The sequence below is a fragment of the Terrabacter sp. GCM10028922 genome (genome assembly GCF_042666095.1).
Taxonomy (GTDB): Bacteria; Actinomycetota; Actinomycetes; order Actinomycetales; family Dermatophilaceae; genus Terrabacter.
The window spans coordinates 224439-454110 of record NZ_JBHTFG010000002.1; the positions used below are offsets into that span (position 1 = coordinate 224439).

Below are 229672 nucleotides of genomic sequence, written 5' to 3' on the forward strand. Positions count from 1 at the left end.
TCCCTTCGATTCGCGCGACCTTTGACTTCAAGTACTTGAAGTTCCTACCGTCGATGACGTGAGTGCACCGACGACCCAGCACACGTACACGATCAAGGAAGCTGCAGCGCTGACCGGGCTGCCGGCGAGCACGTTGCGCTACTACGAGTCCATCGGGGTCATCGCGCCGATCAGCCGTGGCGCGAGCAGCAAGCACCGCGTTTACCACCAGGACGACCTCGACCAGCTCATGTGGGTCGCCTGCCTCGCCGCGACCGGCATGTCGATCAGTGACATGCGGCAGTACGTGGCGAACGGGCAGCTCGGTCCCGCTGCCGCGGGCGAGCAGATCGAGCTTCTCGCCGAGCAGGAGCGGCGGCTGGTAGTCGAGGCAGAGCACGTCGCCGTGCGTCAGCGGTACGTCCGGCTGAAGATCGACTACTGGCAGGCGGTCGAGGCGGGCGACAGCGCACGCGCCGAGCTCGTGTCCGACGAAGCCCGCACTCTCGCAGACCGGCTCAAGCGAACCACGCCCCAGTAGACGGCTGCACACTCACGGCGGACCAGCCCTGGTCCGCAGGACCAGGGCGCCTTGTCCCCGCCACCGCAAACGCTCTCCCGAGCATCCCTGCCCACACCACCCAGAGATGAAGGAACACCACATGCGCGTCAACGCGTACGCCGCCCCCGCCGCGGGTCAGCCGCTGGCACCGACCACCATCGAGCGCCGCGACGTCGGACCCAACGACGTCCTCATCCAGATCCAGTACGCCGGCATCTGCCACTCCGACATCCACACCGTCAACGGGGACTGGGGTCCCCAGCCGTTCCCGGTCGTGCCCGGCCACGAGATCGTCGGCGTCGTCACCGAGGTCGGCTCCGGGGTCACCAAGCACCACATCGGCGATCGGGTAGGCGTCGGGTGCATGGTCAACTCCTGCGGCGAGTGCACCAACTGCCGCAACGGTGACGAGCAGTACTGCCTCGACGGCATGGTCCCCACCTACGCCGGCACCGACCGTGATGGCAGCACCACCCAAGGTGGCTACTCGACGCACGTCGTCGTCGATGCCGACTACGTCCTCTCCGTCCCCGCCGGACTCGACGCCTCAGCAGCGGCGCCGCTGCTGTGCGCGGGCATCACCACGTATGCACCGCTGGTCCGCTGGGGCGCCGGGCCCGGCAAGAAGGTCGCGGTCGTCGGGCTCGGGGGACTGGGACACATGGCCGTCAAGATCGCCCACGCGCTGGGCGCCGAGGTCACGGTGCTTTCCCAGTCCCTGAAGAAGCAGGAGGACGGGCTGCGCCTCGGCGCCGACGAGTACTACGCCACGTCCGACCCTGACACGTTCGAGCAGCTCACCGGCCGGTTCGACCTCATCGTCAACACCGTCAGCGCCAGCATCGACGTCGACGCCTACCTCGGACTGTTGGCAGTCGACGGCACGCTCGTCAATGTCGGTGCGCCCGCGGAGCCACTCAGCCTCAACGTGTTCTCCCTCATCGGAGCCCGCCGCTCTTTCGCAGGATCGATGATCGGCGGCATCGGACTCACGCAGGAGATGCTCGAGTTCTGTGCCGAGCACGACATCGGGGCCGAGGTCGAGGTGATCCCGGTCGACCAGGTCAACGAGGCGTACGAGCGCGTCCTCGCCTCCGACGTCCGCTACCGATTCGTCATCGACACCAGCACCCTCGCCTGACCAGCTCGTCAGGAGCGCCCGTCCGACGCATCCGCCGGGCGGGCGCTTCCTCGTGTGGTTCGACCGCGCGCACACCTGCTTCGTATGCCCTGACGCCCCGGCGGGAAGGCCGCAAAGCACGACTCGGGGACGGGTTGCACAGACGACCGTCAATCGGTCGAGGACCGGGACTACTCGGTGCCGTCCGCCGGCAGGCGCTCCGGCAGCCCGAGCCGCGGAAACTGGTCGTCGTGGAACGTGATGATCTCGGTGATCGCCCCGCCGGCGACGCGCAGGACGTCGATGGTCAGGGGTAGATACGCGCCCTCTCGCTTCCGCCAGAGGTAGAAGGCGACGGCGGGCTGGCGGTTCACGGAGGTGAGGACGGCGCGCAGGCGCCCCATGTCCTCGAAGCCGCTCTCGACCCAGTCGTTCACCACCGTGTCGCGACCGACGTAGAGACCCGGCGTCGGCGGCATCGAGCAGCGGACGTCGTCCCGCAGCAGCGCGGCGAGCCCGTCGATGTCCTTGGCCACGCTGGCATCGGTATAGCGGCGCACCAGCTCACGCGTCCCGGCGTCCTGCTCCCTGCCGGTCCAGTCCTGCCGCTCGGTGGCCAGGTGTTCCCGCATCCCTGCGCGGGCCCGCTGCAACGCGCTGTTCACGGAGTTGACGGAGTCCCCGAGAAGCTCCGCAACGTCCTTCGCCGGCCAGCCCAGCACGTCCCGCAGGATCAGCACGGCCCGCGGGCGCGGCGCGAGGTGCTGGACTGCGACCACGTACGCCAGCTCGATCGTCTCCCGCGCGACGGCGACGGTCTCCGGCCCGTCCGCGTCGTCCGCGGGGAGCTCGTCGAGCAGCCGGTCCGGGTAGGGCTGCATCCAGAGCACCTCGCCGCCAGTGGCCGGCTCGGGGCGGCGCCTGGCGAGCAGGTCCAGGCAGGCGTTGGTGGCGATCCGATACAGCCAGGCCCGGAACGTTGACCGCCCCTCGAAGGTCTCCCGTCGCCGCCAAGCACGCAGGAACGTCTCCTGCACGGTGTCCTCGGCGTCCTCGAACGACCCGAGCATCCGGTAGCAGTGCACGTGCAGCTCCCGCCGATGCCGCTCCGCCAGCCGAGAGAACGCCGGCTCGTCGACCTCCCGCAGAGCGCTCTCGTCAAGACCTCTCACGCCCAGCTCCTCCAGTCGCGTGTCCGCACTCATCACGTCATCCTTCCGTCTCGTCGTGTCCCGTCGTAGGTGTGACGGATGCGGGCATGACAACTCATCACTCGGCTCGGCCGACATGGCTGATGCGGCCCACCCGGGCCGGCCACTGCACGACCCCCATCCGCGCGCGGCGGAGACGAACCCCGACCCGGGTCGCGTGGTCCACGCGGGGAGAACGCGGTCGACGCCGAGTGGCACCTCGCGCCACGAGCAGACCACCCCCGCGGTCCCATAGACCGTGTGGGAGGGGCGAGCCGTCGTGTCACAGATTGTGTGGGCGTCACGCTTGGGCAGGCGAGAACCGCTCCCGGTACGACGTCGGAGTAGTTGAGTACGCGGCGACGAAGTTCTGCCGAAACGTCACGACGCTCCTGAAGCCGCAGGCCTCCGCGATGCGGGCCACGGGCCAGGTCGTCGTCTCGAGGAGACGACGCGCTTCGTCGAGACGCCGGGCCAAGACCCAGCGTGCAGGGGTGGTCCCAGTGACCTCGGCGAATCGGCGGGTGAAGTTGCGTCGGCTCATCCGCGCGTGGGCCGCAAGGTCGTCGACCGAGAGCAGCTGGTCGACGTTTCCCAGGGCCCAGTCGAGGGTGGGGCCGAGATGCCCCACCCCGCCGACCTCGGGCATGGGCCGGTCGATGTACTGGGCTTGGTTGCCGTCACGGTGCGGCGCTACGACCAGGTGCCGGGCGACCGCGGCGGCGGCCGTTGAGCCTAGCCGCGTGCGAACGATGTACAGGCAGGCGTCGATCGCGGACGCTGTGCCGGCTGAGGTGAGGATGTCGCCGTGGTCGAGGTAGAGGGCGGCGGGGTTGACTTTCACGGCGGGGCGACGACGTGCGAGTTCGTCGACGACGCTCCAGTGGGTGACGGCGTCGCGGCCGTCGAGCAGCCCGCTGTCCACCACCGGGAAAGCGCCCAGGCACAGACCGGCGACCCGGCCCCCGCGGGCTTGTGCCGCACGGATCTTGCTGCCGAGCGCCTCGTCCGTGGCTGGTAGGTCGGTCGGCCACGAGGGCAGGATCAGGAGGTCAGCGTCATCAACCGCGTCGGGTCCTGCGACGTCCTCGACGCGTGGACCTTCGGCAGTCCGGATGCCGCACCCGTCCTTGGTCCAGACGATCGGGTCCCAGCCGGTGGCGAGGCCCAGCCGGCCGACCTCGCCGAAGACGAGGAGGGGCGCGGCGAGGTGGAACATCGTGATGCCGTCGAAGGCGTACACCGCAATCCGCACGTTTGGCCCGATCTCATCGAAAGTCGTCGTTTGCGCCACTCACGATAGTGCCATCCTCCGGCAAAGGTGGTTTCGAACCGTTCATCCACCCAAGGGAGTAAGCATGACCGCGCCTCGCCGGGCACTCATCGTCGTCGACGTCCAGCAGGAGTACTTCAACGGGGTCCTGGAGATCCAGGCCCCGTCGCGTGAGAGGACGCTCGCCAACATCGTGGCCACCCTGGAAGTGGCCCGGCAGCAGGACCTGCCGGTCGTGGTCGTGCAGCACCAGTTGCCGGAGGGTGCTCCTGTCTTCGCCGTCGGCAGCGACAGCTGGTCGCTGCACCCTGAGGTCGAGCAGCGGGTAGAGCCGTCGTGGAAGCGCGTCACCAAGGACAAGAGCAGTGTCTTCGCTGGTACCGATGTCGCCGCGTGGCTGGCCGAGCAGAACGTCGACACAGTCACGATCGTCGGCTACATGACCAACAACTGTGACCTCGCCACCGCCGTGGGTGCCGAGGAGCTCGGCCTCGCCGCCGAGGTCCTCTCCGACGCCAGTGGCGCCATCCACCTCGCCAACGAAGCGGGCAAGGTCTCGGCCGACCAGCTGCACGAGATCCTCCTCGTTCTGCTGCACTCCAACTTCGCCGCCGTTGCGACTACCGACGCTTGGACTGCGGCCGTTTCTGCTGGCGAAGCCCTCCCCAAGAGCGATCTCGGCACCTCAGCCACGCAGGGTCGCGCCGCCTTCGGTGGCTGACCGAGAAGAGGAGGGAATCCCCCGGGTATGCGGTGACACAGCCCGGAATCCTTCCGTGCTCCACCGCGCCCATCCAACGCCGCGAGACTCTGGTCCAGCAGGCCGGTCGCTCATCGGCACGACCTCACCCAGGAGTCCCAGCTGGAGCCTGCCTGGCGCACACCCCGAGACGGGTTGAGACCCGCTGCTCGAGAGGCCGGCCCGCACTGGCCGGCGTCGACTCAGCATTCGCTGACAATTCAGTGGGCAGCGCACGCTCCGCGGCAGGGGCGCGCGTCGAGCTGCTCGAGTACGGTCTGGCCTGCCAAGGTCACGCGCGCGGGAACCGGGGCCACCGACGACACGGCGTCGTCACGCCGATTGAAGGGCCGAGGTCAATTGCGATCACCCTGTCGGTAGCGGGTGTTGCGGCCTTGTCACCGTTGTGGGGTAGAGGCGCGGGCAGCTGCCTGTTGGCGCCCGATCCTCATGACCGGCGACGCGGTGTCTGGCTGTCGTGGCTCAACCGGCGAGCAGTCATTCGCTCGGATCATCGACTCTTCCCAGAAACAGCGGCGTGCCGTGCTTGAGGTCATGAACGAGGAACAGGAACGGCCGGTCGACGTGGAACGGCTCGGTGACGGGGGCCGAGGTCGAGGAGATCACCACTGCTGTCGCGGCCGCGGCCTCCGTGCCATCCTCGTCGACTGCGACGAAGCCCTCGTGCAGGACTGCGCTGACATACAGGTCCAGGTCCTCCTCGGTCATGGGGCGGAAGTCGGCGGCCTCGGGGTCGAAGGCCGTCCGCATCCCCAGCTGCTGCAGGGCGTCGTTCAGTGCCGATTGGCTCCGGAACGTCCATCTCGGCAATCGAACGTCGAGGATCACGTCCCGTCCGACGGCCGGCACCTCGGCCAAGCCACCCGAGGTCACCTGTTGCTCCACCTGGCGCAGCCGCCCCGGGTCCGGCAGGACCAGCGTCATGGCGACCGAGCGACCGGCGTAGGGCAGCTGTGCGGCCCGCCACCCCTTGCCCCGGGTCATCGCGGTCGCCAGCAGAGGCTGCTGCATCGTGTCGACCTTGATCGTGCTGCCGTCTGAGCGGTGGAACGGCATAGAGCTGGTCGATGACTTCTCGAACGGGTGCTCCCAGGGCGCCTTGAGGTAGAGCGCGTCGACCAGGACGAGGCGAGTCAGCGTGTCCAGAACCCCGGCCGGAATCAGCTCCGGGATTCGGTCGTGCGTGCGGTCTGCAACCCAGGCGTTGATCACCGCTCGGGCCTTCTCCGGCGCGTCCTGGTAGTCGACGGTCCGCAGGCCCGCCCCGTACTCGCGCGCAAGAAGGTCGAGGAAGTCCCGCTCCCACGCGACGCCCTGCTGTCCGTAGAGCTGGTTCGCGCCCTCCAGTGCCAGCTCGGCGCCGGTTTCCGTCGGCGCGGTGCTGGGTCCCGGCCAACCCTTCGAGGTATGCCGTCAAGGCGTTGAGACCGCTGTGGAACAGGGCATCGTCTCGTACACCGAGCACGTGGCGGATCTCGCTGGCCGTACGGCCGGCCGCGCCCGGCAGCGTCATGCCGAGAGCCACCGCGACCGAGTACGGCGACAGAACCAGGTTGCCCTGCTTCGTCGCGAGCTGGCCGTACAGGCCGCCGGCGAGGCCATGTAGCGCGTCGACGACCTGTGGGATGGCGTCCGGTCTCCCCGTCGACCGGGCGAGGTCGGACTTGACCAGCTCGACGTCGCCCGGGTCTCGAGCACGGCCGCCGTCACCACACGCCGCCAGCGACGAGGCGATGGCGGTCAGGACGGCCAGGCGCAGGACGGCCCGTCGTGCGACGACGCTCGTCGGACGCGCACAGGGGCCGTTCTCGGCAGCCACGAAGGCTGGTGGGGCATCGCCGCTCATGCCCTATGAGACACGACAGCCACGCCGAGCGTTGCACGATGATGGGCTTGCGAGTCCTCAGGTGACACTGATCGGCCGGTGACAGGATCGCCACGCACCTCAGAGGATGTAGCCGCTGGAGGCGCTCCAGATCGCGTGGGTGCGGCAGTTGGAGTCGGCGTACTCCTTCGACGTCGACTCGAAGACGGAGTAGAGACGGTTGACCGACGACCCCGCCGAGCTCGGCGCCCACACGATCCCCTCCATCATCGGAAGGGTGTTGTGGCTGGAGCGCGCGCCCGTGGAACGCACCTGCGCCGTCACCTTGCTCAGCTGGTCCCGACCCCACGAGCGGCTGAAGACGAAGTGGCTTCCGGTGACCTGCACGCCCTGGACGATCGTCGGGGTGCTGTAGGACGCATTCGGCGTCAGCGTCACGTAACCGGCGCTGGTGGTGGGGTATCGGCGCATGACGTTGGAGTAGAAGTCGCCGACGAAGAGGCTTCCGCCGTAGTAGTCGACGTAGGAGGCCCGCGTCAGGTTGTTCAGGGTGTAGCGGGCCGCATAGCTCACGGGTCGACGAGTGCCCGCGGGAACGGCTCGAACCCGATCGATCGGAATGCGGTAGATCCGCGCACCGCCGGTGCTGTCGGCGACGTAGAGGTTGCCCCGACCGATGGTGAGACCACCGACGTGCCCGGTCTTGGGAACGCCGCTCAGCTCGATCGTCTTGACCCAGGCTGAGTTCGAACGCCGGTAGACGACGACGCGCGGCACCTCGAGCGCGTCCCGGTGGTACATCGAGACGTAGAGGTAGTCGCCGGTCGCGTCATACGTCATGCCTTGGGGCACCCAGTTGGTGTCCTTGTATGCGCCCAGCGTGTGGCCCGTCCAGTTGTCGAACGGGTCGAGCTTCGGGTCAGCGCAACTGGTGACCTCGGCGAACCCGACCGGATCGGCCGCCGTGGCCGGGGTTGCGGCGACGACGCCGAGCGTCGAGGCGAGTGTCAGTGCGATCGAAGCGGCGGTGGTGCGCAGTCGTGTCCTCACGAGGTTCCCCTGTCGTCGTCGGGAGACCTCTTCCCCCGTGCTCGGAGCCTACCCGCGGAGGTCGACAGCGGGCCGGCAGCATCATCCCGACGTGCTCCAAGCGCTCACGCGGCGTTCGGACTCGATGGACGACGGCTCAGGTCCAACCGCGCCACGTCGCTTCGGTAGCGTGCAACGCATGCCCATCAAACTCGAGAACGTCGGCATCGCCGTGCACGACCTCGAAGCCACGATCGCCTTCTTCACCGATCTCGGGCTGACCCTCCTCGGTCGAGACACTGTGAGTGGCGAGTGGACCGACACCGCCGTGGGCCTCGACGGCAACCACGCCAACATCGCCATGCTCCAGACGCCGGACGGCCACGGTCGCCTCGAGCTCTTCGAGTACATCCACCCCAGCGCCATCGAAACGACGCCCACCCGGCCCAACGAGATCGGCATGCACCGAGTCGCCTTCTCGGTCGACGACATCGACGAAGCCCTCGAGATCGCCGCGAGGCACGGATGCCACCCGCTGCGCGGGGTGGCCACGTACAGGGACGTCTACAAGCTGACGTATGTCCGCGGTCCCAGCGGCATCATCGTGATGCTCGCCCAGGAGCTCAAAGCGAGCTGAGCCGGGCGGCATACCGGGTCTGAACCTGCCGATCGACAGGTCACGGCAGGCTTCGCCGCCGCCCGCTGGCACGGCCTCGCCGACGTCCCAGACGTCAGATGGCGAGGCGGCATCGACCTGAATCCCCTCGACGCCGCTGACCCCGAGACGTGCCGCTGGCTTCTGGCGCTGGTCTGGCCCGAGCACGAGGACCGCCGGGCGCGGCTCGAGGAGGCCTTGGACATCGCGCGCCGCGAGCCGCCCGAGCTCCGGCGGGGCGACCTGCTGCAGGAGCTGCCCGGCCTGGCGGCCGAGGCGCTGACCGCATTGCCCGACGATGGCAGGCTGCTCGTGTTCCTCTCCGCCGTGATCGCCTACCTCGACGTGCCCGGGCGTGAACTGTTCGCCGCCCTGATGCGAGACCTGCTGACTGATCCGCGCCTGCACTGGGTCACCGATGAGCGTCCGCGCGCGCTCCCGGCGGTTACGGCGACCGGACCCGATCGGCGTAGCCGGCCCGTCTCCAAAGACGTGGGCTGTTTGCTCCGCCAGATCCGCGCGGACAGCCGACCCGAGATCGGCATGGGATTTCTGCACATCCGTCCTTTCGACCTCGCCAGGCCTTAGGCTGCGCTCGTTTTGTAGATCCGACAGGGGGGCTTGTGTTTTCGCACGCCAAGGCTCGCATCCGGTTGGCAGCGCTCACTGCCGTGGGAATCGCGGCCACCACCACCGCGGCAACGGCGCCGGCCGCGTGGGCCGTCGACGAGGTCTCGCCTCGGCTCGACTCCATCTCATTCACCTCGCCGGCCAGCGTCACGCCCGGCGATCCCGTCACGATCTCGTACTCGGCCACGGACACCTCATCGAGCGTGTCGATCGTCGCGTCCTTCGTCGACGGGGCGGGCCGCCGGACGGAGTGGGACTTCGGTGACCAGCTGCCGTTGACCGGCGCCGCGTCGACGACCGTTCCCGACGGGCTGGCCAACGTGTCCACCAGGCTCTACTACCTGACCGTCACCGACGAGTCCGGCAATCGCACCCTGTACCGAGCCAACGGGATGTCGTGCACTCCCGACTGCCCCGACGCGACGCACTCGCTCTCGTTCGCCGTCACGCTGGTCGTGACGGGCTCGACGCCCGACGCGGACGCGCCGCTCGTGACATCCGTCTCGCTCGCCGCACCGACCGTCCCCGTCGGGCAGGTCGCGCGCCTCGACCTCGGGCTCGACGAGGCGCATCCGCCGGTGGCGTCAGTGGGGTCGGTGACCCATGCCGTCTTCACCAACGGGAGCTACGCCTTCCGCCTCACCGGCGACGCGGCGGCATACGGCTCCGTGGTTGGGGTGGTCCCGACGTCGGTGCCGAACGGGCCGTACTGGCTCGACTCGATCTACGCCCTGGACCTGCCCGGCAACTTCGCGACGTACCGGGCCTCCGGCGCCGTCGAGGTGGGGCCCCAGGGAAGTGCTGCCGGCCCCGCGTCGCACACGCTTCCGTTCAAGGCGACGACCATCACGGTGACGGGCTCCGCCGTCGACGTCGAGTCGCCCGTGCTCGCCGGCATCGCCTATGCGCAGCGGCCCTCGACGAGCGGTTCGACCGGGACGATCATGTACACGGCTACCGACGAGGCACTCGACACCGTCACCATCCAGTACCGCTGGACGAACGTCGCACAGAGTCCCTACTGGTGGGAACTCGCGGCCACGGCGACGGGCACCGGGGTCGCGTCGGTCCGCGTCCCGAGCGTGAGCACCGGTACGTGGTACGTCGATGCGGTCGTGCTGCGCGACAAGGCGGACAACTACAGCGAATACCGCCGCGACGGTGTGCTGACGTGCAGCCGCTCATGCCCGGCAACGCACACCCTCGACATCGCGGCACTCGATCTCACCATCATCGCTGCACCGACGGCCCCTTCATGGATCGGGGCGACGCCCCTCGACAGGTCGGCTCGTGTGCACTGGGACTCTCCTGGCGACGACGGCAACAGCGCGGTCACCGGGTACACCATCACCGTGTCGCCGGGACGCAAGACGTACACGGTCGGCGGGACAACCCACACCCTCACCGTGCCCGGTCTGACGAACAACACCGCATACAGCTTCGCCGTGCGCGCACGGAACGCCGCCGGCCTCGGCCCGGCGCGTGTCGCCAAGGCAACACCACGTCCGCGGCAGCGGCTCTTCATCACCGGTGACGTCAGCAACGACGGCCGCGCCGACATCATCGGTGTGACCCGGGGCAATGTCGCCTACATCTACCGCGGCAACGGCATCGGTGGCATCAGCGGCGGCACCAAGGTCCGCTCCGGCCTCGGTGACGTGCGCGCGCTGCTGCCCGTCATGGCGAAGCCGGCCGAGAACTTCTTCGGCGGCAACGTCCTCTCGGTCGCCTACACCGGCGAGGACGAGTCGTGGTGGGCCTACAACGGCAACCGGCTCGTCCCGCTCAACTCGATCTCTGCCTCGACGTTCACGACGTACCGGCAGATCGTGACGCCGGGTGACTTCAACGGCAACGCCAAGGCGGATGTGCTGACCGTCGCCGACAACGGCGACATGTACCTCTGGGCCAACAGGGACTGGGCGCGCTTCTGGGGGCCGAAGAAGATCGGCAGCGGGTGGCAGTCCTCCACCGCCGTCGTCGGGGCCGGGGACCTCGACGGCGACCGCCGCAACGACCTCGTGGCCCGCCGGAGCGACGGGACCCTCTGGCTCTATGCCGGCAACGGGTTGGGAGGATTCCGCTACCGGAAGCAGATCGGCACCAGCAAGGGCTGGAATGCGTTCGCCCAGCTCGCCGGCATGGGGGACTTCACGGGCGACGGCCGCAAGGACCTGCTGGCATTGGCCACGAACGGCTACCTCTACGTCTTCAAGGGCACCGGCAAGGGCGGACTCTCGAGCCGGATCCTGGTCTCCACGGGCTTCGGCAGCTTCGTCTGAGGCCAGCCCTCAGACTCCCTGCGCTGCAGTTGGTGATGGCCGGTGAGCGATGGATTTCTGAGCGCTGGCTCGCGAGCGTCGCCTGACCCAGTCCGCGCTCATCGACACGACCGCTCGCGCAGGGGCAAAGTCGGACGCGCCGCCGCCCCTCAACGCGCAGCAGCGGACATTTTGACTTGGCGCTCCCGGCGGACGGCAAGCAGAAGCATGATGGGCTGATGAGCGACGTTGGGCTCGACGGCGATCCGGGATGAAGCGATCGCGTGGGCGCTGGAGCAGCCGGCGACACGGCACTGGGTCTGCGAAGGTCGCAACCGCGAGGAGCTCCACCGACCCTCGCTCTGAACGTCGCGCCTCCCTGAGCAGGCGCCGGGTCGAGGGCACGAGCCCGACGACGAGGACGCGCTCGGCCCCCAGCGCGGCACGTCGGGTTCAGTCGTCTTCCGAGCGAGCGAAACCGAGTGCACCCCAGACCATCAGCACCAGTCCGGCGAGTCCAGCGATGGCGGCGGTCATCACGGCGCCACCGGCCAACGCGTACAGGCCCGCCAGGAGAAGGCCGCCGCCCACGAATGCCATGCCCACGGCATGACGATAGACGCCGGCGCGGAATCCTTCCGGTCTTGGGTGAGCTGTACGTACTGGCGCCGTAGCTGCGGGCACCTCAGCCAGTGGGCCGAAGACGACTGCGCCAAAGATGGCGACCGGCGCGATCAACAGGGCTGGGGCAAGCAGGGCCAGCGTGAACAGTTGAACGACGAGGGCCAGGCCACGAATCGTCGCGTGCCCATTCGATCCAAAGCGCTGAGGTTACTCCGGTGTGATCACGCGGGACGCTGTCCGCTCCGTTGGGTCATTGGCACGCTGCATACGCGCGATGCGGCTTTTCCGGACGTGGCTGCCGCCCCCGCCTCTATGTCGTCCCGGCGTCGAGAATCGCCTGCGCGCTCCGGATGCCCTCCTCGAGGACGGCGTTCGACAGCTTCTTGTCGGACAGCGCCCGGGCCAGCTGCATCGACCCGACAAGCATCGTGAACAGCATGAGTGCAGTGCCGCGTGCCGACTCCGGATCCTCCGGAGCCAGCCGCGTGCCGATCTCGTCCAGGATCGCCTTGGCGCCGGCGGTGTACGCCTTCTTGGTCGCTCCCGTGCACCGCCCCACCTCGTCGAGCAGTGCTGCCGACGGGCAGCCGACGTCGGGGTGGTCCCGGTGTGCGGGGGACAGGTACTCGCGCACGAAGACCTCGAGTCCGGCTCGGCCGCCCGGCAGCGTGCCGAACTCCGACGCCTGTCGGCGGAGCTGGTCCCCGACGACCGTCGCGACGAGATCGTCCTTGGAGTCGAAGTGGGCGTAGAAGGCTCCGTTGGTGAGGCCGGCGTCGGCCATCAAGGTCGCGACGCCGGACCTGTCGAGCCCGTCCTTCTTGAAGCGCCGGCCGGCGGTCTCGATGATCCGCTGCCGCGTCGCCTCCTTGTGCTCCTTGCCGTACCTGGCCACGTGGCACCTCCGGGTTGCCGGCAGTCCCAGCGCCTGCCGCGGACGATTGTATGGCGATCGACATAGAACGGCGTCCACCGCTCCGGGCGTACTCAGACCGCTTCGGGCAGGTACGCCGCGTAGCGCGCACCCACCGGCTGGCTGAGACTGGCGCGCACGTCGCGAGCCAGGTCGTCGGCCAGGATCTCGGAGGCACCGGACTCGATGCCGTCGAGCACCTGACGGACGACGTCCGCGGGACTGGTCTTGGCAGCCTCGACGCCGGCGGCCATGTCCGTGTCGACGTACCCCATGTAGACACCGACGACCTGTACTCCGCGCGGGCGGAGCTGGAGCCGCATCGAGTCGGTGGCACTCCACAACGCAGCCTTCGAGACGCTGTAGCTGCCGCCGAGCGCGATCCAGGAGAGCGCGGACGCGACGTTGACGACCACACCGGAGCGCTCGGTCACACTGTCGGCGAAGGCGGAGGTGACTGCGAGCGGACCGAAGAGGTTCACCTCGAGCTCGCGGCGCAGCTGTGAGGTGTCGTCACCCACGACGGATGCAGCCGTCAAGATGCCGGCATTGTTCACCACGACGCTGACGCCGTCGGCGAGCTCCGCCGCTCGCGCCACCGAGTCGGGGTCTGTGACGTCGAGCTGGAGCGGTACGACGCGCGGGTCGGTCGCGTCGATGGTCTTCGGGTCCCGGGCGGCGGCGTACACCGTGGTCACGCCTCGCTCGAGGAGCTGGTGGACGAACTCGCGTCCGAGACCCCGGTTGGCTCCGGTGACGACTACGGTCCGTGCGGCTAGCTGGGTCATCTGATCTCCTGTTGGGTTGCTGCGTCGGGGGTAGGGGTGTGCAGGTCGGTTGAGGTGGTCGGCGAGGACGCCGAGGGCGTTGCCGAGGCCTTGCTCTAGCAGCTCGTCAGAGAGCTCATGGTCGGCGACGGCGCGGGACAGCTCTCCACTTGCTGGGCGGCTCCACTTGTTCTTCGACTCACCGTACCCTATGGTCTGACGAACGTAATATTATGACCAGCAGGCAAAACGGTTCAAGGAGCTCACCATGACAACGCAGCAGCCAGTGGCACTCGTGACCGGCGCCTCGTCGGGCATCGGCAAGGAGGTCGCCCTCCGCCTCGTCGACGCCGGCTACCAGGTGGTCGGCACGAGCCGCGACGCATCGAAGCTCACTGGGAGCGATGGCCTGACCTTCGTGGACCTCGACGTCTCGAGTGACGCCTCCGTGGCCGCGGCGGTCGAGCACGTGCTGGGGCAGTTCGGCCGGCTGGACGTTCTGGTCAACAACGCCGGCATCGGCTCCGCAGGTGCCGCCGAGGAGCTCACGGTCGCACAGGACCAGAAGGTGATCGACGTCAACGTCCTCGGGGTGGTCCGGATGATGAAGGCCGTCCTGCCGCACATGCGCGCCCGGGGTCGGGGGCGCATCGTGAACGTCTCGTCCATCGCCGGGCTCGTCCCGCAGCCGCACATGGCGACGTACGTCGCGTCCAAGCACGCGCTCGAGGGCTACTCGGAGTCGGTGGACCACGAGGTGCGCGAGCACGGCGTACGCGTGGTGCTCGTCGAGCCCGGGCCGACCTCGACCTCGTTCGACGGCGCCATGGTGCGTCCCGCCGTGCTTCTGCCGGCGTACGCACAGCAGCGGCAGACGTTCGCCGAGGTGATGGCGGACTCGATCAAGGACGGTGACGACCCGGTCACCGTGGCGAAGGTCATCGTGGCGGCGGTCATGGACACCAAGCCGAAGCTCCGATATCCCGCCGGCGTCACGGCCGGTCGCGTGAGCGTCCTGCGCCGCTTCGCCCCAGCACGTGTCTTCGACAAGCAGATCCGCAAGATCAACCGGCTCGCCGGCTGACCCCGGTCCCGCACACCACACCCAGAACGCGATCCGTGTGCTCCGGGGCCCACGGGCCGGGCGTTCGGGGGTGACCATGGGGCGCTACGGTGGCCCACGGCGAGCACCGCAGCCATCTGGGAAGCGGTTGAGCGAGCCTGCTGGGGCGGGCATCGCGCCCTTCGTGCAGGCAGAGCCGCTCGGCCCTCAGTGAAGGTGTCGCCACGTCCCGGGCGGCGCCCCGAGCCATCAGGAGCCCCGTGTCCCGTCGCGCCCCCACCGCCGTCCTCCTCGTCGCCCTGAGCGCCGTCCTCGGCGCCGGCGCGTGCGGCCCGGGCGGTGTCATCCAGCCGGGCACGCGGGTCATCACGTCGGTGGACGCCGCCCGCACGAACAGCACCGACGTCAAGGCCGGGACCGAACGCACGGGTCCCGCTCTTTCAGCGCTGGCGAGCCTGCCGGTGAAGGGCCGCGCCCCGAAGACGCGCTACGCCCGCAGCCAGTTCGGCCCGGCGTGGAGCGACGACGTGACGCTCGACGGCGGGCACAACGGCTGCGACACCCGCTCGGACGTGCTGCGCCGGGACCTGCAGCGCGTGGTGCTCAAGCCGCGGACCCGCGGCTGCGTCCCTGCCTCAGGTGTGCTCGCCGACCCGTACACCGGAACCCGAATCCTGTTCGTGCGCGGGCTTCGCACCTCGAGCGCCGTGCAGGTCGACCACGTCGTCGCGCTCTCCGACGCCTGGCAGAAGGGCGCGCAGAAGCTGACCGCCACCCGGCGCCGGGAGCTCGCCAACGACCCCCTCAACCTCCTGGCGGCAGCCGGGCGCGCCAACATGTCCAAGGGCGACGGTGACGCCGCGACGTGGTTGCCGCCGAACAGGACGTTCCGGTGCGCGTACGTCGCCCGACAGGTCGCAGTGAAGGCCAAGTACGACCTGTGGATGACGGCCGCCGAGAAGGTCGCGGTCGCCAACGTCCTCGCCTCCTGCCCGGGCCAGTCCCTGCCGACGGCGACCGGCAGCGCCGTCCCCGCCCCGCTGCTCTGAGCCGCGCCGTCCGTGGAGGTCCTGACCCGGTGCTTGGCCATGGCCGAACCTGCAGCGCGTGGTGTCAGCGCGGTCCGCCGCTGGTTGGTCCGGGGAGGAAGCCTCGGGTGCGGCGGGTCACCTCGCGGACGAACCAGGGGGCGAGGTCGCGGACACGGCGTGCGATCCAGGGGGCAACATCCGCGACCAGGGTGCGCACCACGTCTCTGCGGCTCGGTGGGTCGCCGGTGCAGGTCAACGACGGAGGGCTGAACGTGAGGCCCTCCTGGATGAGCAGCTCACCGACGAGCCGTGCGAGCCGCCGGTGGCCCAGCTCGGATGGGTGCTGCCGGTCGGTGGCCCAGACCGCACGGGAGTAGATCGCCGGGTGGGCGGCCAGGTCGAGCCGCAGCACGCCGTACGTCTCGTGCACCTCGTCGTAGATCTCGTTGAGGACCTGGATCCGGCGCCGCACCGGGCGGGCCAGCAGCTCTGGCAGGCCCAGGACACGGGTGTGGTCGTGGAACCGCACGGTGATCACAAGAGCGCCCTGGCGGGCCAGCTCACCCGCACAGTGCAGCAGGTCCCGGCGGATCTGCTCGGGGTCCCACGCGGATCGAAACGTGTCGTTGAGGCCGACGACCAGCGAGGCCAGAACAGGGCGGTGGTCAAGCGCGTGGGGGAGCTGCACGCGCCGGACATCGGCCACCGTGGCCCCGGGGACAGCGAGCTTGCAGAAGGAGACGTAGTGGTCAGACGCGATCGCGTCAGCGAGGATCCGGGCCCAGCCGCGCCACCCGTCGGGCGCCGGGTCTCCCACGCCGCACGAGGCCGAGTCGCCCAGCGCGGCGAACCGGATGTAGTCGCGGGCACCGTGCTGCGGCGTCGGTGGCGACCCGTCGCCGGGCCGCACTGCCTGGTACTCGTCCATGCGTTCACCTCGTCGCTGCCGGATCTCTGGTACCAGAGTCGTCGGGCGGCGGCATCGCAACATCGTGGAAGGTACGTAGATCGGTACGTAATTCAGCCGTCGGGGGTAGCACAGCATCGACGTGCCCTGGCCGTCGATGGAGGGTCAGCGTTCGTAGAGCGTCACGACGGCGGCTCCACCGAGGCCGATGTTGTGCTGGAGCGCGACGCGCGCGCCCTCGACCTGACGGCGGCCGGCCTGCCCCCGCAGCTGCCACACCAGCTCGGCGCACTGCGCGAGTCCGGTCGCTCCGAGCGGGTGGCCCTTGGACAGCAGGCCGCCGGAGGGGTTGGTGACGACGCGGCCACCGTACGTGTTGTCACCCTGGACGACGAACCGCTCCGCCGTGCCCTCCGGGGTGAGCCCGAGCGCCTCGTAGGTGATCAGCTCGTTGGCGGTGAAGCAGTCGTGCAGCTCGACGACGGGCACGTCGAGGGGGTCGACACCCGACTGTTCGTAGACGCTCGTGGCCGCGCGTGCGGTCATGTCGTAGCCGACGAGGCGCGTGAGGTCGCTCGGGTCGAAGGAGGACTCCGAATCAGTCGTCATCGCCTGGGCTCGGATGCCCACGGCCGGGCCGCCGCTCCGTCCGGCGTGCCGGGCAGCGAACGGGCGGGAGGCGACGACGACCGCCGCCGCGCCGCAGCTCGGGGGACAGCACTGCAGGCGAGTCAACGGCCCGAAGACGTCACCGGAGCCGAGTACCTGCTCGACCGTGACCGGTTCGCGAAAGACGGCATACGGGTCGTCGGCGGCGTGGCGTCGCGACTTCACCGAGATCGCGGCGAACGTCTCGGGCGACGTCCCGTAACGATCGGCGTAGTGCCGACCGGCGCCGCCGAAGTACTGTGCCGCGACGGGTACGCCCTCATGAGCCCCCTGCGCCTCGTGCGCCACGGCGGCGAAGCGACCGAGCGGGTCGGGACGGTCGTCCCACTGTGAGCGCAGCGCCCCACGCTGCATCTGCTCGAAGCCGAACGCCAGCACGCACTCAGCCGCGCCACTCGAAACTGCCTGTCGTGCAAGGAAAAGCGCCGAGGAGCCTGACGAGCAGTTGTTGTTGACGTTGATGATCGGGATCCCGGTGACCCCCACGCGGTACAGAGCCCGTTGCCCGGACGTCGAGTCGCCGTAGACATAGCTGGCGTACGCCTGCTGCACGTCCTCCAGGACGATCCCCGCGTCGGCGAGCGCGGCGCGTACGGCGCCTTCCGCCATGACGTCGTAGGGCTCGCTCAGGCGCGGCGTCGTGAAGGGCACCATCCCGACTCCTGCGACGACGGCGTCCACGTCAGCCCATCAGCCGGGGCAGCAGCCAGGCCGACTCGGTTCGCAGCCGATCAGCCGCCCCGGCGTCGCCGGCGAGGTGACGCATCAGGCAGTTCTCGAAGAGGCCGTCGAAGACGCTGTATGCCGTGGCCTGGAGCACCGCGGGCGTGGTGTCCGCGAGCTCCGCGTGCCGTGCGACGACCCGCCAGATCATCTCCTCGAGCTGGCGGTCGAGATCGTTGACCGTCGGCTGCAGCGGCTGCTCGAACATCGCCTGGGCACGCAGGTCGTACCAGAGACGGTGCATCGCCGTGTCCTCGAGCATCGTGGCCACGAGGGTGTCGGCGAACTGCTCCGTGAGGGCCGGTGCGTCGAGGGCGGTGGCCACGATCTCGTCGTAGCGGGTGACGCAGTGCTCCTTGTAGCGACGCACGCAGTAGGTGATCAGCTCGTTCTTGTCGCGGAAGTAGTAGTGCAGGACGCCGTGCGAGAAGTCGGTCTTCTGCGCGATCTCCCGCAGGCTGGTGCGGGCGTAGCCGAGCTCACCGAGGGTCGCGAGTGCGGCGTCGGCGAGCTGCGCACGACGGGTCTCGAACTTGTCGACGCCGGCACGGTCGAAGCGGTCGAGCTCCGGTCGGCCGGCTCGCGAGCCGGCCTGCTTGGTGGCGCCCTGGGTCATGAGGTCCTCCTTCGCGCGGTCGGGGAGCGGATCCCTCGGAGCCTAACGACCACCAGCCCGAGGACATGGGACGTCGCACCGAGGTCGCTCTGGACGAGTGTCAAGGATTTTCCGGACAGATGTCAAGAAGAGTCTTGACAAGTGTCAAGACGCGGGTCGACGCTGAGCCACACCTCGACCCGCTCACGCCGGGTCGCCCCTGCTGGCAAAGGAGCCCGCCATGACCTCGATCGACCTCACCGGCCGAACGGCCCTCGTCACCGGAGGAGCCCAGGGGCTCGGAGAGGGCATGGCGGCGGCGCTTGCCGCGGCCGGAGCCCGGGTCATGATCGGTGACGTGCAGGAGTCGGGCTCCGACACCGCCGCCGCGCTCGGCGACGGTCACGGCTTCGTCCGGCTCGACGTGACCGACGACGCGAGCTGGGAGGGCGCAGTCACGCAGACCGTCGAGCAGCTCGGCGGCCTGGACATCCTCGTCAACAACGCCGGCATCGAGATCACCAGCCTCCTCACCGAGGTGAGCGCGGACGACGTACGCCGCATGCTCGAGGTGAACCTCCTCGGAACCACTCTCGGCCTCAAGCACGGCCTGCGCACCATGCGTCCCGGAGGTGCGGCCGGCAAGGGCGGCAGCATCACCAACGTCGCCTCCGTCGCCGCGACCATCGCCTTTCCGGGCATCGCCGTCTACTCGGCCACGAAGTCCGGCGTCGACCGCCTCACCCGGGTCGCCGCCATGGAGTCGGGCAAGCTCGGCTACGGCGTCCGCGTCAACTGCATCTATCCCGGGCTCGTCCCGACCGCCATGGGCGCCGGCCTGGCCAACGACGTCGCGCAGCTCGGCCTCTTCCCGTCGCCCGAGGCCGCCGTCGAGGCCGTCGTCGGCCTGACCCCGTCGGGCCGGCTCGGCCAGGTCGACGACATGGCCGACGCCGTCGTCTTCCTCTCCTCCGACGCCGCGAAGTTCATCACCGGCGCCGGCCTGCCCGTCGACGGCGGGATGGGGATGTGAGCCGGGCAGCGCGACGACGCACGCGGCATACCTCATCGACGACACGCACCTCCACCTCCAGCCACACCCCGCCCCAGCGAAAGGCCCTGTCATGAGCGACAAGCCCGTCATCGTCTACGGCGCCTCCGGTTACACCGGTCGCCTCGTCTGCGAGTACCTCCGCGAGTTCAACGTCCCCTTCCTCGCCGCCGGCCGCGACGAGGAAAGGCTCGGGTCCGCGATGGAGCGCAACGTCGCCGGCATCGAGACGGCACAGTACGAGGTCGCGACGACCGAGCACACGGTCGACGCACTGGCCAAGCTCTTCTCCGGCGCGTCGGCCGTGTGCAACACGGTCGGCCCGTTCGCGCGCTACGGCCCCGAGGTCGTCGAGGCCTGCCTCGCCGCGGGCGTGCACTACCTCGACACCACCGGCGAGCAGGACTGGATGATCACCTGCGACGAGAAGTACGGCGCCGACTTCGCCGCGGCCGGGCTGCTGCTCGCACCGGGTGTCGCTCAGATGTACACGACCGGGGAGATCGCCGCCCAGGTCTGCCTCGAACAGCCGGGTCTCGACACGCTCGACATCGCCGTCTTCTGGGGCGGGAGCCCGACGATCGCCTCGACCCAGACGATCCTCGTCAACGCGGCGATGTCGACCGCTCACTACCTCGAGCAGAACACCTACCAGCCGTGGGACCCCGAGGCCGGCCTCTACCAGCTGTCCATCCCGGGCCAGCACGAGCTCGCCCTGGCGTTGCCGTGGGGCGGCACGTCGCACCCGGTCTGGTTCCGGAACGACCCCCGCGTCGCCAACGTCCGCGCCCTCGGCGGCGTCTTCAACAAGCCGCTCATGCTGGGCGTGCCACAGATCGTCGCGGCGGCGCTCGAGGCGACCAAGGACATGGACACCGACGCGAAGTACGCGGCGCTCGACGCCACCGCCGCGCAGGTCATGAACCAGATGCCGCCGCGCGAGAACCCCCGCCTCAACAAGTCCCTCGACTCGGTGCACGCGTCGGGCCCCCTCGGCAGGGCGCACTGCGTCATCCACGGCAACAGCAACTACAAGCAGACCGGACTCCTCCAGGCGTATGCCGCGTACTCCCTTCTGCAGCAACCGCCCCGGCGCGTCGGCTTCGCCTCCGGCTGCCAGGCGTTCGGCCACCGGGAGCTCCTGGGCGTCCTCCGATCGTTCGGCCTCGTCATGGAGCCGGTCCTCACCGTCGAGCGCTGAGCAGTGCGCATCGTCGACTTTCTCGACAAGGGCGCGTCGCTCCGACCCGACGCGCCGTGCCTGACGACCGACGGCGAGACGATGACGTATGCCGCCGTGCAGCGTCTGTCCGTCGACGTCGCCGCCGCTCTGGCCGGCAGCGGCGTCGGCCCGGGCGACAAGGTGGCGGTCCTGTCGGCCAACGACCCGATCGCGTTCACCTGTGTCTTCGGGATCAGCCGCGCCGGTGCGATCTGGTGTCCGATCAACCCGCGCAACGAGGCGAGCGAGAACGCCGAGCTGCTCGAGCTGTTCGACTGCTCCGTCCTCATCTACCAGGCGTCGTTCGAGCCACTGGTGCAGCGGATCAGGCCTGTTCTCAGCAAGATCCACACGTGGGTGTGCCTCGACGGCGGTGGTGACAGTGACCTTGCGATCGGCTGGGAGCAGTTCCTGGCCCGGGGTGCGCGGCTCGACGTCGAGCGTGACCCGGTCGACGACCTCGCCATGATCGTGGGCACCGGGGGCACGACCGGGCGGCCGAAGGGCGTCATGCTCACGGGGACGAACCTCGAGACGATGACCGCGCTGACGCTGATGGGGTATCCGTTCGACGGCCGGCCGGTCTACCTCGCCCTTGCGCCGCTCACGCACGCAGCCGGAGTGCTGTGCTTCCCGATCCTCTGCCTCGGCGGCGAGATCGTCATCATGCGAGCCCCCGACGTCGGAGGCTTCCTGCGGCACGTCGAGCGGCACGCCGTGACGCACACGTTCCTGCCACCCACCCTGATCTACATGGTCCTTGGGCACGAGGCGCTCGACGCGACGGATCTCTCCTCGCTGCAGTGCCTGTGGTACGGCGCGGCCCCGATGTCGGCTGCGCGGCTCGACGAGGCGCTGACGCGGATCGGACCTGTCATGGCGCAGCTCTTCGGGCAGACCGAGGCGCCCATGATGATCTCGATGCTGCCGCCGAAGGACCACTTCAGGGCCGACGGGTCCGTGGCGACCGAGCGACTGTCGTCAGCGGGCCGCCCGGCACCGCTCGTCACGGTCGGCATCATGGACCTCGACGGCAGGCTCCTGGGGAGAGGGGAGCGGGGCGAGATAGTCGTCCGCTCGTCACTGGTCACTCCGGGCTACTACAAGAACCCTGCTGCGACACAAGAGGTCTCGTTGCACGGCTGGCACCACACCGGTGACGTCGGCTACCTCGACGAGCACGGCTACCTGTTCGTCGTCGACCGGGCCAAGGACATGATCATCACCGGTGGCTACAACGTCTACTCGACGGAGGTCGAGCAGGCCCTGATGCAGCACCCGGACATCCAGGACTGTGCCGTCATCGGCATCGCCGACGAGAAGTGGGGCGAACGGGTCGAGGCCGTCGTGCAGCCGCTGCCCGGGCGCACGGTCGACCCGGACGGCCTGATCGGGTTCGTCAAGGAACGGGTCGGGTCGGTCAAGGCCCCCAAGGCGGTGCATGTGTGGACCGACCTGCCCAGGTCGAAGGTCGGCAAGGTCCTCAAGGCCGACATCCGCACCTGCCTGGCCGAGACCGACTGACCGCGGGCCTTGTTCCCTGGCCGCCGGCGCTGTCCGCCGCCCACGCGGCTCCGCGCCCGGAAGGCGCCAGGCGTCGCGTCAGACCCTCGGGGAGCCGGCAGGCAGCGCGAGCACGAGCGCTCGCACGAGTGCTGGGTCGCTGAGGCTGTCGCCGAAGAGCTCACGCAGCTGGCCCATCCGGTACCGCACGGTCTGGGCGTGGATGTGCAGGTCGGCGGCTACCTCGTTCCGGCGCCCCTGGTGCAGCAGCCACGACAGCAGCGTCGCGGCGAGCCGTTCCCGGGTGGCCGGCGACAGGTCATCCAGGGGCGCGAGGACCTCGGCCCGAAGATCGGCCAGCGCATCAGGGTCGGCCGTCAGCACGAGGTCGGCAAGGTGTTGCTCGCTGTCCACCGGGGTGCCACTGGCTGAGGGACCCTTCAGCGCCAGCGTGCGCACCGCCCGGTCGTAGGACGCCCGGGCCTCGACCCACGGACGGGATGGGCCGACCACGGCATGGCGGCCGCCGAGCACGCGCAGGAGGTGGCGCCGCCCGGGTCCGTCGGCGTCCGGCACCAGCAGGAGGGTGAGCGGGTGGTCGGGGTCGGCGTCCGGGATCCCCTGCAGGTCCTCGCCGACCTGCAGCGTGTCTGCCCCGAGCGATGCCAGCGCGCGACGTGCCTGGGCGGCGGGGAGCAGCACGGCGGTCAACGTGGTCGGTGGAATCCACTCGGAGCGGGCTGCGGCCGCGGTCAGCACGTCGGCGCCTGCCCTGGCGAGCAGGTGCTGCCCGAGACGTTCGCGGTAGCGGTCGCGCACCCGGCCGCTCGTCGTCAGCTCGTCGGTGTGGCCGGCCACGCTGGCCGCGGACAGCTCGTCGATGTATGCGAAGAGCAGCTCGGCGAACTTCGCCATCGTCGTGGCGGGCAGTCCGGCCTCAGCGGCAGCCTGGGCCAGCTCGCGCCACGCCACACGGGCGCCCACCCGGTATGCCGCGAGCAGGCTGTCCATGGACCGCCCGCCGCGCGCCTCGCCGCGGCCAAGGGCGTAGGCCCCTTCGCGGGTGGGCCCCAGAGGGGTGCTCGGGTCGACGTCGCTGCCCCCGCCGGCGAGCTTGAGGAAGCCGGCGATGGCCATCTGCACGGCCCGTTCGATCGTGCCGCCCGCCGACCCACCCAACGCGCCCCGGTAGTCGGGAACCTCGTCGACGACGGCCGCGACCGTGGTCGTCGCGATGGCGGGGAGCCGCTCGCGCAGGACCCGCAGCACCGAGTGGTCCAGCTGCAGGGCGGCGGCCCGGAACGCGGGACTGCCGGCCACTCCGGCCATGGACTGTCTCCTCCGAACAAAAGTTTCCGGACATTTCACGCCCAGCGGTCAGGATACTACTCCCTCCCCTCAGTCATGCTGGAGACATGAGCCTGACCGCACCCTCGACCCGAGCCGCCCGCCCGTCGTTGCGTCGACGTCTGGTCCAGCTGGCCGAGCGCGCGACCTCGCCGCTGCTGCCGGCCGACTACCTCGACCTCTTCGACCCGCTGCGTCCCGGGGCCGACCTGCGCGGCCGCATCCTCGAGGTCCACGCCGAGACCGCCGACGCCGCGACCATCGTCATCCGTCCCGGCGCCGACTGGGCCGGTCACGTGCCCGGACAGTACGTGCGCATCGGCGTCGACGTCGACGGTGTCCGTCAGTGGCGGGCCTACTCCCTGACCCACGGCCCGCGCGCCGACGGCCACATCTCGATCACCGTCAAGGCCGTGCCCGACGGCCTCGTGAGCACGCACCTCGTCCGCGAGTCCCGGCCCGGCACCCTCGTGCACCTCGAGCAGGCCCAGGGCGAGTTCGTGCTGCCGACCGACGGCGGCAAGTTCCTGTTCGTCACGGCCGGATCGGGCGTGACACCGGTCATCGGCATGCTGCGCAACCTCTTCCCGGTCGCCGACGGCGGCGTCGTCCGCCTACCGCGCTCGGCGGCATACGACATCGTGGTCGTGCACGTGGCCCCCAGCGAGCCGCACTCGATCTTCATCGACAACCTCCGCGCGCTGGACGCGGCCGGCCTCATCCGGCTCGTCGCGCGCTACGACGACGAGCACGGCGTGCTCGACGTCGAGCACCTCGAGAAGCTCGTCCCCGACCTGCACGAGCGCCAGACGCTCGCGTGTGGGCCGGGCGGCCTGCTCGATGCGCTCCAGAGCCACCACCAGGCGCGAGGGCTGCCGCTGCTGACCGAGCAGTTCCGCGCCACCACCCTGGTGGTGGGCGAGGGGGGCACGGTCGACTTCTCCGGCTCAGGCACCACCGTCGCGGCCGACGGTGGCACGCCCATCCTCGACGCCGCCGAGGCTGCCGGCGTGCTCATGCCCTCGGGGTGCCGCATGGGCATCTGCTTCGGGTGCGTGCTGCCGCTGCGCGAAGGGGCCGTGCGCGACCTGCGCACCGGAGCCGTCACGACGGCCACCCCCGGCGAGACCGAAGGACGCGGCGTGCCCATCCAGACCTGCGTCTCGGCAGCTGCCGGCGCCTGCGTCATCGACCACTGACCTCCATGACCCACGGACCCCGCGACCAGAGGAGTCACCATGACCGTCCTGCAGAAGAAGACCCACAACCCCATCGGCCACCTCACGCCCGAGGACATCGAGCAGATCGGCATCGAGCTCGACGCCATCCGCCAGTCGGTCCTCGACACGCGCGGCGCCGACGATGCGGCCTACATCCGCAAGGTCATCGCCGCACAGCGCAAGCTCGAGCTCGCCAGCCGAGCCGTCCTGCTCGTCTCGATGTTCCCGCCCGCGTGGATCGTCGGCACCGCCGGGCTCGCGGTCGCCAAGATCATCGAGAACATGGAGATCGGTCACAACGTCATGCACGGCCAGTGGGACTGGATGCGTGACCCGAAGATCCACTCGACCACGTGGGAGTGGGACAACGCGAGCCCCTCCGAGCAGTGGAAGCACTCGCACAACGAGCTGCACCACACGTACACGAACGTCATCGGCAAGGACAACGACCTCGGCTACGGCATCATGCGCGTCGACGAGGACCAGCGCTGGGTCCCGCTCTACGCCGCGCAGCCACTGTGGAACTTCGTCAACGCCTGCTTCTTCGAGTACGGCATCGCGGCCTACGACCTCGAGCTCGGCAAGAACCTCGCGACCAAGGAGCGCCGTCAGGACCCCGACTTCCGCGCTCGCGCCAAGGTCACCCTGAAGAAGATCCGCAACCAGATGACGAAGGACTACGTCATCCACCCGCTGCTGTCCGGCCCGTCCTTCCTCAGCACGCTTGGCGCCAACGCGACGGCCAACCTCATCCGCAACCTCTGGACCCACTCGGTCATCATGTGCGGCCACTTCCCCGAAGGCGTCGAGACCTTCGAGCGGAAGTCCATCGTGGGGGAGACCCGCGGCGAGTGGTACCTGCGCCAGATGCTCGGCTCGGCCAACATCAGCGGCAGCAAGGCCATGCACTTCATGACCGGCAACCTCAGCTTCCAGATCGAGCACCACCTCTTCCCCGACCTGCCGAGCAACCGCTACCAGCAGATCGCTCCGCAGGTGCAGGCGCTCTTCGAGAAGTACGGCCTCACGTACACGACGGGCTCGCTACCGCGCCAGGTCGCCTCGGCGTGGAAGAAGGTCTTCCGCCTCTCGCTGCCCAACGACTTCCCGCGTCGCGGCAAGGTGGCCCTTGCGCCCGACGCCGCTGAGCCGGTCGCCGAGCGCATCGCCGCCTGACGTCTGGCCCTCCGGACGTTCGTCCTGAGGGCTGCCGGTGGCGTGTCAGCGACCGACGCGGGCAGGCGTGCGCGCCTGCCCGCTCGGGTGCTCGAGTAGGCCCTGACCGGCAGGGGAGAGCTGCGGACCCTGGACGGCCCGGAGCGAGGTGCTGAGCATTCGTCGCAACGCCAGGTCGGCCACGGCCTCCGGACGTCCCAGGACGGCGAGGACCGCGAGATCGACGCTCCGGAACGCCGTGCCGTGGACGTAGAGCGTGTGTCGCCTCCTGTCGTCCGACCCGGCCCTGCGGACTGCGGCGGCGTGCAGGGCACCGAGCAGGGCCGACGGGTCGTCCTCCATGGCGACCTGGGTGCACGAGGCCGCGACACGGGCGAAGGCGAGGGGGTCGTCGGAGCTCGCCCGGGTCAGCGCCGGGATGAAGCGCGCCAAGTCCGCTCGCCGATGATCCGAGGTCGCATCGTTGACGCGGCGGGCAACATGCGACAGCAGCGGGTGGGTGCACGCCGGATGGTCGCACCACGGCTCCCCGGCGGCCACGGACACCAGCTCCATGAGGCATGCGCCGTCGTCGGACGTCAGGTGTCTCCCGACCCCCAGGGAAGACCGATCTGCTTGATGCGCCATGGCTACCTCGCAGGTGCGCGGGTGGCTGTCTCGCGCCGGACGGCCCCGGCCGGCGCGGTGGACGGCCCTTACCGCAACGCTAGACCCGGGAAAGGAACAGTCGGCGAACCGGTGGTGAAGAACGTGTGTCGCCGACCGCGTCTTTCGCTGCGCAACCAGAACGCACCCTCACCTGCGACGGTGGGCTGCCTGCTTCGTCCCGCCGTCGTCGGCCCACCGGTCACCGGCCCCGCGCGCCTCCGACCGGAGCAGCTCGGCGTCTGCCCCCGCGCCGGCGGAGTCGAGCATCCCGCGCGCGGAGTCCTCGTCCAGGTCAGGCGGGATGAGGGTGAGCACGAGCCGGACATAGCTGCTCATCGAGAGCAGGACATGGTGCGGGCGGCGGCTGTTGTCGAACCAGCCCAGGTGCGTGATGCCGAGCGGGGTGCGGACCTTGCGGGGCGCGGCTTCCCAGGTGGAGCGTTCGTAGCTGAGGCGCGCGATGCGGGCTCGGGTGAGCTCGTGCACCGCCGCGTCGAGCAGGGGCACCTCCACGAGCAGGTCGAGCGTGCGCGGCCACCATGCGCCGTCGGATGCGGCGACGCCCGGACGTGGCGAGAGAACGAGACGAGTGCCGAGGTCCGACGGCAGGGACGGGACGTCGCGGTCGGGAGCGGTGTCGTCGCCGGACCGGGTGGGGTCGGTCAGTTCGGTCAGGGTAGGGGACAGAGGCATGGCGTTCACAGCGGCTCCTCGGGAGCGCAGGGCGATGGGTGGACCGCGGCTCGCTCGTCACTTCCCGCCTGTGAGGTCGACGCCGCGCAAGGGTCGGATCCTCTGCCTCTGCCGACGTGAGCTTCCGAGGTCGGATGGTCGCGTCTCGATTTCAGCGTACGCCTCCATTCCGCCGTCCGGCGCTGGGCCCGGGTCTCGCGTGGTGAGAGTCCGCTGAGTCCTGGGTCACATGCGGGGCACGACGGGATCGAGTATCCCAGGCGGGTGTGCCAGAGTGCGTGTCGTGGCATCAACGACGACGCCTGCGAGCGCACCCTCGCCGACGCCCACCTTCTTCCTCGCGGGTGGCACCGGCATCTCCGCCGAGACGCTCGGCAACATGATGCTGCAGCAGTTCCCGACGGTGACGTTCACGCGCCGCAAGATCCCGTTCATCACGACGGTGGAGCGGGCCCGAGAGGTCGTGGTCGCGCTCGACGCGGCGATGACCGAGACCGTCACCCCTCTCGTCTTCTCGACCGTGTCGGACGAGGAGGTGCGCGCCGAGCTGCAGCGCACGAGATGTGCCTTCATCGACCTCTTCGGCTCGCACCTGGCGACGGTGGAGCACGTCCTGCACGTCAACGCCTCCCACCACGTCGGTGCGCTGCACGGCGTCGGTGACGTCGGCCGTTACGAGGCGCGCATGCGCGCGGTCGAGTACGCGATGGAGCACGATGACGGCCAGAGCATGCGCAACCTCGAGCAGGCGCAGCTGATCCTCATCGCCCCGTCGAGGTGCGGCAAGACGCCGACGTCGATCTACCTCGCCCTCCAGCACGGGATCAAGGTCGCCAACTACCCGCTCGTCGAGGAGGACTTCGACACGAGCGACCTGCCGCGTCCCGTCCGTCCGTATGCCGCCAAGTGCTTCGGCCTGCTGTCGACGGCGGCCCGGCTCAGCCAGGTGCGCGGCGAGCGGCGGCCGGGGTCGCGGTACGCCAGCCTGGCCCAGTGCTCCTACGAGCTGCGGCGGGCCGAGGCGATGTACCGGACGCACGGCGTACCGGTGGTCAACTCCTCCGCGATGTCCGTCGAGGAGATCGCCGCCGTGATCATGCAGAGCCGACCCCTCAACGATGTCGGCTGACAGCGCCCGCCCGCCCCGCCTCCCGGAGCAGGATTTCGAATGACGATGAAAGGACCTCTAGTGAGCGAGAACGTGGCGAGGTTCGCCGAGCTTGGACTGGCTGATGTCGAGACGGTCGGGGGCAAGAACGCCTCACTCGGCGAGATGGTCCAGCATCTGTCCGCCGCCGGCGTCTCGGTGCCCGATGGGTTCGCGACGACGGCGGAGGCGTACCGCCGCTTCCTCGCCGAGGACGGACTCGCTGACCGCATCAACGGGCTCCTCGCGGACCTCGACGTCGAGGACACCCGCCGCCTTGCCGACGTCGGGGCGAGCATCCGCGAGGCGGTCGAGCAGCAGTCGTTCCCCGAGGACCTCGAGCGCGACATCCGTGACGCGTACGACCGGCTCGTGAGCGAGCAGGGCGGGGGAGAGGGCGCCGAGCAGGTGAGCTTCGCCGTGCGGTCGAGCGCGACCGCCGAGGACCTGCCGGACGCCTCGTTCGCCGGTCAGCAGGAGACGTTCCTCAACGTGCGCGGCATCGACAACGTGCTCCACGCGATCAAGCTCGTCTTCGCCTCCCTCTACAACGACCGCGCCATCGCCTACCGCGTGCACAGCGACTTCGACCACTCCGTCGTCGCACTCTCGGCCGGTATTCAGCGCATGGTCCGCTCCGACATCGGCTCGTCCGGGGTCATGTTCACCATGGACACCGAGTCGGGCTTCCGGGACGCCGTCTTCATCACGAGCAGCTACGGGCTCGGCGAGGCCGTCGTCCAGGGCGCCGTCAACCCCGACGAGTTCTACGTCTACAAGCCGTCGCTACGGGCCGGCCGCCCCGCGATCCTCAAGCGCGGCGTCGGCGGCAAGGCCACGAAGATGGTCTACACGGCCGACGCGAGCGTCGGGCGCACGATCGAGTTCGTGCCGGTGCCCGAGGCCGACCGCCCGCGCCTGTCGATCACCGACGAGGACGTCACCGAGCTGGCGCTGCAGGCCCTGCGGATCGAGGAGCACTACGGCCGCCCGATGGACATCGAGTGGGGCAAGGACGGTGTCGACGGCCGCATCTACATCCTGCAGGCGCGCCCCGAGACCGTGCAGTCGCGTCAGACCGGCTCGACGCTGCGGCGCTTCCGCATGGACGAGCGTGGGCCGGTCGTCGTCGAGGGCCGCGCGATCGGCCAGAAGATCGGTGCCGGCGGGGTGCGGGTGCTCGACTCGATCGACGCCATGCACGACTTCGTGGCCGGTGAGGTGCTCGTCGCCGACATGACCGACCCTGACTGGGAGCCGATCATGAAGCGCGCGAGCGCGATCGTGACGAACCGTGGCGGCCGCACGTGCCACGCCGCGATCATCGCGCGCGAGCTGGGCATCCCCGCCGTCGTGGGGACGGGCTCGGCCACCCGGGTCCTGTCGGACGGGCAGGAGGTGACGGTGTCCTGCGCGGAGGGCGACACCGGGTTCGTCTACGAAGGGCTGCGCGAGTTCACCGTCACGGAGACGGCGCTCGACGAGATGCCCGAGCTCCCGGTCAAGGTCATGATGAACGTCGGCACGCCCGAGCAGGCGTTCGAGTTCTCGCGCCTGCCGAACAAGGGCGTCGGGCTCGCCCGGCTCGAGTTCATCATCAACCGCCAAATCGGGATCCACCCGAGGGCGCTGCTCGAGCTCGAGGACCAGGAGCCGGGCGTCAAGGCGGAGATCTCGGCGCAGATCCAGGCGTATGCCGGCCCGCGGGAGTTCTTCGTGCAGCGCGTCGCCGAGGGGGTGGCCACGATCGCGGCGGCGTTCGCGCCCGAGCCCGTCATCGTGCGCATGTCGGACTTCAAGTCCAACGAGTATGCCGGCCTGCTCGGCGGCGAGCGGTACGAGCCGCACGAGGAGAACCCGATGATCGGCTACCGCGGCGCGGCGCGGTACCTGTCGGCCGACTTCGCCGAGTGCTTCGCGATGGAGTGCGAGGCGCTGAAGTACGTGCGCGACGAGATGGGGCTGACCAACGTCAAGATCATGATCCCGTTCGTGCGCACCGTCGCCGAGGCGAAGGGCGTCATCGACCTGCTCGGGCAGCACGGGCTGCGCCGCGGTGAGAACGACCTGCAGGTGGTCATGATGTGCGAGGTGCCGTCGAACGCGGTCAACGCCGACGAGTTCCTCGACCACTTCGACGGCTTCTCGATCGGCTCCAACGACATGACGCAGCTGACGCTCGGGCTCGACCGCGACTCCGCGCTCGTGGCCGGGGCCTTCGACGAGCGCGACCCGGCGGTCAAGAAGATGCTGGCCATGGCGATCAGTGCGTGCCGCGAGCGGGGCAAGTACGTCGGCATCTGTGGGCAGGGACCCAGCGACCACCCCGACCTCGCCGAGTGGCTCCTCGAGCAGGGCATCGAGTCGATGTCGCTCAACCCCGACACGGTCGTCGAGACCTGGCTGCGCCTCGCCAAGCATGCCCCGCAGTCGGTCGGCACCGTCTAGCACGACAGAAGGCGGGGACCGTACCCCTGAGCCGGTCCCCGACGACCCCTCTGCAAGATCTCCAGACGATTGCTTGCACAGTTCTTGAAACTTCCTTGCACAAAACCGGGCATTAGGGATGTATTTCGCGAACGGGACTGGTACACCTACACCTGTGGGGCACGGCGACATCGGAGCGCCAGCCGGACCGGACAGGGAGAACGACCATGAGCACAGCGGTTCTGGGCGACGACGACACCACCATGACGGTGATGACCGGCAGCGAGCGGGCCGCGATGCTCGAGCGGCTGGCCGAGGTCTGCACGACGAGCGTCACCGCGCCGATCGGCGCCCCGCGGAACCGAGAGCGCCACGCCGGACGTTCATCCCTCATGTGGCGCTGCCAGTGACGGGTCTCCCCGTCACCGACTGAACCCATCCCGAGCACCCGCCCGCACGGCGCCCCGCCCGCGAACTGGGCACGGCCACCCGAACGTGGCCGGGCGGGGCTCGGTGGGCTCGGGCTCGGGGGCTCGTGAGGTCGGCCGGCACCGGGCGTCAGAGCTGTCGGCTGCTCAGCACCGACGACCGATCGATCTTGAGCACGCCACCGTCGTCGACGAGCCCGAACGCGGTCCGTTCCTCGAAGCGACGTCCGTCCTCGAAGGCGTATCTGATCGTCGCCGTGGCCTGGTCGGGTGCGCTGCCCTCGGCGCCGCGCACCTCCACCGACTCGACGGAGCCCCAGAACGCCTCGTACGTCTCGCGGTTGCCGGCGGTCGTCGACTGGTATCGGGCGGTCAGCCGTTCCCAACCCGCATCGATGTCGCCGGGCAGCAAGGCGTAGTAGTCGCGGACCGCGCCGGCGAGCGCGGCCGGTCGGGTACCCCTGGAAGCAGTGCTCGGCGCGGACGTCGCCACGGGCCGGGACGTGCTCGGCGACGGCTCCCCAACGCTCGAGGTCCTCACCGGGGAGCTGCTCGGGCTCGGTGTCTCGCGCGGCTGGCTCGACGAGGGGCTCGATGAGGGGCTGGCCGAGGGGCTGGCCGAGGCGCTGGCCGAGGGAGCGCCCTTCGCGACGCCGCTCGGGCGGTCGCCGTCGCCCTGCAGAGCCCACACGATGACCCCGAGCCCCGCGAGCAGCAGGATCGCCAGGGCGGCGAGCACCGTCCGGGACCGGCGGCGGACGACCGTCGTCGCGCCGTGGTCCGGTGGTTCGGCGGCCACGAGGGCTGCCCCTGCCGTGCCGTGTGCCTCCTCCTCGGTCTCGTCCGGCCCGTCTCGCTCGGGGGCCGCAGCTCCCGCGACCGCAGCCTCTGGCCGGGGCTCGGCGGCCGTCGACCCAGGGGGTGCGGCCTCGTCGGAGCCCACGACCGGCAGCACACGCGTACGCACCGGGTCGGGCGCGCGCTCGCCCGGAGCCAACCCTTCGTGCGCGACCGGGCCCGCCGCGACGAGGGCGAGGTCGCGAGAGACGTCGGCCATGGTGGGCCGGTCCTCAGGCGCCCGCGCAAGCATCCTCGCGAGGAGCGGAGCGACGGGGCTGTCGGCCGGCGGCCTGATCACGCCGGACGCGACTCGGTGGAGCAGCGCCATGGCATTGTCGGCCGTCCCGAAGGGAGGCGCACCCTCGGCCGCGGTGTACAGGGTGGCGCCGAGCGAGAACACGTCGGAGGCCGGGCTCGATGCCTCGCCTCGTGCCACCTCGGGCGCGAGGTAGGCCGGAGTGCCGGTCACCATGCCGGTGGAGGTCAGGGTCGCATCTCCGAGGGCGCGCGAGATGCCGAAGTCGGTGATCCGCGCCGAGCCGTCCTCGGTGAGCAGGATGTTGCCGGGCTTGACGTCGCGGTGGACGATGCCCGCCTCGTGGGCGGCCGCCAGGGCCGAGGCCACCTCGCTGCCCACGCGGGCGACCTCGCGCGCCGGCAGCATGCCTCGGTCGGAGATGACGTCGTGCAGGCTGCGCGACGGCAGGTACTGCATCACGAGGCACGGCCGGCCGTCGTCGTCCACCACGTCGAAGACGGGCACGGCGTTCGGGTGGTGCAGGCGCGCGGTGATGCGCGCCTCACGCATCGCGCGAGCATGCGCTGAACGGGCCTCATCGTCGGGCAGGCCCACGGGCGCGTGCAGCTGCTTGAGCGCCACGGCACGGCTGAGCCGCTCGTCCCACGCCAGCCAGACCTGGCCCATTCCTCCTGACCCGATGCGGTTCATGAGGCGATAGCGTCCGCCCACGAGATCCGGCTGGTCGACGACCATCGTCAGCAATCCTCCTGTGACATCATCCGGCCACATACCCACCGCGGCCCCGCGGGGCCGGCCAGCCTGCCGCCGTTGCCGGCTCGACTTCCTGCGGCAGCACCGCGCGCTCCTGCGGTGGGATCGGGCGTACGGGGTATGCGACAGCCATGGCACACAAACATCCCGACCCCTCACGGGACGACGACGCCAACCGCCGCGAGAGCCCCGACCGTCATGACGCCAGCCGCCGCGACCGTCCCGACCGTCCCGACCGTCCCGACCGTCCCGACCGTCCCGACCGTCCCGAGAGTCCCACCGACCTGCCGCGCTCGTCACTGTTCGCTGTCGTGAAGCGGGCTCGCACCGAGTTCAAGCGCGACAACCTCACCGACCTTGCTGCGTCCCTGACCTACTACGGCCTCCTGTCGCTGGCCCCGGCCCTCGTCGTGCTCGTGGCCCTGCTCGGGTTGCTCGGGCCGGACCTGACGGCCCAGGTGGTCGACCAGGTGCGGGCCATCGCTCCGGGCTCGAGTGCGGAGTTCGTACGCACCCTCATCGCCCAGGCACAGGCCAACCGCACGACCGCCGGACTGGGCGCCGTGTTCGGTCTCCTCGTGGCCCTGTGGTCGGCGTCAGGGTACGTCTCCGCCTTCATGCGCGCCTCCAACGTCATCTACGACATCCCGGAGGGGCGGCCCCTGTGGAAGACCGTGCCGATCCGCCTCGGCGTCACCGTCCTGGCGGTTCTCGTCATGGTCCTGAGCGCGGTCATCGTCATCGTGAGCGGACCCGTCGCCCAGCAGATCGGTGACCTCGTGGGCGCTGGTGACGCCGCGTTGCGCACGTGGGGGATCGCCAAGTGGCCCGTGCTGCTCATCATCGTCTCGGTGCTCTTCGCGGTGTTCTACTGGGCGAGCCCCAACGCGCGCCAGGGCGGGATCAAGTGGGTCAGCCCGGGTGGGATCATCGCCGTGGTCCTGTGGCTCATCGTCTCCGCTCTCTTCGCCCTCTACGTGGCCTTCTTCTCGTCGTACGACAAGACGTACGGATCGCTCGCGGGTGTCGTCGTCTTCCTCGTGTGGCTGTGGCTGACGAACATCGCGATCCTGCTGGGCGCCGAGGTCAACGCCGAGCTGGACCGCAGTCGTGCCATCGCCGAGGGGGTGCCGGAGGACCTCGAGCCGTTCGCCGAGCCCCGTGACACTCGGGCCATGGACGAGGCGGACCAGCGGGCCGTCGCCGAGGCTGCGAAGCGGCGCTCGGGCTGATGGCCGTCGACGATGTTCCGGCGCCGCCCCCCGTGGCATGCCGGATCAACCCTCAACTGCACGCGGGTCACGCAAGACCCACCTCGAGCAGCCGGCCGTGAGCAGGTGGCGCGAGGACACGGCGACCCGGCTGCGTGCCCTGCGTACGGCGCTGCGCGAGCCCGGGCCGGAGCGGGATGCGCTGCTGCTCCTCGTCAAGGCCGCCGCCGCGACCGTGATCGCCTGGCAGTTCGCCGTCCAGGCCCTCGACAGCCCGGTCCCGTTCTACGCGCCCATGGCGGCCCTGCTCGTCGTCGACCGGACGATGGTGCGGTCGTTATGGGCGAGCGCGCAGCGCATCGCCGCCGTCGTGCTCGGCCTGGGCGTCGCGTGGGCCGTGGCGACCGTCGTCGGGGTCACGTGGTGGACCATGTTCGGAGTCGTGCTCGTCGCACTCGTCATCGGACGGTGGTCGAGACTCGGTGAACACGGGATCCAGGTGCCGGCGATGGTGCTGCTCTCGCTCATCACCGCGAAGGGCACGAACGAGGAGTTCACCTACCTGACGATCGTCGAGACGATCGCCGGCGGCGTCATCGGGGTTGCGACGAACGCGATCGTCCTGGCGCCGCTGCACCTCACCCGGCCACGGCAACGGGTCGCAGCACTCGCCCGTCAGGTCCACGACCTGCTCGAGGAGATGGCACACGGCCTGCCGGACGAGTGGGACCACGACGTGGCACGAGCGTGGTACCGCCGGGGGACCGAGGTGGCCGACAAGGCGCCGTTCGTCATCGACGACATCCACACGGGTCGCGAGAGCACCCGCTTCAACCCGCGCGAGAACCTCCGCCCCGCGGACATCGACTGGGAGGGGTACGAGCACACGGTCACGGCGCTGCGCCGCACCCTCTGGCAGGTCACCGGCATCGCGCGGACGCTGGTCGACGCCGGCGACGCGGAGCGCCCCGAACCGGCCCCCTCGACCACCTTCCTCTCCCGGTACGCCGAGGCACTGAGCTCGATGGCGGTGGCCGTGGAGCAGTTCGGTCTTCACGAGGAGGCGGCGAGCGCCGCGTTCACGCAGGCCACCGACAGCGCGCTGGACGTCCTCACCGAGCTGCGTGAGGAGGTGCGGACCACGCCGCTGCAGGATCCGGACAGCTGGCCGGTCTACGGCGCACTCATCAGTGAGTCGATGCGCGCCGTCCACGACCTGCAGGCGTCTCGGCATGCCGCGGTCGTCCCGACCGACACGGATCCGCTGCGACCACCGCCGTCATCACGGATGTGGCAGGGCCTGCGTCGCCTGGGCGGCGACCGTCGTGGCCAAACCCCCACAAAGGGCTCGGGGGGCGCGCTACCGTGACCTCAGGGCGCGAGCTGTCGTTGTCCGGGTACGCGGCCGCCTGGTCGCGTCCAGCAGCGGGTGTTCCGGGACGTGAGTACAGCGAGGTCTCACGGCCGCCGGTCACCCCGGCGAGAGGAGAAGTCACCGTGCCCACCCCAGCACCTCGGCACCGCCCGCTCCACCGCCCGCTCGCGGCCTCTCGTGACCGGCGTCGCGCGTGACCCCCGACGCCTGCACGCGGCTGCAGACCGCTGGCCAGTGGACCTGCTGGACCTGGCCGGCCGCACAGCACCGGCGGCTGCATCCCGCCGAACGGTGCGGCCTGGGGCGACGTCGGCAGCGGTACCTGCGGACATCCGTCTGCCGGAGCGTCGGCGACGGCCGCCAGCACGGAAGCCTTCCACCTGCGTGACGTGGCCCGACTCCGCTTGACTTCGAGCGCACTCGAAGGGCAACCATGGCCCGGTGACCGTCATCGCGCCCACCGCGGGCCTGTCCATCGCCGAGGCCGCCGAGCGCACCGGCCTGACCACTCACACCCTGCGCTACTACGAGCGCGACGGCCTGATGCTCCACGACGTCGGCCGCACGAGCTCGGGGCACCGGGTCTACACCGAGCGTGACCTCACGTGGGTCGCGATGCTGACGCGTCTGCGTGCCACCGGCATGCCGATCCGTGAGGTCAAGGCGTATGCCGCCCTGTGCCGTCGCGGCGACGGCAACGAGCTCGCGCGCCTGGAGCTGCTGCAGACGCACCGGGCCCGTGTGCTCGCCCAGCTCGCCGAAGTCACCGAGCACCTCGGCGCCATCGACAACAAGATCGGCATCTACCAGTCGAAACTGGAGGCCGCCGTTCCGGAGACCTTCGGCGCACCGGTTGACTTCGAGCGCGCTCGAAGGTCTTGACTCGAGACATGACCACGAACGAAACGACCACCAGTATCGGACGCCGCACGCTCGGTGTCGCCTCCCCCCTCACGGTGTCGAGCATCGGGCTCGGCTGCATGGGGATGTCCGAGTTCTACGGCACCGGCGACGAGGCGCAGGGGATCGCCACCATCCACCGGGCCCTCGACCTCGGCGTCGCCTTCCTCGACACGGCCGACATGTACGGCCCCTTCACCAACGAGAAGCTGGTGGGGAAGGCTGTCGCCGACCGACGCGACCGCGTGGTCCTGGCCACGAAGTTCGGCAACGAGCGCGCGGCCGACGGCACGCGTCTGGGCATCAACGGCCGGCCCGAGTACGTGCGGTCTGCCGCCGAGGCCTCGCTCCAGCGGCTGGGCGTCGACCACATCGACCTCTACTACCAGCACCGCGTCGACAAGACGGTGCCCATCGAGGAGACCGTCGGCGCCATGGCCGAGCTCGTCGAGGCGGGCAAGGTGCTCCACCTGGGGCTCTCCGAGGCCTCGCCCGAGACCATCCGCCGCGCCCACGCCGTCCACCCGGTCACCGCCGTCCAGACGGAGTACTCGCTCTTCACGCGCGACGTCGAGGACCAGATCCTGCCGACCCTGCGCGAGCTCGGCATCGGCCTCGTGCCGTACTCGCCACTCGGCCGCGGCATCCTCACGGGCGCCATCACCCGGACCGACGACCTCGAGCCGGCCGACTCGCGCCGGACCGCGTACTTCCCGCGGTTCCAGGGCGAGGCCCTCGAGTCCAACCTCGCCCTCGTCGCTCGGCTGCGCGAGATCGCGCAGGGCAAGGGCGCAACCGTCGGGCAGCTCGCCCTCGCCTGGGTGCTCGCCCAGGGCGACGACGTCGCCCCCATCCCCGGCACGAAGCGGGTGCGCTACCTCGAGGAGAACGTCGGCGCCGTCTCGCTCGAGCTGACGGCCGACGACCTGGCCGCCATCGAGGCAGCCGTGCCGCGTGGAGCGGTCGCGGGGGAGCGGTACGGCGACATGTCGAGCATCGACGCCTGACCCCCACCCTGGGTACGTGCGTGACGCCGGCCCGTGTGCTGTTCTGAGCGCATGGACCTCACGCGTCGCAGCCGCCTGGCGGCAGTCCTCGGCGTGTGGACGGTCGCGCTCCTGGTCGGCCTCGTCCCGGGGCAGCTCTCGCCGGCCCACGCGGCCGACGGGGACGAGGCCGACCGGACGCTCGCAGAGCGGTACGCGCCCGTCGTCGTCGTGCGTCAGCACGCGGCGCCCTGCGGTGACGGGGAGCCGTACCTTCCCAGCTCGGTCGACCGGGTCCTGGGCCGCAGCGACGTCGTGCTCCGGACGCCGACGCGGGACATCCGGGCGCCGCGCGCCGCAGACCTCTTCGCGGCGCCGGCCGGCTCGAACCTCGACCTGCCCGGGCAGGTCCTCGACCCACGGTGCGAGTACGAGTCGTGGGCGGGACGGATCGGCGCCGGGGACCAGCCGACCGTGTACGCGCGCGTCGTCACCGAGCCCGGCCACGAGGGAGTCGTGGCCCTGCAGTACTGGTTCTGGTGGGTCTACAACGACTGGAACGACCGCCACGAAGGCGACTGGGAGATGGTGCAGCTCGTCTTCGACGCCGACGACGCGGCAGGCGCGCTCCGCGTGGGGCCACGGCAGACGGCATACGCGCAGCACGAGGGGGCGGAGCTCGCGAACTGGGCCGACACCGGCAAGCTCGCGGTCGTCGACGGGCACCCCGTGGTCTACCCCGGCCAGGGCTCGCACGCCGCGTACTACACCCAGGCGGTGTGGTTCGGCCGCAGCGCAGCGACCGGCTTCGGGTGCGACGACACCTCGGCACCCGGCACGGCCGTCCGCCCGGCGGTCGCGCTGCTGCCCACGGCGACGCCGACGTCGGCTGGTGACCCGTATGCATGGCTGGCCTACGCCGGTCGGTGGGGACAGCGCGCGCCGACCTTCAACAACGGGCCCACGGGACCGGCCACGAAGCAGCAGTGGAGCGCGCCCCTCACCTGGGTCGAGGAGAAGGGGCGTCCCGGTTCGGTGGCGCTCCCACTGGTGCCCGGCATCGCCGCCGACGGCTTCTGCGGGATGGTGGGGGGTGGGTCGAAGCTGTTCCTCGAGGCACTCGAGCGGCCCCTCGTGGTGGCCGCCTTCGCCGGCGCCGCGGTGATCCTCGTCGGGGCTGCCGCGCGTCGCACGCGTTGGCGCGCCGGTGACCGTGAGGACCCGGATGCCGTGGACCGGGAGCGACACACCGGGCAGATCCTCGTCGACCAGGTCAGGGTCGCGACCCGCCTGCGGCGCCAGCTCCTCCCCGTCAGCCTCACCCTCTTCGTGGCCGTGGTGCTCGCGACGTATGCCAGGCAGTGGGCGGTCCGACCGGGCGAGGACTCCAGCATCACCGAGGTGAACGGGAGCGCCGACTCGCTGCTGCCTGTCGTGGCGGGGGTCGCGGCGTGGCTGATCCTCTTCGTCGTCCAGGCCTGCTGCGTGTCGGTCGTGCTCCACATGCTCGATGCAACGGCGCAGGGGCGGTCTGTCTCCGCCTTCGAGGGCGCCCGGCGTGTGGCCTGGCGTCCCACCACCGCTGCGGTCTACGTCCTGGGCTCGGCGACGCTGTCGCTGCTCTTCAGCAGCTTCTGGCTGGCCCCCGTCGGCCTCGTGCTGCTGTCCCTCTGGTGTGTCTCGTTCGTCGCCGCGTCGCAGGAGGAGCTCGGCGTGCGCGACTCCTTCGCGCGCAGCCAGGCACTGACCCGCACCCGTCGACTCAAGTCGACGCTGCTCGCCCTCGTCCTGCTCTACTCCGCCACCCTCTGCGGGCCGTTCGTCGGTGGGCTGCTCCTGCTCGTCACGGGTTGGCCGGTGGCGCTGTGCAACGCCGTTGCGGCGGCGTTCACCGCGCTGCTCGTGCCGGTCCCGACCATCGGCATCGGCCTGCTCTTCTACGACCTGCGCCACGAGTCCGGAGCGACGGCGTCGGTCGATCCCCAGCGGGGAGCCGGACGGATCCGCGTCTCCGGGATGCGTCCTCGTCGCGCGTGATTAGGTGGGGACATGCGTGTGACTCATCTCGGACATGCCTGTCTCCTCGTCGAGCTCGCGGACCGCCGCATCCTCATCGACCCGGGCGGCTTCTCGTCCGGCTTCGAGGACCTGACCGGCCTCGATGCCGTCCTCGTGACCCACAACCATGCCGACCACTTCGATGCGGAGCGCGTACCCGCGCTGCTGCGTGCCAACCCGGGAGCGACCGTCCACACCGACCCGTTGACGGCCGAGAAGCTGCGCGGCGAAGGGCTCGATGCGGTGCCGTCGCGACACGGTGAGGACTTCGCCGTCGGCGACGTCACGGTCTCGCCCGTCGGCGAGCTGCACGCGTTCAACCATCCGGCGATGCCACGCATACCCAACGTCGGGGTCGTGCTGCGTGCGGACGGCGAGCCGTCGATCTTCCATCCCGGCGACGCGTACGACGGCGAGCCCGGGCAGGTCGACGTGCTGGCGCATCCGCTCAACGCCCCGTGGGCGGCGAGCCGCGACTCGATCGACTTCGTGGGCCGCATCGCCCCGAAGGTCTTCATCCCGATCCATGACGCGTTGCTCAGCGACGTCGGACACACGATGTACTCCAGCCACATCGAGCAGTTCTCCGGTGTCGAGGGCCTGACGTACACCGCGCTGCGCGACGCCGAGTCGGCGACGTTCTGAGGTCGGGGACTCCGGGAGCGACGTGAGCGGTATCGCCGATCTGCCTGCACCACAGGGCGATCCGAACGAAGGTCCGGCCATCGCCGTTCGCGGGCTGGGCAAGCGCTTCGGTGAGCTCATCGCCGTGAAGGGCATCGACCTCGATGTACCCCGTGGGTCCTTCTTCGGGCTCGTCGGCCCCAACGGCGCAGGCAAGACGACGACGCTGTCGATGGTCACCGGTCTGCTGCGACCCGACGCCGGGCAGGCGTTCGTGCTCGGCCGTGACGTGTGGTCCGACCCCGTCGCCGCCAAGCGGCTCATCGGGGTGCTGCCCGACGGACTCAAGCTCTTCGACCGCCTCACCGGTCTCCAGCTCATCACGTATGCCGGCCTGCTGCGCGGGATGCCCCGCGACCTCGCGTCGGAGCGGGCAGCCGAGCTGGTCGCCGCACTCGGGCTCGCCGAGGCCCAGGGCAAGCTCGTCGTCGACTACTCCGCCGGCATGACGAAGAAGGTCACGCTGGCCTCTGCCCTCGTCCATGCCCCGCGCGTGCTCGTGCTCGACGAGCCGTTCGAGGCCGTCGACCCCGTCTCGGCCGCGACGATCCGTCGCATCCTCGCGGACTACGTCGGCGCCGGCGGCACCGTCGTGCTCTCGAGCCACGTCATGGAGCTCGTCGAGCGCATCTGCTCGCACGTCGCCGTCATCTCCGACGGTCAGGTCCTCGCCACCGGCGAGCTCGACGTGGTGCGCGAGGGCCGTTCTCTCGAGGAGCGGTTCGTCGACCTCGTCGGGGGCACGACCGAGGTGGTGGGGCTGTCGTGGTTGCGCACCTCGTCCGACTGAAGCTCGCGCTGCTGCGCAACATCTTCCGCCGCAGCCGGGCGCAGGCGATCGGCGCCGTGATCGGCATCGTCTACTTCGCCGTCCTCGTCGTGGGGCTCACCGTCATCCTCGCCTCCTTCCGCACCTCGCTCGACGCCGCCCTCGTCGTCATCCCGCTCGCCGGCGCGGCCGGGACCGTGCTGTGGACGGTGGTCCCGCTCTTCTCGTTCGGGTCCGACCCGACCCTCGACCCGGGTCGGTTCGCGACGTTCGCCGTGCCGCACCGACAGCTCGCCACGGGGCTCATCGTCGCGGCGCTCGTGGGTCTGCCCGCGGTCGCGTCGATCGTTCTCTGTGTCGGTGTCGTCGTCGCGTGGTCGCACTCCCTGGCGTCGACGGCTGTCGGCGTCGTCGCGACGGCGCTCGGGCTGCTGACGGCGATCACGACGAGCCGTTGGGTCTCCGCGCTCCTGACGGACGCGATCTCGAGCCGGCGCGGTCGCGACGTCGTGGCTGTGCTCGGGCTCCTCCTGCTCGTCGTGATCGGCCCCGTCGTCTCGCTCGTCGCGAACCTCGACCACGACCTGCGCGACGTGGCCACCTCAGTGGCGCAGGTCGTGGCGTGGACACCGCTCGGGTGGGCCTGGGCCGCTCCGGGTGACGTCGCCGCCGGTGCCACGGTCACCGGCCTGGTCCGGCTCGCCCTCGCTGTCGCGCTCCTCGCGCTCGTGGGCCGGCTCTGGTCGAATGCCCTGCGTGGCCAGGTGGACAACCCACGAGCCGTCTCGCGTTCCGACTCAGGCGCCTCCGTCGGCGACGACCTCGGGCTCCTCGCCCGACTGCCCGGCACCCCGGTGGGAGCCGTCGCGGCCCGCGTCCTCACGTACTGGCGTCGTGACCCCCGCTACCAGATCAGCTTGGTCATGACGCCGCTGGTGCCGCTGGCCCTGCTCGTCCCGTACTACACGGGCGACCTGCGGTGGACGCCCCTGCTCATGGGCCCGCTCATCGCGTTCCTGCTCGGGTGGAGCGAGCACAACGCCGTCGCCTACGAGGCTGAGGCGCTGTGGCTGCACGTCGTTGCAGGCACGTCGGGGCGCGACGACCGGCGTGGCCGCCTCGTGCCCGGCGCGGTCCTCGCGGTCGCGCTCGTGCCGGTGTATGGCGTCGTGGGAGTCGCCGTCGCCGGGCGCTGGGATCTCCTCGTGCCCGTCGTCGGCGTGTGCCTGGGCCTGCTCGGCGCCGGGTATGCCGTCTCGAGCGTCATGAGCGTCGTCCTGCCCTACCCGGTGCCGGCGTCGGGCGAGAGCCCCTTCAACACGCCTCCCGGTGCGGCCGGCATCACGATCGCCGCGCAGTCGCTGGCGAGCGTCGGCACCGTCGCCCTCGCGTCACCGGTCCTGGTGCCGGCGTGGTTCGCCTGGCAGGGCTCGGTGGTCGCCGCGTGGGCCACGGGCGTCGTAGGCGTCGGGACAGGTACCGTCGTCGCGCTCGCGGGCATCCGGGTCGGGGCCGCGCTCTACGATCGGCGCGCGCCCGAGCTCCTGGTGGCGCTGCGTCGTTCCTGAGCCCTGGGGGAGGTCGGGCGAGGTCGGGCGAGACGGAGGCGGAGCCAGGTCAGGCGAGGTCGACCGCGAGGTGGGCCGCCCCGATGATGCCCGCCTGGTTGCGCAGCTGCGCCGGCACGATCGGGCACCGCAGCTTCAGCTTCGGCAGGAACTCGTCGCTGTCCTTCGAGATGCCGCCGCCCACGACGATGAGGTCGGGCGAGAAGAGCTTCTCGATCGTGTCGTAGTACCTCTGGAGCCGCTCGATGTACTCGTCCCAGGAGAGGTTCTCGATGTCCTTGATGGACGACGCGGCGCGGTCCTCGGCGTCGTAACCGTCGATCTCGAGGTGGCCGAGCTCCGAGTTGGGCACGAGGCGGCCGTCGTGGATGAGGGCAGTGCCGATGCCGGTCCCGAGGGTCGTGAGGATGACCAGGCCGTTCACACCCTTGGCGGCGCCGTAGTAGAGCTCGGCGAGCCCGGCCGCGTCGGCGTCGTTGAGCACTGTCACGGCGCGGCCGGTGTGCTCCTGGATCAGGGCCTCGGCGTCGGTGTCGATCCACGTCGGGTCGATGTTGGCGGCGGAGAGCACGGTGCCGCGGATGACGACGGCCGGGATCGTCACGCCGATGGGGGAGTCGCCCGTCACGTCGGCGAAGTGGTCGACGATCTCGTCGACGACCTCCGCCACGGCATCGGGGGTGGCCGGCTTCGGGGTGTCGATGCGCATCCGCTTGCCGGCCAGCTCGCCCGCCTTGAGGTCGACGGGGGCTCCCTTGATGCCGCTGCCGCCGATGTCGATGCCGAGGGGCGTGCCCTTCTTGCCCATGGTCCCTGCTTCCTTGTCGAGGACGTCGTGGAGTCGTGCGAGGTCGTGCGAGGTCGTTGTCTGTCGGTCCCCTGCGCTACGGCCGCTCGGCGCCGTCGGGGAGCGTCAGGATCTCGTTGCCGTCGTCGGTGATGACGATGGTGTGCTCGAACTGTGCCGAACGGGAGCCGTCGCGCGTCACGACCGTCCACCGGTCGTCCCACATGTCCCACTCGTGGGTGCCCAGGTTGAGCATCGGCTCGATCGTGAAGGTCATGCCGGGCTCGATGAGGGTGTCGTAGTGGGGCGCGGCGTCGTAGTGCGGCACGATCAGGCCGGAGTGGAACTCGAGACCGATGCCGTGTCCGGTGAAGTCGCGGACGACGCCGTAGCCGAAGCGCTTGGCGTAGCTCTCGATGACACGGCCGATGACGTTGATCTCGCGACCCGGCCGGGCGGCGCGGATGCCGCGCATCATCGCCTCGTGGGTGCGCTCGACGAGCAGTCGCGACTCCTCGTCGACCTCGCCGACGAGGTAGGTGGCATCGGTGTCTCCGTGCACGCCGTGGATGTAGGCGGTGACGTCGATGTTGACGATGTCGCCGTCCTCGAGCGGACGCGCGTCGGGGATGCCGTGGCAGATGACCTCGTTGACGCTCGTGCACACCGACTTGGGGAAGGCCTTGTAGCCGAGGGGCGAGGGGTAGGCGCCGTGGTCGAGCATGTACTCGTGGGCGACGGCGTCGAGCTCGTCGGTCGTGACCCCGGGGGCGATCCGCCTCGACGCCTCGACCATGGCACTGGCGGCGATCCGGCCCGCGATGCGCATCTTCTCGACCGTCTCGGCGTCCTTGACGCGGACGTCGCCGTCCTCGCGGGGGTTGGGCGCGTCGACGTAGTGCGGCCGTTCGATGGAGGCGGGCACCGGACGTCGAGGGCTGATGGGGTGGGCAGACACCCGCGGCTGGAGCAACGGCATACGGTGGAGTCTAGGTCGTCAGCGCGTGCCGTCCACGAGGGGCGCTCACGAGGCGGACCCGCTCGATTCGGAAGAGAAGGAGTGTGCTCGTGAGCTTCTGGTACAACGTCGACACCGGTCAGGTCGAGACCGACGAGAACCGCAGCCGGGGCGAGCAGGTGCTCGGTCCGTACGCCACCGAGGCCGAGGCTCGGGCGGCCCTCGACACGGCGCACGCGAAGACGGAGAAGTGGGACGCCGAGGACCGCGCCTGGAACGAGCGCGGCTCCACGCGAAGCGACGGGGACGTCGAGGACTGAGCGTCAGCACCCCGACGTGCGTCGGGGGACCTGCAGCCGACCGGGCGGGCCGGGTCAGGAGTCGAAGGAGTGCTCGGCGTCGGGGAAGGCACCCGACTCGACGTCGGCGGCATACGTGCGGGCGGCGTCGAGCAGCGTGCCGCGCAGGTCGGCGTACTTCTTGACGAAGCGCGGGGTCTTGCCGCTGCGCAGTCCGGCGAAGTCGCTCCACACGAGCACCTGGGCGTCCGTGCCGTTGCCGGCGCCGATGCCGATGGTGGGGATGGTGAGGACCTCGGTGACGCGCGCGGCGACCGGGGCCGGAACCATCTCGAGGACGACCGCGAACGCGCCGGCGTCCTGCAGGGCCCGGGCCTCGTCGACGAGGGCGTCGGCCGCGTCGCCCCGACCCTGGACCCGGTAGCCGCCGAGCTGGTGCTCGCTCTGCGGCGTGAAGCCGACGTGGGCCATGACCGGGATGCCCGCGTCCGTCAAGGTCTTGACGAGCGGCACCATCGCGGTGCCACCCTCGAGCTTCACGGCGTGCGCGAGCCCCTCCTTCATGAGTCGCACGGCGTTCGCGAAGCCCTGCTCGATCGACGCCCCGTAGGAGCCGAAGGGCATGTCGGCGACGACGAGGGCTCGACGCGCGGCCGACGACACGGCCCGCACGAGCGGGATCATCTCGTCGAGCGTGACGGGGACGGTCGTCTCGTAGCCGTACACGTTGTTGCCGGCCGAGTCGCCGACGAGCAGGACGGGGATGCCGGCCTCGTCGAAGATCTGGGCGGCGTACATGTCGTATGCCGTCAGCATCGCCCAGCGCCGACCCTCCGCCTTCATGGCGTGCAGGTGGGGGATGCGCACCTTGCGCGGAGCCGGCGCGGCGCCGGGAGTCTGGGCACCTGAGCCCGTGGGGGGTTCCTGGGTCCGGCTGCCGGAACCGTAGGGACTCTGCTCCTCGGGGGCGCCAGTGCTCATTGCGGGAGCATATCCGGGGCTCGGCGGCGGTCGTCACTCCGCGTTGCGGGGGCTGACGTGGGAGTGCTGTGACGCGTGTGACCCGTATCGGAGAACGGTCCGTCCTGCCAAGCCCGAACGCGGCGTTCTTTACGAAGATTTTACGTTCTTTGCGCTGAACTGCCTTGTGGCACAAGTTTTTCCGGATCCGGGGCTGCTAGGCGACACATTGTCGCTCATCTGTGCTCTCATACCCAAGGCGCCGGATGGACGGCGTCCGTGACCAGGAGGACAGATCTTGAACAAGCGCCAGTGGAGTGCTGTATCGGGCTTGGCCGTGGGGGCGCTCGTCGTCACCGGCCTGACGGCCCCGATGCAGGCTCAGGCAACTCCCGTTGCCAAGGCCCCGGTCAGCGGTGATCCCGCGGCCGCGCAGGCTTCTCAGCCGGACAACCTTCCCAACCCGCTCGCCGAGGCCAAGGCCGCCGAGCGCAAGGACGCCGTCACCAAGCTCATCAGCGGTGAGGCGACGACGAAGACCATCGGTGGCAACCGCGTCATCGAGGTCAAGGGCAAGGCCACGGCCGGCAAGGCCGGCACGTCGAGGTACATCGACTACCCGGTGGACCGTGAGGAGGACATCTTCACCATCCTCACCGACTTCGGCACGCAGACGAAGACGGGCTTCGACGCCACGGCCGGGCCGGCGCACAACCAGATCCCTGCGCCCGACCGCACCTGGGACGGCAACAGCACCGACGACAACTCGACGTACTGGACCGCCGACTTCAACCGCGGCCACTACCTGGACATGATGTTCGGCGAGGGGGAGTCGTTCAAGGACTTCTACCTCAAGCTGTCCAACGGCCGCTTCCTCGCCAAGGGCGACGTCTCCGACTGGGTCACAGTGCCCTACAACGAGGCCCGCTACGGCGCCAAGAACGACGCCGACGGCTACTGGAACTACATCAAGGACACGGCGACCGCCTGGTACACCGACCAGAAGGCCGAGGGCAAGACCGACGCCGACATCGCGGCGTACCTCGCCCAGTTCGACAAGGTCGACCGCTACGACTACGACGGCGACGGCGACTTCACCGAGCCCGACGGCTACATCGACCACTTCCAGGCCATCCACGCCGGTGAGGGCGAGGAGGCCGGCGGTGGCGCCCAGGGCGTCAACGCCATCTGGTCGCACCGCTGGTACGCCTTCTCCAACGGCCAGGGCAGGACCGGCCCCGACTTCAACAAGCTCGGCGGCGTGCCGCTCGGCGACTCCGGCATCTGGATCGGTGACTACACGACCGAGCCGGAGAACGGCGGCCTCGGCGTCTTCACGCACGAGTTCGGGCACGACCTCGGTCTGCCCGACCTCTACGACACCAACGGCGGCGACAACGGCACCGGCTTCTGGTCGCTCATGAGCGGTGGCTCGTGGCTCAACCACGGCACCGACTCGATCGGCACGACCCCCGGCTACATGGGCCCGTGGGAGAAGCTCCAGCTCGGCTGGCTCGACTACAAGGTCGTCCCGTACGGCACCGACATGACCGTGAAGCTGGGTCCGGCCGACCGAGCGAGCGCCACGAGCTACCAGGCGATCGTCGTCCCGCTGCCGGAGCGCACCGTCACGACCAAGCGCAACACCCCGCACTCCGGCGCGGCCGAGTGGTGGAGCGGCTTCGGTGACAACCTCAACTCGACGCTGACCCGCACGATCGACCTGACCTCCGCGACGACGTCCGCGTCGGTGGGCGCATGGGTCCAGGGCAACCTCGAGGAGGGCTACGACTACCTCTACGGCGAGGTCTCCACCGACAACGGTGCGACCTGGAAGGATGCGGGCGCCCCGATCGACGGCGTCTTCGCCTGGGCTCAGAAGTCCTGGGACCTGTCGGCGTACAAGGGCCAGAGCGTCCAGTTCCGGCTTCGCGTCGCCACCGATGGCGGCGTCGCGAGCGAGGCCTTCGTCGACGATCTCGCCGTGACGGTCGACGGAGTGGCCGGAGCGGTCGACGACGTCGAGTCCGGCGCCGGTGCGTGGACGGCCAAGGGCTTCTCCATCAGCAGCGGCACCACCTCGAAGCAGGTCCAGGACGTCTACTACGCCGAGAACCGCGTGTACAGCGGCTACGACGACACGCTCAGGACCGGCCCGTACAACTTCGGCTGGGCCAACACGCGGCCTGACTGGGTGGAGCGCTTCCCGTACCAGAACGGCATGCTCGTGTGGTTCGCCAACGGTGAGTACGCCGACAACAACACGAAGGACCACCCGGGTGGCGGCGAGGTGCTCCCGGTCGACGCCCGCCCGGCGCCCGTCACCTTCCCCGACGGCGTCAAGCTCGGCAACCGTCGCCAGCCGTTCGACGCGACGTTCGGCCAGGAGGCCACCGACGCGGTGACCTTCCACCGCAACGGCGCCGCCAGCGCGGTCCCGTCGCAGCCGGCCATCCCGACGTTCGACGACTCCGACGTCAACCGCTACTGGTCCTCGGCGAACCCGTGGTCGTCCACCAGGGTGGCCGGGTCCGGTACGCGGATGACCGTGAGCAAGACCGCTGACGGTGGCAACGAGCTGCAGGTCAAGGTCACGTTCCAGTGACCTCAGGGTCATGAGCGCGAGGGCCCCCGGGGACGTCTCCCCGGGGGCCCTCCGCATCCCACCCGGCGGCATACGCAGAGGGGCGATCCCACAAAACGTGTGTCGTCACATTCGTGAAACAGCGATGCGGCAGGATCGACACATGAACCGTCAGGAAGAGTTCGTGCTCCGCACGATCGAAGAGCGTGACATCCGGTTCGTCCGTCTGTGGTTCACGGACGTCCTCGGCACCCTCAAGTCGGTGGCCGTCGCGCCGGCCGAGCTCGAGGGCGCCTTCGCCGAGGGCATCGGGTTCGACGGTTCGGCCATCGAGGGCTTCGCCCGCGTCTACGAGGCCGACATGCTCGCCAAGCCCGACCCGTCGACGTTCCAGATCCTGCCCTGGCGCGGCGACCCGCCCGGAACGGCGCGCATGTTCTGCGACCTCCAGCTGCCCGACGGCACCCCGAGCTTCGCCGACCCGCGTCACGTCCTCCAACGCTCGCTCACCAAGGCGGCCGACCTCGGGTTCACGTTCTACACCCATCCCGAGATCGAGTTCTTCCTGCTCGAGCAGGGCCGTGACGCCAACGGGCGGCCCATCCCGGTCGACGACGCCGGCTACTTCGACCACGTACCGCACGGCACCGGACACGACTTCCGGCGCGCCGCCATCACGATGCTCGAGAACATGGGCATCTCGGTCGAGTTCAGCCACCACGAGGGCGCGCCGGGCCAGAACGAGATCGACCTGCGCTACGCCGACGCGCTGAGCACCGCCGACAACATCCAGACCTTCCGCACGGTCGTCAAGGAGGTCGCCCTGACCCAGGGCATCTACGCGACGTTCATGCCGAAGCCGTTCACCGAGCACCCGGGCTCGGGCATGCACACGCACCTCTCGCTGTTCGAGGGCGACGCGAACGCGTTCTACGAAGCGGGCGCGCCCTACCAGCTGAGCAAGGTCGGCCGGCAGTTCATCGCCGGGCTGCTGCGGCACGGCGCCGAGATCGCGGCCGTCACGAACCAGTGGGTCAACTCCTACAAGCGCCTCTGGGGTGGCGGGGAGGCCCCGGCCCACCTCACGTGGGGACACAACAACCGCTCGGCCCTCGTGCGCGTGCCCATGCACAAGCCGAACAAGGGCCAGTCGACGCGCGTCGAGGTGCGCTCCCTCGACGCCGCGTGCAACCCCTACCTCGCCTTCGCGGTGCTCCTCGGGGCGGGCCTCAAGGGCATCGAGGAGGGCTACGAGCTGCCGCCGGAGACCGAGGACGACGTCTGGAGCCTCACCGACTCGGAGCGCCGAGCCATGGGCATCAAGCCGCTTCCGGCGTCGCTCGGGCGGGCGCTCGAGGTCATGGAGGAGAGCGAGCTCGTCGCCGACATCCTCGGCGAGCACGTCTTCGACTTCTTCCTGCGCAACAAGCGCCAGGAGTGGCTCGACTACCGTCACGAGGTCAGCCGCTTCGAGCTCGAGCGCTACCTGCCGAGGCTGTGACCGTGGCGTCGCGGCCGGTCGAGGTCGCGCCGCCCGCCGACCCAGCCCCACGCGTACGCCGGTCGCACGACCCGGCGGCTCGCACCCTCTGACACCGAACGGCTCGACCGATGTCATCTCGCACCAGCACCACCGAGGGAGCCCTGGCCCGGCTCGGCTTCGCCGACCCCAACCGGGCTGCGGGTCTCCTCGAGGACCGGGCGTTGCTGCCGCTGCGCGCAGCCGTGGCCGACGGCCACCTCGACGACCTCGTCGCGGTCATCGGCGACACCGCCGACCCCGACCAGGGGCTGCTCGGTCTCGTCCGGGTCGCGGAGTCCCTGGCGCAGCGCGGCGACCCACCACAGTGGGGCATCTCCACGTTCGCCCGTGAGCTGGCCGCGGAGGGCGTCGGCCGCGACCGGGTGATGGGGGTCCTCGGCGCCTCGACAGCCCTCGTCGACGAGCTCGTCCGCCACCCCGAGCACTGGCTCGACACGGCGCGAGCCGAACGTCGCACGGGCGAGCAGGTGCGCCACGAGGTCGTCCGGGCGGTCACCGAGGACCGCGGCGACGTGCCTCCGCTCGACGCGTTGCGCATCGCCTACCGACGCGGGCTGCTGCGCATCGCGGCACTCGACGTGACCTCCCCCGACCCGTTGGCGGAGATGCCCGCCGTCGGTGAGGCCCTCGCCGAGCTGGCCGAGGCGGCCCTGGAGGCGGCACTGGCGATCGCGCGCGAAGAGTACGGCGAGGGACACGAGGCGTGCCGCCTGGCGATCATCGGCATGGGCAAGACCGGTGGTGGTGAGCTCAACTACGTCAGCGACGTCGACGTCATCTTCGTGGCCGAGCCGGCCGACGGCGTCGACGAGGACACGGCGCTGCGCGTCGGCACGGCCCTCGCGACCGCCACCATGCGCGCGTGCTCGACGCCGACGCCCGAAGGCAGCCTGTGGCCCGTCGACGCCGCGCTGCGTCCCGAGGGCAAGCAGGGGCCGCTCGTGCGCACCATCAGCAGCCACAAGGCCTACTACGAGCGCTGGGCCAAGACGTGGGAGTTCCAGGCGCTGCTCAAGGCCTGGGTCTCGGCGGGTGACCGGGAGATCGGGCTGCGCTACAAGGCCGAGATCTCACCGATGGTGTGGGAGGCCGCCAGCCGCGACAGGTTCGTCGAGGACGTCCAGGCGATGCGACGCCGGGTGGAGCAGAACGTTCCGGCAAACGAGGCTGCCCGCCAGCTCAAGCTCGGCCCGGGCGGGCTGCGCGACGTCGAGTTCAGCGTGCAGCTGCTCCAGCTCGTCCATGGCCGAACCGACCCGAGCCTGCGGTCGGCGACGACCCTCGAGGCCCTCGCGGCGCTGGCACGTGGCGGCTACGTCGGCCGCGACGACGCGGCCACCCTCGACCGCGCCTACCGCCACCTCAGGTGCCTCGAGCACCGCATCCAGCTGCATCGTCTGCGCCGGACCCACCTCATGCCCGTGACCGAACCGGACCTTCGCCGTCTCGGCCGGGCCATGGGGCACCGCACCCATCCCGAGCAGGCCGTCGTCGCCGACCGGCAGGCGGCGGCCCGTGAGGTGCGGCGCCTGCACGAGCGTCTCTTCTACCGACCGCTGCTCGCGGCCGCCGCCAAGCTGAGCCCCACCGAGTCGCGGCTCAGCGCCGAGGCCGCCCGCCAGCGGCTGCTCGCCCTCGGCTTCCGCGACCCCGCCGGCGCGCTGCGTCACATCGAGGCCCTGACGACCGGTGTCAGCCGGCGCGCGGCGATCCAGCGCACCCTGCTCCCGGTCATGCTCGGCTGGTTCGCCGACGAGGCCGACCCGGACGCCGGCCTCCTGTCGTTCCGTCGGGTGTCCGACGAGCTCGGGACGACGCACTGGTACCTCAAGATGCTTCGCGACGAGGGCCGGGCCGCCGACCGGCTCGCGCACTGCCTCGCCCGCAGCCGCTACGCGGCCGACCTGCTCGTGCGCTCGCCCGAGAGCGTCTCGATCCTGGGCGACGACAACGGCCTGACGCCGCGCACCCGCGAGGCCCTGACGGCGACGATGCAGTCGGCGGCCGGGCGGCGCGAGTCCGCGGCCGACGCCGTCGCGGCGGTGCGCGCCATCCGGCGTCACGAGCTGCTGCGCATCGTCATGTCCGACCTCGTCGGAGTCATCGACCTGGCGGCAGTGGGGGCCGCCCTGACCGACCTGACGGGCGCGACGATCCAGGTCGCCCTCGACGCCGTCATCCAGGAGGTCGAGGCCCGCGAGGGGGCGCCGATCGGCGGCGACGTGCTGGTCGTGGGCATGGGCAGCCTCGGGGGCCGCGAGCTCGGCTACGCCTCCGACGCGGACGTCATGTTCGTCCACCAGCCGCACCCCGGGTCGACGGAGAAGGACGTCCAGGCGCGGGCGACGCTCGTGGTGCAGGAGCTGCGTCGGCTGCTGGCCGGCTCGGGGGCCGACCCCGCGCTCGGTCTCGACCCGGACCTTCGTCCCGAGGGCAAGAACGGGCCGCTCGTGCGCAGCCTCGACTCGTACCGCACCTACTACGACCGCTGGGCCCTGACGTGGGAGTTCCAAGCCCTGCTCCGTGCCACACCGATCGCCGGACCGCAACCCCTGGCGGACGCCTTCACCGAGCTCATCGACCCGCTCCGGTGGCCCGAGGGCGGTCTCGACGAGAGCCAGGTCCGCGACATCCGCACCCTCAAGGCACGCGTCGAGAGTGAACGGCTGCCGCGCGGGGCCGACCCGAGCACGCACATCAAGCTGGGTCGCGGTGGCCTGACCGACGTCGAGTGGGTGGTCCAGCTGCACCAGCTCGAGCACGCCCACGCGCACCCCGCGCTGAGGGTGGCCGGCACCATGGCGGGGCTCGATGCGCTCGGTGCCGAGGGGCTCCTGTCCACCGAGGACGTCGCGGCACTGCGGGAGGCCTGGCGCCTCGGCGCGCTCATGCGCAACGCCGGAGTCCTGTGGCGCGGAAGGCCCATCGACAGCGTCCCCTCCGACGTGCGCGACCTCGACGGGATCGGCCGGATCATGGGCCGTCCGGCGGGGGAGGGCGCGGCTCTCGCCGAGCTGTGGCGCCGGGTCGCCCGACGCTCGCGCCATGCAACTGATTTCAACTTTTACGACTCCCCACCTCGGGGTAGCGTCATCACGTGAATCCGAGCCAGGGGCAGGGCGCCAGCGTGCCGACGTACGCCGCCGTCCTCCGCGTTCCGCGGTACCTGCCGATCTTCCTGGCCAACGCCCTGTCCATGTGGGGCGACTTCATCGCGCGCGTCACGATCGCGGCGGTCGTCTACGACGTGACCGAGTCGCCGCTCGCAACGGCCACGACCCTTGCCGTCAGCCTCGTGCCGTCGTTCTTCGGGCGCAGCCTCGTCGGGCCGGTCGTGGACCGGTTCCCCTACAAGTGGGTCCTCATCTGGTCCCACCTGCTGCGCGCGACGTGCGTGCTCGGGCTGATGTGGCTCGTCCTCGCCGGCGCGTCGCTGTGGCCGATGTTCCTCGTGCTCTTCGTCCTCGAGCTGATCGGCGGCGCGTCCACCGCGTCCAACATGGTGCTGCTCACCGACCTCTTCGAGGACCGGCACCTGTATGCCCGCGCCGTCGGGCTCGGCGCGATGTCCGAGCAGTTCAACCAGGCGATCGGTCTCGCGGTGGGTGGTGCACTCGTCGCGCTCGTCGGCCCTGAGACCGGGCTCCTGTTCGACCTCATCACGTTCGTCGTCGCGGCCCTCGTCATCCTCTTCGTCGTCGAGCTGCGGCCGATCACAGGTGAACGCGGTCGCGGACTGCGCGGCTTCACCCGTGACCTCACGACGGCCGCGACAGACCTCGCCCGACACCCGGTGCTCGCCCGGCTCGTGACCCTGAGCGCCGTGGCCTGCCTCGCCATCGCGGCGCCCGAGGCGCTCGCGATCCCGATCGCCGGCCCGACCAGCTGGGGCGGCGTGCTCATGGCCTCGCCGATCGTCGGTGCGGTCGTCGGCATCCTGGTCATCGGCCGCCGCGACGTGCACCAGCAGAACCGTTCGATCGTGCCGCTGGCCCTGGCGATGCCGCTGCCTCTGCTGCTGACTGCGCTGCAACCGCCCTTGATCGTGGTTGCCGTGATCTTCTTCGCCTCCGGCATGCTCCAGGCGTTCATGGTGCCGCTGCAGGCCACCTTTGCGCTCGTCACCGAGCCGCAGCTGCGTGGGCGCATCTTCAGTCTCGCGGGGTCTGTCTCGATCGCGGCAGCGGGCGTGTCCTACCTCGCGGCCGGCTGGATCGGCCAGCACACCAACGCCTACCTCGGCGTCACGATCTGCGCGGCCGTGTGCCTCGGCCTCATCGCGGCCGTCGCGGCGACGTGGCCGCACCGACACGTACGCAGCGCCGTCGACCGCGCCTACGCGCCGACGTCCTCCTCCCACGCCGCCTGAGGGGCGCGGGGGAGGACGTCGACCGGCATCAGCTCGGCTCGGCTCGGGTCAGCGCGGCATGCCCTTCGCTGCGAGCATGGCCCGCCACGTCGTCGGCCAGGTGATGCCGGTGCCCTCGAGACCGTGGGCCCGCTGCCATGACATGAGGCGGTCCTTCGTCGTCGAGCCGAAGGTGCCCGTCGCGGTCACGCCGATGACCTTCTGCACGGTCTTGACGGCCGGCCCGGCCATGCCCGGACGCAGGACCATGCCGGACCGCGGGACCATCTCCTTGAGCAGCGCGCTGGCGCCTGCGGGAGCCTTGACGACGGCGTAGCGGGCGCACGGCCGCGGGTTGTAGGCGGCCTGTCCTGCTGACCAGTTGAGGTCGGCCGGGCGGCACGGGCCCCAGTCGACCGGGGCGACCGTCTTGGTCCAGAACGACGTCCGGCCGTGGGCGCCCTCCCACGAGAGGCTGAAGTGGATGTGGTTGCGGTGGCAGGCCGTGTCGTACGCCGACGAGGTGGTCTCGGCGCAGTTGCTGTACGGGCGCCAGCCCTCGCCCGCGCGGTACGAGCTCCACATCTTGTCGTTCCAGATGATGTACATGACGCCGAGGCGGCGGGCGTTGGCGTAGCGGTTGCCGGCGGCGTCGTACTTCAGCAGCCAGGTCAGCAGGGCGCTGGCCTCGGCGCGCTCGGTCGTGTTGCGGACGTTGAAGAAGGAGTCGACGGCTCGGCCGTCGAAGTGCTCCGACGACGGTGTCGTGGCCGACGTGCACGTGCGCGACAGTCCGTAGCTCGACCCGTAGGTCGCCTGGATGAGCTGGGCGAACTTGAGCGAGCCCGTGCGCGTACGCAGGTCGCAGCCGGTCGGCGCGACGTACGGGGACAGGCCTTCGATGGCGGCAGGCAGGCCCGTGGGCGTCGGGGGAGCGGGGGGACCGCCACCTGCCGTGGCGGCGGGCGCGACGGACGAGACGATGGCGACAGAGGCGATGGCCGACAACAAGAGGCCGACCACCCGGAAGCGTCGAGGATTGAGGACGTCGTTCATGCAGGTTCTCCGAGACGGAAGGGGACGGAATCCGCCCCCGCGCGAGCGCAGGCGGCGGGCGCGAGGGGTGTGGTGTTGTGATCCCGGGCGCGTGGAGAGAGGCCGTCAGAGGACCTGCGAACGCGGGTGCGGCACTTTAACCCATTTGTTCGCTTGATGCACATTCCCGAGCCCAGACGTGGGAACGACACGCGTGTAGTTCGTCACCTTCACGCCTTGCCGGACGGCCGGCGTCAGGAGCCGAGGATCCCGGCGGTCGCGTCGTCGCGGCGGCCCCCGAAGAAGTGGTCGAGCACCCGCGCGAACGGCTCCGCCTCCGTGGCGTCGGCCGCCGCCCTCTCGAAGAGGGTCATGGACGAACACAGCTTGGTCGCGTCGATGCCGCCGAGCACCGCGACGGGGTCGGTCGTGTCCAGCGCGTCGAGGGCGTCGGCGCACTCACGCAGCCGCGGGCCGAGGACCGGGTGGTGCAGGAAGGCACGGGCCTCCGCGAGGCCCGACACGGCATAGCGCTGGGCCGTCTCGCTGCGACCGAGGCCGGCGACCTGGGGCAGGACGAACCACATCCAGTGGCCCCGTTTCCGCCCTGCCTGCAGCTCGGCCAGGGCCGCGGCGTACGTGCCGCCCGAGTCCTGCGCGCGGACGAAACGGTCGAGGTCGTACGGATCGTCGGTCATGGACGGGACGTACCCCGCGAGGCGCGCTCAGACCGTGGGGCTCCAGCCGCGGCGGGTCGCGACGACCCAGAACACGAGGAACATGACGATCTCGTAGTACTCGGTGGCCAGGACCGAGTAGCTGACGTTCTTCGCGATGGCGAGGCCGCCGACGAGCAGACCGAGCCACATCATGGCGACGACGACCCGGTAGAACACCTGCGTCGAGTGCGGTTCGGGGGCGTCGTCCAACGCGGTCCGCAGCTTGTCGGGGAACGCGTGGCTGGCCACCGCGAAGGACAGGTTGGCGATGAGCAGCCCCGCGGCGGCGAAGTGGACGATGCCGAAGATCGACGCGCCGAACAGCGTCTGCCTGCCCGTGAGCACTCCACCGATGACGACGATGAACACTGCCTCGGCGAGCCACGAGACGACGACGAGAACGTTCGAGACGGGCTGCTGGTTCTGCCACCGGATCGCGCTCCACTGCATGAGCCTCGCGTCGAGGACCACGAACGCCACCGCCACCAGCAGGAATGCCGCGAGAACCAGCCGGAGGTTCGTCAGCATCTGCTCGCGCGTGACCGCACTTGTGGCGCCGAGGGACTCGGTCGGCGCGTCGTTGAGAACCTGGGTGAAGTTGTTCGGCACCAGAGCGACGAAGAACGCGTTGAAGCCGGCGAAGTTCAGTGAGTAGTCCTCGAGCTTCGACTGGCCCTTGTACGCGATCATGCACACGCCCGAGGCCATCAGCGCGCCGACGAAGACGTCACGCACCGGCCCCTGGTAGGAGTCGCTGATGGACTGGCGGAACGTGCCTTGGTTCCACGCCTCGAGCAGCGTCGCGACGATGAGGAACACGGCCGGCAGGGCGAGCGTCAGCCGGAGGTAGCGGTACGTCTGAAGGGCCGGTCCAGGACTGGTCTCGGGCGGTGCAACGACTCCTGCTGCCATGACAAATGACGCTACTCGCCCATCGGGCCCAGCGGCGGCCATTTCGCCCGCTCGTGAAACGACGCCAGGCGCGGACCCTCTTCGGGTCCGCGCCTGGCGACTGCGCTGCGCTTGTTCAGATGCCGATCAGATGTCGTTGAGCTCGTCGTTCGGCATCTGACTCCGCTTCGCGCCGTCAGATGTCGCTGAGCCTGTCGTTCGACATCCGACTCCGCTTCGCTCCGTCAGATGTCGAAGTACATCTCGAACTCGTGCGGGTGCGGGCGGAAGCGGATCGGGTCCACCTCGTTCTTGCGCTTGTACTCGATCCAGGCCTCGATGAGGTCCTTGGTGAACACGTCGCCCTCGAGGAGGTACTCGTGGTCGGCCTCGAGCGCGTTGAGCACCTCGGGCAGCGAGCCCGGGACCTGCTCGATCGCCGCGTGCTCCTCGGGCGGCAGCTCGTAGAGGTCCTTGTCCACGGGCTCCGGCGGCTCGATGCGGTTCTTGATGCCGTCGAGGCCGGCCATGAGCTGGGCCGCGAACGAGAGGTACGGGTTGGCCGACGGGTCCGGCACGCGGAACTCGATGCGCTTGGCCTTCGGCGAGGTGCCCGTGATCGGGATGCGCACACAGGCCGAGCGGTTGCGGGCCGAGTACACGAGGTTCACCGGAGCCTCGTAGCCCGGGACCAGACGGTGGTAGCTGTTGATCGTCGGGTTCGTGAACGCGAGCAGCGACGGGGCGTGCTTGAGCAGGCCGCCGATGTACCACCGTGCGAGGTCCGACAGGCCACCGTAGCCGCGCTCGTCGTAGAACAGCGGCTCGCCGTCCTTCCAGAGCGACTGGTGCGTGTGCATGCCCGAGCCGTTGTCACCGAAGAGCGGCTTCGGCATGAAGGTGGCCGTGCGGCCGGCCGCCCATGCCTGGTTCTTGACGACGTACTTGAACTTCATGATGTCGTCGCCGGAGTGCAGCAGCGTGTTGAACCGGTAGTTGATCTCCATCTGGCCGGCGGTGCCGACCTCGTGGTGGCTGCGCTCGACGTTGAGACCGACCTCCTTGAGCTGGAGGCAGACCTGGTCGCGGAAGTCCGCGAAGTGGTCGACGGGGGAGACGGGGAAGTAGCCACCCTTGTACCGGGTCTTGTAGCCCTTGTTGCCGCCCTCCTCCTCGCGACCGGTGTTCCACGCCGCCTCGATGGAGTCGATGTAGTAGTAGCCGGCGTTCTGCCTCGTCTCGAAGCGCACGTCGTCGAAGACGTAGAACTCGGCCTCGGCGCCGAAGTAGGCGGTGTCGGCGATGCCCGTCGACTTGAGGTACTCCTCGGCCTTGCTCGCGATGTTGCGCGGGTCGCGGCTGTAACGCTCGTCGGTGAACGGGTCGAGGATCGAGAAGTTCATGACCAGCGTCTTCTCGACGCGGTACGGGTCGACGAACCCCGTCGCGGGGTCCGGCACGAGCTTCATGTCGGACTCGTGGATCGCCTGGAACCCGCGGATCGAGGACCCGTCGAACATCTGACCGACGGTGAAGAAGTCCTTGTCGACCGACTCAGCCGGCACGTTGAAGTGCTGCATGACACCGGGCAGATCGCAGAACCGAATGTCGACGAACTTGACGTCCTCGTCCTTGATGAACTTGAGGACCTCGTCAGCTGAGCTGAACATTCAACCTCCTGATGTGGGGCGAGGTCGCCCGTGATCGCGGGCCCGAAGGGCATCGCAGATCGAGGACGGCCTCGTGCTGTCGGTGACGACACTATCGACAACCCATTACTCGGCAGTGACCCCAATGTTTCGCGGGTGTTACGGGACGGGCAGCCCCGGGCAAAGCACCGCGTTCGTGTCTCGTTACGCTGGTGCCGTGGTGGACCGCAAGGACTTCAGCTCGTGGCTCGAGGGCCCGCGCGCACGCACGAGCGCCCAGGAGGAGTACCGCGGCCGTGACCTCGGTCTGCCGCCCAGCGGCCCGGGCTCGATCGCCGGCTTCGGCATCCGCCTCGTGGGCGTGCTGATCGACTGGGGGATCGCGGCGCTCATCGCGCGTGGGATCTTCTCGGTGCCGCTGCCGTTCGCGCAGCCGCCGGCGACGGGGGGTCAGAACTTCGTGGTGCTCGGCGTCTTCTCCGTCATGCACCTGCTGCTCGTGGGCACGATCGGCTACACCATCGGCCACCGCATCGTGGGCCTGCAGGTGCAGTCCCTCGGCGGCGCTCGCGTCATGCCCGTCCAGGCCGTCGTGCGCACGATCCTGCTGTGCCTCTTCATCCCCGCCGTCGTCTGGGACCGCGACGGCCGCGGCCTGCACGACAAGGTGCCCGGCACCGTCATCGTGCGCACCCGCTGACGCCGACACCAGCGACGAGCGACCTCGCCGTATGCGGAAGGGCGGGCTCCCCGGGGAGCCCGCCCTTCCGCATACGCCTGGATCACATGCAGATCACTTGCCGCGCAAGGCCTTCCGGTCCATGCGGGCACGCATCGGGTCGACGCCGGGCGGCAGGGGGGCGCGCAGCCCACCGAGGGCCTTGAGGCGCTTGTTGACCAAGGCCATCTCGTCCTTGGTGATCTGCGGCTTGAGGCGCTGCACCTTGCTGGCGAGCTTCGGCAGGGGCACCTCGTCGTCGCCGCTGCCGACCCGCAGGGTGGTGATGGGCACGCCCGGAGCGACGCGCTCGACGCGCTTCCTCTCGGCCGCCAGCAGCTTCTGGACACGGCCCGTCGGGCCCTCGCCGACGAGCACGACGCCCGGACGGCCGAGGGCGCGGTAGACCATCGCGGCAGAGCTGATGTCACCCGCGCGGGCGACATCGGCGGCGACGGGCTCGCGGTCGGTGTACCAGCCGCGGCGGATCGAGGTCAGGGCGGCGCCGGCCGCACCCGCCTGGCCCTCGATCTGGCTGTACGCGGCGCGCTCCGCCCGACGGCTCATGACGATCGTCGCGGCGAGGATGCCGAAGAGCACCCCGAAGGCACCGAGGATCCACGGGAGCTTGACGAGGAAGCCGACGACGAGCAGCACCCCGAAGACGACGAGGAACGACAGCAGCATGTACCAGCCGATGAGCCGGTCAGCCCGCCTGGAGACCCGGTAGACCTCGAGGATCTGGGAAAGCCGGCCCTGCTTCTTCTCCTGTGGCGTGCTTGTCGCGTCGCCGTCCTTGTTGCGTGCCATGGTGCTCAGGATACGGCGCTCTGCGCACGCGCCACCAACGACGCCGCCTCTTGGCGGGCGGGCGACTCGGCCGCCTCGGCGAGGTGGGACAGGTGGGCGGGGATCTCGCGGCCCCACTTGCGCATGGCCGTCGCCCAGAGGCGCCCGGCGCGGTACGACGAGCGCACGAGCGGACCGGCCATGACGCCCTTGAAGCCGATCCCCTCGGCGACCTCGGACCAGTGGACGAACTCCTCCGGCTTGACCCACCGGTCGATCGGGTGGTGCAGCTTGGAAGGCCGGAGGTACTGGGTGATCGTGAGGATGTCGCAGCCGGCGTCGTGGAGGTCGCGGATGGCCTCCTCGATCTCGGTGCCGGTCTCGCCCATGCCGAGGATGAGGTTCGACTTGGTCACGAGCTGAGCCTCGCGGGCCATCGAGATGACCCTGAGCGACTTCTCGTAGGTGAACGCGGGACGGATGCGGCGGAAGATGCGCGGCACCGTCTCGAGGTTGTGCGCGAACACCTCGGGGCGCGCGTCGAAGACCTGCCCGACGAGCTCGGGCTTGGCGCCGAAGTCGGGCGGCAGGATCTCGACGCCCGTGTTGGGGTTGAGCAGGTGGATCTGGCGGATCGTCTCGGCGTACAGCCCGGCGGCGCCGTCGGGCTGGTCGTCGCGCGCGACGCCCGTGACGGTGGAGTAGCGCAGGGCCATCTGACGCACCGACTCGGCCACGCGGCGCGGCTCGTCGAGGTCGAGGTCGGTGGGGCGGCCCGTCGCGATGTCGCAGAAGTCGCAACGGCGGGTGCACACGTCACCGCCGATGAGGAACGTGGCCTCCTTGTCCTCCCAGCACTCGAAGATGTTGGGGCAGCCGGCCTCCTGGCACACCGTGTGCAGGCCCTCGGACTTCACCATGGAGTGGAGGGCGGTGTACTCGGGGCCCATCTTCGCGGTCGTCCGGATCCAGGACGGCTTGCGTTCGATGGGGGTCTCGGCGTTGCGCGCCTCGACGCGCAGCAGACGACGGCCGTCGGGAACGACAGACACACGGGCTCCTTGGTCGGGATTTGCTGCTCCGGACAGGTTACGCCTCCCTGACAACGCCCCCGACCACGCGCGTATGCCGTCCGGTGGCCTCGCGCTACCGCGCCAGGTGCGCGCGGACCTGGTCCGGTGGCCTCGCGCTACCGCGCCAGGTGCGCGCGGACCTGCTCGAGACGGCCGAGCAGGAAGGCACGCTCGACCTCGTTGCCGGCCAGGGCGGACGCCTCCTCGTACGCGAGGGCCGCGTCGTCCCAGGCCTCGAGCCGGCGGAGGAGGTCGGCGCGGGTCGCGCTGACGTAGGGGTAGGTGGCGACGGCTGGGTCGGTCAGGAGCGGCTCGAGCGCGACCAGCCCGGCCTCGGGCCCGTCGCGCAGCCCGACGGCCACGGCGCGGCCGAGCGCGACGACCGGCGATGGCCAGAGGCGCAGGAGCACGTCGTAGAGGCCGACCACCTCACCCCAGTCGGTTCGCTCCCACGTGGGTGCCTCCGCGTGCACGGCGGCGATCGCGGCCTCCACGGCGAAGCGGTCGGGCGGCGCCTGCACCAGGGCTTGTGCGACGAGGCCGGTGCCCTCGGCGATGAGCTCGCGGTCCCACCGGGCACGGTCCTGGTCGGCGAGGAGCACGAGACTGCCGTGTTCGACCCGGGTGTCACGTCGCGCCTGCGCAAGCAGCATCAGGGCCAGCAAGCCGGTCACACTCGCCTCGTCAGGGAGCAGACGGTGCAGCATCCTGCCCATGTCGACGGCGACGTCGACGAGGTGCTCGCGCACGAGCTCGGGCCCGCTGGGTGCGGTGTGCCCGGTCGTGAAGACGAGGTGCACGACATCGGTGACCGGTCCCAGACGGGCCGGCAGCTCGTCACGGGACGGGACCCGGTACGGGATACGCGCCGCGGCGATCTTCCTCTTCGCCCGCGTGATGCGCGCCGCCATCGTCGACTCCTGCACGAGGAAGGCGCGCGCGACGTCGGCCGTGGACAGTCCGCACACGAGCCGCAGGGTGAGCGCCACCTGGGCCTCGGGCGAGAGCGCCGGGTGGCAGCAGGTGAAGACGAGGCGCAGGCGGTCGTCGGGGACCGGTCCGGGCGTGACGGCATACGGGCTCGGCGGTTCCTCGTCGATGACGAGCTGGGGGAGGAGTCGCCGGCCGTGTGCCTCGCGGCGCACGACGTCGCGGGCTCGGTTGCCGGCGACCGTCGTGAGCCATGCGCCGGGTCGCCGGGGAATGCCGTCGACGGGCCACGTCTCGAGGGCGCGTGCGAAAGCGTCCTGCGTGCACTCCTCGGCGAGGTCGAGGTCGCGGGTGACCCTTGCGGTGGCGGCGAGGACGCGCGCCCACTCCTCGCGGTGGACGCGCGCGAGCGCCGTGGCGACCTCGGATGGCGGTGCGGCGGCCACGGCCACGCCTCAACCGTGGTCCACGATCGGGCGCACCTCGATCGCGCCGTGCTGCTCGCGCAGCTCGGGGAGCAGCCGGGCGGCCGCCACGGCTGCGTCGAGATCGGGCGCGTCGACGAGGTAGAAGCCGCCGAGCGCCTCCTTCGTCTCCATGAATGGGCCGTCGGTCACGGCGGGGGCGTCGCTGCCAGTGGCCCGGAGCGTCGTCGCCGTCGTCACCGACTCCAGCTCGGCGCCGAGGCGGTAGCCGTCGCCGACCGCGGCCCTGAACGCGGCGTGTCCCGCGCCCTTGACGTCGAGCTCGGCCGGCGTCTGCGCGTCCCACTCCTGCTCGCTGCCATAGATGAGGATGAGGTACTTGGCCATGTGCGGGTCTCCTTCGTCCGGCGCCGGGCTCTCCGGCTACCTGTACGACGAACGGCTCCGGCCCGGATCGACAGGACGGCGAAAACGCCTCAGGTGACGTCGCGCCGGCGGAACGCCACGACCGCCGCCGCGAGGACGAGTGAGCCGAGGACGAGCAGGTAGACCCAGCCGTGGGTGTACGACAGAGTCTGCTCCGCATAGGTGCAGCGGTCGGCGGTGCAGGTCTCCGCGGGGTAGATGTAGCCCTTCTCGAGGAACGCGTTCAGGTTGGGGACGACGGCCCACGGGACGAGGTTGCCCTGGAACAGCGTGTGGACGGCGACGCCCTCGACGAGCACGAGGTAGCCGAGGAGAGTCCCGATGACGGCCGCCGTGTGGCGGATCAGGAGACCCAGGGCGGCGCCCACGACTCCGGCGAACAGGGCGACGAGGACCGCGCGCACCGCGAGCTGCCCGAGCGGCTCGCCCGGTGACGGCGGCTCGGGCAGCTGCAGGTCGGAGCCCGGACGGTTGATCGTCGCGACCATGCGTGCGCCGACGACGAGCAACCCGACGGCGACCGAGGCGATCGCCACGGCACCGATGCCTGCCGCGACGACCTTGCTGGCCGCGACCTGCATCCGTCGCGGCTTGAACGTCAGCCAGTTGCCCATCGAACCGGTCGTGAACTCGGCCGCGACGAAGCTGCCCATGAGGAGAAGCAGCAGGAAGGTCAGGACGGAGGCGAGCGGGGGCATGGCCGACACGGTGATGGTCTCGGCCACGGGCACGACGATGCCCATGTCCTCCATCGTGGGCGTGTGCACCTCGCCCATGGTCGAGCACCCGAAGTCGAGCGACTGGTCGCCGCTGCGGTCACGCTCCTGCTGCTGCGCGTCCTGGCAGTCCTTGATCATCTGGGGGAGCTGGTCCTTCGTCTGCTCCGCCTGGCGCTTCGAGTCCTCGAGCATGATCTTGTAGTTGTCGAGCTGCTGGGCGAGCCGCTCGGGCGTGGAGGAGTTGTACGCGTTGTAGACCATCGCGACGACGAAGAGCACCACGCCGGCGAGGACCGCCTTCGTGAGACGGCGCCACCACAGACGGCGCAGCTCCACGCCGACGAGGCCGGCGAAGGACGTGCCGGAGGGCCGCAGCTCGCTGCGCGGCCGGGAGTCGGTGCTGACGAGCGTGTCGCTCATGCCGCGCCCCCTGTCGCCTGGCCGCCGGCGGCCCGGTCGGCATCGCTCCCGAGGCCCTGGTCGGCCGTCAGCGCGAGGAACGCCGACTCGAGGTCCGGGCGGATCGGGACGAGCTCGCTCACGTAGAGGCCGTGGCCGGCGAGCGCCCGGGTCACGGCGGACGGGTCCTCCACGCCCACGACGAGGTACTGGCCGTCGCGGGTCGGGGTGAAGCCCTCGTCGCGGAGCACCTGCTCGGCGCGGTCCGGTGCCGCGACCCCGACGCGAACCTGCGCCACTCCGGACCCGCCGAGGATGTCGCCCACGGCGCCCTCGGCCAGCAGCGCCCCGTGCCCGATGATCGACACCGTGTCGGCGACCTGCTCGACCTCGGCAAGGATGTGGGAGCTGACGAGCACCGTCTTGCCTTGCGCGCCAAGCGATCTCATCGTGTCACGCACCTCGCGGATGCCTGCCGGGTCGAGACCGTTGGTGGGCTCGTCGAAGATCAGCAGCTCCGGGTCCTTGAGAAGCGTGGCCGCGATCGCCAGGCGCTGCTTCATGCCGAGCGAGAACCCGGCATACCGGTCACGGCCGCGGTCCGCGAGGTGGGTGGCCTCGAGCACCTCGTCGACGCGGTGGCGCGGGGCGCCGATGGCTCCGGCGAGCAGCACGAGGTTCTGGCGCGCGGAGAAGGCCGGGAAGAACTTCGGGGACTCGACGATGGCCCCGACGCGGTCGATGACCTGCGGGAGGCGGCGGGGTACCGCCTCGCCGAAGAGCTCGGCGGTGCCGGAGTCGGGGCGGACGAGACCCAACAGCATCCGGATCGTCGTCGTCTTGCCCGAGCCGTTCGGCCCCAGGAACGCGTGGACCCCGCCGTGGGGCACGGCCATCGACAGGCCCTGGACGGCGACCCGGCGTGAGCCCCGGCTCACGTACGTCTTGCGTAGGTTGGTGGTGCGGACGGCGACGTCCATCGATCCCCCTGGTTCGACCGGTGTGTGATCGACACCCTAGGGGGTGGAGCAGGCTCAGGCGAGGACGCGCCGGTTGGGTTGCAACGTCGGCAGGATGTCGGCCAGGTGCTTCTCGATGTGGGGGAGCACCTCGGTGACGGGGACGTCGCGGCCCAGCTCGAACGAGAGCGAGGTGACGCCGGCGTCGAGGATCCCGCAGGGGATGATGACGTCGCCCCAGGAGAGGTCCGGGTTGGCGTTGAACGCGAAGCCGTGCATCGCGACCTGCCGGCTGACGCGGATGCCGATGGCCCCGATCTTGCGTCGGGGCCCGCGGTCGTCGGCGGCGATCCACGTGCCGCTCTCGCCCTCGACGCGCCCGGCCTCGACCCCGAAGTCGGCGCACACGCGGATCATCATCTCCTCGATGTGGCGCACGTAGCCGACGACGTCGATCGGGGCTGGGAGCCGGACGATCGGGTAGCCCGTGATCTGGCCCGGCCCGTGCCACGTGATCTTGCCACCGCGGTCGACGTCGATGACCGGCGTGCCGTCGTTCGGCCGCTCCTGCGGCTCGGTGCGCTTGCCCGCCGTGTAGACGGCTCGGTGCTCGAGCAGGTAGACGGTGTCGGGCTCCTCGCCCGCGACCACCTTCGCGTGGGTCTCGCGCTGGACCTGCCAAGCCTGCTCGTAGTCGACGAAGTCGGGGTCGAGGCCGAGGTGCACGAAGCGCATGCGGCCACCCTACGCCGGGCGGCATACGATGCCGGAATGCCGTCTGCCGAGCCGTCCACGTCCACCTCCCTGCGCGTCGGCCTCGTCGGCTACGGCTCCGCCGGCCGTGGCATCCACGCGCCGCTCCTCGTGCGCGCCGGGCTGACCGTGGCCGTCGTCTCCACGTCGAACGCGACTCGCGCAGAGGAGGTACGCGCCGACCTGCCCGGCACCGAGGTCGTGCCCGACCTCGAGGCACTGCTCGCAGTCGACGGCCTCGACCTCGTCGTGCTGGCATCGCCGAGCGGCGTGCACGCCGAACAGGCCGAGCAGGTCATCGAGGCCGGCCTTCCGCTCGTCGTCGACAAGCCGCTGGCCGTCGACGCGAGCCGGGCGCTCGACGTCGTCGACCTGGCAGCCCACCACGGCGTGCCGCTCACCGTGTTCAACAACCGCCGCTTCGACCCCGAGCTCGCTGCGCTGCGCACGGTGCGCGACGAAGGGCTCGTCGGGCAGATCTGGCGGGCCGAGTACCGGTGGGACCGTTGGCGTCCCGAGCCGCGGCGGCGCTGGCGTGAGCAGGCGCTCGCTGAGGAGGGGGGCGGCCTTCTGCTCGACCTGCAGAGCCACCTCGTCGACCAGGCCGTGCTGCTCCACGGCGAGGTCGAGTCGGTCTACGCCGAGGTGGACGCCCGCACGACCGTCGCCGAGGACGACACCTTCCTGGCCTGCCGTCACACCTCCGGCGTCGTCAGCCACGTCATGTCGAGCTCGGTCAACGGCGCTCCCGGGCCACGGGCACGGGTCAACGGGTCCACCGGGTCGTTCGTCATCGGACGGCAGTTCGATGCGGTCAGCTCGTTCACCGAGTTCGAGAACGACGGCGACGCCGTCGGCTGGATCGTGCGCGGTGACGAGCGAGTGCCCGGGCCCGTCGTCACCGACGCCGACCAGGCCGACTTCTACCGGGGCGTCGCCGCGGCCTTGGCGGGCTCGGACCCGCAGGCGATGATGCCCGTCGACCCGCGTGACGCCGTGCACGTGCTCGCCGTCATCGACGCGGCGCGGACCAGCGCGCGTGGCGGCCGCGTCGTCGAGGTGGTGACGCCAGGCCAGACCCCCTGAGCCGGCACATCAGGGCCTGTGGATGATGCGCCCGCGACCGGACCGGCCCTTGGTTGCATGGGCGGGTGATCGACGACCAGCAGCACGTGCCCGGCCGTGACGGCGCGGACGACAGCCGCACCTCGGTGGCCGAGCGTCCCGACGTGCCGGGCCACCGACTCGACGCCGTCCTCGGAACGGGCGGCTCTGCCGTCGTGTGGTCCGGGGTGGATGCCACCGGGCGCCGGGTGGCGATCAAGATCCCGCACCGGTGCCGCGACGAGGTCGACGCCCGTCAGGCGCTCGTCGAGCAGCAGGTGCTGATGGCCGTCCGGCACGACCATCTCGTCCCCCTGCGCGCCGTCGTGCCCCTCGGCGACGGACGCGATGCCCTCGTCTTCGACCTCGTCCGTGGCGCCGTGCTCCGCGGCATGGTCGGCAGCCGCGGGCACCTGCGCCCCGGTGAGGTGGTCACGGTGCTCACGCCGATCTGCGAGGCCGTCGCTCACCTGCACTCGGCCGGTGGCCTGCACGGCGACATCTCGCCGTCCAACATCACGGTGACGGCCGAGGGCCTGCCGCTCCTGCTCGACCTCGGGGCGGCGCGGGTCGCCGGTCACGAGCTGGGCGAGGTCCACGGCACACCGGGATTCGTCGCACCCGAGGTGCGGCTGGGGTCAGAACCGGGGGAGGCCGCGGACGTGTACGCGCTCGGCGCCGTCGCATGGTTCTGCGCGACGGGCAACGGGGCACCCGACACGATGATGCGGCTCGACCCCGAGACCGTGCTCAGCCATGTCGGGCCCGAGCTCGCCGACGTCGTCGGCGCGTGCATCGACCCGGAGCCGGAGAGGCGGCCGAGCGCGGCCGAGCTCGCGCGGCGCTTCTACGACGCGGTCACCGCCGAGCCCATCGAGGTCGTCGTGGGCGCCGACGAGGCTTCGGCCCTGACGCATCGCCTGCGCGCCCAGGCGGGTCGCCAGGCACCGGACCCGGCATCCGTGTCGCGCCAGGGATGGCGGCGTCGGTTCGGCAGCTGGATGCGCGGCCGGGCCCGTCGATGGCCCCGCCGCATCGCTACCGCAGCGCTCGTCGCCATCCCCGTGCTCGCGGCCGCAGGCTGGGCCCTGGCGGCACGGGTCTCCCACGTGCCGCCGACGGGCCCGGACCAGCACTCGACGAGCCGGCCCGCCGCAGCCGCCTCACCGACGTCGCCCCGCCCGACACCCACATCGACATCCGGGCCGTTGTCGGTGGACCGGCTGCTCCGCGACCCGGCCAGCCCCTCGGCCCACCCAGAGGACCTTCTCCAGGTGCTCAGCGACCGGCGCTGCTCGGCTCTGCTCGCTCGCGACACCACGGCGCTCGAGGCCGTTCACTCCACGCGGTCGCCGAGCGCGGCCAGCGACCGCGCGCTCGTCGCGAGACTCCTGGAGTCACAGGTGCGCTGGACCGGTCTCCGGCTCGAGGTGGCCGAGTCGGCCTTCGTGTCGGGCAGCCCCACGAAGGCCGTGCTGCGCGCCCGCGTCGACTGGACGGCATACGTGGTCGTGTCGAGCGACGGCACCAGGACCGGGCGGCCGCCCGACGCGGGGCGCCCGCTCGACTTCTCCCTGACGCGCACCGTCAGGGGGTGGCGCATCACGTCGATCAGCGACGCACCAGCCACCTGACGGCACCCTCGAGGTCGGGGTGCTCGAACGTGAAGCCCGAGGCCACCAGCCCGGCCGGCTCGACCCGCTGGCTCGCGAGCACGTAGTCGGCGAACTCCCCGATGACCGCGCGCAGCGCCACGCGCGGTGCGGGCACGACAGCTGGGCGCGACAGCGCGCGGCCGATCATGGCGGCGATCTCCATCTGCCGTGAGGCTTCCGGTGCGGCGAGGTTGAACGGCCCGACGAGCTCGCTGTGGTCGAGCAGGTGGGTGATCGCGCGGGTTTCGTCGACGAGCGTGATCCACGGCCACCACTCGCGGCCCGTGCCCATCGGCCCGCCGAGCCCGAGCCGGCCGAGCCGGAGGATCGGCTGGAACGCGCCGCCCTCCAGGGCCATGACGAGGCCGCTGCGGGTGAACGCCACCGGGACACCGGCGTCGATCGCGGGCTGCGCCGCCCCCTCCCAGCGCGCGACGACGCCGGCGAGGAAGTCCTGGCCGGGAGCGCTGGCCTCGGTGAGGACCTCGTCCCCGCGGTCGCCGTAGTAGCCGACCGCCGAGGCGTTCACGAGACGGATGGCGGCACCGGTGCGCGTGTGGTGCGCGGTCAGAGCCTGGGCGATCGTGCCCGTGGCGTCGGTGCGCGAGCGCTCCACCTCGCGTTTGTGCTCGGCGTTCCAGCGGCGGTCGCCGATACCGATGCCGGCGAGGTTGACGACCGCGTCGACGCCGTCGAGCGCCCCCAGGGCGAGCCGGCCTCGCGAGGGATCCCACTGGATCTCGTCCGGAGCCGATGATGGACGGCGCACGAGGCGCACCACCTCGTCACCGCGCTCGAGCAGGTGACGACGAAGCGCGCCGCCGATCAGGCCGGACGAGCCGGTGATGGCGACGCGCTTCGTCATGGTCTGCTCCTGACGCCCGTGCGACGTCAGGCCTCGAAGCGACCCTCTTCGAGCCGGGCCTTCATCGTGCCGAGGAACCGAGCGGCGTCGGCCCCGTCGACGATGCGGTGGTCGTACGACAGCGCGAGGTACATCATCGAGCGGACCGCGATGGTCTCGCCGCCGTCGGCGTCGGTGACGACGACCGGACGCTTGACGATCGCGCCGGTGCCGAGGATGGCGACCTGCGGCTGGTTGATGATCGGGGTGTCGAAGAGCGCCCCGCGGCTGCCGGTGTTGGTGATCGTGAAGGTGCCACCGGCCAGGTCGTCGGGCGTGATCTTGTTGCTGCGCGTGCGCGCCGCGACGTCGGCGATCGCGCGGGCGAGCCCGGCGATGTTGAGGCCGCCGGCGTTCTTCACGACCGGGACGAGCAGGCCCCTCTCGGTGTCCACGGCGATCGAGAGGTTCTCGCTGCCGTGGTAGACGATCTCGTCACCCTCGACGCTCGCGTTGACCATCGGGTGCGCCTTGAGGGCCTCCGTCGCGGCGAGTGCGATGAACGGCAGGAAGCTGAGCTTCGTGCCCTCGCGGGCCTCGAAGTCGCCCTTGACCCTGGCGCGCAGGCGGGCGACCTTCGTCAGGTCGACCTCCACGACGGTCGTCAGCTGCGCCGACACCTGGAGCGACTCGACCATGCGCGTGGCGATGACCTTGCGCAGGCGGCTCATCTTCTCCCGCGTGCCGCGCTTGGGAGAGACCTCCGCGGTGGCGGAGGCGCTGGGCGCGCTGGCGGCCGGGGCCGCGGCTGCGGGCTGAGCCGGAGCCGGAGGCTCGGCCGGGGCCTTGGCGGCCTCGGCAGCGTCGAGGACGTCCTGCTTGCGGATGCGGCCGCCGACCCCGGTGCCCGTGACCGAGCCGAGCTCGACGCCGTGCTGGGATGCGAGCTTGCGCACGAGCGGCGTGACGTACGCGGCTGCGTCGTCGCGCGAAGGCTCGGACACGGGCGCCGGCTGGGCCGGCTTCGCAGCCTCGGGCGACTGCTGGGCGGGCGGACGCTCGGCGTCGGCGGGCTTGCCGGCGGGCTGCGGGGTCGCCTCCTGGGCCTGCTGCTGCGCGGGCGCCTCGGCCTGTGTCTGCTGGGGCGCCGGTGCGGCCTCGGGAGCCTTCTCCGGCTCCGGGGCCTTCTCCGGCTCGGCGGCGGGTGCCGGCTCCGGGGCCTTCTCCGGCTGGGTCGCCGGGGCGCTGCCACCGACGATGGCGAGGTCGGCCCCGACCGGGACGGTGTCGTCCTCCTGGACGAGGATCTTCGTCAGCGTGCCGGCGACCGGCGACGGGATCTCGGTGTCGACCTTGTCGGTCGAGACCTCGAGCAGCGGCTCGTCGACGGCGACCTCGTCGCCCTCGGCCTTGAGCCACCGTGTGATCGTGCCCTCGGTGACGGACTCGCCGAGCGCCGGCATCGTGACCGTCTGGCCCTCGCCGCCACCGGACGGCGACGCGGCCGCCTGCGGCGCCTCTGCCTGTGCGGCCTCGGGCTCGCTCGTCGCGGGCTGCGGCTCCTGCTCGGTGCTCGGCGCCTCGGGCGCCGGCGCCGCTGCCTGCTGGTCCTGCTGCGGCGCCTGTGGCGGCTGGGCCTGGGCGGCAGGGGCCTCGCCCCCGCCGGCGGGAGCGGCGCCGTCACCGATGACGGCGAGGTCGGCGCCGACCGGCACCGTGTCGTCCTCCTGGGCGAGGATCTCCTGCAGCGTGCCCGCCACGGGTGAGGGGATCTCGGTGTCGACCTTGTCGGTCGAGACCTCGAGCAGTGGCTCATCGATCTCGACCCGGTCACCGACGTTCTTCAGCCAGCGGGTGACGGTCCCCTCGGTGACTGACTCACCCAGGGCCGGCATGGTCACGCGTTCTGACATGACGTGTTTTCTCCTCTTCCCAGTGTCTGGCTCAAGCGTGTGCGTGCAGCGGCTTGCCCGCCAAGGCCAAGTGTGCCTCGCCGAGAGCCTCGTTCTGTGTGGGGTGTGCGTGGATGAGACTGGCGACGTCCTCGGGGTGTGCTTCCCAGTTCACGACGAGCTGTGCCCCGCCGATCTGTTCGCCCATCCGGGCGCCGATCATGTGGACCCCCACGATGGGACCATCGACCCGGCGCACGAGCTTGACGAAGCCCTGCGTGCCGAGGATCTGCGACTTGCCGTTGCCACCGAGGTTGTACTCGTAGGTCGCGACGTCACCGTACTTCTCCCGGGCCTGCGGCTCGGTGAGCCCTACGCTCGCGATCTCCGGTTCGCAGTAGGTGACGCGGGGGATGCCCGTCTCCTCGATCACAGCCGGCGCGAGGCCCGCGATCTCCTCGGCGACGAAGATGCCCTGGGCGAACCCGCGGTGCGCGAGCTGCAGTCCGGGCACGATGTCGCCGACGGCGTACACGCCCTCGACGTTGGTGCGAAGTCGCTCGTCGGTCGGCACGAAGCCCCGGTCGACGGTGACGCCGGCCGCCTCGTAGCCCAGGCCCTCGGTGACGGGGCCCCGGCCGACGGCGACGAGGAGCAGGTCTGCGTCGATGGTCTCGCCGGACTCGAGCGACACCGTCACGACGTCACCCCGCTGGGTCGCACCTGCGAAACGCACACCGGTCTTGAACGCGATCTTGCGCTTGCGGAACGAGCGCTCGAGCTGCTTGCTGATGGCCTCGTCCTCGCCCGCGACGAGCCGTGGCAGCGCCTCGACGATCGTGACCTCCGAGCCGAAGCTCTTGAACACCGAGGCGAACTCGACGCCGATGACGCCACCGCCGAGGACGACGACGCGAGCCGGCACGTCATCGATACCGAGGGCCTGCTCGCTCGTCATGATGCGGCCGCCGATCTCGAGCCCGGGCAGCGACTTCGCGTAGCTGCCCGTCGCGAGCACGACGTTGCGACCGGTGATCCGGCGGTCGCCGACGACAACAGTGTGCGGCCCGTCGAGGACACCAGAGCCCTCGACGTACTCGATCTCGGCAGCCTTCACCAGACCCTGCAGGCCCTTGTAGAGACGGCTGACCACGCCGTCCTTGTACGCGTTGACACCCGTCATGTCGACCGACTCGAAGGTGGTCTTCACACCGAACGACGCGCCCTCACGGGCGACGTCGGCGACCTCGGCCGCGTGGAGCAACGCCTTCGTCGGGATGCAGCCCTGGTGGAGGCACGTGCCGCCGAGGCGTCCCTTCTCGACGAGGGCCACGGACAGGCCCAGATCCGCCGACCGGAGGGCACAGGCGTAGCCGCCCGACCCCCCACCGAGGATGACGACGTCGTAGTCGCCTGCGGCACCAGCCGACATAAGTGAGTGCTCCTTCGGGTGGGTCGCCTGCTCCGGCCGTCGTGCAGCGGAGTCCAGGGACGTGCAGGGTGAACGTCGGTGGACGCTCGGGTGGACGTGCAAGAGCATCTTGTCATTGATCGACGGAGACGTCACAGGCAGGTCACGTCGCGCGGCGTGCTGCGGTGGCGGGCACGGGTCGACCCCGTACAGTGCCGCCATGGGCTGGTTCTCACGGCGTGGCGGCCGCAAGGGCGACAGCCGCCCCGGGCGCTCCGACGGACCTCAGATGCAGATCGACCGCAAGGCGGTCGAGCAGCACCTTCGTGCGTTCGTCGACTCCCGTCGAGGCGTCGAGGCCTATGTCGAGCCGGCCACGAGCGTCACGACGACGACGATCGTGCTCATCGCCTGGGACGGCGAGTGGACGCGGCGCGCGGTCGGATCGGCCAAGGACGGCTTCGAGATGAGCCAGAAGCTCGGCATCCCCGTCTACGACGTCAACCAGACCGGCTACCCCAACCGCATGCGCGAGTGGAGCAAGCGGCGCCGGCGGGGCGACGCCTGAGCCGGCACCCGGCACACCACACGAGGCACCGCGACGATATGGGCTGGACCGCGCAGCGGTTGGCTGACAGGGTGAAAAGGCGTTCAGTCCGTGCCGGATTCGGCGCCACAGCACACAGGAGGTACTCGAATGTCGAAGCAGGATGGCGCAGCGGGCGGTCCCAGCGAGGAGATGAAGGCCAAGTTCCGGGCCGCCCTCGACAAGAAGCACGCGCACGGCGGCAAGGACGTCTCCGACGACCACGACCGCTCCAAGGTGCACGGGGCGCACGGCCCGGCCAAGGCCCAGCAGATGTTCCGCCGCAAGTCCGGCGGCTGACCCGCACCCCCAACCGTCGAGAGGCCACTTCTCGTGGCCCACTCACCGTCGAAAGGCCAGAACGTGCGACACGTTCTGGCCTTTCGACTGTCCTCACCCGACGAGAGATGGCCTCTCGACGGGCCGGGCCCGTCAGGCGTACGACTCGGCGAGGCCGACGAGCGTACGGACGCCGAAGCCCGTGCCGCCCTTGGGCCAGTAGCCCGCCGGCGCCTTGTCGTTGAAGGCAGGGCCGGCGATGTCGAGGTGGCCCCACGGGATGCCCTCACCGACGAACTCTCCGAGGAAGAGGCCAGCCGTGAGCATGCCGCCCTCGGCGCCGCCCTTGTGCGCGAGGTCGGCGTTGATCGACTCGAGGCCCGGGCGCAGCTCGTTGGGCAAGGGCATCGGCCACATCGACTCGCCCACCGACTGCGCTGCCTCGAGCAGGCGGGTGCGGAAGTCCTCGTCGTTGCCCATGACCGCAGCGGTGTTCGCGAGCGCGATGACCTGGGCCCCGGTCAGCGTCGCGATGTCGACGATCGCGTCGGGCTTGCTCTCCGACGCGAGCGCGATGCAGTCGCCGAGCACCATGCGACCCTCGGCATCGGTGTTGAGCACCTCGACGGTCTTGCCGCCGCGCATCGTCACGACGTCGCTCGGGCGCTGCGCGGTGGAGCTCGGCATGTTCTCGGCGAGGCCGAGGTAGCCGGTGACGGTGATGGGCAGGCCCAGCTCGGCGATCGCCAGGACCGCGCCCGCGACGGCGGCGGCACCGGCCATGTCGCACTTCATCGTCAGCATGCCGTTCGCCGGCTTGATGCACAGGCCGCCGGAGTCGAAGGTGATGCCCTTGCCGACGAACGCGATGGACGCCTTGGACCGCGAGGGCGTGTAGCTGAGGACGGCGATGCGCGGCTCGTTGGCCGAACCCTGCCCGACGCCGACCGTGCCGCCGAAGCCGCCGGCTCGCAGCGCCTTCATGTCGTACGACTTGAGCTTGACCTTCGTGCCCTTGATGCGGTCCGCGAGGGAGTCGACGAACGTCGCCGGGTAGAGCAGGTTCGGCGGGAGGTTCACGAGGTCGCGCGTGTAGGCGACGGCCTCACCGATCGCCGCGGCCCGCTTGACGGCCCTGCGAGATGCCGCATCGGCCGGACCGACGAGGGCGACCGCGTCGACGGCATCGGTGCTCGTCGTGCCGGCCTTCGACACGGCATATGCGCCGAGGGCGACACCCTCGGCGACGGCCGCCACGAGCTCGACCGACGTCCCGGGGACGACGACGGCGACCTTCTTCTTCTTGGTCAGCGTCCGGATCGCGGCGCCGAAACCCTTGCGGACCTCCTCGAGGGCAACAGGGTCGGTCCCGAGCTCCCCGACGCCGGCGAGCACGAGAAGCTTGGCGGTCACCTCGGGCACGGCGGCGATGGTTGTCACCTCACCGACCTTCCCGGCCAGCTCGAGGTCGGCGACGACGGACTTGAGGTGCGAGACCGTCTTGCGCGGCAGGCCGTGACCCGGCGCCAGGGCGGCTGCGCCGTTTCCGGAGCCGAGCGCGACGACGAGCGCGTCGCCAGGGGTGTCGGCGGCCGAGCGGTTCGAGATGGTCAGGTTGGCCACGAAGGACTCCTTTGTCGAGGTGCTTGTGGGCGCACGAGTCACAGCGCGTCCTGAGGGGCGTCGGGTCGGTGGTGGTGCACGTGGTGGTGCGGACGACGCTGCCGCTGGTGGCGGCGCTCGATGATAACGAGCAGAAGCGGCATACCCGCTGGGCGGTAGGTTGGCGCCCATGACGACAGCGACGTCGGGGACGACCTCCCCGCTCACCTCCCCGCTCCACGACCGCCACGTCGCCCTCGGAGCCAAGATGGCCGACTTCGGCGGTTGGGACATGCCGATCGAGTACCCGGGCGGAGGTGTCGTCGCCGAGCACACCGCGGTGCGCGAGCGCGTCGGGATCTTCGACGTGAGCCACCTCGGCAAGGCGTCCGTGACGGGACCGGGCGCTGCCGACTTCGTCAACGCGTGCCTCACCAACGACGTCCGGCGCATCCAGCCGGGCTCGGCCCAGTACACCCTGTGCTGCGACGACGCGGGCGGGGTGGTCGACGACCTCATCGTGTACCTCAAGTCAGACGACGACGTCTTCCTCATCCCCAACGCCGCGAACACAGCAGAGGTCGTGCGCCGCCTCGAGGCCGCCGCGCCCGAGGGCATCACGGTGACGAACCTGCACCGCGACTACGGCGTCATCGCCGTGCAGGGCACGAAGAGCGACGAGGTGCTCGACTCGCTCGGCCTGCCGACCGGTCACGACTACATGTCGTTCGTCGAGGCCGACTGGCAGGGGCAGCCGGTCATCGTCTGCCGCACGGGTTACACCGGCGAGCGCGGCTACGAGCTCGTGCCGCGCCGGGACGACACGCCGGCCCTGTGGGATGCGCTCGTCGCCGCGCTCGAGCCCTTCGGGGGTATGCCGTGTGGCCTGGGCGCGCGCGACACGCTGCGCACCGAGATGGGCTACCCGTTGCACGGGCAGGACCTCTCGCTCGAGATCTCACCCGTCCAGGCGCGGGCCGGCTGGGCGGTCGGATGGAAGAAGGAGACCTTCTGGGGCAAGTCCGCGCTCGAGGCCGAGCGGGCCAACCCGACCCGGCTCATGCGCGGTCTGCTCGTGACGGGTCGCGGCATACCCCGCCCGCACTGCACGGTGTCGTGGAACGGCTCGGCCGCCGGTGAGGTCACGTCGGGCACGTTCTCGCCGACTCTCAAGCAGGGCATCGCACTGGCCCTGCTCACACCGGAGATCGCCGACGGCGAGACCGTCACGGTCGACGTGCGCGGGCGCGCGGTGGAGGCGACGGTCGTCAAGCCGCCGTTCGTGCAGGTGCAGGTCCGCGAGTCCTGACCGGCGCCGCAAGCCCACGGGCCGGCTAGTGCAGGGCGAAGCGGCGGCGGCCGTGGCGGTCGAGGATCGCGGCCAGCTGCTCGCCGTCGAGGGCGTGGACCGTGAGGCCGTCGCGCCCGGTCATCGTCTCGGCCTGGAGCATCGCGTTGAGGATCGCCTCGGCGGTTGCCTCGATGACCGCGCCGAACAGGGCGTCGAAGTACTCGAGCGCGAGCATCTCGACCTGCATGCCGATCTCCGTGCGGGCGCCGGGCCCCTGGTCCGGCATGCCGTGCGCGGCGGTGGAGAACGCGATCATGAGGTCGCCGGAGTAGTTGTCGCCACGAGCGCCGAACTTCGCGATGCCGAGGCCGGCGCGCTGGGCGAGCCGGTTGAGCTGATGGGGGAGCAGCGGGGCGTCCGTCGCGACGACGGCGAGCACCGAGCCCGTGCCCGGTGGCGGCACGCGGGTGATCTCGGACATGCGCGGGAACGGCACGGCCTTCTTCGTCAGGACGTGCCCGACGGGCACCCCGTTGACCTCGAAGTGCTTGCGGTCGCCGTGGTTGGCCTGCACGAGCACGCCGATCGTGAAGTGCCGGTGTCCGAGGTCGACGACACGGGACGCCGTGCCGGTGCCGCCCTTGAAGCCGTAGCACTGTGTGCCGGTGCCGCCGCCGACGTTGCCCTCGGCGACGGGGCCCGTGCGCGCGTCGTCGAAGGCGGCGTACACGTGCTCGCGGGTCACGTGCTGGCCGCTGATGTCGTTGAGGATGCCGTCCCACGTCTCGCCGACGACGGGGAGCATGATCGGCATCCGGCCCGGGAGCTGGGTCTCGCGGGCGATGAGCGAGTCGCGCACGACACCGACGCTGTCGGTGTTGGTCAGCGCGATGGGGCTCGAGAGCATGCCCGACTCGTGCAGCCACTCGAGACCGGTCAGCTCGCCGAAGCCGTTGAGCCGGTGGTAGCCGGCGAAGACGGGCTCGGTCGACGCGCGTCCGCCGTGGGGCCGGACGACGGTGACGCCGGTGCGCACGGGGCCCTGCCCCACGAGGAGGTCACCCTCGCCGTGGACGATCGTGCTGTACCCGACGCGAACCCCCTCGACGTCGGTGATCGCGTTGAGGGGACCCGAGCAGCCGGTCCCGATCTCGATCCCGACATCGGCGGCTCGCACGCGGTCTCCTCCTCGTCCCCCGCGGGCCGGCGGGGCCGGTGCTGCGGATAGCATCTGGCTCATCGATCTGGCATGTCACCGAGTGGTCGCCCGACGCAGGCGGGCTCGGCCCGCCCACGATGTCGAGAAGGGTAACCCGTTTTGACTGAAGCACGCGATCCGCTCCGTGCCCGCCTGGCGCTGGCCACGGGACGGTTGGCGGGACGGCTCTCGCAAGCCCTCGGCAAGGGTTCGGGTTCGATGATCGGAGGCCGTCTGGCACTGCGCGTCGACCCCCAGGTGCTGCACGCCGTGAGCGGTGACCGGTGCAGCGTCCTCGTCACCGGCACGAACGGCAAGAGCACCGTGACGGCCCTTGTCGCTGCGGCGATCTCGCCCGGTGGCGCGGTCGTCAGCAACACGACGGGGGCCAACATGACCGACGGCATCGTCACCGCACTCTCCGGCGACCGCCTGTCGCCGCTCGCCGCTCTCGAGGTCGACGAGGTCTACCTCGAGCCGGTGGCACGGGGCACGCGCCCCAAGGCCGTCGTCGTGCTCAACAGCTCGCGCGAGTACACGCGAGGGGTCTCCCTCAAGAGCACCCTCGAGCACTGGCGGCGCACCGCCGCCGGCCTGCCCGAGGACTGCGTGGCCATCGTCAACGTGGACGACCCGCTCGTCAGCTGGGCGTTCGAGACGGCACCCCGTCGCATCGGCGTCAGCGGCGGCCTCTACTGGCGCGGCGACGCCCTCGTCTGCCCGGCGTGCGGTGCCCTGCAGGACTTCACGGACGACTCCTGGAGCTGCCCGGGGTGCCAGCGGTCCCGCCCCGAGCCCGACTGGAAGGTCGTCCCCGACGGTGACGGCTGGGCCGTCGAGCACGCCGGAGCACGCACGCGCATCGAGGTCACCGTCCCGGGGCGCACGGGTCCGGTCGGGGGAGCCTTCGCCCTGGCGGCGGCGGACGCCCTCGGAGTCGACGTCGACACCGCGGCGCAGCGCGTCAGCGCCGTCGCCGACGTCGACGGCCGGTATGCGCCGTACCGGGTCGGCGAGCACGACGCGCGCCTGCTCATGTTGAAGAACCCCGCGGGGTGGGCGGAGGCGATCGACGTCGTCGTCACGACCGGCCGGCCGCTCGTCGTCGCCGTCGACCCGTTCGGACCCAAGGACACGGCGACGATGTGGGAGGCACCGTTCCAGCGCCTCGCTGGCCACCGGGTCGCCGTCACTGGCGGCCGCACGGCTGATGCCGTCGCGGTCCTCGAGGCCGCGGGTGTCGACGTCGTCGAGGCGGCGGACCTCGAGTCGGCGCTGCGCCGGCATGCGCCCGGCGAGGTGATCGTCGCGTGCAACTACCCCGCCTTCCGACGCATCTCCAAGCACCTCCGAGGAGGCACCCATTGAGCCCGGCACTCACCGTCGCGACGCTCTTTCCCTTGGCGACGGTCGCGGCGGCCGACGAGGCGAACGCCGCTGCGCTCGTGCGTCGAGGGGCCGCGCGTGACCTCACGGTCGAGACCGTCACCGTCGACCGCGCCGACTCCTTCGTCGACGCCGACGTCTACCTCGTCGGCGGCACCGGGCGCGGGGGCGTCGGAGCGCTCGTCGAGGCCCTGGGCTCGACCGACCTCCTCGCTCGTGTCGCGGACGGGGCGGTGCTCTTCGCCGTCGACGCCGGCCTCGACGCCGTCGCGCGCTCGTGGGTCGACGCGTCTGGCGGGCGGCACAAGGGACTCGGCCTCGCTCCCGTCACCGTGCACGCCGCATCCGAGTCGACGGGCACCGTCGTGACGCAGCCTGATCCCTCGCTCGACCTGCCGGCCCTGGTCGGCTGGGAGGCCAACGACCTGCGAACGGTGCGCGAGGACGGCGCCCGCCCCCTGTTCACGCTCGAGATCGGAGCCGGCAACCGGACCGACGAGCCCGACGGTGCCGCAGCCGAGGGCGTTCTCGCCGGCTCGGTCATGGGCACGCGGCTGCATGGTCCGCTCCTCGCGCTGAACCCCGAGCTCGCCGACCTCGTGCTGGCCCGCGCCACCGGCCGTGACGAGCCGTGGACGACCCTCCAGTCCGGGTCGGTGGAGCGGGCCCGCCGCGAACGCATCGCCGAGACGCGTCGGGGGGCCCGGCGCACCGACTGGCGACGCCGGCTGCCGAAGTCGCTGGCCGCTCGCCTGCGCGGCTGACGCGAACCCGCCCCACCGCCGTCGAGAGGTCAGTATCTGGCGGCTGACCGCCGTCGAGAGGCCAGTTCCCGCGTCGAGCGTGGCCACTCGACGGGACCGGCGGCGGGTCAGCTCGAGGACGAGATGACCGACGCGGCGACGAGGGCTACGGCGAGCGAGATCTCGATGGCGGCACCGATGACGTCGCCCGTGACACCTCCCAGGCGGCGCACCGCGTGCCGCCGCACGACGACCGCCGCGGCAACTGCAGCCACGACGACGCCCGGGAGGGCCAGGGCGGCATTCGAGGGGCCGGGGACGAGGAGCCCGAGGGCGCCGGCCGCGACGACGACCCCCGCGACGAGACCCAGGAGATGCGACCTCGACACCGTGCCGGCGACTCCCTGACCCAGGCCTTCGGTGCGCGCAGGGGGTATGCCGTCCCGCGCGCACAGCGCGCACGCCAGTCGGCTCGCGACCAGGGCGGCGACCGCGAGTGCGATGCCAGTCGGCGACCCGAGCAGGGAGGCGAGGCACGCGACGTCGAGCAGCAGAACCAGCATGACCGCGGCCACCCCGGCCGGCCCGGTGTCGCCACGACGCATGACCTCGAGCGACCGGGTCGGGTCATGGCTGGACGTCAGCCCGTCGGCAAGGTCCGCCAGTCCGTCGAGGTGCAGGGCGCGTGACACGAGCGCCGTGGTGAGCACGGCCAGCACCGAGGCGACGAGCGGTGGCACGAGACCGGTGCCCACGAGGACTCCGAGCAGGACCCAGACGAGAGCGGCCGGTACAGCGGTGACGGGTGCGAGCAGCATGGCGCGCCCGAGGACACGGTCGTCCACGTGCCGAGGGGGAGCGGTGCGAAGCGCCGTGAAGGTCCCTACCGCGAGCCGCCACGCGTCACGCATCGAGCGTCCTCGGCCGCGGCTCGTGCGGCACGACGGGGGCGCTGCTCAGGTCGAGGACCCGACCCGCGACGACGAGATGGACGCGGGCAGACACGCCCGCCACGGCGGCGTTGAGGCGGCCCAGCTCATCCTGAAAGAACCGCCCGGATGCTGTCGTCGGGACGAGCGACCAGCCGACCTCGTTGGTCACGACGACGACGGGAACGCTTGTGGCACAGAGGGACTCAATGAGCCGTGCGCCCGCGTCACGAACCGTCGTGGCGGCCGTGACGAGGTCGTCCCACCCGGTCTCGTCGACGACAGCCGTGAGCCACGTGCCGAGGCAGTCGACGAGCACCGGGCCCGTGGCAGCGTCGATGACCCCAGCCACGTCGACGGTCTCGACCGTGCCCCACGACTCTGGTCGGCGAACCCGGTGGCTCGCCACGCGGCGACTCCACTCGGGGTCGCTCGGGTCTGCCCGGCGCCCTGTTGCGACGTACGTGACCGAGGCGCTGTCCCACAGGAGGTCCTCGGCGTGACGACTCTTGCCGCTGCGCACGGGGCCTGTCACCAGGGTTGTCGTGCGTGCGGCGGCGGTCATCGCCGGCCCCCCGTGTCCTGGAGCGCGGCGGGAGCCCCGGGCGGCGCGAAGACCACCGGTACGCCGAACGCCGCCCGCCGTGCCGCCCGGCGGAAGACCCGCAGCAGGGCTGGGCCGGCGAGCAGCACGAGGACGGCGTTGAGAAGACCGCGCGGAAGGTCCCAGCCAAGTGAGGTCGACAGGTAGAAGAGGCCGTAGTGGCCGAGGTTCTCGAGGAGTGGTGCGCCCGGCACGAAGCCCATCCCGGTCGGGGCGTTCACGCCGAGGAACGGCCAGAACCACAGGTTCATGAAGAGGCCGTACGCGAGTCCCGTGACGAGGGCGTACGCGGCGAGCACCCATCGCTCCACCCAGCCACCCGATCGCACCGGCAGGAGCCCTGCGCCCAGCCCGATTCCGCCTGCGCAGATCATCTGGAACGGCAACCACGGTCCCACTCCGCCGGTGAGCAGGGCACCCGTCGTGACCGCCAGCGCTCCCGAGACGAAGCCGACGCCCGGCCCCAGTACGCGCCCGGCGACGATGACGACGAAGAACATCGGCTCCAGACCTGCCGTGCCCGCGCTGAGCAGACGCAGTGCGCCTCCGGCGGCCGCCGCGACGCCGAGGACGGCGATGGTCTTGGCGTCGAGGCGCCCGGCGGTCACCTCCGCGAGGCACACGACGGCGAGCAGGCCGAGCAGGAGGGCGAAGAGCCACGGGGCGTCGTTGCCGTGGTCGCGGGCGAAGTCCCCGGTGACGAAGAACGGCCAGGTGAAGGCGACCAGCCCGACGACCCCGACCACGGTGACCGCGACGACGGCCGGCCAGCGCAGCGGGATGACGCGCGCGCCGGTCACGCCGGCCTCCCCAGGGCGGCCGCCACCTCGGCGACCGTGAGCCAGGTCTGGGGGAGCAGGACCTTCGTCACCTGGGGGGCGAAGGCCGGCGAGGAGGCGAGGACGTCACGGGCGGGTCCGTCCGTGACGACCTCGCCGTCAGCGAGGATGACGACCCGGTCCGCGACCTCGGCCGCGAGCTCGACGTCGTGCGTGGCGAGCAGGACGGTCGTGCCGTGCGCCGCGAGGCCGGTGAGGACCTCACCGAGCCGCTTCTTCGCCCCGTAGTCGAGGCCGCGCGTGGGCTCGTCGAGCAGGAGCACCTCGGGCGAGCCGGCCAGGATGACGGCGAGGGCGAGCTCGAGCCGCTGTCCCTCGGACAGGTCGCGCGGGTGTGCCGCCGGTGCGATGCCACCGGAGATGCGGTCGAGGAGAGCGCGGGCCGTGCCGGGAGCGGCGCCGAAGTCCGCGTCGGCTGCCGCGCACTCGCCCGCGACGGACTCGGCGTAGAGGAGCAGCTCGGGCTGTTGCGGCACGAGGCCCACCGTACGCACGCGCTCGCGCGGCGGCGTCGTGTGCGGGTCGACGGCACGCGCGCCGAGCGTGACCCGGCCCGAGGCCAGCCGGTGCTGTGCCGCGATCGCCCCGAGAAGGGTGGACTTGCCGGCTCCGTTGCGGCCCATGAGCGTCGTGATGGACCCGCGCGCCACGGACAGGTCGAGCGCGTCGAGGACGACCCGGCCCCCGCGCGAGACGCGGATGCCGGAGACCGTGACGGCGTCCGCGGTCCCGATGGCACGCAGGGCGGCGACGGGGGAGGGCGTCCGCGAACCGAGCTCGTCGCGCAGGGCAGCGGCCCGGCGACGCGCATCGCGAATCGACAACGGTGTCGGTGACCAGCCGGCGAGCCGGGACAGCCCCACGACGGGCGGATAGATCTGTGACTGACGCATCGCCTCGGCCGGGTCGAGCAGCTCGGAGACGTGGCCGTCGTCGACGAGCACGACCCGGTCGGCGTGGTGGACCACGCGCTCGAGACGGTGCTCGGCCAGCACCACCGTGACCCCGAGGTCGTGGACGATGCGGTGCAGCGAGGCCAGGACGTCTTCGGCCGCAACCGGATCCAGCGCCGAGGTGGGCTCGTCGAGCACGAGGACGCGTGGTCCAGCCGCGAAGAGGGCGGCGATGGCGACGCGCTGCTGCTGCCCGCCGGAGAGGGTCGTCAGCGAGCGCGCCCGCAGCGGCGTCAGACCGAAGAGGTCGAGTGTCTCCTCGACGCGACGCCGGATCGTCGTCGAGTCGAGCCCCATCGTCTCCATGCCGTAGGCCACCTCGTCCTCGACGACGTCGGTGACGAACGTCGACGACGGGTCCTGCTCGACGAGGCCGACGACCGTCGCGAGGTCGCGCGGCCGGTGGTCGGACGTGGACAGGCCGTCGACCGTGACCCGTCCCGTCAGGGTGCCGCCGCTGAAGTGCGGGACCAGTCCGTTGATGGTGCGCAGCAACGTCGACTTGCCGCTGCCCGTCGGCCCGACCACGAGGACCAGCTCGCCCTCTGGGACCTCGAGCGTGACGTCGCGCAGGCTCGGGGTCGGGGCGTCGGCATACTGCACCGACACGTGCTCGAAGGTGATCACGCCGCCACCTCCCGGGGACGCGGCGTGAACCACGCCGGGGCGGCGGCCACGAGCACGGCGACGACCGCGAGGAGCGGCACCGCCGGGAGCGTGGCCCGTTGGCTGGGCACGAGGCCAACCCAGCCGAGAACGGACGCGACGACGAGGACCACGCCAGGCGCGGAGCCGGCGACGACGGTCATGGACTCCGTCCACGACCACCGGTCCCGGCGATGACCCGATCTCGGGTCGCGCGAGGCGCCGACGACGAGGCTCGAGGCCGCGATCAGCGCGCCCAGGACCAGGACGGGCAGGCCGAGGACGCCCCCGGCCGACGCGTCGAGCAGGCCGTAGAGACCGGCGAGCACGCCGACGAGACCGGTGAGGGCCAGCGCGGTGGCCGTTCGCCGGGTGCCGACCGTCGACCGGACCACGCGGCCGTAGCCCCTCGACTCCATCGATGCGGCGAGCCCGAGCGAGCGCTCGAAGGCCGTCTCGAGGACGGGCACGGTCAGGCGAGCCATCTCGCGGACTCCGCGGCCGTCGCGGCCGCGGAGGGTGCGTGCCGCACGGACCTGCCGGGCGTCGGTGAGCAGCTGGGGGGCGAAGGTCAGGCCGACGACGACGGCGGTGCCCACGTCGTAGAGCGTGGCCGGCAGGTAGCGGAGCAGGCGCCGTGGGCTCGCGAGCGCGTTGGCGGCACCGAGGCACGTGAGGACGGCGGCGAGACGCAGCGCGTCGTAGACGGCATACAGCAGGGACTCGAGCATGACCGGCCCGCCGAGGCGGACACTGGCCGCCCACTCGGGCAGCGGCACGCGCGGGAGCGTCACGAGCACGGTCTGGCCCGCGATGCCGTTGCCGAGCAGGGCCGTCATGACGACGCGGAAGGCCACGATGACCGCGCCGATGACGAGGAACGCCGGCAGCGGGTTGACTGTCGCGGGGTCGCGCCGCTCCGTGACGACGAGGACGCAGACCCCGATGACAAGGAGCAGGAGCACGGGGTTCGTCGTGCGCGACGCGGCCGTGGCCAGTCCGAGCCCCCACAGCCACCAGGCCGCGGGGTGCTGGAGCCTCGCACGTTGCTGCATCACGCCGGTCGTGGCTCCGTGGTCTCAGCCGTCCTGACGGGCCCGCGAGCGCGAGCGGGCGACGAGGTAGCCGAGCAGTGCGAGCAGCGCGAGCGCTGCGATGACGTATGCCGCGACGTTCGTGCCGGAGTCGGCCGTGAGCGCGGTGCCCCGCGAGCTCGTGTCGGTGCCGCCCGCACTCGGGGTCGTGGCGGTCGGCGTTGCGGTCGGGGCCGCGATGGTGACCGGCTGGTCAGGGGCCTTCGCTGCTGCGCTGACCTCCTTGACGGCGCCGCCGCAGTCGGTGGTGGGGTAGCCGGCGACAGCGCAGACGAGGCCCTTCTCCGCCCGGACCTCACCCGCGGTGGCGAGCACGGCGGTGCTCGTCGCGTCCTTGTCGACGACGGCACAGGCCGCCTTGGGCTCAGGCGGCGTGGCGCCGTCGGCGGAGTCGGCTGGCCGGCCGAAGTCGACGACGAGGCCGACCCGCTTCTTGCCGTCCTGGACCGGGGTCGAGCCGCAGATCTGCTCGAACGTGAGCAGGCCGCGCGGAAAACGCGTCGAGGCCTCGTCGGCGACCGCGAACCGCCAGCCATCGACCGAGCCGTCGGCCGGGACGGTCTGGTCGGGGCCCTTCTGAGCGAAGGTCCACGCGCCGTCGGTGAGCTGGTAGAAGCCCCAGAAGCGGTAGGCGGCGGCGTGGGCCGGAGCGACCGTCAGGGCCGAGAGGCACGCTGCGACGAGCGCGGCGAGCACGACCCGGAGCGGAGCTCGACGGGCACGAGTGGCAAGGGACACGGTTTCCTCCTCGCGGTCGGACACCGTGTCGGGTCTGGAGCCGGCCCGGCTGGTGACTCCGGTCCGCATTCCACGACAGACTGACTAGGGAGCCGGGAGGGCGCGGGTTTTCCGGCTCGTCACCCCGGGCCGCACGGCGGCGGGGGGCGGCATCACGGTTGCGGGTCAGCGCCGGAGTCGCACCGGCTTGCCCCGTCGTCCTTCGGTTAAGCGAACCGTGGCACGCAGGCGGGTCAGCCGTCAAACGCGCGGCGCGGACCGGCCAACTAGGGTGACGGCATGAGCGCTGACTGGTCCTGGCTGTTCCTCGACGCCCACGGAGACACGATGGAGGGGGAGGGCCTGACGACGACGGGCTTCCCGACCCAGAGCGACGCCGAGAGCTATCTCGGCGAGTCCTGGCGCGACCTGCTCGCCGCCGGCGTCGAAGCCGTCACGCTCCGCGAGAACGGGAGTGTCGTCTACGGGCCGATGAGCCTGCGGGCCGCGGAGTGAGCAGCGCGGCCCACACGGCATCCGGCGAGGGGGACGGGCGGTCCGCCGCGCTCTCCGCGGGGCTCGAGCGGGACCTGACGGGCCGCGTGGTCTCAGCCCAGCGCAGCTGGCGCTCACCCGGCGTCAGCGTCGGTGTGGTGCGCGGCGACGCCCTCGTCTGGTCGGCCCACGTCGGGGCTGCCCGCCTCGCCCCCGAGCCGGTGCCGGCCAGCGACGACACGCAGTACATGATCGGCTCGGTCACGAAGACGTTCACGGCACTGGCGGTCATGACACTGCGCGACGAGGGCAGGCTCTCGCTCGACGACACGCTCGAGGCGTACCTCCCCGGCACCAGGCATGCACGGGTTCCTTTGCGGCAGATGCTCGCCCACGCCTCAGGCCTGCAACGTGAGCCGGTCGGCAACATCTGGGAGACCTTGGAGGCCCCGGACCGGGCGGCGTTCCTGACCGGCGTCGAGCAGGCCGAGCAGGTGCTGCCGGCGCACCACGCGTTCCACTACTCCAACCTCGCCTACGGCCTGCTCGGGCAGGTCGTCGAGCGGGTCACCGGGCAGGGGTGGGAGGACGTCGTGCGTGAGCGCGTGCTCGAGCCCCTCGGGATGACGCGCACCGGGCTGACGCCGGCGAGCGACCGCGCCGTCGGCTACCAGGTCGACCCGTATGCCGGGACGGCGCGAGAGGAGCCGCTCTTCACGCTCAACGCGACCGCGCCGCTCGGTGGCCTCTGGTCGACCGTCGCGGACATGGCGCGCTACGCCGCGTACGTCGCGAACCCTGACGACCGCGTCGTGCGGCCCGAGACGGTCGACGAGATGTGCCGGCCGCTCATCATGACCGACGTCGACGGGTGGAGCGGCGCCTACGGCCTCGGGTTCGGGATGGGCCGGCGCGGCGACCGGGTCTACGTCGGCCACGGCGGCGCGATGCCCGGCTTCCTCACCGGGCTGCGCGTGCGCCGCAAGGACGGGGTCGGCGCCATCGTCTTCGCCAACGCCACCTCGGGTGCCCTGACGCTCGCGCTCGCGACCGACCTCGTCGAGGCAGTCGTGGACGCCGAGCCGTCGCTGGCGAGCGCCTGGGTCCCCGAGGCGCCGCGACCGGACCTCGAGGACCTCCTCGGGCTGTGGTGGTCCGAGGGGTCGCCGATCACCTTCTTCGTGCGCGGCGGCGAGCTGTGGTCGCGGCTCTCCGACGACGAGCCGCTTTCGGAGACGCGGTACGCCGCCGAGGCGACCGACCGTTACCGCGCGGTCGAGGGACGCGAGCGTGGAGAGGTGCTCGAGGTGGTCAGAGCTGCCGACGGATCGGTCGAACGGCTCTACTTCGCGACGTATGCCGTGACGCGGGCGCCGCTGGCCTTCGCCGACCTGCAGGCCTGACCATCCGGTCGCAGGTGGTCAGGGTGGGCCGCCCCAGGCAAGAACCAGGCGTCATGCGAACGACGGTGGCGCCGTGGGCCCAGGTGTCAGGCGGGGTGCTCGCCGCGGCCGACCTGAGGCTTCGGCATGCGGGTGCGGCGCATCTGGAAGGCGCGCATGATCGCGTACCACGCGTCGCCCTTCTCGGCGTGGCCGAACTTGGCCTCGACCTTCCGGCGGGTGCGGCGCCACATGAGCACCGCGTCGCCGATCGCCACGAGGATGAGGCCGTAGACGAGGACGAACACGAGCAGCAGCGCCCAGCTCGTGCGGACGAAGCTGAGCAGCAGCACGATGAGCATGATCGGGAGCATGAACTCGCCGATGTTCCACCGGGCGTCGACCGAGTCGCGGATGAAGCGGCGACGTGGGCCCTTGTCGCGGACCGGGAGGTACTTCTCGTCTCCCACGAGCATGCCGGCGCGCTGCTTGGCCATAGCCTCGCGGCGGGCCGTCTTGTCCTGCTTGCTCGCGGCCTTGCGGTCGGTGACGATGAGCGGACGCTTGTTGAGGGCCTCCTGGTCACGGCGCTTGGGGGTGGGCCGGTTCTTCGCGCCGGGGCGCGCGGCCTGGTCGGCCTCCGCCTGGGCGGCCAGCTCGTCGTTGAGGGTCTTCTTGCGTCCGAACACGGACACACTCTAGGCCGAAAGGCGCGCGGCCCGGAATCGCGCCCACGGGCACCCCGACACCCGACGCTCAGCCCGGAGCGCCTGGAACCTCACGCAGGGGGACGAACCGGTACCGACCGTGGGTGCTCGTCGTCACCACGCCGCCGGCGCGCACGACGAGGGTCATCGATCCCGAGACGGGGACGACGAGGCGCCCGGGCTCGCCCAGCTGGTCCACGAGGGCCTGCGGCAGCGCGGTCGCCTCGGCCGACACGAGGATGCGATCCCACGGTGCGTGGTCGGGGTCACCGAGGACGCCAGGCCGCGGTTGCTGGATCCGGGCCCACGGCATCCGGACGCTCGCGAGGTTCTCCGCACCCCAGCGCACGAGGTCGGGCTCGAGCTCGACGCCGACGACCTCACCGGTCGGTCCCGTGAGGTGCGCGAGCAGGGCGGTCGTCCAGCCGGATCCGGAGCCGACGTCGAGGACCCGTTGACCGGGCTCGACCTGGAGGAGGCGCAACATGTCGGCCACGGTGCGCGGCTGGGAGTTCGTCTGGCCGTGCCCGATGAGGATGGGGACGTCGTGACGGGCACGAGGACGCGAGAGACGGGGGAGGAAGCGCGCGCGTGGGACGGCCCGAAAGGCCTCGTCCACCGAGTCAGCCGTGCCCATCCGTCGAGTCAAGCACGACCTGCCGCAGTGTTCACCCCGTCGCTCGGCCTCGCGGACGGGCGATGACGTGGAGCAGGGTGCCCAGCGCACGGTACGGGTCGGTCGCGCCGAGCCGCTCCTCGACGTCGAGCAGGGTCGCCAGCTCGTCGCCGTGCGGCGCGGGCGCGTCGACCGGCACGTCGTCGCTTGCGACTCGGATGCCGTACCACTGGGCCACGTCGAGGCCAGAGTCCTCGCAGTCAGCCGTGAGCGAGGCGAGGGTGTCGGCGCGTGCGTCTACCCCGATCTCGTTGCGGTAGCGGGCATCCCGGCCTTCGTCGGCGGCGAGGCGCAGCTCGTCGAGCATCGCGGTCGCAGCGGCCCAGTCGTGCCGGCGCGCGGGGCGCCACGCCATCGCGTCGCCGTTGCGGGACACGATCGACACCACCCCACCGGGAGCGACTCGGCGGGCGAGGGCGGCGACGGCCGCACGGCTCTCGGGAAGGTACATGAGCACGCCGTGGCACATCACGACGTCGTATGCCGTGGGCCGCGTGACGCTCGCGAGCCCGGCCAGGTCGGTCGCGACGAGGGTGACGCGCTCACGCTGACCGGTCGTCAGGCCACGAGCCGCCTGCTCGAACGCGCCTCGCATCCGCCCGTCGGGCTCGACCGCCGTCACCGAGTGGCCGAGTCGGGCGAGCCGGAGCGCCTGCGTGCCCTGGCCGGCGCCCACGTCGAGGACGCGCAGGGGACCGCGGGGGAGGTGGGCGGCCAGCTGGCGCGTCACCAGCTCCTGGCGCACGACGTTGCGCAGGTTGCCCAGCCGTTCGAGCCAGGGCTCCTGGCCGGCGACGAAAGCGTTGTCTCCCACGCCGCGAACCTACCCACGGGGCCCGACGGCACGAGCTCCGGCGCGCGGGGCGGCTCGGTCTCAGGGACAGCCGGCGGGTGGGTAGGGTCGGCTCCGTGACTGACGCCGCCCTCACCCCCGCCACGATCCAGCAGATCCGCGACCGCGTGGCCGACCTCATGCCGCAGGTGCGTGCCGACCTCGAGGACCTCGTGCGCATCCCGAGCGTCTCGGCGTCGTCGTTCGACCAGAGCCAGGTCGCGCGCAGCGCCCAAGCCGTCGCCGAGCTGCTGCGCCGGGAGGGCCTCGACGTGGAGGTCGTCGTCGAGGGTGGCCGCCCGGCAGTCATCGGCCACATCGCCGGTCCTGATGGTGCACCGACCGTGACGCTCTACGCGCACCACGACGTACAGCCTCCAGGCGACGACGCCGACTGGGACAGCGCGCCGTTCGAGCCGGAGGAGCGCGGCGGGCGCCTCTACGGCCGGGGGGCCGCCGACGACAAGGCCGGCGTCATGGCGCACGTCGCCGCGCTGCGCGCCCATGCCGGCAACCTGCCCGTCGGTGTGACCGTCTTCGTCGAGGGCGAGGAGGAGTCGGGCTCGCCGTCGCTCGGCACGATCCTGGAGAAGCACGGCGACCGCCTCGCGGCCGACGCCATCGTCATCGCCGACTCCGGCAACTGGGACATCGGCACACCAGCCCTGACGACGACCCTGCGTGGCGGCATCCGCGTCGTCGTCCGCGTCCAGACGCTCGACCACTCGGTCCACTCCGGCATGTTCGGTGGCGCCGCCCCGGACGCCGTCACGGCGCTCGTCCGCCTGCTCGCCTCGCTCCACGACGACGACGGCAACGTCGCCGTCGTCGGGCTCGACGCCGGCGAGGCCGCCGACATCGACTACGACGAGAAGCGCTTCCGCGCGGAGTCGGGACTGCTCGACGGTGTGTCGCTCATCGGCTCCGGCTCGATCCTCTCCCGCCTCTGGAACAAGCCGTCCATCACGACGATCGGCATCGACGCGACGACGATCGACAAGGCCTCGAACACCCTCTCCGCCAAGGCTGCCGCCAAGATCTCGGTCCGCCTGGCGCCGACCCAGGACCCACTCGTCGCCTTCGACCGGGTGCGCGAGCACCTCGAGGCCAACGCTCCGTGGGGGGCCCGCCTCACCGTGGAGCTCGAGGAGCACGGATGGGGTTTCGCCGCCGACGCCGACGGCCCGGTCTACGACGAGGCGCGTGCCTCCTTCGCCGACGCGTGGGGCACCGAGCCCGTCGACATGGGTGTGGGCGGGTCGATCCCGTTCATCTCGGACTTCTCGGCCCGGTTCCCGGACGCGTCGATCATCGTGACGGGTGTCGAGGACCCCGACACGCGCGCCCACGGCGCCAACGAGTCTCTGCACCTCGGCGAGTTCGAGAAGGTGTGCGTGGCCGAGGCCGTCCTCCTCGCGCGTCTGGGCGCCCTGCGGCGCTGACGCTCACGAGCTGACGCTCACGAGGCGGGCAGCGCCGACCCGCGGTACCGCTGCTCGCGCAGCTCGAGGGCGTACGCCTCGACGCCCGGCATGCCCAGCTCCTCGGCGACCGCGATCTCGGCCTCGACGTCGTAGGGCACCCGGACGAACGTGATGCCGACCTGCCCCGGTGGGGCGGTCTCGCCGGGTCTCGGCAGAATGCCCTCGAGGACGACGTAGGGCGCGTCGGGTGCATCGAGGGCGTTGCCGATCGAGCCGGCGTTGAAGACGGTGATGCCGTAGTCGACGGAGAGGTACGCGCCGTGGATGTCGCCGTAGCCGACGATCGTCGGCACAGGGCCGTCACCCGTGAACTCCGTCTGCGCGGCGAACGCCCGGTGCTCGGCCTCGTTCGTGGGAGCGAAGACGCGAGTGAACTCGTCGACCGGCGACGCGTGGAAGAAGCGGATCGGCTGGCCGCTCAGGACGAGCTCGTGGACGTTGGGCAGCTGCGCGAGCCAGGTCAGCTCGGAGGGGGAGAGGCCGTCGCGCACCCACTGGGCGTGCTCCCACGGCTGCACGTCGTCGCGGGCGATGAACGCGTCCCAGTTGCCGCGCACCGTCGCCGCGCACCGCTCCCGGGTCAGGCGGATGCACTCGGACCCGCGGGGCCCCTTGCCGATCACGTCGCCGAGGTTGACGACGTGCTCGATGCCCCGGCGGGCGATGTCCGCGAGCACGGCTTCGTACCCGGTGACGTTGCCGTGCACGTCGGAGACGACGGCGACCCGGTGGAGCGCTCCGTCGGGGTCGCGGGGGTCAGGCTGCACCAGCCGTCAGTCCTTGTGGGTCTTGCCGGGCAGGGCGAGCATCCGGTCGAGCGCGGCGCGGGCTTCGGCGGCCACCGTCGGGTCGACGCGGATCGGGTTGACGACGCGGCCGTCGACGAGCGACTCGAGGGCCCACACGAGGTGCGGGAGGTCGATGCGGTTCATCGTCGAGCAGTAGCAGACGTTCTTCTCCAGGAAGGCGATCCGCTGGTTGGGGAACTGCTTCGAGAGCCGGCGCACGAGGTTGAGCTCGGTGCCGACGACCCAGGACGTGCCGTCAGGGGCGGCCGCGATCGTCTGGATGATCTTCTCGGTGGACCCGACCTCGTCGGCGAGCTCGACGACCTCGTAGCGGCACTCGGGGTGCACGATGACCTTGACGCCGGGGATGTCGCGGCGAGCGGCCTCGACGGCGTCGACGGAGAAGCGGCCGTGCACCGAGCAGTGCCCGCGCCACAGGATCATCCGGGCGTTCTCGAGCTGCTCGCGGGTGAGGCCGCCGTTGGGGCGGTGCGGGTCCCACAGGACGCAGTCGTCGAGGGAGAGGCCGAGCTCGCGCACCGCCGTGTTTCGCCCCAGGTGCTGGTCTGGCAGAAAGAGCACCTTGCCGGCGCCCTTGCCGGTGCCGTCGGTGCTCTCGATCCCGCCGACCTGCTCGAAGGCCCAGTCGAGGGCGGTGCGGGCGTTCGACGACGTGCAGATCGTGCCGCCGTGGCGACCGGTGAACGCCTTGATCGCGGCGGAGGAGTTCATGTACGTCACGGGGATCGTCTGTCCGGCGACGCCCGCGGCCGTGAGCTGGTCCCAGCAGTCCTCGACCTGGGCGATCGCGGCCATGTCGGCCATCGAGCAGCCTGCGGCCAGGTCGGGGAGGATCACCGTCTGCTCGTCGCTCGTGAGGATGTCGGCGGACTCGGCCATGAAGTGGACGCCGCAGAAGACGATGTGGGGCGCATCGGGGCGGGCGGCGGCGTCGCGCGCGAGCTTGAAGGAGTCACCCGTCACGTCGGCGAACTCGATGACCTCGTCGCGCTGGTAGTGGTGCCCGAGGACGAAGACGGAGTCGCCCAGGGCCGCCTTGGCGGCGCGGGCGCGTTCGACGAGTCCGGGGTCGGACGGTGCGGGCAGGTCACCGGGACACTCGACGCCGCGCTCGGTGCGCAGGTCGGTGCCCTGGCCGAGCACGAGGAGCGGGAGTGGTGCCGGTGCCGTCGTCATGCCCAGATCGTATGCCGCTCGGCCGGGTCCCAGCGCCGCGGCCCCGGTCCCCAGACCCCGCAACACACCGAGAAGTCCTCGACGCACCGGCGTCGGACCCCGGTGTGTTGGGGGTTGCTGGGTGTGTTGCGGGGGAGAGGCGGGAAGGGGCCGGGGCGAGGGGTTGACTTCAAGTCGACTTGATGTCTGACGCTGTGGTCATCGACGTCACGACCCAAGGAGTCACGATGCCCACCGCCACCATCACCGGAGCCACGCAAGGTCTGGGACGAGCCCTCGCCGAGGCCCTCGCCGCGAGGGGCTGGGACCTCGTCGTCACGGCCCGCGACGCGTCCGCCCTCTTGAGCACCGTCGCCTCGCTGCGCCGTCATGGCCACGTCGTCGCGGGACTCGCAGGCGACGTCAGTGACTCGGTGCACCGAGGCGAGGTGGTCGACCTCGTCGCCGAGGTGACCGGCAACTCGGGCCTCGACCTGCTCGTCAACAACGCGAGCACCCTCGGTCCCGTGCCGCTGCGCCCGCTCCGCGACCTGACCACCGACGACCTCGCCGCGGTCCTCGCCGTCAACGTGCTGGCCCCGCACGCGCTGGTCCGGTCCCTGCTGCCCGCGCTCGAGACCGCGAAGGGCGCCGTCATCGACGTCTCATCCGACGCCGGGGTCGAGCACTACGAGACGTGGGGCGGTTACGGTGCCTCCAAGGCGGCCCTCGACCACCTCACCCTGACCCTGGCGGCCGAGACCCCCACCATCGCGCTGTATGCCGTCGATCCTGGCGACATGCGAACGGCGATGCACCAGGCCGCCTTCGCGGGGGAGGACATCAGCGACCGGCCGCTGCCCGAGGAGGTCGCCGTGCCGGGGATCCTCACCCTGATCGACTCCCGTCCGGAGAGCGGCCGCTACCGCGCAGCGGACCTGGCGAGTGACCGCACGACGAACGGCACGACGGACGGCACGACGGACCTCACGACGGACCTCACGGGCGAGGTCGCGCCGGGGGTGGCCTCGTGACGACGTCATTGGCGCACGTCCCGCACACCGTGTTCCGCGAGACCGGCGACCTGACGGCCGACGCACCGCCGGAGGCCCGTGGACTGCGGCGCGACGGCATACGGCTGCTCGTGGCGTCCGAGACGGCGGGCGGCACCACGGTCGCGCACACGACCTTCGCCCACCTCGGCGGCCATCTCGGCCCGGGCGACCTGCTCCTCGTCAACAACTCGGCGACGGTGGCCGGCGAGGTCGACGGCCGGGTCCCGGGGCGTGGGGCCGTCGTCGTGCACGTCGCGACGGAGCTCGACGACTGCACCTGGGTCGTCGAGCTGCGGAGCGCACCGGATGCCGCGAGGCCCCTGCTCGACGCGGTAGAGGGCGACGTCGTCGAGCTCGCGGCGGGTGGCCCTCGGCTCCGGCTCGAGACGCCGTACCCGCGACCCAACTCGTCGCCGACGGGCCACGGCAACCGCCTCTGGCGGGCCGTGGAGCTCGACGACTGCGTTCTCGCCGCGCACCTCGAGCGGCACGGACGACCGATCGCCTACGGCTACCTCCGCGAACGGTTCCCGGTCGCGGACTACCAGACGGTCTTCGCCCAGCTGCCGGGCAGTGCGGAGATGGCGAGCGCGGGACGGCCGTTCACGCCCGCGCTCGTGACGCGCCTCGTCTCGTCCGGCATCCACATCGCACCGATCACGCTGCACACCGGGCTGTCGTCCCAGGAGGCCGGCGAGGCGCCACAGCCCGAGCGGTTCGCGGTGTCGGGCGACACGGCGGCGCTCGTCAACCTCGTGCGCACTCGCGGTGGGCGCGTCGTCGCCGTCGGCACGACGGCGACGCGCGCCATCGAGTCGGCGGCCGACGAGAGCGGCACCGTGCACGCGGCAGCGGGCTGGACGGACGTCGTGATCTCGCCCGACCGCCCGGCCCGGGTCGTCGACGGGCTCGTCACGGGGTGGCACAACCCGGACGCCTCGCACCTGCTCCTCGTCGAGTCGGTGGCCGGCGCCGGCCTGACCCAGCGGGCCTACGACGAGGCGGTGGCGCACCGGTACCTGTGGCACGAGTTCGGCGACGCGGGTCTGTTCCTCCCAGCCCGCTGAGCCCAGCCACCACGGACCCGTGACCACCACCTGACCCGGCGCGGATGCGAGGATGCCGCCGTGGACGTCATCATCGCCCCTGACTGCTACACCGGAACCCTCACGGCGAGCCAGGCCGCCGCCGCGATGGCCGACGGTTGGGCTCGCTCTGCACCGCATGACCGGCTCACCCTCGTGCCGCTGTCCGACGGCGGCCCGGGCTTTGTCGACGTCCTTGCCGACAACCTCGAGGGCGAGGTCCTCGCGCTCGTCACGACGGACCCGCTCGGACGCGAGGTTCCGGGCACGATCCTGCTCACGACCGGGGCGGCCGGCCGCACGGCATACGTCGAGTCGGCGCAGGCCGCGGGCCTGCACCTGCTGGCACCGGACGAACGCGACCCCACCCGGGCGACGACGGCCGGCGTCGGCACGCTCCTGCTCGCCGCACTCGACGCGGGGGCGCGACGTGTCGTCATCGGGCTCGGGGGGTCGGGCACCAACGACGCGGGCGCCGGGCTGCTCGCCACGCTCGGCGTCGGCCCCGCGTCCCGCCTCGCGCGGGGTGGTCTCGCCCTCGAGGCGACGACGGTGGAGGACCTCGCAGGACTGGACGCCGCACGGGACCGCCTCAAGGGCGTCGACCTCGTCATCGCCAGCGACGTCGACTCGCCCCTGCTGGGGCTCAAGGGGGCGAGTGCCGTGTTCGCTCAGCAGAAGGGCGCCAGCGAGGAGGACGCTCAGCGGCTCGAGAGCGCGCTCGGGCACTTCGCGAGCGTCGTCTCGCGCGTGCGACCGCCGGCCAGGGACCTGCTCACCGGCACGCTCCTCAAGCCCGAGCGCGAGCCGGGCGCCGGCGCCGCCGGCGGCCTGGGCTACGGGCTGCACCTGCTCGGCGCGCGTCGGGTCTCCGGCGTCGAGGCCGTCCTCGACGCCGTCGGTTTCACCGACCTCGTGGCCTCCGCAGACCTCGTCGTGACGGGCGAGGGGAGCTTCGACTGGCAGTCCCTGAGCGGCAAGGTCGTCGTCGGTGTCGCGGAGGCCGCCAGCCGGGTCGGAGTGCCCGCCATCGTCGTGCCGGGGCAGTCCCTCGTCGGACGCCGGGAGGCGATGGCAGCCGGCCTCTCCGGGGTCTATGCCGTCGCGGAGCGCCCAGACCAGGTGGCTGCCGCCCTCGCTGACCCCGCCGCCCGCCTGGCCGACCGCACGGCACGGGTGGCGCGGACGTGGTCGCCGTCCACATCGTGAGCCGTGGTACACGCGCAGGATGCACGGATCGGCACGGGCTCGACGTATCCTTGGAGCGCCGGGAACACATCCGGCGAGGCATGGGTTGTCACTCCTGACCCATGCTCCACGACGTGAAGGACCAACACATGAGTGTCGAGACGAACGCATCTCCCGCCGAGGTTCAGACCGAGGCTCCCGCCCACGGTGTCGTCCTGACGGATGTCGCGGCGACCAAGGTCAAGAGCCTGCTCGAGCAGGAGGGTCGCGACGACCTCCGCCTCCGTGTGGGCGTGCAGCCCGGCGGCTGTTCCGGCCTGATCTACCAGCTCTACTTCGACGAGCGCACCCTCGACGGTGACCTCGTGCGCGACTTCGACGGCGTCGAGGTCGTCGTCGACCGCATGAGCAGCCCCTACCTCGAGGGCGCCACCATCGACTTCGCCGACACGATCGAGAAGCAGGGCTTCACGATCGACAACCCCAACGCCGGCAGCAGCTGCGCCTGCGGCGACTCGTTCAGCTGAGCCGCACCTCACCCGATCACCCACGAAGGGCCCGACCGCCACGGTCGGGCCCTTCGTCGTCTAGGTTCTGGGGTGTGCAGATCGCTATCACCGGGTCCATCGCGACCGACCACCTGATGACCTTCGACGGGCTCTTCGCCGACTCGCTCGTGGTCGAGCAGCTCGACAAGATCTCGTTGTCGTTCCTCACCCAGGACCTCCAGGTCCGGCGAGGCGGGGTGGCCGCGAACATCGCGTTCGGCATGGCCAACCTCGGGCAGCGGCCGTTGCTCGTGGGGGCTGTCGGAGAGGACTTCACCGACTACCGCAGCTGGCTGGAGCGCCACGGCGTCGACTGCGCCGGCGTGCACTACTCCGAGTCACAGCACACGGCCCGCTTCATCTGCACGACCGACCGCGACATGGCGCAGATCGCGACCTTCTACGCCGGCGCCATGACCGAGGCCCGCGACATCGAGCTCGGCCCCGTCGCCCAGCGCGCCGGCGGCCTCGACCTCGTCGTCGTCGGGGCCAACGACCCCGAGGCGATGCTGCGCCACTCCGACGAGTGCCGCTCGCGGGGCATCCCCTTCGCCGCCGACCCGTCGCAGCAGCTGGCATTCTGCGACGGTCCGACCATCGCGCGCCTCATCGAGGGCGCCGAGTACCTCTTCACCAACGAGTACGAGAGCCATCTCACCTGTCAGAAGACGGGCTGGAGCGAGGAGGAGCTCTCGCAGGCGGTCCGGGTGCAGGTCACGACGCGCGGCAAGGACGGCGTCGTCGTCCGGGTCAGGGGCGAGGAGCCCGTCGAGGTCGGCATCGCGCGTGAGGTCCGCAAGGCGGACCCGACCGGCGTCGGCGACGCCTTCCGCGCCGGATACCTCACCGGCCTCGCCGCCGGGCTGCCCGTCCGGCGGTGCGCCGAGCTGGGCTCGATGCTCGCGACCTACGTCATCGAGACGGTCGGCACCCAGGAGTACGTCCTCGGCAAGGCCCGGTTCCTCGAACGGCTCGCGGAGGCCTACGGCACGGAGTCGGCCGACGAGATCGGTCCCCACGTCACGTGCCCCCGGCCGTGACGCCGTCGTCGACCGAGTCCGCCTGACGGCGGACGACGAGACCCGAGACCGCCCCGAGACCCGCGAGCCGACCGTGCCGACGCCGCCGCAGCCGACCCCCTGGGACTTCGCGCTCGACCGCGTGCCAGCGGGGGAGGACCTCATCGGCATCGGGGCCGACCTCGAGGTCGCGACCCTCTACGAGGCCTACTCGATCGGTGTCTTCCCGATGGGTATCGGTGACCACGGCAGCGAGCCGATCGGGTGGTGGTCGCCCGACCCGCGAGGCATCCTGCGCCCGCGCGAGCTGCGGGTCAGCCGGTCCCTGCACAAGGCCGTCGCCCACTTCGAGATCCGGGTCGACACCTGCTTCCGCGAGGTCGTCGAGGCGTGCGCGTCGCCCGACCGCGAGGGCCGTTGGATCACGCCGCAGATCGTCGACGCGTACGTCGAGCTGCACCGGGCCGGCTGGGCGCACTCCGTGGAGACGTGGCAGGACGGTGAGCTCGTGGGCGGCCTCTACGGCGTCGCGATCGGCGGCCTCTTCGCCGGGGAGTCGATGTTCCACCACGCGCGCGACGCCTCCAAGGTCGCGCTCGTCGGCCTGTGCGACCTCCTCCTCGCCGACGCCGACCCGCGCCGTCTCGTCGACGTGCAGTGGCAGACGCCGCACCTGGCGACGCTGGGGGTCCGCGAGGTGCCGCGCGAGGAGTACCTCGCGACCCTGCCGACGGTGCTCAGCGCCCCGCTGCCGGTCTGCTGGGCCTGAGCACCTCGACGACGTATGCCGTGTGGTCACCCTCGTCGCGCGCGTCGACGAAGCGGTGCCCGCGCATGCGGCACCAGGCGGGGATGTCGTGCGCGGCGGCCGGGTCGGTCGCGAGGACCGTGACGGCGCGCAGGTCCGGCTCGTCCTGCACGGCGCGGGCGAGCCGGATGACGGGCAGAGGGCAGCGCTGGCCGCGGGCGTCGACGACGGCGTCACGGACCATGGGTGGGCCGAAGTCCGGCTCCTCGCCGCTCACAGGTCCCCGACCCCGAGCTGGTCGCGCACGGCCCGGATGGTCGGTGCGATGGCTGCGGTGAACGCCGCGACGTCGTCGGAGATCCCGGGCGACACGGCAGGCAGCGGCAGTGTCAGGCGCACGTTGCCGTGGGTCAGCACGCCCATGGCGGCGAGGACGTGGCTCGGCTCGAGGGTGCTGGACGTGCAGGCCGAGCCGCTCGCCACGGCGAAGCCGGCCTCGTCGAAGGCACCCACGACGGCTTCGCCGTCGACGTAGAGGCTCGAGAACGTCACGACGTGGGGGAGGCGGTCGACGGTGTGACCCACGACCTCGGTGTCGGGGACGACCGCTGCGGCTGCCCGGATGTCGTCGACCAGGGAGTGGGCCAAGGCCGCGTCGGCCGCGCGCGTCGCGGCGGTCTGCTGCCACGCCTCGGCGGCGGCGAGGGCCAGGGGCACCCACGGGGTGACGTCGGTGCGACCCTCCTCGACGTCGGCGCGCGACTCGGACCAGTGCCACCGCACGCCTTCGCGGACGACGAGGATGCCGAGCGGGGGACCACCCCACGAACGTGCGTCGCCGACGAGTACGTCCCAGTCGGCCGGCACGTCGTCACGCCCGAGCGAGGCCATCGCGTCCACGACGAGAGGTGCGCCGTGGGAGACCGCGGCCGCCCGGGCCGCGGCGAGCGGTTGCCGGGTGCCGACCTCCCCGTTCGCGCTCTGCAGGACCGCGACCACGGTGCCGGGGTGTCCCACCGCCTCGCGCCACGCGTCGAGGTCGACACGACCGGTCGCGTCCACCGCCACCTCGTCGAGCAGGTCGGCGTCGTCGGCGCCGGCCGCCCGGGCCCGGCCGGGCACGAGCACCGCGGAGTGCTCGACCGCGGAGGCCACGGTGCGCGCGCCACGCCGGCGGGCGGCATACAGCACGCCGTCGACGGCCCGGGCCAGCGCGGTCGGCCCGCTGGGCAGCAGACTGACCTCGCTCGGCCGCACCCCCAGCCCCGCGGCCAGGACCTCTCGCGAGCGGTCGAGCAGGGCGCGCGCCCGGCGGCCCTCCGCGTGGAGTCGCGCGGGGTCGGCCCAGCCCACCTCGAGCGCCGCCAGCAGGGTGTCGCGGGCCACCGGGTGGAGGGGCCCGGCGGACGCGTCGAGCAGGCGCCGGGAGGCCTGCGCGGGGGCCGGCACCGGGCGTCCGACGTTCGTGCCGGGATCGTGACTGACCACGCCGCAACGTTAGCCGCCCCCTGCGGACAGTGTGACGAGCGGGACGGTAGGGTTGCGCCGTGGGCTTTGCGGCCCCGACGGTTTGACGTGAACACGTTCGACGCGCGCAGCGCGCGCCCACGTACGGAACGAAAGGTGCACCTGGTGCCTGAGCACGAAGACACCCCAGCTGCGACGCCTCCCGCGTCGCCGGTGGTGACGCAGGTGGTGACGGAGACCGGGCGGCGACGCCGGGCGGCCCGCGTCGGCGGAGTCGCTGCTCTTGCGGCCTTCGCCCTCAGCGGATGCGCCTACCGGGCGTCGGACGGATACCTGCCCCCGGTGGTCTCCGACAGCGGCCAGCGGGTCTCCGACCTGTGGATCGGCAGCTGGATCGCGACCCTGGCCGTCGGTGCCATCACCTGGGGCCTGATGCTCTACGCCGCCATCCGCTTCCGCAAGCGCAAGGGCGACGAGACGCTGCCGGTGCAGCTGCGCTACAACGTGCCGATGGAGCTGCTCTACACCGTCATCCCGGTGTTCATGGTGGCCGTCTTCTTCTACTACACGGCGCGTGACGAGGCTGCCCTCGTCGACACGAGCACGAAGAAGGACCTCACGGTCAGCGTCGTCGCCAAGCAGTGGAGCTGGGACTTCAACTACGTCGACTCCGACGTGCACGAGAGCGGGGTGCACACCGAGCTCGACGGCTCCGAGGGCAAGCGCGCCCAGATGCCGGTCCTCTACCTGCCGGTCAACAAGCGCGTCGAGTTCGTCCTCAACGCCCGTGACGTCATCCACAGCTTCTGGGTGCCGGCGTTCATGATGAAGATGGACATCCTTCCGGGCAAGACCAACAAGTTCCAGCTGACGCCCACGCAGATCGGCACCTTCCAGGGCAAGTGCGCCGAGCTCTGCGGCGCCTACCACTCGCAGATGCTCTTCATGGTCAAGGTCGTCCCGCAGGCGGAGTACGACCAGGAGATGGCGCGCCTCGCCTCCATCGGCCAGAAGGGTCTCATCCCCGTCGACGTGAGCCGCGAGAAGATGGTTCAGGCCGACATCGACAAGATCCCCGCACCCGCCCGCACTGGGAGCAACTGATGACCTCCACCACGTACAACCGTGAGGCGCAGGCCCCGGGCCTGACCGTCGCCCGGCCGCGGCTGGCCAAGGGCCAGACGTTCGTGAAGTGGGTGACGACGACCGACCACAAGGTCATCGGCAACCTCTACTTCATCACGTCGTTCGTCTTCTTCCTGCTCGGCGGCGTCATGGCGCTGCTCATCCGCGCCGAGCTCCTCGCCCCGGGCCTGCAGGTCGTCGACAACCCCGACCAGTACAACCAGCTGTTCACGATGCACGGCACGATCATGCTGCTGCTGTTCGCGACGCCGCTCTTCGCCGGCTTCGCCAACGCCGTGATGCCGCTGCAGATCGGTGCGCCCGACGTGGCGTTCCCGCGCCTCAACATGTTCGCGTACTGGCTCTACCTCTTCGGTGGGCTCATCGCGACGGCAGGCTTCCTGACGCCGGCCGGTGCAGCCGCGTTCGGCTGGTTCGCCTACGCGCCGCTCTCCGACGTCAGCTACACGCCGGGCCTCGGCGGTGACCTGTGGGTCTTCGGCCTCGCGTTCGCGGGCTTCGGCACGATCCTCGGCGCCGTCAACTTCATCACGACGATCATCTGCATGCGCGCGCCCGGCATGACGATGTTCCGGATGCCGATCTTCACCTGGACGGTGCTGATCACCGCGCTGCTGGCGATCCTCGTCTTCCCGATCCTGGCCGCTGCGCTGTTCGCGCTCGGTGGTGACCGCCGCTTCGGGATGCACATCTTCGACGCCGAGAACAACGGAGCGATGTTGTGGCAGCACATGTTCTGGTTCTTCGGGCACCCGGAGGTCTACATCATCGCGCTGCCGTTCTTCGGCATCATCAGTGAGGTCCTGCCGGTCTTCTCGCGCAAGCCGATCTTCGGCTACAAGACCCTCGTCTTCGCCACGATCGCCATCGCGGCCCTCTCGGCGAGCGTCTGGGCGCACCACATGTACGTCACCGGGCAGGTGCTCCTACCGTTCTTCGCGGTCATGACGATGCTCATCGCCGTGCCCACAGGTGTGAAGTTCTTCAACTGGATCGGCACGATGTGGGGCGGCAAGGTCGTCATGGCCACGCCGATGCTGTGGGCGATGGGCTTCCTCGCGACGTTCCTGTTCGGCGGCCTGACCGGCATCATCCTGTCCAGCCCTGCGCTCGACTTCCACCTGTCCGACAGCTACTTCGTCGTCGCGCACTTCCACTACACGGTCTTCGGCACCGTGGTCTTCGCGATGTTTGCCGGCTACTACTTCTGGTGGCCCAAGCTGACCGGCCGGATGCTCGACGAGACGCTCGGCAAGATCCACTTCTGGATGCTGTTCATCGGCTTCCACATGACGTTCCTCATCCAGCACTGGCTCGGCGTCGAGGGCATGGCCCGTCGTTACGCCGACTACCTGCCGGAGGAGGGCTTCCAGCTCGCGAACATCGTCTCGAGCGTCGGCGCCTTCCTGCTCGGCGCGTCGATGATCCCGTTCGCCTACAACGTCTGGAAGACGTGGCGAAGCGCCCCCCTCGTCGAGTCCGACGACCCGTGGGGCTACGGCGCCTCCCTCGAGTGGGCGACCTCGTGCCCGCCGCCGCGCCACAACTTCACGTCGCTGCCGCGGATCCGGTCCGAACGACCGGCGTTCGACCTGCACCACCCCGAGGCTGCGGCCGGCGTCGCACCCGTCGCCGACCAGAGCACCCTCGTCCAGGTCATGGGACCGGCTGACGTCGGCGCACCCGCGAAGACCACCACCGGCACCGAGAAGCGTGAGGACTGACCCCGATGCGCGTCGAGACCAAGCTCTTCCTGTACCTGTTCGTCTTCTTCGTGCCCGTCACGCTCATCTACGGCTTCTGGTCGAAGTGGGAGGAGCCCATCGGCGTCACGGCCCTGGTCCTGACGGCCATGCTCTTCGCACTCAGCGGCTTCTACCTCTGGATGACGGGCAAGAAGCTGCCGCTGCGTCCCGAGGACAACGCGGCCGGTGAGATCGAGGACGCGGAGGGCAACTACGGCTACTTCGTGGCCAGCTCGTGGACCCCGCTCTGGCTCGCGGGTGCCGGTGCCCTGATGTTCGCGGGCCTGGCCATCGGTTGGTGGCTGTTCATCATCGGCGCGTCCCTCGGCGTCGTCGCGGTCTGCCTCTGGGTGTTCGAGTCCTTCTCGGGCGAGTACTCCATCTGACGCACCGCCCACGCACACGAGAAGGGCCCCGGTCGTCGACCGGGGCCCTTCATCGTCCTGCTGGCCGGCCCCTGGGCGACCGACGCCACGTCAGGCGGGGAGCCCCTGCCGCCAGCCGTGGCGCGGCTGGAAGCCGATGACGCTCTTGGCGCGGGCGTTGGACAGCAGGGTCTCGTGGCCCTCGAGCACCCCGCGCACCTCGACGTCCGGGAAGACCTCTGCCAGCAGCTCGGCGGAGGGCCGCTCCATGATCGTGTCGTCGCAGGCGATGATGACGTTGACCGATCCGGTGGTCTCGGCCTCGAGGGCGTTGCGACACGAGGCGGCCGCGTCACGCACGTCGATGTAGCCCCACAGGTTCCACATGCGGTCGCGGGGGTCTGCCTGGAAGGACGGGACCCGTCGGTAGTCCTCGTCGGTGAAGATGTTGGAGAACCGCAGCCCCACGAAGGGGATGCCGCTCCAGGCGCTGACGTGCTCCGCCATCGTCTCCGTCATCACCTTGGACAACGCGTACGTGGACTCCGGGTGCGGGAAGTGGTCCTCGTCGACCGGCGCGTAGCGCGGGGGAGTGTCCGGACCGAAGGCCAGGCCGAGCGTCGTCTCGCTCGAGGCCCAGACGACCTTGCGCAGGCCCAGGGACCTGGCGGTCAGGAAGACGTGCGCGTTCATCGTCGTGTTCGTGGTGAGCGTGAGCGCGGCGGGCCGAAGCCCGGGCGCCGGGATGTTGGCCAGGTGCACGACGGCGTCCGCACCTTCCAGGACGTCCAGGACCTGCCCGTGGTCGAGGAGGTCAGCCCTCAGGTATGCCGTGCCGAGCCGCTCGGGTTCCGGTGTCAGGTCCGTCGCGGTGACTCGGTAGCCGTGCTCGAGAAGCTCGGCCACGGCGGCCCGGCCGGCTTTGCCGGCGGCTCCGGTCACGACGATGTGCTCAGGTGTGGTCGTCATGTCCGCACCCTAACCGTCCCGCGTACGTGCGAAGGCGGCAGGCCGCCCGGCAGGCGGAGGCGGCATGCGAAGGGGCATGCGAAGGGGAAGACCGCGTGGGCCTTCCCCTTCATCCGATCCGGCCGTCACGGCCCGAGCGGCTCGCAGTGCGATCGTGTGGGAGAGAACATCGACTAGCACCTCCATCCGATCGGTTTGACGGTCTTTCGACCGTAGACCCGGCCGGGATCGGCGTAAAGAGCCTGCCCACCCGGAACGGACAAACTGTCCGGGGTGCGAGACGCGCGCCGGTCGCCTCGTCCGGCGAGGTTCTCAGCCCCACCCGAGCTCGTGCAGGTGGTCGTCGTCGATGCCGAAGTGGTGTGCGATCTCGTGCACGACGGTGATGGCGATCTCGTCGCGCAGCTGCTCGGGGGTGTCGCAGAGGCGCTCCAGGGGGCCCTGGAAGATCGTGATGCGATCCGGGAGGGCGCCGGCGTCCCACCACGAGTCGCGTTCGGTCAGGGGAGTGCCGTCGTAGACGCCGAGAAGCTCTGGGTCATCGGGAGGAGGTTCCTGCTCGACGAGGACGACGACGTTGTTCATCGCCTGGGCCAGCTCGGGCGGGATCGAGTCGAGGGCCTCGCCGACGGCGTCCTCGAACTCCGCGTCGGACAGGTGGTGCATGCGGTGAGTCTGTCACGACGGGCCGAACAGGCCTCACGCAGCAGACGAAGAGAGGGACCACCCGAACGGGAGGTCCCTCTCTTCGTCACTGCGTGCGCCGGTGAGCCGGCGCCGGTCTCTCAGTCGTGCTGCCGGTCCGCCTTGATCGTCTCGCGCTCCTGGCCGACACCCGCGGGCTCGATGGCCTCGTGCTCGACGGCAGGCTCGGCGTGGACCTCGTGCGCGTGGTGCGCTGCCTCGAGCTCCGTCGGCGTGGGCGGGGCGACCCGGTCACGGAAGTAGAAGTTCGAGACCTTCGCGCGGATCCGCTCCTTGCGTGCGACCGGGCTGTCGACACCGTTGGCGTCCTTGGCCGCCGTGAGCTGCAGCGGCTCGAGGGCCTCGTGCTGGACGAGCACCCAGCGCTCCTCCGGCGTGAGCGGCGCGTGGATCTCCTCGAAGCGACCGTCGGCGTACCGCCAGATCGTGCCGGTCTCGCGCCCGTGGAGCACCTTCTGGCGGTCCGCCCGCTGGAGGCTGAGGCAGATCCGCTTCGTGATCCAGAACGCGATGGGCGGCCCGATGAAGAAGAGCACGCGCAGCGCCTGCGTGATGTCGTTGATGGACAGGTGCAGCTTGATCGCCATGAGGTCGTTGCCTGCGGCGAAGAAGAGCACGACGTACATCGTGATGCCGGCGACACCGATCGCGGTGCGGGTCGGGTTGTTGCGCGGGCGGTCGAGCAGGTGGTGCTCGCGCTTGTCACCCGTGACCCAGGCCTCCACGAACGGGTAGGCGCCGATGATGCCCCACATGATGGGCAGCAGCAGGATCGAGCCCGGGAAGATGTTCATGCTCCACGTGAAGCCGAACGTCTCGAACTCGAGGAAGCCGGGCAGCAGGCGCAGGGCGCCGTCGGCGAAGCCCATGTACCAGTCGGGCTGGGAACCGGCGGTGATGGGCGACGGGTCGTAGGGCCCGTACGCCCAGATCGGGTTGATCGTGACGACCGCCGAGATGAGCGCGATGACGCCGAAGACGATGAAGAAGAAGCCGCCGGCCTTGGCGATGTACACCGGCATGAGCGGGTAGCCCACGACGTTGTTGTTCGTGCGGCCCGGGCCCGGGAACTGCGTGTGCTTGTGCAGGAACACGAGCAGGATGTGGGCCGTGAAGAGGCCTACGAGGATGGCGGGGATGAGCAGCACGTGCGCGGAGTACAGGCGCGGGATGATCGCCTCACCGGGGAACGCGCCACCGAAGATGAAGTACGACATGTACGACCCGATGACCGGGATCGACTGGACGAAGCCGTTCATGGCCCGGATGCCGGTGCCCGAGAGCAGGTCGTCGGGGAGCGAGTAGCCGGCGAAGCCCTCGATGCAGGCGAGCATCGACAGGATCGTGCCGAACACCCAGTTGATCTCACGCGGCTTGCGGAAGGCGCCGGTGAAGAACACGCGCGCCATGTGCACGAAGACCGCCACGATGAAGACCAGGGCGGCCCAGTGGTGGATCTGCCGGATGAGCAGGCCGCCGCGGATGTCGAACGAGATCCCCAGCGTCGAGCGGTAGGCGTCGGACATCGTCACACCCTGAAGGGGGACGTACGAGCCGTCGTAGACGACCGGGCTGGCGCTCGGGATGAACCAGAACGTCAGGAACGCACCGGTCAGCAGGCAGACGATCATCGAGTACATCGCGATCTCGCCGAGCATGAACGACCAGTGGTCGGGGAAGACCTTCTTGGCCAGGAAGGAGACGCCCTTCGCGGCACCGAGTCGGTCGTCCAGCCAGCCCGTGACACCACCGAGAGGCTTGCTGGCCGACGCGCGCTCGTCGGCCTGACGGTCGCCGGCGCGTAGGGCGTCGGCGGGGCGAGTTTGGTTGACGGTGCTCATCGCGCACGCTCCCAGAAGCTCGGTCCCACGGGCTCGGCAAAGCCCTCGGGGGCGACGAGGTATCCCGCGTCGTCGACGGTGATCTTGAGTTGCGGCAGCGGCCGCTTGGCCGGTCCGAAGATGACTGCGCAGTCCTCGGTGAGGTCGAAGGTCGACTGGTGGCACGGGCAGAGCAGGTGGTGGGTCTGCTGCTCGTACAGGCCGACGGCGCAGCCGACGTGGGTGCAGATCTTGGAGTAGGCGACGACGCCGTCGACGCCCCAGTCCTTGGCCTTCTGCACCTTGATCAGGTCGGGGTCGAGACGGATGAGGATGACCGCGGCCTTGGCCTTGGCCTCGAGGACGTGCTTGCCCTCGTCGAGGTACTTCTGGAGCGTCTCCGGCATGACGTGGAAGACGGAACCGGACGTGACCTCGTCGAAGCGGATCGGGGTCATCTCCGGGTCGCGCATGAGCCGGATCGGCTTGCCGCCGTTGTCCTTCGGGTCCCAGATGGTGTGCTTGAGCTCCTCGACCGTGACGGGCCCGAGCGAGCCGGCGACCTGGAGGCCGAGCGGAAGGGCGAAGAGGCCGAGCGCGCCGCCGAGGGAGTACTTGAGCAGCGGGCGACGGGTGAGGTGCGTCGAGTCGACCCCCTCGTTGACGACGGAGACGGCCTTGGCGCGCTGCTCGGCGGTGGAGGCCTGCAGGTGGCGCTCCTCGACGATCTCCTCGTCGGACATGAGCGTCTTGGCCCAGTGCACGGCACCGATGCCGATGAGGAAGATCGAGATCCCGAGCGACAGGCCGAGGACGATGTTCTGCGTCTTCGCGCGGCCGATGCCCGGGAAGAAGAACGTGGCCTCGTCGGAGATGGCGAAGTAGCTGACGACGAAGACGAGCGCGGCGAGCATCGACAGGCCGAACATCGTGGCGACCTGGCGCTCCGCGCGCTTGGCCGCTGCAGGGTCGTCGTCGGCGGCGCGGTGCACGTGCGGCGGAAGACCCGGGTTGTCGAACTGGTCGGCGTCCGTGATCAGCGACGCGGGCAGCAGGTCGTGGCCGTCGCCGGCTGCCGGGACGAGCGCGGTGCTCTTCCCGTGGTCCGTGGTCTCGTGGTCGTTCATCGGGTCGTGGTCCTGTCGTCGTTCGTGATCGGGACGATGCAGCGCGGGGTCATGCGGCCTTCTTGCCCAGCCAGACGGCGCATCCGATGAGGATGCCCAGGGCGAAGATCCAGGCGAACAGGCCCTCGGAGACGGGGCCGAGGTTGCCGAGGGTCAGGCCGCCGACGTTCGTCTCGTTCTCCTGCGCCTTGAGGTAGGAGATGACCTTCTGCTTCGCCTCGGGCGTCAGGTTGGTGTCGTTGAAGACGGGCATCGACTGCGGACCGGTGGCCATGGCCTCGTAGATGTGCTTCGGCGTCGTGCCCTCGAGGGCGGGGGCGTACTTGCCGCGGGTCAGCGCGCCACCGGCGCCGGCGAAGTTGTGGCACATCGCGCAGTTGACGCGGAAGATCTCGCCGCCCTCGGCGATCGCCTTGTTGTTCTCTTCGGTGCCGGGCTTGATGACGGTGGTGTACTCCTCGTCGGGCACCGACGGTCCCGGGCCGAGCGAGGCGACGAAGGCGGCCAGCGCGGCGATCTGCTCGTCGTCGAACTTCACCTTGTTCTGGGGGGCCTGCACGTTGGGCCCGGCGAGCGGCATACGGCCGGTGCCGACCTGGAAGTCGACCGACGCGGCACCGACGCCCACGAGGGACGGGCCGGACTTGGTGCCCTGCGCACCCAGGCCGTGACAGGTGGCGCAGTTGGCGACGAAGAGGTCCTTGCCCTCGGCGACGGCGTCGGCCGCAGCGGTCGGCGCGGAGGCGTTGGCGTCCTTGGGCGCCAGGAAGGAGTAGGCGCCACCGGTCACGAGAAGGCCGAGCAGCAGCAGCACCGCGATCGCGGCGGGGTGTCGGCGTCGGGCGGCCAAGGCGTTCACTGTGGGGTCCTGTCGTCCAAGGTGAGGGTGGTCGGGTGCGGCTGGGCGCTCATGCCGGGGTCAGCGCAGGATGTAGATGGTGGCGAAGAGGGCGATCCACACGACGTCGACGAAGTGCCAGTAGTACGACGTCACGACCGCGCCGGTGGCGTTGGCGTGCGTGTAGCGGCGGGTCGTGAACGTGCGGGCGATGATGAGCAGGAAGGCGATGAGGCCACCCGTGACGTGCAGGCCGTGGAAGCCGGTCGCCATGAAGAAGACGGAGCCGTAGGCGTCGGAGCTCAGCGTGACGTTCTCGTGGACGAGCTCGGCGTACTCCATGACCTGGCCGGCGATGAAGAAGGCGCCGAAGAAGTAGGTCAGCACGTACCACTCGCGCATACCCCAGCCCCTGAGGTCCAGGAGCTTGCCGGTGCGCGCCTTCTGCCCGCGCTCGGCCTTCCAGACGCCGAGCTGGCACCAGACGGAGGAGACGACGAGCACGAGGCAGTTGACGCTCGCGAACGGCAGGTTCAGCTTCTCGGTCTGCTCCGCCCACAGGTCGCCACGGACCGACCGGAGCTGGAAGTAGACGGCGAACAGACCCGCGAAGAACATCAGCTCGCTGGAGAGCCACACCATGGTGCCGACGGCAACCATGTTGGGGCGGGTCGCCGGCCCGTGGTGGGCGTGAGTCGCTACTGCGCTTGAAGGAACTGCCGATGCTGTCGCCACGTTGGACATTATTCCCACATTCCTGTCCGGCTGTGCGAGGGACCCCCCGCTACGGGGCGGTTTCTCGCGCGGGTGTAGAGGATTCGTGACCATTCCGACACGAACCCTGAACAGCCGTGCTCCGGGCCGTCCGGGACAACCTTCCCACGGCCGGCTCAAGACGCCGTCCCACCCCTCGTCCCGCAGGTCGGGAGGTCGGTGCGGCGAGGAGCATCCAGCCCGGTAGCATCGCCGGCATGACCGCCTCGAACGACAGCGCAGCCCAGGGCACGTCCACGGAGGTCGCGACGACCACCGCGTCGGCGAAGCCTGTGGCGCGGGTCAGCGTCCTGCTCTACAGCGACGACTACACGACGCGCGACGCCGTGCGTGCCGCGGTCGGGCGTCGTCCCGCCAAGGACGTCGAGGTGGTCCGCTGGCACGAGTGCGCGACGGCCGACGCCGTCATCAGCTCGGTCGAGTCCGAGCGCTTCGACATCCTCGTCCTCGACGGAGAGGCAGCCAAGGTGGGCGGGCTCGGCCTGGCCCGCCAGCTGAAGAACGAGATCTTCGAGTGCCCGCCGATCGTCGTGCTCACAGGCCGCCCGCAGGACAGCTGGCTCGCCGCGTGGTCGCAGGCCGACCTTGCCGTCCCGCACCCGCTCGACCCGATCGCGCTGACGTCGGCCATTGCCACGCTCGCGCGCTCGGGCGTGCCCACGGCCTGACGCATGGCGCCTGAGACGACGACCTGGCCGGCCCTGCTCAGCGACCTCATCGCGGGTCGTGACCTCGACCGCGCGACGGCCGAGTGGGCGATGGCGCAGATCATGTCCGGGGAGGCGACCCCGTCGCAGGTCGCCGGCTTCCTCATCGGCCTGCGGGCCAAGGGCGAGAGCATCGAGGAGATGCGTGGCCTCGCCGAGCAGATGCTCGCGCACGCCAACCGCATCGAGGTGCCGGGGCCGAGCCTCGACATCGTCGGCACGGGCGGCGACCGGGCGCACACCGTCAACATCTCGACGATGGCCTCGATGGTGGTGGCGGCGGCCGGGGTCAGACTCGTCAAGCACGGCAACCGGGCGGCCTCGTCCTCCTCGGGATCGGCCGACGTCCTCGAGGCCCTCGGGGTCGACCTGACGCTGACGCCCGAGCGGGTCGTCGAGGTCGCCAACGAGGCCGGCATCACGTTCTGCTTCGCGCAGACCTTCCACCCCTCGTTCCGGCACACCGCCGTGCCGCGGCGTGACCTCGGCATCGGCACCGCGTTCAACTTCCTGGGCCCGTTGACCAACCCAGCCCAGCCGACGTATGCCGCCGTCGGCTGCGCGGACGCCCGCATGGCCCCGCTGTTGGCTGGCGTCTTCGCCGATCGCGGCAAGGACGCCGCCGTCTTCCGCGGAGACGACGGCCTCGACGAGATCACGGTCTCGACGACGACCCACGTGTGGTGGGTGCGCGGCGGCACCGTGACCGAGCGGTCGGTGGACCCGACGCGCCTCGGCCTGGCGCTGCATCCCATCGAGGACCTGCGAGGCGGCGACGCGGCGCACAACGCCGGGGTCGTCCGCGACACGTTCGCGGGGGCCGCCGGTGCGGTCCGTGACGCGGTGCTGCTCAACGCCGGCATCGCGCTGGCCCTGACCCGGCCCGATTCGGGCTCGTCAGAGGTCGACTTCGACGGCGACCTGCGCGCCGGGATGGACCTCGCGGCCGAGGCCATCGACTCAGGCGCCGCGACGGCGCTCCTCGAGCGGTGGGTGGCCGCCACCCACCGCTGACCCTTCGCGGCCCCTCCGCCTTCTCGGTGTGTGCCGGACGCGTTCGGCCCGTCGAGGCGGCAGCTAGCGTGGGTGGATGCGCTTCGTCATCGACATCGACCTGGACGCCGTCACGGGGACCCCTGAGGACGAGGTGGCCCGGATCCTGCGCTACTGGGCCGGCGCCCTCAAGCAGATGGAGCTCGGCGCGGGCACGGAGGTCGAGCTCATGGACTCGACGTACACGCCGGTCGGGCACCTCCGGGTGACGGAGGCAGCAGCGGACTGAGGCCTACTCGCCCTCGAGTCCCAGACTGAACGCCGCCTCGAGGTCGTGCGACGAGTAGGTGCGAAACGCGATGTGCGTGGACGTGCCGACGATGCCCTCAACCTTGTTGAGCTGGTCGGCGATGACGTCGGCGAACTCCTCGTGCGCCTTGACCCGCACCATGGCGATGAGGTCGGCGTCGCCCGTCACGGAGTAGACCTCGGACACGGCAGGGATCTCGGCGATGGTCTCGGCGACCTCGGGGATCCGGTCGACCTCGCAGCTGATCATGACGATGGCGGTGATCACGAGGACACCCTAGCCGCACCGCTCGTGCCGCTAGCCAGCGCGGCGCAGGCCGTCGCGTCGTCCCCGCCCGGGCTCGCGTCGACCGTGGTTGGAGCCGGGCACGTCACGGTCGAAGCCCACGACGTCGTGCGCCGAGGCGACGGCCGGCTCCAGCTCGCTGCGCACCGACCCGGCACCACCGACGGGGCAGGTCCACGACCCGTCGAGCTCGACGATGCGCACCCCCGGGGCCTCGAGCCAACGCAGCAGGATCTCCGTCTCCTCGGTCAGGGCTGCTGGACGGTCGGGGGACGGCGGCGGCACGACCTCGGCGGTGGCCTGCATCGCGTGCACGTAAGGCATCGGGTCGGCGCCGCGCGGGCTGACCGCGGTGCCGGCCAGCCGCCCGTGTCGCACCGTGACGAGCTCCCACCCGCCGAGGTCGCTGCGGCGAGCGGCGACGATCTCGGGGGAGCGGGTGAGCGGCGCCAGTCGCTGGGCTCTGGCGGCACCGCGCACGAGCTGCAGGAAGCGGTCACGCACGCGTGCGGCGTCCTCGAAGCGCTCCTGCGACGCGAGCTCCTCGAGCCGGGTGCGGAGCAGCTCCGCGCTGGGCCGGGCGTTGCCCGTGAAGATCTCGCGGCACTCGGCGACGACGATGGCGTAGTCGCCCTCGGACTGCGCGCCGGTGCACGGCGCGCCGCACCGGCCCATGTCGGCCAGAGCGCACGCGGTTCCGCGGCCGGTGAGCCGGCCCGTGCACTGGCGCAGGGGGACGACCTCGTGGACCGCATCGATGGCGGACTGTGCCGTGGCCCGTGACCGGAACGGTCCGATGTAGTGCGCGCCGTCGTCGCGGACCTGCTTGACGATCGACAGCCGGGGAAAGCGCTCCTGGGTGAGCTTGACCCACATGGCCTTGCGGCCGTCCTTGGACCGACGGTTGAAGCGTGGCTTGTGCTCGTCGATGAGGCGCAGCTCTCGCACCTGCGCCTCGAGCGAGGTCTGGCAGACCACCGGGTGGACGGCGTGAGCGAGGCGCACCATCTCGGCCATCCGGCTCCGTTGCTCTGAGGCCGTGAAGTACGTGCGTACGCGAGTGCGGATGTCGCGGCTCGTGCCGACGTAGAGGACGCGGTCGTTGGCGTCCTTGAAGAGGTAGACGCCGGGCGCACTCGGCAGCGGGTCGGCGAGGAAGCGCTTGCGCCGCTGCGCCGGCGTGACCCGGGAGCTGTAGCTCGAGAGCTCCTCGAGCGTCTGCACACCGAGGTTGCCGACGCGCTCGATGAGCCCGTGGAGGACGTCCACGGTCGCGCGCGCGTCGTGCAGCGCGCGGTGGTCGGGCGTCGTGGGGGAGCCGAACACCTGCGCCAGCGAGGCGAGCCGGTGGTTGGGCGACTCGTCACGCACGACCAGCTGGCGGGCGAGCTGCAACGTGTCGAGGACGGGGAACCCCGGCCACGGAGCCCCGACTCGGGCCGCCGCCGCCTTGAGGAAGCCGATGTCGAAGCCGGCGTTGTGCGCGACGAGGACGCTGCCGGCGGCGAACTCGAGGAACGCCGGCAGCGCGGTCGCGATGCGCGGCGCGTCACCGACCATCGCGTCGGTGATGCCGGTCAGGACGGAGATGAACGCGGGGATGGGCTCGGCGGGGTTGACGAGGGTCTGGAACTCGCCGAGCACCACGCCTCCGCGCACCTTGACGGCCCCGATCTCGGTGATGCCGCACTGCGCAGGGGTGCCACCCGTCGTCTCGAGGTCCACGACGACGAACGTGACGCCGGCAAGGGGGGTGCCGAGGTCGTCGAACGTCGCCTGGATCGCTTGCATGGCCCTGACGGTATGCCGAGGCGCCGACATTGCCTCGGAGGCGCGGCGGTGGGACCCCTTCTGCCGCAAGGCCTCCGCGGACGTCGGCAGTCGTGGCGACCGTTGCAGCACGACGGTGGCGGGACGTCTGCGGGGTGGTCGGCGAAACCGCACCCGGCACGCAGTGGCGCGGGCAGTGTCAGTGGACGCACCTAGCGTCTTTCTCGACAGATCGCAACGAGAAGACGAAGGGTGGAACAGGATGATGCTCGTCGACTGCCAGACCTGCCCGGTGCGGGACGTCCACTGCGCAGACTGCATGGTGACCGCGCTGACGGCGATCCCGATGCGGCCGGGGCCGGGCGTGGGCGGTGCCGATGACGTGACGGCGCCCCTGGACCGCGCCGAACGGCGCGCCGTGTCGGCGTTCCTCGCTGCCGGCCTCGTCACGGCGGCCACCGCCAACGCGACCCGTGCCCAGCTCGACCCTGTCGAGCAGGCACCGCGGCACCGCGCCCGCCGAGCGGTCTGAGCCGTTCGCCGACCGTCCCCGCAGTTGCCGCATGGCACGATGACGCGGTGTTCAGCCCGAGCCGCCGACGTGCCCTCGCAGCCTCCACCGTTCTGGTGGCGCTCGTCGCGCTCCTGCCGAGCGCCTGCACGTCCACCACGGGCGGTCCTGTCGCGCCGTCAGGACCCGTCACCACCGCCGGCGGCACCGCCCCCGGCGCACCCGCCTCGAGCGACGTCCCACCAGAGGCGTGGGCGGCAGAGCGGGAGAAGGCTGTCACCGGCGTGCTCCGAGCCAGGGCAGACATGGTGGACCGGGGGGATCGCGCGGGATGGCTCGCCGCGCTCGCCGGGCCTGCCGGCTCCAATCTCCGCGCCGGGCAGTCCGCCGTCTTCGACCGCATGTCCGAGATGGGCGTCGGCGACGTGCGGCTCGTACGGGTGCGAGAGACGACGGCGCCGGTGCCCGCAGTGGCGGGCACCGAGGTCGAGTGGGACGTCCGGGCGAGCCTGACGTACAGACTCCGAGGATTCGACTCGAAGCCGAGATCATTCGACCTCGACCTCACCTTCAAGGCTGACCCGGCTGCTGCCGCACGGGTCGTGCTCACCGCCTCAGCACCGTCGGGACGTCCACAACCGTGGGATCTCCCTGGGCTCGTCGTGCGCCGTTCGGCGAAAGCCCTCGTCCTGGCCGTGGGCGCGCGCAGCCGGGTCGACGAGGTCGCGCGCCGCGCCCGCACGGCGAGCGCGAGGGTGGCCGCCGTGTGGGGCCGGGCCGAGCCGGCCGTGTGGATCGCACCCGCCACCGACGCCGACGCAGCGCGTCTGCTCGGCCGGGCGCCCTCCGACCTCGGTGGCGTGGCAGCTGCCACGGATGGACCCCTCACGCCGGGTGAACGGGCCGGTGCCGACCGCATCGTCCTCGCCCCCGGCGCGTGGACGGCGCTGCAACCGGCCGGTCGCGACGTCGTCATGACGCACGAGCTGACCCATGTCACCGTCAGGGCGGCGACGACTCGTGCCGTTCCGGTCTGGCTGTCCGAGGGCTTCGCCGAGCTCGTCGCCTATGCGCCGATCGACCTGCCCGAGTCGACGATCGTCGCCCCCGCGCTCGACCGGGTCCGAGCCGACGGGCTTCCGCGGGCTCTCCCGGCCGACGCGGATTTCGACCCGGGCACCCCAGCCCTGCCGGCCGCATACGGACTGTCCCTGCTGGCGCTGCGGACTCTCGCCGACGCGCACGGCACCCAGGCGGTCGTGCAGCTCTACCGCGCGGCCGCCGGCGGGCTCGACGTGTCGACCTCGCGGCTCGATGACCGCGAGGCAGCTGTCGACGAGGCCCTGCGCAGGCAGCTGGGCACCACCCGCGCCGAGCTCGTCGCCGACTGGCAGCAGCGCATTCGTTCACTGCTCCGCTGACGCGACACACACCAGGCGGCGGCCGGGCCCGTCGGGCGCGAGCCCAGGCGCCCGGTCGACTCAGGAGTAGAGCTTCTCGACCTCGTCGCCGAAGTCCTTCATGACGACGTTCCGCTTGAGCTTGAGGGACGGCGTCAGGTAGCCGTTGGCCTCGGTGAAGTCACCCGGCAGCACCGTGAACTTGCGGATCGACTCGGCCTTGGAGACGGCTTCGTTGGCGCGGTCGACCGCGTCCTGGAGCGCCTCGAGCACTTTGGGGTGCGTGCGTGCCTGCTCGAGCGTCACGTCCTCGACGCCGTGCGACCTGGCCCAGAGCGGCCACATCTCCTCGTCGAGGGTGATCAGGGCGCCGATGAAAGGCTTCTGGTCGCCGACGACGATGCACTGGGACACCAGCGGGTGGGCGCGGAGGCGGTCCTCCAGCACCGCGGGGGCGACGTTCTTGCCGCCCGCCGTCACGAGGATCTCCTTCTTGCGCCCGGTGATCCGCAGGTAGCCGTCGTCGTCCATCTCGCCGAGGTCGCCCGTGTGGAACCAGCCGTCGACGAGCGCGTCCCGGGTCGCCTCGCGGTTGCCGTGGTAGCTGCCGAAGACGCCGACACCCTTGAGCAGGATCTCGCCGTCGTCGGCGATCCGGATGCCACACCCCGGCAGCGGGTAGCCGACCGTGCCGATCTTGACCTTGTCGGGAGTGTTGACCGCGATGGGCGCCGTCGTCTCGGTCAGGCCGTAGCCCTCGAGGATCAGCACGCCGATGCCACGGTAGAAGTGGCCGAGACGGGTGCCGAGCGGCGCACCGCCCGACACGGCATACCGGACGTGGCCGCCCATGGCGGCACGGAGCTTGGAGTAGACGAGCCGGTCGAAGACGGTGTGCTGGACCTTGAGGCCGAGGCTCGGGCCGCCCGCGTCGAGCGCCTCGCTGTAGGCGATGGCGACAGTCGCGGCACGCAGGAAGATCTTGCCCTTGCCCTCGGCGGACGCCTTGGCCTCGGCCGAGTTGTAGATCTTCTCGAACACGCGCGGCACCGCGAGCACGAAGGTGGGCTGGAACCCGGCGAAGTCGTCGAGCAGCGTCTTGATGTCGGCGGAGTGGCCCATCCGCGCCTTGCCCGCGACGCACAGGACCTCGATGAAGCGCGCGAAGACGTGGGCGAGGGGGAGGAAGAGGAGCGTCGACGCGTTGTCGGAGAGGACCACCTGGCCCAGCTTCTCGATGGCGTTCTCGGCGAGGTCGAGGAAGTTGCCGTGCGTCAGCTCGCACCCCTTGGGGCGCCCTGTCGTGCCCGAGGTGTAGATGATGGTGGCGAGCGAGCCACGGTCGATGCCGGCGCGCCGTGCGTCGAGGTCGGCGTCGGCGACCTCCCGGCCCTGGTCACGGAGCGCGTCGAGCCCGCCCGCGTCGATGGTGATGACCTCGCGCAGCGACGGGAGGTCACCGCGGACCTGCTCGACGACGGCGCGGTGGGTGTCGGTCTCGACGACGGCGAACTGCGCGTCGGAGTCGGAGAGGATCCACTGGACCTGCTCGGCCGACGACGTCTCGTAGATCGGGACGACGACCGCCCCGACGCTCCACGCCGCGAAGTCGACGAGCGTCCACTCGTAGCGCGTACGCGACATCAGCGCGACCCTGTCGCCGGCCTCGACGCCGGTGGCGATGAGGCCCTTGGCCACGGCCGCGACGTCGCCCGCGAACTGCGACCACGTGACGTGGGTCCAGCCCCCCGAGGGTGTCTTGCGCGAGAACGCGGTCTCGCCCGGGGCCTCGACGGCATTGCGCACGGGGAGGCTGGCAAGGCTGCCCTCCGTCGTGGTGGGGGCAAGTGGTGCGACGACGTTGTCCTTCACTGTCACTCCTGATGGCGGGGCCGGAACTGTGCTGCACCTTACCGAGCGGTAACCGGTGAGGACCACGTCGCCATGGTCACACGGGATCCCCGGTCATGCGGCGGCCGCCCACGCTGAGTCGGGAGGTCCCGCCGCGTCCACATCTTCGCACGCGTCCGACGCGCCGTGAGAGGCGTGGTACATCACCCGACCCGCCGTGGGCGACGCGATAGCCTTCGGCGCATGGCCGATCGCACCGAGTCCTCCATCGTCATCGACGCTCCTCCGGGCGAGGTGCTCGACGTCATCGCGGACTTCGACGCGTACCCCGAGTGGGCCGGTGAGGTCAAGGACGTCGCGGTGCTCGCCGAGGAGGGGGACGGCTGGGCCGACCAGGTCCAGTTCACTCTCGATGCCGGCGCCATCAAGGACACCTACGTCCTCGACTACGAGTGGGACGTCGTCGAGGACGGCACGGGCGTCGTTTCGTGGTCGCTCGTCTCGGCCCAGGTGCTCAAGGCGATGAACGGCTCCTACACGCTCGCGAGCGAGGGTGGGGGCACGAAGGTGACCTACCGGCTCGCCGTCGACGTCAAGATCCCCATGATCGGGCTGCTCAAGCGCAAGGCGGAGAAGGTCATCGTCGACACCGCGCTCAAGGAGCTGAAGAAGCGCGTCGAGGCCTGAGCGACGGTGACGCCGATCGACGGAACTGGCTCCTCGGGAGCCGAGCAGGCCGGCAGCTCCACGACGTCCGGCTCCGCCGGTGCGCCCGGTGTGCGCAGCGTCGCCGAGGAAGCCGCCCTGCTGGTCGACCTGCTCTCCCAGCGCGGCTGGTCCGGCACCTCGGGTATGCCGTCCGGCGGGGCGCGCTCGACGGGTGACGCGCCCCGGGCCGACGCCGACGCGCCGGCAGGGTCCGGAGAGCCGGAAGAACAAGGAGAGGGCGAGCGCAGACCGCACGGTTCCGGGCGTGAGTGCACCTGCGGTGGGACGACGCCGGCGGCGTGTCGGGTGTGCCCCGTGTGCCAGCTCATCGCGTTCGTCCAGCAGGTCAACCCGGACACCATCGACAAGGTTGCCGACGTCGTCGGGTTCGCAGCGACCGCGCTGCGCGACCTCGCGACCGCGCAGCGGGAGCGTCACGCCGGCCGGGGCGACGCTGCGCCCCCGCCGCCCCCGCCGCCCCCGCCGCCCCCGCCGGCGAGCGACGACCCCGAACGGACCCGACACGGAGAACGCGCATGAGCAGACGACTCGCCATCGGCATCGACATCGGAGGAACGAAGGTCGCCGGCGGCGTGGTGGACGAGTCGGGCATCATCACGCACCGCACCCGACGCGACACGCCGCACCGTTCGACGTCTCCCGCCGTCGTCGAGAACACCATCGTCGAGTCCGTGGAGGAGCTGCTCCGCCACGTCGACCGTGAGGACGTCGTGGCGGTCGGCATCGGGGCCGCGGGCTTCGTGGCCGAGGACCGCGCGACGGTCGTCTTCGCGCCGCATCTGTCCTGGCGCAACGAGCCGCTGCGTGACGCTCTCGCGCAGCGCATCGACCTGCCGATCACCGTCGACAACGACGCCAACGCCGCCGCGTGGGCCGAGGCCAGCTTCGGTGCAGCGAAGGGCGAGTCGCACGTCGTCGTCATCACCCTCGGCACCGGTATCGGCGGGGCGCTCATCATCGACGGCATGGTGCAGCGCGGTCGGCACGGCATCGCGGGCGAGTTCGGCCACATGCAGATCATGCCGGGCGGGGTGCGCTGCGAGTGCGGCAACCGTGGCTGCTGGGAGCAGTACGCGAGTGGCAACGCGCTCGTGCGGGAGGCGCGCGCGATGATCGAGGCCGGGTCGCCGGTTGTCGCCGACCTGCTCGCTCGCCTCGGTGGCGACGCCGCGGCCCTCACGGGTCCGTTCATCACCGAGTCCGCGCGCGACGGCGACCCCACGGCCCGCGAGCTGCTCGCCGACATCGGCAAGTGGCTCGGCATCGGTCTCGCCAACCTCGCGTCGGCGTTCGACCCCGGCCTGTTCGTCATCGGCGGCGGTGTGAGCGCTGCCGACGAGATGCTCATCGGCCCGGCTCGCGAGGCGTTCCGCCGCCAGCTCCCCGGGCGCGGGTACCGCCCGGAGGCACGCATCGTCCGCGCCGTGCTGGGCAGCGACGCGGGGCTCATCGGGGCTGCCGAGCTGGCCCGGGTGGGCCGCTGACTCGTGCCCGACGTCGGTCGTGCGGCTCGACCCGGGCACGTGCTGCGGGTCATGACCTACAACGTGCACGACCTGCGCGACGACCGCGCGGCCGCGGCGCGGGTCGTGCGCGCGGTTCGGCCCGACGTCCTCTGCCTCCAGGAGGTGCCCCGCCGCCTCACGACCGAGGTGCGGCTGCTGGCGTTCGCGCGACGGTGCGGCCTGCTCTGGAGCGGCGGCCGGCTGGGCACGGGCGGCACGGCCGTGCTGACCGGACCGCGTGTCGAGGTGCTCGGGAGGCACCGCGGCCGGTTGCCCGTCCGCTTCCCCGACCGGTCGAGGGGTTATGCCGCCGCGACCGTCCGGCTGGTCGGCGAGGGTCGCCCCCGTGACCCGGTCACCGTCGTCAGCGTGCACCTCGGTCTGCGGGCCGATGAGCGCGTGCGCCACGCGCTGATGGTCCTCGGACGTCTCGGCGCGAGTGCGGGCGCTCAGGATCGCGTCGTCGTCGCAGGCGACCTCAACGAGGGTGCCGACGGGCAGGCTCACGCAGTCGTCGGCACCCGCTTCCGGCTCGTGTCGGGCGGCGTGGCGACCTACCCGGCGCACCGGCCCACTGCTGCCCTCGACGTGGTCTTCGCGGCGCCGACGCTGCCGGTCCTGGCCGTGGGCTCGAGGACGACGGCGGACGCCGTGACGGAGCGTGACCTGGCCGCGGGCTCTGACCACCGCCCCGTCTGGGTCGACCTCGCTCTCGCCGCGTCGAGCCCGACCCGCTAGACCCGGGTGCCGTCGTCGAACGGGTCGCGCTCGGTGCCGCCGCGCAGCACGAGCAGCACGAACCCGACGACGATCATCGTCAGGGCGGTGACGACCCACCAGCCGCTGCCGTCACGGTCGAAGAAGAGAATGTAGAGCAGCAGGAGCGGACCCCCGACCAGCCCACCCACGATCGCCCAGAACATCGGGTCGGTCTCGGCCGAGGGAAGGTCGATCTCCGACGGCGGCACGAAGTGGTCGCTGTCGGGCTCGACGGCATCGAGGATCTCGTCGGCGTCGTCGCGCTGGGGGGTGCCCCCTCGCCAGGCGTGCGACGTCGTCGGCGCGATCGGGAGCTCGAGCACATCGGATGCGCCGGGTTGCACGGGCGGCGCCGCCGGGTCGGCAGTGCGGTCCGTCGGGCGCTCGACCGCGCGTTCGACGGTGTCCGCGGGGTCTCCCGCGGGGTGTGCCGCGAGATCCGGTGAGACGGTGTCGGTCCCGTCGTCGCTGTCGGTCCTGTCGTCATCGACACCATCGGCGGTGAGATCGGGGGCGAGGTCGTCGGTGAGGTCGGGGACGTGCTCGGAGGTGTGGTCGGAGGAACCGTCGCGTGGCTGCGGCTCGGGAGCCTCGTCGTTCCAGCCGGCGATGATCCGCTCGAACTCCGCGTCGAGGTCGCGCTCGCTCACGAGGTCACCCCGCACGCCCGCCGGGGGGACGCGCCGGAGGCAGCTGCGGCGTCGGAGAGGACCGTCACGTTGGGCTCCTGGCGGTGAAGCGGCTGGACCAACTGATCCTCGCATGCGGCGCCGCGTGCGCGCGAGTGTCGTAGAGTTCGAGCCGTCACCGTTGGAAGGCGGACACGGTTGTTCTACTGGTTCCTCAAGACGATCGTCATCGGGCCGATCATCAAGCTCCTCTTCCGTCCGTGGGTGGAAGGGGAGGACAACATCCCCGCAGAGGGAGCCGCGATCTTCGCGAGCAACCACCTGTCCTTCTCCGACTCGATCTTCCTGCCGCTCGTCGTGTCGCGCCGTGTCACCTTCCTGGCCAAGAGCGACTACTTCACCGGCCGCGGCATCAAGGGCCGGCTCACCGCCGCGTTCTTCAAGGGCGTCGGGCAGCTCCCCGTCGACCGCTCAGGGGGCAAGGCGAGCAACGCGGCGCTGAGCTCGGGTCTGCGGGTGCTGCGTCGCGGCGAGCTGCTCGGCATCTACCCCGAGGGCACCCGTTCGCCCGACGGTCGCCTCTACCGCGGTCGCACCGGCGTCGCGCGGATGGCGCTCGAGGGCAAGGTCAGCGTCATCCCGGTCGCCATGATCGGCACCGACAAGGCGCAGCCGACCGGCAAGGTCATCCCGCGCATCATGCGCGTCGGCGTGCGCGTCGGCAAGCCGCTCGACTTCTCCCGCTACGAGGGCATGGAGGACGACCGCTTCGTCCTGCGCTCGATCACGGACGAGATCATGTACGAGCTCATGCTGCTGTCGGGCCAGGAGTACGTCGACATGTACGCCACGTCGATGAAGGACCGTCTCGTCCAGGCTGCCCGTGCCAAGGCCCGGGAGCTGCAGGAGGCCGCCAAACCCGGCAGCGCCGCGCCCGAGCTCGAGGAGGCGCTCGACGCCGCCGAGGGCAAGCAGCGTCTGGCCGACGCGACTCTCGACGCCACGACGGACAGCACCGCCTCCCGGGCCGAGTCCGACGACGACGCCCGCGACGACGAAGGCGACGGTCCTGTCGTGGCGGCGTCCTGACGCCATGAGCTCCCCGCGCCACGGCGCCGACCCGGACCGCCTCGGCGGCTCCGATGCGGTGGCCGCTCCCCAGCGGCGCCGTGTGGGCACGGATGTCGGCGCGACCGTCGTGGAGGCCTCGACCACGCCCGTCCTCGACGAGCACGCCATCGTCCGGGCGCTCTGGCGCGGCATCGACGTCTTCCGCTGGCTCGCTCTGGTGTATGCCGCGTGGTCGGTGTGGCAGCGCCACGGGCAGATCGCGCACCTCGTCGGCGCGGTCGCGGTCCTCGGCGTGCTGACGGGCTGGACGACCGTGCAGACCCTTCGGCCGATGCGCACGGTCCGGGCCTATACCGTCGAGCTCGCGCTCGGGTGCTCCGCCATCCTCGCGACGCGTCTCGTCGACCACCCTGACGTCATCACGGCCGGCGCGAAGACGATCCCGTCGATCTGGCCGACCGCCGCCGTCGTGGGCTTCGCGGTCCTGCGCGGCTGGCGCGGCGGCCTGGCAGCGGCCTCGCTCGTCGCTGCGTCCTCCTTCGTCGAGGTCGTCGAACCGACGGCCAACACCGTCTCGAACTCGATCTTCGGACTGCTGATCGGCGGCTGCATCGGCTACTGCGTCGATCTCGCCCGCTCGAGCCACTCGGCGCTCGCCGAGGCCATGAGGCTCGACGCCGCCCGCGCCGAGCGCGACCGCCTGGCGAGGACCGTCCACGACGGCGTGCTCCAGACGCTCTCGTTCATCAACCGGCGGGCCTCCGACCTCGGGGGCGAGGCCGCGCGTCTCGGCGCGATGGCGGGGGAGCAGGAGCGGATCCTGCGCACGCTCGTCAGCCAGACCGACCTGGCCGAGGTGAGCCGAGCCGTCAGCGGCGACGCCGACCTGCGCGGACTGCTGCGCCACGTCGAGGGCGAGGACGTCCAGCTGGTGTCGCCCGCCGACCCGGTCGTGCTCCCGCGGCGCGTGGCGGACGAGGTGGTCGCCGCGGTCGAGGCCGCGCTCGACAACGTACGCCAGCACGCCGGCGAGGACGCCCGGGCCTGGGTGCTCCTCGACGACGACGGCGACGAGATCGCCGTGACGATCCGCGACTCGGGCCGCGGCCTCGCGGCGGGACGACTCGAGGAGGCGGTCGGACAGGGCCGGCTCGGCGTCTCGTCCAGCATCCGCGGTCGGGCCGCCGACCTCGGGGGCACGGCCACCATCACCTCCGGCGCAAACGGCGGCACGACGGTCGAGCTGCGCATTCCCAATCGGCGGACAGCACGGTGAGGAACCGCCACCATGGTGGCCAACCGGACATCCCGACCCATCGACGAGGAGCATCGTGACGGAGCAGGACGACGCAGCGTCCCAGGACGAGGGAGCGACGAACGAGCACATCCGGGTGGTCGTGGCCGACGACCACCCGATGTGGCGTGATGCCGTCGCCCGTGACCTCGCCGACGCCGGCTTCGAGGTGCTCGCCACCGCGGACGACGGACGGTCCGCCGTCGCCCGCACCCGAGCGACGGTGCCGGACGTGCTCGTCCTCGACCTCAACCTTCCCGGCCTGACCGGTGCCCAGGTGTGTGCTGCCCTCGCGGCCGCGCAGGTGCCGACACGAATCCTCATCCTCTCCGCGAGCGGCGACCACCAGGACGTCCTCGACGCGGTCAAGGCGGGCGCTCTCGGCTATCTCGTCAAGTCGGCCGGCCGCGAGGAGTTCCTCGCGGCCGTGCGTGCGACGGCAGCGGGCGAGCCGGTCTTCACAGCGGGGCTCGCCGGTCTCGTGCTCGGGGAGTTCCGCCGGGCCAAGGCAGCCGGGGGCGGCACGGCCGAGCGGCCCATCCCCGAGCTGACCGACCGCGAGACCGAGATCCTCAAGTACGTCGCGACGGGCATGGGCTACAAGGAGATCGCGGCCACCCTGTTCCTGTCGCACCGCACGGTCCAGAACCACGTGCAGAACATCTTCGGCAAGCTCCAGATGCACAACCGCGTCGAGCTCGTCCGCTTCGCGATGGAGCGCGGACTCGACCTGGCCGACCCGGGCACCTGACCCCAGACGCGAACGGGTGAAACTGCCCACTCGACCGTCGAGTGGGCACTTTGCATCGGCCGCCACCGGACGGCATGCGCCGGTGGGGCGTGACCGAGGTTTCGGGATGCGGACCCGTGCAGGGAGCCTGCGGAACGGCGACTACGCTGTCGGAGTGAACATGAGGACCGTCACCGCCGATGTCGGCCTGGAGCCAGTCGATGGCTCCGAGGCCCTCGCCGCCCTCACGGCGGCAGCCACCGAGCTCGAGGCCCAGCAGCAGCCCAGCTGGCCCGACACGGCCGCGCTCGCCGAGGTGATCGAGACCCTCGCGTCGTATCCCCCTCTCGTCTTCGCCGGCGAGTGCGACATCCTCACCGACCGGATGGCCAAGGCCGCCGTCGGGGAGGCCTTCGTCCTGCAGGGCGGCGACTGCGCCGAGACGTTCGCGTCGGCGACCGCCGACAACATCCGTGACCGGATCAAGACGATCCTGCAGATGGCCGCCGTGCTCACGTACGGCGCGTCGGTGCCCGTCATCAAGATCGGGCGCATGGCGGGGCAGTACGCCAAGCCGCGCAGCTCGACCGTCGAGACCCGCGAGGGCGTCACGTTGCCGGCGTTCCGCGGCGACATGGTCAACGACTTCGCGTTCCACGAGGCCGCCCGCATCCCCGACCCGCAGCGGCTCGTCCGCGCCTACCACGCGAGCTCGGCGACGCTGAACCTCGTACGCGCGTTCACGACAGGCGGGTTCGCCGACCTGCGCCACGTCCACGACTGGAACCGGGGCTTCGTCGCCAACGCCGCAAACCAGCGCTACGAGAAGATCGCCCGCGACATCGACAAGGCCATGCGCTTCATGGCCGCCTGTGGCGCCGACTTCGACGCGATGCGCACGGTCGAGTTCTACGCCGCGCACGAGGCGCTGCTGCTCGACTACGAGCGTCCGCTCACGCGCATCGACTCACGGTCGGGCCGGCTCTACGACACGTCGGGACACTTCGTGTGGGTCGGCGAGCGCACCCGGCAGCTCGACGGCGCGCACGTCGACTTCGTGTCGCGCATCAGCAACCCCATCGGCGTCAAGCTGGGGCCCAAGGCCGACATCGACGAGGTGCTGCGCCTCATCGACAAGGTCGACCCCAACCGCACCCCGGGCCGTCTCACCTTCATCACGCGCATGGGGGCGGGCACGATCCGCGCCGCGCTGCCGGCACTCGTCGACAAGGTGACGGCATCGGGCGCGACCGTGACGTGGATCTGCGACCCGATGCACGGCAACACGTTCGAGAGCCCGTCCGGCTACAAGACGCGCGACTTCGAGGACATCGTCGAGGAGGTCCGCGGGTTCTTCGAGGTGCACCAGTCGCTCGGCACGGTGCCCGGCGGCATCCACGTCGAGCTCACGGGCAACGACGTCACGGAGTGCCTCGGCGGCGCGGAGAAGATCATCGACTCCGACCTCGAGAAGCGCTACGAGTCGCTCTGCGACCCGCGCCTGAACCACCAGCAGTCACTCGAGCTCGCGTTCCTCGTCGCCGAGATGCTCGGCCAGGCGTGACGCCCGGGTGACAGCGACCGCGGCGGGCGTGTTCAAGGCGGACCTGCTCAGCGACACCCTGACCAAGCCCAGCCAGGCCATGCGCGCCGCCATGGCGGGCGCCGAGGTCGGTGACGACGTCTTCGGCGAGGACCCGACCCTGCGGGCCCTCGAGGAGCGCGTCGCCGACCTGCTCGGGCAGGAGGCGGCCCTCTTCACGCCGTCCGGCTCGATGGCCAACCAGCTCGGTGTGCGGCTGCACGTGCGCCACGGCGAGGAGCTCATCGGCGACTCGCTGGCCCACGTCGTGCGCGCCGAGCTCGGTGCGGCTGCGGTGCTGTCCGGCATCTCGTCGCGCACGTGGGTCTCGGAGCGGGGCCGCTTCCGCGCCGACGACGCAGCGTCCCTCATGATCACGGGCGTGGGGCCGTACCAGGTGTGCACGGCCCTCGTCATCGTGGAGAACACCCACAACTTCGGTGGCGGCACGGTCCAGTCGATCGACGAGATCCGCCGGGCCCGCGAGATCACGCGCGAGCGCGGCGTCGCGATGCACCTCGACGGCGCCCGGCTCTTCAACGCCCACGTCGCCTCCGGCGTGCCGCTCTCGGACTACGGCCACGAGTTCGACACCGTGTCGGTGTGCCTGAGCAAGGGCCTGGGTGCCCCCGTCGGCAGCGTCCTGGCCGGCTCGGCCGCCGCGATGGCTGAGTCGCGCATCTGGCGCAAGCGCTTCGGTGGAGGCATGCGGCAGGCCGGGATCCTCGCTGCCGCAGGCCTTTACGCCCTCGACCACAACATCGACCGTCTCGTCGACGACCACGCCCGGGCACGTCGTGCGGCCGAGGCGATGGCCGAGGCCGCGCCGGGCTCGGTCGACCTCGCGACGGTCGAGACGAACATCGTCATCGTCGACGTAGCCGCAGCCGGATGGACGTCGGCGGCCTTCGTCGAGGCGGCCCTCACCGCCGGCGTGCGCACGTATGCCGTGGGGCCGGGTGCCGTGCGTCTGGTCTGGCACCTCGACGTCGACGACGCCGCGACCGACGTCGCGATCGACGTCCTCACCGCCCTGCTGCGGTCGGCACCCGAGGCCTGACCGCCTCAGACCTCGTGGTGGAGGACCTCGGCCGGGAGCTCACCCGGGCGTCGCCGCGCCAGGAGCTCTACGGCATACATCGCGGTCAGCACGAGGGCTCCGCCGGCGACCATCCGCAGCGTCGCCGCCTCGTCGCCGAGCGTCACCGCGAACAAGGCCGCGAAGACCGGCTCGAGCGTCATGACGATCGCGGCGCGGGTCGCGGGCATGTGCGCCTGCGCCCACGTCTGGACCCAGAGCGCGAGGATGCTCGCGAAGACCACCATGTAGAGCACCGATGCCCAGTGGGTCGCCGTGCGCGGCAGCACGATGCCGCCGGGCAGCGCCCCCACCACGCACAGCACAGCGATGACGACCATCTGCACGACTGACAGCCCGGTCGCGATCTCCGACGCGCTGTAGCGACCGAGGCCGACGATGTGGAGCGCGTAGAGGGCGGCTGCGAGCAGGGTGAGCGCCTCGCCGACGCCGACCGAGAAGCCGTTGAGCGACAGGAGTGCGAGTCCAGCGGTCGCGAGTCCGACTGCCGCCCACGTCGATCCGGCAACCCGCTCACGGAGGAGCAGTGCCGTGAACACAGGCGTCAGGACGACGTACGTGCCGGTGATGAACCCTGACACCGAGGCGGGGGTCGTGGCCAGACCTTGGGTCTGGAAGATCTGCGCGAGCCCGTAGAGAGCCCCGAGGCCGACGCCGACCAGCATCTGACGACGGCTCAGCGCCCGCACCGGACGCCAGAAGACGACGAGCATGATGACGGCTGACAGGGTGAAGCGGACCGCGAGGAAGTCGACCGGGGGGACGGTCTCGACGAGGTCGCGGATCAGGAAGAACGTCGAGCCCCACACGGCGGTCAGGGCGACGAGCAGCAGCGTGGCCAGGCGCATGCGCGCCGCTGGGGTCATCGCTGCTCAGACGATCGTGAGGACGATCGTGCTGCCCTTGGGCAAGGCGGTGCCGGGCGCCAGGTCCTGACCGTTGGTGTCCTTCACCTGCCGGATCTTCCTCTCGAACAGATCGCCGAAGGGATACTGCTTCTCGACCTTGAAACCGAGGTCTGTGAGCGCCTTCTCACCAGCGCTGTCAGGCTGATCCAGGACATTCGGCAGCGGGACCATGACCGGGCCCTTGGACACGACGAGGGTCACGGCGTCGCCCCGGTGCAGGGTGCCCTTGTCGGGCTTCTGCGACACGACGCTGCCAGCCGGGACGGTGTCGCTGTTGACGTCCTCGCCGCGCTCGACCGTGAGCCCGGTCTTCGTGACCGCGGCCGACGCAGCGTCGAACGGCGCGCCGGTGACCTTCGGCACCTCGATCGGCTCACGTCCCTTGGACACCACCACCGAGACGGTGGTGTTGCGGCGCACCGACTCGCCCGCAGGCGGGTCCTGAGAGATGACGACGCCCTCGTCCACCGTCTCGCTCCACTCCTTGGTGGTGTCGCCGAGCCGGAGCGTCAGCGGTGCCAGCGCCGACCCGGCCCTGCCGAGCTTCGAGCCGACGAGGTTCGGCACGGCATACCGTTCCTTGCCCTTGGAGACGACGAGCCGAACGGTCGACTGCTTGCCGAGCTCGCTGCCGGGGGCGGGCTCGACGCGGAGCACCGTGCCCTCTGCTCTGGTCTCGGAGAACTCCTGGGTCGTGTCGCTCTTCAGGGACGCCTGCTGGAGCGCATCCCGCGCCTGCGACACCTGCTGGCCGACGACGGCGGGGACGACAGTCGAGCCACCGGGACCGACGGTGAACCACCAGCCCCCGGCGCCTCCGCCGACGACGAGCAGGGCGGCGGCGAGCCACAGCGGCCACCGTCGCGCGGTGCGCTGCTGGCGCCGGTCGATCGGCATGGCGGTCGTGCGTTCGATGGTGGGTCCGTCGTCGTGGACCGGGAGTCCGATCGACACGTCGTCGCGGGCGGTTGGTGTGTACGCGCTCGTGCGTGCGACGGGTGCCTGTGCCGAGGTCGCCCGCGGGTCGGGCGGCGCGGCGTCGCCACGCCGGTCGAGCTCGCCCGCCGTCAGGCCGCGGCGCAGCGTCCGCAGCGCGGCCACGAACTCCGTCGCCGAGTCGAAGCGGTCGTCGGGCTCGACCGCGGTGGCGCGGGCGACGAGGTCGTCGAGAGCGGCGGGCACCGCGGTCACCACCGTCGACGGTCTCGGGATCGAGCCATGGACGTGGTTGTACGCGATCTGGATCGGGGTGCCGCCGGTGACGGCCTTGCGCCCGGTGAGCATCTCGAACAGGAGCAGGCCTGCTGCATACACGTCGCTGCGCGGGTCGGCGACGCCCCGCTCGACCTGCTCGGGGGAGAGGTAGGAGACGGTGCCGAGGAGCACGCCCGTCTGGCTCGTCGCGGTCTGGTTCGTGATCGCCCGGGCGAGCCCGAAGTCGGCGACCTTGACCTCGCCGTCGTGGCGCACGATGACGTTCTCCGGCTTGACGTCACGGTGGATCATGCCTGCGAGGTGGGCCGCACGCAGTGCGAGCAGGATGGGCTCGAGGATGGCCAGCGCCTCACGGGCGGTGAGCGGCGCCTCCTCGTGGATGACGTCCCGCAGCGTCTTGCCCTCGACGAGCTCCATCGCGAGGAAGACCTCGCCGTCGTCCTCTCCCTGGTCGAACACGGCCACGACGTTCGGGTGGCTGAGCCGCGCCGCGGAGCGGGCCTCCGCGCGGAACCGGTCGACGAAGACGTCGTCGGCCGCGAGGCCCGGGCGCATGATCTTGAGGGCCACCTCGCGGTCGAGGCGTCCGTCCAGCGCCACGTAGACAGAGGCCATGCCTCCGTCTGCGAGGTGGGAGAGGATGCGGTACCGACCGTCGATCACGCGACCGACGAGGGCGTCCGCCACGCTGGACGTCACGGAGGAAAGTTTACGGGCAGATCAGGCCCATCCCGTGCAGGCCAGCCGCGGACGGGCGGTTCGGTGACGAGTCGACGAAGGCGCGCTGCCCGCCCCGTGGGCACGCTCCGTCGAGGCCACCGAGCGCCCGTCCGCGTCCTGTCCCCACGCCCTCGGGGGGCCGGGGCCGCCCCCTCAGAGGCGGTCGTAGACCGCCTGGACATTGGCCACGTAGCGCTTCGTGTCCTCGTACAGGCCCTTCGTGCGCACCGAGTAGAGGCCCTGGTAGTAGGCGGCGATGGCCTGCTCGCGCGACTCTGCGCTCGCCTGCAGGGCCCGGAGGATGAGCACGCCGGAGGTGATGTTGTCCTGGGTGTCGTAGCGGTCGAGCGAGCGGCCTGCGAGCTCCGAGGCCCACGTCTGCGAGATCGGCATGATCTGCATGACGCCGACGGCGTTCGTGTACGAGACGGCTCGCTGGTACCAGCCCGACTCGAGCCAGCCGATCGCGAGCGCCAGCTTGGGGTCGACGCCGTGTCGCGTCGCGGTCGAACGGATCATGGCGGCGGTCCCGCTGCGGCTCGGCACGTCCATCTCGGCCAGCCTGGCCTTGCTCTCGGCCACGGCCTGCGCCGTCTTGTTGGGGTACTCGTAGCCGGACGGGGGAGTGGCGTTCGGGGCCGGCGTCGACGGCTTGGGCGCGGAGGCCGTGCCCGGGACGATGATCTTCTGGCCGACGAAGATGAGGGCGGCGTTGCGCAGCCTGTTCGCGGCCAGCAGCTTGGTGAGCGAGACGCCGTAGCGCTGCGCGATGCCGCTCATCGTCTCTCCAGCGCGCACGACGTGCACCGTGTCGTCGGTCGAGGACTTCGCCGGGCTGCTGGGTGCCGGTCTGCCGGGCGTGCCCGGCTTGGGCGCGGTCGACGCGCGGCCGGGGACGAGGAGCTTCTGCCCCGCGTGGATCAGGGCGCCACCACGGCTGAGCCGGTTCTTCTCCACCAGCGCCTGGACCGTCGTGTGGTTGGCGATGGCGAGGTGCCAGAGGGTGTCGCCCGGGCGGACCGTGACCGTCTTCCACGGAGTCGTGGCCACGGGGGCCACGGCGGCGTGGGCGGGCAGCGCGAGGGCGGCGACGTCGGCGAGGGGCATGGGATGGAGTCCTTTCCTGGAGCCCGGGTGCTGGGTTCGTGAGCGTGGAGGGCGCGTTCGGAAGGGGTTCGGTCGAGTGGGGAGGGAGCGCTCACGGAAACGGTGTGACCGTTGTGAGCAAAGTGGCGTATGTGACGATAGCCCACATTTGAGCACTAAAGTAAAAGTACATTCGTGTAATTTGCGCGGAACGTCCCGAATGAGACGCGTATGCCGCCCGGCCGGACGGGTGCCCATCGCGCGGCCCGGCGGTGGCAGACTCTTGCCCCGTGAGCGAGAACCCCGTGCCCGACACCGACGAGTCCCCAGCCCGCGACCTCGAGTCGCTCGTCGGGGAGTGGCTGACCGTCCCCGACGCCGCCGAGCGCCTCGGTGTGCCGCTGTCACGCGTGCGCCAGCTCGTCTCCGATCGCGAGCTGCTCGCCGCGCGCATCGGGGAGCGCCGCGTCACGGCCATCCCCGCGAAGTTCCTCGACGACACCGGGCCCCGGCCCGAGCTGCGTGGCACCTTCACGGTGCTCGCCGACGGCGGCCTCGACGACGACGAGATCATCGAGTGGCTCTTCACGCCCGACCCGACCCTCCCCGTCGAGGGAGCGCCGATCGACTCCCTGCACGCCGGCCACAAGACCGAGATCCGGCGCCGCGCCCAGGAGCTCGCCTTCTGACGGGCGTCTCGAGGTGCCGTGTGGCGAGGACGCCGGGTCAGGCGTGGCGAGCCGTCGACACGGCGACGAGTGCTTCGAGCACGTCGAGCGCCGACGCGTCGTAGGCGCCCGACTCGCGAGCGCGTCCGACGGCCTTGCGGGCGTCGTCGGCCAGGTCGCCGATGAGCCCGTCGACACGCTCGACCGCACCGGTGTCGACGAGGACGCCCCGGATGGCCTCGACGCCCGCGAGGTCGAGGTCGTCGCGGCCGAGCAGGCCCTCGACCGTCTCCCGGTCGGCGTCGGAGGCGGCATCGAGGGCGTGCGCCACCAGCACCGTGCGCTTGCCCTCGCGCAGGTCGTCGCCAGCCGGCTTGCCCGTGGCCTCGGGGTCGCCGAAGACCCCGAGCAGGTCGTCGCGCAGCTGGAACGCCTCGCCGAGGGCCAGACCGTAGTCGGACAGCGGAGGGAGGGACTCGTCGGGCGTGCCGCCGACGAGTGCGCCGATGAGGAGGGGGTGCTCGATGGTGTACTTCGCGCTCTTGAAGCGGATCACCTTGCGAGCCGAGGCGACCCGGGCGTCGAGGTCGAGACCGTCCCAGCCGCGGGCTGACTCGAGCAGGTCGAGGAACTGCCCGCCCATCAGCTGCGTGCGCATCGTGTCGAAGAGATGACGTCCGCGCGCCAGCTCCTCGGTGGGTAGCCCGCACGTCGCGTACAGCTCGTCGCACCACGTCAGGCACAGGTCGCCCGCCAGGATGGCCGTGCCCTCGCCGAACCGGTCGGCGTCGCCCGCCCAGCCACGCGCCTGGTGCAGGGCGGCGACCGCCCGGTGCGCGGACGGCATACCCCGGCGCGTGTCGCTGCGGTCCATGACGTCGTCGTGGAGCAGGGCAGCGCCCTGGAAGAACTCCATGCTTGCGGCGAGCCGCACGAGCGCCTCGGAGTCGGCGCCCCCGGCGGCGCGGTAGCCCCAGTAGAGGAAGCCGGCACGCAGGCCCTTGCCTCCCGACAGCAGGCCGGACACGGCCGAGACGAGCGGCGCCGTCTCGTCCCCGATCACCGCCAGCGACTGGGTGGCCCCGGCGATCTGCCCGTCGATCGCCTGCTGAACCCGACGGCGTAGCACGTCGAGGTCGGTGGGGGTCTGCACGGGGTCCTCCATCGAGTCGCGGGAATCGTGGTCAGCCTACGCGGCGCACAGGCCGCCCCGTGAACAGCCCACGCACCACGAGCGGGCTCGGCCTAGGGTGTCGGACATGGCACACGGCACGGCATCCTCCATGGCGCGGGCGGAGCGGTTCACCCGGTCCATCCCGGCGATGATCGAGGCCGACACTCCCACCTTCAGCTTCGAGTTCTTCCCGCCCAAGGACGACGCGTCCGAGGCGCAGCTCTGGGACGCCATCCGCCGGCTCGAGAAGGTCTCACCGAGCTTCGTGTCGATCACCTACGGCGCCGGAGGCAGCACCCGCGACCGCACGGTGCGCCTGACCCAGCGCGTGCTCGAAGCCACCTCGCTGACACCGATGGCGCACCTGACCTGCGTCGGGCACTCCGTGGCAGAGCTGCGCGGCATCGTCGGGTCGTACGCAGCCGCCGGGGTCCGCAACATCCTGGCCCTGCGCGGTGACCCCCAGGGCGGCCTCGGCCAGCCCTGGGTGGCGCACCCCGAGGGGCTCAACCACGCCGACGAGCTGGTCTCGCTCGTGCGCGGGCTCGGCGACTTCACCGTGGGTGTCGCGGCCTTCCCCGACGGGCACCCCGAGTCCGGCGACATCAGCGAGGATGCCGTGACGCTGATCCGCAAGGAACGGGCGGGTGCGCAGTTCGCGATCACGCAGATGGTCTTCGACGTCGACAACTACCTGCGGCTGCGCGACGAGCTCGCCCGCCGGGGCTCCGCCCTGCCGGTCGTGCCCGCGATCATGCCGATCACCAACGTGCGCCAGGTCGTGCGCATGGCCGAGCTCGCCGGCCAGCCGATGCCGACCGAGGTCACCGGCCGGCTCGGGCGTCACGGCGACGACGCGGACGGTGTCCGCGCCGAAGGCATGGCGATCGCCACGGAGTCCTCGCGCCGGCTGCTCGACGAGGGCGCGCCGGGCATCCACTTCATCACGATGAACCGCTCGTCGGCGACGCTCGAGGTCTTCGGCAACCTCTGACGCCGCTCGGGCTCCCTGAGCCGCGTGGGCGTCAGGTCTCCTGGTCGAAGGGGCGTTCCGGACGCTCCGCGCCGCGTGGGGCCGCCGGCGGGTCGACCCCCGTGTCGCGACCCAGGCGTGCGCGCCCTGGGGGCGTTGCGATGCCCACCCGCTCGCCCCAGGCGTCGTAGCGCCGCTTGTAGCGCCGGATGCGGCTCGCCAGCTTGTAGACGAGGAAGGCGCCCAGGGCGAGCAGCAGCAGTGCGATCGTCGCGGCCCACCAGGGGTGTGCGATGGCCAGCGCCGTGACGCCGGTGACGGTGACGTCCTCGGTCGTGCTGACGAGGACGTTGCTGGCCGGCTCCGGCGAGGTGTTGACCGCCGCGCGGATCCCGGCCTTGATGCCGTGCGAGATGAGGGCGGTGACACCACCCGTCGCCGCCCCGATGGCGGCGTCGAGGCCCGCGGTCTCATGGCCGATGAGGTAGCCGATCGTGGCGCCCACGGCCGGCCGCACGACGGTGTGGACCGAGTCCCACACCGAGTCGATGTAGGGGATCTTGTCGGCGAGCATCTCGATCGCGAAGAGGATCCCGGCCCCGACGAGCACGTCGGTGCGAGCCAGGGCGTCGGGGACCTGGCCGAGGGCGAAGATCTTGTCGGCGAGCCCGAGGACGAGCACGACCGCGTACGCGTTGATTCCGCTGCCCCACCCGGTGGTGAAGGCCATGGGGATGAGCTCGGCGCCCACGACACTCCTTCGGTCGCGCGCCGGTCGCGGGTGCGCCGGTGCGTCTGCTGCCGGCCGGACGGCCGGGCACAGGTCCAACGCTTCTGACGCTCCCGCATTCCCGGGGCCGGTGCAACGGGGCGCGCCCGGCGCGCCCGCAGGCCTCTGGGCAGCGGAACGGGTCCGATCCGTGAGCGGACGGGACCCCTGCACCCCTCCGTTCGCGGACCGAACCCGCAGCCCCAACTCTGCCGAGGGCTCGGGCGGCCGGGCCTGAGCACCGGTACTCAGGTTCGCCGGGTCGGGGAGGTCGGGGAGGTCGGGGAGGTCGGGGAGGTCGGGGAGGTCGGGGACGGGATGGGACGGGTGGCCGTCAGGTCGGTCCCGGACCGTCTTGACAGGCTGTCGGCGGCAGGGGTTAGGCTTTGAGCATCGAACAAGTGTTCGAATGTTGGTCCAGTTCAGCTCAGTCGTCGGTTGGTGTCGGGCTGCTCGTGTGGGGCGCGAGTGGTCTGGGTCGTGATGTCCGGCCTCGACGTGTCCGAGGGAGACGTGTCGTGGTGCGTAGGTTCAGTGACTCCGTGCAGGTGAGACTGCAGGAGGGGGAGCAGCCCGCCGCCGGGCCGCCTCCCGAGGCGTTCATCTGGCGCGGCCGGCTCTATGTCGTGCGTGGCGTCCTCGCCCAGTGGCGCGAGCGGCGGGCCTGGTGGCACGACGCGCTCGACGCCGACGAGGCGCAGGTGCGCCCCGGCGAGACGCTCGTCGCGGCCGCGAGCGAGCAGCACGTCTGGAGGGTCGAGGCGAGCCCGGGGTGGTCCTTCGCGCCCGGGGTCTACGACCTCGCCCACGACGAGTCCTCACGCGGCGACCGGTGGTCGCTCGTGCGGGTCGCCGACTGACGCCGGAGAAGAGAGGAGACCACCGTGACCGCCGCCCACCTGCGTCGTCCACCCGTCTCGGTCGCCGTGCTCGACCTGCTCGAGCGGGGGCGTGCCACGCTCGAGACCGCGTGCCGCACGAGCGACGCGTCGGAGCGCTACCGCGACGCCCACCTCGGTGCCCTGCGGGCTGCCGCGGCCCTCGTCGCGGCTCGCACCGTCCCGTCCCCGCGCTCCCGGCCGCGCAGCGTCTGGCAGGTGCTCCCCGGCGTCGCGCCCGAGCTGGGGGAGTGGGCCGCCTTCTTCGCGGCGTGCTCGGCCCACAGGTCGGTCGTCGACCGTGGTGGCCACATCAGCGCCCGCGAGGCCGACGACCTGCTGCGCCAGGCCGAGATGTTCCTCGAGATCGTCCAGGACCAGCTCGGCGTGCCGCTGACGATCCCGCTGCCGCAGTCGATCACCCCCGTCTCGAGGAGTCGGGCGAGCGGGGGCTGAGCAGTATGACGACCGCTTCTTCCACGCCTGGCGGCGAGGGCTTCGTGCACCTGCACGTCGCCTCCGGATACTCCATGCGCTACGGCACGGCAAAGCCGCACCAGCTCGTCGAGCGGGCGGCAGCCTTCGGGCAGCCCGCGCTCGCCCTCACCGACCGCGACGGGCTCTACGGTGCAGTGAAGTTCGTCCGGTCCTGCATGGAGCACGACGTCGCTCCGGTTCTCGGCGTCGACCTCGCCCTCGACCCCGAGCACCCCGAACGACCCCGGGGGCGCATCCGCACCCCGGTGCGCGGAGGCGCGCTCGTCGACCCGCGGCTGCCGCGCGTCACCGTGCTGGCCCGCGGCAGCACCGCCGACCTGGCCCCCGGTGAGGGGTGGGCGGCGCTCTGCCGTCTCGTCACCGCGACCCACCTGCGCGGCGAGCGCGGCAACCCGGTGACGACCGCGAGCCTCGTCGCGGAGCACGCGCGCCCGCGCACCGACCCGGCTCCCGAGGGCTCGACGGGCAGCTCAGGGAGCTCCGGGAGCGAGGCTGGGCCCGCCCGGCTCGTCGTGCTCCTCGGACCCGACTCCGACGTGGGCCGCGCCGTCCTCGCCAAGCGACGCGACCGGGCGCGGGCCGCGCTCGAGCGGTGGGTCGCGCTGCTTCCGCGCGGGGGCGTCGTCGTCGAGGTCGTCTGCCACGGCGGGCCCGAGCACCTGCCCGGCAGCCTCGGGCAGGCCGGGCGCATGCTCGCTCTCGCGCGCGAGGCCGGCGTGCCGAGCATCATCACCGCCGCGGTGCGCCACGTCGACCCGCAGGACGCCGCGGTCGTCGACGTCCTCGACGCGGCGCGCCGGCTCGTCGCGCTCGACGAGCGCCACCTCGACCGCGTCACGACGGCCGGGCACCTCTCGCCCACCCCGCTCATGCACGCGCTCGCGCTCGACGTCGTGCAGGTCTCGGGCCCCGGCCTCGTCGGCGGCGGGCCGCTCGCCCGCGAGCAGGCGCGTGAGCTGCTCGCCCGCACCACGGCCCTCGCGACCCAGTGCATCCAGGACCCGCGAGCCGACCTCGGCATCGGCTCGGTGCACCTGCCCGAGCCCGGTGTGCTCGGCATCCGCCCCGGCACCAACCCGCACCACGTCCTCGCGCGCCGGTGCCGCGAGTCGATCGCGACCCGATACCCGGACCGCACCGGCAGCGAGCTCGGTGCCGTCAGCGACCGGCTCGAGGACGAGCTCGGCGTCATCGAGACGCTCGGCTATGCGACGTACTTCCTCACCGTCGCGCAGGTGTGCGACCTCATCCGCGAGATGGGTGTGCGGGTGGCGGCCCGCGGCTCGGGGGCGGGCTCGCTCGTCAACTATCTCCTCGGCATCTCCGGTGTCGACCCGATGCGCCACGGGCTGCTCATGGAGCGGTTCTGCTCACCGCTGCGCGCCGAGCTGCCCGACATCGACATCGACGTCGAGTCGGCCCGCCGCACCGAGATCTACGAACGCATCCTCGACCACTTCGGCGGTGAAAGGGTCACGTGCGTCTCGATGATGGACACCTACCGGGTGCGCCACGCGATCCGCGATGCCGGCGCGGCGCTCGGGCTGCCGCCACCAGAGATCGACGCGATGGCCAAGGCCTTCCCGCACATCGCCGCCCGCAACGTGCGCAATGCCCTGGCCGAGCTTCCCGAGCTGCGCGCGAGCGGCCTCGACGTGCCGCGCCTGCAGCTGATGTTCGACATCGTCGAGCGGCTCGACGGCCTGCCCCGGCACATCGCGCTGCACCCCTGCGGCGTGGTGCTGTCCGACTCCGTCCTGCTCGACCGCACCCCTGTCGAGGCGAGCTGGCTCGGCTTCCCGATGAGCCAGTTCGACAAGGACGACGTCGAGGAGATGGGACTGCTCAAGCTCGACGTCCTCGGCATCCGGATGCAGTCGGCGATGGCGCACGCGATCGACGAGGTCGAGCGCATCGACGGCGTGCGCATCGACCTCGACGACGAGACCCAGGTGCCCTTCGACGACGAGCCGACCTTCGAGCTGGTCCGGTCGACGAAGACGCTCGGGTGCTTCCAGATCGAGAGCCCGGGGCAGCGCGAGCTCATCGGCAAGTTCGGGCCGCGCAGCTTCGAGGACCTCATCATCGACATCTCGCTCTTCCGGCCCGGCCCGGTCAAGAGCGACATGATCATCCCGTTCCTCAACGCGAGGCAGGGCTGGAAGGACCCCTCCTACCTGCACCCGAGCCTCATCCCGGCGCTCCAGGAGACCGAGGGGGTCGTCGTCTTCCACGAGCAGGTGCTCATGATCGTCGCCGAGACGACCGGCGTGACCCTCGCGCAGGCGGACGAGGTGCGCCGCGCGCTCGGCACGCCCGACGGGCAGCAGCAGATCGAGCACTGGTGGCGGCGCGCGGCACGTGACCGTGGCTACGCCCCCGAGGTCGCCGACAAGATCTGGGACGTCCTCAAGGCCTTCGCGTCGTTCGGCTTCTGCAAGGCGCACGCGGCCGCGTTCGCGCTGCCGACCTACCAGTCGGCCTGGCTCAAGGCGCACCACCCGGCGGCCTTCCTCGCCGGGGTGCTGACGCACGACCCCGGCATGTACCCCAAGCGGCTCATCCTCGACGACGCCCGCACCTTCGGCATCGCCGTCCTCGGGCTCGACGTCAACGTCTCCACCGGCACCTACCGCTTCGAGCGCACCGAGGACGGCAGCGAGGCGATCCGGCTCTCGCTCGCCGACGTCCACGGCATCAGCGAGGCCGAGGTCGCGCAGATCGTGGCCGGCCAGCCGTACTCCAGCCTCTCCGACTTCTGGCAGCGCGCCCGCGTGTCCCGGCCGGTCGCCGAGAAGCTCGTGCTCGCAGGGGGGTTCGACTCCCTCCACGACATCGACCTCGGTGGCCCGTCCCGTCTCGACGAGAGCGGCACGGGGGTCGTGGGACGGTCGCGCACGGGCCTCGGCCGACGCGGCCGGGTCACCCGACGCGACCTGCTGCTCCACGTCGCCGAGCTCGACCGCTGGTCGGCGTCGCAGCGGTCGTCGCGCCGCCGCGTCTCGGCGGCGAGCCGCGGGTCGGCGTCGTCGCGGGGGCGGGTCACCTCGGTGTCGGCGACCGGCGACATCCGAGCCCTCGCCGCGGCGCAGTCACAGGCCTCCGCGGGGGCTCCCGAGCACGTCGCGACCCAGCTGACCCTCGACCTCGGCGACACGCCCCGGCTGTCGGCGACGAGCGGGCTGCCCGAGATGACCGGGCCCGAGCGGGTCCGTGCCGAGCTGGAGGTGCTCGGACTGGACGCAAGTGGTCACGTCGTCGACTTCTACACCCCGCTCCTCGACGCGCTCGGCGTGACCCGGGCGCGCGACCTCCTCTCGGGCCGCAGCGGACGCGAGGTCTGGGTCGCCGGGGTCAAGGTCGCCACCCAGACCCCACCCATCCGCAGCGGCCACCGCGTCGTCTTCCTGACGCTCGACGACGCCACCGGACCGGCCGACCTGACCTTCTTCGAGGACGTCCAGGGGCCGTATGCCGCCACCGTCTTCCACTCGTGGCTGCTGCTCTGCCGTGGGTTGGTACGGCGCACCGGCCCACGCGGCGTGTCCATCCGCGCCACCGGCGCGTGGGAGCTGAGTGGGCTCCAGGAGGCGTGGACCTTCGGTGGTATCAACGCCGTGAGCGATGCGCTCGACGCCGCCGACCGGGCCGCGTGGGAGCGTGCCTCCGCACTGGCCCGCCCCGACGGCGTGACGCCGGGAGTGGGGGAGGGGCCCGACGGCCGGCGGGTGCTCGTCCACGCGTCCGGCTTCAAGCAGTCGCCGTACGCCGACATCAAGCCGGCCGGTGACGACGTCAGGGGTCCGCGCGCGACGAGCGGGCTCGTCCCCACCGACACGGTGGGCGGCCCGCCACGCAAGCTGTGGCACGCGAGCCCGGGAAGCTCGGGGCACTAGGGTGAGGACGCACACGAACCACCTGCGCAACCACGCGTACGACGTTCCCAGACGGAGGACCCCGTGCCTGACGAGCAGCGACCCCAGCGACGTGGAGGGGTGCGGCCGTCGGCCGTGGTCTCGGCGGTGGGCCGCATCGCCGACGAGTGCACCGCCCGGCTCGGCCGCCCCCTCGAGGTCCTCGACCTCGGCGGCGGCACCGGCGGCGTCGCCGTCCCGCTCGCCGAGGCCGGCCACCGGGTCACCGTCGTCGACCCCAGCCCCGACGCCCTCGCGGCGCTCGCGCGCCGTGCGCGCGAGGCCGGCATCGTCGACCGTGTCACCGGGGTGCAGGGCGACGGCGACTCGCTCGACGCCCTCCTCGCCGGACGCCAGGTCGACCTGGCCTGCTGCCACGGCACCCTCGAGTTCGTCGACGACCCCGCGGCGACGCTCCGCGCCATCGCGCACGCCCTCGGTGAGGGCGGGGTGCTCTCGCTGCTCGTCTCCGGTCGGCTCTCCGTCGTCTTCGCCAAGGCGATCGCAGGTGAGTTCACACAGGCCCGGGCCGCCCTCGTCGACCCGTCCGGGCGGTGGGGAAACACCGACCCGCTGCCGCGCCGCTTCGACGTCGAGCAGCTCGAGTCCCTGCTCGCCGGCGCCGGCTTCACCGACGTCCACGTGCGTGGCACGAACATCTTCGGCCACCTCGTCCCCGCCTCGCTCATCGACTCGGAGGCCGACCGCGTCGCCCTCACCGAGCTCGACGACCTGCTCGTCTCCGGCCCGGGCCGCGAGTTCCTACGGACGCTCGGCAATGCCCTGCACGTCGTCGCCCGCCGCGACTGAGCCCGCCGACGGCTCCTGGGCCGGCTCCTCCGTGGAGGTCCGGCCGTGAGCCGCCGCCAGTTCACCGCCCCGACGCGAGGGAGCGCAGAGCCGCCCGACGACACCGGGTGCACCGTCCTGCACGTCGACATGGACGCCTTCTACGCGTCCGCGTCGCTCATCTCGCGTCCCGACCTCCATGGCAAGCCCGTCATCATCGGCGGTGCGGGCGGCCGCTCGGTCGTGCTCTCGGCGACCTACGAGGCGCGCGCGTTCGGCGTCACGTCTGCCATGCCGATGGCCCGCGCCCAGCGGCTCTGCCCCCAGGCCGTCATCATCGAGCCCGACCACCGCCGCTACGCCGCCATCTCGGAGGCCGTCATGGCGACCTTCGCGACGATCACCGACAGCGTCGAGCCCCTGTCGCTCGACGAGGCGTTCCTCGACGTCTCCGGGGCCGTACGCCGCCTCGGCCGTCCCACGCAGATCGCGGAGCAGCTGCGCGACACCATCGCCGACGAGCAGGGCATCACCTGCTCGGTGGGCGTCGCCTCGACGAAGTTCGTCGCCAAGCTCGCCTCCAACCTGGCCAAGCCCGACGGGCTCATCGTCGTGCCGCGCGACGAGGTCGTCTCCTTCCTGCACCAGCTGCCCGTGGGCGCGATCTGGGGCGTCGGTGACAAGACCGAGGAGCACCTGCACCGGCTCGGCCTGCGCACCGTCGCCGACCTCGCCCACACCCCGGTGGAGACGCTCCAGCGCGCGCTCGGCGACGTCGCCGGGCGCAGCCTGCACGACCTCGCGTGGGGACGCGACCCTCGCTCGGTCGTCCCGGAGCGACGCGAGAAGTCGATCGGTGCCGACGAGACCTTCGCGCACGACATCGACGACCCCGTCCGGATCCACCGCGAGCTGCTGCGCCTGTCCGACCGCACGGCTGCGCGGGCGCGGTCCGCCGGGATGACGGGGCGCACCGTGTCGATCAAGGTCCGGTTCGCCGACTTCACGACGATCACCCGGGCCAAGACCCTGCGCCACCACACCGATGTCTCGCGCGACATCTTCGCGACCGCGCGCGAGCTCTACGACCGCCTCGGCCTGCAGCGGGCCCGCATCCGGCTCGTCGGAGTGCGGCTCGAGGGCCTCGTCCCGTCGGCCGTCGCCCCCATCCAGGCGACCCTCGACGAGCCTGAGCACGGGTGGCGTGAGGCCGACCGCGCGGTCGATCGGGCGAGTGCCCGGTTCGGTGCCGGCTCGGTGCGACCCGCGAGCCTCATGCCTGACCGACCCTCGGGTTCCCAACGGGAGCGGCGCGACTTATCCTGAAGGAAAGAAGTCCGTGTCGGCCGTTTCCGACATACGATTCGGGCACAGTCGAGATCGCACAGGGAGGTGCCGAGTGGCACTCTCGGAACATGAGGAAGCCCTCCTCCAGCAGATGGAGGAAGCCCTCTACGCCGAGGACCCGCGATTCGCGTCGCGGATCCAGAAGACAAACTCGCGTGGAGTGGGCCGTGGGCGTGTCGTCGCGGGGGTCATCGCCGGCGTCGCCGGACTCGGGCTCGTCATCTTCTCGGCCATGAGCAGCGTCATCTGGCTCGGTGCGGTCGGCTTCGCGATCATGGTGGCCGGCATCGTCTACGCGATCACACCCTCGAAGACGAAGCTCGCCGCCGTCGACGCCGACGGCACGCCGAAGCCGCGCTCCGGCAAGGCCAAGGCCGGCACGGCGCGCCAGGGCACATTCATGGAGCGGCTCGAGGAACGTTGGGAGAAGCGCCGCCGCGACCAGTGGTGAGCGCCCCACACGAACGAGGACCCCGACGGATTGCGTCGGGGTCCTTCTCGTGTCCTGCTCGTCCGGCCGCGAGCCGTGTCGCCGGCCCGGTCGGTCCGGTCGGTCCGGTCAGGGTCGGGTGACGTAGACCGCCACGGCCCACGTCGCGATGATCGCGAACGCTGTCACCAGCTCGATCCCGATGTTGAGGGCCACAGCGCGAATCGCCTCGAGCGTCGCTCGCCTGGCTGCCACGTGCTCGCGGTGCTTGACGCGCTCGAGCAGGTAGACAGCGAGGACGAAGCCCAGCGGCGCACCGACCACCGGGACGACGAAGAAGCCGACCACGGCCACTGCCAGGGCGACCGCGACGACGCCACCCTCGACCCCCGCCGACCTCATCCGGCGCCCCGGCACGAGGTACTGCGAGACGAGGCCCACGGCATACAGCAGGGTCGCGATGGCGAAGACGAACCAACCCGGCCCGTCCTGACGTTCGAACGCCCACACGAGCGTCGCGCCCCACACCACCAACAGCCCCGGAAGCACCGGGACGACGATGCCGACGGTTCCCACGAGCATCGCGAGCAGGACGATGACGTTCGTCGCGGTGATCACGGGAAGCCGTCGGCGGCGCGGGGAGTCTGGATGAGGTCAGGAAGGAGGGCCGGGTCGGAGGTCGCCTACTGGGTCAGCGCTCGTCCATCGGTGCCGAGACCGGGATCTCGTTGAGCCGTTCCGTCTCGTCGCGGATGTCGATCGCCTTGACCTTCAGGGCCGGGAGGTGCTCCCGACCGTGGTGAGCGCAGAAGAGCAGCTCTCCGCCGGAAACGAGGCGGGCGCGGATGTAGGCCTGAGCCCCACATCGGTCGCAGCGGTCAGCAGCGGTCAGTTCGGGTGCCAGTGCTGTCGTCATCGTATTTCGCCTCTTTCCTCCCTCGGGGGTCCCCGTAAGGGAAACCCTTCCATGTACCTACGACGCTCGAACGGTCCATTCGGTGCACCGGCCTTGCTTCGCGGCTGTTCCAACAGTGAATCACGTGGAATCCTTCCCGAAGGTCAGGCTCGGAAGATGAGACACCCCGCGCGGCAACATCGTTACGTGTCAGTGATTCGCCGTGGGCCCGCGATACGGATTGGGACGCGCCGCTTTGCGATGGTTTCGGGACGGTTGGGCGAGTGGCCCGACGTCGCCGTCCCTGCCGGCCCGTGACCTGCGTCACCCGGGGTCCAGCGAGCCTCCCGGGGGGCGTCGGCGCGGGTGGCTAGGCTTCCCCTGCCAGCCCCCACAGCCCGACCGCTGGCCGCTCACCGACCGAAAGAGATCGACACACCGTGGCCTCCGCCTCCCGTCCCGCTCCCTCCGGCAACGGCGACTACACCGCGCGCCACCTCCAGGTCCTCGAGGGCCTCGAGGCCGTTCGCAAGCGTCCCGGCATGTACATCGGCTCGACCGACCAGCGCGGTCTCATGCACTGCCTCTGGGAGATCATCGACAACGCCGTCGACGAGGCGCTGGCGGGCGTGTGCACCGACATCCAGGTGATCCTCGGTTCCGACGGGTCCATCGAGGTGCGCGACAACGGCCGCGGCATCCCCGTCGACATCGAACCGCGCACGGGCCTCTCCGGCGTCGAGGTCGTCTTCACCAAGCTGCACGCCGGCGGCAAGTTCGGCGGCGCGTCGTATGCCGCCACGGGTGGCCTCCACGGTGTCGGCGCCTCCGTCGTCAACGCCCTGTCGTCCCGGCTCGACGTCGAGGTCGACCGCGCCGGCAAGACGTACGGCATGAGCTTCCGTCGCGGCGAGCCGGGCACCTTCACCGATGCGAAGGGCGCGGCCCACTCGCCCGAGGCACCGTTCACGCCCTACGAGAAGAAGAGCGCCCTGCCCGTCGTGGGCAAGGCGAGGCGGGGGGTGACCGGCTCCCGGGTGCGGTTCTGGCCCGACCGCCAGATCTTCCTCAAGGACTCCGAGCTCGACTACGACGCGATCCTCGGGCGCGCACGACAGACCTCGTTCCTCGTTCCCGGTCTGCGGCTCGTCATCCGGGACGAGCGTCGCCTGAAGGGGACCCCCGGCGAGGAGGGTCCGATCGAGGAGGTCTTCCAGCACGACGGCGGCATCACCGACTTCGTCGAGTTCCTCGCGCCCGACACCCCGGTCACCGACGTCTGGCGGCTCGAGGGCTCCGGCACGTTCTCCGAGACCGTGCCGGTCCTCGACGTGAACGGCCACATGACCCCGACCGAGCTCGAGCGGGAGTGCGTCGTCGAGGTCGCGCTGCGCTGGGGCCAGGGCTACGACACGAGGGTCCAGTCCTTCGTCAACATCATCACGACGCCCAAGGGCGGCACGCACGTGGCCGGCTTCGAGCAGTCGCTGCTCAAGGTGTTCCGCAAGCAGCTCGAGGTCAACGCCCGCCGCCTCAAGGTCGGCAACGACAAGCCGGAGAAGGACGACGTGCTCGCGGGGATGACCGCGGTCGTCACGGTGCGCCTCGCCGAGCCGCAGTTCGAGGGCCAGACCAAGGAGGTCCTGGGCACCAACGCGGTCCGCGCCATCGTTGCGCGCGTCGTCGAGCAGGAGCTCACCGACCGCCTGACGTCGACGAAGCGCGGCGACAAGGCCCAGGCCGCCCTGCTCCTCGAGAAGGTCGTCTCGGAGATGAAGTCGCGCATCAGCGCGCGGCTGCACAAGGAGACGCAGCGCCGCAAGAACGCCCTCGAGAGCTCGACCCTGCCCTCGAAGCTGCGCGACTGCCGCACGACCGACGTCGACCGCTCCGAGCTGTTCATCGTCGAGGGTGACTCGGCGATGGGCACGGCCAAGGAGGCACGCAACTCGGAGTTCCAGGCCCTGCTGCCGATCCGGGGCAAGATCCTCAACGTCCAGAAGGCGTCGGTCTCCGACATGCTCAAGAACGCCGAGTGCGCCTCGATCATCCAGGTCATCGGCGCGGGATCCGGTCGCAGCTTCGACCTCGGCGCCGCCCGTTACGGCAAGGTCATCATCATGACCGACGCCGACGTCGACGGCGCCCACATCCGCACCCTGCTGCTCACGCTGTTCTTCCGCTACATGCGTCCCCTGGTCGACGCCGGACGCGTCTATGCGGCCATGCCGCCGCTGCACCGCCTCGAGGTGATCAACGCGGGCGCGAAGAAGAACGAGCTCATCTACACCTACAACGAGCTCGAGATGCGCCGCACGGTGACGCGCATCGAGAAGTCGGGCAAGAAGATCAAGCAGCCGATGCAGCGCTACAAGGGCCTCGGCGAGATGGACGCCGACCAGCTCGCCGACACGACGATGGACCCGCGTCACCGCACCCTGCGCAAGGTGACGATGCGCGACCTCGAGACCGCCGAGCGCGTCTTCGAGCTGCTCATGGGCAACGAGGTCGCACCGCGCAAGGACTTCATCATCGAGTCCGCGGCCGAGGTCGACCGCGAACGCATCGACGCCTGACCCGTCCGTCCGGCGCCCGCGCGACATCGGCGGGGTGCCCGGACCGTCCACGGCGCACAGCAAGCCGTGCTTACGATGTGTCCCTGCCGGCGCGACTCCCTCCGCCGGTACGCGTCGAGAAGGGGAATCGATGGGTGGCAACGTCAACGCCGAGGAGTCGGTCGCCGACGAGCGCTCCGGCCTGCCCGCACCGCAGTCCGCGCCGGAGTCCCGGCAGGAGCGGGACGCGCTGGACGGTCACGCGGCCGAGACCTTCACGGTGCAGCTGCCCGGCACCCGGGCAGCGAAGGACGGTGTGGACGGTGGTTCCGGTGCGCACCATGAGGACGCCGCGGACGCCGGCATACCCAGCGAGCCCCAGCAGCTCTCCGGCACGCCCGAGACCCCCGACGAGGACGTCGCCGTCGGCGGCATCGACACCGCGCCGGACCGCACGGTCCCCGCGCCACCCCGCTACCTGAGCCCCGACGAGCTGCACTGGGCGGGTGAGACGGTGGAGGCGATCTCCACGGCGTTCGCCTCGAAGGTCGTGGGGCAGGCGCGGCTGCAGGAGACGCTCCTCATCGCCCTGCTCACCGGCGGCCACGTGCTCCTCGAGAGCGTCCCCGGTCTCGCCAAGACGACGGCCGCGCAGACGATCGCGCAGTCCGTCGGCGGCACCTTCCACCGCATCCAGTGCACACCCGACCTGCTGCCGAGCGACATCGTCGGCACGCAGGTCTACAACCAGCACACGGGTGCCTTCGAGACGCAGCTCGGCCCGGTCCACGCCAACTTCGTGCTCCTCGACGAGATCAACCGCAGCAGCGCCAAGACCCAGTCGGCGATGCTCGAGGCCATGCAGGAGCGGCAGACCTCGATCGGCGACCGCAGCTATGCGTTGCCCGACCCGTTCCTCGTGCTCGCCACGCAGAACCCCATCGAGCAGGAGGGCACCTACCCGCTGCCCGAGGCGCAGATGGACCGCTTCATGCTCAAGGACGTCCTCGACTACCCCTCGCCCGCCGAGGAGGCGGAGGTGCTGCGGCGCATCGACTCCGGCATCTTCGTCAACGCCTCCGAGCCCGTCGTCTCGGTCGCCGACGTCAAGCGGCTCCAGGCGCTCGTCGGACGCGTCTACGTCGACCCGGCGATCATCAACTACATCGTCGGCATCGGCTACGTCACGCGGCACCCGCGCGACTACATCGAGCCCAGGCTCGCGACGTACGTCGACTTCGGCGCGAGCCCCCGCGCGAGCATCGCCTTCACGAGCGCGGCGCGGGCCCGCGCACTGATCGACGGTCGCAACCACGTCGTGCCCGACGACGTCAAGGCGCTGACGCACCGCGTGCTCCGGCACCGCGTGACGCTCGGCTTCGAGGCGGCGGCCGACGACGTCGAGGTCGAGAGCATCATCGACGCCATGGTCAACGGGATCCGCACTCCCTGAACGGGATTCACACGAGAGACGCGACATGACGACGACGCTGCTGACGAGGGTGAAGAGCAAGCTCTTCGTCCACGCGCGCCGCAAGTCGCGCAGCCTGCTCGAGGGGGAGTACGCGTCGGTCTTCCACGGCCGCAGCCTCGACTACGACGACCTGCGCGACTACGTGCCGGGTGACGAGGTCCGGGACATCGACTGGCGGGCCACGGCCAGGCACCAGGCGCCGCTCGTCAAGCGCTACGTCGCGACCCGCAAGCAGAACCTCATGCTCGTCATCGACACCGGCCGCGGCATGGCGGCCACGACGCGCAGCGGCGAGCCGAAGAAGGCGGTCGCCATCGCCGCCGCGGGCCTGGTCGGCTACCTCGCCCAGCGCCATGGTGACCTCGTCGGGCTCGTGCGGGGAACCGCGAGCTCGACCGTCGCCCACGACCTGCGCGGCACCGAGGCCCATCTCGAGCTGCTGCTCCGGGCCATCGACGCGTCGACCACCCTCGAGGGTGACCAGAGCAGCCTCGCGACGCAGCTGCGCTGGGTCGTCCGCAACGTGCGGCGTCGGCTCGTGCTCCTCGTCGTCGCCGACGACAAGGACCTCGACCCCGCACTCGACGAGCTGCTCCGCCGCCTGCACGTCCAGCACGAGATCCTCTGGCTCACCGTCGAGGACGCCGACCCCACGGCCATCGACGGCGACCGGACGGCCTACGACGTGGCCGACACGTACACCCTGCCGACGCTGGTGCGCCTCGACCCCAAGGTCCGGGAGGCGTATGCCGTGTCCGTGGCCGAGCGGGTGCGGCGCACGACCGAGCTGCTCGACCGCCGCGGCATCAACCACGGCCGCCTGGGGTCGTCGGACGAGGTCGTCGGCACGGTCTTCGCCCTGCTCGAGAGGCAGCGCCGTGCGCGCCGCTGAACCGCCGCCCGGCTTCTACGCGCCCGACCCGTATGCCGCGAAGTGGCTGTGGATCGGCATCGGGATCCTTGCTCTCGTCGCCGCCTGGTACGCCTGGGTGTGGTGGAGCACGCGTGAGAGGAAGGTCGTCGTGCCGCCACGCGTCACGCCGGACCGTCTGTCGCGTCTGCGCGAGGACTACACGCGGCAGATCGACCTCGTGCTCGAGCGGGCCGCCTCCGGCGAGATCACGCAGCGTCGGGCGCACCAGCAGCTGAGCGTCCTGGTCCGCCACTTCGTCCAGGAGGTCTCCGGAATCCACGCCCCGACCATGACGCTCACCGAGCTCAACGCGCGGGGCCCCCGGCTGACTCCCGTGTCGGAGGTCGTCGGCACGCTCTACCCGGGTGAGTTCGGCCCGCGCGAGACGGCGACGCTCGCCGGCGCGGGCACCGTGGCCAAGCAGGTGGTGGCGCGGTGGAGCTGAACGGACTCGACCTCAAGTTCCCCGGCGTGCTGAGTCTCGGCACGCTGCTCGCCGCGCTCCTCGCCTATGCCGTCTACCGCCACCTGTCCCGCCGGTCGGCGAAGGCGGCTGCGGCAGTAGCGAACTCGACGGCGCTGACCGAGCTGCCGGCATACCGTCGGGCGCTTCGCCTCCACCGCATCCGGATGGCGGTGCTGGCGCTGAGCGCCGTTCTGCTCGGCGGCGCGGCCCTCGTAGGTGCGGCCCGCCCGCTCGACACGACGGTCGACAAGCCGCAGACGCGCAGCCGCGACATCATGCTGTGCCTGGACATCTCCGGCTCGATGGCCGCCTACGACGCCACGCTGGTCGCGACGTTCAAGACACTCGTCAAGAACTTCGAGGGCGAGCGCATCGGGCTCATCATCTTCAACTCCTCGGCCGCGACGGTCTTCCCGCTCACCGACGACTACGACTTCATCAACACCGAGCTCGACACGGCCGCACGCGCGCTGACCGGCGACCCGGAGTACGACTCGTTCTTCGCCGGCACCTTCAACGGTCGCGGCACCTCGCTCATCGGCGACGGCCTCGCCACCTGCGTGTCGAGCTTCGACAAGGTCGACGTGCAGCGGGCACGCTCGGTCGTCTTCGCCACCGACAACCATCTGGCCGGCCGGCCGATCATCGACATCGACGAGGCGGGCGAGCTGGCCAAGGTGAAGGGGGTGCGCGTCTACGGCCTCAACCCCGAGGAGGACGGCCCCGACGAGGAGGCCACCGAGCTGCGCGACGTCGTGACCGGCACCGCCGGTCAGTACTACGCGATGAGCGACCAGTCGGCGATCAAGGGGATCGTCGACTCGGTGCAGGCGCAGGAGGCGACGCTCATCGACGCGGCCGCGCGGTCGCTCTACACCGACAACCCGACCCTGCCGATCGTGCTCGCCGGCGTCGGGCTCTTCGGGGTGATCGGCGCCAGCCGGAGGTGGGCATCGTGAGCCTGCTGCCCGTCGTGCCCTGGCCCCTGCTGCTCGTCCTCGTCGTCGCGGGACTGGCAGCCGTGTGGTGGAACCCGTCCTCCCGCACCGTCCCGGGCGAGTCGAGGGCCACGCACTGGCGGCTCACGGCCGCGGTGCTGCTGCTCGGTGGGGCCGCGGTGCGGCCGGCGGTGCCGGGAGAGCAGGTCGACACGACGGCGGCCAACCTCAACGTCTACTTCGTCGTCGACACGACGAGCAGCATCATCGCCGAGGACTACGGCGACGAACGGCCCCGCATCGAGGGCGTGGCCACCGACATCGCGGCCATCGCCGCCGACCTGCCGGGCGCCCGCTACTCCATCGTGACGTTCGACCAGGACGCACGAGTGCGGCTCCCGCTCACGACCGACACGACCGCGCTCGACGCCGCAGTCGAGACGCTGCTCCCGGAGTCCTACGAGGTCTCGCGCGGTACCTCGGTGAGCCAGGCGAACGACCGGCTCAAGACGCTGCTCGAGCAGGCCGATGCGCGCAGTCCAGAGCGCGGTCGGGTCGTCTTCTACCTCGGTGACGGCGAGCAGACGGCTCCCGAGGCCCCGGCGCCGTTCGACATCGACAGGCGGCTCGTCAACGGTGGCGCGGTGCTCGGCTACGGCACGGCCGAGGGCGGGCGGATGAAGGCGACGCGATCGCGCTTCGACACGTCGCGCACCTACATCAAGGACCCGGCGACCGGTGAGGACGCCCGCTCGGTCATCGACGAGGACACCTTGCAGGCTGTCGGCAACCAGCTCGGCCTGCCCTACCTGCACCGCGAGTCCGGCGATGCCATCGACCCGGCCGTCGAGGGCATCGACCTCGAGCGTTTCGGCACGAGCGAGCAGATCGAGAAGCAGAAGGTCCTCGCCCGGCGCGAGCTCTACTGGCCACTGCTCATCGGCGTCGCCGGCATCGCGGCATGGGAGGTGGGCGCGAGCGTCACCGCGCTCGTGCAGACCAGGCGACGGAAGGAGCCCGGGCCATGACGCTCCTCGACGACCCACCTGCCCGCGCAGACAGCCCGCCCGAGGCGCCGCTGCGTGGTCGAGGGTGGCTGCGCCGTCGCGCGAAGCCGCCCCTGCCACCACCCCTGCGCCGGCGCCGACGCCGGCTGCTGCTCGCGTCCGCACCGGTCGTCGTCCTGCTCGTCCTCGTCGCCGCCCGGCTCGTGTCGCTCAACCTCGTCGCAGGGCAGACTCTCGACGCCTACCAGGCGGGCGACAAGCAGCGCACCATGCTGTGGGGCGAGAGGCAGGGATGGGTCAACGTCGTCGAGCAGTTCCGCTCGCCGTTCGCCATCGGCGACGCCCACGTGCTGACGGGGCACTTCGAGCTCGCCCGCCCGTGGTTCGAGCAGGCGTTCGAGCAGGTGCCCAAGGGTGGCATCGACGAGTGCAAGGTCCGGGTCAACCTCGGGCTGACCTACGAGGCGCTCGGCGACCAGGCCAAGGCCCGCGAGCGCACCGACGAGTGGAAGCAGTACTACGACAAGGGCATCAAGATCACGAGCGAACGCCCGCCGCTGTGCGAAGCGCCCGAGGGCGGCCAGACCGGTGAGCAGCTCGAGCAGGCCCAGCAGCGCATGGAGGAGAAGAACTCCGACACACCGCCACAGGACGACCAGCCGCCGCAGGGCGAGCAGCCTCAGCCGGGCCCGAGCCAGCCGGCGCAGCCGACGCCCGACCCCGGCAACACGCCGAGCCAGGAGGAGCAGGACTACCTCCAGGAGCAGCAGCGACAGAACACCATCGAACGCAACCAGCAGCAGGGGAGCGACGACACGCTCCCCGGTGGGGGCTCGCCGACGTACCCGAAGCCCTGGTGACGTCGCGCAGAGGGTCTAGAACCACGCCTCGACGATCGTTGCCCGGTGCTCGAGGACGTCGACCGCCTTCTTGCCACACGACTCGGGGCGCGTGCGGCCTGCGGGCACGCGCGTGACCGCGACGTGCCAGCGCCGACCGTCGGCGTGGGTCACCATGACGTCCCAGCCGTTGTCGGTCGCCTCGGGCTGGTCTGCCCAGAGCGCCGCGAGCCGCGTCTCGCCGGTCTCGAGGCGCACGTGGGACTCGGCGCACTGCGCAGGACCCGGGACGCTCGAGCGGCCCCGGTCGTGAAGGGGGCCGAGCAGCTCCGCGGGGACGTGCCCCGAGTCGCTCGCGGCGAGCACCCACTCGGCTGCCTCGTCGTCGAGCCGCGCGAAGGTCTGTCCCCAGGGGAGCAGGACGGCTGTCGGGGCGAAGCGGTGCCCGCCCGTGTGCGAGACCTCCCACGCGCGCCCCGGGGCCACCCGGGCGGCGTGGGAGGCAAGGGGACGTCCCCGCACCGCGCAGCACACGTCGCGGCGCCCGTTGGTGCACACGAGAAGCGTCGGCTCGGCCGGGCGCGAGCCAGGCAGCGACGCCTGAACGAGTGCGCGGCTGCCGCGGGCGAGACCGGCCCAGTCGAGGCCCAGGAGGTCGCCGACGTCGTCGACCTCGGCCATCAGGAGCCAGGCATCGTCGGCCCGGGCCCCCGTGTGCGCCAGCAGGACGTGGCGTGGGCCGTCGTGAGCGGGGTGACCGCCGGGCCGGCGCACGAGCATGAACCGCCCGCCCGCGTGACTGGTGCGGGCGTCGAGCTCGGCGCCGAGGTCGTGGTCGAGGTGTGAGTCCCGGGCGGCGTCGCGGCCCCAGGGCCCGGGCTGTTCGACGATGACGAAGAACGCGGCAGTCGCCGCCGTGCCGTACGCACTCGTGCCGTCGTGGTCCCACTGGACCGAGCACGCGTCGGACGCCGGGCTGCCGTGTCCGCTCGTGGCCGGGTGCTCGTCGTGCTCGACGCCCGGCCCGACGAACTCGGTGTCGGCCTGGACACCGGTCGCACGGTCCGACGGTCCTGTCATCCGGCGTCTCCTGCGTCGCCGCCGTCGGTGGCCGTCGTGTCGCTCGGGTCGCTGGGGTCGCTGGAGCCGGCGGCCTGCTCGGTGGCCGGGGGAGCGGCGACGTGGGCGATGACGGCGGTCGTCGCGATGCCCGAGCCGTCGCGTCGGCCGTCGGCCGTCGGCAGCTCCACGGCGACGCCGTTGGCGGCGGCCGCTCGCGCGGGCGTGTTGCCGGCGAAGGCGAGCACGAGGGTGTCCTCGCCCTTGAGGAAGCGGTGGCATCGCACGCCACCGGTCGCGCGGCCCTTGGGCGGGTACTCCGCGTACGGCGTCACCTTGAGCGAGCCGCCCTCGGTGCCCGGTAGTGCCCCCGACGAGCCGGCCGACGTGACGACGACGCCGTCGCGTGCGGGATCGACGACTCCGAAGAAGGCAACTCGCGCGCCCGGCGCGAGCTTGATGCCCGCCATGCCTCCGGCCGAGCGTCCTTGTGGGCGAACGGACTTCGCCGCAAAGCGGAGCAGCTGGGCGTCGGACGTCACGAACACCAGGTCGAGGTCCTCGCGGTCTGCCACCCCAGCGCCGACGACCCGGTCACCGTCCTTGAGGCTGATGACGTCCCAGTCGTTGCTCTTCGGCGCGTCGGGGGTGATGCGCTTGACGACACCACTCGCCGTGCCGACGGCGATCACCGGGGCGTCCGCGCCGACGGGCACGATCGTCACCGGCTCCTCTGCCTTGGACAGGTCGACGTACGCGGCGAGCGGGGCACCGCCGGAGAGGCTCGGGGCGCCGTTGGTCGGGGGCAGGGTCGGCAGGTCGAGCGCCGACAGCCGGACCAGGCGTCCGGCAGAGGTGACGAGCCCGAAGTCGCCGCGGACCGTCGTGCGGACCGCACCGATGACGACGTCGTGCTTCGAGCGCGAGCCCTCGGCGGTGACCGGGTCGGCGGTGCCGGTCCGGGCGAGCAGACCGGTCGACGACAGGAGCACCCAGCACGGGTCGTCGGCGATCTCGAGAGGCGACGCGGCGGTGGCGGCCGCGCTGACGCCGGAGCTCTCGAGCAGGACCGTGCGACGCGGGGTGCCGTGCCCCTTGGCGACGTCGGCGAGCTCGGTCGAGACGAGCTTCATGAGCAGCTTCTCGTTGTCGAGCAGCGCCCGCAGCTCCTCGATGGCCCGCTCGAGCTCTGACTTCTCGGTCTCGAGCTCGATGCGCGAGAACTTCGTGAGGCGGCGCAGCTGGAGATCGAGGATGTAGGTCGCCTGCGCCTCGGACAGGTCGAACACCTCCATGAGCCGCGTGCGGGCCGTGCCGGCATCGTCGGAGGACCGGATGACCTGGATGACCTCGTCGATGTCGACGATGGCGATGAGCAGGCCCTCGACGAGGTGCAGGCGCTCCTCACGCTTCGCGAGTCGGAAGGCCGTGCGTCGCCGGACGACGTCGGTGCGGAAGTCGACGTAGACCTTGAGCAGCTCCTTGAGCCCCATCGTGCGCGGCTGGCCCTCGACGAGGGCCACGTTGTTGATGCCGAAGTTCTCCTCCATCGGCGTCAGCTTGTAGAGCTGCTCGAGCACGGCTTCGGGGTTGAAGCCGTTCTTCACCTCGATGACGAGTCGCAGGCCGTGCTGCCGGTCGGAGAGGTCCTTGAGGTCGGCGATGCCCTGCAGCTTCTTGCCCTGCACGAGGTCCTTGACCTTGTCGATGACCTTCTCGGGTCCGACGAGGTAGGGCAGCTCGGTGACGACGATCCCCTTGCGGCGCGGGGTGATCGACTCGATGCGCGCGGTCGCCCGGGTGCGGAAGCTGCCACGCCCTGTGAGGTAGGCGTCACGGATGCCCTCGAGCCCGACGATCTTGCCGCCGCACGGCAGGTCGGGCCCGGGGACGAACTTCATGAGGTCCTCGAGCGAGCACGTCGGGTTCGCGATGAGGTGACGCGCGGCGCCGATGACCTCGACGAGGTTGTGCGGCGGCATGTTCGTCGCCATGCCGACCGCGATGCCCGCCGCACCGTTGACGAGAAGGTTGGGGTACGCCGCCGGCAGCACGCTCGGCTGCAGCTGCGTGTCGTCGTAGTTCGGGACGAAGTCGACGGTGTCCTCGTCGAGCCCTGACACCATCAGCAGCGCCGCGTTGGCCATGCGGGCCTCGGTGTAGCGGGCCGCCGCGGGGCCGTCGTCGAGCGAGCCGAAGTTGCCGTGCCCGTCGACGAGCGGCAGGCGCAGCGTGAAGGGCTGGGCCATGCGCACGAGGGCGTCGTAGATGGCCTGGTCGCCGTGGGGGTGGTACTTGCCCATGACCTCGCCGACGACCCGCTGGCTCTTGACGTGGCCTCGGTCGGGGCGCAGACCGAGCTCGTTGGCGCCGTAGAGGATCCGGCGCTGCACGGGCTTCAGGCCATCGCGGGCGTCGGGCAGGGCCCGGGAGTAGATGACGCTGTAGGAGTACTCGAGGAAGGCGTTCTGCATCTCCTCCTCGACGTCGATGCCGACGATCTTCTCCTCGAAGTCCTCGGGTGGAGGCGGGGTGGTCTTTCCACGGGCCATGCCGGGTGGTGCTCCTTGCCGCTAGCGGGTGAACACCCCATCTTCGCGCAGCCTCATCGCGGGTCATCACCTGCCACGCCGAAGTGCCCCCAGTGGGCCACCTCGCGGCCGCTCCGCCGGTGGCGGCGCAGGCTCGGGCTCTTCGGTCCCGGGACGGCATACCCGATGGAGACGACCCCGACGATCGTGCGGCTCGTGGGGATGCCGAACGCCTCGTGCACAGCCTCGTGGTGCCCCGGTGGGACTCCGAAGAAGAGGCTGCCCAAGCCCTCGTCGGTGGCGGTCAGCAGGATGAGCAGCGAGGCCATGCCGGTGTCGACGTCCCAGTAGGGCACCGGCCAGCGGGCTTCATCACGGTCGGTCCAGCCCTTGTCGGGCGCGGCGTACCGGTCGAGGTAGGCGTCCTTGTGCGAGAGGCACAGGACGAGCACCGGCGCCGCCCGTATGCCGTCGAGCCAGGGATCGCTCGCCGCGTCGGGGTCGGTCGTGGCCCGCCAGAAGACGTCGCGCTCAGCGGGCGTGGTGAGGACCAGGAAGTCCCAGCCCTGGCTGAAGCCGGCGCTGGGGGAGCGGACGGCGTTGGCCAGGCACCGCTCGACGAGCTCCCGCGGGACCGGCCGGTCAGGGTCGTAGCGACGGACCATGCGACGGGCGCGGACCACCTCGGTGAACTCCATGCGACCAGACTCCCACCTGGCTGGACGGCCGGCGGGACGTGACACGATGACCCCATGGAGGGTGGCGAGCTCGACGACACCGGTGCGCTGGAGCGGGTCACGGCTCGGCAGACCGGGGCTCCCCTCGAGTGGGAGGCGGACGTCGTGCTCCGAGACGGCACCGTGGCGCACGTCCGGCCGATCACGCCCGACGACGCCGACGGCATCCGGCAGTTCCACAGCCGCCAGTCCGACGAGTCGATCTACCTGCGCTTCTTCGCGCCGCTGCGCCAGCTGAGCGAGCGCGACATCCACCGCTTCACCCACGTCGACCACCACGACCGGGTGGCCCTGGTCGCGACGCTCGACGGCGAGATCATCGGCATCGGCCGCTACGACCGCATCGACCCGACGTCCGCCGAGGTCGCCTTCAACATCTCCGACCACTTCCAGGGCAAGGGCATCGGCTCGGTCATGCTCGAGCACCTCGCGGCCATCGCCCAGGAGATGGGCATCACGCGGTTCGTCGCCGAGGTGCTGCCGCAGAACCGCAAGATGCTCACGGTCTTCAAGGACGCGGGCTACGAGGTCACCCACCACATCGAGGACGGCGTCGTCGAGGTCTCCTTCGACATCCTGCCCACCGAGCAGAGCAAGGCCGTCCAGCTCTCGCGCGAGCACCGCGCCGAGTCGCGCAGCATGCGCACCATCCTCTTCCCGGAGCGCGTGGCCGTCATCGGTGCGAGCCGCCGGGAGGAGTCGATCGGCGCGCTCGTCATGCGCAACATCATCGCGTCGGACTACCAGGGTCAGCTCTACCCGATCCACCGCGTCGCGGACCACGTCCAGGGCGTCAAGGCGTACCCGAGCATCCTCGAGACGCCCGAGCCGGTCGACCTCGCCGTCGTCGTCGTGCCGGCCAAGCAGGCCCTCGACGTGGTCAAGGACTGCGGCAAGGCGGGAGTCAAGGCCCTCCTCGTCCTGTCGGCGGGCTTCGCCGAGGCCGGTGACGAGGGAGCCCGCCTGCAGGAGAAGCTCCGTCGCCGGGTGCGGCGCGCGGGCATGCGCATCGTCGGACCCAACAGCTTCGGCATCGTCAACAACGACCCGGCCGTCCGGCTCAACGCGTCCCTCGCCACCGTCATCCCCGAGAAGGGCCGGCTCGGGCTCTTCGCGCAGAGCGGCGCTCTCGGTGTCGCCGTCCTCGCCTCGGCAGCCCGACGGGGTCTCGGCATCTCGGTGTTCGCATCGGCCGGCAACCGCGTCGACGTCTCGGGCAACGACCTCATGCAGTACTGGATCGACGACCAGGAGACCGACACCGTCGGGCTCTACCTCGAGTCCATGGGCAACCCCCGCAAGTTCTCGCGCATCGCGCGGTCCCTGGCGGCGGTCAAACCGGTCATCGTCGTCAGCTCCGGGGTCTCGAGCTTCGCCGCGCCACCCGGCCACCGCACGCGCGTGACCAACGTGCCCGCACAGGCCTTCGACGCCCTGCTGCGCCAGGCCGGCGTCATCCGCGTCGAGAACGTCCACCAGCTCTTCGACGTCGCCCAGCTGACCCTGCACCAGCCGCTGCCCAAGGGCGACCGGGTCGGCATCGTCGGCAACTCCGACGCGCTCGGCGCCCTGAGTGCCAGCGCGTGCGTCAGCTGGGGCCTCAGGGTGACGCACGGCCCCGTCTCGCTGCCGCCCCAGGCGTCGGCCGAGGAGTTCGCCGCGGCGCTCGATGCCGCCTTCGCCGACCCCGAGGTCGACAGCGTCGTCGCCGCCTTCATCCCACCCCTCGTCACACCCGACGAGGAGGTCCACCTCGCCGTGCGCAACATCGTGGCCGATCACGAGAAGCCTTGCGTGGCGACGTTCCTGGGCATGCGCGGTGTCGGCGACAGCATGTCCTACGAGCAGGACGGCATACGCCGCTCTGTGCCGGCGTACTCCATGCCGGAGGACGGCATCCGCGCCCTCAACGCCGTCACGAGGTATGCGTCGTGGCGCCAGCGCGACCGGGGAAGCCCCGTCGCCCCCGTCGGAATCGACCGGCTGCGTGCCGAGTCCTTCATCGAGCGACTGCTCGCCGAGAGCCCCGACGGTCGGGCCCTGTCCCGCGAGGAGTCGCGCGAGCTGTTGGGGGCGTACGGCATACGGGTGTGGACGGCGGTCGAGGTCACCGGTGTCGAGTCGGCGGTCGAGGCTGCCGAGGAGCTCACCTACCCCGTCATCCTCAAGTCGACGTCGCCCGTCGTGCGCCACCAGCCCGGCCTGGTCGGCGTCCGCGGCGACCTCGTCGACGCCGAGTCCGTGCGCGACGCGCACGCGTCGCTCAGCCAGCGGCTGGGCCCACTCGGCGCCGACCGCTTCGTCGTGCAGCGGATGGCCGTGCCCGGCGTCTCGTGCGTCATCCGGGCGAGCGAGGACCCGCTCTTCGGGCCTGTCGTCAGCTTCTCCGTCGCCGGCCCGCCGACCGAGCTGCTCGGCGACGTCGCACACCGCATCCCGCCGCTCACCGACGTCGACGTCACCGACCTCATCGACGGCGTCAAGGCGGCGCCTCTGCTCAGCGGGCACCGGGGCGCGGCACCCGTGCACCGGGCCGCCCTCGCCGACCTCATCGCCCGGTTGTCCGTGCTCGCCGACGACCACCCGGAGCTGTCGTCGGTGGAGCTCAACCCCGTCAATGCGTGGACCGGGGGCATCGACGTCCTCGGTGCCGAGGTCGTGGTGCGCCCTGCGCTCGTGCGCAAGGACGCGGGTCGCCGCCGCATGACCTGACCTGCCGGGGGCCGCTCGCCTGGTGCCGTCGGCTGCGCGGTGCAGGCGGCGCGGCCGCTCTGACGGGACCACCTGCGCTCGGGTGCAAGGATGGGGGGTATGCGACGCGCCACCCCGGGCACCGGACGGGCCCTTCCCGAAGACCTCACAGAGGCGATCACCCGCGCCGGGTACTACCCGTCCCTCGTCTGCGACGTCGTCGAGTCCGCCATCGCCGACGACGAGGTCGTCTCGCACCTGGTGCACCAGGAGACGACGTTCGACCACGAGACGGTTCGTCGGCACGTGACGGTCCTCGTCGTGACCCCTCAGCGTCTCGTCATCGCACACGCCGACGACCACGCCGAGTCCGAGGACAAGCTCATGGCGACGGCGACGACAGAGACCGTGCCGCTCGCGGCCGTACGCGGCGTCATGCTGACGCACGTCGTCGCCCAGCCCGACACCTTCACGCCGGGCACCCACGGCCGCGACCTCACCCTGACGCTCGGCTGGGGCGCCGTGAGCCGTCTCGACATGATCCCCGCCCAGTGCGGCGACCCGGACTGCACGGCCGACCACGGCTTCGAGGGCACCATCGCCTCCGACGACATCTCCTTGCGCATCAGCTCGGCCGCCGACGGCGAGGACGCGGTCGGGCACGCGATGCGTTTCGCGCGGACGCTTTCCGCCAGCATCGGCAGCGGCATCGCCCACTGACCGCAGAGCCATCCCTCCCATGACGAGGACCGACAGCGCCGGCAAGGCCTCCAGCGCCGACGACGCTGGCAGCGGCGCCCACACCGATCACCACGTCGCCGTCCCGGGCCCGCCGACCGACTGGTCGACAGGCACGCTCGCCTCCGTGCTGCCCTCCGTGGCCGACCGTCTCGGCGTCCCGCGGTATGCCGGCCGCGACGTCTTCGACCTGCCCACCGTTCCGCGCACCGTCGTCGTGCTCGTCGACGGGCTCGGGCACGACCTGCTGCGCCAACGCAGCGGTCACGCGCCCTTCCTGCGCAGTCTGGCCTCAACGACGAGCCGCGTGCCGTGCGGCTTCCCGTCGACGACCGCCACCTCCATGGGCACCTTCGGGACGGGACTGCCGCCCGGCTCGCACGGCCTCGTCGGCATGCAGGTTCTCGACCCGGGCACCGACAAGCTGCTCAACGAGCTGTCGTGGGAGGACGGGCCCGACCCGCGCACCTGGCAGCCGAACGAGACCGTCTTCGAGGCCGCGGAGAACGCCGGTGTCTCCGTGACCATGGTCGGTCCGTACTACTTCGACGGCTCGGGACTCACGACAGCGGCCCTCCGGGGCGGCAGCTTCAGGGGGGCTCGCACGCTCGACGAACGGGTCGACGCCGCCGTCGCCGCCGTGCGTGCCACACCTCGCGCACTCGTCTACCTGTACTGGGGTGAGGTCGACAAGGTCGGCCACGTGCACGGCTGTCAGTCGTGGCAGTGGGGCGACGAGGTCGAGTCGGTCGACGCAGCCCTGCGCCGGCTGGCGGCGCGCGTACCCGACGACACGTCGATCGTCGTCACCGCCGACCACGGCATGATCGACATCCCGTACGCCGACCGCATCGACCTGCTCCACGAGCCGGGCCTCATGTCGGGCGTGCGCCACCTCGGCGGTGAGCCACGCAACCTGCAGCTGTACGCCGAACCGGGCGCGGCGTCCGACGTCGAGCAGGCGTGGCGCTCGCGGCTCAGCGACCGCGTGCACCTGCTCACCCGCGAGCAGGCCGTCGACGAGGGGTGGTTCGGTCCGGTGCGCGACGGCGTGGTGGGGCGGATCGGCGACCTCGTCGTCGTCACGCGCGGCTCCTTCGCGCTCGTCCACTCGGGTCTGATGCGACGCGAGCTCGTCGCCCTGCTCGGGCTGCACGGCTCGATCAGCGAGGCGGAACTCGCCGTACCGGTGGTCGTGGTCCCGCCCCGTCTCGGCGCCTAGGGTGGTGCCTCGTGGCTGAGCTCGTCTTCTTCTCCGGGACCATGGACTGCGGCAAGTCGACCCTCGCCCTCCAGATGGACCACAACCACGGCGCGCGCGGTCGCGTCGGCCTCATCTTCACGAAGATGGACCGCGCCGGCACCAACGTCCTCAGCTCGCGTCTCGGCCTGTCGACCGGGGCGCTCGAGGTCGGCGACGACCTCGACTTCTGGGACGCCATCGTCGGTCGGGCGACGGCGGGCACACGCATCGACTACCTCATCTGCGACGAGGCACAGTTCTACACGAGCGACCAGGTCGAGCAGCTCGCCCGCATCGTCGACGAGATGGACGTCGACGTCTTCGCGTTCGGCATCACCGCGGACTTCCGCACCGAGCTCTTCCCCGGCAGCAAGCGGCTCATCGAGCTCGCCGACCGGGTGCAGGTGCTCCAGGTCGAGGCGCTGTGCTGGTGCGGACGGCGAGCCACGACCAACGCCCGGGTCATGGACGGCGTCATGGTCGTCGAGGGCGAGCAGGTCGTCGTCGGTGACACGCAGCCCGGCACGACCGGCCTCGTGGAGTACGAGGTGCTGTGCCGCCGGCACTACATGCGGCGCATGACCTCGCACGCCGCGAAGGCGGCCGCCCTCTCGCCCGAGGTGCTCCCCTTCGACCTCGACGTGTGCCCGCTCCCGCCCTTGCCGATCACGCAGGCCGACTGATCCTCTCGACCCAGCCTGGAGCCGCAGCCCGCTCACGCGGGTGGGTGGGCGGTCGGATCCGGCTGTGAGGGAAGCGGATTCGCGCACTCGGTCTGTGGACAACTCTTGCCGGGGAGTCGAACAACTGTTCTAATGGAGGGGTAGGCAAGCCCGGGTGAGAGGAGTGAGTTCGTGCCATTCCTCGACACCTGGCGCTCGCCGTTCGAGCCGGTCGTCCACCTGAGCTTCACGGGCACCGGGCTGGCGTTCCGGCCGCGGCAAGACACTCAGGACGCCCACGAAGGGCAGGACGGGCAGGACGGGTGCGGCCCGGGCGCGGGTGAGGGGCTGCGGAGCCCGTCGCTGGATGAGGCGGCGGATGCGGTGTTGGCGCAGATCGAGCGCCTCGAGGTGCAGAAGGCGCGCCTCGAGGCGGGGATCGTCGATGCGTATGCGGCGTTGCACACGATCGAGGAGCAGCAGCTGGCGCGGTTGGTGACGCGGGCGCCGGTGCCGTTGACGGCCGAGCAGGTCGTGACGCAGGAGATCGCGTGTGCGACGGGGGTCGGGGCGGCGGAGGTGGCGCGGCGGTTGGAGCTGGCGAGGGCGCCGTGGCGTCACCGGGTGCTGCGCGAGCGGTTGCGGGCCGGCACGGTGGGCCTGTACCGGGCGTTGCAGGTCGTCGCCGAGACGCGGCTGCTGGCCGATGAGGTGCTGCCGGAGCTGGAGGCGACGGTGCTGGCGCCGGCGCCGGACGGCTCGGTGGCCTCGCAGCGGCTCTTCGCGACGCGGCTGCGCCGGTGCGTGCGGTCGGCGGACTCGCGCGGCGAGCAGCAGCGGCGGCGCTGGGCGGCCGGTCGGCGCACGGCCTACGGCCGCATCATCGAGGACGGTATGGGGACGTTCACCGTTGTCGCGACGGCCGAGCGGGTCGTCGGGGTCCTGGACCGGGTCGACGCGCTGGCCCGGTCGGCTCGCGCGGCGGGTGACGAGCGCACTCTGGAGCAGCTGCGCAGCGACCTGCTCTGTGACCTCGCGCTGTTCGGCGTCGTGCCGGCCGGCTCCGCCGCCGCCGATGGCGACGGCCTCACCTGCGGCGGGCTGCTGGCGGAGGCGCCGCCGGCAGTGGTGCGGATCGTGGTGCCGTTCGAGGTCGCGGCCGGCCTCTCGGACGCGGCGTGCGAGATCCCGGGCCATGGGTGGGTCACCGCGCGGCACGCGCGGCGGATCATGACGGCGCCCGGGTCGGTGTGGCAGCGGCTCGCGGTCGAGGTGGACTCGGGCCGGGCGCTGGAGCTGTCGACCGAGCGGTACGCGCCGACCCCGGCGATGGTCGAGCACGTCCGCGCGGTGGACGGGGTCTGCCGGGCGCCAGGCTGTCAGGTGCCGGCGCAGCGGTGCGACCTGGACCACCTCGTGCCGTGGCCGCGGGGTGAGACGCGTGTCTCGAACTTCGAGTCGCTGAGCCGGGGCTGCCACAACGGGAAGACGGCCGGAGTGTGGACCGTGTGCCGGGTCGGCGATGACGGGATCTCGTGGACCTCGCTCGCGGGCCGGGAGTACATCACCTACCCGAAGGACTGGCGCGAAGCCCTGCGCGACCCCGGCACAGGCCCACCCGACGACCCGCCCGACGACCCACCCGACGACCCACACGGCACATCGGCTGACGACCCGCCGCCTTTCTGACCGCACGTCGATCCCGAGGGTGACATGCGCCCCGCGCCGCAAGGCACAGGGTAAGCGGCACGGCTGCGCCATGGCTGATCTCGACGACCCGCCGGCCACGCTGTGGACCAGACCGGCCGAGGTCCAGTCGGTGAGCGGTCAGTCGTTGCGGCGCCCGAACATGATGTCGTCCCAGCTCGGAACGCTCGGACGACCCGACTTTCGTGCTGGCGGCGCCGGCTTCGGCGCGGGCTTCGTGTCTGGGGCTGCGGCCCGCTGCTCGATCACGTCGTCGTCGTACTCGTCGTGCCGGTTGCCGGCATCCAGCTGACGCTCGTCGTCGAGGTCGTGAGTGGAGGCCGGCCCCGCGTCGGAGGCAGCCGGTGCGACGCTCGCGAGTGGACGGGGTGCGCTCGGCCCAGCGTGAGGGTCGTCCTCGGTCACGTCGGCCGTGGCGTCGGCCGCGTCGGTCACGGCCGTGGTGTCGGCCGCGTCGGTCTCTGGCGTCGCACCCTCCACGCCAGTCTGTGGGCCGTCGGCGCCCGCCGGTGGAGCGTCGTCCGCAACCTGCTGAACCGGCTGGGTCGGTTCAGCGCGACGCGCCCTTCGGCGAGCCACCTCGGCGCCCACCCGCTCCTCGGTCGTGCCGCTCTTGACGACCTCCGGGTCGTCCTCGGGATGCGTGTGCGCCGGCGGTGGGAGCTCCTCGCGCGGGTCGCGGGCAAGCTCCTCGAGAGGCAGCGCCTCCTCCGGCGCACTGTCGAGGCCGGGCACCTCCGCGGACTTGGGCCGCCGGCGACGGCCGCGCTGGGCGCTCCGCTCGCGCATCGCGGCCATGAGGTCGACCGTCTCACCGTCGCGACGGCGGGACGGGGCGGCCACGCCACCCTCGGCCTCGACGTCGTAGACGCGGCTGGGGCGCGCCGACGCGCTCAGGTGCGGGGCCGGGATCGGGCCCGGGGCCTGCTGGTCCTCGTCCTCGCTCAGCCATCGGGCCTCGTCGTCGACGGCGGACACGGTACGTGCCAGAGGGTCGAAGTGCCAGGCGGCCTCGCGCTGGCGCCCACCGGCGTTGAAGTGCAGCAGGACGGTCCAGGCCTTGTCGGTGCGACGGGAGTCCCAGCGCGCCGACCCGCCGTCGATCTCACGGCTGCGGAGGCGTTCGGCGACGCGGGCCTCGAGAGTCGGGGCCCCGCCGTGCGAGCCGCCACGGGCCCGCAGCCGCACCTGACGGGCGAGGCCGGCGACGTGCTCGCGCTCGGCGAGGATCGGGCCCTCGTAGCGGTGCACCTTCTCGACCGGCCAACCGGCGCGCTCGGCGACCTCGTCGGCCGTCAGACCGGCGCGGATCATCGACTGGACGTCCTTGGGGCGCAGGCCCCCTGAGATCTCCATCTGGAGCTGGCCGAGCCGCGGGACGTCGCGCCGCGCCGCGGCCCGGAGCGCCTCGTCGAGCGGGACGGAGAAGCGGTTCCCCTCGTCGTCGGCCAGCATCAGGTGCATTCCGTCCTCGTGGACGCCGACGAGCCTGAGGTGGTGCATGGGTGGGTCTCCCGGTGACGAGTCTGCGTTTCGTGCGGTGCTGACGTACTGCTGGCGTATCTCTGACGTTCTGGTGGCTTGCTGCTGAAGGGGTGCTGCCGTCTCGTGCGCTGTGCAGTCGAGCATGCCATCGGGCCGGGTGCCCACCAAAGCGACCACGCCGCACGGGTACCGTTTGCTGTGGCATGCCTACCTCGTTCGCGTCCGCGCAGCTCGCCCTCGACCTCGTCGGCGTGTTCGTCTTCGCGCTGTCGGGTGGGCTCGTCGCCGTCAAGAAGCGCTTCGACCTCTTCGGCGTCATCGTCCTCGCGTGTGCCGCGGCCCTCGGCGGCGGCATCGTGCGTGACCTGCTCATCGGTGACATCCCGCCGGTCGGCATCAGCGACTGGCGACTGGTGACCGCCGCCGCGCTCGGCGGCATCGTCACGTTCCTCTTCCACCCCGGAGTCGAGCGGATCACCCGCTTCGTCCGGGTCCTCGACGCCGCCGGGCTCGCTGCGTTCGCCGTCGCGGGCAGCCTCAAGGCCGTCACGACACTGGGTGTGTCACCCATCGCTTCCGTTCTCGTCGGCGTCATCACCGCGGTCGGCGGGGGCGTCGTGCGCGACCTGCTCGCCGGACAGGTGCCAGAGGTCCTGCGACGGGAGCTGTACGCCATCCCCGCCATGCTCGGCTCGGTCATCATCGTCGTCGCGGCGCAGCTCGGCTCGCTCCAGGACTGGGTGCTGTGGGCCGCCGCCGGACTCGTTTTCGGCGTCCGCATGCTCGCCGTGCGACTCGACCTCAACGCACCGACCCCGCTGCGGACGTCCGCGTCGACGTGACGTCCAGCATCCCCGCGATCAGCACACCCCGACCCCTGGCGGAGACATGACAGCAGAGACATCCCCGACGGCCGATCCCGGCCTCGCCCCCTACGACGCCGTGCTCCTCCTCGGCTTCGGCGGACCGGAGGGCCCCGACGAGGTCATGCCCTTCCTGCGGCGGGTCACGGCCGGACGTGGCATTCCCGACGATCGCCTCGCCGCCGTGGGCGAGCACTACTACCTGTTCGGCGGACGCAGCCCGATCAACGACCAGAACCGTGCCCTCATCGCCGCCGTGCGGTCCGAGCTCGACGCCCGCGGCATCGAGACGCCGGTCCTCTGGGGCAACCGCAACAGCGAGCCGTTCCTCGAGGACACCCTCCGAGCCGCGCACGCCGCCGGCTACCGGCGCCTCGTCGTCCTCGCGACGAGCGCCTACTCGAGCTACTCGTCGTGCCGCCAGTACCGCGAGAACCTCGCCGACGCGACCGCGGCCCTCGCCGACGAGGGGATCGAGCTCCACTTGGACAAGGTGCCGCCGTACGCCCCCCGCCCCGGCTTCGCCGAGGCCAACCTCGGTGAGCTCGTGCGGGCCCTGCGCGCCCTCGACGGTGCGCCAGACGCCGAGATCGGCCTGCTCTTCGTCACCCACTCCATCCCCGATGCGATGGACGACACGTCAGGGCCGGGCGACGGTGAGGGCAACCTCTACCGGCGCCAGCACCTCGCGCTCGCGTCCCGGCTCACCACGGAGGCCAACCGGGTGCTCGGCCGTGACCTCACGGGAGAGCTCGTCTTCTGCTCGCGGTCGGGGCCTCCCACGCAGCCGTGGCTCGAGCCCGACGTCAACGACCGGATCCGTGAGCTCGCGGAGTCCGGGGTGCGCACCGTCGTGGCCGCTCCGATCGGCTTCGTCAGCGACCACATGGAGGTCGTCTACGACCTCGACACCGAGGCCCGCCAGACGGCTGACGAGCTCGGCATCGCGCTCGCGCGCGTCCCGACCGTCGGCACCGGAGATGTCTTCGTCCGCGACCTCGCCGACGCCCTGCTCGAGCGGGCTGCAGAGGCGCGCGGCGAACCCGTGCCGCAGTTCGAGGGACGGATGCCGTCGGTGTGTGCCGTTGGCTGCTGCCCCAACCTTCGCCAGGCCCGACCTGCCCTCTGCGGCAGCGACTGAGAGGACCCGATGACCACCATCCGAACCGAGCCCGTTCTCCCCGACGGCGTCACCGTCGAGGAGCTCGAGCGGCTCTGCGTCACCCTCGCCACCGAAGCCGCACGCTTCATCCGTGACGAGCGCCCGCCGCGCATGGGGGTCGACGCGACGAAGTCGACCGAGACCGACGTCGTGACGGTGATGGACCGCCGCTCGGAGGAGCTGCTGCACCGGCTCATCCAGCAGGCCCGACCCGACGACGGGATCCTCGGCGAGGAGGGCGCGAACGTGGCCGGCACGTCCGGTCTCACGTGGGTCATCGACCCCATCGACGGCACCGTCAACTACCTCTACGAGGTGCCCGCGTATGCCGTGTCCGTGGCCGTCGTCGTCGGCGACGCCCACGCGCAAGGTGGCTGGACGCCGGTGGCTGGCGCCGTCGCCGACCCGTGCCTGCGCCTGGTGCACCACGCCGGGCACGGCACCGGGGCCTGGACCCGTCCGGAGTCTGACGACGGCACCGAGCCGAGGCGCCTCGCCGTGTCCGCCGAGGACCGCCTCGCCCGCACCCTGCTCGCCACCGGCTTCGGCTACGCCCCGGAGATCCGCGCGCGCCAGGCCGAGGTGCTCCTGCGGGTGCTGCCCCTCGTTCGCGACATCCGCCGCATCGGCAGCGCCGCGCTCGACCTCGTCCGCGTCGCCGACGGCTCGGTCGACGCCTACGCCGAGGCTGGGCTCAACGCCTGGGACCTCGCGGCCGGCTGGCTCATCGTCGAGGAGGCCGGGGGAGTCGTCATCGGGGAGCAGGAGTCGCCCGGACGGTTGCTCACCGTCGCGGCCGGTCCCGAGCTCGTGGGGCAGGTGCACGCCCTCTTCACCACCCAGGCCGCGGGCGGCTGAGCCACCGAGACACGAATGGACGCCCCACCGGGCCGAGCCGGGTGGGGCGTCCTCGTGTGTCAGGGTGCGGGCGGCATACGCCTCCGGTGGTCCGGTCGGACCGGCTCAGGCCGCCTGGAAGGGCTCGAGCTCGGGGACGCGGATGCCGTTCTCGGCCGCGAGCCGCGCGAACGACTCCAGCTCACCGGTGTGCACCTGGATGCGGTAGTCGTCGTTCGACGCCTGGGCGTCGGCGAGGTCGCCCAACGCGTCGTGGACGCGCTGTCTGATCTGGTCGACGAACTCGGTCATGGGTGCCACCTCCGGGCCGTGGGGTCGTTCGGTCGGGTCCGGAGACCCTACCGCGCCGTAGGACCCCCAATGTGCACCCGCCTCGGTAGGTGGATGGCAAAGCGGGGGTGAACTGTTGGTCCGAAAAGGGTAGGTCCCACCCGACCGGTGCGACCCCTGTCTCAGACAGTGGCTCCGGCAACGTGACAACGCCGTTCGGATCGGGCACCATACGCGCACGCGGACATGTTTCGTGGCTGTTAACACCGGGGTTGACAGCGAGGGTCATTGCGGGAACAAGCACGACCCCACGAGCGTTCTTCGCGTCACAGACCGCAAGGCGCAGCACGAGTAGAAGTGAGACAACGAGATGGCAACCGATTACGACGCGCCACGCAAGACCGACGACGACCTCAGCGAAGACTCGATCGAGGAGCTGAAGTCCCGTCGCGTCGACAAGACGTCGTCCAGTGTGGACGTTGACGAGACCGAGCAGGCGGAGGGCTTCGAGCTCCCGGGCGCCGACCTGTCGGGCGAGGAGCTGTCGGTCCGGGTCCTGCCCAAGCAGGCCGACGAGTTCACCTGTTCACGCTGTTTCCTCGTCCACCACCGCAGCCAGCTCGCCAAGGAGAGCAACGGCATGATGATCTGCACGGAGTGCGCGGCCTGAGCGCACCGCAGTCCGGGCAGCAGGCTCTGGAGCAAGTAGGGTCGGTCCCCGTGACCGACCCTTGTGCTGTCCCGGACCGGCCCGCCGGTGAGGCGGACGTCGTCGACGTCGCGGTCCACAGGCTCGACCCTGATCTTCCCCTGCCCGGCTACGCCCACCCGGGGGATGCGGGCGCCGACCTCTGCGCCCGCATCGACGTGACGATCGAGCCCGGGGAGCGGGTGCTCGTCCCCACCGGCGTGGCGATCGCTCTCCCGCCGGGACACGCAGGTTTCGTGCACCCCAGGTCCGGGCTGGCGGCGCGGCACGGCATCTCGATCGTCAACGCACCCGGCACGGTCGACGAGGGCTACCGGGGAGAGATCCTCGTCAACCTCGTCAACCTCGACCCGCGCACGGCCTTCACGGTGCGCCGTGGCGACCGGATCGCCCAGCTCGTCGTCCAGCGCGTCGAGCGGGTGCGTTTCCTCGCGGTCGATTCGCTCGACGAGACCAGTCGGGGGGACACTGGACACGGATCCACGGGTGGGTTCGGTCCCGGGGGCGCCGCCTCGCCGACGATGGGGGAGACGCCCGCCAGGGCGTGATCATCGGATACGGTTCGCCGGGCGCTGCGTCAGCGCCGTGACGACCACCTCTCCGGAGGGCACGACGCCCGCCGGACAGCAGGACTCAGAAGGACGGAAACGACGTGGGACTCTTCAGCCGGGGCAAGTCGAAGGACCGCCCGGACACCGAGGCCGTGGACACGGACCTTGCCGACGACCTCGACGAGGCCGCGGACGTCGACGGTGCCGACCCCGACGGTGCGCGCATCGACGGCACGACCGGTCCGCTCGACCGCTCACAGGTCGACGACGACAGCGACTACCTCAACCTCGGCGCCATCTGGCTCAAGGGCCAACAGGGCATGGAGCTGCGGCTCGAGATCAACGAGCAGGAGCAGCAGATCACCGGCGTCACGGCCGTGATCGGCGAGTCCGCCGTCCAGCTGCAGGCCTTCGCCGCGCCGCGCACCGAGGGTGTCTGGATCGACATCCGCAACGAGATCGCCGCGAGCATCGTCGACGCCGGTGGCACCGCCGAGGTGCTCACGGGGGAGTTCGGCGAGGAGCTGCTGACGCGGATGCCGCAGTCCGGGCCCGAGGGCCGCACCGTGTTCATGCCGGCGCGCTTCGTGGGCGTCGACGGTCCCCGCTGGTTCCTCCGCGCCGTGGTCTCCGGCCGGGCCGCCATCGAGCCCGCAGCTGCGGACGCCGTCCACGAGGTCATCCGCACGACGGTCATCGACCGCGGTGCCGAGGCGATGCCCCCGCGCGAGCTGCTCCCGCTGCGCCTGCCCGACGCCGAGGGCGCCGCACAGGCAGAGGACGACGAGACCGGCGCGACCGCCGAGGACCTCAAGCCCTTCGAGCGTGGTCCCGAGATCACCGAGGTCCGATGATGGTCAGCCCGTGCTCCCCCGTGCCGTGCCCTCCGGGGGCGTCCTCGTGAGCACGGGCAGCCCCAGCGCCCTGCGCCGCCTCACCGAGCGACTGACGCGCTCGTCGCACGAGCTCGAGGCGGCCGAGCTGCGCCAGGAGTCCTCGGACCTCGACGGCGTCGTCCACATCAGCGACGCCCGCCCGCGCACGCGCGTGACGGTCTGCGGCGAGATCCGCTCCGTGACACTGCGTCCCCGGGAGGAGACCCCGGCGCTCGATGTCGAGCTGTGGGACGGCACCGAGTCGCTCCACCTGGTCTGGCTGGGCCGGCGGCGGATCGCCGGCATCGTGCCCGGCATCAAGATCCAGGCCACGGGCCGCATCACGGCACGCCGGAAGGTCCTGACGATGTTCAACCCGGCCTACGAGATCATCGGCCGGGCCGGACAGTCCCATGGCTGAGGCGGATCGGGACGCGGCCGTGCCGGGGGCAGGCACCGGGCAGGGCGACCGGGTCGCCCGTTCCGAGGCCGACCTTCGCCGCTACGAGACGGTGGAGGAGCTGCTGCGCGACAAGCTGTCCGAGGCCATCGGCGGCTGGCGGGGTGCGGCGGAGTCGGCCGTGCCGACCCTCGCGTTCGCGCTCACGTGGTCACGCAGCCAGGACCTGAAGCTCGCCCTCGTCGTGGCGGGCGCGTGCGTCGCGATCCTGTTGCTCGTCCGACTCGTCCAGCGCCAGGACCCACGCTTCATCGCGTATGCCGCTGTGGGAGTGGGCATCTCGGCGTTGTTCGCGCTCCGATCGGGACGTGCCGAGGACGCCTTCCTGCCCGGAATGCTCCAGAACGCAGGCTTGCTCGTGCTGCTGCTGGTGACCAACCTGACCCGGTGGCCGATCTTCGGCTTCGTGGTCGGGGTCGCGGAGCCCGAGGCGTTCGCGGAGGATCCGACGTGGTGGCGCCGGCACGCCGGCATCGTCACCGTCGCGGCCCGGCTCGCGTGGGTGCTCATCGCGCTCAACGTCGTGCGGCTCTCGATCATGGTCCCGCTGTACCTCGCCGAGCAGGTCGCGGCGCTCGGCGTCGCCAAGGTCGTCCTCGGTTGGCCCGCCTACCTGCTCGCGGTCACCGCGATGGGCGCGATCCTGCTGCGCGGCCGCACCCCGATCGACCCGTCCCGCGCCGCCTGAGTCCTGCACGGGACCAGGCGGAGGTCAGGCGATCTCGTCGGTGCGGTGGCGCTGGTCCGGGGCCACGAGGTCCTGAAGGTGGCTCTCCTGCTCCGACGTCGTGATGAAGAGGAGCTCGTCCCCCGCCTCGATCGCGTCGTCCGGTGTCGGCGCGAGGGGCCGCTCCTCGCGGATGATCGCGACGAGCACGGTGTCCGAAGGCCAGTCGACGTCGCCGACGCGCCGCCCGGCGAACGGGCTGCCCTCAGGCAGGGTGATCTCGACCATCGAGGCGCGCCCCTGCTGGAACTCGAAGATGCGCACGAGGTCGCCGATGCTGACGGCCTCCTCGATGAGCGCGGTCATGAGGCGCGGTGTCGAGACCGCGACGTCGACGCCCCACGACTCGTCGAACATCCACTCGTTCTTGGGGTTGTTGACGCGGGCGACGGTGCGCGGCACGCCGAACTCCGTCTTGGCGAGCAGGGACAGGACGAGGTTGGCCTTGTCGTCGCCCGTGGCGGCGACGCACACGTCGGACTCCTCGAGCCGCGCCTCCTCGAGGGCGGCGAGCTCGCAGGCGTCGGCGAGCAGCCACGACGCCTCGGGGACCCGTGAGGCCTGGACGTCGTCGGCGTCCTTGTCGATGAGCAGGACCTGGTGGCCGTTGCCGAGCAGCTCTCGGGCGATGGAGCGGCCGACGCTTCCGGCTCCGGCGATGACGACGCGCATGGGGATTCTTCTCCTGTGCCGGTCAGTGGGCGGCCGGGGCCTGGTCGCAGAGGCGCTCGACGCGGGCGAGGTCGTCGCGGGGGGCGGCGACGTGCACGAGGTCACCCTGCTGGACGACCATGTCGGGCCGGGGGAGCGTGCCCTCGCCGAGGCGGGTCACGTAGGCGACCCGCGCACCGGTCTGCTCCTCGACCAGGGTGAGCGGCTTGCCGACCCATCCGTCGGCGAGGGGCACCTCGGCGATGACGATCTTGCCGCTCGGGTCGGTGAGCTCGGGCACGGCACCCTGGGGCAGCAGCCGTTGGATCATCTGGTCCGACGTCCAGCGCACCGTCGCGACGGTCGGGATGCCGAGCCGTTGGTAGACCATCGCGCGCTGCGGGTCGTAGATGCGCGCGGCGACGTGCTCGACGCCGAAGGTCTCGCGCGCCACGCGGGCTGCGAGGATGTTGGAGTTGTCACCGCTGCTGACGGCCGCGAACGCGTAGGCGTCGCGGATGCCGGCAGCGATGAGCGTGTCACGGTCGAACCCGATGCCGGTCACGGTCTGACCCTCGAAGGACGTGCCGAGGCGACGGAACGCGGACGCGTCGGCGTCGATGATCGCGACGTCGTGACCGCTGCGGCCCAGGGTGCGGGCGAGGGTCGACCCGACTCGGCCGCATCCCATGATGACGAAGTGCACGGACGCGACGCTACACCGTTCGGGCAGGCCCCACCGGGCGGGCCGCGCACGTCGTCGGGACCTGAGACCACGGGTCGGACGCCGCCCCGGAGTGGGTCGGTGCGGCCCGTCGATCCGTCATACAGTGTCGTCGTGCCAGGTACCGGTTCGCTGTTCAAGCGCCTCCTCCTCGGTCGCGCGATGCGCAGCGACAAGCTCGGCGAGACGCTCCTGCCCAAGCGGCTTGCGCTCCCGATCTTCGCGAGTGACGCGCTCTCGTCCGTGGCGTACGCGCCCGACGAGATCCTGCTCATGCTCGGCCTCGCCGGCGGCGCCTTCGTCACGACGCACAGCTGGCAGGTCACGATCGCCGTCGTGGTCGTCATGGTGGTCGTCGTCGCCTCCTACCGCCAGAACGTGCATGCCTACCCCTCGGGTGGCGGCGACTACGAGGTGGCCACGGTCAACCTCGGCCCGCGGGCCGGACTGACCGTCGCGAGCTCACTGCTGGTCGACTACGTCCTCACCGTCGCGGTCTCGATCTCCTCGGGCGTGCAGAACGCCTCCACCGTCCTCGACTTCGTGCGCGGGCACGAGGTCGTCGTGGCGGTGGGGCTCATCGCCTTCCTCACCGCGATGAACCTGCGCGGGGTCCGCGAGTCGGGCAAGGCGTTCGCGGTGCCGGTGTACGCCTTCATGCTCGCCATCATCGGCATGGGCATCTACGGCTTCATCCAGCACTTCTCCGGCACGCTCACCCCGGCCGAGAGCGCCTCGCTGACCCTCGAGCCCGAGGAGGGTCAGGCCCTCACCGGGATCGCCGCCGCGTTCCTGCTGCTGCGCGCCTTCTCGTCGGGCTGCGCGGCGCTGACCGGCGTCGAGGCGATCTCCAACGGCGTGCCGGCCTTCAAGAAGCCGAAGAGCGCCAACGCCGCCGCCACCCTGCTGCTCATGGGCACGCTCTCGATCGTCATGCTCGGGTCGATCATCGCGCTGAGCCAGTGGACCGGTGTCAAGATCGCCGACGACCCCGGGTCCCAGCTGCTGCGCGACGGCCAGCCCGTCGGCGACTCCTACGTGCAGCACACTGCCATCGGGCAGCTGGCCGAATCGGTGTTCGCGAACTTCCACCTAGGCGTCATCTTCGTCTCCATCGTCACGGGCCTGATCCTCGTCCTCGCCGCCAACACCGCCTTCAACGGCTTCCCGGTGCTCGGCTCGATCCTCGCGCGCGACGGCTACCTGCCTCGCCAGATGCACACCCGCGGCGACCGGCTCGCCTTCAGCAACGGCATCCTCATCCTCGCCGGCTCGGCCATGCTCCTCGTCGTCGTGTTCAAGGCCGAGGTCACCGCGCTGATCCAGCTCTACATCGTAGGGGTGTTCGTCTCCTTCACCACCTCCCAGATCGGCATGGTCAGGCACTGGACGCGTCACCTGAGGCTCGAACGCAACGCCAAGGAGCGGGCACGGATGCAGCGTTCGAGGATCATCAACGCGGTGGGAGCCGCGATGTCGGGGACCGTGCTCGTCGTCGTCCTGCTGACGAAGTTCCAGGCCGGCGCCAAGTACGCCATCCTCGCGATGGCCGTGCTGTTCTTCCTCATGCTCGGCATCAAGAAGCACTACGCGCGCGTACGCAACGAGCTCGCCATCGACTGGGACCTGGAGAAGCCGGTGCTGCCGAGCCACGTGCACGCCATCGTCTGCATCTCGAAGGTGCACAAGCCGACGATGCGGGCGCTCGCGTACGCCCGGGCGAGCAGACCCACCTATCTCGAGGCCGTCACGGTGGACGTCGACCACGACGAGACGCAGGCGCTGCTCCTCGAGTGGGACCGGCACGACATACCGGTGCCGCTCAAGGTGCTCGCATCGCCGTACCGCCAGATCACGAGGCCGATCCTCGACTACGTCCGGTCGATCCGCTCGGGCAACCCGCGTGACATCGTCACGGTCTATCTCCCCGAGTACATCCTCGGGAAGTGGTGGGAACAGGTGCTGCACAACCAGAGCGCCCTGCGCCTCAAGGCGCGCCTGCTCTTCACGCCGGGAGTCATGGTCGTGAGCGTGCCGTGGCAGCTCGCGTCGTCCGAGGGCGCCGAGCGTGACTGGATCGACGAGCCTCCCATCCCGGGTTCGGTGCGCGGCGGAGCGCTGTGACCGCTCGTCGAACCCGCGAGCGTGCCGAGGGCGGCGAGTCGCTCGTGGGCAGCGAGTGGACGGTCGAGGTCGGACCGGTCGCCCACGGCGGCCACTGCGTCGCCCGGCACGAGGGCCAGGTCGTCTTCGTGCGCCACACGTTGCCCGGCGAGCACGTCGTCGCCCGCGTCACCGAGGGTCGCGTGGGTGACAAGTTCGTCCGTGCCGATGCCGTCGAGGTGCTCAGGGCCGTGCCCGGACGCGTCGAGGCTCCGTGCCCGTACGCCGCCCCCGGCCGGTGTGGCGGCTGCGACTTCCAGCATGCATCGCTCGACACCCAGCGCAGGCTCAAGGCCGACGTCGTCCGTGAGCAGTTCACCCGGCTCGCGGGGCTCGACGTCGACGTGGAGGTGCGCCCGGTCCCCGGTGACGAGGCCGGTCTGCGCTGGCGCACGCGTGTGGAGTTCGCCGTCGACGAGGCCGGTCACGCCGGTCTGCGCAAGCACCGCTCGCGCGACGTCGTGCCCCTCGACGACTGCCTCATCGCGACCCGCGGCATCATCGACTCCGGGGTGCTCGACACCGAGTGGCCCGACGTCGAGTCGGTCGACGTCGTCGACGCGGCGCATCCCGACGACCCCGTGCTCGTGGCCCTCCCGGCGCCGGAGAAGGCAGACGGGTCCGCGGGACTCGTGGGCGAGCACGTCCGCGACGGGGACTGGCAGGGCGAGTACGTCGTTGCGGCGCGCGGCTTCTGGCAGGTGCATCCCGGCGCAGCGTCGACGCTCCTGGGCCGGGTCGTGGCCCTGCTCGGCGCCTCGTCCGGCGACAGGGTGGTCGACCTGTACGCCGGGTCGGGCCTGTTCACCATGCGCCTCGGCGAGCTCGTCGCACCGGACGGCTTCGTGCTCGGCGTCGAGGGCGACCGTCGTGCGGTCGACAACGGCGCCACCAACACCGAGCACCTCGACAACGTCGAGTGGCGTGCCAACCGCGTCGACCGTGAGCTGCGCTCGCTCGTCTCCCAGGGCGTCACGGCCGATCTCGCGGTCCTCGACCCGCCCAGGACCGGTGCGGGCAAGGAGGTCATGGCGCTGCTCGGGCAGCTCGGGCCCCGCCGGGTCGTCTACGTCGCGTGCGACCCGTCGGCGCTGGCGCGCGACGTGCGGGCTGCAGCCGACCAGGGCTACGTCCTGTCCTCGCTCGAGGCGTACGACGCGTTCCCGATGACGCACCACGTCGAGTGCATCGCCGTGCTCGAGCCCGACGACTGACCGAGCGACGAGATGTCGAGGCTTCCGCCTGGCCCTGACGGGCGCGGAGGTGACGGACGGGGTGGCCTGAAAGGCTCTTATGAGCCGACTGCCCCGGTGCTAGCGTCGAAGCACCGCTCTGCATAGGGGAGGCGACATGGATGCGTTCATGAAGGTCGACGGCATAGACGGCGGCAGCCAGAGCAAGGACCACAAGGGATCCGTCGACATCCTGTCGTGGAACTGGGGTGTCACGACCCAGACGAGCGGCAGCGCCGGGAGTGGCGGAACCATCGGTCGGCCACGCGCTCACGAGCTGCGGGTCGTCCACCTGTACGACCTGGCCTCACCCGAGCTCGCCTCGCGCGCCGTGACCGGCAAGCACCTCAAGGAGGCGACGCTCACGGTCGCCCGGTCCGGTGCGTCGAAGGACTTCCTCACAGTGACGATGAAGGACGTCGTCGTCACGGAGGTCCTGGCCTCGGGCGACGAGGACGACGTCAGCGAGGAGGTCGCATTCTCGCCGGCGTGGATCAGCTTCGACTACGCCGAGCCCGGGCACGGCGGCGGCGCCGGCGGCCGGACCTCCAGCTTCACGTGGGACATCCGATCGAACAAGATGGGCTGACGAGCGCCCTCGCCCTCGCCCTCGACCGGCTGCGCGCCGGCGACGGGAACGGTGCGGAGCAGGCCCTGGCCGACGCCCCCGACGACGACCCCCGAGTGCTGCACCTGCGCGCCGTCGCCGCCCACCTCGAGCAACGTGCGGGCGACGCCGAGGAGCTCATGGCGCGGGCCGTGTCGCGCACGGCCGACCGGGCGGTCGTGGCCAGCCAGCACAACGACCTCGGCAACATGCCTCTCGAGTCCGGGCGCCCCGCCGCGGCCGTCGAGGCGTACGAGGCGAGCCTCGAGCTCCAGCCGGGGGACGCGCCCACGTGAGCCAACCTGTCGACGGCCCACCGCCTCGGCGGGGACGCCGGCCGTGCCGCCGCAGCGGCGCTGCGCGCCCTCGAGCTCGACCGCGAGGGGCGACTCGCCCGCTCGGTCCTCGCTGCGGCACTCCACGCGCTGTCGAGCGAAGGCCGTGAGCACGAGGCCCGCGAGGTCGTGCGCCGGTGGTCGGAGCTCGACCCGGAGCACCCCGGCGCCCGCCACCGGCTCGCAGCCCTCGGCGGCCTGCCCGCTCCGGACCGGGCGCCCGACGAGTACGTCGAGACGCTCTTCGACGCCGTGGCCAGAGAGTTCGACCCCCACCTCGCCGGTCTGCGCTACCGGGCGCCCGAGCTCGTCGCCGACCGGCTGGCGCAGCTCGTGGGCGAGCCCGGTGGCTCGCTCGCGGTCGTCGACGTCGGGTGCGGCACCGGCTTGGCCGGCGCGCTGCTCCGACCCTGGGCGAGCACCCTCGTCGGGTGCGACCTCTCGCTCGGCATGCTCCGCCGAGCCCAGCGTCGCGGGTGCTACGACGTGCTGCACAAGGCGGAGCTCGGCACGTTCCTCGCGGCGCAGCACACGGCGTACGACGTCGTCGTCAGCGTCGACACGCTCTGCTACCTCGGTGACCTGACGGAGATCACCACGGCCGCCCGCGGAGCGCTGCGGCCCGGTGGCTGGCTCCTGGCCACCGTCGAGGAGCTCGACGGCACGAGGGGAGAGCCGTGGCGTCTCACGACCTCGGGCCGGTATGCGCACGCCGAGGGGCACCTGCGCGACATCACCGCGGCCGCAGGACTCGTCGACGTCCGGGTGGGCCGCGTGCACCTCCGGCTCGAGGCGGGCCTGCCCGTCGAGGGGTTGCTCTGGTCCGCTCGGCGCCCGCTCGACGGGTGACCGCGCACCGGTGCCCACGGGGAGACAGCCGGCCGCGTCCGGGGAAAGATGGCCGGGTAGGGGTGGACTGACAAGGACCGACGCGTGTGGTTAGATATATCTTGACGTCAAGATAAATCGAGCACTGCGACATCCAACAACGTTGCTGGAAGGAGCCCGCTGTGGGCAGCATCGACAGCTTCAAGGCGAAGGGGACCCTCGAGGTCTCCGGCCAGTCCTACGAGATCTACCGACTCGCCGGAGTCGAGGGGCAGGAGACCCTGCCGTACAGCCTCAAGGTGCTCCTCGAGAACCTCCTGCGCACCGAGGACGGCGCCAACATCACGGCCGACCACATCCGCGCGGTCGGCTCGTGGGACGAGAACGCGCAGCCCGACACCGAGATCCAGTTCACGCCCGCCCGCGTGATCATGCAGGACTTCACCGGCGTGCCCTGTGTCGTCGACCTCGCCACCATGCGTGAGGCCGTCGCCGACCTCGGCGGCGACCCCGCCAAGATCAACCCGCTGGCCCCGGCCGAGCTCGTCATCGACCACTCGGTCATCATCGACGTCTTCGGCCGCGCCGACGCCTTCGAGCGCAACGTCGAGATCGAGTACCAGCGCAACCGCGAGCGCTACCAGTTCCTGCGTTGGGGCCAGACCGCGTTCGACGACTTCAAGGTCGTCCCGCCGGGCACGGGCATCGTCCACCAGGTCAACATCGAGCACCTCGCGCGCACCGTCATGGTCCGCGAGATCGACGGTGAGCAGGTCGCCTACCCGGACACGTGCGTCGGCACCGACTCGCACACGACGATGGTCAACGGCCTCGGCGTCCTCGGCTGGGGCGTGGGTGGCATCGAGGCCGAGGCGGCCATGCTCGGCCAGCCCGTCTCGATGCTCATCCCGCGCGTCGTCGGCTTCAAGCTCTCCGGAGCGATCCCCACCGCGGCAACGGCCACGGATGTCGTGCTCACGATCACCGAGATGCTGCGCGACCACGGCGTCGTCGGCAAGTTCGTCGAGTTCTACGGCGAGGGTGTCTCGCAGGTGCCGCTCGCCAACCGCGCCACCATCGGCAACATGAGCCCCGAGTTCGGCTCGACGTGTGCGATCTTCCCGATCGACGACGTCACGCTCGAGTACCTGCGCCTCACGGGCCGCTCCGACGAGAGCGTCGCTCTCGTCGAGGCCTACGCCAAGGAGCAGGGCATGTGGCTCAAGGCCGGTCCCGACCAGCCGGAGGCCCGCTACAGCGAGTACATCGAGCTCGACCTGTCGACGGTCGTCCCCTCGATCGCCGGGCCGAAGCGCCCGCAGGACCGCATCGCCCTGGTCGACGCCAAGGACGCCTTCCGCAAGGTGCTGCCGACCTACGTCGCGCATGACGAGGGCGACCCCGGCTCGGCCCAGTCGTTCCCCGCGAGCGACCCGGGCGAGGACAACGGCGGCGACAAGCCGCACGACGGCAAGGCCAACGGCCGTCCGTCGAAGAAGGTCGCGGTCAAGGACGCCGAGGGCCGCGAGTTCGAGATCGACCACGGCATCGTCTCGATCGCCTCGATCACGAGCTGCACCAACACGTCCAACCCCTCGGTCATGATGGCCGCGGCCATGCTCGCGAAGAACGCCGTCGAGAAGGGCCTCACGGTCGCCCCGTGGGTCAAGACGTCGATGGCCCCCGGCTCCAAGGTTGTCACGGGCTACTACGACAAGGCCGGCATGTGGCCCTACCTGGAGAAGCTGGGCTTCCACCTCGTCGGCTACGGCTGCACGACGTGCATCGGCAACTCCGGCCCGCTCAACGACGAGATCTCCCAGGCGATCAACGACGCCGACCTCGCCGTCACGTCGGTGCTCTCGGGCAACCGCAACTTCGAGGGCCGCATCAACCCAGACGTGAAGATGAACTACCTCGCGAGCCCGCCGCTCGTCATCGCCTACGCTCTCGCCGGCACGATGGACTTCGACTTCGAGTCGCAGCCCCTCGGGCAGGACACCGACGGCAACGACGTGTTCCTCAAGGACATCTGGCCCGCCCCGGCCGACGTCGAGCAGACCATCGCCGGCAGCATCAACCAGCAGATGTTCACCGACGACTACGCGGACGTCTTCGCCGGTGACGAGCGCTGGCAGTCGCTGCCGACCCCCGAGGGTGACACGTTCGCCTGGGACGGCGAGTCGACCTACGTGCGAAAGCCCCCGTACTTCGACGGCATGTCGATGGAGACGACCCCGGTCTCCGACATCGAGGGTGCACGCGTGCTCGCCAAGCTCGGCGACTCCGTGACCACCGACCACATCAGCCCGGCTGGTGCGATCAAGACCGACAGCCCCGCCGGCAAGTACCTCGCCGAGCACGGCATCGAGCGCAAGGACTTCAACTCCTACGGCTCGCGGCGCGGCAACCATGAGGTCATGATCCGCGGGACGTTCGCGAACATCCGCCTGAAGAACCTCCTCCTCGACGGCGTCGAGGGCGGCTTCACGCGCGACTTCACCAAGGGCGGCGAGCAGACGACGATCTACGACGCCGCCCAGAGCTACGCGGCGGCCGGTACGCCGCTCGTCATCCTGTCGGGCAAGGAGTACGGCTCCGGCTCGTCGCGTGACTGGGCCGCCAAGGGCACGAGCCTGCTCGGCGTCAAGGCGGTCATCGCCGAGAGCTACGAGCGCATCCACCGCTCCAACCTCATCGGCATGGGCGTCATCCCGCTGCAGTACCCGACCGGCCAGAACGCCGACTCGCTCGGGCTCGACGGCACCGAGACCTTCTCGGTCACCGGCATCACCGCCCTCAACGAGGGCACGACACCGAAGACCGTCAAGGTCGTGGCGACGAAGGACGGCGGCGAGACCGTGGAGTTCGATGCGGTCGTGCGCATCGACACACCCGGCGAGGCCGACTACTACCGCAACGGCGGCATCCTGCAGTACGTCCTGCGCTCGCTCGTCGCGAGCTGACGCACGCGCCGTCCCGACGGGCCCGGTCGCCGCACCCTGCGGTGGCCGGGCCCTCGCGCGTCCGCGTTCCTCCGGGTGGCATGCTCGTCGCGTGACCGAGCGACATGCCACGCTGACCCTCTGGGAGTCCGGCTTCGACTGGCTGCCCGCGCCTGACCTCTCCTATGCGGACGTTCACGTCCCGGACGCCCCGGCCGTCACCTATGCAGCGCGGGTCTGGGAGTCGCCGGTCGTCGAGCTGGCTTACGCCGCAGTCGAGCTCATCCCCTCATGGAACGCCCGCACGCCGCCCGGCACGTGGCTGCACGTCGAGGGACGGGTGGCGGACGGTGCTGGGTGGACGCCGTGGTTCACCTTCGCGCGCTGGGCCGAGGACGACCCGGCGGGGGAGTCGCCGATCACCCGGACGACGGTGCGCGGCCAACGGCTCGATGCCGGGACGGTCGCCACCGACACGTGGCTCTCCGCACCGGGCAGCGGATTCGACCGGTGGCAGCTGCGGATGACCGCACTGGCGACCCGCACCGGCCCGGCGGTGGACGGCGGCTGGCCCCACGTGTCGCTCGTGGCCGGCGCAGCGTCGCGCTTCACGATCGATGCCACCGAGCCGACGAGCGCTCCCGGCGTCGCGAGCGGACGCGAGGTCGCGGTGCCGCCGCACTCGCAGCGCCTGCACGTCGACACGTTCCCCGAGTGGGACAACGGGGGCCAGTCCTGGTGCTCGCCCACGTCCACGACGATGCTCCTCGAGCACTGGGGCCGTGCGCCCAACGCCGCCGAGGCTGCCTGGGTGGGGCACGGCACCGACCCGCAGGTCGTGCACGGCGTGCGCCGGGTCTTCGACCGCTCCTACCGGGGCGCCGGCAACTGGGCGTTCAACACGGCCTACGCCGCATCACGCGGGCTCCGCGCGTACGTCACCCGCCTGCGTGACCTCACCGAGGCGGAGGCGTTCGTCGCAGCGGGTGTACCGCTCGTCGTGTCGGTCAGCTTCCGTCAGGATGAGCTCGACGGCGCCGGCTACGAGACGGACGGTCACCTGCTGACGGTCGTCGGCTTCACCCACGAAGGTGACGTCGTCTCCAACGACCCGAACTCGCACCGGGTCGCGAGCAACGAGCAGGTGCGCACCGTCTACCGGCGGGACCAGTTCGAGCGTGCGTGGCTCGGATCGAACGGTGGCCTCGCCTACGTCATGCACCCTCGCGACGTCGCGCTGCCCGCCGCGCCGGACGAGCCGAACTGGGCCTGACGCGTCAATTTCCTGCGCGATGAGGGTTCATCGCGAGAAATTCCGGCTGCAGGCCCCCGGCGGGGCAGGAGCGGGTGTTGACTGGCCGCGCGAACCCCTTCCGAAAGGTGTGCCATGCCCAGTCGCTCCGTCGTCTCCGACGTCCCGTTCCAGCCGAGCCGCCGCACGGTGCTCACCAGCGCTGCGGCCGGAGCCGCCCTCACGGGCGCCGGCCTGAGGGGTGCCTCCCGTGCCCATGCCGCCCAGACGAAGAAGGGCGACCCGACGCGCCAGGTCGCCTACGTGTCCTGGGAGGGCGCCGATCTCGTCTTCGGCCCCTTCGACCGGACCGTCGACTACGTCGACCCGCACGGGACGTCGACCGCGCCGGTCAGCTACGACGTCGCCACGTGGACCTCACCGGTCGTCGCCCCCGGCTTCGGGCTCACCGAGCTCGTCGCTTCGTGGAACTCCACGACGCCCGGCGGCTCGTGGGTCGAGATCCGGGTGCGTGGCACGAGCGCCGGCACGACGACGAAGGACTACGTCCTCGGCCGGTGGGCGACCAAGGACCCGGCCGACGGCGGTGGCATCCACCGCACCTCGCTCGCGGGTCAGGGAGACACTGTCGCGACCGTCTTCACCGACACCCTCGCGACCCGCAGCGGCTACACGTTGACGGACTGGCAGCTCGAGGTCCGTCTGATGCGACCGCACGGCACGACCGACGCCCCGACGGTCGACCTCGTCGGGGCGATGGCCTCGGCCCTCCCCGACACGAAGAAGGTGCCGAGGAGCGCCAACGGACCCGCCGGCGGCACCGTGCTCGAGGTCCCGACGTACTCGCAGGAGGTGCACGTCGGGCACTACCCGCAGTGGGACAACGGCGGCGAGGCCTGGTGCTCACCGACCTCGACATCGATGGTCGTCGACTACTGGGGCGCCGGCCCGACCGCTGACGAGACGGCTTGGGTCGACCCGGCCGTCGACGCCCAGGTCGACTTCACGGCACGCAACGTCTTCGACTACACCTACGACGGCGCCGGCAACTGGCCGTTCAACACCGCGTATGCCGCCACGCGGGGCAACCTGCGCGGCTTCGTCACGCGGCTGCGCAGCCTCACCGAGGCCGAGGCCTTCGTCGCCGCGGGCATCCCCCTCGTGGTCTCCGTGTCGTTCAAGAAGGGCGAGCTGACCGGTGCCGGCTATGGCACGAACGGTCACCTCATGGTCGTCGTCGGTTTCACCGAGTCCGGTGACGTCGTCTGCAACGACCCCGCCTCGCACCTGCTGGCCAGCAACGACCAGGTGCGGGTCACCTACGACCGCGAGGAGTTCGAGAACGTGTGGGTGCCCCACAGCGGCGGCATCGTCTACGTCATCCACCCGGCCGACCACGCGCTACCGACGGCACCCGCTCAGGCAAACTGGTAGCCGACGGGCCGCTCAGGAGCGCAGACCCCAGCGCGGGTCGCGGTCGGTGATGCAGTAGAGCGCGCCCGCCGGGTCGCGCAGCACGGTCCAGCCGCCGCCGGGGTCGGCGACGATGACGGCGCCGAGGCCCACGTGCCGGCCCACCTCGGTGGGCCGGTCGTCGCAGGCGAGGTCGAGGTGACCGGACACAGGGGCCGGACCCGGCTCCTCGAGGCGTTGGAGCAGCAGCCGGACGGGGATCGCGTCTGGGCGGGTGAGATGGCGGAACTCCGGGCGGTTCACCGATCGCCGCTGCTGCCACCCCGTGAGCCCGGACCAGAAGGCGCACTCGACCTCGTAGCCGGCGGCGGGGATGTCGAGGCAGACCTGGTCGACGATGCTCTCGTGCTGCTGGGGCCAGCGCGTCGGCGCGGGCCGCTCGACGAGCGGCTCGTCGACGAAGCAGAAGACGAAGCCGCCGGGGGAGCGCAGCACGACGTACCCGTGCTCCGACCGGTGGACCACCTCTGCCCCAAGGCGTTCGGCTCGCGACGTGGAGTCGTCGACCGACGCCACGTGCAGGTCCAGGTGCACCGCGGGCGCCGCGTCGCCGTCGGAGCCGGTGCGCTGCAGCTTCAGGTACGGGTCCCCGTGCGGTGGCAGCAGCGAAGTGAACTCCGCGTCGAGCCCACGAGGGGACGACACGGCATACCCGGTGACCGCGGACCAGAAGCGGGTGCCCGCCTCGTGCGCGTGCGCCGGCAGGTCCAGGAAGGCCGTCACCCAGCTGACCGTCGTCATGGTCGAAGGGTAGGGGAGGCAGACTGGGGCCATGTCCAGACCCACCCCACCGACGCCGACCGGGCACACGCCGCCCGGCTGGCCGCCAGGGGTGCCCCCGGCGCACACGCCGGGCTGGGAGGACCGAGCCGTGCTGTGGCTGCTCGACCAGTGCCCGCCCGACTACCGGTCGTATGCCGGGTGGCGGCGTCACCCCATCGCGCTCGCATGGCTGGCGGGCCGCCACGTCGACGGCCAGGTCGTCGCGATGCGCGAGGCGTGGCGCGAGGCACGGGTCGCGATCGGGCCGCACGTGCCGGCCGAGGCGCTGACCGAGATCCTCGGGCAGATCGAGGCCGAGGGCATCCGGCTGATGGCCGCCTCGCGGTCGGTCCGCCTGCTCCACGAGGCGCTCCAGGGCAAGGTCTTCGCGCCGCGGTTGTGACCCGGTTGCCAGGGCGGTTGTGACGGTGGTGTGACGGTCCTGACAAGGCTTCGCGTGCACGTGTGGGAGGGCCCGGACGTTGACCCGTAGACTCGATCGACCCACCCGAGTCCGAACCACCGACCGACCACCGAGAGGACGACCCAGCGTGGCCCTGCTGGAGACGATCACGAGCCCGGCGGCCCTCAAGGCCCTGCCGGCGACCCAGCTCCCGGCGCTGGCGGAGGAGATCCGCACCTTCCTCGTCACCGAGGTCTCCAAGACCGGCGGCCACCTCGGGCCCAACCTCGGCGTCGTCGAGCTGACGATCGCGCTCCATCGCGTCTTCGACTCGCCCCGCGACACGTTCGTGTTCGACACGGGCCACCAGTCCTACGTGCACAAGCTGCTCACCGGACGCCACGACTTCAGCAAGCTGAAGAAGCAGGGCGGCCTCTCCGGATACCCGAGCCGCGCCGAGTCCGAGCACGACGTCGTCGAGAACTCCCACGCGTCGACCGCCCTGTCATGGGCCGACGGAATCGCCAAGGGCCGCCGCCTGCGCGGCGAGACGGACCGGCACACGGTCGCCGTCATCGGCGACGGCGCCCTCACCGGCGGCATGGCCTGGGAGGCGATCAACAACATCGCCGTCGACAAGACGCTGCCCCTCGTCATCGTCGTCAACGACAACGAGCGTTCCTACGCCCCGACCATCGGCGGCCTCGCAGACCACCTCGCCACGCTGCGCACGACGCGCAGCTACGAGCGCGTCCTCGACTGGGGCAAGCGGTCGCTCGTCAGGACACCCGTCGTCGGCGGCGCGATGTTCGAGACGCTCCACGGCGTCAAGAAGGGCATCAAGGACATCGTCGCTCCGCAGGGCATGTTCGAGGACCTCGGGCTGAAGTACCTCGGTCCCGTCGACGGCCACGACGAGCAGGCGCTCGAGCGCGCCCTGCGCAAGGCCCACGACTTCGGTGGGCCGGTCATCGTCCACGTCATCACCCAGAAGGGCCGCGGGTACCAGCCGGCCATCGACGACGAGGCCGACCAGTTCCACGGCGTCGGCAAGTTCAACCCCGAGACGGGCCTGCCGTTCGAGGTGTCGGGGCGCATCTGGACCGACGAGTTCAACGAGGAGATGGTGGCGTTGGGCGCGGAGCGTCCCGACGTCGTCGCCCTCACCGCGGCCATGCTCATCCCCGTCGGGCTCGACGGTTTCGCCGCCGTCTATCCCGACCGCGTCTTCGACGTCGGCATCGCCGAGCAGCACGCGGTCACGATGGCCTCGGGGCTCGCCTACGCCGGGCTGCACCCGGTCGTCGCCGTCTACGCGACGTTCCTCAACCGTGCGTTCGACCAGCTGCTCATGGACTGCGCCCTGCACCGGGCCGGTGTGACGTTCGTCCTCGACCGCGCCGGCGTGACCGGCAGCGACGGCGCCTCGCACAACGGCATGTGGGACATGACGCTCACCTCGATCGTGCCGGGCCTGCGGCTGGCAGCGCCGCGCGACGGCGAGCAGGTCAGGCTGCAGCTGCGCGAGGCGGTCGAGGTCTCCGACGGCCCGACCGTCATCCGCTTCCCGAAGGGCGACGTCGCCGATCCCCTCATGGCGGTCCGCTCGACGGGCGAGGTCGACGTCCTCTTCGAGAACGCCGGCGACGACGTCGACCTCCTCGTCGTCGGTGTCGGGGCCTTCGCGGGGCTCGCCATCGAGGCCGGCGAGAAGATCGCGGCCCACGGCCGCGACGTCCGGGTGGTCGACCCGCGCTGGGTGCTGCCCGTCAGCGACGACGTCGTGGCGCTCGCCCGGCGCGCTCGCGCCGTCGCCGTCGTCGAGGACAACCTCGTGAGCGGCGGCGTCGGGTCGGCCGTCACCCTGGCCCTGCGCCAGGCCGGGCTCGACGTGCCCGTGCACACGTACGGCATCCCCAAGCAGTTCCTCGACCATGCCTCCCGAGGCCAGATCCTCGAGGCCCTCGGCCTCACCGCCGACCAGGTCGTCGCCGACCTCGAGCCGCGCCTGTCCTGACGGACGGGTCCGCGTACCCGGACGCGGCCTGGCGTCAGCCCGGCGCCTGAAGCGCCCGGAGCCGCAGCGCTATCTGCAGCTCGAGCGCGTGGTCGGGCTGCTGCCACGTCTCGCCGAGCAGGGCGGTGATGCGCTCGAGGCGCTGCGACACGGTGTTGACGTGGACGTGCAGGCTCCCGGCCGCGTGCCGAGGGCTGCCGCCGGCCGCGAAGTACGCCGCCAGCGTGCCGACGAGATCGGTGCCGCGCCGCTCGTCGTAGTCGAGGACGGGGCCGAGCAGCTTGCGGACGTACTCGTGGACGTCGGGGTCGGAGCCGACGATGAGGCCGGCGAATCCGAGCTGGGTGGCGGCGGCCCCCTTGCCCTTGTGCCCCAAGGCGATCAGAGCCCCCACGGTGCGCGAGCCCTCCTCATGCGCCTCGGTGATCGCGTCGACGTCGCTGATGGGGCCGACGCCCGCGACGGTGACGGTCGTCCGTCTGCCGATCAGGGCCGCGGAGGAACGTGCGAGGGAGTCGGCGTCGGTGCCGGGCACGAGCGCGATGACGTCGCCGTCGTGCGACCCGACGAGGGCGGACTCGCCCGTCGCGGCACTGGCCGAGATGAGCAGGGCCCGGTGGCCGCCCGTCTCGTCGCCGCGCAGGACGAGGAGGCAGAACGGCTTCTGCGGGTCGAAGCCGACCGTTCGGGCCAGAGTAAGGCGCTCGTCGCGGGAGCCCCGCGCGCTGACGAGATCGCTGACGAGCCGGTTGCGCGCCGACTGCCGGGCGTCGGCGGCCTGGCGCTCGAAGAGCAGGACGAGCGCGGTGACGACCCCGGCCCGCTCGACCGTGCGCTGCTCCGAGTCGCTCAGGGTGCCGAGCCCTCCGACGTAGATCGTGCCGAGGCGTTCGCGCGCGGCGGTCACCGACACGGCATACACCCCGTCACGCTCGACGAGCCGCCCGGTGCCGAGCCCGGGAAGGGCGTTGAGCTCGGCGAACGGGTCGGGCCCTTCTGCGTCGTGCTCGGGGGCTGGGCCGGCGGCGCTGTGCCGGTGCCCGTTCTCGTCCACGAGCACGGCCCAGCCGCCGAGCAGCTCGCCGAGGGCGTGGGTGATGTCGTCGACGCCGCCGCCGCCGAGCACGAGGGAGGCGAAGCGGTCGTGCGCCGCGGCCGCCTTCTCCACACCCTCGGCGTACTGCCGGACGGTCTCGTGGGCGTCTGAGAGTGCCTCCAGCGCGTTCTCGGCGTCGGCGAGGGCCCGGGTCTGCACGAGGGTCACGGCAGCGAGCGTCGCGAGGTTGCCGAGGAGACCGACCTCCTCGCGCGTGAAGGGCCGCGACGACCGGTTCGCCGCGAAGAGGACGCCGACGAACTCGGACTCGACGATGAGCGGCGTGCCGCAGATCGCGATGATGCCCTCCTCGCCGACCGCACTGTTGATGGCTTCGGTGTGACGGAAGCGCTCGTCGGACCAGTAGTCGGCGGTCCAGTACGGCTTGCGGGTCGAGGCGACGAGGCCGCCCAGGCCGGCGCCGAGGGCGAGCCGCACCGACTGGAAGGCCGCCGAGACCGACCCGTCGGTGGCGCGCATGTACGTGTCGCCGGCCTCCGGGTCGTAGAGGGTCAGGTACGCGAGGTCCGTGCCGACGAGCCGACGGGCGCGGCGCACGATGGCGTCGAGCACGGAGCCTGGGTCGCTCGCGGTGGCGAGCTCACGCGCCGTGTCGAGAAGGGCAGCGAGCCCCGCCTCACGGTGCTGGTGCACCTCGCGCGCGCTCGTGATGCGCAGTGCGAGGTCGCGCGCGTCGGCCGGCGCGTCGGCGGCCGCGATGTCGGCGACCGTCGCATCGGAGGCGAGCAGCTCGAGCAGGTGCATCAGCTGCTCCGCGTGCTGCGTCTGCCCGGTCGTGTCGGCGGGCGACGGCGTCTCGCTGCGGGTGGCCACGGGCAGATCCTAGGCGTGTCGGGGCGGGGCGGGCGGCTCGCAGTGGTCCGCGGTCAGTGCGCTGTCCACCCGCCGTCCATGGAGAAGGACGTGCCGTTGACGGACGCGGACGCCGGACCGCACAGGAAGAGCGTCAGCGCGGCGACCTCGTCCGGCTCGACGAGGCGCCTGACCGCGACCGGCGCGAGCATGACCTTCTCGACGACCTCGGCCTCGGGGATGCCGTGGGTGCGGGCCTGGTCGGTGATCTGCCTCTCGACGAGGGGCGTGCGCACGTAGGCCGGGTTGATGCACGTCGACGTGACGCCGTGCGGACCGCCCTCGAGGGCGACGACCTTCGAAAGCCCCTCGAGGCCGTGCTTGGCCGTGACGTAGGCGGCCTTGAACGCGCTGGCCCGCAGCCCGTGGACGCTCGAGATGTTGACGACGCGGCCCCAGCCCCGGTCGTACATGTGCGGCAGGGACTGGCGGATCAGCCGGAACGGCGACACGAGCATGAGGTCGAGAATGAGGTCGAAGCGCTCGAGCGGGAAGTCCTCGATGGGGCTGACGTGCTGGATGCCGGCGTTGTTGACGAGGATGTCGACGTCGGTCGGCAGGCCGGCGAGCGCGTCGAGGTCGGCGAGGTCGGCCGCGATCGTCGCGACGCCGGCCGACCGGGCGAGGGCGTCGAGTCCCTGCTCGTCCCGGTCGACGGCGTGGACCTTGGCTCCGGCAGCTGCCAGGGCCCGGGCGATGCTCGCGCCGATGCCGCTCGCGGCGCCGGTCACGAGGGCGGTTCGGCCGGTCAGGTCGATGCGGTCGTTGACCACCCACGACCGCCCTGGGTGGGCGCCGCCGGCGTCGTCGCGTGCGTCGTTGCGGGCGTCGGCCATGCGGGAAGACTAGGGAGGCCGAGATGTGGCCCCTGTGTGGTGGCCGAACACAAAACCGGGGATTCCGTGTGGACCGGCCTCACGTCTGGCGTCGGGCCGAACCGTCGCTCAGATGTCGCGGAAGACCTCGATCGTCGCCCCGAGCGCGTTGAGCCGCTCGGCGAGGTCCTCGTAGCCACGGTTGATGACGTAGACGTTGCGCAGCACCGACGTGCCGGGGGCGGCGAGCATCGCGAGGAGCACGACGACGCCCGGCCGCAGCGCCGGTGGACAGACGACCTCGGCGGCGCGCCACCGGGTCGGTCCCTCGACGATGACGCGGTGCGGGTCGAGCAGCTGCACCTTCGCGCCGACCTTCGTCAGCTCGGTCAGGTAGATGGCACGGTTCTCGTAGACCCAGTCGTGGATCATCGTGCTGCCCTCGGCAACGGCTCCGACGAGCGCGAAGAACGGCAGGTTGTCGATGTTGAGGCCGGGGAACGGCATCGGGTGGATCTTGTCGGTCGGCGCCCTGAGCGGGCCCGGGATCGTCGTCAGGTCGACGAGCCGGGTCTTGCCGTTGGCAGACCGGTACTCAGGCGTGAGGTCGTACTTCATCCCCATGCCGTCGAGCGTCGCGAGCTCGATCTCGATGAACTCGATGGGCACGCGACGGATCGTGATGGCGCTGTCCGTGACGACGGCCGCCGCGATGAGGCTCATCGCCTCGATGGGGTCCTCGCTCGGGGAGTACTCGACGTCCATGTCGATCTCCGAGACGCCGTGCACGGTGAGCGTCGTCGTGCCGATGCCCTCGATGCGCACGCCCAGCTTCTCGAGGAAGAAGCAGAGGTCCTGGACCATGTAGTTGGGGCTGGCGTTGCGGATGACCGTCGTCCCGGCGTGGCGCGCGGCGGCCATGAGGACGTTCTCGGTCACGGTGTCGCCGCGCTCGGTGAGCACGATGGCTCGCTCGGGGTTGACCGAGCGGTCCGACCGAGCTTCGTAGAAGCCGTGCGTCGCGGTCACCTCGAGACCGAACGAGCGCAGCGCGCTGAGGTGCGGCTCGACAGTGCGTGTGCCGAGGTCGCAGCCCCCGGCGTAGGGCAGCTGGAAGGACGCGTGCTCGTGGAGCAGCGGGCCGAGGAACATGATGACGGTACGCGTGCGGCGTGCGGCGGCGACGTCGATGTCGGCAAGGTCGAGCCGCGCCGGCGGGACGATCTCGAGGTCGCTGCTGTCGGGCAGCCAGCGGGTGCGCACGCCGATCGACGCGAGCACCTCGAGGATGCGGTTGACCTCCTCGATGCGGGCGAGGTTGCGCAGCGTCGTGCGGCCCCGGTTGAGCAGCGCGGCGCAGAGGAGCGCGACGGCGGCGTTCTTGGACGTCTTGACGTCGATCGAACCGGTGAGCTTCTGGCCCCCGACGATCCGCAGGTGCTGGGGGCCGGAGTGGCCGAGCGAGACGAACTCCGAGTCGAGCGCATCACCGATCTTGGCGAGCATGTCGAGGCTGAGGTTCTGCTTGCCCTGCTCGATGCGGGTCACGGCACCCTGGGAGGTCCCGAGGAGCTCGGCGAGGTCCGACTGGGTCATTCCCTTGTGGCGCCGGGCGTCGCGGATGAGGCTGCCGATGCGGGTCAAGTAGGTCTGAGGCACGACGTCGAGGCTAACTCATATATGAGTTAGGGCAAATCCGGCCCACCGTCAGGCTGGCGCGTTCGCCACCCCGACCGGCAGGAACCGTGACCCCGTGACCCGCTCGGCGACGCCCGTCCGGTCGAGGAGCGGCGTGATGCCGCCGTTCCAGAACTGGAAGCCGGCCCCCGTGATCATCGCGAGGTCGATGTCCATCGGCGCCTGCGCGACACCCTCGTCGAGCATGCGGCGGGCTTCGTCGGCGAGCACGGCGAGCACACGCTCGCGCACCTGGGCGAGGTCGAGCACGACGGGCTCGGCGGGCTTCTCGATGAGCTCGGCGACCTCGGGGCCGAGGACCGGGCGACCGGACGACAGGTCGTAGAAGCCCCGCTTGCCGGCGGCGACGATCCGCTGGAGCGTCGGTGAGGCGTAGAACCGGTCGGGGAACGCGCGCACGAGCGTCTCGCCGTTGTGCAGGGCGATCGCCGGGCCGACGAGGCCGATGAGGACGAACGGCGGCATCGGGGCGAGACCGGCGAACGCGCGGTCCACGACCTCGATCGGGGTGCCCTCGTCGAGGACCTTCGCCGCCTCGCCCATGAAGCGGCCGAGGAGACGGTTGACGATGAAGGACGGCCGGTCCGCCGCGCGGACGCACGTCTTCCTCAGGTCCTTGCCCACGGCGAAAGCCGTTGCGAGAGTGGCGTCGTCGGTGCGCTCGCCCGGGATGATCTCGAGCAGGGGCATGACGGCGACCGGGTTGAAGAAGTGGAAGCCGACGACGCGCTCGGGGTGCTCGAGGCGGCTCGCCATCTCGGCGATCGACAGGCTCGAGGTGTTGGTGGCGAGCACGCACTCGGCCGAGACGACGGCCTCGACCTCGGCGAACACCTGCTGCTTGACCGACATCTCCTCGAAGACGGCCTCGATGACGAAGTCGGCGTCGGCGAAGCCGTCCTTGCTCGTCGACCCGGTCACGAGCGCCTTGTAGCGGTTGAGCTTGTCGGGGTTCAGCCGGCCCTTCCCGGCGAGCTTGTCGAGCTCGGCGTGGACGTAGCCGACGCCCTTGGCAACGCGATCGTCGTCGATGTCGGTGAGCACGACCGGCACCTGGAGACGCTGGAGGAACAGCAGCGCGAGCTGGCTGGCCATGAGCCCGGCACCGACGATCCCGACCTTGGTGACCGGGCGGGCGAGGCTCTTGTCGGGGGCGCCGGCCGGGCGCTTGGCGCGCTTCTGCACGAGGTCGAAGGCGTAGAGGCCTGCGCGCAGCTCGTCGCTCATGAGCAGGTCGGCGAGCACCTCGTCCTCGGCCGCGAAGCCCTGCTCGCGCGTCGCGGTGCGCGCGCCGGCGATGAGGTCCAGGGCGGCATACGGGCTCTTGGCCTGGCGACCGGTCTTGACATCGGCCACGCTCCTGGCCCTGGCGACCGCGGCGTTCCACGCCGCCTCGTCGCGGTCGACCTCCGGCCGCTCGACGGTGACCTCGCCCGAGAGGACACGGGCGGCCCAGGCGACGGACTCCTCGAGGAAGTCGGCCGGCTCGAAGAGCGCGTCGGCCAGGCCCAGGCGGTACGCGTCGACCCCCTTGAGCATCCTGTTCTGGCTCAGCGGGTTGTCGAGGATGACCGTGAGCGCCTTCTCGATGCCGACGAGGTTCGGCAGCAGCCAGCAGCCGCCCCAGCCGGGCACGAGCCCGAGGAAGACCTCGGGCAGGGCGACGGCGGGCACACCCGCGCTCATCGTGCGGTAGGTGGCCGACAGCGCGAGCTCGACCCCGCCGCCCATGGCGGCGCCGTTGACGAACGCGAACGTCGGGACCGGCAGGTCGGAGAAGGCGGCGTACGCCGCGTGGCCGGCCCGAGCGATCTCGATCGCCTGGTCTCGCGACCCGATGAACGGCACACCCGTCAGGTCCGCGCCCACAGCGAAGACGAAAGGCTTGCCGGTCACGGCGACGGCCTGGATCGCGCCGGCCTCGACGCGCTCACGCAGCCGGGCGACGGTCTCGGCCAGCCCGGCGATGGACTGCGGCCCGAACGTGTTGGGCTTCGTGTGGTCGAAGCCGTTGTCGAGCGTGATGAGCGCGAGCGTGCCGGCACCGTCCGGCAGCGCGACGTCGCGCACCGGCGTCCGTGTCACGACCTCACTGGCGAAGGCGGTTGCGGCGGTGGGCTTCTCAGTCGTGAGGGTCACGCGACGGCCTCCTTGTCGTTCGTGCTGGTCGTCGAGGACACGTAGGCCTCGTGGTGCGGGTTCTCCCAGATGACGGCGCCACCCATGCCGATGCCGATGCACATCGCGGTGAGGCCGTAACGGACCTCAGGGTGGTCTTCGAACTGCCGCGAGAGCTGGGTCATGAGGCGCACGCCGGAGCTCGCGAGGGGGTGACCGGTGGCGATGGCGCCGCCGTACTCGTTGACGCGCGGGTCGTCGTCGGCGATGCCGAAGTGGTCGAGGAACGCGAGCACCTGGACGGCGAACGCCTCGTTGAGCTCGAAGAGCCCGATGTCCTCGATGGTGAGGCCCGCCTTGGCGAGGGCCTTCTCGGTCGCCGGGACGGGGCCGACTCCCATCACCTCGGGCTCGACGCCGACGAAGGAGTACGACACGAGGCGCATCCGCACAGGCAGGCCCAGGTCGGTCGCGGCCTGCTCGGAGGCGAGCAGGCACGCGGTGGCGCCGTCGTTGAGCCCGGCGGCGTTGCCCGCCGTGACGTTGCCGTGGGCACGGAAAGGGGTCTTGAGCTGACCGAGGTCTTCGAGGGTGGTGCCGGGCCGCGGCGGCTCGTCGGCCGTCGCGATGCCCCAGCCCTGCTCGACGTGGCGGGTCGCGACGGTGACGAGGTCGCGCTGGATCTTGCCCTCCGCGTACGCCGCAGCGAGCTTGTCCTGGCTGCCGACCGCGAAGGCGTCGGAGCGCTCCTTGGTCAGGGTCGGGAAGCGGTCGTGGAGGTTCTCGGCGGTCTTGCCCATGACGAGCGCATCGGGGTCGACGACCTTCTCGGCGACGATGCGCGGGTTGGGGTCGACGCCCTCGCCCATCGGGTGCCGCCCCATGTGCTCGACGCCGCCGGCGATGGCGACGTCGTAGGCGCCGAAGGCGATCGAGCTGGCGGTGTTGGTGACCGCGGTCATGGCACCGGCGCACATGCGGTCGACGGAGTAGCCCGGGGTCGTGTCGGGCAGGCCCGAGAGGAGAGCCGCCGTGCGCCCGAGGGTCAGTCCCTGGTCGCCGATCTGCGTCGTGGCCGCGATGGCGACCTCCTCGACGCGCTCCTTGGGCAGACCCGGGTTGCGGTGAAGCAGCTCACGGATGCACCGGATGACGAGGTCGTCGGCCCGGGTCTGGGCGTACATGCCCTTGTCGCCCGCCTTGCCGAAGGGCGTTCGGACGCCGTCGACGAAGACGACCTCGGTGAGTGCGCGGGGCACGGTGCCTCCCAGGTGGATCGAGGATGATCGGGGAGTCGCGTCCGGTGGAAGGAGTGCGACCGCTCTCGATACTACTTCCCGGTAACTTCCGCGCCAACGACCCCTCGGGTGACCATCCTCACCCGGACGGACCCACGTTCCGCGCGCTGCACGCACGAGCGCGCGAAACAGGCACGAGCGCGCGAAGCAGGGGAGGGCTCAGGAGGGCGGGTTCTCCTGGCAGGCGAGGGAGATGAGCGGCGCCGTGATCGTCGTCTGCCAGCGTCGCGCCCCCATGGCCGCGAGGGCGTCGGCGACCTCGGCCGTCGTCGGCGCAGCGGGACCCTCCCAGAGGAAGCGGCGCAGCAGGTCGGGCGTCAGGAGGTTCTCCACGGGCACCGAGAGCTCCTCGGAGATCGCTCCCAGCAGCTCTCGCGAGCGGGCGAGGCGGGCCGCCGCGACCGGGTCGCGGTCGGCCCAGGCCTTCGGCGGTGGGGGACCGGTCGGTGGGAGCGACAGGACCGGAAGGTCGGAGTCGGGCAGGGCGAGCGCCTGCGCGACGACCTCCAGGATCGCCTCCTGGTGACGCCGCACCGCCCGCGCCAGCCGCGGCTCCGACGAGCTCACCTGCCGCGGCGGCTTGGTGGCGCGCTGGTTGGCGATGGCGATCTCGCTGATCGCGGCATCGGGCAGCACCCGGCCCGGTGACGTGTCGCGCTGCTGGGCCACGTCGTCGCGCCACAGCCACAGCTCGCGCACGATGGCGAGGCCGCGGCGTCCGCGGACCTTGTGCATGCCCGAGGTGCGGCGCCACGGGTCGATGCGCGGCTCGGGGCCGGTGAACCGGAGCAGGTTGTCGAACTCCTCGGCGGCCCACGCGGACTTGCCCTGGGCGGCGAGCTCTGCGCCCACCGCCTCACGAAGGTCGACGAGCACCTCGACGTCGAGGGCGGCATACAGCAGCCACGGCTCGGGCAGGGGCCGCGCCGACCAGTCGACGGCGGAGTGCTCCTTGGCGAGCTGGAGGCCGAGATAGTGCTCGACCATGGCGCCCAGGCCGACACGAGGGAGCCCGGCCAGCCGCCCAGCGAGCTCGGTGTCGAAGAGTGAGGTCGGCTTCAGGCCGACCTCGGCGAGGCACGGGAGGTCCTGCGTCGCTGCGTGCAGGATCCACTCGGCGTCACCGATGGCCTCACCGACCGGCGAGAGGTCGGGGCACGCGATGGGGTCGATGAGCCACGTGCCCGACCCCTCACGGCGGATCTGCACGAGGTAGGCCCGCTGGCCGTAGCGGTAGCCGGACGCTCGCTCGGCGTCGATGCCGACAGGGCCCGTGCCGGAGGCGATCGCATCAGCGGCGCGCATCAGCGCGCGCTCGTCGACGACGACGTCGGGGACGCCGTCACGCGGGTGGGTCAGCGGTGTCAGGGTGGTGTCGGCGACCGCGTCGTCGCCGAGGTCCTCCGCGGTCTCTGCGGGCTCAGCCGTCACCGGCGCTGCCCCGGCAGGGGCACGACGCCGTCGGGCAGCGGCGGGATGCCGGCGATGGTGCACAGCATGTCGGCCCACGCGCGCAGATGGTCGACGACGTCGTCACCCACCGGCGTCCACGAGGCCCGGATCTCCATCTCGACGCTCGCCTCGCGGTCTGCGAGTCCCGCGAAGCTCTCGCTGACGACGCGGGTCACGGTGCCGGCCTCGGCCGTCCACGCCAGGCCGCGCTCGCTCAGGGACTCCGTGAGCCACGACCAGCCGACGGCGCCCAGCATCGGGTCACCGGCGAGCTCCGGCTCGAGCTCGGCCCGGGCGAACGTCACGACTCGCCACTGTCCGTCCCACGTCTCGGGGGCCGCCGGGTCGTGCAGCAGCACGAAGCGCCCGGTCGCGAGGTCGTCGTCGGGGTCGCTGACGTCGATGACGTCGGCGGTCAGCGCGGCAGCATAGGGCGCGATGCGCGTCGGGGCCGGCACCTCGGTCAGGCGAACCTCGGAGCGCAGACGGACGTCTCGCAGGGCGCTCAGCGTCCTCGCGAAGACCGCGCCGTGGTTGCCCGGCAACGTTCTCGTGTGCACCAGATGAGGGTATGCCGGAGTCGGGTGATCTGTCCTCAGGGCGCGCCGAGCCAGCGTGGCGAGGAGGGCACCGGCCGCCGTGGCAGGATTGTCCGGTGCCGACCACCGCCCCGCCAGCCACCCGCCAGAGCGACCTCGTCCGCGCTGCGCGCCGCGAGCAGGTGACGCGGACGCCGGTGTGGTTCATGCGTCAGGCCGGCCGCTCGCTGCCGGAGTACCGCGCCGTCCGCAAGGGCATCCCGATGCTCGAGTCCTGCATGCGACCCGACCTCGTCACCGAGATCACCCTCCAGCCGGTGCGCCGTCACGGCGTCGACGCCGCCATCTTCTTCAGTGACATCGTCGTGCCACTCAAGGCGATCGGGGTCGACCTCGACATCGTGCCCGGAGTCGGTCCCGTCGTGGCGCGCCCGATCCGCACCCGCGCCGACCTCGACCAGCTCGTCGCGCTGACTCCCGAGCACGTCCCCTTCGTGACCGAGGCCGTCCGCCAGCTGGTGGCCGAGCTGGGCGACGTCCCGCTCATCGGGTTCGCCGGTGCACCCTTCACGCTCGCCTCCTACCTCGTCGAGGGCGGACCCTCGAAGAACCACGAGAAGACCAAGGCGCTGATGCACGGCGACCCGCAGCTCTGGGACGCCCTGTGCGAAAGGCTCGCCCAGATCTCGGGAGCCTTCCTGCGGGTCCAGGCGCAGGCAGGCGCGAGCGCGGTCCAGCTCTTCGACTCGTGGGCAGGGGCACTGTCCCGAGCCGACTACGCGGCCCGCGCGATGCCGCACTCGGCCATCGCACTCGGGGCCGTGGCCGACCTCGACGTGCCGCGCATCCACTTCGGGGTCGGCACGGGAGAGCTGCTCACGCTCATGGGCGAGGCCGGAGCCGAGGTCGTCGGCGTCGACTACCGCGTCTCGCTGACCGACGCGGTCGACCGGCTCGGCCCGGCGTATGCCGTCCAGGGCAACCTCGACCCCGCCCTGCTGTTCGCCCCCTGGGAGGCCCTCGAGCGCCGTGTGCGCGAGATCGTCGAGGAGGGCAGGCACGCCCCCGGCCACATCTTCAACCTCGGGCACGGCGTGCTGCCCGACGTCGACCCGGACGTCCTGACCCGTGTCACCGCGCTCGTGCACGAGTGCTCGAGCCGCCGATGACGGCTGCGCCGTCGGTCGCCCGCTCCAGCCTCACCATGTTCGGTGGGTCTGTCGCCTCGCGCGTGCTCGGCACCGTGCGCAACGGACTCATCACCGCCATCATCGGCGCCCAGCTCGCCGGTGATGCGTTCTCCCTCGCCAACACGCTGCCCAACGTGCTCTACGTCCTTGCTGCCGGCGGCATCCTCAACGCGGTGCTCATCCCGTCGCTCGCCCGCGCCATGAAGCTCGAGGACGGCGGGCAGGAGTTCACCGACCGCGTCATCACGGCCGCGCTCGCCGGCATGGCCGTCATCACGGTGGTCGTCATGGCCGGTGCCGGTGGGTTCGTGTGGTTGCTCGCGCGCAGCTCCTCGCCCGACTTCAAGGACCTCGCGCTCGCGTTCTCGCTCATCTGCCTGCCACAGATCTTCTTCTACGGCCTCTTCGCGCTGCTCGGCCAGATCCTCAACGCGAGAGGGCGGTTCGGGGCCTTCGCCTGGGCGCCGTTCACCGCCAACGTCGTCGCGGTCGCGGGGCTCGTCCTCTTCCTCATCATCTTCCCGCAGCCGCACCGCGCCGGGCCCGACGGCCGCCAGCTCCCGCGCGACCCGTCGGAGTGGACCGGACCGATGATCTGGCTCTTCGCCGGCTCCGCGACGCTGTCCGTCGTCGTACAGGCGCTCTCGCTCGTGCCGGCGCTGCGGCGCACAGGCTTTCGCTACCGTCCGCGGTGGGGTCTGCGCGGCGTGGGGCTCGGTGGGGTGAGCCGGCTGGCCCTGTGGGCCTTCGCCGGTCTCGCCGTCTCCCAGCTGGGCTTCTTCATCAGCCAAGGAGTGCTCAACAACGCCACTGCCGAGGCCAGGCAGCTCGGCCTCGAGAACGCGGCGCGCGGCCCGGCGGCTTACGCCATCGCCTTCACCCTCTTCATGCTGCCCCACGCGTTCGTCACCGTGTCGATCATCACGGCGCTCTTCCCGCGCTTCTCGGCGGCGGCCGCGGCGGGCGACACCGCCAGCCTGCGCAGCGACTTCCGGACCGGCCTGACGATGCCCCTCGTGGCGAACCTGCCGATCATGGTGGCGGTCATCGTGCTGGCCCACCCGATCGTGGCGCTCCTCAACCCCGGCAACGCCATGGACCAACGCTCGATCGAGGTCGCCGCCAGGGTGCTCGTCATCATGATCCTCGGCCTCGTACCGTTCGGGCTCGACCTGCTCTGCTACCGGATGTTCTTCGCTCTCGAGGACGGTCGGCCCACGGTCATCATGCAGGTCCTGCTCACCGGCATCAGCGCACTGGCCGGCGTCGTCACGCTGTTCATCAACCCCGTGTGGGCGATCGGCGTCATGGCGATGGGGCAGACCGTGGGCAACGTCGTCAGCTCCGCGGTGGGGCTCTACCTGCTGCGGCGCCGGACGGGCAGCCTCGGGCTCATGGGCGCCGTCGTCACCGCCTCACGGGTGGGCGTCGCGGCCGCGGTCGCAGGGCTCGTCGCCTGGGCCGTGACCGTCGTCCTCGCGCCGATCACGAGCGAGGCGATCAGACAGAACTCGTCGACCGTCCGGCGGATGTTCGCCAGTGCCCTCGAGATCGGCCTCGTCGGCCTGGTCTTCACGGTGATCTATCTCGGCCTCGCGCACGCGCTGCACGTCCGCGAGGTGCGACAGGTCGCCGACATGGTCCGCGGGCGGCTCGGTCGCTGACCGAGCCGCCCGCGAGGCCGTCACCCGTTCGCGTCGGCCGGTCACGCACCCGAGGGCGGGCCCGCGGGACCGGGTTGCGACGGCGTGCCGCTCGTCCCGGTGGCACGGCTGCCGGCAGGGGTGCCGGCAGGGGTGCCGACCGGCTGTGGAGCGGGCCCGGCCCCGGGGGCCTCGGCCGCGTGGGAGGTCGCGGCCGGGGCACCTGCGTCACGACGGCGCCAGCGGCGCAGCGCGAGCAGGGTCACGGGGACGAGGATCACGAGCCACGGAAGCAGCACCGCGAGGCCGGTGACGATCACGGTGAGCGAGCCGAGCAGGCTCTCCCAGGCAGTGCGCAGACCGCCGGTGAGACCGCCGTCCTGCTCGACCGGGGTGGTGGCGTCGGTCCACAGCGACACGGTCACGTCGCTCATCGTCGTCAGCTTGTCGAGCTCCGCGAGGCGCTGGGTCAGCGAGTCGAGATCGGCCTGGCGGCGCGTCAGCTCGCTCTCGAGCGTGATGATCTGCTGCAGCTCGGTGGCCTTGGCGAGGAGGGCGCGCACCCGGTCGATGCCGTCGCGCATCGGCTGGATGCGGGCCTTCGTGTCGACATAGGTGTCGGTGACGTCCTGGGTCTGCGACGAACGGTACGAGACGGTCCCGATTCGAGAGAGCTCGGTGAGGACGTTGTCGAGCGACTCGGCGGGCACGCTGAGCACCATGCGAGCCTCGTCGACGCCGACCCGCGGCAGCGCCCGGCCGGACTCGATGCCGGGGTCGACGACGCCGGGGCCGCCCGTCGGGTCGTCCGCCGTCACGACGTTCTCCGACGTCACCTGACCGCCCGCACCGGTGGCGATGAGCCGGGCGCGGGCCGCGGCGCCCGTGAGGTCGGTGACCTTGATGCCCAGCCAGGCGGTACGCGCGAGCTTCGTCCCGATGACGGCGACCGAGGCGCCGGGGGTCGACGGCACGTCAACCGCCGGGGACTTGGCCGAGCCGCTGGCCGCGTCGGGGGTTCCGCCGTCCTGCGACAAGCCGTCGCGGGTGCCCGCGAAGCCTGAGCCCGCGTTCGGGCCCATCTCGACGGTCGACCCCGAGGAGGCCCCGGACAGCGCTCGCAGGCCCAGGGGGACCGCAGCCACGAGCACGAGGACGAGCGCCACGACGAAGGCGAGCAGCCGTCGACGTGACGGCGGGAGGGAGGATGGGCGGGGGAGGCGCGAGGTGATGGTCATGGCGGGCCTTTCGACGGGTCGCCTCCCGTGCGGTGCCGGATGCTGTGCTGGTCCGTGCGGTGTGCTGGCGACGTCCTGTTGTCTCCAAAGACACCGGGCCGGCCCGGAACGTTGCGCGCCTGCGCACGGACCCGCGGCAGGTGGGCGGGTGCCGCCTCAGCCGCGCTCGGTCGCCTCGTCGGTCGCCTCGTCGGTGACGCGTTCGGTCGCCGGTTCGGTCGCTTGCCTGGGCGGCCGTTCGGCGCGACCACGGCGGGCGCGGCGCATGACGAGCCACCCGACGAGGGCCACGACGGCCGTCACCACGACGACGTCGAGGACCGAGGAGTACCGGTCGACGAGCTCGTAGCGGGATCCGAGCAGCCAGCCGAGCCCGATGAGCAGGCCGTTCCAGATCGCGCTGCCCGCGACGGTGAAGACCGTGAACCGCAGGAGCGGCATGCGGACCGCGCCGGCAGGCAGCGAGACGAGGCTGCGCACGCCCGGCACGAGGCGGCCGAAGAAGATGGAGCGCCGCCCGTGGTCCGCGAACCACGCGGTGGCGCGGACGAAGTCCCGTCGGTCGACGAGCGGCAGGCGCGCGAGCAGCGCGATGGCCCGGGCCTGGCCGAGCCGCGAGGCGAGCAGGTACAGGGTGAGAGCGCCCAGGTAGGAGCCGAGCGTGCTCGTCACGAGCAGGAGCACGAGGCTCAGCTGGCCCTGTCTGGCGATGAAGCCGGAGAGGGGCAGCACGACCTCGCTGGGGATCGGCGGCAGCACCGTCTCGACGAACGTCAGCGCCCCGACGCCCCACTCGCCCAGAGCGCGGATGACCCGGCTGGCGATCCCGACGAGGCCTGACAGCTCGGCCGTGGGCAGGGCGAGGAGAAGCGCGGGGGCCGTCATGTCCTCCACATTCCCCCATCCGCCCAGCCGTGGACAAACGCGCCGGGGCGGGGGCGCGGTCGCAGCCGTTCCCCCGGGTGGGAGAGTGGCCACATGGTCAGGAGCGTCGCGGTCATCGGCGGTGGCATCAGTGGTCTCGCCGCGGCATGGGAGCTGACCAGACCGGGCAGCGACCTCGCCGTCACGCTCCTCGAGGCCAGCGACCGCGTCGGTGGCAAGCTGCGTCTCGAGGACGTCGGTGGCGTGCGCATCGACGTCGGCGCCGAGTCGGTCCTCGCTCGCCGTCCCGAGGCGCTGGGCCTCTTCGAGGAGCTCGGTGTCGACGACCGCACGACCCATCCGGGGGAGGCAGGTGCCTCGATCGTGTCCCGCGGCCGGCGCTGGCCCATGCCGAGGGGGACCGTCATGGGCGTGCCCTCCGACCCGGAGTCGGTCCGCGGTCTGCTCACCGACGCCGAGGTGGACCGTCTCGTGCACGAGCGGGTCGACGGCGCCCTCCAGGGCGACGTCTCGGTCGGTGACCTCGTCGACGCCCGGCTGGGCGCCGCCGTGACCGACCGCCTCGTCGAGCCTCTTCTGGCCGGTGTCTACGCCGGCCACGCCCGCGAGATCTCGGCCGAGCAGGCCGTCCCGGCCCTCGCCGCCGCCGCACACGACGGACGCCCCCTGCTCGAGGTCGCGCGGGCCGCTGTGGACGCCGCGGCACAGGGGCCGATGGCTGTGTTGCCGGTGTTCGCCACCCTGGTGGGCGGGCTCGGCTGCCTCCCGGAGGTCCTGCACCGCGAGCTCGCCCGGGCGGGCGCCGACGTGCGCACCGGCGCGGTCGTGCGTGGTCTCCGTCGCGCCGGTCACGGTTGGGTCGTCTCCACGGGCCCGACGACTGACGTGGTCGAGGAGCAGTTCGACGCCGTCATCGTCGCCACCCCGCCGCCCGCGACCGCTCGGCTGCTGCGTGACGAGGTGCCGGCGGCCGCAGAGGCGCTGGCCCGCATCGAGCTCGCGTCGATGGCGATCATCTCGTTCGCGCTGTCGGGGCCGGCCCCCGAAGTCCTCGACGGCAGTGGGTTCCTCGTGCCCCCCACCGAGCCGCTGACGATCAAGGCCGCGACGTTCAGCACGGTCAAGTGGCCGTGGCTCGCAGCCGCCCACCCCGACCGCACCTTCCTGCGGGCCTCGATCGGGCGCCACCGGGAGGAGGCATCGGTCCAGCGCAGCGACGACGAGCTCGCCGCTGTCGCGCTCGCCGACCTGCGCACCGTCCTGGGCCCCGGGCTCCCGGATCCCGTCGCCGTCCACGTCAGGCGCTGGGGCGGCGGACTGCCGCAGTACGCCGTCGGGCACCGGACCCGGCTGGCCCCCACCCGCGAGCTGCCGCCCGCGCTGGCGCTCTGCGGGGCGGCATACGACGGCGTCGGCGTCCCGGCCTGCATCGCGTCCGGGCGGGCCGCCGCTCGCGCCGTGATGACCCGCTGACGCCGGCGTCCGGCGGGCTTGGGATGATGGGCGCATGAGCGAGCGCCTGACCCCGGCCCGGATGCGGGAGATCAACGACACGATCCGTTACTGCATGTGGTCGGTGTTCAGCACCGTGAGCCCGCTCGGTGACGACCGCGACAAGCTGACCGCCGAGCTCGAGGCCTTCCTCGACGAGATCGCCTCCGAGGGGGTGGTCGTCCGCGGCCTCTACGACGTGGCGGGTCTGCGCGGTGACGCCGACTTCATGGTGTGGTGGCACGCCGAGACCATCGAGCAGCTCCAGTCGGCCTACCACCGGCTGCTGCGCACCGAGCTCGGCCAGCACCTAGAGCCGACGTGGAGCTCGGCGGCGCTGCACCGGCCGGCGGAGTTCAACAAGAGCCACGTGCCGGCGTTCATGGCCGACGAGGTCGCCCGCAAGTACGTCTGCGTCTACCCGTTCGTGCGCTCGTACGAGTGGTACCTCCTCGAGGACGAGGAGCGCCGGGACCTGTTGCGCGAGCACGGCCAGATGGCCCGTGACTACCCGGACGTGCGAGCCAACACCATCGCGTCGTTCGCCCTCGGCGACTACGAGTGGCTGCTCGCCTTCGAGGCGGACGAGCTGCACCGCATCGTCGACCTCATGCGCGAGCTGCGCGCCTCGCGGGCCCGCCTGCACGTGCGCGAGGAGGTGCCGTTCTTCACCGGCCCCAAGGTGGAGCCGGCCGAGCTCGTCGCCAACCTGCGCTGACGCTCACGGGTGAGCGTTCCGCTCACCCGTCCAGCTCAGTCGTCCAAGGCCCGGGCCAGGATGGCGATGACCGGGATGAGCAGGACCGCGAGCCACGACTTCGTCACGAAGAACGCCGCGATCGCGATGAACGGCGACAGGCTGACCAGGGTGCGCGCCACCCTTCCCTGTGTCGCCGGGCGGCCCGTCGGCGGTCGGTGCGCCACCCGGGCCGGCGTCAGGCGAGGCCGGGGCTCGGGCAGGTCGTCGAACAGCTCGGTCAGGTCGCGACGCACGATCGCGTCCGTGGCACGGCCGCGCCGGTCCTCGTACTCGAGCGCGTCGAGCCGACCGGCCGCGTGGTGCTCCGCGAGCGCGGCCAGCGCCTCCTCGCGTTCGGCGCTGCCGATGCGGATGTTGCCGTCATCGACCATGTGACGAATCTAAGCGAGGAGGTGCGGCCGGCGCACCGGTCTCAGCCCTCGGGCGTCGCGTTCTCGTCGGGCTGCAGGCGCAACGAGATGGAGTTGATGCAGTAGCGCTGGTCGGTGGGCGTGTCGTAGCCCTCACCCTCGAAGACGTGGCCCAGGTGCGAGCCGCAGTTCGCGCACCGGACCTCGACGCGCTTCATCCCGAGGGTGTGGTCCTCGATGTACTCGACCGAGTCGCCGGCGAGGGGCGAGTAGAAGGACGGCCAGCCGCAGTGCGACTCGAACTTCGTGTCGCTGCGGAAGAGCTCGGCGCCGCACGCGCGGCACGAGTAGACGCCCTGGGTCTTGGTGTCGGTGTACTCGCCGCGGAAGGCGGGCTCGGTGCCGGCCTTCCGCAGCACCTGGTACTCGGCGGGACTCAGGGCGGCGCGCCACTCCTCGTCGGTGCGCTGGACGGCATACGGCTTGGCGGAGGTGCTCTTGTCGCTCATGTCCACACCAACGCCACGTGCCCGGGGTTTGTGCCCGCCGCGAGGGGCCGGGGAGATTACGACGTGTTACGTGCCGCGGCATGACGAGGGGCCCCGGCGGTGCCGGGACCCCTCGCACTGCTCAGCCCGGAATGGGCGGGCCGAGCAGGCTCACTTCTTGTTCGGCGGCACCGAGCAGGTGGCCGTGGCCGTGTTGCCCGCCGCGTCGGTCGCCGTCAGGAGCAGGTCGCCCTGGACGGTGATGTGCCAGTCGACCATGCCCTCGAACGGCACTGCCGACGGCGTCGCACCGAGAGCCTGCGTCATCTTGATGTAGGTCCCCGGCTCGTACGGGCCGAAGCTGGCACCCGTCGCGGTGTCGGAGACGGTCACCGTGGTGCCCGGCAGGTTGTCGGCGGCGACGAGCTGGTAGAAGCCGGCCTTCTGGTACCCGGGCGGCGTGACGCCGTCGGGGTTGACGCCGGGACCGCACGACACGGTGGGCGGCGTCACGTCGTTGACCTTGATGCTGACGGTCTGGACGAACTCCGGCCCGGCCTCGGCACCGTTGATGAGGAAGGTGGTCGTGCACGTCAGGGTCGAGCCCTGGGGTGCGTCAGCGGCCACGGTGATGGCCTCGTCGAGCACGACGTCGCTGCCGCTCGTCACGGTCTGTGGCAGGGACGGCGTGAGCGCGATCGACAGGCCTGCGTCGCACGACACGTTGGCGGTGACCTCGGCGGGCAGGTTGCCCAGTCCGGCGAGGATCGTGCTCGCGACATTGCCCGGGGTCACGCTCGGGAAGAAGGTGCCGGACGTGGCGGCCGCGATGCGCTGCGCCTGGCCCGTGGCGTTCAGGCCGTCGGCTCCACCGGACTCGACGTTGATCGCGATGACCTGGGCGCCCACGCCCGTGAGGGACGCGGTCGCGTCGGCCTCGGAGTGGCCGCCGCTCGGGTCGTGGCCGCTCGCGTCGCCGAACCAGACGACGATGCGCGAGGAGTCGGGACGGAACGAGATGGCGCTGCCGCCGGTCCCGACCTCCCAGAGGGCGTTGAGCTGCCCCTCCGGGGTGTCGCCGCCACCACCGGCGACGAGGCTGTCGATGGCGGCCTGCGCGGTGGCCTGGCTGCCCGTCAGATCGGACTCGACCTGGAAGAACTGCGCCCCGTCGGTCGTGTCCTTGTAGGAGACCACGGCGAACTGCGCCTGCGGCTGCGCCGACTGGACGGTGGTGACGATCGAGCCCATCTCCGACTTCACGTTTGCGATGGCGGAGCCCATGCTGCCCGTCTCGTCGACGACGAGGACGATGTCGGGCTTGGGCGGGATGGCGGGTGTGCTGACGGTCTTGGTGACGTGGACGGTGTCGCCCGGGTCGACCGACGCGTCATAGGTGGCCGGGCTGACGCCGGCACCCATCGCGAGGGCCGGAGTTGCTACGAGAGCCCCGGCTGCGGCGAGGGTGAGCGCACTTCGGCGCATGGCTGTGAACACGATGTCCCCTTTCGTGGGAACGAGACGGTGAGAAGCGGTGCGTGGATGCCCCTCGCACCCCGAGACATCCGGTGGCGGCCGTGACCCCGAACGGTCGTCGCCGGTTGCGACCGACCCGCGGGGGCGGGTCGGGGAGCATCGGGTCCGGTGCGGACCGCCCGTCCGTGACCCCAGGCTCCCGACAGAAGGTGGCGCCAGGAGGGTCGTTGATACCTATTCGTCCGGATTCGGGCGATTCCTCCGGCACGCCGGTCCACGCTCTGCTCCGCGGCTTTGCAACGATGGGCCCGTGCAGGTGCGCCGTCTCGTCTCGCGTCCGGTGCTCGTGGCGGCGGCTGCGGGGACCGGCTCGGTCCTGGGCGCTGCCAGTGGCTCCGTCGCCGCCGCGGCGTACTTCGCGCGCCGGGTGCTCACGCCCGACGAGCTCCAGCCCGAGAACCTCACGATCCTGCGGTGTGACGACGAGACGGTCACCTTCGGGGCGATGCCGGACACCGTGGTGCCGGGCCGCTACGGCGTGTGGCTCGCTGCGGGGACAGGCCACGCCCGGGTGGGCGACATCGTCGCGAGCGACGCCGGCTCGGTCACGCGCCGGCTCATTGCGGTGGACCGGGGTCGTCTTGAGCCCGGCCCGGCCCGGTGGAACCAGTACTACTACTGGGACCGGCCGAGCGTGTGTCTCGGGCTGCCCGACGAGGACGTCAGCATCCTCTCCGACGTCGGGGCGCTACCGGGATGGCTCGTGCGACCCGAGGGAGGCGTGACCGGCAGCGACTGGGCCGTGCTCGTGCACGGCCGTGGCGCGCGCAAGGAGGAGACGCTGCGGGCCGTGCCGGTCCTGCGCGAAGCGGGGTGGACGAGCCTCGTCACCGCCTACCGCAACGACCGCGACGCCCCGCGTGGCCCTGACGGGCGCTACAACCTCGGGCTGTCGGAGTGGCGCGACGTCGAGGCAGCCATGGGGTACGCCGTGTCGCACGGTGCGCGTCGCATCATCCTTGTCGGGTGGTCGATGGGGGGTGCCATCGTGCTGCAGACCCTCGACCACTCGCCCCTCGCGGAGTACGTCGTGGGCGTTGTGCTCAACTCCGCCGTCATCGACTGGGGCGTCGTCCTGCGCCACCACGGTCGGCTGCACCTCCTGCCCGGGCCGCTCGTCCGGATGGCGACCGACCTCATGGGCTCTCGCCGCTCGCGCCGTCTCGTCGGCGTGCGCGAGCCGATCGACGTGGCCCGCACCGACTGGGTCGCCCGGGCGGACGAGCTGCGTCACCCGATGCTCGTCATGGCGTCCGACGGCGACGACTTCGTGCCCATCGGGCCGGCCGTGGCGCTCGCCGGACGGCGCCCAGACCTCGTGCGCTTCGAGCGCTGGGACACGGCCCGCCACTGCCGGGAGTGGAACGTCGACCCCGAACGTTGGGAGCGGGTGCTGCACGAGTTCGTCGCCTCCCGCTCGGGGCTCACCGCCCCGCTCAGCGGTGACGGACGAGCCACCGGCCCATGATCGTCCCGTCCTGCTCGACGAGCGTCTCGAGGTGGAGCTCGGCCGGCACGGCCTGTGGCCCGACGGTGCGCGGGTGCTCGCCGCCGACGACCCGCGGGACGAAGGTGTAGCAGAGCTCGTCGAGCTGCCCGGCGGCCAGGAACGACCCGAGCAGGCTGGGCCCGCCCTCGGTCAGGACCTGGTCCCAGCCGCGCCCGTGGAGGGCCGCGACGAGGGCGGCCAGGTCGACGGCGTCCTCGCCGCAGACGATGACGTTGTCGGTCCCGAGGTCGGCGCGGGCGGCATCGAGGCCTGCTGCCGACGACGGAACGGCGAGGAGCGCCCGACCGTCACGGCATCCGCTCAGGGTGGGGGGCACGGCGCCACGGTTGCTCACGGCGACGAGGGGCAGGACGTCGGGCAGACCGTGCTCGCGGCGCAGGTCGACGAGCGAGTCCTGCACGGACAGCGGGGGGTAGCCCTCGGCGCGGACGGTTCCTGCGCCGACGACGACGACGTGGCTCGATGCGCGGAGTACCTCGAAGACGACGTGGTCGGCGTCGTTGTTGATCGACCCTGATCGGCCGTCCGGGCCGGTGGCGGCTCCGTCGAGCGAGGTCACCATGTTGCATCGGACCCAGTGCGGACGGGGCGTCGCGTAGACCGCGAAAAGCCTTGTCGCGTCGAGGTCGTCGAGGGTGGACAAGCCGGACCGGCCAGGCACGAGGAGGCGCATGAGGCCAGTATCGGCGACGGGGGGGCAGATCGGCCCGCGCACAGGCCCTCGCGTCAGGCGCCGTTCGGGCAGGATGACGCCATGGGCAAAGGCGCGAAGGTGAAGGACCAGCAGAAGCAGAAGGCGGCGCACGACAAGCTCGTGGCCGCGGAGGAGCGCGCCGCCGTGCGTCTGCTCGGCGACTTCACCGGCGCCCTCCGGGTCGATCCCGGCAGCGGTTTTCGGCTCGCAGACGTCGACCCTCGGGCGACACCGGCGTTCACGGGCGACAAGCTGGCCGGGGCGGCTGCACTCGCTGCCTGCGAGGACGAGCTCGCCGACCTGCTCGAACGGCTCTTCGCCCAGTCGACGGCCGGGTCCACGCGTGCCGTGCTGCTCGTCGTGCAGGGCATGGACACGTCCGGCAAGGGCGGCATCATGCGCCACGTCATCTCGGTCAACCCACAGGGCGTCAAGGCGATCGCCTTCAAGGCCCCCACGAAGGAGGAGCTCGCGCACCACTACCTCTGGCGGATCCGCAACGCGCTGCCGGCTCCCGGCCAGCTCGGGGTCTTCGACCGGTCGCACTACGAGGACGTGCTCATCGTCCGCGTGCACCAGCTCGTGCCCGAGGACGTCTGGTCGACGCGCTACGCCGAGATCAACGAGTTCGAGCGCGAGGTCGCCGCAGGCGGCACGACGGTCGTCAAGATCCTGACCCACATCTCCAAGGACGAGCAGAAGGCGCGGCTCCAGGAGCGACTGGATCGGCCCGACAAGCACTACAAGTACAACCCGGGCGACGTCGACGAGCGAGCGCGCTGGGACGACTACATGGAGGCGTACCAAGCAGTCCTCGACACCACCTCCACGACGGGAGCGCCCTGGTATGTCGTGCCCGCAGACCGGAAGTGGTACGCGCGCCTGGCGGTTCAGCAGCTGCTGCTCGGCACGCTGCGCGGCCTCGACCTCCAGTGGCCGGTGGCGGACTTCGACGTCGAGCTGGAGAAGAAGCGGCTCGCCGAGAGCTGACGGGTCGGCACGGTCAACCGGCGCGGTCGATGAGGGTCGACGCCACGCCCGCGAGGTCGGTGTCGAGCGAGCCGAACGTGTGACCGCGTCGACCGGCGATCCGGCTCGCGATGAACGCGTCGGCCGCGGGGCCGGGGGAGTGCTGAACCATAAGCCCCGCCTGGAGTGCGAGAGCGAGCCGTTCGACGGCGGCGCGTGCGCCGAACGCGGCCTCCACAGACGTCGGATCGAGCGAGTTCGCTTCAGCCACAACGGAATCCACGTATACGTCGAGTTCGGCGCTCTGCCCGCGTACCTGGTGCAGCTCCTTCGTCAGCGCCTCGAGCGTGGCCGGCACGCGGTTCACGGCCCGCAGGACGTCGAGCGCGTTGACGTTGCCCGACCCCTCCCAGATCGAGTTGAGGGGCGCCTCTCGGTAGAGCCGCGCCAGCCCGTTCTCCTCGACGTAGCCGTTGCCGCCGAGGCACTCGAGTGCCTCCGCGACCATGGGGGCGCTCCGCTTGCACACCCAGAACTTGCCGAGTGCGACCCCGAGCCTCGCGAGATCGGTCTCGCCCTCGTCGAGGGCATGCGCGAGCCGAAGCCCCAGAACGGTGGCCGCCTCGGCCTCCAGGGCCAGGTCGGCGAGGACGTTGCGCATCAGGGGCTGGTCGACGAGCCGGGCCCCGAACGCGCTCCGGTGGCGGGCGTGGTGGACGGCTCGGGAGAGCGCGTCACGCATCGTGGCCGCCGAGCCCAGCACGCAGTCGAGCCGCGTGGCCCCCACCATGTCGATGATGGTGCGGACGCCACGTCCCTCGTCGCCGAGCCTGCTGCCCCAGGTCCCCTCGAGCTCGACCTCGCTCGAGGCGTTCGAGTGGTTGCCCAGCTTGTCCTTGAGGCGCTGCAGCGCGAACGGGTTGCGCGTGCCGTCGTCCAGGGCGCGTGGAACGACGAAGCAGGTCAGGCCGCCGGGCGCCTGCGCGAGCATGAGGAAGACGTCGCTCATCGGTGCGGAGCAGAACCACTTGTGGCCGGTCAACCGGTACGTCTCACCCGGCAGTGGCCCGCCCGGCGTCGGCACGGCGCGGGTGGTGTTGGCGCGCACGTCCGAGCCGCCCTGCTTCTCCGTCATGCCCATCCCGGAGATGGCGCCGGTCTTCTCGGCCACCGGCCGGATCCCGACGTCGTACGAGCGGCTGGCCAGCGGCGGTAGCCAGCGCGCACCCAACGTGGCGTCGTGGCGCAGCGCCGACCCGGCGGCATACGTCATCGAGACGGGGCAGCCGTGCCCCGCCTCGACGCGCGACCACAGGACGAAACCCGCGGCGCGCCGGACGTGGGCCCCGGACGACGCCGGTCGGGTCCAGGGCTCGGCCGTCAACCCGGCCCCGACGGCCTGGGTCATGAGCCAGTGCCACGACGGGTGGAACTCGACCTCGTCGACACGGTTACCTCGTGCGTCATGGGTGTGCAGGACGGGTCGGTACGTGTCCGCGAGACGGCCGTGCTCCTGGGCCAGCTCGGTCCCGGCCAGACGGCCGAGCGGTGCAAGCGCCTCGAACCCCGCGGGCCCCGACCAGCGCTGCACGGCCTCGAGCAGTGCGGCGTCGTCGGCGAGGAAGTCACCCCCGACGAACGGCGGCACCTGGTTCGTCACGTCGTGTGTGGTCACCCGCCGAGACTAGGACGCGTCGGACGGCAGCGGCGGGTTCAGCCCGTGTCGCGCCGGCCATCCTGACGTCCGGGGTCGCGCCCCCGTAGCCTCGGAGTCGATGGGCATGCGGACGAGGGTGCGGTCAGGGCTTGAGCGGGTCCCATGGGGCATCCCGCTCGCACGCCTGACCCTCGAGACTACGCGGATCTGCCTGCGCTACCGCGTCACGGGGCTCGCGGCCGAGGGAGCCTTCTTCATGCTCCTCAGCCTGCCGCCGCTGGTGCTCGGGATCTTCGGCGGCCTCGGCTTCGTCGGTGGCTGGATCGGTCCCGACACCATCGAGAGCATCGTCTCGGCCATCGAGGTCTACGCGTCACGCTTCCTCAGTGAGTCCAGCATCAAGGAGCTGCTCCTGCCGACCATCGACGACGTGCTGCGCGGCGGACGTTTCGACATCATCTCCGTCGGCTTTCTCCTCTCGCTGTGGTCCGGCTCCCGGGCGCTCAACGTCTTCGTCGACACCGTGTCGATCATGTACGGGCAGAAGGATGCGCGCGGCATCGTGCACCTCCGGGCCTTCAGCCTGTTGCTCTACTCGTTCGGCATCGTCTCGGCCGTCCTCGTGCTGCCGCTGATGCTCCTCGGGCCCGAGCTGCTGTCGTCGTGGCTGCCCGACGCCGCCGCCACCGTGACCAGGGCGCTGTACTGGCCGGCCATCGTGCTGCTCGGCGTGCTGTTGCTCGCCTCCATGTACCACGTCGCGACGCCCCGGCGGGCCCCATGGCGGCACAACATCCCCGGTGCCGTGCTGGCGATGGCCATCTGGCTCGGCGCGTCGTACGTCGTGCGGATCTCCCTGGAGGCATCCATGGGCGGCACGTCGATCTACGGCCCCCTCAGCACCCCGATCGTCCTTCTCATCTGGCTGTACGCACTCGCCGTGGCCATCCTCATCGGTGCGGGCCTCAACGCTGCTGTGCGGACCCTGTGGCCGGTCGAGCTGCACGAAGGGGCGGACGTACGCCTCGTCAACTGGGCGGTGGAGGGCGCGGGTGGCCTGTTGAGCCGCCCCGACCCCGGCGGCGACGCCGCGTACGCTTCCCACGCTTCCAGCGAGGCCGACCATGCCGACCATGCCGACGATCCCGGCCACGCCGACGAGGAGGAGGCCGACCTGGCCGGCCGGGGCCGGGAGCAGCAGTACGAGAGCACCGACCGGGGACCCCTTCGCACGGCGATCGAGCGGGGGGTCGACAAGGGCGCGCAGGCGGCCCGGCAGGCCGCGGAGGACGCCGCTCGAGAGGCCCCCGACCGGGCTGCGAAACGGCCCTGACGGGGTCGTCGAGGCCGGTTTTGAATCTCGTCGGGCGATCGGCTAATGTCTACCAAGCACGCAGCGGGGAAGTTACACCGCTGGTGTTCCGCGGACGTAGCTCAGTTGGTAGAGCGCAACCTTGCCAAGGTTGAGGTCGCCGGTTCGAGCCCGGTCGTCCGCTCGGAGGCAGAAGATCCACGTGCCTTCCACGGTGGAGTGGCCGAGAGGCGAGGCAGCGGCCTGCAAAGCCGCGTACACGGGTTCAAATCCCGTCTCCACCTCGGTGCAACACCCAGCAGGACCCACGGGCGATTGGCGCAGCGGTAGCGCGCTTCCTTGACACGGAAGAGGTCACTGGTTCAAACCCAGTATCGCCCACCAGCACGAGACGGCCCCTGACCAGCGGAGACGCAGGTCAGGGGCTGCGTCGTTCAGGAGTCCGCACCACCTGTCACCGAGCAGGATGCCGTTCGTCCGGAACCTGTGCGAGTCTGCGGCCATGAGCACGTCGACCCAGGCCTCGGTCACGTGGGCGCAGGCGCTGGCCTGGCGGATGGAGCGACAGCTGCTCGACCCGGTTGGGTCTGAGTCGGTGGCAGGTGTCGTACGCCGGCTCGGTGCGGTGCTCTCGATGGACGAGTCGCTCGCTGAGCTTGCTGTCCGGATCCGTCGTACGACGTCGCGCCCCGGCGAGCTCGCGAAGGCCCTGGTGGAGGGGACGGTGGTCAAGGCGTTCGCTTTCCGCGGGTCGATGCACTATCTGTCGGCGGAGGACGGCGGCATCTACCTGGCCCTCCGATCGGCGGGGCGCCAGTGGGAGCTGCCGAGCTGGGTCGCGTACTACCGGCTCGCTCCATCGGACTGGCCCGAGTTCCGGGCCGCGGTACGTGAGGCGCTCACCGAGGGGCCTTTGACGGTGGGCGAGCTGGGGGCCGTGCTGACGAAGCGTCCCGCGTACCGGCACCTGAAGCCGGTCTTCGACGAGGGCGCTGGCACGCTGCTCAAGCCGCTGACGTGGCAGGGGGACATGAGCTTCGGCCCGCCACGCGACGGGCAGCACACCTTTCAGCGCCTCGACACCAACCCACGGTGGCAGGGAGTCCCTGACCTTGACGACGCGGGTCCGCGCGCGACCATGGCCTACGTCCGGGCGTACGGTCCGGCGACACCCGAGCATGTCCACTACTGGCTCGGCAACGGGCTGAGTGCGGGTCGTAGACGGCTCGACAACTGGATGTCGGGGCTCGGCGACCGGCTGGTCGCGGTCGACGTCGAGGGCACGGCGGCTTACGTCGCGCGCGAGGACATCGACTCCCTGGAGGCTGCGCTGCCGTCGGAGGCGGTGCGGTTCCTTCCCGGGCACGACCAGTGGGTGATCGGTCCTGGCACCAAGGACGTCCACGTCACCCCGTCGTCCCGACGAGAGCTCGTGACCCGCAAGGCCAGCCCGGTGATCGTCGGCGGCGTCGTGTCTGGGACGTGGGCGAGAAAAGGCGACGAGCTCGCCGTCACCTGGCTCGACAAGCGACAGCGACCCGACAACGCCATCAAGCAGGAGACCGCGCGACTGGCCGGCATTCTCGGTCGCGAGCTGCATCTGAGACTGACTTCATAGCCGACTGTCGACGGTCGGGTCCGAAGGCGGTTGGACGCCAACGTGGTTCCGTCACGGCTGCTCAGGAGGGTGCGGACCAGGAGCATGCCGACGGGCGCAACCACACAGCTGGTTCGCGGCGGACAGACGCGCCTCGTGAACATCGCTTGAACATCGCTTGAACGAGCTCGTCGCGGCGTGAGCGGGACGTCAGCAATGATGAGGCTTTCGCGCGGACAGGCGGTGAGATGAGGCACCCAAGGTTGTTCCTTACCGTGGGACTCCCAGGCACAGGGAAGACCACTGCTGCGCGGCGCATAGAGGGTGAGCAGAAAGCCCTTCGTCTCACGAAGGACGAATGGGTGAAGGCTCTCTACGGGCACGAGAATCCGCCGGCGGCTCAGGACGTGATCGAAGGTCGGCTCATCCAGATCGGGCTGCGCGCCCTGGAACTCGGCATCAACGTCGTGATCGACTACGGCCTCTGGGGTCGAGACGAGCGCTCCGCACTACGGCAGGCAGCAGCAGACCTCGGCGCGACGGTGGAGATGCACTACTTCGAACTCACCCCAGCCGAGCAGCGGACGCGACTGGAGCAGCGCCAAGCCGAAGCGTCGCACACGACGTGGCACATGTCCGAAGAGGAGCTGGACGAGTGGGCCGCCAAGATCGACATCCCAACGCCAGGTGAGCTCGACGGCAGTGAACCTATTGACGACCCACCGGCTGGGTTCTCGACATGGGACGAGTGGCGGAGGCATCGCTGGCCACCGTCGGTCTCCTGACCTGCTTCGATCCGCGCCTGCGAGGGACGGTGCTGATTGCCGCCCGACAGAGGCCTACGACGCGCGCCGCTCCATGACGTTGCAACGTTGCGACGTTCTCGACCATGCGGCGTTCGAGGAGAGGACACTGCTAGGGGAGCGCATCGAGGCACCAGCGATGGGGGAGCCGCGCATGGTCAGGTTCGGAGAGGCACCCGAAGACAGCATCGCCGTGATGTCCCGCCCAGCGCTCGTCGGGCGTCTCGCGCAGGTCAAGGAACAGTTCCGGGCCACGAGCGACATCCTCAAGGTCTTGACGAGCTCGTCGGGGGACCCTGACAGGGTCTTTGACGCGGTCGTCGAGAATGCCCGGACGCTGCTCAACGCGGCTGTCGCCCAGATCTACCTCGTCAAGGGCGCGACATATGTCCTCGCGCGGCAGAGCGGCATGTCCGAGGAACACCGCCGGCTCGTCGAGGAACATCCCATCAAGCGCGACCGCGGCACGCTCGTCGGCCGTGTGACCATCGATCGCCGGATTCACTACATCACAGACGCGGTCGCCGACCCGGAGTACAGCCGCTCCGACATCCAACGAATGGCCGGCTTCCGCTCGATGATCGGCGCGCCGCTGATCGTGGGAGACGAAGTGGTGGGCGCACTCAACGTGCTGAGGAACAGGGTGGCACCCTTCGACGACGTCGACGAACGCGTGCTCGCGACGTTCGCCGAGCAAGCGGCGCTCGCCCTACGCCACGTCGACCTGTTCGCCGCGCTCGAGAGCAGGTCCGCCGAACTGGCGCGGAAGGTCGAGCAGCTGGAGGGACTCGCCGACGTGGGTGCTGCGATCAGCTCGACTCTCGTGCCGGACGAGATGCTCGCCACGATCGTGTCGCACGCCGTCGAGCTGTCCGACACGGACGGTGGGTCGCTGATGGAGTATGACGAGGCGACCGGGCTCTTCCGGGTGCGGACGGTCTACGGCACGAGCGACGACACGGTCTCCGCCCTACGGGCCGCAGAGATCCACATCGACCGCACGTGGGTCGGCAAGGCCGCCCGGACCCGCCGGGTCCTGCAGATCCCCGACCTGGACGAGGCCCAGCTCGACGAGCACCTGGCCGTGCTGCACAGGTCCGGCTGGAAGTCGCTCGTCGCCATTCCGCTCGCCCGCCCCGATCGCGTCGTCGGTGCCCTGGTCGTCCGGCGCAAGAGAACCGGCTCCTTCAGTGGCGAGACCTGCGACCTCCTCGACACTTTCGCCAACCAGTCTGCGGTGGCGCTGACGAACGCTCGGCTCTACCAGCAGCTCGAGCAGCAGAGCGCCGATCTGGCCGAGGCAAGCAGGCACAAGTCCGAGTTCCTCGCCAGCATGTCGCACGAGCTGCGCACCCCGCTCAATGCCGTGATCGGCTTCTCGGAGGTCCTGCTCGAGCGGATGTTCGGCGACCTCAACGAGCGGCAGGAGGACTACCTCAAGGACATCCACGCCGCAGGCCGCCATCTGCTCGCGCTGCTCGGCGACATCCTCGACCTGTCGAAGATCGAGGCAGGGCGGATGGAGCTCGAACTCACCACCTTCCCGGTGGACGACGTCATCGGCCAGGCCACCTCGCTCGTGCGCGAGCGGGCGGCCCTGCACGGCATCGAACTCACGCTCGACGCCGAGCAGGGCCTCGGACTCGTCACCGCTGACGAGCTCCGCCTCAAGCAGGTGCTGCTCAACCTGCTCAGCAACGCCGTGAAGTTCACGCCGGACGGGGGCTCCGTGGAGGTCCACGCGCGTCGCGAGGCGGGCGACCTCGTCATGACGGTCACCGACACGGGCATCGGCATCGCCATGGAGGACCACGCGCGCATCTTCGACTCGTTCCAACAGGGGAGCAGGTCTGCGTCGACGACGGAGGGCACCGGTCTCGGGCTCACGCTGAGCAAACAGATCGTCGAGCTGCACGGGGGGACGATGTGGGTGCGCAGCGCTCCTGGAGAAGGCAGCACGTTCGGCCTCAGGATCCCGCAGGCAGGTCTGAGCGCGGAGGCACGTGATGAGCGGTGGATGGTCGACGCCCCGTCGGGCTCCGGACCGACCGTCGTGGTCATCGAGGACGACCCGAGATCGGCCGAGCTCGTCGAGCTGCACCTTCGCGCTGCCGGACTGAACGCCGTGACCGTAGGCACCGGTGAGGCCGGCCTCGAGGCCATCCGCCGCCTGTTGCCAGCCGCCGTCGTGCTCGACATCCACCTGCCGGGCATGACGGGATGGGACGTGCTCGAGACCCTGAAGGCGGACGCGTCCACGGCAGCGGTGCCCGTCGTCGTCGTCAGTGTCGAGCCCGAACGCGGTCGCGGATTCGCCCTGGGCGCAACCGAGTACCTCGTCAAGCCGGTCCCGGGGGAGCACCTTCTCGCAGCGGTGAGCCGAGCTTTGCAACACACGCGGACGCCCGTCCCCGGGGGGACCCTTCCGGTCGGCCGTAGCGTCGTCGTGGTCGACGACGACCCGCTCGCGCTCAAGCTCGTGCGAAGCACGCTGGAGCCGCTCGGCTGGACGGTCCACACGTGCTCCGGCGGTCTCGACGCCGCAGACCTCGTGCGTACGGTGGACCCGTCGGTCGTGATCATGGACCTGCTCATGCCGGATGTGGACGGGTTCGCGGTCATCGACGAGCTGCGGGCGGACGGCACGCCCAGCGGCCCACCCATCGTCGTCCTCACGGCGAAGTCGCTGACCTCGGAGGATCTGGGCCGCCTGGAAGGCCGGATCGCCTTCGTCGCGGAGAAGGCGGGGCTCGACCTGGCGAGCCTGGCACGACGGCTGGCTCAGGTTGCTGCGGCCGGCGCGGCCGAGGGCGCAGCGGCCGAGACCTCGAGCGACACCAGCCAGGCGGCCGCCGATGGAGGGACACGATGACCGACCGGCCACTAGTCCTCCTCGTGGAGGACAACCCTCGCAACCTCAAGCTCGCTCGAGACGTCCTCGAGTTCGCCGGCTTCACGGTTGCCATCGCCGGCACGGGCGAGGACGGCGTGGCTCTCGCCGCCTCCGCGCTTCCTGACCTCATCCTCATGGACATCCAGCTGCCCGGAATCGACGGGTATGCCGCGCTGGAGCAGATCCGACGGAACAGCGCCACGACGCACATTCCTGTCGTGGCCCTGACGGCCTTCGCGATGGCCCGCGATCGCGATCGGGTGCTGTCCTCCGGCTTCGACGGATACCTCGAGAAGCCGATCAGCGTGCGCGACTTCCCGACCGAGGTGCGCCGCCATCTCGACGAGGCTCAGGAGCGTCAGTGATCACGCCGAAGAGCAGCACACGTCGTCGGCACCCCGACTAGCCACTGTCACCACCGCCGCGATCGACAGCGGCGCGCGTAGACATCGAAGATCAACCCTCAACCACACCACTCCGCTGGGCACTGCCAACGGCATCCATCCATGCCCCGGTCAACGCCCCGGCCCTGGCCGGATGACTATCCGGAAGGAGATCGTCCGGAGTGGGCTCTACAGTGCCGGGCATGGCAGAGATCGGAACGGATTGGCGGGTGCTCGATGGCGTTACTACGGCGTGGTTCGACGCGCCTTCGCTGGTCGAGGGTGCTGCGCTGGCCGGGCGCATGGTGGAGCTGTCGGCCGAGATCGTGGTCGACCTGCGCGCGACAGGCCTGCGGGTGCGCCTCGACTCAGACGAGCACGCCGAGGCGGTGTCGGCGGCCGCGCGAGATCTCGGGCTTGCCGCGAACCCTGCCGTGCTGCAGCAGCTGAGCGTCGTGTTCGAGTCCGCGAACCCGTCCGGGGTGAGGCGGTTCTGGCAGCGCGTGCTCGACTACGCGCCTGGGGAGGACGGCGGTTTGGCGGATCCGTTGCGGCGCGACCCCGCGATACGGATCCGGCAGTCCAGCGAGCCGCGACCCTTGCGAAACCGCATCCACCTCGACGTGGTGCGCCCGGCCGCGGCGGTCGAGCAGGCGAGTCCTGGTGAGGCATCGGGACCGTTCGGGGTCTGTCACACCGACCCCGACGGCAACGAGGTCGACCTGGTGCCGGGCGCGGCGCTCGGCGAGAGGATCGGGACAGCCGACTGGCAGGCGGTGTTCAGCGCGATGGCGTGCTACAGCGTCACGTCGCCGACGCAGCAGCGTGAGCTGGCCGCCGCGGCAGCCGCGCTGGCGGACGACGCGGGCTTCCCGCTGCTGGTCGACGTGCGCCCCGGGCTCGTGATCCTCGACAGCGGTAAGGACCAGTGGGAGGTCGACGCCCACGGCCTCGAGCTCGACTTCACCGACCTCGCCGGAAACCTCCAGACCGCTGCCCGGGAGTTGCGGGCTATTGCGGATCCGGGGCTGCCGCGCTTCGCTCAGCTCTTCCTCGACGCCGCCGACGTCGCTGCGGTCCGCGCGTTCTGGGTCGCCGCACTCGGCTACATCCCCGACCGGCGAGCCGGGGCCAGCGACATCCACGATGCGCGGCGGCTGAACCCGGTGCTGGTGTTCCAAGAGCTCGACGCTGCGGAGACGGAGCGGCGCCGGCAGCGCAACCGCATCCACTTCGAGCTCGCTGTGCCCTCGGACCTCGCGCAGGCGCGGCTCGCCGCGACCGTCGCAGCCGGTGGCCGGCTGCTTGACGAGTCGGAGGATCGCTGGCGGGTCGCCGACCCCGAAGGCAACGAGATGGTGATCGTCAGTGGGGCATGAGCTCGCGTCCGGCTGAGCTCCACGCTTGGCGGGTTCCCGTCACCGAGTTCCGTGTCCTTCTCGTACCGTTGGCGCGTCGGTTTCAAAAGGGATGTGCTTGCCCGATCCCGGGTGGCGGCGTCACCCCGATTGTGAGGACTGCCCAATGAGAACACTGCACATCGGGCTTCGGGTCGCCGACCTGGAGCGTTCGCTCGCGTTCTACACCGCCCTTGGCTACACAGTGGTCGGGACGGTGCCGCAGACGGAGTTCGGCAGCCTGACGATGCTCAAGCTCCCCGGCGACGAGTTCGTGGCCCTCGAGCTCGTCCACAATCCTGGCATCGGCCGGATCGATCCGCAGGGTCTCAACCACCTCGTCATCAAGGTCGAGTCCATGACCGGCACCGTCGCTGATCTGGCCGCCAAGGGGGTCACTGCTGAACCACCGAGTTCGCCCGATGGTTCGCAGGACTTCTGGACGTCCTGGGTCACCGACCCCGACGGTTATCGCATCGAGCTGGTCCAATGGCCCGTAGGTCACGCTGATGGCATGAGTGAATCTGACTTTGCCGGCTGAGCCCCGGCAAGCAGCGACGCGGCCATCCCGGGCCAACGTCTGGCCCTGCCGGGTGCGAGAAGGCCGACTCGCGGCGTTGAGATGCACCTTGAGAGTCGGGATCGTCGTGCAGGCCGAGGAAGGGCAGAGTCGCTCGCGGGGCGGCGGCCTGAGCGTGCATCGCGTTGGGCGGACCGTCGAGCGGCGTGAACGACCGCTCAGCTGATCCCCATCGCCCTAGCCACCACCGGCCAGATAGCCTCGGCCCAGTGCTCGTGCCCCTTGATTGAAGGGTGGCCGAGGTCATTGCCGTAGTCCTCGAGCCGATCGCCCGGGTACCTGGCCAGGGCGCCACCGTCCCAGTGGCACTGGGGGATTCCGTCACAGGCGCGGGCCAGCTCGGCCTCGTAGGACTCCAGAATCGAGGTCAGCCTGGCCACCTCGGTGGCGTTGACCTTGCGGTTGGCCGAGAACATCATGCAGGGGTCTTTGCCGATCAGGTCCACGGGGGTTTGCCGAAGCGTGGCGATTGCCTTGGCGTACTCCGCCGGGCGGCCAGGGCCGCTCGCGATCACGACGGTCACCTTGGGCGACGCTTTGACGACGTGCTCCACTGCTGCCCGTACCGCGGCGCGGAACTCCGGGAGGTGTTCGGGATCCGTTCCGTCGCAACGGATGTCGTTGTCCATGATCATGAAGAGGGCCAGTGCGGGGGTTGGCACCTGCGCCAGCGCTGCGGGGACCTGGAACTCCAACCCATCGGCCTTCTCGCCGTTGCGAGCCACGTTGGCCACCAAGCCTGCAGTAGCCGGTCGCGCCGCGACCAACCGCTGGTAGACGCTGTTCACAACGGGGTTGGTCCCGGTCGCCCACGAGTTCGCCACAACGTCCTGACCCGGTTTCGCTGGATCGGACTGGAAACCGGTCATCCCCGAGTGGCCCAGGGCGATGACGCCGGCCGGGTGCTCCGGGTCGGCTTGCGCCGCCGTGGTGGTCGGCGCTGGTGTCGTCCCTGCCACTGCAGAGGCCTTGGGGCTGCCGGATCCGGATGCTGAGCCATCTGAGCAGGCGCCCATCCCGAGGATGGCCGCCATGCAAGCTGCCGTTGTCGCCACGCGAAGTCGCATGGGATCCCTCTCCGGGACGGCGTGCGGTGCCGCGCCGCCCCAAGGCTAGAGCTGGCCCGGGGCTCCGGCAAGCGTTCTAGGCCGATACGACGGCATCCAATGCGTGGCGATGCGGGGCGCCGTCACAGCATTCTCGCGCAGGGTCTCACCGGTCGCGTTCTCGCCTCGCGTGACATCTGGTGACCCACTAGCCTCGCGTCCAGTGCGTTTCCCGGGAGGCCGGGGCGCCGTTACGAGACCAGGGGAGAACGCCAACAATGAGATCGTTCCGCATCGCCGCAACCGCTGCCGTGATGGCCGCGTCGCTCGTCGCCGCCGCGCCCGCCGCGATGGCCAACAGTTTCGACGTTCCTGTGGGTGGGGGAGGACGCGTCTCATACAACGACGGCGGCGACAGCCTCTGCGCGTCGCTCTCCAGTACCTCCGGTTACGACGTGCTGAGCATGACGGCCTACCCCGTCGTTTCCGGCCGCGGCCCGGAGCGGTCCTTCACCGTCCATCGCGGCGAGGTGGTGTGCCGCTCACTTGCGACGGCCTACGAGGATTCGGCATACAGGTACACAGGGATCCTCGGCTACGAGCCGCCGTGCCGCTGCGGCTCCCGCTTTGGTGGCGAGTTCTACAGCTGACGAACGTTGCGGGCCGTCGGCTGGGAGTTGACGGTTGTCTCGCCGCGTCGCGTCATGGTGTCCGGTCGTGGCCGTGGCGCGAGTCTGGGCGCTGGTCTGTCGATTCGTCGCGACAGCCAGGAACGTTCGCATCGCTCACCTCACCCGCCGGATGTGACGCAGGTCAGCCGGGGATGCCGGTCACGCGAAGGGCGAACCACGGCAATGACGCATCAGAACTGAAAGCGGGTCAGGCCGCCCGGTTCCGTCGCCAGGACCACGGTGGCCGAGCGTGGCTCGACGCGATACACATTCCACGGCGGCGGTCCTTGTGACGGTGCGTTGAACGGTGCAGTGATGCCGGACCCAGTCTCGTCGGGCTCCGCCGGCCAACCGCTGTCCGCCCAGGCCTTCGCGATGCGTGCCACTTGGCCAGGCTCGGTCACCCGGGTTGCGTCACCCTCGATCACCACGTCCGCGTCGCGGATCGACACCGCAACAGAACACCGAGGATCACGCACGACGTTGCGCCCCTTGCGCGTACCCGCGCCCGTCTGGAACCAGAACGCGCCGTCCACCCAGACCGCACCGACAGCAGTCACATGCGGGCTGCCGTCCTCGTTGATGGTGCACAACCACGTCGTGCGCGTGTTCGCTGCGTCCGGAGCTGGCGCCGAACCCGCATCGAGCTTCGCCACCACGGCGGCCCAATCCACCGGCGGCAGCCCATCCGCCTTTCCCAGGTTGATGGTCTGCATCTTCCCAACGTAGCCGCCTGCTGCGCCCCGGCAAGCCCCCGATGTGCGAAGAGACGCCGGACACCGTGTGGCGCGTGGGTCGACGAACCAGCAGGGTGCCATGTGTCTCGCCTGGTTGGTCATCGATGCGCCTCAGGGATGGCCTGTTCCCCTCCTCCCAGCGTGACGCGGCGGACTCGAGCACTGGTGAAGCAGAACCAGCCCTTCGTCGGGACTCGATTCCATACCGGTGTACCGGTGGCCAGAAAGAAGGCTGCCCGGCACGCCTGATCGAGCGTCGCGGCGTCTCGGGCACAAGGCGATCAGCTAGAAGGCGCGGGGCGACAGTCGCTCGGGGTTCGACCTTGCCCCGCAACCCGAGAATCGCCGAGCCGGTGGTGTCACTCACACCGGGTGGCGGCGGCCGAAGGAGCCACAACCGGATCCGAGCTCGCGCATGGCGCGACGAGTCCGTCAATCCGGTCATCGGGTCGCCAGTCAGGCCGTACGATGACGCCCGAACGGGCGTACGACAGGGGCCCGGAAGGGTCCAGAACCGATGCGCGTCCTCCGTGCTGCCCTCGTGGCAGCCCTGCTCGTCCCCGCCGTCTTCGCGACGGCCCAGGCCGGCGCCGTCGAGGTGCCCTCGGACATCACGCAGGGCCACCTCATGCCACCCGTTGCCACGCCCGCCTCCGAGTGGTCGTTCGACCCGGCCGCAACCGACACGTACTACTCCCTTCGCCTACCGTCCACCGATGACTTCACGCCGTGGACGATGGACATCCGTCGGCTCAGCGACAACGCCCTCGTGCGCACGCTGCCGTCGGGCACGTTCCTCACCGGGCACTCCTACTACGAGACGACGACGTGGCCCGACACGTCATCGAGCCAGCGCGTGACGATGCGCGACGTCGAGACCGGCGCCGTGAGCTGGACCATGGACGTGCCGTCGGGGGAGTGGGCCCAGGTCGTCACGGAGGACTGGGTCCTCACCGGCCGGGCCGACAGCACCGCGTACGTCATCCGCCGTCCGGACGGCTCGAGCACGACCGTGGGCACGACGGTGAACCAGGTGGAGGCGTACGGCCCTGACCTCGTCGTCGTGGGCGACGGGATGTCGCTCACGGCCATCGACCCGCGGTCGGGAGTCCTGACGAAGCTCCCCACGGAGCCGAACCTGTCCGTCTACGACGTCGTCCTGACACCGGACCGGGTCTACTGGACGACGTCGGTCGCGACCGGGGTGCTGCACTGGTCGGGTCGCGACGGAACGGCCCCCGGCGAGCGCAACCTGCCCGACGGGGCCAGCGTCTACGGCTGGTACGGCGTGGGCGACGGCGTCGCCCACCGCATCCACGACTTCGACACCGGCCAGACCGCGTTGCGTGCCTTCGACCCGGCTACCGGGCAGCTCGGTGCTCCCGTGGCGACGAACATCAACAACCTGGCCGTGACCCAGGCGGGTCCCGGTCAGGTCATGGTCATCGGGCAGGACGAGGTGCGAGGCACGGTCGAGCTGGCCGACAGCATCACGCGCCCCGCGCGAGTGGTCGGGGTGCTGCCCCTCATCCCGCGACGTGCCACGGCGGTCGCGTTCCCGGGAACTCGGGTCCTCGCCGACTTCGGTGACGGGTCCTACGACCCGACACGCGGCCTTCCCCTCGCGACCGACTCCGACGGAAGCAGCGCATGGACCGCCACGGCCACCTCAGGCTCGCCGGATCTCTCGGGATCACTGCTGTCCGCAGCCGGCGACGACGTCGTCACCCAGGTCGGTGGCTACGACACCTACCGGGTGACCTGGCCCGGCGGAGAGCGAACGATCACCCAGGGGGAAGCGCCGACCCTCGGCCGCGGCGGCAAGGTGCTCGTCCGACTGCTCTCCAACGTCTGGGTCCTCGAGGACGCCCGCACCGGAGCCGTGCTCGCCAACCTGTCGAACTCGGAGAACCCGGTCGTCGACGGCCTCACGCTGTGGCGTGGACCGAACGCGAGCGGCCAGCTCACATCGACGAACCTTGCGACGGGTCAGCTCGCGCGCACCGTCGACGTGGCCCGAACGGGGTGCACCAACGGGCTGCGCTCCGTCACCGGTCGGTGGGCCCACCTCGACTGCAGCTCAGGCTCGGTCGCCGTCGACCTCGAGGGCGTGCTCGCCGACCGCGTGGTGTCCACGACCTACGGGCCGTCGGTCTACGGCGACGGCTTCGTCGGCTTCGTCGAGCTGCGGCATGACCTCTCCGAACAGTGGAACTTCTACGTCCTCAGGGTCCGGGACCTCGGACCGGGCGGCGGGGAGCGCACGTATGGACCGCTGCAGACCGGCAGTTGGGACTATCGCGCCATGCCGGTGGCGGACGACACGGGTGCGCCCCGCGTCGCGTACGTCGACGCGGGCCGACAGATCCGCGTGGTCGACCTCGACTGGCTCACGGCCGCGCCCCACACCATCTCGGACGCGAAAGCGCCCTACCTGACGTCCTTCACGACGACCCCGCGCGTGGCCACCGGGTCCACGGTGGGCGCCAAGTGGACGTACGCGGACACGACCGACGTCGTCGGCGAGCGCGCCGCCGGAGTCGCCTCCTACGACGTCCGGTACCAGCAGGGACCCGTCGGTGGCCCCTACGGGGCGTGGGTCACGCCCCCGGCCACCATCACACCCTCGGTGACCCTGGCGCCGACGCCGGGTGTCGACACCTGCTTCTCGGTCCGCGCCCGGGACGCGCGGGGCAACCTCAGTGCCTGGAGCACCGCGAAGTGCACGGTCCGCGACGGCCACGCCCCGACGCTGTCCTCCCTCACCTCGAGCCCCCGCATCTGGTCCTCGACGACGGTGAAGCTCGGCTGGGCGTTTACCGACCCTGCGGAGGGCGCCGGTGTCTCCGGGTCCGGCGTGGCCTCGTACGACGTACGCGTCCAGTCGGCGTCGACGGTCGGCGGCACATACGGGGCCTGGGTCTACCGCTCCGACTGGCAGGCGATGACCGCCACCTCCGTCAGCGTCACGGCGCGCAAGGGCGAGGACGTGTGCTTCCAGGTCCGTGCTCGCGACCGTGCCGGTCGCACCAGCGCGTGGTCCGCGAGCCGCTGCTCGTCACCGGACGCCACCGTGCCCACGCTGACCTCCTCGACGGTCGGCCCGCTCGTCGTACCCGCGGTGACGACCTCGAAGGTCACCTTCTTCTACAGGGCGAGCGACAACCTCGGTGTGAAGAGCTACGACGTGGCCTACCGGTACGCGTCACCCGGCAAGCTCCTCAGCGGCTTTGTCTACCAGCCGTACTGGCAGGGCACCGTATCGACGTCCGTCTCGTTGTCGATGCCGGCCGGTGCACAGGTGTGCTTCGCGGTTCGTGCCCGGGACACGATCGGCAACGTCACCCCGTGGTCGGCCCAGCGATGCGCGCTCGTCCCCGTCGACGACCGTGCAATGACCGTAAGCGGTTCGGCGAGCCGGATCACGAGCAGCCTCGCGCTCGGTGGGACGGTGACACGGCTCAACGCCTCCGGCGCGGCGGTCAGCAAGGGCGCCCTCTCGGGTGACCAGGTGGCCCTCGTCTTCCTCAAGGGACCGGGCCAGGGGACGGTGGAGGTCACAGTGGGCAAGCACGTCTACGGCCGGTACTCCCTCGCGGCCACCACCTGGCGAAGGGAGGTCCTCACGCTGGGCGGGATCTTCTTCACCGATTCGACGGTGCGGGTCCGCTCCGTCTCGTCCGCGCCCGCGCGCATCGACGCCATCGGTGTACGCCGTCACTGACCGCAGCGCGCTGGCCCGGGCATGCGCCTTCTAGGCAGAACAACGCGGAGTACGGGGGCAGCCCGGACCCCAATGCGGAGTTCTCGGTCCCGCAGTCGCTTCACAGCAGTTCACGTGCGTCGAGGTCTCGCCGATGTTCTCGCCGTGGTGCTGCTGCGCTGGAAGCCAGCCGACCGTCCCTGCCTCCAGTTCGACCTCTCGCGCCCGCCGGGGCAGGAGAGGCTCAAGAAACGCGCCACAGCTGCGGGTGTTCTAGCGCTGGGCCTCGATGAGGTGTCGAGTCGAATGCGCAACGAACGCCCCCTCCGTGCGGATGCGGCTGTCGAGCTCGAGAAGCTTGTCGTGATATCGGTCAACGCTGAAGTCAGGCACCCACCAGACGCACTTGCGCAAGATCCAGACCACCGCACCGATGTCGAAGAACTCCATCCGGCACCGCGCGGTCCTCAGGTCGGTGACCGTGAGACCCGCCTTCTCGGCGGCGGCTGCCTCATGCCGCGGGTCCCTGCCGTGACCGTGCCCCGGCAGGGGCCCGCGGAAGAACTCGGTGAGCTCGAAGGCTGACGAGGGGCCGACGTGCTGGGCGAGGTAGGACCCACCGGGCACCAGGACGCGGTGGATCTCCTCCCAGCCCGGGCGGACCGGATGGCGGGAGGTGACCAGATCGAAGGACTCGCCGGGGAACGGCAGGCCTGCGCCATCATCCGTTTCGTAGACCTCGACATCTCGTGGCGCCAGGGCTTCCCGGGCCCGTGTGGCGTTCGGCGGCCAAGCCTCGGTGACACACATCCGCGCGGGCAGCGTCGGGGCCTGCGCGAGCACCTCTCCACCGCCGGTGTCGATGTCGAGCGCTGCCCGGGCCGTTGCCAGTCGTGCTGCCAGGATTCGGCTGTATCCCCATGGGGGCCGCTCCTCGGTGGCTCTCCCGTCGAGCCAGCCGAAACCCCACCCGGTCACATCGGCTGCCTCGGCCTCGCCCACCAGATCGTCGAAGGACCGCATCCCACGATTCTGCTGACGGCCCCGAGCGCGGCGCCAAGCAATATCCAGGGATGCCTGCCTTGTCAGAATGGGCGGCATGCGATCGAGGAGCGTTGTCGCGGACGACGGTGTGCAGCTGCATGTGGCCATGTGCGGATCGGGCCCCGACGTGGTGGTCTTGTCTGGCGGTCCTGGATGCGTGCACTACCTCGCGGACGAGGCGCTGGCACCAACCGGATTCCGATCCTGGTTTCCGGATCCCCGGGGAGTGTCGCGCTCGGATGGCGGGCCGCATGACCTGGTGCAGGCGATCGAGGACCTGGAGGCCGTCCGCCGGGCGATCGAGGTGGACGAGTGGATCGTGCTTGGACACTCGTGGGGTTCCGATCTCGCCGTCCGGTATGCACTTGATCACCCTGACCGGGTTCGCGGAGTCGTCGGTGTCGCCGGTCACGGGCTGCACCGTGACCGCGAATGGTCCACCGCCTACGAGGCCGGCCTGGCCAGCGAGACGCCCGTCGACGTCGAATGGGAGCCGGCCGTGCACGGCGCACTGTGGGACTCCTTCAAGGATTGGATACACGAACCCACACTGTGGCGGGCTCTGGGCGACAGCACGGTCCCCATGTCCTTCCTGGCCGCCGGCAACGACATCCGCCCCAGCTGGCCCCTCCAACAGCTCGCCGAGCTGGTCCCCGGCGGAGCCTTCGAGGTCGTACCCGCCGTGCCTCACGACTTCTGGGCGACCGACCCTGAAGTCTGGCGGACCACCTGCACCACCGCGTGCCACCAGCTGCGCTGAGCAGCGGGTAGTCGTCCTCAACTCGCCATTCTGTGGATGAGACCGTGCGACGACAAGCAGCCAGGTGGATCTGGGAGAAGCCCTGGTGCCCGGAAGCGGCGGCTCCTCGCGCAGCAGCGAGGGCGACTCACGTCACGAAGTCACCGGCGGGGGCGCCAGACCGACTCCACCTCGCTGGGCCCCGGCGACCACGCGGCGATCCACGGTCCGGTGCCCTCGCTCGGGTCGAGCACGCCCTCCTCGAGCCAGGTGTAGTCGCCGGCCAGCACACTCCGCGCCAGCCGCGAGTCGGTGGCATCGGTGTTGGTCCAGAGGGCGGCGAACAGTGTCTCCACGCGCAGCCGGCTCTGGTCGCAGAACGCGTCGGCGAGCTGGTAGGCGTGGCGGCCGCGCACGTCGTCGTCGACGCGCAGCATCTCAGCCCGGCTGCACGAGGCCGTCATGGCGAACAGCTCGGCGCCGATGTCGACGACCCGGCCGAGGAACACCTGCCGGTACTCCAGCCTCGCCTGCCAGCGGGACATGCCGTAGAACGTGTGCCGCGCCAGCTTGCGACTGGACCGCTCCACGAACCGCAGGTGCTCGGCGAGAGGTCCGAACTCGGCGTACGACATCGGCGCGGAGCCGCGGCCGGCCACGAGGTGCGGCAGCCATTTGGCGTAGAACCCACTGGCTCCCACCGCGGCCCGTGCCTTGTCCTGGAGCGTCGCGTCCTTGTCCGCCAGCGCGCCGGCCGCCTTGAGGTGGGCGTCGACGGCCTCCCGGGCGATGAGCAGACGCATGATCTCGCTCGAGCCCTCGAAGATGCGGTTGATCCGCAGGTCGCGCAGGACCTGCTCGGCGGGCACGGCTCGCTCGCCGCGGGCGCGCAGGGACTCGGCGGTCTCGTACCCTCGGCCTCCGCGGATCTGCACGAGCTCGTCGGCGATCTTCCACGCCATCTCGCTGGCCCACAGCTTGGCGATTGCGGCCTCGATCCGGATGTCCTTGCTGCCCGCGTCGGCGAGCTGCGCCGACAGCTCCAGCACCGACTCCAGGCCGTAGGTCGTGGCGGCGATGAAGGCGATCTTCTCGGCGACGGCGTCGTGCTCGCCGATCGGCCGGCCCCACTGCACGCGCTCGGAGGACCACTCGCGCGCGATCTTGAGCGCCCACTTGCCTGCCGCCGCGCACATCGCGGGGATGGCCAGCCGCCCGGCGTTGAGGGTGGTGAGCGCGATCTTGAGGCCGTCGCCCTCGTTGCCCAGCCGGTTCTCGGCGGGGACCCGCACCTGGTGGAACCGGGTCAGACCGTTCTCGATCCCCTTGAGCCCCATGAAGGAGTTGCGCCGCTCGACGGTGATCCCCTGGGAGCTGCCCTCGACGACGAACGCGGTGATGCCTCCCTTGTGGCCGTCATGCGCGGGCACCCGCGCGATGACCACGAGCAGGTCGGCAACGACGCCGTTGGTGGTCCACAGCTTCACGCCGTCGAGGAGGTATGCCGTGCCGTCCGCCGTGGGGATGGCTGTGGTTGCCAGCCGGGCCGGGTCGGACCCCACGTCGGGCTCGGTGAGCAGGAAGGCGGAGATGGCACCCGCGGCGCAGCGGGGCAGGAACGTCTCCTTCTGCTCGGAGGTGCCGACGAGCTTGACCGGCTCTGGGACGCCGATCGACTGGTGGGCCGACAGCAGCGCGCCGAGGCTCGGGTGGGCGGAGCTGGCAAGCATCAGCGCCTTGCCATAGGACGACGTGGTCAGACCGAGCCCGCCGTACTCGCGGGGGATCTTCATGCCGAAGGCACCCACGTCGGCCAATGCCTTGACGTCCTCGTCGGGGATCTGTGCCTCGCGCTCGATGCGGCTGCCGTCGATGTGGTCGCAGACCTCGCGCATCCGGGTCAGGAACTCGTCACCGCGGGCGTCGTCGGCAGGATCGGCCCGTGGATGGGGGTGGACAAGGTCGAGGTCGAAGCGGCCGAGGTAGAGGCCCCTGGCGAAGCTCGGTCGCTCCCACCCCTTCTCGCGCGCCGCCTCGACGACCGCACGGGACTCCCGCTCGGTGGCGTCGACACGACGGGTGCGGTCGGCCTGCTCGGTGGACGGGTTCTCCCTGACGTCACTGCTCATTGGCCTCGCCTCCTCCAACCAGTGTTACCTCCGGGTAGCCGGAACGAAAGCCCAAGAGCTCTGGACACGTGTTTACGTCCCAACTCTTGACGCCGCGTTGTCTCAATGCCTTAATGCATTAAGTCATTGACACAGGCAGGGGATGAGATGGACGGACGGGTGCTCAACGGGTTCGTCGGTGGGGCCATGCTGCTGGCGTTGATCATGGCGCTCTTCGGCGG

At 71.0% G+C, this 229672-nt stretch carries 206 protein-coding genes, 3 tRNA genes, 2 pseudogenes and 1 riboswitch (1 of these 212 running past the window's edge); of the genes and pseudogenes, 121 read left to right on the forward strand and 90 right to left on the reverse strand.

The features are described 5' to 3' along the window. Positions 1–58: 58 nt before the first annotated feature. Entirely contained in the window at positions 59–520 is a 462-nt protein-coding gene (locus ACFQU3_RS02475) for a MerR family transcriptional regulator (RefSeq protein WP_385905970.1), read from the forward strand. Positions 521–641: 121 nt separating this feature from the next. After that, positions 642–1682, forward strand: a complete 1041-nt coding sequence (locus ACFQU3_RS02480; protein ID WP_385905973.1) for an NAD(P)-dependent alcohol dehydrogenase — start codon at positions 642–644, stop codon at positions 1680–1682. A 170-nt stretch (positions 1683–1852) separates the two neighbouring features. On the opposite strand, the gene ACFQU3_RS02485 is transcribed toward ACFQU3_RS02480, so the two are convergent. Then, positions 1853–2866 (reverse strand): RNA polymerase subunit sigma-70, encoded by a 1014-nt coding sequence (locus ACFQU3_RS02485; protein WP_385905976.1) that lies wholly within the window; start codon positions 2864–2866, stop codon positions 1853–1855. Positions 2867–3152: 286 nt separating this feature from the next. Next, positions 3153–4094, reverse strand: a complete 942-nt coding sequence (locus ACFQU3_RS02490; protein ID WP_385905979.1) for a GlxA family transcriptional regulator — start codon at positions 4092–4094, stop codon at positions 3153–3155. Between the two features lie 115 nt (positions 4095–4209). On the opposite strand from ACFQU3_RS02490, the gene ACFQU3_RS02495 reads away from it, so the two are divergent. Further along, a complete protein-coding gene (locus ACFQU3_RS02495; RefSeq protein WP_385905982.1) occupies positions 4210–4845 on the forward strand; it encodes an isochorismatase family protein in 636 nt (211 codons plus the stop codon). Positions 4846–5361: 516 nt separating this feature from the next. Here the strand turns inward: ACFQU3_RS02495 and ACFQU3_RS02500 are convergent. From ACFQU3_RS02500 to ACFQU3_RS02510, 3 genes and pseudogenes are all read right to left on the reverse strand, one after another. Then, positions 5362–6237: a serpin family protein gene (locus tag ACFQU3_RS02500; RefSeq protein WP_385906598.1), complete on the reverse strand. Its 876-nt coding sequence runs from the start codon at positions 6235–6237 to the stop codon at positions 5362–5364. A gap of 55 nt (positions 6238–6292) precedes the next feature. Then, positions 6293–6730: pseudogene (locus tag ACFQU3_RS02505) on the reverse strand (serpin family protein); the annotation flags it as partial. Between the two features lie 99 nt (positions 6731–6829). Next, positions 6830–7759 carry a hypothetical protein gene (locus ACFQU3_RS02510; RefSeq protein ID WP_385905985.1) on the reverse strand — a complete coding sequence of 310 codons (930 nt, stop codon included), beginning with the start codon at positions 7757–7759 and terminating at the stop codon, positions 6830–6832. 178 nt (positions 7760–7937) lie between these two features. Between ACFQU3_RS02510 and ACFQU3_RS02515 the strand changes: the two genes are divergently transcribed. The 3 genes and pseudogenes from ACFQU3_RS02515 to ACFQU3_RS02525 all read left to right on the forward strand — a co-directional run bounded on the left by ACFQU3_RS02515 (position 7938) and on the right by ACFQU3_RS02525 (position 11305). After that, positions 7938–8375, forward strand: a complete 438-nt coding sequence (locus ACFQU3_RS02515) for a VOC family protein (protein WP_385905988.1) — start codon at positions 7938–7940, stop codon at positions 8373–8375. A gap of 75 nt (positions 8376–8450) precedes the next feature. After that, a pseudogene (locus tag ACFQU3_RS02520) lies at positions 8451–8981 on the forward strand (DUF2332 family protein); the annotation flags it as partial. Between the two features lie 35 nt (positions 8982–9016). Next, positions 9017–11305, forward strand: a complete 2289-nt coding sequence (locus ACFQU3_RS02525) for an FG-GAP-like repeat-containing protein (RefSeq protein ID WP_385905991.1) — start codon at positions 9017–9019, stop codon at positions 11303–11305. Positions 11306–11737: 432 nt separating this feature from the next. On the opposite strand, the gene ACFQU3_RS02530 is transcribed toward ACFQU3_RS02525, so the two are convergent. The 3 genes from ACFQU3_RS02530 to ACFQU3_RS02540 form a co-directional block, all read right to left on the reverse strand. Next, entirely contained in the window at positions 11738–11890 is a 153-nt protein-coding gene (locus ACFQU3_RS02530; RefSeq protein ID WP_385905994.1) for a hypothetical protein, read from the reverse strand. A 328-nt stretch (positions 11891–12218) separates the two neighbouring features. After that, positions 12219–12803 carry a TetR/AcrR family transcriptional regulator gene (locus tag ACFQU3_RS02535; protein ID WP_385905996.1) on the reverse strand — a complete coding sequence of 195 codons (585 nt, stop codon included), beginning with the start codon at positions 12801–12803 and terminating at the stop codon, positions 12219–12221. 92 nt (positions 12804–12895) lie between these two features. Then, positions 12896–13609, reverse strand: a complete 714-nt coding sequence (locus ACFQU3_RS02540; RefSeq protein WP_385905999.1) for an SDR family oxidoreductase — start codon at positions 13607–13609, stop codon at positions 12896–12898. 247 nt (positions 13610–13856) lie between these two features. Here ACFQU3_RS02540 and ACFQU3_RS02545 point away from each other — a divergent pair, with 247 nt between their 5' ends. Beyond that, entirely contained in the window at positions 13857–14672 is an 816-nt protein-coding gene (locus ACFQU3_RS02545) for an oxidoreductase (protein WP_385906002.1), read from the forward strand. Positions 14673–14911: 239 nt separating this feature from the next. Then, positions 14912–15700, forward strand: a complete 789-nt coding sequence (locus ACFQU3_RS02550) for an HNH endonuclease family protein (RefSeq protein WP_385906005.1) — start codon at positions 14912–14914, stop codon at positions 15698–15700. Positions 15701–15764: 64 nt separating this feature from the next. Here the strand turns inward: ACFQU3_RS02550 and ACFQU3_RS02555 are convergent, their stop codons facing one another. From ACFQU3_RS02555 to ACFQU3_RS02565, 3 genes are all read right to left on the reverse strand, one after another. Continuing rightward, on the reverse strand, positions 15765–16610 hold the full coding sequence (locus ACFQU3_RS02555) for an SGNH/GDSL hydrolase family protein (protein ID WP_385906008.1): 846 nt from the start codon (positions 16608–16610) through the stop codon (positions 15765–15767). A 144-nt stretch (positions 16611–16754) separates the two neighbouring features. Beyond that, positions 16755–17939, reverse strand: coding sequence for a lipid-transfer protein (locus ACFQU3_RS02560; RefSeq protein WP_385906010.1), 1185 nt, complete (start codon positions 17937–17939; stop codon positions 16755–16757). Position 17940: 1 nt separating this feature from the next. Next, complete coding sequence (locus tag ACFQU3_RS02565; protein WP_385906013.1) at positions 17941–18597, reverse strand: TetR/AcrR family transcriptional regulator; 657 nt, start codon at positions 18595–18597, stop codon at positions 17941–17943. A 220-nt stretch (positions 18598–18817) separates the two neighbouring features. Between ACFQU3_RS02565 and ACFQU3_RS02570 the strand changes: the two genes are divergently transcribed. The 3 genes from ACFQU3_RS02570 to ACFQU3_RS02580 all read left to right on the forward strand — a co-directional run bounded on the left by ACFQU3_RS02570 (position 18818) and on the right by ACFQU3_RS02580 (position 22373). Beyond that, positions 18818–19609 carry an SDR family NAD(P)-dependent oxidoreductase gene (locus tag ACFQU3_RS02570; protein WP_385906015.1) on the forward strand — a complete coding sequence of 264 codons (792 nt, stop codon included), beginning with the start codon at positions 18818–18820 and terminating at the stop codon, positions 19607–19609. Between the two features lie 91 nt (positions 19610–19700). Then, positions 19701–20828, forward strand: coding sequence for a DUF5938 domain-containing protein (locus ACFQU3_RS02575; RefSeq protein ID WP_385906018.1), 1128 nt, complete (start codon positions 19701–19703; stop codon positions 20826–20828). A 3-nt stretch (positions 20829–20831) separates the two neighbouring features. Further along, positions 20832–22373 (forward strand): AMP-binding protein, encoded by a 1542-nt coding sequence (locus tag ACFQU3_RS02580; RefSeq protein ID WP_385906021.1) that lies wholly within the window; start codon positions 20832–20834, stop codon positions 22371–22373. A gap of 78 nt (positions 22374–22451) precedes the next feature. On the opposite strand, the gene ACFQU3_RS02585 is transcribed toward ACFQU3_RS02580, so the two are convergent. Continuing rightward, on the reverse strand, positions 22452–23681 hold the full coding sequence (locus tag ACFQU3_RS02585) for a PucR family transcriptional regulator (RefSeq protein ID WP_385906023.1): 1230 nt from the start codon (positions 23679–23681) through the stop codon (positions 22452–22454). Between the two features lie 86 nt (positions 23682–23767). On the opposite strand from ACFQU3_RS02585, the gene ACFQU3_RS02590 reads away from it, so the two are divergent. Beyond that, on the forward strand, positions 23768–24898 hold the full coding sequence (locus ACFQU3_RS02590) for a ferredoxin reductase (protein ID WP_385906026.1): 1131 nt from the start codon (positions 23768–23770) through the stop codon (positions 24896–24898). Between the two features lie 39 nt (positions 24899–24937). Continuing rightward, positions 24938–26095: a fatty acid desaturase family protein gene (locus ACFQU3_RS02595; protein ID WP_385906028.1), complete on the forward strand. Its 1158-nt coding sequence runs from the start codon at positions 24938–24940 to the stop codon at positions 26093–26095. A gap of 45 nt (positions 26096–26140) precedes the next feature. Here the strand turns inward: ACFQU3_RS02595 and ACFQU3_RS02600 are convergent, their stop codons facing one another. Both ACFQU3_RS02600 and ACFQU3_RS02605 read right to left on the reverse strand, forming a co-directional pair. Then, positions 26141–26527 (reverse strand): hypothetical protein, encoded by a 387-nt coding sequence (locus tag ACFQU3_RS02600; RefSeq protein WP_385906031.1) that lies wholly within the window; start codon positions 26525–26527, stop codon positions 26141–26143. Between the two features lie 363 nt (positions 26528–26890). Beyond that, complete coding sequence (locus ACFQU3_RS02605; RefSeq protein WP_385906034.1) at positions 26891–27436, reverse strand: DUF5994 family protein; 546 nt, start codon at positions 27434–27436, stop codon at positions 26891–26893. A 283-nt stretch (positions 27437–27719) separates the two neighbouring features. On the opposite strand from ACFQU3_RS02605, the gene ACFQU3_RS02610 reads away from it, so the two are divergent. From ACFQU3_RS02610 to ACFQU3_RS02620, 3 genes are all read left to right on the forward strand, one after another. Next, on the forward strand, positions 27720–28565 hold the full coding sequence (locus tag ACFQU3_RS02610; protein WP_385906037.1) for a pyruvate, water dikinase regulatory protein: 846 nt from the start codon (positions 27720–27722) through the stop codon (positions 28563–28565). Between the two features lie 45 nt (positions 28566–28610). Further along, positions 28611–31031, forward strand: coding sequence for a phosphoenolpyruvate synthase (gene ppsA / locus ACFQU3_RS02615; RefSeq protein ID WP_385906040.1), 2421 nt, complete (start codon positions 28611–28613; stop codon positions 31029–31031). A 206-nt stretch (positions 31032–31237) separates the two neighbouring features. Then, on the forward strand, positions 31238–31420 hold the full coding sequence (locus ACFQU3_RS02620; RefSeq protein ID WP_385906043.1) for a hypothetical protein: 183 nt from the start codon (positions 31238–31240) through the stop codon (positions 31418–31420). Between the two features lie 148 nt (positions 31421–31568). Here the strand turns inward: ACFQU3_RS02620 and ACFQU3_RS02625 are convergent, their stop codons facing one another. After that, entirely contained in the window at positions 31569–33272 is a 1704-nt protein-coding gene (locus tag ACFQU3_RS02625) for a serine/threonine-protein kinase (RefSeq protein WP_385906045.1), read from the reverse strand. 149 nt (positions 33273–33421) lie between these two features. Here ACFQU3_RS02625 and ACFQU3_RS02630 point away from each other — a divergent pair, with 149 nt between their 5' ends. The 8 genes from ACFQU3_RS02630 (at position 33422) to ACFQU3_RS02665 (ending at position 42841) form a co-directional block, all read left to right on the forward strand. Then, a complete protein-coding gene (locus ACFQU3_RS02630; protein ID WP_385906048.1) occupies positions 33422–34522 on the forward strand; it encodes a YihY/virulence factor BrkB family protein in 1101 nt (366 codons plus the stop codon). Between the two features lie 97 nt (positions 34523–34619). Then, positions 34620–35870: an aromatic acid exporter family protein gene (locus ACFQU3_RS02635; RefSeq protein ID WP_385906051.1), complete on the forward strand. Its 1251-nt coding sequence runs from the start codon at positions 34620–34622 to the stop codon at positions 35868–35870. Between the two features lie 447 nt (positions 35871–36317). Then, positions 36318–36758 carry a MerR family transcriptional regulator gene (locus ACFQU3_RS02640; protein ID WP_385906054.1) on the forward strand — a complete coding sequence of 147 codons (441 nt, stop codon included), beginning with the start codon at positions 36318–36320 and terminating at the stop codon, positions 36756–36758. A gap of 8 nt (positions 36759–36766) precedes the next feature. Continuing rightward, entirely contained in the window at positions 36767–37783 is a 1017-nt protein-coding gene (locus ACFQU3_RS02645; protein WP_385906057.1) for an aldo/keto reductase, read from the forward strand. Positions 37784–37834: 51 nt separating this feature from the next. Further along, complete coding sequence (locus tag ACFQU3_RS02650) at positions 37835–39799, forward strand: hypothetical protein (protein ID WP_385906060.1); 1965 nt, start codon at positions 37835–37837, stop codon at positions 39797–39799. Between the two features lie 12 nt (positions 39800–39811). Beyond that, positions 39812–40465 carry an MBL fold metallo-hydrolase gene (locus ACFQU3_RS02655; protein ID WP_385906063.1) on the forward strand — a complete coding sequence of 218 codons (654 nt, stop codon included), beginning with the start codon at positions 39812–39814 and terminating at the stop codon, positions 40463–40465. Between the two features lie 22 nt (positions 40466–40487). Next, positions 40488–41294: an ABC transporter ATP-binding protein gene (locus ACFQU3_RS02660; RefSeq protein ID WP_385906066.1), complete on the forward strand. Its 807-nt coding sequence runs from the start codon at positions 40488–40490 to the stop codon at positions 41292–41294. Continuing rightward, entirely contained in the window at positions 41270–42841 is a 1572-nt protein-coding gene (locus ACFQU3_RS02665; RefSeq protein ID WP_385906069.1) for a hypothetical protein, read from the forward strand. Before ACFQU3_RS02660 ends, ACFQU3_RS02665 begins: the two co-directional genes overlap by 25 nt. Positions 42842–42890: 49 nt before the next feature. Here the strand turns inward: ACFQU3_RS02665 and ppgK are convergent, their stop codons facing one another. Together ppgK and map are read right to left on the reverse strand one after the other, a co-directional pair. Beyond that, positions 42891–43649 carry a polyphosphate--glucose phosphotransferase gene (gene ppgK / locus ACFQU3_RS02670; RefSeq protein WP_385906072.1) on the reverse strand — a complete coding sequence of 253 codons (759 nt, stop codon included), beginning with the start codon at positions 43647–43649 and terminating at the stop codon, positions 42891–42893. Positions 43650–43725: 76 nt separating this feature from the next. Further along, on the reverse strand, positions 43726–44607 hold the full coding sequence (gene map, locus ACFQU3_RS02675; RefSeq protein ID WP_385906075.1) for a type I methionyl aminopeptidase: 882 nt from the start codon (positions 44605–44607) through the stop codon (positions 43726–43728). Positions 44608–44696: 89 nt separating this feature from the next. Here map and ACFQU3_RS02680 point away from each other — a divergent pair, with 89 nt between their 5' ends. Then, entirely contained in the window at positions 44697–44906 is a 210-nt protein-coding gene (locus tag ACFQU3_RS02680; protein WP_385906078.1) for a methionine aminopeptidase, read from the forward strand. A 54-nt stretch (positions 44907–44960) separates the two neighbouring features. On the opposite strand, the gene panB is transcribed toward ACFQU3_RS02680, so the two are convergent. Beyond that, on the reverse strand, positions 44961–45866 hold the full coding sequence (panB, locus tag ACFQU3_RS02685; protein WP_385906081.1) for a 3-methyl-2-oxobutanoate hydroxymethyltransferase: 906 nt from the start codon (positions 45864–45866) through the stop codon (positions 44961–44963). 277 nt (positions 45867–46143) lie between these two features. Here panB and ACFQU3_RS02690 point away from each other — a divergent pair, with 277 nt between their 5' ends. From ACFQU3_RS02690 to ACFQU3_RS02705, 4 genes are all read left to right on the forward strand, one after another. After that, entirely contained in the window at positions 46144–48450 is a 2307-nt protein-coding gene (locus tag ACFQU3_RS02690) for an immune inhibitor A domain-containing protein (RefSeq protein ID WP_385906085.1), read from the forward strand. Positions 48451–48592: 142 nt separating this feature from the next. Continuing rightward, on the forward strand, positions 48593–49930 hold the full coding sequence (gene glnA, locus ACFQU3_RS02695; RefSeq protein WP_385906088.1) for a type I glutamate--ammonia ligase: 1338 nt from the start codon (positions 48593–48595) through the stop codon (positions 49928–49930). A gap of 110 nt (positions 49931–50040) precedes the next feature. After that, on the forward strand, positions 50041–53073 hold the full coding sequence (locus ACFQU3_RS02700; RefSeq protein ID WP_385906090.1) for a bifunctional [glutamine synthetase] adenylyltransferase/[glutamine synthetase]-adenylyl-L-tyrosine phosphorylase: 3033 nt from the start codon (positions 50041–50043) through the stop codon (positions 53071–53073). Next, positions 53070–54341, forward strand: coding sequence for an MFS transporter (locus tag ACFQU3_RS02705; RefSeq protein ID WP_385906093.1), 1272 nt, complete (start codon positions 53070–53072; stop codon positions 54339–54341). Before ACFQU3_RS02700 ends, ACFQU3_RS02705 begins: the two co-directional genes overlap by 4 nt. A gap of 48 nt (positions 54342–54389) precedes the next feature. Here ACFQU3_RS02705 and ACFQU3_RS02710 read toward each other — a convergent pair whose 3' ends face one another. The 4 genes from ACFQU3_RS02710 to glnA (ACFQU3_RS02725) form a co-directional block, all read right to left on the reverse strand. Then, positions 54390–55376 carry a peptidoglycan-binding protein gene (locus ACFQU3_RS02710; protein ID WP_385906096.1) on the reverse strand — a complete coding sequence of 329 codons (987 nt, stop codon included), beginning with the start codon at positions 55374–55376 and terminating at the stop codon, positions 54390–54392. 233 nt (positions 55377–55609) lie between these two features. Next, positions 55610–56053, reverse strand: a complete 444-nt coding sequence (locus tag ACFQU3_RS02715; RefSeq protein WP_385906099.1) for a DUF1810 domain-containing protein — start codon at positions 56051–56053, stop codon at positions 55610–55612. A 27-nt stretch (positions 56054–56080) separates the two neighbouring features. Then, a complete protein-coding gene (locus ACFQU3_RS02720; RefSeq protein WP_385906101.1) occupies positions 56081–56986 on the reverse strand; it encodes a hypothetical protein in 906 nt (301 codons plus the stop codon). A gap of 224 nt (positions 56987–57210) precedes the next feature. Beyond that, a complete protein-coding gene (gene glnA, locus ACFQU3_RS02725; RefSeq protein ID WP_385906102.1) occupies positions 57211–58635 on the reverse strand; it encodes a type I glutamate--ammonia ligase in 1425 nt (474 codons plus the stop codon). A gap of 196 nt (positions 58636–58831) precedes the next feature. Here glnA (ACFQU3_RS02725) and ACFQU3_RS02730 point away from each other — a divergent pair, with 196 nt between their 5' ends. Next, positions 58832–59314, forward strand: a complete 483-nt coding sequence (locus ACFQU3_RS02730; protein ID WP_385906106.1) for an RDD family protein — start codon at positions 58832–58834, stop codon at positions 59312–59314. A 93-nt stretch (positions 59315–59407) separates the two neighbouring features. Here the strand turns inward: ACFQU3_RS02730 and ACFQU3_RS02735 are convergent, their stop codons facing one another. The 7 genes from ACFQU3_RS02735 to lipB all read right to left on the reverse strand — a co-directional run bounded on the left by ACFQU3_RS02735 (position 59408) and on the right by lipB (position 65787). Next, positions 59408–60142 (reverse strand): DUF4191 domain-containing protein, encoded by a 735-nt coding sequence (locus ACFQU3_RS02735; protein ID WP_385906109.1) that lies wholly within the window; start codon positions 60140–60142, stop codon positions 59408–59410. A 5-nt stretch (positions 60143–60147) separates the two neighbouring features. Beyond that, on the reverse strand, positions 60148–61173 hold the full coding sequence (gene lipA, locus ACFQU3_RS02740; protein ID WP_385906112.1) for a lipoyl synthase: 1026 nt from the start codon (positions 61171–61173) through the stop codon (positions 60148–60150). 137 nt (positions 61174–61310) lie between these two features. Next, entirely contained in the window at positions 61311–62576 is a 1266-nt protein-coding gene (locus ACFQU3_RS02745) for an RNA polymerase sigma factor (RefSeq protein ID WP_385906115.1), read from the reverse strand. A 3-nt stretch (positions 62577–62579) separates the two neighbouring features. Then, complete coding sequence (locus ACFQU3_RS02750) at positions 62580–62936, reverse strand: YciI family protein (RefSeq protein WP_385906117.1); 357 nt, start codon at positions 62934–62936, stop codon at positions 62580–62582. Between the two features lie 89 nt (positions 62937–63025). Next, the gene (locus tag ACFQU3_RS02755) at positions 63026–64114 is read right to left on the reverse strand and encodes a hypothetical protein (protein WP_385906120.1); all 1089 of its coding nucleotides are present in this window, start codon (positions 64112–64114) and stop codon (positions 63026–63028) included. Beyond that, entirely contained in the window at positions 64111–65073 is a 963-nt protein-coding gene (locus tag ACFQU3_RS02760; protein WP_385906122.1) for an ABC transporter ATP-binding protein, read from the reverse strand. Before ACFQU3_RS02760 ends, ACFQU3_RS02755 begins: the two co-directional genes overlap by 4 nt. 54 nt (positions 65074–65127) lie before the next feature. Beyond that, positions 65128–65787, reverse strand: a complete 660-nt coding sequence (gene lipB, locus ACFQU3_RS02765; protein WP_385906125.1) for a lipoyl(octanoyl) transferase LipB — start codon at positions 65785–65787, stop codon at positions 65128–65130. Positions 65788–65823: 36 nt separating this feature from the next. Here lipB and ACFQU3_RS02770 point away from each other — a divergent pair, with 36 nt between their 5' ends. Both ACFQU3_RS02770 and ACFQU3_RS02775 read left to right on the forward strand, forming a co-directional pair. Beyond that, on the forward strand, positions 65824–66891 hold the full coding sequence (locus ACFQU3_RS02770; protein ID WP_385906128.1) for a Gfo/Idh/MocA family protein: 1068 nt from the start codon (positions 65824–65826) through the stop codon (positions 66889–66891). A 65-nt stretch (positions 66892–66956) separates the two neighbouring features. Then, complete coding sequence (locus tag ACFQU3_RS02775; RefSeq protein WP_385906131.1) at positions 66957–68543, forward strand: serine/threonine-protein kinase; 1587 nt, start codon at positions 66957–66959, stop codon at positions 68541–68543. Here the strand turns inward: ACFQU3_RS02775 and ACFQU3_RS02780 are convergent. From ACFQU3_RS02780 to lpdA, 3 genes are read right to left on the reverse strand one after another with little or no spacing between them, the layout of a single operon-like run. Then, the gene (locus ACFQU3_RS02780) at positions 68521–69429 is read right to left on the reverse strand and encodes a TIGR01777 family oxidoreductase (protein WP_385906134.1); all 909 of its coding nucleotides are present in this window, start codon (positions 69427–69429) and stop codon (positions 68521–68523) included. The two genes, ACFQU3_RS02775 and ACFQU3_RS02780, sit on opposite strands and share 23 nt — an antisense overlap. Before the next feature lie 26 nt (positions 69430–69455). Then, positions 69456–71321 carry a 2-oxoglutarate dehydrogenase, E2 component, dihydrolipoamide succinyltransferase gene (gene sucB, locus ACFQU3_RS02785; RefSeq protein ID WP_385906136.1) on the reverse strand — a complete coding sequence of 622 codons (1866 nt, stop codon included), beginning with the start codon at positions 71319–71321 and terminating at the stop codon, positions 69456–69458. A 31-nt stretch (positions 71322–71352) separates the two neighbouring features. Further along, positions 71353–72732 (reverse strand): dihydrolipoyl dehydrogenase, encoded by a 1380-nt coding sequence (lpdA, locus tag ACFQU3_RS02790; RefSeq protein WP_385906139.1) that lies wholly within the window; start codon positions 72730–72732, stop codon positions 71353–71355. 199 nt (positions 72733–72931) lie between these two features. Between lpdA and ACFQU3_RS02795 the strand changes: the two genes are divergently transcribed. Continuing rightward, on the forward strand, positions 72932–73279 hold the full coding sequence (locus ACFQU3_RS02795; RefSeq protein WP_385906142.1) for a hypothetical protein: 348 nt from the start codon (positions 72932–72934) through the stop codon (positions 73277–73279). A 129-nt stretch (positions 73280–73408) separates the two neighbouring features. After that, positions 73409–73597: a DUF5302 domain-containing protein gene (locus ACFQU3_RS02800; protein WP_385906144.1), complete on the forward strand. Its 189-nt coding sequence runs from the start codon at positions 73409–73411 to the stop codon at positions 73595–73597. A gap of 132 nt (positions 73598–73729) precedes the next feature. Here the strand turns inward: ACFQU3_RS02800 and ACFQU3_RS02805 are convergent, their stop codons facing one another. Then, on the reverse strand, positions 73730–75199 hold the full coding sequence (locus tag ACFQU3_RS02805; protein ID WP_385906147.1) for a leucyl aminopeptidase: 1470 nt from the start codon (positions 75197–75199) through the stop codon (positions 73730–73732). A 169-nt stretch (positions 75200–75368) separates the two neighbouring features. Here ACFQU3_RS02805 and gcvT point away from each other — a divergent pair, with 169 nt between their 5' ends. Further along, positions 75369–76487, forward strand: coding sequence for a glycine cleavage system aminomethyltransferase GcvT (gene gcvT, locus ACFQU3_RS02810; protein ID WP_385906149.1), 1119 nt, complete (start codon positions 75369–75371; stop codon positions 76485–76487). 25 nt (positions 76488–76512) lie between these two features. On the opposite strand, the gene ACFQU3_RS02815 is transcribed toward gcvT, so the two are convergent. After that, a complete protein-coding gene (locus ACFQU3_RS02815) occupies positions 76513–77646 on the reverse strand; it encodes a P1 family peptidase (protein ID WP_385906152.1) in 1134 nt (377 codons plus the stop codon). Between the two features lie 240 nt (positions 77647–77886). Here ACFQU3_RS02815 and ACFQU3_RS02820 point away from each other — a divergent pair, with 240 nt between their 5' ends. Together ACFQU3_RS02820 and ACFQU3_RS02825 are read left to right on the forward strand one after the other, a co-directional pair. Next, positions 77887–79035, forward strand: a complete 1149-nt coding sequence (locus ACFQU3_RS02820) for a hypothetical protein (RefSeq protein WP_385906155.1) — start codon at positions 77887–77889, stop codon at positions 79033–79035. Further along, positions 79032–79817 (forward strand): hypothetical protein, encoded by a 786-nt coding sequence (locus ACFQU3_RS02825; RefSeq protein ID WP_385906158.1) that lies wholly within the window; start codon positions 79032–79034, stop codon positions 79815–79817. The genes ACFQU3_RS02820 and ACFQU3_RS02825 overlap by 4 nt, the downstream gene beginning before the upstream one ends. Positions 79818–79924: 107 nt before the next feature. Here the strand turns inward: ACFQU3_RS02825 and ACFQU3_RS02830 are convergent, their stop codons facing one another. Genes ACFQU3_RS02830 through ACFQU3_RS02855 form a run of 6 tightly spaced genes read right to left on the reverse strand, consistent with a single transcriptional unit; the run spans position 79925 to position 85598 of the window. Then, positions 79925–80707 (reverse strand): adenosylcobinamide-GDP ribazoletransferase, encoded by a 783-nt coding sequence (locus ACFQU3_RS02830; RefSeq protein WP_385906161.1) that lies wholly within the window; start codon positions 80705–80707, stop codon positions 79925–79927. After that, positions 80700–81290, reverse strand: coding sequence for a bifunctional adenosylcobinamide kinase/adenosylcobinamide-phosphate guanylyltransferase (locus ACFQU3_RS02835; RefSeq protein WP_385906163.1), 591 nt, complete (start codon positions 81288–81290; stop codon positions 80700–80702). Before ACFQU3_RS02835 ends, ACFQU3_RS02830 begins: the two co-directional genes overlap by 8 nt. Beyond that, on the reverse strand, positions 81287–82129 hold the full coding sequence (locus tag ACFQU3_RS02840; protein WP_385906166.1) for an ECF transporter S component: 843 nt from the start codon (positions 82127–82129) through the stop codon (positions 81287–81289). Before ACFQU3_RS02840 ends, ACFQU3_RS02835 begins: the two co-directional genes overlap by 4 nt. Further along, positions 82126–83748, reverse strand: a complete 1623-nt coding sequence (locus tag ACFQU3_RS02845; RefSeq protein WP_385906169.1) for an ABC transporter ATP-binding protein — start codon at positions 83746–83748, stop codon at positions 82126–82128. Before ACFQU3_RS02845 ends, ACFQU3_RS02840 begins: the two co-directional genes overlap by 4 nt. Then, on the reverse strand, positions 83745–84821 hold the full coding sequence (locus ACFQU3_RS02850) for an energy-coupling factor transporter transmembrane component T (protein ID WP_385906601.1): 1077 nt from the start codon (positions 84819–84821) through the stop codon (positions 83745–83747). Before ACFQU3_RS02850 ends, ACFQU3_RS02845 begins: the two co-directional genes overlap by 4 nt. 24 nt (positions 84822–84845) lie before the next feature. Beyond that, positions 84846–85598 (reverse strand): SCO2322 family protein, encoded by a 753-nt coding sequence (locus ACFQU3_RS02855; protein ID WP_385906172.1) that lies wholly within the window; start codon positions 85596–85598, stop codon positions 84846–84848. A 102-nt stretch (positions 85599–85700) separates the two neighbouring features. After that, positions 85701–85814: riboswitch (cobalamin riboswitch) on the reverse strand. Positions 85815–85877: 63 nt separating this feature from the next. Here ACFQU3_RS02855 and ACFQU3_RS02860 point away from each other — a divergent pair. Both ACFQU3_RS02860 and ACFQU3_RS02865 read left to right on the forward strand, forming a co-directional pair. Next, a complete protein-coding gene (locus ACFQU3_RS02860; protein WP_385906175.1) occupies positions 85878–86093 on the forward strand; it encodes a hypothetical protein in 216 nt (71 codons plus the stop codon). Further along, positions 86090–87475, forward strand: coding sequence for a serine hydrolase domain-containing protein (locus tag ACFQU3_RS02865; RefSeq protein WP_385906178.1), 1386 nt, complete (start codon positions 86090–86092; stop codon positions 87473–87475). Before ACFQU3_RS02860 ends, ACFQU3_RS02865 begins: the two co-directional genes overlap by 4 nt. Before the next feature lie 86 nt (positions 87476–87561). On the opposite strand, the gene ACFQU3_RS02870 is transcribed toward ACFQU3_RS02865, so the two are convergent. The 3 genes from ACFQU3_RS02870 to ACFQU3_RS02880 all read right to left on the reverse strand — a co-directional run bounded on the left by ACFQU3_RS02870 (position 87562) and on the right by ACFQU3_RS02880 (position 89651). Further along, on the reverse strand, positions 87562–88143 hold the full coding sequence (locus ACFQU3_RS02870) for a DUF3043 domain-containing protein (protein WP_385906181.1): 582 nt from the start codon (positions 88141–88143) through the stop codon (positions 87562–87564). A gap of 67 nt (positions 88144–88210) precedes the next feature. After that, on the reverse strand, positions 88211–88798 hold the full coding sequence (locus ACFQU3_RS02875) for a protein-L-isoaspartate O-methyltransferase (RefSeq protein WP_385906183.1): 588 nt from the start codon (positions 88796–88798) through the stop codon (positions 88211–88213). Positions 88799–88829: 31 nt separating this feature from the next. Continuing rightward, positions 88830–89651 (reverse strand): class I SAM-dependent methyltransferase, encoded by an 822-nt coding sequence (locus tag ACFQU3_RS02880; protein WP_385906186.1) that lies wholly within the window; start codon positions 89649–89651, stop codon positions 88830–88832. Between the two features lie 95 nt (positions 89652–89746). Here ACFQU3_RS02880 and ACFQU3_RS02885 point away from each other — a divergent pair, with 95 nt between their 5' ends. Further along, the gene (locus tag ACFQU3_RS02885) at positions 89747–91111 is read left to right on the forward strand and encodes a dipeptidase (RefSeq protein ID WP_385906189.1); all 1365 of its coding nucleotides are present in this window, start codon (positions 89747–89749) and stop codon (positions 91109–91111) included. A 17-nt stretch (positions 91112–91128) separates the two neighbouring features. On the opposite strand, the gene ACFQU3_RS02890 is transcribed toward ACFQU3_RS02885, so the two are convergent. Together ACFQU3_RS02890 and nadA are read right to left on the reverse strand one after the other, a co-directional pair. Next, positions 91129–91920, reverse strand: a complete 792-nt coding sequence (locus ACFQU3_RS02890) for a metallophosphoesterase family protein (RefSeq protein ID WP_385906192.1) — start codon at positions 91918–91920, stop codon at positions 91129–91131. Positions 91921–91926: 6 nt separating this feature from the next. After that, a complete protein-coding gene (gene nadA, locus ACFQU3_RS02895) occupies positions 91927–93138 on the reverse strand; it encodes a quinolinate synthase NadA (RefSeq protein WP_385906195.1) in 1212 nt (403 codons plus the stop codon). A 182-nt stretch (positions 93139–93320) separates the two neighbouring features. On the opposite strand from nadA, the gene ACFQU3_RS02900 reads away from it, so the two are divergent. From ACFQU3_RS02900 to aat, 6 genes are all read left to right on the forward strand, one after another. Then, positions 93321–94151, forward strand: a complete 831-nt coding sequence (locus tag ACFQU3_RS02900) for an SDR family NAD(P)-dependent oxidoreductase (protein ID WP_385906198.1) — start codon at positions 93321–93323, stop codon at positions 94149–94151. Beyond that, positions 94148–95239: an S-adenosylmethionine:tRNA ribosyltransferase-isomerase gene (locus tag ACFQU3_RS02905; protein ID WP_385906201.1), complete on the forward strand. Its 1092-nt coding sequence runs from the start codon at positions 94148–94150 to the stop codon at positions 95237–95239. The genes ACFQU3_RS02900 and ACFQU3_RS02905 overlap by 4 nt, the downstream gene beginning before the upstream one ends. A 60-nt stretch (positions 95240–95299) precedes the next feature. After that, the gene (locus ACFQU3_RS02910; protein ID WP_385906204.1) at positions 95300–96466 is read left to right on the forward strand and encodes a glycerate kinase; all 1167 of its coding nucleotides are present in this window, start codon (positions 95300–95302) and stop codon (positions 96464–96466) included. Between the two features lie 128 nt (positions 96467–96594). Continuing rightward, a complete protein-coding gene (gene erpA / locus ACFQU3_RS02915; protein ID WP_045192555.1) occupies positions 96595–96972 on the forward strand; it encodes an iron-sulfur cluster insertion protein ErpA in 378 nt (125 codons plus the stop codon). A gap of 74 nt (positions 96973–97046) precedes the next feature. Continuing rightward, positions 97047–98033 (forward strand): carbohydrate kinase family protein, encoded by a 987-nt coding sequence (locus ACFQU3_RS02920; protein ID WP_385906207.1) that lies wholly within the window; start codon positions 97047–97049, stop codon positions 98031–98033. Between the two features lie 73 nt (positions 98034–98106). After that, positions 98107–98781, forward strand: coding sequence for a leucyl/phenylalanyl-tRNA--protein transferase (aat, locus tag ACFQU3_RS02925; RefSeq protein ID WP_385906210.1), 675 nt, complete (start codon positions 98107–98109; stop codon positions 98779–98781). Here aat and ACFQU3_RS02930 read toward each other — a convergent pair. Together ACFQU3_RS02930 and ACFQU3_RS02935 are read right to left on the reverse strand one after the other, a co-directional pair. Then, on the reverse strand, positions 98750–99004 hold the full coding sequence (locus ACFQU3_RS02930; RefSeq protein ID WP_385906604.1) for a sulfurtransferase TusA family protein: 255 nt from the start codon (positions 99002–99004) through the stop codon (positions 98750–98752). The two genes, aat and ACFQU3_RS02930, sit on opposite strands and share 32 nt — an antisense overlap. Positions 99005–99033: 29 nt before the next feature. Then, positions 99034–100248, reverse strand: a complete 1215-nt coding sequence (locus ACFQU3_RS02935) for a cysteine desulfurase family protein (RefSeq protein WP_385906213.1) — start codon at positions 100246–100248, stop codon at positions 99034–99036. 192 nt (positions 100249–100440) lie between these two features. Between ACFQU3_RS02935 and coxB the strand changes: the two genes are divergently transcribed. The 3 genes from coxB to ACFQU3_RS02950 are packed head-to-tail and all read left to right on the forward strand — an operon-like array spanning position 100441 to position 103504. Then, on the forward strand, positions 100441–101331 hold the full coding sequence (gene coxB / locus ACFQU3_RS02940; protein WP_385906606.1) for a cytochrome c oxidase subunit II: 891 nt from the start codon (positions 100441–100443) through the stop codon (positions 101329–101331). After that, a complete protein-coding gene (gene ctaD, locus ACFQU3_RS02945; protein WP_385906216.1) occupies positions 101331–103097 on the forward strand; it encodes a cytochrome c oxidase subunit I in 1767 nt (588 codons plus the stop codon). Before coxB ends, ctaD begins: the two co-directional genes overlap by 1 nt. A 5-nt stretch (positions 103098–103102) precedes the next feature. Beyond that, entirely contained in the window at positions 103103–103504 is a 402-nt protein-coding gene (locus ACFQU3_RS02950) for a cytochrome c oxidase subunit 4 (protein WP_385906218.1), read from the forward strand. Between the two features lie 90 nt (positions 103505–103594). Here the strand turns inward: ACFQU3_RS02950 and ACFQU3_RS02955 are convergent, their stop codons facing one another. From ACFQU3_RS02955 to ACFQU3_RS02980, 6 genes are all read right to left on the reverse strand, one after another. Continuing rightward, positions 103595–104452 carry an NAD-dependent epimerase/dehydratase family protein gene (locus tag ACFQU3_RS02955; RefSeq protein ID WP_385906221.1) on the reverse strand — a complete coding sequence of 286 codons (858 nt, stop codon included), beginning with the start codon at positions 104450–104452 and terminating at the stop codon, positions 103595–103597. 312 nt (positions 104453–104764) lie between these two features. Beyond that, the gene (locus tag ACFQU3_RS02960; protein WP_385906224.1) at positions 104765–105118 is read right to left on the reverse strand and encodes a metallopeptidase family protein; all 354 of its coding nucleotides are present in this window, start codon (positions 105116–105118) and stop codon (positions 104765–104767) included. A 119-nt stretch (positions 105119–105237) separates the two neighbouring features. Continuing rightward, on the reverse strand, positions 105238–106998 hold the full coding sequence (locus ACFQU3_RS02965) for a cytochrome bc complex cytochrome b subunit (RefSeq protein ID WP_385906226.1): 1761 nt from the start codon (positions 106996–106998) through the stop codon (positions 105238–105240). Next, a complete protein-coding gene (locus ACFQU3_RS02970) occupies positions 106995–108104 on the reverse strand; it encodes a Rieske 2Fe-2S domain-containing protein (RefSeq protein WP_385906229.1) in 1110 nt (369 codons plus the stop codon). The genes ACFQU3_RS02965 and ACFQU3_RS02970 overlap by 4 nt, the downstream gene beginning before the upstream one ends. Positions 108105–108153: 49 nt before the next feature. Continuing rightward, entirely contained in the window at positions 108154–108963 is an 810-nt protein-coding gene (locus ACFQU3_RS02975; RefSeq protein WP_385906232.1) for a c-type cytochrome, read from the reverse strand. Positions 108964–109023: 60 nt separating this feature from the next. After that, positions 109024–109686 carry a heme-copper oxidase subunit III gene (locus ACFQU3_RS02980; RefSeq protein ID WP_385906235.1) on the reverse strand — a complete coding sequence of 221 codons (663 nt, stop codon included), beginning with the start codon at positions 109684–109686 and terminating at the stop codon, positions 109024–109026. 227 nt (positions 109687–109913) lie between these two features. On the opposite strand from ACFQU3_RS02980, the gene ACFQU3_RS02985 reads away from it, so the two are divergent. The 3 genes from ACFQU3_RS02985 (at position 109914) to ACFQU3_RS02995 (ending at position 111705) form a co-directional block, all read left to right on the forward strand. Then, positions 109914–110384, forward strand: a complete 471-nt coding sequence (locus tag ACFQU3_RS02985; RefSeq protein ID WP_385906238.1) for a response regulator — start codon at positions 109914–109916, stop codon at positions 110382–110384. Between the two features lie 3 nt (positions 110385–110387). Continuing rightward, positions 110388–111437 (forward strand): anthranilate phosphoribosyltransferase, encoded by a 1050-nt coding sequence (gene trpD / locus ACFQU3_RS02990; protein ID WP_385906241.1) that lies wholly within the window; start codon positions 110388–110390, stop codon positions 111435–111437. A gap of 76 nt (positions 111438–111513) precedes the next feature. Further along, the gene (locus tag ACFQU3_RS02995; protein ID WP_385906243.1) at positions 111514–111705 is read left to right on the forward strand and encodes a hypothetical protein; all 192 of its coding nucleotides are present in this window, start codon (positions 111514–111516) and stop codon (positions 111703–111705) included. 3 nt (positions 111706–111708) lie between these two features. Here the strand turns inward: ACFQU3_RS02995 and ACFQU3_RS03000 are convergent, their stop codons facing one another. Together ACFQU3_RS03000 and ACFQU3_RS03005 are read right to left on the reverse strand one after the other, a co-directional pair. Further along, a complete protein-coding gene (locus tag ACFQU3_RS03000; RefSeq protein ID WP_385906246.1) occupies positions 111709–111993 on the reverse strand; it encodes an Lrp/AsnC family transcriptional regulator in 285 nt (94 codons plus the stop codon). Positions 111994–112023: 30 nt separating this feature from the next. Next, positions 112024–113832, reverse strand: a complete 1809-nt coding sequence (locus ACFQU3_RS03005; protein ID WP_385906249.1) for a DEDD exonuclease domain-containing protein — start codon at positions 113830–113832, stop codon at positions 112024–112026. A 211-nt stretch (positions 113833–114043) separates the two neighbouring features. Here ACFQU3_RS03005 and ACFQU3_RS03010 point away from each other — a divergent pair, with 211 nt between their 5' ends. Then, positions 114044–114313, forward strand: coding sequence for a hypothetical protein (locus ACFQU3_RS03010; protein ID WP_385906252.1), 270 nt, complete (start codon positions 114044–114046; stop codon positions 114311–114313). A gap of 47 nt (positions 114314–114360) precedes the next feature. Further along, positions 114361–115713: a hypothetical protein gene (locus ACFQU3_RS03015; protein ID WP_385906255.1), complete on the forward strand. Its 1353-nt coding sequence runs from the start codon at positions 114361–114363 to the stop codon at positions 115711–115713. A gap of 60 nt (positions 115714–115773) precedes the next feature. On the opposite strand, the gene ACFQU3_RS03020 is transcribed toward ACFQU3_RS03015, so the two are convergent. Further along, positions 115774–117564 (reverse strand): AMP-dependent synthetase/ligase, encoded by a 1791-nt coding sequence (locus ACFQU3_RS03020; protein ID WP_385906258.1) that lies wholly within the window; start codon positions 117562–117564, stop codon positions 115774–115776. A gap of 222 nt (positions 117565–117786) precedes the next feature. On the opposite strand from ACFQU3_RS03020, the gene ACFQU3_RS03025 reads away from it, so the two are divergent. The 4 genes from ACFQU3_RS03025 to ACFQU3_RS03040 are packed head-to-tail and all read left to right on the forward strand — an operon-like array spanning position 117787 to position 120515. Further along, positions 117787–118230 (forward strand): SRPBCC family protein, encoded by a 444-nt coding sequence (locus ACFQU3_RS03025; RefSeq protein ID WP_385906261.1) that lies wholly within the window; start codon positions 117787–117789, stop codon positions 118228–118230. Between the two features lie 6 nt (positions 118231–118236). Next, positions 118237–118791, forward strand: coding sequence for a hypothetical protein (locus ACFQU3_RS03030; RefSeq protein WP_385906264.1), 555 nt, complete (start codon positions 118237–118239; stop codon positions 118789–118791). Next, on the forward strand, positions 118788–119756 hold the full coding sequence (locus tag ACFQU3_RS03035; protein WP_385906267.1) for an ROK family glucokinase: 969 nt from the start codon (positions 118788–118790) through the stop codon (positions 119754–119756). The genes ACFQU3_RS03030 and ACFQU3_RS03035 overlap by 4 nt, the downstream gene beginning before the upstream one ends. Before the next feature lie 51 nt (positions 119757–119807). After that, positions 119808–120515 (forward strand): endonuclease/exonuclease/phosphatase family protein, encoded by a 708-nt coding sequence (locus ACFQU3_RS03040; RefSeq protein ID WP_385906270.1) that lies wholly within the window; start codon positions 119808–119810, stop codon positions 120513–120515. Here ACFQU3_RS03040 and ACFQU3_RS03045 read toward each other — a convergent pair. Next, on the reverse strand, positions 120512–121186 hold the full coding sequence (locus tag ACFQU3_RS03045) for a hypothetical protein (protein WP_385906273.1): 675 nt from the start codon (positions 121184–121186) through the stop codon (positions 120512–120514). The two genes, ACFQU3_RS03040 and ACFQU3_RS03045, sit on opposite strands and share 4 nt — an antisense overlap. Before the next feature lie 177 nt (positions 121187–121363). Here ACFQU3_RS03045 and ACFQU3_RS03050 point away from each other — a divergent pair, with 177 nt between their 5' ends. The 5 genes from ACFQU3_RS03050 to ACFQU3_RS03070 all read left to right on the forward strand — a co-directional run bounded on the left by ACFQU3_RS03050 (position 121364) and on the right by ACFQU3_RS03070 (position 126902). Further along, the gene (locus ACFQU3_RS03050; RefSeq protein ID WP_385906276.1) at positions 121364–122254 is read left to right on the forward strand and encodes a 1-acyl-sn-glycerol-3-phosphate acyltransferase; all 891 of its coding nucleotides are present in this window, start codon (positions 121364–121366) and stop codon (positions 122252–122254) included. Between the two features lie 4 nt (positions 122255–122258). Then, a complete protein-coding gene (macS, locus tag ACFQU3_RS03055; protein WP_385906279.1) occupies positions 122259–123512 on the forward strand; it encodes a MacS family sensor histidine kinase in 1254 nt (417 codons plus the stop codon). Positions 123513–123567: 55 nt separating this feature from the next. Next, on the forward strand, positions 123568–124281 hold the full coding sequence (locus tag ACFQU3_RS03060) for a response regulator (protein WP_385906282.1): 714 nt from the start codon (positions 123568–123570) through the stop codon (positions 124279–124281). A gap of 160 nt (positions 124282–124441) precedes the next feature. Next, complete coding sequence (locus ACFQU3_RS03065; protein WP_385906609.1) at positions 124442–125824, forward strand: class II 3-deoxy-7-phosphoheptulonate synthase; 1383 nt, start codon at positions 124442–124444, stop codon at positions 125822–125824. 7 nt (positions 125825–125831) lie between these two features. Further along, a complete protein-coding gene (locus ACFQU3_RS03070) occupies positions 125832–126902 on the forward strand; it encodes a threonine aldolase family protein (RefSeq protein WP_385906285.1) in 1071 nt (356 codons plus the stop codon). A 5-nt stretch (positions 126903–126907) separates the two neighbouring features. Here ACFQU3_RS03070 and ACFQU3_RS03075 read toward each other — a convergent pair whose 3' ends face one another. From ACFQU3_RS03075 to ACFQU3_RS03085, 3 genes are all read right to left on the reverse strand, one after another. Continuing rightward, positions 126908–127807 (reverse strand): DMT family transporter, encoded by a 900-nt coding sequence (locus ACFQU3_RS03075; RefSeq protein WP_385906288.1) that lies wholly within the window; start codon positions 127805–127807, stop codon positions 126908–126910. Positions 127808–127813: 6 nt separating this feature from the next. Beyond that, a complete protein-coding gene (gene pknB / locus ACFQU3_RS03080) occupies positions 127814–129763 on the reverse strand; it encodes a Stk1 family PASTA domain-containing Ser/Thr kinase (RefSeq protein WP_385906291.1) in 1950 nt (649 codons plus the stop codon). 174 nt (positions 129764–129937) lie between these two features. Continuing rightward, positions 129938–130891 carry a LysM peptidoglycan-binding domain-containing protein gene (locus tag ACFQU3_RS03085; RefSeq protein WP_385906294.1) on the reverse strand — a complete coding sequence of 318 codons (954 nt, stop codon included), beginning with the start codon at positions 130889–130891 and terminating at the stop codon, positions 129938–129940. Between the two features lie 269 nt (positions 130892–131160). On the opposite strand from ACFQU3_RS03085, the gene ACFQU3_RS03090 reads away from it, so the two are divergent. Beyond that, positions 131161–131559, forward strand: coding sequence for an Rv2175c family DNA-binding protein (locus ACFQU3_RS03090; RefSeq protein ID WP_385906297.1), 399 nt, complete (start codon positions 131161–131163; stop codon positions 131557–131559). A gap of 37 nt (positions 131560–131596) precedes the next feature. Here the strand turns inward: ACFQU3_RS03090 and ACFQU3_RS03095 are convergent, their stop codons facing one another. After that, entirely contained in the window at positions 131597–132703 is a 1107-nt protein-coding gene (locus tag ACFQU3_RS03095) for a polyprenyl synthetase family protein (protein ID WP_385906300.1), read from the reverse strand. A 94-nt stretch (positions 132704–132797) separates the two neighbouring features. Here ACFQU3_RS03095 and ACFQU3_RS03100 point away from each other — a divergent pair, with 94 nt between their 5' ends. Next, on the forward strand, positions 132798–133706 hold the full coding sequence (locus tag ACFQU3_RS03100) for a methylenetetrahydrofolate reductase (RefSeq protein WP_385906303.1): 909 nt from the start codon (positions 132798–132800) through the stop codon (positions 133704–133706). Between the two features lie 31 nt (positions 133707–133737). Here ACFQU3_RS03100 and ACFQU3_RS03105 read toward each other — a convergent pair whose 3' ends face one another. Continuing rightward, the gene (locus ACFQU3_RS03105) at positions 133738–134436 is read right to left on the reverse strand and encodes a DUF4126 domain-containing protein (RefSeq protein WP_385906306.1); all 699 of its coding nucleotides are present in this window, start codon (positions 134434–134436) and stop codon (positions 133738–133740) included. Positions 134437–134975: 539 nt separating this feature from the next. Here ACFQU3_RS03105 and ACFQU3_RS03110 point away from each other — a divergent pair. From ACFQU3_RS03110 to ACFQU3_RS03135, 6 genes are all read left to right on the forward strand, one after another. Continuing rightward, on the forward strand, positions 134976–135314 hold the full coding sequence (locus ACFQU3_RS03110) for a DUF6504 family protein (protein ID WP_385906611.1): 339 nt from the start codon (positions 134976–134978) through the stop codon (positions 135312–135314). 24 nt (positions 135315–135338) lie between these two features. Beyond that, the gene (locus tag ACFQU3_RS03115; protein WP_188032178.1) at positions 135339–135788 is read left to right on the forward strand and encodes an SAV_6107 family HEPN domain-containing protein; all 450 of its coding nucleotides are present in this window, start codon (positions 135339–135341) and stop codon (positions 135786–135788) included. A 5-nt stretch (positions 135789–135793) separates the two neighbouring features. Further along, a complete protein-coding gene (locus ACFQU3_RS03120; RefSeq protein ID WP_385906311.1) occupies positions 135794–139726 on the forward strand; it encodes a DNA polymerase III subunit alpha in 3933 nt (1310 codons plus the stop codon). A 63-nt stretch (positions 139727–139789) separates the two neighbouring features. Then, positions 139790–140554, forward strand: coding sequence for a class I SAM-dependent methyltransferase (locus tag ACFQU3_RS03125; protein ID WP_385906314.1), 765 nt, complete (start codon positions 139790–139792; stop codon positions 140552–140554). Positions 140555–140599: 45 nt separating this feature from the next. Beyond that, positions 140600–141859: a DNA polymerase IV gene (gene dinB, locus ACFQU3_RS03130; protein WP_385906317.1), complete on the forward strand. Its 1260-nt coding sequence runs from the start codon at positions 140600–140602 to the stop codon at positions 141857–141859. Positions 141860–141932: 73 nt separating this feature from the next. Continuing rightward, positions 141933–142331, forward strand: a complete 399-nt coding sequence (locus ACFQU3_RS03135; protein ID WP_385906320.1) for a DUF3040 domain-containing protein — start codon at positions 141933–141935, stop codon at positions 142329–142331. Positions 142332–142439: 108 nt separating this feature from the next. On the opposite strand, the gene ACFQU3_RS03140 is transcribed toward ACFQU3_RS03135, so the two are convergent. Together ACFQU3_RS03140 and ACFQU3_RS03145 are read right to left on the reverse strand one after the other, a co-directional pair. Then, positions 142440–142928 carry a DUF456 domain-containing protein gene (locus ACFQU3_RS03140; RefSeq protein ID WP_385906323.1) on the reverse strand — a complete coding sequence of 163 codons (489 nt, stop codon included), beginning with the start codon at positions 142926–142928 and terminating at the stop codon, positions 142440–142442. 73 nt (positions 142929–143001) lie between these two features. After that, positions 143002–143226 carry a hypothetical protein gene (locus ACFQU3_RS03145; protein ID WP_385906326.1) on the reverse strand — a complete coding sequence of 75 codons (225 nt, stop codon included), beginning with the start codon at positions 143224–143226 and terminating at the stop codon, positions 143002–143004. Between the two features lie 419 nt (positions 143227–143645). Between ACFQU3_RS03145 and ACFQU3_RS03150 the strand changes: the two genes are divergently transcribed. The 7 genes from ACFQU3_RS03150 to ACFQU3_RS03180 all read left to right on the forward strand — a co-directional run bounded on the left by ACFQU3_RS03150 (position 143646) and on the right by ACFQU3_RS03180 (position 151418). Further along, positions 143646–145781, forward strand: a complete 2136-nt coding sequence (locus tag ACFQU3_RS03150) for a type IIA DNA topoisomerase subunit B (protein WP_385906329.1) — start codon at positions 143646–143648, stop codon at positions 145779–145781. Between the two features lie 457 nt (positions 145782–146238). Beyond that, complete coding sequence (locus ACFQU3_RS03155; RefSeq protein WP_385906614.1) at positions 146239–147213, forward strand: AAA family ATPase; 975 nt, start codon at positions 146239–146241, stop codon at positions 147211–147213. Positions 147214–147238: 25 nt separating this feature from the next. Continuing rightward, a complete protein-coding gene (locus ACFQU3_RS03160) occupies positions 147239–148126 on the forward strand; it encodes a DUF58 domain-containing protein (protein WP_385906332.1) in 888 nt (295 codons plus the stop codon). Then, positions 148113–148592 (forward strand): hypothetical protein, encoded by a 480-nt coding sequence (locus ACFQU3_RS03165; protein WP_385906335.1) that lies wholly within the window; start codon positions 148113–148115, stop codon positions 148590–148592. The genes ACFQU3_RS03160 and ACFQU3_RS03165 overlap by 14 nt, the downstream gene beginning before the upstream one ends. Beyond that, a complete protein-coding gene (locus ACFQU3_RS03170; protein WP_385906338.1) occupies positions 148583–149572 on the forward strand; it encodes a VWA domain-containing protein in 990 nt (329 codons plus the stop codon). The genes ACFQU3_RS03165 and ACFQU3_RS03170 overlap by 10 nt, the downstream gene beginning before the upstream one ends. After that, the gene (locus tag ACFQU3_RS03175) at positions 149569–150579 is read left to right on the forward strand and encodes a VWA domain-containing protein (protein WP_385906341.1); all 1011 of its coding nucleotides are present in this window, start codon (positions 149569–149571) and stop codon (positions 150577–150579) included. The genes ACFQU3_RS03170 and ACFQU3_RS03175 overlap by 4 nt, the downstream gene beginning before the upstream one ends. Then, on the forward strand, positions 150576–151418 hold the full coding sequence (locus tag ACFQU3_RS03180; RefSeq protein WP_385906344.1) for a tetratricopeptide repeat protein: 843 nt from the start codon (positions 150576–150578) through the stop codon (positions 151416–151418). The genes ACFQU3_RS03175 and ACFQU3_RS03180 overlap by 4 nt, the downstream gene beginning before the upstream one ends. A gap of 15 nt (positions 151419–151433) precedes the next feature. Here the strand turns inward: ACFQU3_RS03180 and ACFQU3_RS03185 are convergent, their stop codons facing one another. Genes ACFQU3_RS03185 through ACFQU3_RS03195 form a run of 3 tightly spaced genes read right to left on the reverse strand, consistent with a single transcriptional unit; the run spans position 151434 to position 155685 of the window. Then, entirely contained in the window at positions 151434–152477 is a 1044-nt protein-coding gene (locus ACFQU3_RS03185) for a sucrase ferredoxin (protein ID WP_385906347.1), read from the reverse strand. Next, a complete protein-coding gene (locus ACFQU3_RS03190; protein ID WP_385906350.1) occupies positions 152474–155008 on the reverse strand; it encodes a DNA topoisomerase (ATP-hydrolyzing) subunit A in 2535 nt (844 codons plus the stop codon). The genes ACFQU3_RS03185 and ACFQU3_RS03190 overlap by 4 nt, the downstream gene beginning before the upstream one ends. 53 nt (positions 155009–155061) lie before the next feature. Further along, on the reverse strand, positions 155062–155685 hold the full coding sequence (locus tag ACFQU3_RS03195; RefSeq protein WP_385906353.1) for a nitroreductase family protein: 624 nt from the start codon (positions 155683–155685) through the stop codon (positions 155062–155064). 54 nt (positions 155686–155739) lie between these two features. Here ACFQU3_RS03195 and ACFQU3_RS03200 point away from each other — a divergent pair, with 54 nt between their 5' ends. The 5 genes from ACFQU3_RS03200 (at position 155740) to ACFQU3_RS03220 (ending at position 162747) form a co-directional block, all read left to right on the forward strand. Further along, complete coding sequence (locus tag ACFQU3_RS03200; RefSeq protein ID WP_385906356.1) at positions 155740–158436, forward strand: GNAT family N-acetyltransferase; 2697 nt, start codon at positions 155740–155742, stop codon at positions 158434–158436. Between the two features lie 99 nt (positions 158437–158535). Next, entirely contained in the window at positions 158536–159135 is a 600-nt protein-coding gene (locus ACFQU3_RS03205; protein WP_188032162.1) for a DUF5998 family protein, read from the forward strand. 19 nt (positions 159136–159154) lie between these two features. After that, entirely contained in the window at positions 159155–160375 is a 1221-nt protein-coding gene (locus ACFQU3_RS03210) for an alkaline phosphatase family protein (RefSeq protein ID WP_385906359.1), read from the forward strand. A gap of 11 nt (positions 160376–160386) precedes the next feature. Beyond that, the gene (locus tag ACFQU3_RS03215; RefSeq protein ID WP_385906362.1) at positions 160387–161079 is read left to right on the forward strand and encodes a thymidine kinase; all 693 of its coding nucleotides are present in this window, start codon (positions 160387–160389) and stop codon (positions 161077–161079) included. Between the two features lie 171 nt (positions 161080–161250). Then, positions 161251–162747 carry an HNH endonuclease gene (locus tag ACFQU3_RS03220; RefSeq protein WP_385906365.1) on the forward strand — a complete coding sequence of 499 codons (1497 nt, stop codon included), beginning with the start codon at positions 161251–161253 and terminating at the stop codon, positions 162745–162747. A gap of 138 nt (positions 162748–162885) precedes the next feature. Here the strand turns inward: ACFQU3_RS03220 and sepH are convergent, their stop codons facing one another. Then, complete coding sequence (gene sepH, locus ACFQU3_RS03225; RefSeq protein WP_385906368.1) at positions 162886–164268, reverse strand: septation protein SepH; 1383 nt, start codon at positions 164266–164268, stop codon at positions 162886–162888. Between the two features lie 185 nt (positions 164269–164453). Here sepH and ACFQU3_RS03230 point away from each other — a divergent pair, with 185 nt between their 5' ends. Genes ACFQU3_RS03230 through ACFQU3_RS03240 form a run of 3 tightly spaced genes read left to right on the forward strand, consistent with a single transcriptional unit; the run spans position 164454 to position 167133 of the window. Continuing rightward, positions 164454–165092: a trimeric intracellular cation channel family protein gene (locus ACFQU3_RS03230; protein WP_385906371.1), complete on the forward strand. Its 639-nt coding sequence runs from the start codon at positions 164454–164456 to the stop codon at positions 165090–165092. 46 nt (positions 165093–165138) lie between these two features. Continuing rightward, entirely contained in the window at positions 165139–166254 is a 1116-nt protein-coding gene (locus ACFQU3_RS03235) for a ferrochelatase (protein ID WP_385906374.1), read from the forward strand. Between the two features lie 9 nt (positions 166255–166263). Then, on the forward strand, positions 166264–167133 hold the full coding sequence (locus ACFQU3_RS03240) for an inositol monophosphatase family protein (protein WP_385906377.1): 870 nt from the start codon (positions 166264–166266) through the stop codon (positions 167131–167133). Positions 167134–167238: 105 nt separating this feature from the next. Here ACFQU3_RS03240 and ACFQU3_RS03245 read toward each other — a convergent pair whose 3' ends face one another. Next, a complete protein-coding gene (locus tag ACFQU3_RS03245) occupies positions 167239–167424 on the reverse strand; it encodes a hypothetical protein (protein WP_385906379.1) in 186 nt (61 codons plus the stop codon). A gap of 349 nt (positions 167425–167773) precedes the next feature. Here ACFQU3_RS03245 and ACFQU3_RS03250 point away from each other — a divergent pair, with 349 nt between their 5' ends. The 5 genes from ACFQU3_RS03250 to ACFQU3_RS03270 all read left to right on the forward strand — a co-directional run bounded on the left by ACFQU3_RS03250 (position 167774) and on the right by ACFQU3_RS03270 (position 170686). Next, complete coding sequence (locus ACFQU3_RS03250) at positions 167774–168073, forward strand: DUF4193 domain-containing protein (RefSeq protein WP_385906382.1); 300 nt, start codon at positions 167774–167776, stop codon at positions 168071–168073. 50 nt (positions 168074–168123) lie between these two features. After that, complete coding sequence (gene dut, locus ACFQU3_RS03255) at positions 168124–168660, forward strand: dUTP diphosphatase (protein ID WP_385906385.1); 537 nt, start codon at positions 168124–168126, stop codon at positions 168658–168660. Positions 168661–168764: 104 nt separating this feature from the next. Further along, on the forward strand, positions 168765–169517 hold the full coding sequence (locus ACFQU3_RS03260; RefSeq protein WP_385906387.1) for a DUF3710 domain-containing protein: 753 nt from the start codon (positions 168765–168767) through the stop codon (positions 169515–169517). A gap of 10 nt (positions 169518–169527) precedes the next feature. Next, positions 169528–169959 (forward strand): OB-fold nucleic acid binding domain-containing protein, encoded by a 432-nt coding sequence (locus ACFQU3_RS03265; RefSeq protein ID WP_385906390.1) that lies wholly within the window; start codon positions 169528–169530, stop codon positions 169957–169959. Next, positions 169952–170686, forward strand: coding sequence for a DUF3159 domain-containing protein (locus ACFQU3_RS03270; RefSeq protein WP_385906393.1), 735 nt, complete (start codon positions 169952–169954; stop codon positions 170684–170686). The genes ACFQU3_RS03265 and ACFQU3_RS03270 overlap by 8 nt, the downstream gene beginning before the upstream one ends. 24 nt (positions 170687–170710) lie before the next feature. Here ACFQU3_RS03270 and ACFQU3_RS03275 read toward each other — a convergent pair whose 3' ends face one another. Beyond that, positions 170711–171397, reverse strand: a complete 687-nt coding sequence (locus tag ACFQU3_RS03275; protein WP_385906396.1) for a potassium channel family protein — start codon at positions 171395–171397, stop codon at positions 170711–170713. A gap of 22 nt (positions 171398–171419) precedes the next feature. Beyond that, a complete protein-coding gene (locus ACFQU3_RS03280) occupies positions 171420–172082 on the reverse strand; it encodes a TrkA family potassium uptake protein (protein ID WP_188032149.1) in 663 nt (220 codons plus the stop codon). A gap of 180 nt (positions 172083–172262) precedes the next feature. On the opposite strand from ACFQU3_RS03280, the gene ACFQU3_RS03285 reads away from it, so the two are divergent. The 8 genes from ACFQU3_RS03285 to ACFQU3_RS03320 all read left to right on the forward strand — a co-directional run bounded on the left by ACFQU3_RS03285 (position 172263) and on the right by ACFQU3_RS03320 (position 182896). Next, a complete protein-coding gene (locus ACFQU3_RS03285; protein ID WP_385906617.1) occupies positions 172263–174224 on the forward strand; it encodes an APC family permease in 1962 nt (653 codons plus the stop codon). Next, positions 174221–175477, forward strand: a complete 1257-nt coding sequence (locus ACFQU3_RS03290; RefSeq protein WP_385906399.1) for a class I SAM-dependent RNA methyltransferase — start codon at positions 174221–174223, stop codon at positions 175475–175477. The genes ACFQU3_RS03285 and ACFQU3_RS03290 overlap by 4 nt, the downstream gene beginning before the upstream one ends. 136 nt (positions 175478–175613) lie before the next feature. After that, on the forward strand, positions 175614–176084 hold the full coding sequence (locus ACFQU3_RS03295) for an Hcp family type VI secretion system effector (RefSeq protein WP_385906402.1): 471 nt from the start codon (positions 175614–175616) through the stop codon (positions 176082–176084). Next, positions 176054–176398 (forward strand): hypothetical protein, encoded by a 345-nt coding sequence (locus ACFQU3_RS03300; protein WP_385906405.1) that lies wholly within the window; start codon positions 176054–176056, stop codon positions 176396–176398. Before ACFQU3_RS03295 ends, ACFQU3_RS03300 begins: the two co-directional genes overlap by 31 nt. A 168-nt stretch (positions 176399–176566) precedes the next feature. Beyond that, positions 176567–177286 (forward strand): class I SAM-dependent DNA methyltransferase, encoded by a 720-nt coding sequence (locus ACFQU3_RS03305; RefSeq protein ID WP_385906407.1) that lies wholly within the window; start codon positions 176567–176569, stop codon positions 177284–177286. A gap of 161 nt (positions 177287–177447) precedes the next feature. Further along, positions 177448–180231 (forward strand): aconitate hydratase AcnA, encoded by a 2784-nt coding sequence (gene acnA, locus ACFQU3_RS03310; RefSeq protein WP_385906410.1) that lies wholly within the window; start codon positions 177448–177450, stop codon positions 180229–180231. A gap of 91 nt (positions 180232–180322) precedes the next feature. Beyond that, the gene (locus ACFQU3_RS03315) at positions 180323–181483 is read left to right on the forward strand and encodes a C39 family peptidase (RefSeq protein WP_385906413.1); all 1161 of its coding nucleotides are present in this window, start codon (positions 180323–180325) and stop codon (positions 181481–181483) included. A 114-nt stretch (positions 181484–181597) separates the two neighbouring features. Further along, on the forward strand, positions 181598–182896 hold the full coding sequence (locus ACFQU3_RS03320) for a peptidase C39 family protein (RefSeq protein WP_385906415.1): 1299 nt from the start codon (positions 181598–181600) through the stop codon (positions 182894–182896). Positions 182897–182908: 12 nt separating this feature from the next. Here ACFQU3_RS03320 and ACFQU3_RS03325 read toward each other — a convergent pair whose 3' ends face one another. Beyond that, positions 182909–183676 (reverse strand): VOC family protein, encoded by a 768-nt coding sequence (locus ACFQU3_RS03325; RefSeq protein WP_385906418.1) that lies wholly within the window; start codon positions 183674–183676, stop codon positions 182909–182911. A 31-nt stretch (positions 183677–183707) separates the two neighbouring features. On the opposite strand from ACFQU3_RS03325, the gene ACFQU3_RS03330 reads away from it, so the two are divergent. Together ACFQU3_RS03330 and dxs are read left to right on the forward strand one after the other, a co-directional pair. Then, complete coding sequence (locus tag ACFQU3_RS03330) at positions 183708–184100, forward strand: hypothetical protein (RefSeq protein WP_385906421.1); 393 nt, start codon at positions 183708–183710, stop codon at positions 184098–184100. 148 nt (positions 184101–184248) lie between these two features. Then, positions 184249–186117, forward strand: coding sequence for a 1-deoxy-D-xylulose-5-phosphate synthase (gene dxs, locus ACFQU3_RS03335; RefSeq protein WP_385906424.1), 1869 nt, complete (start codon positions 184249–184251; stop codon positions 186115–186117). A 34-nt stretch (positions 186118–186151) separates the two neighbouring features. Here the strand turns inward: dxs and ACFQU3_RS03340 are convergent, their stop codons facing one another. The 7 genes from ACFQU3_RS03340 to ACFQU3_RS03370 form a co-directional block, all read right to left on the reverse strand. After that, positions 186152–188047 (reverse strand): helix-turn-helix domain-containing protein, encoded by a 1896-nt coding sequence (locus ACFQU3_RS03340; protein WP_385906426.1) that lies wholly within the window; start codon positions 188045–188047, stop codon positions 186152–186154. Between the two features lie 53 nt (positions 188048–188100). Continuing rightward, positions 188101–188922, reverse strand: coding sequence for a 3-hydroxybutyrate dehydrogenase (locus ACFQU3_RS03345; protein WP_385906429.1), 822 nt, complete (start codon positions 188920–188922; stop codon positions 188101–188103). A gap of 108 nt (positions 188923–189030) precedes the next feature. After that, positions 189031–190560, reverse strand: a complete 1530-nt coding sequence (locus tag ACFQU3_RS03350) for a helix-turn-helix domain-containing protein (RefSeq protein WP_385906432.1) — start codon at positions 190558–190560, stop codon at positions 189031–189033. A gap of 48 nt (positions 190561–190608) precedes the next feature. Further along, complete coding sequence (locus ACFQU3_RS03355; protein ID WP_385906435.1) at positions 190609–192738, reverse strand: 3-hydroxyacyl-CoA dehydrogenase NAD-binding domain-containing protein; 2130 nt, start codon at positions 192736–192738, stop codon at positions 190609–190611. Beyond that, on the reverse strand, positions 192735–193976 hold the full coding sequence (locus tag ACFQU3_RS03360) for a thiolase family protein (protein ID WP_385906438.1): 1242 nt from the start codon (positions 193974–193976) through the stop codon (positions 192735–192737). Before ACFQU3_RS03360 ends, ACFQU3_RS03355 begins: the two co-directional genes overlap by 4 nt. Before the next feature lie 198 nt (positions 193977–194174). After that, positions 194175–195446, reverse strand: coding sequence for an HRDC domain-containing protein (locus ACFQU3_RS03365; protein WP_385906441.1), 1272 nt, complete (start codon positions 195444–195446; stop codon positions 194175–194177). Next, positions 195443–196027 carry a DUF3000 domain-containing protein gene (locus ACFQU3_RS03370; protein WP_385906444.1) on the reverse strand — a complete coding sequence of 195 codons (585 nt, stop codon included), beginning with the start codon at positions 196025–196027 and terminating at the stop codon, positions 195443–195445. Before ACFQU3_RS03370 ends, ACFQU3_RS03365 begins: the two co-directional genes overlap by 4 nt. A 95-nt stretch (positions 196028–196122) precedes the next feature. Here ACFQU3_RS03370 and hemE point away from each other — a divergent pair, with 95 nt between their 5' ends. Both hemE and murJ read left to right on the forward strand, forming a co-directional pair. Beyond that, a complete protein-coding gene (gene hemE, locus ACFQU3_RS03375; RefSeq protein ID WP_385906446.1) occupies positions 196123–197175 on the forward strand; it encodes a uroporphyrinogen decarboxylase in 1053 nt (350 codons plus the stop codon). Beyond that, positions 197172–198860 carry a murein biosynthesis integral membrane protein MurJ gene (gene murJ / locus ACFQU3_RS03380; protein WP_385906449.1) on the forward strand — a complete coding sequence of 563 codons (1689 nt, stop codon included), beginning with the start codon at positions 197172–197174 and terminating at the stop codon, positions 198858–198860. Before hemE ends, murJ begins: the two co-directional genes overlap by 4 nt. A gap of 41 nt (positions 198861–198901) precedes the next feature. On the opposite strand, the gene ACFQU3_RS03385 is transcribed toward murJ, so the two are convergent. Both ACFQU3_RS03385 and ACFQU3_RS03390 read right to left on the reverse strand, forming a co-directional pair. Continuing rightward, the gene (locus tag ACFQU3_RS03385) at positions 198902–200077 is read right to left on the reverse strand and encodes a DUF4349 domain-containing protein (protein ID WP_385906452.1); all 1176 of its coding nucleotides are present in this window, start codon (positions 200075–200077) and stop codon (positions 198902–198904) included. Between the two features lie 156 nt (positions 200078–200233). After that, a complete protein-coding gene (locus ACFQU3_RS03390; protein ID WP_385906455.1) occupies positions 200234–200962 on the reverse strand; it encodes a DedA family protein in 729 nt (242 codons plus the stop codon). A 93-nt stretch (positions 200963–201055) separates the two neighbouring features. On the opposite strand from ACFQU3_RS03390, the gene hemG reads away from it, so the two are divergent. Both hemG and hemQ read left to right on the forward strand, forming a co-directional pair. After that, positions 201056–202435, forward strand: a complete 1380-nt coding sequence (gene hemG / locus ACFQU3_RS03395; RefSeq protein WP_385906459.1) for a protoporphyrinogen oxidase — start codon at positions 201056–201058, stop codon at positions 202433–202435. A 34-nt stretch (positions 202436–202469) separates the two neighbouring features. Further along, entirely contained in the window at positions 202470–203171 is a 702-nt protein-coding gene (gene hemQ / locus ACFQU3_RS03400) for a hydrogen peroxide-dependent heme synthase (protein WP_385906462.1), read from the forward strand. 35 nt (positions 203172–203206) lie between these two features. On the opposite strand, the gene ACFQU3_RS03405 is transcribed toward hemQ, so the two are convergent. From ACFQU3_RS03405 to ACFQU3_RS03415, 3 genes are all read right to left on the reverse strand, one after another. Then, entirely contained in the window at positions 203207–203584 is a 378-nt protein-coding gene (locus ACFQU3_RS03405; RefSeq protein WP_385906465.1) for a DUF1707 domain-containing protein, read from the reverse strand. 41 nt (positions 203585–203625) lie between these two features. Beyond that, positions 203626–204072 carry a peptide-methionine (R)-S-oxide reductase MsrB gene (msrB, locus tag ACFQU3_RS03410; protein WP_385906467.1) on the reverse strand — a complete coding sequence of 149 codons (447 nt, stop codon included), beginning with the start codon at positions 204070–204072 and terminating at the stop codon, positions 203626–203628. A gap of 150 nt (positions 204073–204222) precedes the next feature. Further along, positions 204223–205548: a VWA domain-containing protein gene (locus ACFQU3_RS03415; RefSeq protein WP_385906470.1), complete on the reverse strand. Its 1326-nt coding sequence runs from the start codon at positions 205546–205548 to the stop codon at positions 204223–204225. A 289-nt stretch (positions 205549–205837) separates the two neighbouring features. Here ACFQU3_RS03415 and ACFQU3_RS03420 point away from each other — a divergent pair, with 289 nt between their 5' ends. Next, positions 205838–207055 (forward strand): alpha/beta hydrolase family protein, encoded by a 1218-nt coding sequence (locus tag ACFQU3_RS03420; RefSeq protein WP_385906473.1) that lies wholly within the window; start codon positions 205838–205840, stop codon positions 207053–207055. Here the strand turns inward: ACFQU3_RS03420 and ACFQU3_RS03425 are convergent. Continuing rightward, on the reverse strand, positions 207024–207770 hold the full coding sequence (locus tag ACFQU3_RS03425) for a dihydrofolate reductase family protein (RefSeq protein ID WP_385906476.1): 747 nt from the start codon (positions 207768–207770) through the stop codon (positions 207024–207026). The genes ACFQU3_RS03420 and ACFQU3_RS03425 overlap by 32 nt on opposite strands. A gap of 81 nt (positions 207771–207851) precedes the next feature. On the opposite strand from ACFQU3_RS03425, the gene ACFQU3_RS03430 reads away from it, so the two are divergent. Next, positions 207852–208781, forward strand: coding sequence for a polyphosphate kinase 2 family protein (locus ACFQU3_RS03430; RefSeq protein ID WP_385906479.1), 930 nt, complete (start codon positions 207852–207854; stop codon positions 208779–208781). Positions 208782–208794: 13 nt separating this feature from the next. Here the strand turns inward: ACFQU3_RS03430 and ACFQU3_RS03435 are convergent, their stop codons facing one another. Beyond that, positions 208795–210435: an acyl-CoA dehydrogenase family protein gene (locus ACFQU3_RS03435; protein WP_385906482.1), complete on the reverse strand. Its 1641-nt coding sequence runs from the start codon at positions 210433–210435 to the stop codon at positions 208795–208797. 100 nt (positions 210436–210535) lie between these two features. Here ACFQU3_RS03435 and ACFQU3_RS03440 point away from each other — a divergent pair, with 100 nt between their 5' ends. From ACFQU3_RS03440 to ACFQU3_RS03485, 10 genes are all read left to right on the forward strand, one after another. Then, positions 210536–211750 carry a YihY/virulence factor BrkB family protein gene (locus tag ACFQU3_RS03440; RefSeq protein WP_385906485.1) on the forward strand — a complete coding sequence of 405 codons (1215 nt, stop codon included), beginning with the start codon at positions 210536–210538 and terminating at the stop codon, positions 211748–211750. A gap of 90 nt (positions 211751–211840) precedes the next feature. Further along, positions 211841–211913: transfer RNA gene (locus ACFQU3_RS03445), tRNA-Gly, on the forward strand. A 29-nt stretch (positions 211914–211942) separates the two neighbouring features. Next, positions 211943–212013, forward strand: a tRNA-Cys gene (locus ACFQU3_RS03450). A 25-nt stretch (positions 212014–212038) separates the two neighbouring features. After that, positions 212039–212113: transfer RNA gene (locus ACFQU3_RS03455), tRNA-Val, on the forward strand. 118 nt (positions 212114–212231) lie between these two features. Then, on the forward strand, positions 212232–213347 hold the full coding sequence (locus ACFQU3_RS03460; RefSeq protein ID WP_385906488.1) for a DNA glycosylase AlkZ-like family protein: 1116 nt from the start codon (positions 212232–212234) through the stop codon (positions 213345–213347). Between the two features lie 227 nt (positions 213348–213574). After that, positions 213575–214111: an AAA family ATPase gene (locus ACFQU3_RS03465; RefSeq protein WP_385906491.1), complete on the forward strand. Its 537-nt coding sequence runs from the start codon at positions 213575–213577 to the stop codon at positions 214109–214111. 214 nt (positions 214112–214325) lie between these two features. Then, a complete protein-coding gene (locus tag ACFQU3_RS03470; protein ID WP_385906494.1) occupies positions 214326–217001 on the forward strand; it encodes a GAF domain-containing protein in 2676 nt (891 codons plus the stop codon). Continuing rightward, the gene (locus tag ACFQU3_RS03475; protein ID WP_385906497.1) at positions 216998–217387 is read left to right on the forward strand and encodes a response regulator; all 390 of its coding nucleotides are present in this window, start codon (positions 216998–217000) and stop codon (positions 217385–217387) included. The genes ACFQU3_RS03470 and ACFQU3_RS03475 overlap by 4 nt, the downstream gene beginning before the upstream one ends. Before the next feature lie 221 nt (positions 217388–217608). After that, positions 217609–218784: a VOC family protein gene (locus ACFQU3_RS03480; protein WP_385906500.1), complete on the forward strand. Its 1176-nt coding sequence runs from the start codon at positions 217609–217611 to the stop codon at positions 218782–218784. 145 nt (positions 218785–218929) lie between these two features. Next, positions 218930–219343 carry a VOC family protein gene (locus tag ACFQU3_RS03485; RefSeq protein WP_385906503.1) on the forward strand — a complete coding sequence of 138 codons (414 nt, stop codon included), beginning with the start codon at positions 218930–218932 and terminating at the stop codon, positions 219341–219343. A gap of 197 nt (positions 219344–219540) precedes the next feature. Here the strand turns inward: ACFQU3_RS03485 and ACFQU3_RS03490 are convergent, their stop codons facing one another. Then, complete coding sequence (locus ACFQU3_RS03490; protein WP_385906506.1) at positions 219541–220416, reverse strand: SGNH/GDSL hydrolase family protein; 876 nt, start codon at positions 220414–220416, stop codon at positions 219541–219543. A gap of 290 nt (positions 220417–220706) precedes the next feature. Between ACFQU3_RS03490 and ACFQU3_RS03495 the strand changes: the two genes are divergently transcribed. Continuing rightward, positions 220707–221078, forward strand: a complete 372-nt coding sequence (locus tag ACFQU3_RS03495) for a hypothetical protein (RefSeq protein WP_385906509.1) — start codon at positions 220707–220709, stop codon at positions 221076–221078. A gap of 212 nt (positions 221079–221290) precedes the next feature. On the opposite strand, the gene ACFQU3_RS03500 is transcribed toward ACFQU3_RS03495, so the two are convergent. Beyond that, the gene (locus ACFQU3_RS03500) at positions 221291–221815 is read right to left on the reverse strand and encodes a pyridoxamine 5'-phosphate oxidase family protein (RefSeq protein WP_385906512.1); all 525 of its coding nucleotides are present in this window, start codon (positions 221813–221815) and stop codon (positions 221291–221293) included. Positions 221816–222353: 538 nt separating this feature from the next. On the opposite strand from ACFQU3_RS03500, the gene ACFQU3_RS03505 reads away from it, so the two are divergent. After that, complete coding sequence (locus ACFQU3_RS03505; RefSeq protein ID WP_385906514.1) at positions 222354–225560, forward strand: hypothetical protein; 3207 nt, start codon at positions 222354–222356, stop codon at positions 225558–225560. Positions 225561–225812: 252 nt separating this feature from the next. Here ACFQU3_RS03505 and ACFQU3_RS03510 read toward each other — a convergent pair whose 3' ends face one another. Further along, positions 225813–226562, reverse strand: coding sequence for a class I SAM-dependent methyltransferase (locus tag ACFQU3_RS03510; protein ID WP_385906620.1), 750 nt, complete (start codon positions 226560–226562; stop codon positions 225813–225815). A 76-nt stretch (positions 226563–226638) separates the two neighbouring features. Here ACFQU3_RS03510 and ACFQU3_RS03515 point away from each other — a divergent pair, with 76 nt between their 5' ends. After that, a complete protein-coding gene (locus ACFQU3_RS03515) occupies positions 226639–227343 on the forward strand; it encodes an alpha/beta fold hydrolase (RefSeq protein ID WP_385906517.1) in 705 nt (234 codons plus the stop codon). A gap of 140 nt (positions 227344–227483) precedes the next feature. Here the strand turns inward: ACFQU3_RS03515 and ACFQU3_RS03520 are convergent, their stop codons facing one another. Continuing rightward, entirely contained in the window at positions 227484–229451 is a 1968-nt protein-coding gene (locus ACFQU3_RS03520) for an acyl-CoA dehydrogenase family protein (protein WP_385906519.1), read from the reverse strand. Between the two features lie 147 nt (positions 229452–229598). Here ACFQU3_RS03520 and ACFQU3_RS03525 point away from each other — a divergent pair, with 147 nt between their 5' ends. Continuing rightward, positions 229599–229672, forward strand: partial view of a hypothetical protein gene (locus ACFQU3_RS03525; RefSeq protein ID WP_385906522.1) — the beginning only. Its footprint extends 847 nt past the window's final position; only the first 74 of its 921 coding nucleotides appear in the window; the start codon lies at positions 229599–229601; the stop codon falls past the right edge of the window.

Excerpts from the sequence above, each read along its gene's own strand:
- ACFQU3_RS02480 (WP_385905973.1), top strand. The coding sequence starts at position 642 with ATGCGCGTCAACGCGTACGCCGCCCCCGCCGCGGGTCAGCCGCTGGCA.
- ACFQU3_RS02485 (WP_385905976.1), bottom strand. The coding sequence starts at position 2,866 with ATGAGTGCGGACACGCGACTGGAGGAGCTGGGCGTGAGAGGTCTTGAC.
- ACFQU3_RS02495 (WP_385905982.1), top strand. The coding sequence starts at position 4,210 with ATGACCGCGCCTCGCCGGGCACTCATCGTCGTCGACGTCCAGCAGGAG.
- ACFQU3_RS02515 (WP_385905988.1), top strand. The coding sequence starts at position 7,938 with ATGCCCATCAAACTCGAGAACGTCGGCATCGCCGTGCACGACCTCGAA.
- ACFQU3_RS02540 (WP_385905999.1), bottom strand. The coding sequence starts at position 13,609 with ATGACCCAGCTAGCCGCACGGACCGTAGTCGTCACCGGAGCCAACCGG.
- ACFQU3_RS02545 (WP_385906002.1), top strand. The coding sequence starts at position 13,857 with ATGACAACGCAGCAGCCAGTGGCACTCGTGACCGGCGCCTCGTCGGGC.
- ACFQU3_RS02555 (WP_385906008.1), bottom strand. The coding sequence starts at position 16,610 with ATGGACGAGTACCAGGCAGTGCGGCCCGGCGACGGGTCGCCACCGACG.
- ACFQU3_RS02565 (WP_385906013.1), bottom strand. The coding sequence starts at position 18,597 with ATGACCCAGGGCGCCACCAAGCAGGCCGGCTCGCGAGCCGGCCGACCG.
- ACFQU3_RS02570 (WP_385906015.1), top strand. The coding sequence starts at position 18,818 with ATGACCTCGATCGACCTCACCGGCCGAACGGCCCTCGTCACCGGAGGA.
- ACFQU3_RS02575 (WP_385906018.1), top strand. The coding sequence starts at position 19,701 with ATGAGCGACAAGCCCGTCATCGTCTACGGCGCCTCCGGTTACACCGGT.
- ACFQU3_RS02585 (WP_385906023.1), bottom strand. The coding sequence starts at position 23,681 with ATGGCCGGAGTGGCCGGCAGTCCCGCGTTCCGGGCCGCCGCCCTGCAG.
- ACFQU3_RS02590 (WP_385906026.1), top strand. The coding sequence starts at position 23,768 with ATGAGCCTGACCGCACCCTCGACCCGAGCCGCCCGCCCGTCGTTGCGT.
- ACFQU3_RS02595 (WP_385906028.1), top strand. The coding sequence starts at position 24,938 with ATGACCGTCCTGCAGAAGAAGACCCACAACCCCATCGGCCACCTCACG.
- ACFQU3_RS02605 (WP_385906034.1), bottom strand. The coding sequence starts at position 27,436 with ATGCCTCTGTCCCCTACCCTGACCGAACTGACCGACCCCACCCGGTCC.
- ppsA (WP_385906040.1), top strand. The coding sequence starts at position 28,611 with ATGAAAGGACCTCTAGTGAGCGAGAACGTGGCGAGGTTCGCCGAGCTT.
- ACFQU3_RS02620 (WP_385906043.1), top strand. The coding sequence starts at position 31,238 with ATGAGCACAGCGGTTCTGGGCGACGACGACACCACCATGACGGTGATG.
- ACFQU3_RS02625 (WP_385906045.1), bottom strand. The coding sequence starts at position 33,272 with ATGGTCGTCGACCAGCCGGATCTCGTGGGCGGACGCTATCGCCTCATG.
- ACFQU3_RS02630 (WP_385906048.1), top strand. The coding sequence starts at position 33,422 with ATGGCACACAAACATCCCGACCCCTCACGGGACGACGACGCCAACCGC.
- ACFQU3_RS02645 (WP_385906057.1), top strand. The coding sequence starts at position 36,767 with ATGACCACGAACGAAACGACCACCAGTATCGGACGCCGCACGCTCGGT.
- ACFQU3_RS02650 (WP_385906060.1), top strand. The coding sequence starts at position 37,835 with ATGGACCTCACGCGTCGCAGCCGCCTGGCGGCAGTCCTCGGCGTGTGG.
- ACFQU3_RS02655 (WP_385906063.1), top strand. The coding sequence starts at position 39,812 with ATGCGTGTGACTCATCTCGGACATGCCTGTCTCCTCGTCGAGCTCGCG.
- ppgK (WP_385906072.1), bottom strand. The coding sequence starts at position 43,649 with ATGGGCAAGAAGGGCACGCCCCTCGGCATCGACATCGGCGGCAGCGGC.
- map (WP_385906075.1), bottom strand. The coding sequence starts at position 44,607 with ATGCCGTTGCTCCAGCCGCGGGTGTCTGCCCACCCCATCAGCCCTCGA.
- panB (WP_385906081.1), bottom strand. The coding sequence starts at position 45,866 with ATGAGCACTGGCGCCCCCGAGGAGCAGAGTCCCTACGGTTCCGGCAGC.
- glnA (WP_385906088.1), top strand. The coding sequence starts at position 48,593 with ATGAACCGTCAGGAAGAGTTCGTGCTCCGCACGATCGAAGAGCGTGAC.
- ACFQU3_RS02700 (WP_385906090.1), top strand. The coding sequence starts at position 50,041 with ATGTCATCTCGCACCAGCACCACCGAGGGAGCCCTGGCCCGGCTCGGC.
- ACFQU3_RS02710 (WP_385906096.1), bottom strand. The coding sequence starts at position 55,376 with ATGAACGACGTCCTCAATCCTCGACGCTTCCGGGTGGTCGGCCTCTTG.
- ACFQU3_RS02715 (WP_385906099.1), bottom strand. The coding sequence starts at position 56,053 with ATGACCGACGATCCGTACGACCTCGACCGTTTCGTCCGCGCGCAGGAC.
- ACFQU3_RS02720 (WP_385906101.1), bottom strand. The coding sequence starts at position 56,986 with ATGGCAGCAGGAGTCGTTGCACCGCCCGAGACCAGTCCTGGACCGGCC.
- glnA (WP_385906102.1), bottom strand. The coding sequence starts at position 58,635 with ATGTTCAGCTCAGCTGACGAGGTCCTCAAGTTCATCAAGGACGAGGAC.
- ACFQU3_RS02735 (WP_385906109.1), bottom strand. The coding sequence starts at position 60,142 with ATGGCACGCAACAAGGACGGCGACGCGACAAGCACGCCACAGGAGAAG.
- ACFQU3_RS02750 (WP_385906117.1), bottom strand. The coding sequence starts at position 62,936 with ATGGCCAAGTACCTCATCCTCATCTATGGCAGCGAGCAGGAGTGGGAC.
- ACFQU3_RS02755 (WP_385906120.1), bottom strand. The coding sequence starts at position 64,114 with ATGAGCGACACGCTCGTCAGCACCGACTCCCGGCCGCGCAGCGAGCTG.
- ACFQU3_RS02760 (WP_385906122.1), bottom strand. The coding sequence starts at position 65,073 with ATGGACGTCGCCGTCCGCACCACCAACCTACGCAAGACGTACGTGAGC.
- lipB (WP_385906125.1), bottom strand. The coding sequence starts at position 65,787 with ATGCGCTTCGTGCACCTCGGCCTCGACCCCGACTTCGTCGACTACGAG.
- ACFQU3_RS02770 (WP_385906128.1), top strand. The coding sequence starts at position 65,824 with ATGCCGTCTGCCGAGCCGTCCACGTCCACCTCCCTGCGCGTCGGCCTC.
- ACFQU3_RS02780 (WP_385906134.1), bottom strand. The coding sequence starts at position 69,429 with ATGACGAAGCGCGTCGCCATCACCGGCTCGTCCGGCCTGATCGGCGGC.
- sucB (WP_385906136.1), bottom strand. The coding sequence starts at position 71,321 with ATGTCAGAACGCGTGACCATGCCGGCCCTGGGTGAGTCAGTCACCGAG.
- lpdA (WP_385906139.1), bottom strand. The coding sequence starts at position 72,732 with ATGTCGGCTGGTGCCGCAGGCGACTACGACGTCGTCATCCTCGGTGGG.
- ACFQU3_RS02795 (WP_385906142.1), top strand. The coding sequence starts at position 72,932 with ATGGGCTGGTTCTCACGGCGTGGCGGCCGCAAGGGCGACAGCCGCCCC.
- ACFQU3_RS02800 (WP_385906144.1), top strand. The coding sequence starts at position 73,409 with ATGTCGAAGCAGGATGGCGCAGCGGGCGGTCCCAGCGAGGAGATGAAG.
- gcvT (WP_385906149.1), top strand. The coding sequence starts at position 75,369 with ATGACGACAGCGACGTCGGGGACGACCTCCCCGCTCACCTCCCCGCTC.
- ACFQU3_RS02820 (WP_385906155.1), top strand. The coding sequence starts at position 77,887 with ATGATCGGAGGCCGTCTGGCACTGCGCGTCGACCCCCAGGTGCTGCAC.
- ACFQU3_RS02830 (WP_385906161.1), bottom strand. The coding sequence starts at position 80,707 with ATGCGTGACGCGTGGCGGCTCGCGGTAGGGACCTTCACGGCGCTTCGC.
- ACFQU3_RS02835 (WP_385906163.1), bottom strand. The coding sequence starts at position 81,290 with ATGACCGCCGCCGCACGCACGACAACCCTGGTGACAGGCCCCGTGCGC.
- ACFQU3_RS02850 (WP_385906601.1), bottom strand. The coding sequence starts at position 84,821 with ATGCAGCAACGTGCGAGGCTCCAGCACCCCGCGGCCTGGTGGCTGTGG.
- ACFQU3_RS02860 (WP_385906175.1), top strand. The coding sequence starts at position 85,878 with ATGAGCGCTGACTGGTCCTGGCTGTTCCTCGACGCCCACGGAGACACG.
- ACFQU3_RS02875 (WP_385906183.1), bottom strand. The coding sequence starts at position 88,798 with ATGGGCACGGCTGACTCGGTGGACGAGGCCTTTCGGGCCGTCCCACGC.
- nadA (WP_385906195.1), bottom strand. The coding sequence starts at position 93,138 with ATGACGACGGCACCGGCACCACTCCCGCTCCTCGTGCTCGGCCAGGGC.
- ACFQU3_RS02900 (WP_385906198.1), top strand. The coding sequence starts at position 93,321 with ATGTCTGACGCTGTGGTCATCGACGTCACGACCCAAGGAGTCACGATG.
- erpA (WP_045192555.1), top strand. The coding sequence starts at position 96,595 with ATGAGTGTCGAGACGAACGCATCTCCCGCCGAGGTTCAGACCGAGGCT.
- ACFQU3_RS02930 (WP_385906604.1), bottom strand. The coding sequence starts at position 99,004 with ATGGTCCGTGACGCCGTCGTCGACGCCCGCGGCCAGCGCTGCCCTCTG.
- ctaD (WP_385906216.1), top strand. The coding sequence starts at position 101,331 with ATGACCTCCACCACGTACAACCGTGAGGCGCAGGCCCCGGGCCTGACC.
- ACFQU3_RS02950 (WP_385906218.1), top strand. The coding sequence starts at position 103,103 with ATGCGCGTCGAGACCAAGCTCTTCCTGTACCTGTTCGTCTTCTTCGTG.
- ACFQU3_RS02955 (WP_385906221.1), bottom strand. The coding sequence starts at position 104,452 with ATGACGACCACACCTGAGCACATCGTCGTGACCGGAGCCGCCGGCAAA.
- ACFQU3_RS02960 (WP_385906224.1), bottom strand. The coding sequence starts at position 105,118 with ATGCACCACCTGTCCGACGCGGAGTTCGAGGACGCCGTCGGCGAGGCC.
- ACFQU3_RS02965 (WP_385906226.1), bottom strand. The coding sequence starts at position 106,998 with ATGAGCACCGTCAACCAAACTCGCCCCGCCGACGCCCTACGCGCCGGC.
- ACFQU3_RS02970 (WP_385906229.1), bottom strand. The coding sequence starts at position 108,104 with ATGAACGACCACGAGACCACGGACCACGGGAAGAGCACCGCGCTCGTC.
- ACFQU3_RS02980 (WP_385906235.1), bottom strand. The coding sequence starts at position 109,686 with ATGTCCAACGTGGCGACAGCATCGGCAGTTCCTTCAAGCGCAGTAGCG.
- ACFQU3_RS02985 (WP_385906238.1), top strand. The coding sequence starts at position 109,914 with ATGACCGCCTCGAACGACAGCGCAGCCCAGGGCACGTCCACGGAGGTC.
- trpD (WP_385906241.1), top strand. The coding sequence starts at position 110,388 with ATGGCGCCTGAGACGACGACCTGGCCGGCCCTGCTCAGCGACCTCATC.
- ACFQU3_RS02995 (WP_385906243.1), top strand. The coding sequence starts at position 111,514 with ATGCGCTTCGTCATCGACATCGACCTGGACGCCGTCACGGGGACCCCT.
- ACFQU3_RS03005 (WP_385906249.1), bottom strand. The coding sequence starts at position 113,832 with ATGTCGGCGCCTCGGCATACCGTCAGGGCCATGCAAGCGATCCAGGCG.
- ACFQU3_RS03010 (WP_385906252.1), top strand. The coding sequence starts at position 114,044 with ATGATGCTCGTCGACTGCCAGACCTGCCCGGTGCGGGACGTCCACTGC.
- ACFQU3_RS03025 (WP_385906261.1), top strand. The coding sequence starts at position 117,787 with ATGGCCGATCGCACCGAGTCCTCCATCGTCATCGACGCTCCTCCGGGC.
- ACFQU3_RS03035 (WP_385906267.1), top strand. The coding sequence starts at position 118,788 with ATGAGCAGACGACTCGCCATCGGCATCGACATCGGAGGAACGAAGGTC.
- ACFQU3_RS03040 (WP_385906270.1), top strand. The coding sequence starts at position 119,808 with ATGACCTACAACGTGCACGACCTGCGCGACGACCGCGCGGCCGCGGCG.
- macS (WP_385906279.1), top strand. The coding sequence starts at position 122,259 with ATGAGCTCCCCGCGCCACGGCGCCGACCCGGACCGCCTCGGCGGCTCC.
- ACFQU3_RS03065 (WP_385906609.1), top strand. The coding sequence starts at position 124,442 with ATGAGGACCGTCACCGCCGATGTCGGCCTGGAGCCAGTCGATGGCTCC.
- ACFQU3_RS03075 (WP_385906288.1), bottom strand. The coding sequence starts at position 127,807 with ATGACCCCAGCGGCGCGCATGCGCCTGGCCACGCTGCTGCTCGTCGCC.
- ACFQU3_RS03085 (WP_385906294.1), bottom strand. The coding sequence starts at position 130,891 with ATGCCCCTCGCCGACGTCGCCGCCCTCGCGCTGCCCGCCCACGCCGCC.
- ACFQU3_RS03095 (WP_385906300.1), bottom strand. The coding sequence starts at position 132,703 with ATGGAGGACCCCGTGCAGACCCCCACCGACCTCGACGTGCTACGCCGT.
- ACFQU3_RS03100 (WP_385906303.1), top strand. The coding sequence starts at position 132,798 with ATGGCACACGGCACGGCATCCTCCATGGCGCGGGCGGAGCGGTTCACC.
- ACFQU3_RS03120 (WP_385906311.1), top strand. The coding sequence starts at position 135,794 with ATGACGACCGCTTCTTCCACGCCTGGCGGCGAGGGCTTCGTGCACCTG.
- ACFQU3_RS03145 (WP_385906326.1), bottom strand. The coding sequence starts at position 143,226 with ATGACGACAGCACTGGCACCCGAACTGACCGCTGCTGACCGCTGCGAC.
- ACFQU3_RS03160 (WP_385906332.1), top strand. The coding sequence starts at position 147,239 with ATGACGACGACGCTGCTGACGAGGGTGAAGAGCAAGCTCTTCGTCCAC.
- ACFQU3_RS03180 (WP_385906344.1), top strand. The coding sequence starts at position 150,576 with ATGACGCTCCTCGACGACCCACCTGCCCGCGCAGACAGCCCGCCCGAG.
- ACFQU3_RS03185 (WP_385906347.1), bottom strand. The coding sequence starts at position 152,477 with ATGACAGGACCGTCGGACCGTGCGACCGGTGTCCAGGCCGACACCGAG.
- ACFQU3_RS03190 (WP_385906350.1), bottom strand. The coding sequence starts at position 155,008 with ATGGCCCGTGGAAAGACCACCCCGCCTCCACCCGAGGACTTCGAGGAG.
- ACFQU3_RS03195 (WP_385906353.1), bottom strand. The coding sequence starts at position 155,685 with ATGGAGTTCACCGAGGTGGTCCGCGCCCGTCGCATGGTCCGTCGCTAC.
- ACFQU3_RS03200 (WP_385906356.1), top strand. The coding sequence starts at position 155,740 with ATGGAGGGTGGCGAGCTCGACGACACCGGTGCGCTGGAGCGGGTCACG.
- ACFQU3_RS03205 (WP_188032162.1), top strand. The coding sequence starts at position 158,536 with ATGCGACGCGCCACCCCGGGCACCGGACGGGCCCTTCCCGAAGACCTC.
- ACFQU3_RS03210 (WP_385906359.1), top strand. The coding sequence starts at position 159,155 with ATGACGAGGACCGACAGCGCCGGCAAGGCCTCCAGCGCCGACGACGCT.
- sepH (WP_385906368.1), bottom strand. The coding sequence starts at position 164,268 with ATGCACCACCTCAGGCTCGTCGGCGTCCACGAGGACGGAATGCACCTG.
- ACFQU3_RS03230 (WP_385906371.1), top strand. The coding sequence starts at position 164,454 with ATGCCTACCTCGTTCGCGTCCGCGCAGCTCGCCCTCGACCTCGTCGGC.
- ACFQU3_RS03235 (WP_385906374.1), top strand. The coding sequence starts at position 165,139 with ATGACAGCAGAGACATCCCCGACGGCCGATCCCGGCCTCGCCCCCTAC.
- ACFQU3_RS03240 (WP_385906377.1), top strand. The coding sequence starts at position 166,264 with ATGACCACCATCCGAACCGAGCCCGTTCTCCCCGACGGCGTCACCGTC.
- ACFQU3_RS03245 (WP_385906379.1), bottom strand. The coding sequence starts at position 167,424 with ATGACCGAGTTCGTCGACCAGATCAGACAGCGCGTCCACGACGCGTTG.
- ACFQU3_RS03250 (WP_385906382.1), top strand. The coding sequence starts at position 167,774 with ATGGCAACCGATTACGACGCGCCACGCAAGACCGACGACGACCTCAGC.
- ACFQU3_RS03270 (WP_385906393.1), top strand. The coding sequence starts at position 169,952 with ATGGCTGAGGCGGATCGGGACGCGGCCGTGCCGGGGGCAGGCACCGGG.
- ACFQU3_RS03275 (WP_385906396.1), bottom strand. The coding sequence starts at position 171,397 with ATGCGCGTCGTCATCGCCGGAGCCGGAAGCGTCGGCCGCTCCATCGCC.
- ACFQU3_RS03285 (WP_385906617.1), top strand. The coding sequence starts at position 172,263 with ATGCGCAGCGACAAGCTCGGCGAGACGCTCCTGCCCAAGCGGCTTGCG.
- ACFQU3_RS03295 (WP_385906402.1), top strand. The coding sequence starts at position 175,614 with ATGGATGCGTTCATGAAGGTCGACGGCATAGACGGCGGCAGCCAGAGC.
- ACFQU3_RS03320 (WP_385906415.1), top strand. The coding sequence starts at position 181,598 with ATGCCCAGTCGCTCCGTCGTCTCCGACGTCCCGTTCCAGCCGAGCCGC.
- ACFQU3_RS03325 (WP_385906418.1), bottom strand. The coding sequence starts at position 183,676 with ATGACGACGGTCAGCTGGGTGACGGCCTTCCTGGACCTGCCGGCGCAC.
- ACFQU3_RS03330 (WP_385906421.1), top strand. The coding sequence starts at position 183,708 with ATGTCCAGACCCACCCCACCGACGCCGACCGGGCACACGCCGCCCGGC.
- ACFQU3_RS03345 (WP_385906429.1), bottom strand. The coding sequence starts at position 188,922 with ATGGCCGACGCCCGCAACGACGCACGCGACGACGCCGGCGGCGCCCAC.
- murJ (WP_385906449.1), top strand. The coding sequence starts at position 197,172 with ATGACGGCTGCGCCGTCGGTCGCCCGCTCCAGCCTCACCATGTTCGGT.
- ACFQU3_RS03385 (WP_385906452.1), bottom strand. The coding sequence starts at position 200,077 with ATGACCATCACCTCGCGCCTCCCCCGCCCATCCTCCCTCCCGCCGTCA.
- ACFQU3_RS03390 (WP_385906455.1), bottom strand. The coding sequence starts at position 200,962 with ATGACGGCCCCCGCGCTTCTCCTCGCCCTGCCCACGGCCGAGCTGTCA.
- hemG (WP_385906459.1), top strand. The coding sequence starts at position 201,056 with ATGGTCAGGAGCGTCGCGGTCATCGGCGGTGGCATCAGTGGTCTCGCC.
- hemQ (WP_385906462.1), top strand. The coding sequence starts at position 202,470 with ATGAGCGAGCGCCTGACCCCGGCCCGGATGCGGGAGATCAACGACACG.
- ACFQU3_RS03405 (WP_385906465.1), bottom strand. The coding sequence starts at position 203,584 with ATGGTCGATGACGGCAACATCCGCATCGGCAGCGCCGAACGCGAGGAG.
- msrB (WP_385906467.1), bottom strand. The coding sequence starts at position 204,072 with ATGAGCGACAAGAGCACCTCCGCCAAGCCGTATGCCGTCCAGCGCACC.
- ACFQU3_RS03425 (WP_385906476.1), bottom strand. The coding sequence starts at position 207,770 with ATGCGCCTCCTCGTGCCTGGCCGGTCCGGCTTGTCCACCCTCGACGAC.
- ACFQU3_RS03430 (WP_385906479.1), top strand. The coding sequence starts at position 207,852 with ATGGGCAAAGGCGCGAAGGTGAAGGACCAGCAGAAGCAGAAGGCGGCG.
- ACFQU3_RS03440 (WP_385906485.1), top strand. The coding sequence starts at position 210,536 with ATGGGCATGCGGACGAGGGTGCGGTCAGGGCTTGAGCGGGTCCCATGG.
- ACFQU3_RS03460 (WP_385906488.1), top strand. The coding sequence starts at position 212,232 with ATGAGCACGTCGACCCAGGCCTCGGTCACGTGGGCGCAGGCGCTGGCC.
- ACFQU3_RS03465 (WP_385906491.1), top strand. The coding sequence starts at position 213,575 with ATGAGGCACCCAAGGTTGTTCCTTACCGTGGGACTCCCAGGCACAGGG.
- ACFQU3_RS03470 (WP_385906494.1), top strand. The coding sequence starts at position 214,326 with ATGTCCCGCCCAGCGCTCGTCGGGCGTCTCGCGCAGGTCAAGGAACAG.
- ACFQU3_RS03475 (WP_385906497.1), top strand. The coding sequence starts at position 216,998 with ATGACCGACCGGCCACTAGTCCTCCTCGTGGAGGACAACCCTCGCAAC.
- ACFQU3_RS03480 (WP_385906500.1), top strand. The coding sequence starts at position 217,609 with ATGGCAGAGATCGGAACGGATTGGCGGGTGCTCGATGGCGTTACTACG.
- ACFQU3_RS03485 (WP_385906503.1), top strand. The coding sequence starts at position 218,930 with ATGAGAACACTGCACATCGGGCTTCGGGTCGCCGACCTGGAGCGTTCG.
- ACFQU3_RS03490 (WP_385906506.1), bottom strand. The coding sequence starts at position 220,416 with ATGGCGGCCATCCTCGGGATGGGCGCCTGCTCAGATGGCTCAGCATCC.
- ACFQU3_RS03495 (WP_385906509.1), top strand. The coding sequence starts at position 220,707 with ATGAGATCGTTCCGCATCGCCGCAACCGCTGCCGTGATGGCCGCGTCG.
- ACFQU3_RS03500 (WP_385906512.1), bottom strand. The coding sequence starts at position 221,815 with ATGCAGACCATCAACCTGGGAAAGGCGGATGGGCTGCCGCCGGTGGAT.
- ACFQU3_RS03505 (WP_385906514.1), top strand. The coding sequence starts at position 222,354 with ATGCGCGTCCTCCGTGCTGCCCTCGTGGCAGCCCTGCTCGTCCCCGCC.
- ACFQU3_RS03510 (WP_385906620.1), bottom strand. The coding sequence starts at position 226,562 with ATGCGGTCCTTCGACGATCTGGTGGGCGAGGCCGAGGCAGCCGATGTG.
- ACFQU3_RS03515 (WP_385906517.1), top strand. The coding sequence starts at position 226,639 with ATGCGATCGAGGAGCGTTGTCGCGGACGACGGTGTGCAGCTGCATGTG.
- ACFQU3_RS03520 (WP_385906519.1), bottom strand. The coding sequence starts at position 229,451 with ATGAGCAGTGACGTCAGGGAGAACCCGTCCACCGAGCAGGCCGACCGC.